General features: G+C 63.8%; 203 protein-coding genes, 1 tRNA gene, 1 other RNA gene, 2 pseudogenes and 1 riboswitch (1 of these 208 cut by a window edge). Of the genes and pseudogenes, 143 read left to right on the top strand and 64 right to left on the bottom strand.

Annotation, left to right across the window (positions count from 1 at the left end):
* From F1609_RS13425 to F1609_RS13405, 5 genes are all read left to right on the top strand, one after another.
* Positions 1 to 73, top strand: the 3' end of a protein-coding gene (locus F1609_RS13425; protein ID WP_167076921.1) for a hypothetical protein. The gene continues 473 nt to the left of window position 1, outside the view; the window shows 73 of its 546 coding nt (coding positions 474-546); the start codon falls outside the window, past its left edge; the stop codon is at positions 71 to 73.
* Between the two features lie 594 nt (positions 74 to 667).
* Positions 668 to 1,372 carry a hypothetical protein gene (locus tag F1609_RS13420; RefSeq protein WP_167076920.1) on the top strand — a complete coding sequence of 235 codons (705 nt, stop codon included), beginning with the start codon at positions 668 to 670 and terminating at the stop codon, positions 1,370 to 1,372.
* Complete coding sequence (locus F1609_RS13415; RefSeq protein WP_167076919.1) at positions 1,369 to 2,157, top strand: hypothetical protein; 789 nt, start codon at positions 1,369 to 1,371, stop codon at positions 2,155 to 2,157. Before F1609_RS13420 ends, F1609_RS13415 begins: the two co-directional genes overlap by 4 nt.
* Positions 2,158 to 2,174: 17 nt before the next feature.
* Complete coding sequence (locus F1609_RS13410) at positions 2,175 to 2,573, top strand: hypothetical protein (RefSeq protein ID WP_206752955.1); 399 nt, start codon at positions 2,175 to 2,177, stop codon at positions 2,571 to 2,573.
* 456 nt (positions 2,574 to 3,029) lie between these two features.
* Positions 3,030 to 3,596, top strand: a complete 567-nt coding sequence (locus F1609_RS13405; protein ID WP_167076917.1) for a tetratricopeptide repeat protein — start codon at positions 3,030 to 3,032, stop codon at positions 3,594 to 3,596.
* 1,249 nt (positions 3,597 to 4,845) lie between these two features.
* Here F1609_RS13405 and ssrA read toward each other — a convergent pair.
* Positions 4,846 to 5,205: a transfer-messenger RNA gene (gene ssrA / locus F1609_RS13400) on the bottom strand.
* Between the two features lie 222 nt (positions 5,206 to 5,427).
* Between ssrA and F1609_RS13395 the strand changes: the two genes are divergently transcribed.
* Positions 5,428 to 5,772 carry an energy transducer TonB gene (locus F1609_RS13395; protein WP_167077029.1) on the top strand — a complete coding sequence of 115 codons (345 nt, stop codon included), beginning with the start codon at positions 5,428 to 5,430 and terminating at the stop codon, positions 5,770 to 5,772.
* A 153-nt stretch (positions 5,773 to 5,925) separates the two neighbouring features.
* Here the strand turns inward: F1609_RS13395 and F1609_RS13390 are convergent, their stop codons facing one another.
* The 3 genes from F1609_RS13390 to F1609_RS13380 form a co-directional block, all read right to left on the bottom strand.
* A complete protein-coding gene (locus tag F1609_RS13390; protein WP_167076916.1) occupies positions 5,926 to 6,633 on the bottom strand; it encodes an HAD family hydrolase in 708 nt (235 codons plus the stop codon).
* 28 nt (positions 6,634 to 6,661) lie between these two features.
* The gene (ubiG, locus tag F1609_RS13385) at positions 6,662 to 7,357 is read right to left on the bottom strand and encodes a bifunctional 2-polyprenyl-6-hydroxyphenol methylase/3-demethylubiquinol 3-O-methyltransferase UbiG (RefSeq protein ID WP_167076915.1); all 696 of its coding nucleotides are present in this window, start codon (positions 7,355 to 7,357) and stop codon (positions 6,662 to 6,664) included.
* Between the two features lie 68 nt (positions 7,358 to 7,425).
* Complete coding sequence (locus F1609_RS13380) at positions 7,426 to 7,809, bottom strand: winged helix-turn-helix transcriptional regulator (RefSeq protein ID WP_229421870.1); 384 nt, start codon at positions 7,807 to 7,809, stop codon at positions 7,426 to 7,428.
* 160 nt (positions 7,810 to 7,969) lie between these two features.
* On the opposite strand from F1609_RS13380, the gene F1609_RS13375 reads away from it, so the two are divergent.
* Positions 7,970 to 8,587, top strand: coding sequence for a glutathione S-transferase C-terminal domain-containing protein (locus F1609_RS13375; protein ID WP_229421869.1), 618 nt, complete (start codon positions 7,970 to 7,972; stop codon positions 8,585 to 8,587).
* Between the two features lie 147 nt (positions 8,588 to 8,734).
* Here the strand turns inward: F1609_RS13375 and ompA are convergent, their stop codons facing one another.
* Positions 8,735 to 9,439, bottom strand: coding sequence for an outer membrane protein OmpA (gene ompA / locus F1609_RS13370; protein ID WP_167076913.1), 705 nt, complete (start codon positions 9,437 to 9,439; stop codon positions 8,735 to 8,737).
* 522 nt (positions 9,440 to 9,961) lie between these two features.
* Between ompA and gyrA the strand changes: the two genes are divergently transcribed.
* The 15 genes from gyrA (at position 9,962) to F1609_RS13295 (ending at position 26,731) form a co-directional block, all read left to right on the top strand.
* A complete protein-coding gene (gyrA, locus tag F1609_RS13365; protein ID WP_167076912.1) occupies positions 9,962 to 12,580 on the top strand; it encodes a DNA gyrase subunit A in 2,619 nt (872 codons plus the stop codon).
* 109 nt (positions 12,581 to 12,689) lie between these two features.
* A complete protein-coding gene (locus F1609_RS13360) occupies positions 12,690 to 13,241 on the top strand; it encodes a DUF2059 domain-containing protein (RefSeq protein WP_167076911.1) in 552 nt (183 codons plus the stop codon).
* A gap of 27 nt (positions 13,242 to 13,268) precedes the next feature.
* Positions 13,269 to 14,360 carry a 3-phosphoserine/phosphohydroxythreonine transaminase gene (gene serC, locus F1609_RS13355; protein ID WP_167076910.1) on the top strand — a complete coding sequence of 364 codons (1,092 nt, stop codon included), beginning with the start codon at positions 13,269 to 13,271 and terminating at the stop codon, positions 14,358 to 14,360.
* Between the two features lie 56 nt (positions 14,361 to 14,416).
* Entirely contained in the window at positions 14,417 to 15,487 is a 1,071-nt protein-coding gene (pheA, locus tag F1609_RS13350; RefSeq protein ID WP_167076909.1) for a prephenate dehydratase, read from the top strand.
* A 46-nt stretch (positions 15,488 to 15,533) separates the two neighbouring features.
* Positions 15,534 to 16,640 (top strand): histidinol-phosphate transaminase, encoded by a 1,107-nt coding sequence (gene hisC / locus F1609_RS13345; protein WP_167076908.1) that lies wholly within the window; start codon positions 15,534 to 15,536, stop codon positions 16,638 to 16,640.
* Between the two features lies 1 nt (position 16,641).
* Entirely contained in the window at positions 16,642 to 17,547 is a 906-nt protein-coding gene (locus F1609_RS13340) for a prephenate dehydrogenase (RefSeq protein ID WP_167076907.1), read from the top strand.
* Positions 17,548 to 17,572: 25 nt separating this feature from the next.
* Positions 17,573 to 18,907 carry a 3-phosphoshikimate 1-carboxyvinyltransferase gene (gene aroA, locus F1609_RS13335; RefSeq protein ID WP_167076906.1) on the top strand — a complete coding sequence of 445 codons (1,335 nt, stop codon included), beginning with the start codon at positions 17,573 to 17,575 and terminating at the stop codon, positions 18,905 to 18,907.
* Between the two features lie 209 nt (positions 18,908 to 19,116).
* Positions 19,117 to 19,782, top strand: coding sequence for a (d)CMP kinase (cmk, locus tag F1609_RS13330; protein WP_167076905.1), 666 nt, complete (start codon positions 19,117 to 19,119; stop codon positions 19,780 to 19,782).
* A gap of 110 nt (positions 19,783 to 19,892) precedes the next feature.
* Complete coding sequence (gene rpsA / locus F1609_RS13325; protein WP_267876789.1) at positions 19,893 to 21,605, top strand: 30S ribosomal protein S1; 1,713 nt, start codon at positions 19,893 to 19,895, stop codon at positions 21,603 to 21,605.
* Between the two features lie 18 nt (positions 21,606 to 21,623).
* Positions 21,624 to 21,929 (top strand): integration host factor subunit beta, encoded by a 306-nt coding sequence (locus F1609_RS13320; protein ID WP_008446215.1) that lies wholly within the window; start codon positions 21,624 to 21,626, stop codon positions 21,927 to 21,929.
* A gap of 205 nt (positions 21,930 to 22,134) precedes the next feature.
* Entirely contained in the window at positions 22,135 to 22,440 is a 306-nt protein-coding gene (locus tag F1609_RS13315; RefSeq protein ID WP_126075989.1) for a LapA family protein, read from the top strand.
* Between the two features lie 52 nt (positions 22,441 to 22,492).
* Positions 22,493 to 23,668, top strand: coding sequence for a lipopolysaccharide assembly protein LapB (lapB, locus tag F1609_RS13310; RefSeq protein WP_167076903.1), 1,176 nt, complete (start codon positions 22,493 to 22,495; stop codon positions 23,666 to 23,668).
* Positions 23,669 to 23,677: 9 nt separating this feature from the next.
* Positions 23,678 to 24,661: a D-glycero-beta-D-manno-heptose-7-phosphate kinase gene (gene rfaE1 / locus F1609_RS13305; protein WP_167076902.1), complete on the top strand. Its 984-nt coding sequence runs from the start codon at positions 23,678 to 23,680 to the stop codon at positions 24,659 to 24,661.
* Between the two features lie 136 nt (positions 24,662 to 24,797).
* On the top strand, positions 24,798 to 25,172 hold the full coding sequence (locus tag F1609_RS13300; RefSeq protein WP_167076901.1) for a ComEA family DNA-binding protein: 375 nt from the start codon (positions 24,798 to 24,800) through the stop codon (positions 25,170 to 25,172).
* Positions 25,173 to 25,339: 167 nt separating this feature from the next.
* Entirely contained in the window at positions 25,340 to 26,731 is a 1,392-nt protein-coding gene (locus tag F1609_RS13295) for a M20/M25/M40 family metallo-hydrolase (RefSeq protein ID WP_167076900.1), read from the top strand.
* Positions 26,732 to 26,767: 36 nt separating this feature from the next.
* On the opposite strand, the gene F1609_RS13290 is transcribed toward F1609_RS13295, so the two are convergent.
* Complete coding sequence (locus F1609_RS13290) at positions 26,768 to 28,507, bottom strand: FAD-dependent oxidoreductase (RefSeq protein ID WP_167076899.1); 1,740 nt, start codon at positions 28,505 to 28,507, stop codon at positions 26,768 to 26,770.
* 139 nt (positions 28,508 to 28,646) lie between these two features.
* Between F1609_RS13290 and cysM the strand changes: the two genes are divergently transcribed.
* The gene (gene cysM / locus F1609_RS13285) at positions 28,647 to 29,549 is read left to right on the top strand and encodes a cysteine synthase CysM (protein WP_167076898.1); all 903 of its coding nucleotides are present in this window, start codon (positions 28,647 to 28,649) and stop codon (positions 29,547 to 29,549) included.
* A 193-nt stretch (positions 29,550 to 29,742) separates the two neighbouring features.
* On the opposite strand, the gene F1609_RS13280 is transcribed toward cysM, so the two are convergent.
* The 5 genes from F1609_RS13280 to F1609_RS13260 form a co-directional block, all read right to left on the bottom strand.
* Positions 29,743 to 30,069, bottom strand: coding sequence for a hypothetical protein (locus tag F1609_RS13280; RefSeq protein ID WP_054266941.1), 327 nt, complete (start codon positions 30,067 to 30,069; stop codon positions 29,743 to 29,745).
* A 471-nt stretch (positions 30,070 to 30,540) separates the two neighbouring features.
* On the bottom strand, positions 30,541 to 31,710 hold the full coding sequence (mltB, locus tag F1609_RS13275) for a lytic murein transglycosylase B (RefSeq protein WP_167076897.1): 1,170 nt from the start codon (positions 31,708 to 31,710) through the stop codon (positions 30,541 to 30,543).
* On the bottom strand, positions 31,710 to 33,752 hold the full coding sequence (locus F1609_RS13270) for a transglutaminase TgpA family protein (RefSeq protein ID WP_370661625.1): 2,043 nt from the start codon (positions 33,750 to 33,752) through the stop codon (positions 31,710 to 31,712). Before F1609_RS13270 ends, mltB begins: the two co-directional genes overlap by 1 nt.
* Positions 33,749 to 34,762, bottom strand: coding sequence for a DUF58 domain-containing protein (locus tag F1609_RS13265; protein ID WP_167076896.1), 1,014 nt, complete (start codon positions 34,760 to 34,762; stop codon positions 33,749 to 33,751). The genes F1609_RS13270 and F1609_RS13265 overlap by 4 nt, the downstream gene beginning before the upstream one ends.
* Positions 34,763 to 34,768: 6 nt before the next feature.
* Positions 34,769 to 35,689, bottom strand: a complete 921-nt coding sequence (locus tag F1609_RS13260) for an AAA family ATPase (RefSeq protein ID WP_166873963.1) — start codon at positions 35,687 to 35,689, stop codon at positions 34,769 to 34,771.
* 176 nt (positions 35,690 to 35,865) lie between these two features.
* On the opposite strand from F1609_RS13260, the gene F1609_RS13255 reads away from it, so the two are divergent.
* From F1609_RS13255 to F1609_RS13245, 3 genes are all read left to right on the top strand, one after another.
* Positions 35,866 to 36,798 (top strand): histone deacetylase family protein, encoded by a 933-nt coding sequence (locus F1609_RS13255; protein ID WP_167076895.1) that lies wholly within the window; start codon positions 35,866 to 35,868, stop codon positions 36,796 to 36,798.
* Between the two features lie 80 nt (positions 36,799 to 36,878).
* Positions 36,879 to 37,826, top strand: a complete 948-nt coding sequence (ylqF, locus tag F1609_RS13250; protein ID WP_167076894.1) for a ribosome biogenesis GTPase YlqF — start codon at positions 36,879 to 36,881, stop codon at positions 37,824 to 37,826.
* 273 nt (positions 37,827 to 38,099) lie between these two features.
* Positions 38,100 to 38,651 (top strand): hypothetical protein, encoded by a 552-nt coding sequence (locus tag F1609_RS13245; RefSeq protein WP_167076893.1) that lies wholly within the window; start codon positions 38,100 to 38,102, stop codon positions 38,649 to 38,651.
* A 55-nt stretch (positions 38,652 to 38,706) separates the two neighbouring features.
* Here the strand turns inward: F1609_RS13245 and F1609_RS13240 are convergent, their stop codons facing one another.
* Positions 38,707 to 39,525 (bottom strand): DODA-type extradiol aromatic ring-opening family dioxygenase, encoded by an 819-nt coding sequence (locus tag F1609_RS13240; protein WP_167076892.1) that lies wholly within the window; start codon positions 39,523 to 39,525, stop codon positions 38,707 to 38,709.
* Between the two features lie 463 nt (positions 39,526 to 39,988).
* Positions 39,989 to 40,264: a hypothetical protein gene (locus F1609_RS13235; protein ID WP_167076891.1), complete on the bottom strand. Its 276-nt coding sequence runs from the start codon at positions 40,262 to 40,264 to the stop codon at positions 39,989 to 39,991.
* Between the two features lie 63 nt (positions 40,265 to 40,327).
* On the opposite strand from F1609_RS13235, the gene F1609_RS13230 reads away from it, so the two are divergent.
* The 7 genes and pseudogenes from F1609_RS13230 to F1609_RS13205 all read left to right on the top strand — a co-directional run bounded on the left by F1609_RS13230 (position 40,328) and on the right by F1609_RS13205 (position 43,847).
* Positions 40,328 to 40,816, top strand: a complete 489-nt coding sequence (locus tag F1609_RS13230; protein ID WP_167076890.1) for a hypothetical protein — start codon at positions 40,328 to 40,330, stop codon at positions 40,814 to 40,816.
* A gap of 131 nt (positions 40,817 to 40,947) precedes the next feature.
* Entirely contained in the window at positions 40,948 to 41,250 is a 303-nt protein-coding gene (locus tag F1609_RS13225; RefSeq protein WP_167076889.1) for a hypothetical protein, read from the top strand.
* 545 nt (positions 41,251 to 41,795) lie between these two features.
* A complete protein-coding gene (locus tag F1609_RS13220) occupies positions 41,796 to 42,068 on the top strand; it encodes a hypothetical protein (RefSeq protein ID WP_167076888.1) in 273 nt (90 codons plus the stop codon).
* Positions 42,052 to 42,516: a hypothetical protein gene (locus F1609_RS13215; RefSeq protein ID WP_167076887.1), complete on the top strand. Its 465-nt coding sequence runs from the start codon at positions 42,052 to 42,054 to the stop codon at positions 42,514 to 42,516. The genes F1609_RS13220 and F1609_RS13215 overlap by 17 nt, the downstream gene beginning before the upstream one ends.
* A 35-nt stretch (positions 42,517 to 42,551) precedes the next feature.
* Positions 42,552 to 42,827 (top strand): annotated as a pseudogene (locus tag F1609_RS35355) (hypothetical protein); the annotation flags it as partial.
* 331 nt (positions 42,828 to 43,158) lie between these two features.
* Positions 43,159 to 43,503: a hypothetical protein gene (locus F1609_RS34575; protein WP_229421867.1), complete on the top strand. Its 345-nt coding sequence runs from the start codon at positions 43,159 to 43,161 to the stop codon at positions 43,501 to 43,503.
* Between the two features lie 47 nt (positions 43,504 to 43,550).
* On the top strand, positions 43,551 to 43,847 hold the full coding sequence (locus tag F1609_RS13205) for a hypothetical protein (RefSeq protein ID WP_167076885.1): 297 nt from the start codon (positions 43,551 to 43,553) through the stop codon (positions 43,845 to 43,847).
* A 71-nt stretch (positions 43,848 to 43,918) separates the two neighbouring features.
* On the opposite strand, the gene F1609_RS13200 is transcribed toward F1609_RS13205, so the two are convergent.
* Both F1609_RS13200 and F1609_RS13195 read right to left on the bottom strand, forming a co-directional pair.
* A complete protein-coding gene (locus F1609_RS13200) occupies positions 43,919 to 44,797 on the bottom strand; it encodes a hypothetical protein (RefSeq protein WP_167076884.1) in 879 nt (292 codons plus the stop codon).
* On the bottom strand, positions 44,797 to 46,872 hold the full coding sequence (locus F1609_RS13195; RefSeq protein WP_167076883.1) for a M1 family metallopeptidase: 2,076 nt from the start codon (positions 46,870 to 46,872) through the stop codon (positions 44,797 to 44,799). Before F1609_RS13195 ends, F1609_RS13200 begins: the two co-directional genes overlap by 1 nt.
* Before the next feature lie 145 nt (positions 46,873 to 47,017).
* Positions 47,018 to 47,171: riboswitch (cobalamin riboswitch) on the top strand.
* 78 nt (positions 47,172 to 47,249) lie between these two features.
* Here F1609_RS13195 and F1609_RS13190 point away from each other — a divergent pair.
* The 4 genes from F1609_RS13190 to F1609_RS13175 all read left to right on the top strand — a co-directional run bounded on the left by F1609_RS13190 (position 47,250) and on the right by F1609_RS13175 (position 51,297).
* A complete protein-coding gene (locus tag F1609_RS13190; protein ID WP_167076882.1) occupies positions 47,250 to 49,235 on the top strand; it encodes a TonB-dependent receptor in 1,986 nt (661 codons plus the stop codon).
* Positions 49,235 to 50,116 (top strand): cobalamin-binding protein, encoded by an 882-nt coding sequence (locus tag F1609_RS13185; RefSeq protein ID WP_167076881.1) that lies wholly within the window; start codon positions 49,235 to 49,237, stop codon positions 50,114 to 50,116. Before F1609_RS13190 ends, F1609_RS13185 begins: the two co-directional genes overlap by 1 nt.
* Before the next feature lie 153 nt (positions 50,117 to 50,269).
* Positions 50,270 to 50,986, top strand: a complete 717-nt coding sequence (locus F1609_RS13180) for a thiol:disulfide interchange protein DsbA/DsbL (protein WP_167076880.1) — start codon at positions 50,270 to 50,272, stop codon at positions 50,984 to 50,986.
* Positions 50,983 to 51,297: a hypothetical protein gene (locus F1609_RS13175; protein ID WP_167076879.1), complete on the top strand. Its 315-nt coding sequence runs from the start codon at positions 50,983 to 50,985 to the stop codon at positions 51,295 to 51,297. The genes F1609_RS13180 and F1609_RS13175 overlap by 4 nt, the downstream gene beginning before the upstream one ends.
* Before the next feature lie 54 nt (positions 51,298 to 51,351).
* Here the strand turns inward: F1609_RS13175 and F1609_RS13170 are convergent, their stop codons facing one another.
* Positions 51,352 to 52,650, bottom strand: coding sequence for an ATP-binding protein (locus F1609_RS13170; RefSeq protein WP_167076878.1), 1,299 nt, complete (start codon positions 52,648 to 52,650; stop codon positions 51,352 to 51,354).
* Positions 52,651 to 52,963: 313 nt separating this feature from the next.
* Here F1609_RS13170 and F1609_RS34570 point away from each other — a divergent pair, with 313 nt between their 5' ends.
* The 7 genes from F1609_RS34570 (at position 52,964) to F1609_RS34090 (ending at position 61,005) form a co-directional block, all read left to right on the top strand.
* Entirely contained in the window at positions 52,964 to 54,340 is a 1,377-nt protein-coding gene (locus F1609_RS34570; protein ID WP_229421866.1) for a hypothetical protein, read from the top strand.
* A gap of 56 nt (positions 54,341 to 54,396) precedes the next feature.
* Complete coding sequence (locus F1609_RS13160) at positions 54,397 to 55,287, top strand: MipA/OmpV family protein (RefSeq protein ID WP_167076877.1); 891 nt, start codon at positions 54,397 to 54,399, stop codon at positions 55,285 to 55,287.
* A 2-nt stretch (positions 55,288 to 55,289) separates the two neighbouring features.
* The gene (locus F1609_RS13155) at positions 55,290 to 55,988 is read left to right on the top strand and encodes a hypothetical protein (RefSeq protein WP_229421865.1); all 699 of its coding nucleotides are present in this window, start codon (positions 55,290 to 55,292) and stop codon (positions 55,986 to 55,988) included.
* 363 nt (positions 55,989 to 56,351) lie between these two features.
* Positions 56,352 to 57,296, top strand: a complete 945-nt coding sequence (locus tag F1609_RS13150; protein WP_167076876.1) for a MipA/OmpV family protein — start codon at positions 56,352 to 56,354, stop codon at positions 57,294 to 57,296.
* Positions 57,297 to 57,298: 2 nt separating this feature from the next.
* Entirely contained in the window at positions 57,299 to 58,000 is a 702-nt protein-coding gene (locus tag F1609_RS13145; protein WP_167076875.1) for a hypothetical protein, read from the top strand.
* Between the two features lie 155 nt (positions 58,001 to 58,155).
* On the top strand, positions 58,156 to 59,493 hold the full coding sequence (locus tag F1609_RS13140) for a hypothetical protein (protein WP_167076874.1): 1,338 nt from the start codon (positions 58,156 to 58,158) through the stop codon (positions 59,491 to 59,493).
* Between the two features lie 195 nt (positions 59,494 to 59,688).
* Positions 59,689 to 61,005, top strand: a complete 1,317-nt coding sequence (locus tag F1609_RS34090) for a hypothetical protein (protein WP_187363015.1) — start codon at positions 59,689 to 59,691, stop codon at positions 61,003 to 61,005.
* A gap of 45 nt (positions 61,006 to 61,050) precedes the next feature.
* On the opposite strand, the gene F1609_RS13130 is transcribed toward F1609_RS34090, so the two are convergent.
* From F1609_RS13130 to xseA, 5 genes are all read right to left on the bottom strand, one after another.
* Positions 61,051 to 61,740: a response regulator gene (locus F1609_RS13130; protein WP_167076873.1), complete on the bottom strand. Its 690-nt coding sequence runs from the start codon at positions 61,738 to 61,740 to the stop codon at positions 61,051 to 61,053.
* Between the two features lie 101 nt (positions 61,741 to 61,841).
* Positions 61,842 to 62,435: a hypothetical protein gene (locus F1609_RS13125; protein ID WP_167076872.1), complete on the bottom strand. Its 594-nt coding sequence runs from the start codon at positions 62,433 to 62,435 to the stop codon at positions 61,842 to 61,844.
* A 241-nt stretch (positions 62,436 to 62,676) separates the two neighbouring features.
* Positions 62,677 to 63,225 (bottom strand): DUF4303 domain-containing protein, encoded by a 549-nt coding sequence (locus tag F1609_RS13120; protein ID WP_167076871.1) that lies wholly within the window; start codon positions 63,223 to 63,225, stop codon positions 62,677 to 62,679.
* Positions 63,226 to 63,316: 91 nt separating this feature from the next.
* On the bottom strand, positions 63,317 to 63,895 hold the full coding sequence (gene sodB, locus F1609_RS13115) for a superoxide dismutase [Fe] (RefSeq protein ID WP_167076870.1): 579 nt from the start codon (positions 63,893 to 63,895) through the stop codon (positions 63,317 to 63,319).
* A 134-nt stretch (positions 63,896 to 64,029) separates the two neighbouring features.
* Positions 64,030 to 65,400 (bottom strand): exodeoxyribonuclease VII large subunit, encoded by a 1,371-nt coding sequence (gene xseA, locus F1609_RS13110; RefSeq protein WP_229421864.1) that lies wholly within the window; start codon positions 65,398 to 65,400, stop codon positions 64,030 to 64,032.
* A 1,019-nt stretch (positions 65,401 to 66,419) separates the two neighbouring features.
* Between xseA and F1609_RS13105 the strand changes: the two genes are divergently transcribed.
* The 11 genes from F1609_RS13105 (at position 66,420) to F1609_RS13055 (ending at position 78,479) form a co-directional block, all read left to right on the top strand.
* Positions 66,420 to 67,025, top strand: coding sequence for a MotA/TolQ/ExbB proton channel family protein (locus F1609_RS13105; protein WP_167076869.1), 606 nt, complete (start codon positions 66,420 to 66,422; stop codon positions 67,023 to 67,025).
* Positions 67,025 to 67,468: an ExbD/TolR family protein gene (locus tag F1609_RS13100; protein WP_167077024.1), complete on the top strand. Its 444-nt coding sequence runs from the start codon at positions 67,025 to 67,027 to the stop codon at positions 67,466 to 67,468. The genes F1609_RS13105 and F1609_RS13100 overlap by 1 nt, the downstream gene beginning before the upstream one ends.
* Before the next feature lie 39 nt (positions 67,469 to 67,507).
* Entirely contained in the window at positions 67,508 to 68,587 is a 1,080-nt protein-coding gene (gene lpxK, locus F1609_RS13095) for a tetraacyldisaccharide 4'-kinase (protein WP_167076868.1), read from the top strand.
* The gene (locus F1609_RS13090) at positions 68,568 to 68,738 is read left to right on the top strand and encodes a Trm112 family protein (RefSeq protein ID WP_126075954.1); all 171 of its coding nucleotides are present in this window, start codon (positions 68,568 to 68,570) and stop codon (positions 68,736 to 68,738) included. Before lpxK ends, F1609_RS13090 begins: the two co-directional genes overlap by 20 nt.
* A 3-nt stretch (positions 68,739 to 68,741) precedes the next feature.
* Positions 68,742 to 69,494, top strand: a complete 753-nt coding sequence (gene kdsB / locus F1609_RS13085; protein ID WP_167076867.1) for a 3-deoxy-manno-octulosonate cytidylyltransferase — start codon at positions 68,742 to 68,744, stop codon at positions 69,492 to 69,494.
* A 186-nt stretch (positions 69,495 to 69,680) separates the two neighbouring features.
* Entirely contained in the window at positions 69,681 to 70,337 is a 657-nt protein-coding gene (adk, locus tag F1609_RS13080) for an adenylate kinase (RefSeq protein ID WP_167076866.1), read from the top strand.
* Positions 70,338 to 70,578: 241 nt separating this feature from the next.
* Positions 70,579 to 72,723 (top strand): sodium-translocating pyrophosphatase, encoded by a 2,145-nt coding sequence (locus F1609_RS13075; protein WP_229421863.1) that lies wholly within the window; start codon positions 70,579 to 70,581, stop codon positions 72,721 to 72,723.
* 117 nt (positions 72,724 to 72,840) lie between these two features.
* On the top strand, positions 72,841 to 74,199 hold the full coding sequence (locus F1609_RS13070; protein WP_167076865.1) for a hypothetical protein: 1,359 nt from the start codon (positions 72,841 to 72,843) through the stop codon (positions 74,197 to 74,199).
* A 235-nt stretch (positions 74,200 to 74,434) separates the two neighbouring features.
* Positions 74,435 to 75,184 carry a hypothetical protein gene (locus tag F1609_RS13065; protein ID WP_167076864.1) on the top strand — a complete coding sequence of 250 codons (750 nt, stop codon included), beginning with the start codon at positions 74,435 to 74,437 and terminating at the stop codon, positions 75,182 to 75,184.
* Positions 75,185 to 75,216: 32 nt separating this feature from the next.
* Positions 75,217 to 75,945, top strand: a complete 729-nt coding sequence (locus F1609_RS34565; RefSeq protein WP_229421862.1) for a PEP-CTERM sorting domain-containing protein — start codon at positions 75,217 to 75,219, stop codon at positions 75,943 to 75,945.
* 122 nt (positions 75,946 to 76,067) lie between these two features.
* The gene (locus tag F1609_RS13055; RefSeq protein WP_167076863.1) at positions 76,068 to 78,479 is read left to right on the top strand and encodes a hypothetical protein; all 2,412 of its coding nucleotides are present in this window, start codon (positions 76,068 to 76,070) and stop codon (positions 78,477 to 78,479) included.
* Positions 78,480 to 78,516: 37 nt separating this feature from the next.
* Here the strand turns inward: F1609_RS13055 and F1609_RS13050 are convergent, their stop codons facing one another.
* From F1609_RS13050 to F1609_RS13040, 3 genes are all read right to left on the bottom strand, one after another.
* Positions 78,517 to 79,815: an acetyl-CoA hydrolase/transferase family protein gene (locus F1609_RS13050; RefSeq protein WP_167076862.1), complete on the bottom strand. Its 1,299-nt coding sequence runs from the start codon at positions 79,813 to 79,815 to the stop codon at positions 78,517 to 78,519.
* 14 nt (positions 79,816 to 79,829) lie between these two features.
* On the bottom strand, positions 79,830 to 80,381 hold the full coding sequence (locus tag F1609_RS13045; protein WP_167076861.1) for a hypothetical protein: 552 nt from the start codon (positions 80,379 to 80,381) through the stop codon (positions 79,830 to 79,832).
* Between the two features lie 113 nt (positions 80,382 to 80,494).
* Entirely contained in the window at positions 80,495 to 81,484 is a 990-nt protein-coding gene (locus F1609_RS13040) for an SEL1-like repeat protein (protein ID WP_167076860.1), read from the bottom strand.
* A 316-nt stretch (positions 81,485 to 81,800) separates the two neighbouring features.
* Between F1609_RS13040 and F1609_RS13035 the strand changes: the two genes are divergently transcribed.
* The 18 genes from F1609_RS13035 to F1609_RS12955 all read left to right on the top strand — a co-directional run bounded on the left by F1609_RS13035 (position 81,801) and on the right by F1609_RS12955 (position 103,344).
* The gene (locus tag F1609_RS13035) at positions 81,801 to 82,220 is read left to right on the top strand and encodes a hypothetical protein (protein WP_167076859.1); all 420 of its coding nucleotides are present in this window, start codon (positions 81,801 to 81,803) and stop codon (positions 82,218 to 82,220) included.
* Positions 82,221 to 82,318: 98 nt separating this feature from the next.
* Positions 82,319 to 83,077 (top strand): 3-hydroxyacyl-CoA dehydrogenase, encoded by a 759-nt coding sequence (locus F1609_RS13030; RefSeq protein WP_167076858.1) that lies wholly within the window; start codon positions 82,319 to 82,321, stop codon positions 83,075 to 83,077.
* A gap of 75 nt (positions 83,078 to 83,152) precedes the next feature.
* The gene (gene ggt / locus F1609_RS13025; protein ID WP_167076857.1) at positions 83,153 to 84,928 is read left to right on the top strand and encodes a gamma-glutamyltransferase; all 1,776 of its coding nucleotides are present in this window, start codon (positions 83,153 to 83,155) and stop codon (positions 84,926 to 84,928) included.
* 82 nt (positions 84,929 to 85,010) lie between these two features.
* Positions 85,011 to 86,180: a patatin-like phospholipase family protein gene (locus F1609_RS13020; protein WP_166873846.1), complete on the top strand. Its 1,170-nt coding sequence runs from the start codon at positions 85,011 to 85,013 to the stop codon at positions 86,178 to 86,180.
* Between the two features lie 37 nt (positions 86,181 to 86,217).
* The gene (locus tag F1609_RS13015; protein ID WP_167076856.1) at positions 86,218 to 86,940 is read left to right on the top strand and encodes a response regulator; all 723 of its coding nucleotides are present in this window, start codon (positions 86,218 to 86,220) and stop codon (positions 86,938 to 86,940) included.
* A 41-nt stretch (positions 86,941 to 86,981) separates the two neighbouring features.
* Positions 86,982 to 91,865, top strand: a complete 4,884-nt coding sequence (locus F1609_RS13010) for a two-component regulator propeller domain-containing protein (protein ID WP_370661624.1) — start codon at positions 86,982 to 86,984, stop codon at positions 91,863 to 91,865.
* A gap of 109 nt (positions 91,866 to 91,974) precedes the next feature.
* A complete protein-coding gene (locus F1609_RS13005; RefSeq protein ID WP_167076855.1) occupies positions 91,975 to 92,694 on the top strand; it encodes a response regulator in 720 nt (239 codons plus the stop codon).
* Between the two features lie 86 nt (positions 92,695 to 92,780).
* A complete protein-coding gene (locus F1609_RS13000; protein ID WP_187363013.1) occupies positions 92,781 to 94,409 on the top strand; it encodes an AMP-binding protein in 1,629 nt (542 codons plus the stop codon).
* A gap of 17 nt (positions 94,410 to 94,426) precedes the next feature.
* Complete coding sequence (locus F1609_RS12995) at positions 94,427 to 96,799, top strand: bifunctional salicylyl-CoA 5-hydroxylase/oxidoreductase (protein WP_167076854.1); 2,373 nt, start codon at positions 94,427 to 94,429, stop codon at positions 96,797 to 96,799.
* Entirely contained in the window at positions 96,799 to 97,290 is a 492-nt protein-coding gene (locus F1609_RS12990; RefSeq protein ID WP_167076853.1) for a MarR family winged helix-turn-helix transcriptional regulator, read from the top strand. The genes F1609_RS12995 and F1609_RS12990 overlap by 1 nt, the downstream gene beginning before the upstream one ends.
* 8 nt (positions 97,291 to 97,298) lie before the next feature.
* Positions 97,299 to 98,153: an enoyl-CoA hydratase family protein gene (locus F1609_RS12985; RefSeq protein WP_167076852.1), complete on the top strand. Its 855-nt coding sequence runs from the start codon at positions 97,299 to 97,301 to the stop codon at positions 98,151 to 98,153.
* A gap of 1 nt (position 98,154) precedes the next feature.
* On the top strand, positions 98,155 to 99,318 hold the full coding sequence (locus F1609_RS12980) for an acyl-CoA dehydrogenase family protein (RefSeq protein ID WP_167076851.1): 1,164 nt from the start codon (positions 98,155 to 98,157) through the stop codon (positions 99,316 to 99,318).
* 1 nt (position 99,319) lies between these two features.
* On the top strand, positions 99,320 to 99,712 hold the full coding sequence (locus F1609_RS12975) for a RidA family protein (RefSeq protein ID WP_167076850.1): 393 nt from the start codon (positions 99,320 to 99,322) through the stop codon (positions 99,710 to 99,712).
* Between the two features lie 142 nt (positions 99,713 to 99,854).
* Positions 99,855 to 100,436, top strand: coding sequence for a hypothetical protein (locus tag F1609_RS12970; RefSeq protein ID WP_167076849.1), 582 nt, complete (start codon positions 99,855 to 99,857; stop codon positions 100,434 to 100,436).
* Positions 100,437 to 100,576: 140 nt separating this feature from the next.
* Positions 100,577 to 101,071: a CCDC90 family protein gene (locus F1609_RS12965; RefSeq protein WP_167076848.1), complete on the top strand. Its 495-nt coding sequence runs from the start codon at positions 100,577 to 100,579 to the stop codon at positions 101,069 to 101,071.
* A gap of 112 nt (positions 101,072 to 101,183) precedes the next feature.
* The gene (locus F1609_RS34560; protein ID WP_229421861.1) at positions 101,184 to 101,399 is read left to right on the top strand and encodes a hypothetical protein; all 216 of its coding nucleotides are present in this window, start codon (positions 101,184 to 101,186) and stop codon (positions 101,397 to 101,399) included.
* Entirely contained in the window at positions 101,357 to 102,331 is a 975-nt protein-coding gene (locus F1609_RS12960; protein ID WP_229421860.1) for a mechanosensitive ion channel family protein, read from the top strand. Before F1609_RS34560 ends, F1609_RS12960 begins: the two co-directional genes overlap by 43 nt.
* Before the next feature lie 77 nt (positions 102,332 to 102,408).
* A complete protein-coding gene (locus tag F1609_RS12955; protein WP_167076847.1) occupies positions 102,409 to 103,344 on the top strand; it encodes a CHAD domain-containing protein in 936 nt (311 codons plus the stop codon).
* A 281-nt stretch (positions 103,345 to 103,625) separates the two neighbouring features.
* Here F1609_RS12955 and F1609_RS34555 read toward each other — a convergent pair whose 3' ends face one another.
* The 3 genes from F1609_RS34555 to F1609_RS12940 all read right to left on the bottom strand — a co-directional run bounded on the left by F1609_RS34555 (position 103,626) and on the right by F1609_RS12940 (position 105,009).
* Entirely contained in the window at positions 103,626 to 103,982 is a 357-nt protein-coding gene (locus F1609_RS34555) for a tyrosine-type recombinase/integrase (protein ID WP_167076846.1), read from the bottom strand.
* Between the two features lie 274 nt (positions 103,983 to 104,256).
* Positions 104,257 to 104,556 (bottom strand): hypothetical protein, encoded by a 300-nt coding sequence (locus F1609_RS12945; RefSeq protein ID WP_167076845.1) that lies wholly within the window; start codon positions 104,554 to 104,556, stop codon positions 104,257 to 104,259.
* Between the two features lie 378 nt (positions 104,557 to 104,934).
* A tRNA-Arg gene (locus F1609_RS12940) sits at positions 104,935 to 105,009 on the bottom strand.
* A 181-nt stretch (positions 105,010 to 105,190) separates the two neighbouring features.
* On the opposite strand from F1609_RS12940, the gene F1609_RS12935 reads away from it, so the two are divergent.
* The 25 genes from F1609_RS12935 to F1609_RS12815 all read left to right on the top strand — a co-directional run bounded on the left by F1609_RS12935 (position 105,191) and on the right by F1609_RS12815 (position 137,120).
* Positions 105,191 to 107,086 carry an ATP-binding cassette domain-containing protein gene (locus F1609_RS12935; RefSeq protein WP_167076844.1) on the top strand — a complete coding sequence of 632 codons (1,896 nt, stop codon included), beginning with the start codon at positions 105,191 to 105,193 and terminating at the stop codon, positions 107,084 to 107,086.
* A gap of 50 nt (positions 107,087 to 107,136) precedes the next feature.
* Positions 107,137 to 107,856, top strand: a complete 720-nt coding sequence (locus F1609_RS12930; RefSeq protein WP_196785435.1) for a CAAX prenyl protease-related protein — start codon at positions 107,137 to 107,139, stop codon at positions 107,854 to 107,856.
* A 40-nt stretch (positions 107,857 to 107,896) separates the two neighbouring features.
* Entirely contained in the window at positions 107,897 to 109,162 is a 1,266-nt protein-coding gene (gene epsL, locus F1609_RS12925) for an XrtB/PEP-CTERM-associated polysaccharide biosynthesis outer membrane protein EpsL (RefSeq protein WP_229421859.1), read from the top strand.
* A gap of 8 nt (positions 109,163 to 109,170) precedes the next feature.
* Complete coding sequence (locus F1609_RS12920) at positions 109,171 to 110,553, top strand: undecaprenyl-phosphate glucose phosphotransferase (RefSeq protein WP_167076843.1); 1,383 nt, start codon at positions 109,171 to 109,173, stop codon at positions 110,551 to 110,553.
* Positions 110,554 to 110,785: 232 nt separating this feature from the next.
* Positions 110,786 to 111,787, top strand: a complete 1,002-nt coding sequence (locus F1609_RS12915; RefSeq protein ID WP_308609383.1) for an EpsD family peptidyl-prolyl cis-trans isomerase — start codon at positions 110,786 to 110,788, stop codon at positions 111,785 to 111,787.
* A gap of 52 nt (positions 111,788 to 111,839) precedes the next feature.
* Positions 111,840 to 112,628 (top strand): polysaccharide export protein EpsE, encoded by a 789-nt coding sequence (epsE, locus tag F1609_RS12910; protein WP_167076842.1) that lies wholly within the window; start codon positions 111,840 to 111,842, stop codon positions 112,626 to 112,628.
* 68 nt (positions 112,629 to 112,696) lie between these two features.
* Positions 112,697 to 114,103, top strand: coding sequence for a chain length determinant protein EpsF (gene epsF, locus F1609_RS12905; protein WP_167076841.1), 1,407 nt, complete (start codon positions 112,697 to 112,699; stop codon positions 114,101 to 114,103).
* 41 nt (positions 114,104 to 114,144) lie between these two features.
* Positions 114,145 to 115,023 carry a chain length determinant protein tyrosine kinase EpsG gene (gene epsG / locus F1609_RS12900; protein WP_167076840.1) on the top strand — a complete coding sequence of 293 codons (879 nt, stop codon included), beginning with the start codon at positions 114,145 to 114,147 and terminating at the stop codon, positions 115,021 to 115,023.
* A complete protein-coding gene (gene xrtB, locus F1609_RS12895) occupies positions 115,020 to 116,627 on the top strand; it encodes an exosortase B (protein ID WP_167076839.1) in 1,608 nt (535 codons plus the stop codon). Before epsG ends, xrtB begins: the two co-directional genes overlap by 4 nt.
* Positions 116,628 to 116,658: 31 nt before the next feature.
* Entirely contained in the window at positions 116,659 to 118,176 is a 1,518-nt protein-coding gene (locus F1609_RS12890; protein WP_167076838.1) for an O-antigen ligase family protein, read from the top strand.
* A gap of 14 nt (positions 118,177 to 118,190) precedes the next feature.
* Entirely contained in the window at positions 118,191 to 119,369 is a 1,179-nt protein-coding gene (locus F1609_RS12885; RefSeq protein ID WP_167076837.1) for a glycosyltransferase family 4 protein, read from the top strand.
* Positions 119,370 to 119,430: 61 nt separating this feature from the next.
* Positions 119,431 to 120,927: a lipopolysaccharide biosynthesis protein gene (locus tag F1609_RS12880; protein ID WP_167076836.1), complete on the top strand. Its 1,497-nt coding sequence runs from the start codon at positions 119,431 to 119,433 to the stop codon at positions 120,925 to 120,927.
* A gap of 17 nt (positions 120,928 to 120,944) precedes the next feature.
* Complete coding sequence (gene wecB, locus F1609_RS12875; RefSeq protein ID WP_167076835.1) at positions 120,945 to 122,102, top strand: non-hydrolyzing UDP-N-acetylglucosamine 2-epimerase; 1,158 nt, start codon at positions 120,945 to 120,947, stop codon at positions 122,100 to 122,102.
* A complete protein-coding gene (locus tag F1609_RS12870; RefSeq protein ID WP_167076834.1) occupies positions 122,099 to 123,373 on the top strand; it encodes a glycosyltransferase in 1,275 nt (424 codons plus the stop codon). Before wecB (F1609_RS12875) ends, F1609_RS12870 begins: the two co-directional genes overlap by 4 nt.
* Before the next feature lie 72 nt (positions 123,374 to 123,445).
* Positions 123,446 to 124,603, top strand: coding sequence for a glycosyltransferase (locus F1609_RS12865; RefSeq protein ID WP_167076833.1), 1,158 nt, complete (start codon positions 123,446 to 123,448; stop codon positions 124,601 to 124,603).
* Between the two features lie 13 nt (positions 124,604 to 124,616).
* Positions 124,617 to 126,092, top strand: coding sequence for a phenylacetate--CoA ligase family protein (locus F1609_RS12860; RefSeq protein WP_167076832.1), 1,476 nt, complete (start codon positions 124,617 to 124,619; stop codon positions 126,090 to 126,092).
* Positions 126,092 to 127,144 carry a glycosyltransferase family 4 protein gene (locus F1609_RS12855; RefSeq protein WP_167076831.1) on the top strand — a complete coding sequence of 351 codons (1,053 nt, stop codon included), beginning with the start codon at positions 126,092 to 126,094 and terminating at the stop codon, positions 127,142 to 127,144. The genes F1609_RS12860 and F1609_RS12855 overlap by 1 nt, the downstream gene beginning before the upstream one ends.
* Entirely contained in the window at positions 127,141 to 129,135 is a 1,995-nt protein-coding gene (locus F1609_RS12850) for a heparinase II/III domain-containing protein (protein ID WP_167076830.1), read from the top strand. The genes F1609_RS12855 and F1609_RS12850 overlap by 4 nt, the downstream gene beginning before the upstream one ends.
* A gap of 297 nt (positions 129,136 to 129,432) precedes the next feature.
* Complete coding sequence (gene wecB / locus F1609_RS12845; RefSeq protein ID WP_167076829.1) at positions 129,433 to 130,572, top strand: non-hydrolyzing UDP-N-acetylglucosamine 2-epimerase; 1,140 nt, start codon at positions 129,433 to 129,435, stop codon at positions 130,570 to 130,572.
* A complete protein-coding gene (locus tag F1609_RS12840) occupies positions 130,569 to 131,321 on the top strand; it encodes a WecB/TagA/CpsF family glycosyltransferase (RefSeq protein ID WP_370661623.1) in 753 nt (250 codons plus the stop codon). The genes wecB (F1609_RS12845) and F1609_RS12840 overlap by 4 nt, the downstream gene beginning before the upstream one ends.
* A gap of 91 nt (positions 131,322 to 131,412) precedes the next feature.
* Complete coding sequence (locus F1609_RS12835; RefSeq protein ID WP_167076828.1) at positions 131,413 to 132,693, top strand: nucleotide sugar dehydrogenase; 1,281 nt, start codon at positions 131,413 to 131,415, stop codon at positions 132,691 to 132,693.
* 50 nt (positions 132,694 to 132,743) lie between these two features.
* The gene (locus F1609_RS12830; RefSeq protein WP_167076827.1) at positions 132,744 to 133,433 is read left to right on the top strand and encodes a hypothetical protein; all 690 of its coding nucleotides are present in this window, start codon (positions 132,744 to 132,746) and stop codon (positions 133,431 to 133,433) included.
* A gap of 39 nt (positions 133,434 to 133,472) precedes the next feature.
* The gene (gene galE, locus F1609_RS12825; RefSeq protein WP_167076826.1) at positions 133,473 to 134,471 is read left to right on the top strand and encodes a UDP-glucose 4-epimerase GalE; all 999 of its coding nucleotides are present in this window, start codon (positions 133,473 to 133,475) and stop codon (positions 134,469 to 134,471) included.
* Positions 134,472 to 134,492: 21 nt separating this feature from the next.
* Positions 134,493 to 135,638, top strand: a complete 1,146-nt coding sequence (locus F1609_RS12820) for a nucleotidyltransferase family protein (protein ID WP_167076825.1) — start codon at positions 134,493 to 134,495, stop codon at positions 135,636 to 135,638.
* A 54-nt stretch (positions 135,639 to 135,692) separates the two neighbouring features.
* Positions 135,693 to 137,120: a mannose-1-phosphate guanylyltransferase/mannose-6-phosphate isomerase gene (locus F1609_RS12815; RefSeq protein ID WP_167076824.1), complete on the top strand. Its 1,428-nt coding sequence runs from the start codon at positions 135,693 to 135,695 to the stop codon at positions 137,118 to 137,120.
* Between the two features lie 156 nt (positions 137,121 to 137,276).
* Here F1609_RS12815 and F1609_RS12810 read toward each other — a convergent pair whose 3' ends face one another.
* Positions 137,277 to 137,690: a hypothetical protein gene (locus tag F1609_RS12810; protein WP_167076823.1), complete on the bottom strand. Its 414-nt coding sequence runs from the start codon at positions 137,688 to 137,690 to the stop codon at positions 137,277 to 137,279.
* 535 nt (positions 137,691 to 138,225) lie between these two features.
* Here F1609_RS12810 and F1609_RS12805 point away from each other — a divergent pair.
* From F1609_RS12805 to F1609_RS12725, 17 genes are all read left to right on the top strand, one after another.
* The gene (locus F1609_RS12805; RefSeq protein ID WP_167076822.1) at positions 138,226 to 138,660 is read left to right on the top strand and encodes a hypothetical protein; all 435 of its coding nucleotides are present in this window, start codon (positions 138,226 to 138,228) and stop codon (positions 138,658 to 138,660) included.
* Positions 138,661 to 138,709: 49 nt separating this feature from the next.
* Complete coding sequence (locus F1609_RS12800) at positions 138,710 to 139,732, top strand: TIGR03790 family protein (RefSeq protein WP_167076821.1); 1,023 nt, start codon at positions 138,710 to 138,712, stop codon at positions 139,730 to 139,732.
* On the top strand, positions 139,722 to 140,219 hold the full coding sequence (locus tag F1609_RS12795) for a hypothetical protein (protein ID WP_167076820.1): 498 nt from the start codon (positions 139,722 to 139,724) through the stop codon (positions 140,217 to 140,219). Before F1609_RS12800 ends, F1609_RS12795 begins: the two co-directional genes overlap by 11 nt.
* 247 nt (positions 140,220 to 140,466) lie before the next feature.
* Positions 140,467 to 143,514, top strand: coding sequence for an ExeM/NucH family extracellular endonuclease (locus F1609_RS12790; RefSeq protein WP_229421858.1), 3,048 nt, complete (start codon positions 140,467 to 140,469; stop codon positions 143,512 to 143,514).
* Between the two features lie 10 nt (positions 143,515 to 143,524).
* On the top strand, positions 143,525 to 144,163 hold the full coding sequence (locus tag F1609_RS12785) for an NF038129 family PEP-CTERM protein (protein ID WP_187363012.1): 639 nt from the start codon (positions 143,525 to 143,527) through the stop codon (positions 144,161 to 144,163).
* 266 nt (positions 144,164 to 144,429) lie between these two features.
* A complete protein-coding gene (gspG, locus tag F1609_RS12780) occupies positions 144,430 to 144,873 on the top strand; it encodes a type II secretion system major pseudopilin GspG (RefSeq protein ID WP_167076819.1) in 444 nt (147 codons plus the stop codon).
* Positions 144,874 to 144,909: 36 nt separating this feature from the next.
* Positions 144,910 to 146,097 carry a type II secretion system F family protein gene (locus tag F1609_RS12775; protein ID WP_167076818.1) on the top strand — a complete coding sequence of 396 codons (1,188 nt, stop codon included), beginning with the start codon at positions 144,910 to 144,912 and terminating at the stop codon, positions 146,095 to 146,097.
* The gene (locus tag F1609_RS12770; RefSeq protein WP_167076817.1) at positions 146,094 to 147,779 is read left to right on the top strand and encodes a GspE/PulE family protein; all 1,686 of its coding nucleotides are present in this window, start codon (positions 146,094 to 146,096) and stop codon (positions 147,777 to 147,779) included. Before F1609_RS12775 ends, F1609_RS12770 begins: the two co-directional genes overlap by 4 nt.
* Complete coding sequence (locus F1609_RS12765) at positions 147,772 to 148,584, top strand: hypothetical protein (RefSeq protein WP_167076816.1); 813 nt, start codon at positions 147,772 to 147,774, stop codon at positions 148,582 to 148,584. The genes F1609_RS12770 and F1609_RS12765 overlap by 8 nt, the downstream gene beginning before the upstream one ends.
* Before the next feature lie 10 nt (positions 148,585 to 148,594).
* Positions 148,595 to 149,140, top strand: coding sequence for a PilN domain-containing protein (locus F1609_RS12760; RefSeq protein WP_167076815.1), 546 nt, complete (start codon positions 148,595 to 148,597; stop codon positions 149,138 to 149,140).
* Positions 149,125 to 149,703 carry a hypothetical protein gene (locus tag F1609_RS12755; RefSeq protein ID WP_229421857.1) on the top strand — a complete coding sequence of 193 codons (579 nt, stop codon included), beginning with the start codon at positions 149,125 to 149,127 and terminating at the stop codon, positions 149,701 to 149,703. The genes F1609_RS12760 and F1609_RS12755 overlap by 16 nt, the downstream gene beginning before the upstream one ends.
* Positions 149,700 to 150,224: a hypothetical protein gene (locus tag F1609_RS12750; RefSeq protein ID WP_167076813.1), complete on the top strand. Its 525-nt coding sequence runs from the start codon at positions 149,700 to 149,702 to the stop codon at positions 150,222 to 150,224. The genes F1609_RS12755 and F1609_RS12750 overlap by 4 nt, the downstream gene beginning before the upstream one ends.
* On the top strand, positions 150,224 to 152,182 hold the full coding sequence (locus F1609_RS12745; RefSeq protein ID WP_167076812.1) for a secretin GspD/PilQ domain-containing protein: 1,959 nt from the start codon (positions 150,224 to 150,226) through the stop codon (positions 152,180 to 152,182). The genes F1609_RS12750 and F1609_RS12745 overlap by 1 nt, the downstream gene beginning before the upstream one ends.
* Positions 152,179 to 152,661: a type II secretion system protein gene (locus tag F1609_RS12740; RefSeq protein WP_167076811.1), complete on the top strand. Its 483-nt coding sequence runs from the start codon at positions 152,179 to 152,181 to the stop codon at positions 152,659 to 152,661. Before F1609_RS12745 ends, F1609_RS12740 begins: the two co-directional genes overlap by 4 nt.
* 5 nt (positions 152,662 to 152,666) lie before the next feature.
* Complete coding sequence (locus tag F1609_RS12735; protein WP_187363011.1) at positions 152,667 to 153,056, top strand: type II secretion system protein; 390 nt, start codon at positions 152,667 to 152,669, stop codon at positions 153,054 to 153,056.
* On the top strand, positions 153,022 to 153,879 hold the full coding sequence (locus tag F1609_RS12730) for a type II secretion system protein (RefSeq protein ID WP_187363010.1): 858 nt from the start codon (positions 153,022 to 153,024) through the stop codon (positions 153,877 to 153,879). The genes F1609_RS12735 and F1609_RS12730 overlap by 35 nt, the downstream gene beginning before the upstream one ends.
* 53 nt (positions 153,880 to 153,932) lie before the next feature.
* The gene (locus F1609_RS12725; protein ID WP_167076809.1) at positions 153,933 to 154,316 is read left to right on the top strand and encodes a Rap1a/Tai family immunity protein; all 384 of its coding nucleotides are present in this window, start codon (positions 153,933 to 153,935) and stop codon (positions 154,314 to 154,316) included.
* 12 nt (positions 154,317 to 154,328) lie between these two features.
* Here F1609_RS12725 and murJ read toward each other — a convergent pair whose 3' ends face one another.
* Positions 154,329 to 155,879, bottom strand: coding sequence for a murein biosynthesis integral membrane protein MurJ (gene murJ / locus F1609_RS12720; protein ID WP_167076808.1), 1,551 nt, complete (start codon positions 155,877 to 155,879; stop codon positions 154,329 to 154,331).
* 233 nt (positions 155,880 to 156,112) lie between these two features.
* Between murJ and rpsT the strand changes: the two genes are divergently transcribed.
* The gene (rpsT, locus tag F1609_RS12715) at positions 156,113 to 156,376 is read left to right on the top strand and encodes a 30S ribosomal protein S20 (protein WP_054267030.1); all 264 of its coding nucleotides are present in this window, start codon (positions 156,113 to 156,115) and stop codon (positions 156,374 to 156,376) included.
* Between the two features lie 295 nt (positions 156,377 to 156,671).
* Here the strand turns inward: rpsT and F1609_RS12710 are convergent, their stop codons facing one another.
* On the bottom strand, positions 156,672 to 157,235 hold the full coding sequence (locus F1609_RS12710) for a pseudouridine synthase (RefSeq protein ID WP_167076807.1): 564 nt from the start codon (positions 157,233 to 157,235) through the stop codon (positions 156,672 to 156,674).
* Between the two features lie 233 nt (positions 157,236 to 157,468).
* On the opposite strand from F1609_RS12710, the gene icd reads away from it, so the two are divergent.
* Positions 157,469 to 158,722: an NADP-dependent isocitrate dehydrogenase gene (icd, locus tag F1609_RS12705; RefSeq protein ID WP_167076806.1), complete on the top strand. Its 1,254-nt coding sequence runs from the start codon at positions 157,469 to 157,471 to the stop codon at positions 158,720 to 158,722.
* Between the two features lie 239 nt (positions 158,723 to 158,961).
* A complete protein-coding gene (locus F1609_RS12700; RefSeq protein WP_167076805.1) occupies positions 158,962 to 159,207 on the top strand; it encodes a hypothetical protein in 246 nt (81 codons plus the stop codon).
* 35 nt (positions 159,208 to 159,242) lie between these two features.
* Here F1609_RS12700 and F1609_RS12695 read toward each other — a convergent pair whose 3' ends face one another.
* The gene (locus tag F1609_RS12695; protein ID WP_167076804.1) at positions 159,243 to 159,968 is read right to left on the bottom strand and encodes a sterol desaturase family protein; all 726 of its coding nucleotides are present in this window, start codon (positions 159,966 to 159,968) and stop codon (positions 159,243 to 159,245) included.
* A gap of 350 nt (positions 159,969 to 160,318) precedes the next feature.
* Between F1609_RS12695 and F1609_RS12690 the strand changes: the two genes are divergently transcribed.
* Positions 160,319 to 162,370 carry a S8 family serine peptidase gene (locus F1609_RS12690; RefSeq protein ID WP_167076803.1) on the top strand — a complete coding sequence of 684 codons (2,052 nt, stop codon included), beginning with the start codon at positions 160,319 to 160,321 and terminating at the stop codon, positions 162,368 to 162,370.
* Positions 162,371 to 162,468: 98 nt separating this feature from the next.
* Positions 162,469 to 163,107 carry a glutathione S-transferase family protein gene (locus F1609_RS12685; protein WP_167076802.1) on the top strand — a complete coding sequence of 213 codons (639 nt, stop codon included), beginning with the start codon at positions 162,469 to 162,471 and terminating at the stop codon, positions 163,105 to 163,107.
* On the opposite strand, the gene F1609_RS12680 is transcribed toward F1609_RS12685, so the two are convergent.
* On the bottom strand, positions 163,108 to 163,599 hold the full coding sequence (locus F1609_RS12680) for a GNAT family N-acetyltransferase (RefSeq protein ID WP_167076801.1): 492 nt from the start codon (positions 163,597 to 163,599) through the stop codon (positions 163,108 to 163,110). It lies immediately after the preceding gene.
* 63 nt (positions 163,600 to 163,662) lie between these two features.
* A complete protein-coding gene (gene cspE / locus F1609_RS12675) occupies positions 163,663 to 163,866 on the bottom strand; it encodes a transcription antiterminator/RNA stability regulator CspE (RefSeq protein ID WP_010395943.1) in 204 nt (67 codons plus the stop codon).
* A 320-nt stretch (positions 163,867 to 164,186) separates the two neighbouring features.
* Between cspE and clpS the strand changes: the two genes are divergently transcribed.
* From clpS to F1609_RS12660, 3 genes are all read left to right on the top strand, one after another.
* Positions 164,187 to 164,489: an ATP-dependent Clp protease adapter ClpS gene (clpS, locus tag F1609_RS12670; protein WP_099881541.1), complete on the top strand. Its 303-nt coding sequence runs from the start codon at positions 164,187 to 164,189 to the stop codon at positions 164,487 to 164,489.
* A complete protein-coding gene (gene clpA, locus F1609_RS12665) occupies positions 164,486 to 166,786 on the top strand; it encodes an ATP-dependent Clp protease ATP-binding subunit ClpA (protein ID WP_166897061.1) in 2,301 nt (766 codons plus the stop codon). Before clpS ends, clpA begins: the two co-directional genes overlap by 4 nt.
* 228 nt (positions 166,787 to 167,014) lie before the next feature.
* Positions 167,015 to 168,604 carry a phage tail sheath family protein gene (locus tag F1609_RS12660; RefSeq protein WP_167076800.1) on the top strand — a complete coding sequence of 530 codons (1,590 nt, stop codon included), beginning with the start codon at positions 167,015 to 167,017 and terminating at the stop codon, positions 168,602 to 168,604.
* A gap of 24 nt (positions 168,605 to 168,628) precedes the next feature.
* Here the strand turns inward: F1609_RS12660 and F1609_RS12655 are convergent, their stop codons facing one another.
* From F1609_RS12655 to prpR, 3 genes are all read right to left on the bottom strand, one after another.
* Positions 168,629 to 169,807, bottom strand: a complete 1,179-nt coding sequence (locus tag F1609_RS12655) for a trans-sulfuration enzyme family protein (RefSeq protein ID WP_167077015.1) — start codon at positions 169,805 to 169,807, stop codon at positions 168,629 to 168,631.
* Between the two features lie 32 nt (positions 169,808 to 169,839).
* Positions 169,840 to 171,216, bottom strand: coding sequence for a pyridoxal-phosphate dependent enzyme (locus F1609_RS12650; protein ID WP_167076799.1), 1,377 nt, complete (start codon positions 171,214 to 171,216; stop codon positions 169,840 to 169,842).
* 154 nt (positions 171,217 to 171,370) lie between these two features.
* Positions 171,371 to 172,999 (bottom strand): propionate catabolism operon regulatory protein PrpR, encoded by a 1,629-nt coding sequence (gene prpR, locus F1609_RS12645; RefSeq protein WP_167076798.1) that lies wholly within the window; start codon positions 172,997 to 172,999, stop codon positions 171,371 to 171,373.
* A 207-nt stretch (positions 173,000 to 173,206) separates the two neighbouring features.
* On the opposite strand from prpR, the gene prpB reads away from it, so the two are divergent.
* From prpB to F1609_RS12620, 5 genes are all read left to right on the top strand, one after another.
* Positions 173,207 to 174,091 carry a methylisocitrate lyase gene (gene prpB, locus F1609_RS12640; protein WP_167076797.1) on the top strand — a complete coding sequence of 295 codons (885 nt, stop codon included), beginning with the start codon at positions 173,207 to 173,209 and terminating at the stop codon, positions 174,089 to 174,091.
* A gap of 32 nt (positions 174,092 to 174,123) precedes the next feature.
* Positions 174,124 to 175,290 carry a bifunctional 2-methylcitrate synthase/citrate synthase gene (gene prpC / locus F1609_RS12635; RefSeq protein ID WP_167076796.1) on the top strand — a complete coding sequence of 389 codons (1,167 nt, stop codon included), beginning with the start codon at positions 174,124 to 174,126 and terminating at the stop codon, positions 175,288 to 175,290.
* Positions 175,291 to 175,313: 23 nt separating this feature from the next.
* The gene (gene acnD / locus F1609_RS12630; protein WP_167076795.1) at positions 175,314 to 177,911 is read left to right on the top strand and encodes a Fe/S-dependent 2-methylisocitrate dehydratase AcnD; all 2,598 of its coding nucleotides are present in this window, start codon (positions 175,314 to 175,316) and stop codon (positions 177,909 to 177,911) included.
* Complete coding sequence (prpF, locus tag F1609_RS12625; protein ID WP_167076794.1) at positions 177,911 to 179,110, top strand: 2-methylaconitate cis-trans isomerase PrpF; 1,200 nt, start codon at positions 177,911 to 177,913, stop codon at positions 179,108 to 179,110. The genes acnD and prpF overlap by 1 nt, the downstream gene beginning before the upstream one ends.
* 170 nt (positions 179,111 to 179,280) lie before the next feature.
* Positions 179,281 to 182,901, top strand: coding sequence for a bifunctional diguanylate cyclase/phosphodiesterase (locus F1609_RS12620; RefSeq protein ID WP_167076793.1), 3,621 nt, complete (start codon positions 179,281 to 179,283; stop codon positions 182,899 to 182,901).
* A gap of 269 nt (positions 182,902 to 183,170) precedes the next feature.
* Here the strand turns inward: F1609_RS12620 and xth are convergent, their stop codons facing one another.
* A complete protein-coding gene (xth, locus tag F1609_RS12615) occupies positions 183,171 to 183,941 on the bottom strand; it encodes an exodeoxyribonuclease III (protein WP_167076792.1) in 771 nt (256 codons plus the stop codon).
* Positions 183,942 to 184,414: 473 nt separating this feature from the next.
* Here xth and F1609_RS12610 point away from each other — a divergent pair, with 473 nt between their 5' ends.
* From F1609_RS12610 to F1609_RS12595, 4 genes are all read left to right on the top strand, one after another.
* Positions 184,415 to 184,792, top strand: a complete 378-nt coding sequence (locus F1609_RS12610) for a phiTE_015 family protein (protein ID WP_054267055.1) — start codon at positions 184,415 to 184,417, stop codon at positions 184,790 to 184,792.
* Entirely contained in the window at positions 184,792 to 184,980 is a 189-nt protein-coding gene (locus F1609_RS12605; RefSeq protein WP_167076791.1) for a DUF1653 domain-containing protein, read from the top strand. The genes F1609_RS12610 and F1609_RS12605 overlap by 1 nt, the downstream gene beginning before the upstream one ends.
* A 68-nt stretch (positions 184,981 to 185,048) precedes the next feature.
* Positions 185,049 to 185,522, top strand: a complete 474-nt coding sequence (locus F1609_RS12600) for a CreA family protein (RefSeq protein ID WP_167076790.1) — start codon at positions 185,049 to 185,051, stop codon at positions 185,520 to 185,522.
* A gap of 99 nt (positions 185,523 to 185,621) precedes the next feature.
* Positions 185,622 to 186,074, top strand: coding sequence for a hypothetical protein (locus F1609_RS12595; protein ID WP_167076789.1), 453 nt, complete (start codon positions 185,622 to 185,624; stop codon positions 186,072 to 186,074).
* Positions 186,075 to 186,148: 74 nt separating this feature from the next.
* On the opposite strand, the gene F1609_RS12590 is transcribed toward F1609_RS12595, so the two are convergent.
* Positions 186,149 to 187,642 (bottom strand): leucyl aminopeptidase, encoded by a 1,494-nt coding sequence (locus F1609_RS12590; RefSeq protein ID WP_167076788.1) that lies wholly within the window; start codon positions 187,640 to 187,642, stop codon positions 186,149 to 186,151.
* Positions 187,643 to 187,701: 59 nt separating this feature from the next.
* Between F1609_RS12590 and lptF the strand changes: the two genes are divergently transcribed.
* Genes lptF through F1609_RS12575 form a run of 3 tightly spaced genes read left to right on the top strand, consistent with a single transcriptional unit; the run spans position 187,702 to position 190,387 of the window.
* Positions 187,702 to 188,841: an LPS export ABC transporter permease LptF gene (gene lptF, locus F1609_RS12585; RefSeq protein ID WP_167076787.1), complete on the top strand. Its 1,140-nt coding sequence runs from the start codon at positions 187,702 to 187,704 to the stop codon at positions 188,839 to 188,841.
* Positions 188,838 to 190,022, top strand: a complete 1,185-nt coding sequence (gene lptG, locus F1609_RS12580; RefSeq protein WP_167076786.1) for an LPS export ABC transporter permease LptG — start codon at positions 188,838 to 188,840, stop codon at positions 190,020 to 190,022. Before lptF ends, lptG begins: the two co-directional genes overlap by 4 nt.
* A complete protein-coding gene (locus F1609_RS12575; RefSeq protein ID WP_167076785.1) occupies positions 190,022 to 190,387 on the top strand; it encodes a sirohydrochlorin chelatase in 366 nt (121 codons plus the stop codon). The genes lptG and F1609_RS12575 overlap by 1 nt, the downstream gene beginning before the upstream one ends.
* Before the next feature lie 9 nt (positions 190,388 to 190,396).
* On the opposite strand, the gene F1609_RS12570 is transcribed toward F1609_RS12575, so the two are convergent.
* From F1609_RS12570 to F1609_RS12550, 5 genes are all read right to left on the bottom strand, one after another.
* Entirely contained in the window at positions 190,397 to 191,416 is a 1,020-nt protein-coding gene (locus F1609_RS12570) for a LacI family DNA-binding transcriptional regulator (protein WP_187363009.1), read from the bottom strand.
* Between the two features lie 476 nt (positions 191,417 to 191,892).
* On the bottom strand, positions 191,893 to 192,225 hold the full coding sequence (locus tag F1609_RS12565) for a hypothetical protein (RefSeq protein WP_229421856.1): 333 nt from the start codon (positions 192,223 to 192,225) through the stop codon (positions 191,893 to 191,895).
* A 69-nt stretch (positions 192,226 to 192,294) separates the two neighbouring features.
* Complete coding sequence (gene hemP / locus F1609_RS12560) at positions 192,295 to 192,471, bottom strand: hemin uptake protein HemP (protein WP_099881501.1); 177 nt, start codon at positions 192,469 to 192,471, stop codon at positions 192,295 to 192,297.
* Positions 192,472 to 192,504: 33 nt separating this feature from the next.
* Positions 192,505 to 193,563, bottom strand: coding sequence for an AraC family transcriptional regulator (locus tag F1609_RS12555; protein WP_229421855.1), 1,059 nt, complete (start codon positions 193,561 to 193,563; stop codon positions 192,505 to 192,507).
* A gap of 7 nt (positions 193,564 to 193,570) precedes the next feature.
* Positions 193,571 to 194,497, bottom strand: a complete 927-nt coding sequence (locus F1609_RS12550; protein WP_167076783.1) for a diguanylate cyclase domain-containing protein — start codon at positions 194,495 to 194,497, stop codon at positions 193,571 to 193,573.
* A 284-nt stretch (positions 194,498 to 194,781) separates the two neighbouring features.
* Here F1609_RS12550 and F1609_RS12545 point away from each other — a divergent pair, with 284 nt between their 5' ends.
* From F1609_RS12545 to F1609_RS12535, 3 genes are all read left to right on the top strand, one after another.
* On the top strand, positions 194,782 to 197,337 hold the full coding sequence (locus tag F1609_RS12545) for a TonB-dependent receptor (RefSeq protein ID WP_167076782.1): 2,556 nt from the start codon (positions 194,782 to 194,784) through the stop codon (positions 197,335 to 197,337).
* A 7-nt stretch (positions 197,338 to 197,344) separates the two neighbouring features.
* Positions 197,345 to 198,925, top strand: a complete 1,581-nt coding sequence (locus F1609_RS12540) for a phytase (protein WP_229421854.1) — start codon at positions 197,345 to 197,347, stop codon at positions 198,923 to 198,925.
* A 138-nt stretch (positions 198,926 to 199,063) separates the two neighbouring features.
* Positions 199,064 to 199,507, top strand: coding sequence for a hypothetical protein (locus tag F1609_RS12535; protein WP_167076780.1), 444 nt, complete (start codon positions 199,064 to 199,066; stop codon positions 199,505 to 199,507).
* A 21-nt stretch (positions 199,508 to 199,528) separates the two neighbouring features.
* Here F1609_RS12535 and cobA read toward each other — a convergent pair whose 3' ends face one another.
* Genes cobA through F1609_RS12505 form a run of 6 tightly spaced genes read right to left on the bottom strand, consistent with a single transcriptional unit; the run spans position 199,529 to position 205,657 of the window.
* The gene (cobA, locus tag F1609_RS12530) at positions 199,529 to 200,296 is read right to left on the bottom strand and encodes a uroporphyrinogen-III C-methyltransferase (RefSeq protein WP_167076779.1); all 768 of its coding nucleotides are present in this window, start codon (positions 200,294 to 200,296) and stop codon (positions 199,529 to 199,531) included.
* A 53-nt stretch (positions 200,297 to 200,349) separates the two neighbouring features.
* Positions 200,350 to 201,669: a sulfate adenylyltransferase subunit 1 gene (locus F1609_RS12525; protein WP_167076778.1), complete on the bottom strand. Its 1,320-nt coding sequence runs from the start codon at positions 201,667 to 201,669 to the stop codon at positions 200,350 to 200,352.
* Positions 201,669 to 202,607 (bottom strand): sulfate adenylyltransferase subunit CysD, encoded by a 939-nt coding sequence (gene cysD, locus F1609_RS12520; protein WP_167076777.1) that lies wholly within the window; start codon positions 202,605 to 202,607, stop codon positions 201,669 to 201,671. Before cysD ends, F1609_RS12525 begins: the two co-directional genes overlap by 1 nt.
* Before the next feature lie 44 nt (positions 202,608 to 202,651).
* Complete coding sequence (locus tag F1609_RS12515) at positions 202,652 to 203,386, bottom strand: phosphoadenylyl-sulfate reductase (protein ID WP_167076776.1); 735 nt, start codon at positions 203,384 to 203,386, stop codon at positions 202,652 to 202,654.
* An 8-nt stretch (positions 203,387 to 203,394) separates the two neighbouring features.
* The gene (locus tag F1609_RS12510) at positions 203,395 to 203,976 is read right to left on the bottom strand and encodes a DUF934 domain-containing protein (RefSeq protein WP_167076775.1); all 582 of its coding nucleotides are present in this window, start codon (positions 203,974 to 203,976) and stop codon (positions 203,395 to 203,397) included.
* Entirely contained in the window at positions 203,969 to 205,657 is a 1,689-nt protein-coding gene (locus F1609_RS12505; protein WP_167076774.1) for a nitrite/sulfite reductase, read from the bottom strand. Before F1609_RS12505 ends, F1609_RS12510 begins: the two co-directional genes overlap by 8 nt.
* Before the next feature lie 215 nt (positions 205,658 to 205,872).
* Here F1609_RS12505 and F1609_RS12500 point away from each other — a divergent pair, with 215 nt between their 5' ends.
* A complete protein-coding gene (locus F1609_RS12500) occupies positions 205,873 to 206,814 on the top strand; it encodes a CysB family HTH-type transcriptional regulator (protein WP_099881478.1) in 942 nt (313 codons plus the stop codon).
* A gap of 31 nt (positions 206,815 to 206,845) precedes the next feature.
* On the top strand, positions 206,846 to 207,496 hold the full coding sequence (locus tag F1609_RS12495; RefSeq protein ID WP_167076773.1) for a class I SAM-dependent methyltransferase: 651 nt from the start codon (positions 206,846 to 206,848) through the stop codon (positions 207,494 to 207,496).
* A gap of 17 nt (positions 207,497 to 207,513) precedes the next feature.
* On the opposite strand, the gene F1609_RS12490 is transcribed toward F1609_RS12495, so the two are convergent.
* The 6 genes from F1609_RS12490 to F1609_RS12465 form a co-directional block, all read right to left on the bottom strand.
* Positions 207,514 to 208,683: an MFS transporter gene (locus tag F1609_RS12490; RefSeq protein ID WP_167076772.1), complete on the bottom strand. Its 1,170-nt coding sequence runs from the start codon at positions 208,681 to 208,683 to the stop codon at positions 207,514 to 207,516.
* 24 nt (positions 208,684 to 208,707) lie between these two features.
* A complete protein-coding gene (locus tag F1609_RS12485; protein ID WP_167076771.1) occupies positions 208,708 to 209,493 on the bottom strand; it encodes a DeoR/GlpR family DNA-binding transcription regulator in 786 nt (261 codons plus the stop codon).
* Between the two features lie 148 nt (positions 209,494 to 209,641).
* Positions 209,642 to 210,658, bottom strand: a complete 1,017-nt coding sequence (locus F1609_RS12480) for a porin (RefSeq protein WP_167076770.1) — start codon at positions 210,656 to 210,658, stop codon at positions 209,642 to 209,644.
* A 238-nt stretch (positions 210,659 to 210,896) separates the two neighbouring features.
* Entirely contained in the window at positions 210,897 to 212,144 is a 1,248-nt protein-coding gene (locus tag F1609_RS12475) for a PAS domain-containing sensor histidine kinase (protein ID WP_229421853.1), read from the bottom strand.
* 207 nt (positions 212,145 to 212,351) lie between these two features.
* Complete coding sequence (locus F1609_RS12470; RefSeq protein ID WP_167076769.1) at positions 212,352 to 213,113, bottom strand: LytR/AlgR family response regulator transcription factor; 762 nt, start codon at positions 213,111 to 213,113, stop codon at positions 212,352 to 212,354.
* A gap of 103 nt (positions 213,114 to 213,216) precedes the next feature.
* A complete protein-coding gene (locus F1609_RS12465) occupies positions 213,217 to 214,530 on the bottom strand; it encodes a sensor histidine kinase (RefSeq protein WP_167076768.1) in 1,314 nt (437 codons plus the stop codon).
* A gap of 318 nt (positions 214,531 to 214,848) precedes the next feature.
* Here F1609_RS12465 and F1609_RS12460 point away from each other — a divergent pair, with 318 nt between their 5' ends.
* Entirely contained in the window at positions 214,849 to 215,787 is a 939-nt protein-coding gene (locus F1609_RS12460) for an exopolyphosphatase (RefSeq protein ID WP_167076767.1), read from the top strand.
* Positions 215,788 to 215,829: 42 nt separating this feature from the next.
* Here F1609_RS12460 and F1609_RS12455 read toward each other — a convergent pair whose 3' ends face one another.
* The 3 genes from F1609_RS12455 to F1609_RS12445 form a co-directional block, all read right to left on the bottom strand.
* A complete protein-coding gene (locus F1609_RS12455) occupies positions 215,830 to 218,217 on the bottom strand; it encodes a sensor domain-containing protein (RefSeq protein ID WP_167076766.1) in 2,388 nt (795 codons plus the stop codon).
* A gap of 181 nt (positions 218,218 to 218,398) precedes the next feature.
* Positions 218,399 to 219,664 carry a nitronate monooxygenase gene (locus tag F1609_RS12450; RefSeq protein WP_167076765.1) on the bottom strand — a complete coding sequence of 422 codons (1,266 nt, stop codon included), beginning with the start codon at positions 219,662 to 219,664 and terminating at the stop codon, positions 218,399 to 218,401.
* A gap of 238 nt (positions 219,665 to 219,902) precedes the next feature.
* Positions 219,903 to 220,388: a YajQ family cyclic di-GMP-binding protein gene (locus F1609_RS12445; protein ID WP_167076764.1), complete on the bottom strand. Its 486-nt coding sequence runs from the start codon at positions 220,386 to 220,388 to the stop codon at positions 219,903 to 219,905.
* A gap of 116 nt (positions 220,389 to 220,504) precedes the next feature.
* Between F1609_RS12445 and murB the strand changes: the two genes are divergently transcribed.
* Entirely contained in the window at positions 220,505 to 221,545 is a 1,041-nt protein-coding gene (gene murB / locus F1609_RS12440) for a UDP-N-acetylmuramate dehydrogenase (protein ID WP_167076763.1), read from the top strand.
* Between the two features lie 219 nt (positions 221,546 to 221,764).
* Positions 221,765 to 224,890 (top strand): glycoside hydrolase family 3 protein, encoded by a 3,126-nt coding sequence (locus tag F1609_RS12435; protein ID WP_229421852.1) that lies wholly within the window; start codon positions 221,765 to 221,767, stop codon positions 224,888 to 224,890.
* 42 nt (positions 224,891 to 224,932) lie between these two features.
* Here the strand turns inward: F1609_RS12435 and ppnP are convergent, their stop codons facing one another.
* From ppnP to F1609_RS12405, 6 genes and pseudogenes are all read right to left on the bottom strand, one after another.
* Complete coding sequence (gene ppnP / locus F1609_RS12430) at positions 224,933 to 225,244, bottom strand: pyrimidine/purine nucleoside phosphorylase (protein WP_167076762.1); 312 nt, start codon at positions 225,242 to 225,244, stop codon at positions 224,933 to 224,935.
* Between the two features lie 12 nt (positions 225,245 to 225,256).
* Positions 225,257 to 226,279 (bottom strand): diguanylate cyclase, encoded by a 1,023-nt coding sequence (locus tag F1609_RS12425; protein WP_167076761.1) that lies wholly within the window; start codon positions 226,277 to 226,279, stop codon positions 225,257 to 225,259.
* Positions 226,280 to 226,322: 43 nt separating this feature from the next.
* Positions 226,323 to 227,345: a chemotaxis-specific protein-glutamate methyltransferase CheB gene (cheB, locus tag F1609_RS12420; protein WP_167076760.1), complete on the bottom strand. Its 1,023-nt coding sequence runs from the start codon at positions 227,343 to 227,345 to the stop codon at positions 226,323 to 226,325.
* Complete coding sequence (locus tag F1609_RS12415; protein WP_167076759.1) at positions 227,342 to 229,618, bottom strand: hybrid sensor histidine kinase/response regulator; 2,277 nt, start codon at positions 229,616 to 229,618, stop codon at positions 227,342 to 227,344. The genes cheB and F1609_RS12415 overlap by 4 nt, the downstream gene beginning before the upstream one ends.
* Entirely contained in the window at positions 229,615 to 230,301 is a 687-nt protein-coding gene (locus F1609_RS12410; RefSeq protein WP_167076758.1) for a chemotaxis protein CheW, read from the bottom strand. Before F1609_RS12410 ends, F1609_RS12415 begins: the two co-directional genes overlap by 4 nt.
* Positions 230,298 to 230,686 (bottom strand): annotated as a pseudogene (locus F1609_RS12405) (hypothetical protein); the annotation flags it as partial. The pseudogene F1609_RS12405 and the gene F1609_RS12410, both read right to left, overlap by 4 nt.

The raw sequence follows: 230,686 nt of genomic DNA, 5'->3' as shown, positions 1-230,686 counted from the left end.
CTCGCCGTTGAGCAGGCCGCTTGAACAGGCTGGTTATGATCTGAAGATACTTGAGAAGTTGCGCGGCAGGTAATGCTCATGCGTGCGTGCATGGCTTCCGCTGACAAGACCGCAGTAGTTCTCGGTTTGTTTCTGATTGCGCAGTGATTCCACCGGTCATGATTCGCTGAGGAAAAATCGCCCTTCGGGCGATTTTCAGACGGGCAGAGGCGAAAGGCAAGAAATCGCGCAGCGATTTCCCTCTGGTCAGGGAATCGGAGAGCCTTGCGCTTGCAAGCGCAAGTCGCTCCATCGGTGTCGGGCGTGCCCGACGAATTCCCGATTCCGCCCCCGCGGCCCGCGGCTTCGATTCCCACCGCCCGTTAGCGCAAGCGAAAAAAAACCGCCCAAGGGCGGGTTTTTTTGCATACGGTGGTGGAGGCGGCGGGAATCGACCGTTTCTACCATGAATTATGTAAGCCCTTGAATTCTCTAGCTTTTTCTTATGCGATGGTTTCGACGTGAACCACAAAAGTGAACCACCCAAAACAAGAGTTGGTAAGTGTATAGTGTAGCAAAAGAACACGGATAAATCTGACGCATAACTTTAATTTTTCAGGGTATATCGGACTAAAATTAGGAAGTTTGGCAAGAAAAACAGAGAGTAAAATTAATTGGAGAAATAAGAATGACAGGCATCGCAGTTCCTGAATTCCTGAAAAAATTTAAAGACGAAAAAAGAAGAGGAAGAGTTAATCGTTGCTTGCAATCGCTACAGAAGCGAGGAAATTATTCGCTAATTTTGTTTGAAGATTTCCAAGAAAGTACAACCAAGCTATCATTAATAAAAGAAAGATTGGGAAATACTGTTGGCGAAAATTTGACTCCTAGAGATTTGTTCGAAACATACGCATTTTCATTTATTTCGAATGCGCATGCGATGATCGACAGTCTCGGATTCGCAATTTTTCTGATCTTTGAAGACCTAAAGTTCGAAAACGAAGACAAAGAAATCGTTGAGTTAATGGAAGATAGGGTCACATTGAACGGGACGCTTGCAGATGCAATTTCCTTCACTTATCCACAACACCAAGAATTCGCCGACTCGCTTAATTTGTTTCTTCGCGATAAAGGCTACCAATTGCTGAAGAAGCTTTCAAATCTACAGAAACACATCTATCTTCCAATAATTCACAATCACGTCACGCATCTATGTATAGAAATAAGCTCATCGAAGAACAAGCAGATGGATTTGAACGACTTCCTGAAAATGATACATAATGACACCATCTTGAAGTTATTTAATTTATACAGGATGTTGGAGCAGATAAACCTGGCAGACAAAGAAGAAGGCGAGATATCGGGCGAGATCGACCTCGAAAGTTCTAAATGAGCGAACAAGAACAGTTAAATAATAAAAGCTCTTTAGAGAAAAGAATATTAACGTGGCTCGAAAAAACAGGTTTTCCGCTTGAGATGAATGCTGCTGTTCCGTTCCGAAAACACGGATTTGAAGTAAGACAATCAAGCATTGTCTTAGATGCCCAAGAGAACAAACCAAGAGAATTAGATGTAATTGCTATTGATCCCGACAATCTCGGCATTCTAAGTCTAACATGTGTTCTCGAGTGCAAGTCTTCAGAACAGCCATGGATAGTGTTTGTTTCCGAAGATGCACTAGCTAACTACAATAGACAGTTTGCCTTTTCAGTGATGTCCAAAGATGCACGCTCAGCCATAGTAGATTCAGTCAATACCAAGAGTGAGCTATGGTCAAAATATTTCGCCCGCTCCAATCGGTCAGGTTATGCAATGCGCCAAGCCCTAAACGATAAGGATACTGCTTATACGGCTTCCATGGCAGTTCTTAAGGCTTGCGATGTCATCACTAGGAAGAGTTACGAAGGAACTCTGCCGAGCCTAAATTTTGCGTTTCCAATTATTGTCGTTGACACGCCGATTTTCGAATGTTCTAAAGATAGTGACGGAAAGCTAACCGTTAAGCAGGTAAGGCAAAGCGAATTTCTCTTCTCATCGTATATACCCGATTCTGTGGGCTGTTGCATTCGAGTTGTTCACATAGATGAATTGGAAGAGGTAGCCAAATATTTTAGATCGCTTTGCAATGATTTCAGAGAATTCTTTCACGAGTTCGAAAAAAACGCGTTCAAAAAATAGAGGAGTAAATATCAATTATGGCTGATTGGGGCTTTGGAAGTTACTTGTTGACAGCAATTGCTGTTGTTGTTGTTGTCGTAGCTAATCCAATAAAAAACTGGTGGTTTAATAAGCAGATTAGAAAAGCTATAGACTTCCAAAAGTTTTGTGAAATTGCTGAAATCAAGGAAAGCGACCTAAGCTATTGCATATTAAATACTTACAAAGTATGGTCAGATAGAAAACAAGGAAGAGTCTTCATTCTGAATTTTTCCTATTACTACCCCAAAGCATTTGAAGGAACAAGTCAACGGAATCATTCGTTTTCCGTGGGAAGTAATGTCACTATTGACACATTAAGAGCTTCAAATTTTGAAATGCAAAAATTAGCAAAAGCCATAAACGAGATAAAAGAAGGAAATTACGTCCTTAGCTAATTTAGAAAAGCATCGAACAGGATATGCCAAAACTACTTCCCGCACTAGAACGAAACATACTAAAGTATCGTTCATTCCAAATGTTGTTGATTGCGTTTCCATATAGAAACTCTGCGACGCTTTGTAATTTGCTCAATATAAGTTACTGATAAAATCCACAACACAGACAGCCTAGCTACACCTAAAGGGAAAAATATTCTCGAAAAAGCTTGGGAAGTTTTGATTGCCGATGCCATCCTCACTGAACAAGAAGCCGTAGAACTATTACGGATAGTAAAGATGCGCGATACAATGTCGGAATTTGATTTATGAACAGATGCAACAGCGCGCAGAAAGACGTAAAAAACGGAGTGTGACCGGCGTAACCGGCGGTTATGCAGATGTCGAAACCTGCGCAAGTGGATTGGTGAGCGAGGAATGTGGCGGCAATAAAGTTGACTATAGCGTGAGAAAGTGATGGGAAAAATGGAATCTACTAGACCGAAATCTGAGCTTGAACTTGCGTCAATTTTGAAAACTGCATATGACTATGCTTGTAGGAAGAATTATGAAAAGGCAATCGAATTGTGTGATTGGCTTGTGCAGGATTCATCAACCGAAATCGCTGGCCGCCGAGAGCGTGCCGCAGTAAAAACTCTTATGGGGGACGTTGATGGAGCGATTGTTGACTTGCAATATGTTTTAGAAATTGATGGACTAGAGCCGGCTGACTTCCACGCACTTGGAATTTTGCTTTTTCAAAATGGATCCACAATTGAAGCAATCGAGCGGTTCGGTGATGCTGTGAAAATTGGTGAGGCTGCTAAAAATTACTACTACACAAATTCGTCGCTTTTATTTCGCGCCGAGGCAAAATTGAAAACGTGCGATTTCGAGGGGGCACTAAGCGATGTCTCCGGTCTCCCAGACGGATACAAGACGTATTTTTCCGGAACGGGTATGCGAAGTAAGGAAGATATCGCTGATGAAGCAAGCGCCGCTCTTGAGCGCAAGGCACAGTCGAAATTTCAGTTCAAAAAATAACGCGTAGACACGGAGCCCGAATAGTTTTACGAGCTCGTCGGGAGCAGTAGGCGACCAGGTGATTACGTCCACGTCCGTGGACATCGGCGAGTGCTCCGATCCCTGGCAGCGCCGTTTTGATTACGCCAACGACCGCGATGAGCCGCCCTCGCGCGTGAGTGTGGATGTGACCCGCGGGCATGTGGACGGCAGGCTGTCGATGAATGAGAGCGGTAACTATGTGGTGTCATGGAGCGCGCCGACGGCGGATATCGACAAGTACAAGGTGTTCGCCCAGTTGTTCTATCGAAATGGCACGCGTGCCTCTGGGCCTGTCGTCGTCTCCAAGGCGGCGACGTACGGTGCCCAGACTAGTTCGGCCCTGTTTGCCAACAGTAGTTATGCGGTCACCTGGGTGGAAATCATTGGTGCCTGGGTTACATCAAGTCCCGTCAGTTTGATGTGGCCAGCGGGAATCTGCTTGCAGAGTCGGTGGTCTCGCCTGGTTTGCAGAACCCGACCACGAATGCCTTGTGTTCGGATCCAAGCGGCAGTTATCCAGTGCTGTGGGGCGATGTGCATGGCTTTCGCCCGAGGCGACGGGGGACGTAAGGGTGCGTGATCATGCTGCTGATACGATGCCTGTCATTGTTCCGATTGGTAACAACCAGATGGCGACGAATATGTCGGCGCAGACTGGTTACTGGTGATATTTTAAGGTGACGGTGCCGGCGAATGCCAGCAGGCTGCGCGTCGCGCTGAGTTCGCACAGCACGCCGGCCAGCGGTAATGCCGAGGCGTTCCAGTTCGTCGCTGTGCCGCCGGAGGCGTTTTATGTTTGGCGTCTTTGCTCAGGCGGGGTACGCGGCGGGCTAATTTGAGCGTTAGGTATTCTTGATTGATGCATGCCGCGCTGCGGTTATCGCCAGCTTTGTTTTGGTTTCTCTAAGGAATGATGTTAAGTAGAAAAAAACCGCCCTCGGGCGGTTTTTGAATGCAGAGGCGAAAGGCAAGAAATCGCGCAGCGATTTCCCTCTGGTCAGGGAATCGGAGAGCCTTGCGCTTGCAAGCGCAAGTCGCTTCGTGGGCGCCGGGCATGCCCGGCGAATTCCCGATTCATAGCCTCGCGCTTGCAAGCGCGAGTCGCTCCATCGGCGTCGGGCGTGCCCGACGAATTCCCGATTCCGCCCCCGCGACGCGGGTTCGGTTCCCGCCGCCCGTTAGCGCAAACGAAAAAAAACCGCCCAAGGGCGGTTTTTTTTGCATACGGTGGTGGAGGCGGCGGGAATCGAACCCGCGTCCGCAAGCACTCTACAGACAGTTCTACATACTTAGCACTGCCATTTAATTTAACCGGTACAACGCGGACGTGCACGCTGTGTACAAGCGAGTTACCTATTATTTAGTCCGGAACTAAGTAACCCAGTTCAAGACGAGTCCCTGTAAATGACTCTAGAGCTTTTGACGGCCCACCCCAGGGACGAGGTGTTCTAGAGCTAGCAGCAATTAAGCTGCGAGTGCGTACGAGTTATCGTTTGCAGTTAAGTTTTTCAGGTTGTATTTACGAGGTAGCCCGCCCTCGGTATGCCCTGCGCTGCTTTGCAACCCACGTCGAAACCAGGTCGCCCCCACAGAACAGCCATTGTACCTCAAATCCACATCACTGTGCCACTCTCGTGTCAAGCAAAAACTCATGGCCAGGCTGTCAAAAAATGACCACAAAAGAAAATAAAATTTCTTAAACGCATCAAATAAATTGCCACATGGCACTTTTACAGCTATTCTCTTGGCTGTGACGATGACTCCGCAGTCAAGTCAAACCCTCTAACCCCATTCCAGGAGAACAGCAATGATGACCAAGACGACTTTCCGCCTTTGCGCAGCACTGATCGTAGCAGCGACCGCCAACGTGGCATTCGCAGCAGACGTACCAGCGGTGTTCGACGCTAAAAGCTGCAAGGCCGACTATCCTAAAGCATCGTTGATGAACGAAGAGCAGGGCGTGGTCAGCATGGCTTTCCTGGTGTCGGCCGAAGGCAAGGTGCTGGAAGCGAAACTGGACAAGACCAGCGGCTTCAAGAGCTTGGATAAAGCCGCAATGAGCGCCATCAGCGCCTGCAAATTCAAGCCGGGCAGCAAAGACGGCCGTCCTGACAGCACCTGGACCAAAGTCGAATACAACTGGACCCTGAGCTGATCGATCAGCGCCGGACCATGCGCCAGTAAGGACGCATCGTCTATCGTGGAATCAACAACGCCTGGCCGCTGCTTGAAAAAGCGCGGCCAGGCGTTGTGTTTTGGGGGTGGCCGGACCAGGCCCGCCAGGACGAACCCGTCAGCCCGCCGCGCTTTAGGCCACCAGTGCCGCCGGCGCCGTCGCGGCACTAGTTGCGCGCAGCAGTTCGAGCAGATCCTGCGGCGTGTCGAGCAGGTAGTCGGCGCCCCATTGGGTCGGCTCGACCGCGCCGCAGTAGCCCCAGGCGCAGGCCACGGTGATCATGCCGGCCGCGCGCCCGGCTTCGATGTCGCGCAAATCATCTCCCACGTACCAGCACTGTTCCGGTGCAATGCCGAGCCGGCGCGCGCCTTCGAACAGCGGCGCCGGATGCGGCTTGGCGTGCGCGGTGGTGTCGCCGGAAACGATGCAGCCGGCGTGCTCGAGCCCGATCAGGGGAATCAAGGGATCGGTAAAACGCGCCGGTTTGTTGGTGACGATGCCCCACGCTATGCCGGCCGCGCTGATGCCGGCGAGCAGTTCGGGCACGCCGCCGAACAGGGTGCTGTGCGAGGCCATGTCGGCCTGGTAGTAGTCGAACCATGTCATCCGCAAGGCTTCGTAGCCGGCGTCGCCTGGCGCCAGGCCGAAGGCGGCCCCAATCATGCCGCGCGCGCCGGCCGAGGCGGTCGGGCGCAGCAGCGCGTACGGGGTCGGCTCGAGGCCGCGGTCGGCGCGCAGGCGGTTGACCGCCGCCGCCAGGTCGGGCGCGGTGTCGGCCAGGGTGCCGTCGAGGTCGAACAGGACGGCGCGCGGCGCCGCTGGGGAAAGAGGAAAGGTCATGGCGGCGGCTCGGCGGTCGGGAAGGGCTTTACAGGGGACGGCTGCAGGCGACCAGATAGTTGACGCTGGTGTCCTGGTTCAGGGAGTAGATCTTGGTCAGCGGATTGTAGGTCATGCCCTTGAGCCCGTCCACCTGGAGACCGGCGGCACGCACGAATTGCGCCAGTTCGGAGGGGGTGATGAATTTACCGTAGTCATGGGTGCCCTTGGGCAGCATGCGCAGCAGGTATTCGGCGCCGACCACGGCATATAAATAAGCTTTGGGATTGCGGTTGATGGTCGAGAAAAACACCTGCCCGCCTGGCTTGACCAGGGTCGCGGCTGCTTTCACGATGGCACCCGGATCGGGCACGTGTTCGAGCATTTCCATGCAGGTGACCACGTCGTACTGGCCCGCTTCGCGCGCGGCCATGTCTTCGGCGGCGATCAGTTCGTAGCGCACCTGCACGCCGGACTCGAGGCTGTGCAGGTCGGCGACCTTGAGCGCTTTGTCGGACAGGTCGATGCCGGTGGCGTCGGCGCCTTTGCGCGCCATCGATTCGGTCAGGATGCCGCCGCCGCAGCCAATGTCGATCACCTTTTTGCCGGACAGCGCGGCGCGCGCGTTGATCCATTCGAGACGCAGCGGGTTGATCTCGTGCAAGGGCTTGAACTCGGAGGTCGGATCCCACCAGCGGTGGGCAAGTTCGCTAAATTTCTGGATTTCTAGAGGGTCGGCATTCATACGCGGAATAATAGCGGGAAATCAGGGAATGCGACGGACGCATGCATAAAAAAAACCGCCGGCCGCCCTCAGTCCGCACCGCTTTCGGCCGTGCTGGCGTCAATGGTGATCTTGCCGCTTTCCTGCTCCACCTTGAGCCGCTCGCCGATGCGGGCGATTTCGTTGATCGCCGGAAGCAGTTCGCGTCCCAGCACCGACAGGCTGTATTCGGCCGAGGGCGGCGAGGTGGCCATCAGGGTGCGGATGACGACGCCTTTTTCTTCCAGGTCTTTCAGCCGGCCGGACAGGACCTTGGCGGAAATGCCGGGAATGTCGGCGCGCAGCTCGCCGAAACGGCGCGCATCGCCGCTGAGATTCCACAGCAGGGTCGGGGTCCAGGCGCCACCCAGCAGCCACATGCAGGTGCCTACCGCGCAGCGCGGTACCGGCATGCCGACTTTACTCTTGCGCATCTTCAAGGCCATCGCGACGGCTCCCCATCAGTGGCTTACCGTGCGGTGACTTAGTTACCGAACGGAAACCGGATTATTCTTCTTACCCAGGGTTACTTCGTATCCTTTGGTAACCACGGCGGCTATTATACGGGCCTTCTTCCCCACCGAAAGGATCGTCATGATGAAGCTGTACTATTCCCCCGGCACTTGTTCATTGGCACCGCATATCGTGCTGCGCGAGGCGGGTGTGCCGCACCAGTTGATCAGGGTCGACCTGCGCCGCCATCAGCTGGCCGACGGCGCCGATTACTATGCCGTCAACCCCAAGGGGAGCGTGCCGGCCATTGAGATCGGCGAGGGGGTGTTGCTGACCGAGGGCGTGGCGGTGCTGCAGTATCTGGCCGACCAGCATGCGCCGGCGCTGGCGCCGGCCAACGGCACGCTCGGGCGCGCCCGCCTGCACGAGATATTGAATTATGTGTCGTCCGATTATGCCAAGGCGTATACGCCGCTGTTTTACCTGGCCGATGGCGCCAGCCGCGCCGATGCCGAGCGTCCGGTGATCGCCAAGCTGGGCTATCTCGACCGCCTGCTGGCCGATGGCCGCGCTTTTATCCTGGGGCCGCAATTTTCGGTGGCCGATGCGTATCTGTTCGCCGTGACCCGCTGGGCCATCGACTTCGGTATCGGGTTTGAGGCCGTGCCGGCATTGAAGGCCTACATGGCGCGCGTGGCGGCGCGCGCGCCGGTGCAGCAGGCGTTGCTGGCGGAAGGACTCGCCGCGCACGGCGCGTAAGAAGCAAGAGGGACGCTGCCGCAGCGCACAGCGGGCAAAAAAAACACCCCTGCGCGAGGGGTGTTTTTTTGACGCAGCGAATCGTCGTCCCAGCCAGCTTGCCGCCAGGCCGATCGGCCCGGGCGAACAAGCTGTCAGGCGCGCAGCTTACTTGGCGCGGGTGCCGACGACTTCAACTTCAACGCGGCGGTTCTTGGCGCGGCCTTCAGCGGACTTGTTGTCGGCTACTGGCTGCGTTTCGCCCTTGCCTTCGGTGTAGATGCGGTTCGCTTCGATGCCTTTGGCTTGCAGGTAAGCCTTGACAGCTTCAGCGCGGCGGATCGACAGCTTCTGGTTGTACGCATCGGTACCGACCGAGTCGGTGTGGCCGACGGCGATGATGACTTCCAGGTTCACGCCTTGCAGTTTCGAGCTCAGGTCGTCCAGCTTGCTCTTGCCTTCCGCTTTCAGGACCGACTTGTCGAAGTCGAACAGCGCGTCAGCGGAGAAACTCACTTTTTCCGACGTCACGACCGGGCCGACAGGCGTGACTGGCTGGGCTCCCGGGGCGATCGGAGGCTGAACCACGGCTACTGGCGGCGTGACGCATTTGCCGTTTTCCAGTTTCGCTGGCTCAACGCACAGCGGCAGGTCGCAACCTGGAACCGCATCGGCCGGGGTCCAGTAGCCAGTGCGCCAGCACAGGCCGAAAGGATCGCGCGCGATCACGCCACGGGCATCCTGGACATAGGCGCTGTTTGGCTTCGGTGCCATGATGTCGGTGGTTACAGGAGCGAACGGTGGCGACTGTTGTGCCAGTGCGCTGCCTGCAATCGCGGAAGCCGCGAGCATGAGCGAGACGAGTTTTTTCATAGTTTTTCTTCCTTTCGGGGGTGATATCCGCAGCTTTATAGCTGCGCAACTTTTCGTGCGTGGACAAGATAGTAACAGCTTGCCCCAGCCATTACCCGTGACAGTTTCGTGACAGCTTGTGAAACAGGCAATTAACTTCTGGGCCATTTTGCCACAGGCGCTTAATTAGCACGAAGGCTGTTAAAACAATCGTGCTGCAATGTGGTGCATCACGTTGTTTTCGTGCAACATCGTGTCTGGCGTGTCATCATCGGGTTGACAAAATGTGAACGTTTTTATGATTTCGATCACGCTTGTTTCATTGCCCTACATTTAGGATTTGCGCAACTGCCATACCGCGCATGCTAAAATCCCACGCTTGTCTGTAGCTAAGTAGGTGGGCGCACCATCGTTGTGCACCCGTCCCGCTGGCGGCATCGAACATGCAGCAGGGGACGTCGACAACCGCGCCGAAACGCCGGTGGCGCCGTTCCAGCATTTGCGTACAGCTAATATAACCACAGCCTGAGATCAGTCCCGCCAATGGATCAATTCGCAAAAGAAACAATCCCCATTTCCCTCGAAGAAGAGATGCGCAAGAGCTACCTCGATTACGCGATGAGCGTGATCGTGGGCCGTGCCTTGCCGGATGTGCGCGACGGCTTGAAGCCGGTGCACCGCCGCGTCTTGTTCGCCATGCACGAAATGAACAATGTGTACAACCGCCCGTACGTGAAGTGCGCGCGCGTGGTCGGCGAAACCATGGGTAAGTACCACCCGCACGGCGACGCGTCGATCTACGACACGCTGGTGCGCATGGCCCAGGATTTCTCCTTGCGCTACACCTTGATCGATGGCCAGGGCAACTTCGGCTCGGTCGACGGCGACAGCGCCGCGGCGATGCGTTACACCGAGTGCCGCCTCGACAAGATCGCCGGCGAGATCCTGGCCGATATCGACAAGGATACGGTCGACTTCCAGCCCAACTATGATGGCAAGGAAAAAGAACCGACGGTGCTGCCGACCCGGATTCCCAACCTGCTGATCAACGGCTCGTCCGGCATCGCGGTCGGCATGGCCACCAACATCCCGCCGCACAACCTGACCGAGATCGTCAACGGCGCCCTGCACGTGCTGCGCAATCCGGACTGCACCATCGACGAGCTGATCGAGATCATCCCGGCGCCGGACTTCCCGACCGCCGGCATCATCTACGGCGTCTCGGGCGTGCGCGACGGCTACCGCACCGGGCGTGGCCGCGTGGTCATGCGCGCCAAGACCCACTTCGAGGAATACGGCAAGGATGGCGGGCGCATCGCGATCATCGTCGACGAGCTGCCGTACCAGGTCAACAAAAAGTCCCTGCTCGAGCGCATCGCCGAGAACGTGCGCGACAAGAAGCTCGAAGGCATTTCCGACATCCGCGACGAGTCCGACAAATCGGGCATGCGCGTGGTCATCGAACTGAAACGCGGCGAAGTGCCGGAAGTCGTGCTCAACAATCTGTACAAGCAGACCCAGTTGCAGGACACCTTCGGCATGAACATGGTCGCGCTGGTCAACGGCCAGCCGAAACTGCTGAACCTCAAGCAGATGCTGCAATGCTTCCTGTCGCACCGGCGCGAAGTGGTCACGCGCCGCACCGTGTTCGAACTGCGCAAGGCGCGCGAACGCGGCCACATGCTCGAAGGCCTGGCCGTCGCCCTGGCCAATATCGACGACTTCATCGCCATCATCAAGGCCGCGCCGTCGCCACCGATCGCCAAGACCGAACTGATGGCGCGCGCGTGGGACTCGTCGCTGGTGCGCGAAATGCTGCTGCGTACCGCCGAAGGCACCACCGTCGGCGGCGTCGAGGCCTTCCGTCCGGAGCACCTGCCGAAGCACTACGGCATGCAGCCCGATGGCCAGTACAAGCTGTCCGACGAACAGGCGCAAGAGATCTTGCAGATGCGCCTGCAACGCCTGACCGGCCTTGAGCAGGACAAGATCGTCAACGAGTACAAAGACATCATGGCGCACATCGCCGACCTGCTCGACATCCTGGCCAAGCCGGAGCGCGTGACCGTCATCATCACCGACGAAATGACGGTGATCATGAACGAGTACGGCGTCGGCAACAAGGACGTGCGCCGCTCGACCATCGAGCACAATGCCACCGATCTGGAGACCGAAGATTTGATCACGCCGCAGGACATGGTCGTGACGCTGTCGCACACCGGCTACATGAAGTCGCAGCCGATCTCCGAATACCGCGCGCAAAAGCGCGGTGGACGCGGCAAGCAGGCCATGGCGACCAAGGAAGAAGACTGGATCGACCAGCTGTTTATCGCCAACACGCACGATTACATCCTGTGCTTCTCGAACCGCGGCCGCATGTACTGGCTCAAGGTGTGGGAAGTGCCGCAAGGCTCGCGCAACTCGCGCGGCAAACCGATCGTCAACATGTTCCCGCTGCAGGACAACGAGAAGATCACTGTGGTGCTGCCGCTGTCGGGCGTGAACCGCACCTTCCCGGAAGACCACTACGTGTTCATGGCGACCAGCCTCGGTACCGTCAAGAAGACGCCGCTCAAGGACTTCAGCAATCCACGCAAGGCCGGCATCATCGCGGTCGACCTGGACGACGGCGACTTCCTGATCGGCGCCGCGCTGACCGATGGCGAGCACGATGTGATGCTGTTCTCCGACTCCGGCAAGGCGGTGCGCTTCGACGAGAACGATGTGCGTCCGATGGGCCGTACCGCGCGCGGCGTGCGCGGCATGAACCTGGAAGAGGGCCAGAACGTGATCGCCCTGCTGGTGGCCGAGAACGAGCAGCAGTCGGTGCTCACGGCGACCGAAAACGGCTTCGGCAAGCGTACTCCGATCACCGAGTACACCCGCCACGGGCGCGGCACCAAGGGCATGATCGCGATCCAGACCAGCGAGCGTAACGGCCGCGTGGTCGCCGCCACCCTGGTCGAACCGAGCGACGAGATCATGCTGATCACCACCGGCGGCGTCTTGATCCGCACGCGCGTGTCGGAAATCCGCGAAATGGGCCGCGCTACGCAAGGCGTGACCCTGATCGCGGTCGAAGACGGCACCAAGTTGAGCGGCCTGCAGCGCATCGTCGAAACCGACCTCGAAGACGTCGACCTCGAAACGCCGCCGGAGTAAACACGGCGCGGGGCCGGCATCATTTTCGCACTTCGTGCGAGAATGATGCCGGCCCTTTTTCTTTTTTGCGCTTGTCCCGGGCATCCACGTTTCCGTTTGGAGAGTTATCATGAAAAAACTGACCGCCATAATGTGTACCGCGCTGGCCCTGGTGGCCACGCCGGTGTTTGCCCAGAAGGCTGCGATCGACCCGGCCGCGGACAAGGCCACGCGCGCGCTGCTCGCGTCGATGGGCACGCGCAAGATGATCAAGGATAGTTTCGAGCAGATGAAGGCGACCATGCCGCAGATGATTCTCGACACCGCCACTGCCGTCATCAACAACAACCCACGCCTGAGCGCCGCGCAGAAGAAGGCGGCCCTGGCCGAAGCGACCAAGAAAGTGCCGGAGGTCGCCGCGCGCGTCCAGCACGTGTTTGAAGACCCTGCTCTGGTCGAGGAAATGGTCGAAGCAGTCGTGCCGCTCTACGCGAGCCGCTTTACGGTGGCCGAAATCGAGCAGATCGCCGCGTTTTACCGTAGCCCGGTGGGCGCCAAGATGCTGGCCGCCACGCCGCAGATTATGAGCGAGTCCATGCAGATGAGTCAGAAGATAATGATGCCGCGCATGGGTAAGATCATGCAGGAAGCGACTGCCGCCGCCACCGCCACCGCCAAATAGTCGTTCATCCCACTTGCAAGGACCTCCGTGACCCAGATCTACAACTTCTCCGCCGGCCCCGCCGTCCTGCCCAAGGAAGTGCTGCAAGAGGCCGCCGCCGACATGCTCGACTGGCACGGCAGCGGCATGTCGGTGATGGAGATGAGTCACCGCGGCCCCGAGTTCATCTCGATCTACCAAGCGGCCGTGCGCGACCTGCGCCTGCTGCTGAACGTCCCCGCCAACTACAAGATCCTGTTCCTGCAAGGCGGCGGCCTGGGCGAAAACGCCATCGTGCCGATGAACCTGGTGGGCCGCGTATCCGCCCCGGCCACCATCGACTTCGTCCATACCGGTTCCTGGTCCGGCAAATCGGTCAAGGAAGCGGCGCGTTACGCCAACGTCAACGTGGCTGCCAGCGGTGAGGCGGGGCGCTTTACCACGGTGCCGCCGCAAAGCGAGTGGAAGCTCACCCCCGGCGCGGCCTACCTGCACCTGTGCACCAACGAAACCATCGACGGCGTCGAATACAACTTCGTGCCCGACCTGGCCGGCGGGACGCCGATCGTGGCCGACATGTCCTCGCACATTCTGTCGCGCGTGATCGACGTGAGCAAATACGGCGTCATTTTCGCCGGCGCGCAAAAGAACATCGGCCCGGCCGGCCTCACGCTCGTGATCGTGCGCGAGGACCTGCTCGGGCACGCGCTGCCGATCTGCCCGTCCGCCTTCGACTGGAGCATCGTCGCCGCGCACGACTCGATGTACAACACGCCGCCGACCTACGGCATCTACATCGCCGGCCTGGTGTTCGCGCACCTGCTGCGCCAGGGCGGGGTGGCCGCCGCCGAACAACGCAACATCGCCAAGGCCGGCCTGCTGTACGCGGCCCTGGACATCGACGATTTTTACCAGAACCGCGTGGCGAAAGACTGCCGCTCGCGCATGAACGTGCCGTTCTACCTGCGCGACGAAACGCTCAACGACAAATTCCTGGCCGGTGCAAAAGCGCGCGGCCTGCTGCAGCTCAAGGGCCACAAGTCCGTGGGCGGTATGCGCGCATCGCTCTACAACGCGATGCCGATCGAGGGCGTGCAAGCCCTGGTCGATTACCTGAACGAGTTCGCCGGCCGTACGTAACAACAGGGGATCTCCCCTACGCGAACACCCGATTCACCGCAAACCATGCCGCATTCATGACAGACAAACTCACACCATTGCGCGAACAGATCGATGCGATCGACGCGCAGATTCTCAGCCTTCTCAGCGCCCGTGCGCGCCTGGCGCAGGAAGTCGGCCACGTCAAGGCCGAAACCAGCGCCCCCGTATTCCGTCCCGAACGCGAAGCGCAGGTGCTGCGCGGCGTGGCCGACCGCAACCCGGGTCCGTTAAAGGCGGCCGAAGTGCAGACCATCTTCCGCGAGATCATGTCGGCCTGCCGCTCGCTCGAAAAGCGCGTCACCGTGGCCTATCTCGGCCCGTCCGGCACCTTCACCGAGCAGGCCGCGTTCCAGCAGTTCGGCAGCGCCATCGAAGGGCTGCCGTGCATCTCGATCGACGAAGTGTTCCGCGCCACCGAAGCCGGCACCGCCGATTTCGGCGTGGTCCCGGTCGAAAATTCGTCCGAAGGGGCGGTCAACCGCACGCTCGACCTGATGCTCGGCACCACCACCATCATCAGCGGCGAGATTTCGATCCCGGTGCACCACAGCCTGATGACCAAGACCGGCAACATGGACGGCGTGACGGTGGTGTGCGCGCATTCGCAGGCGCTGGCCCAGTGCCAGGTCTGGCTGAACCAGAACTACCCCGGCATCGAACGGCGCGCCGTGGTATCGAACGCCGAAGCGGCCGTCATGGCCAGCAAGGACCAGACGATTGCGGCGATTGCCAGTGAAATGGCGGGCGAACAGTACCGCCTCGGCGTGGTCAAGGGCCACATCCAGGACGACCCGCACAACCGCACGCGTTTTGCCGTCATCGGCCACTTGCAGACCAACCCCTCGGGCAGCGACCAGACCTCGCTGGTGCTGGCGGTGCCGAACAAGGCGGGCGCGGTCTACAACCTGCTGGCGCCGCTGGCCGTGAACGGCGTGTCGATGACGCGCTTTGAATCGCGCCCGGCCCGCATCGGCACCTGGGAATACTATTTTTATGTCGACATCGAAGGCCACGTGCAGGACCCTGCGGTGGCCAAGGCGCTCGACGAACTGCGCGACAACGCCGCCTTCTTCAAGGTGCTCGGCTCGTACCCGCTCAGTCTTTGATTTTCAATGTATCAAACAACCTTAAAACAACTACAGAGATAAAACCATGTCCCAGCAATTCGGTCCAGAATACGTCCGCGCCATCGCCCCTTACCAAGCGGGCAAACCGATCGCCGAAGTCGCGCGCGAGTTCGGCCTCGACGAAGCGAATATCGTCAAACTGGCGTCGAACGAAAATCCGTTCGGCGTGCCCGCATCGAGCCAGCAAGCCATGGCCGCAGCGGTGGCCGACCTGGGACGCTACCCGGACGCCAACGGTTTCGACCTGAAAGCGGCGCTGTCCAAGCGCTACGAGGTGCCGGCCGACTGGATCACTCTGGGTAACGGCAGCAACGACATTTTGGAAATCGCCGCCCACGCCTTTGTGCAAAAAGGCCAGGCCGTGGTGTACTCGCAGTATTCGTTCGCCGTTTATGCGCTGGCGACGCAAGGCGTGGGCGCGCGCGCCATCGTGGTGCCGGCCAGGGACTATGGCCATGACCTCGACGCCATGGCGGCGGCGATTGACGCCGACACGCGCCTGGTCTTCATCGCCAACCCCAACAACCCGACCGGCACCTTTATTGCGGCCGCGCAGATCGAAGCGTTCCTGGACAAAGTGCCGGCCAACGTGGTCGTGGTGCTGGACGAAGCCTACAACGAGTTCCTCGCGCCCGAGCACCAGTTCGAGTCAAGCCAGTGGGCGCGCAAGTACCCGAATTTGCTGGTCTCGCGCACCTTCTCCAAGGCCTACGGCCTGGCCGGCCTGCGCGTCGGTTTTGCGATTGCGCAGCCGGCCCTGACCGACCTGATGAACCGCATCCGCCAGCCGTTCAACGTGAACTCGCTGGCGCAGGCGGCGGCGATTGCCGCCCTCAACGACAAACCGTTCCTGGAGCAGGGCGCCAAAAACAACGCCGCCGGCTACGCCCAGTTTGTCGAAGCCTTTGACGAGCTGGGATTGCAGTACGTGCCCTCGTTCGGTAACTTCGTGCTGGTCAAGGTCGGCGACGACGATGGCGCCGGTGCGCGCGTGAACCTGGCGCTGCTCAAGCAAGGCGTGATCGTGCGCCCGGTCGGCAACTACGGCCTGCCGCAATGGCTGCGCATCTCGATCGGCCTGCCGGCCGAAAACGCGATCTTCATCGCCGCCCTCAAGAAAGCGCTGGCCTGACGTGTTCAATAAAGTCGTCATTGTCGGCGTCGGGCTGATCGGCGGCTCGTTCGCGCGCGCGCTGCGCCATGCCGGCGTGGCCGGCACCCTGGTTGGCGTGGGCCGCTCGCCCGAGGCGATGGCGCGCGCGCTGGAACTTGGCATCGTCGATCAGGTTGCCGCTTCGGTGCAGGAGGCGATGGCGGGCGCCGACCTGGTGCTGATCGCCGCACCGGTGGCGCAGACCGCAGCGATCCTGGCGTCCCTGCTGCCGTACCTGGAAGCGGGCACCATCGTCACCGACGCCGGCAGCACCAAGTCGGACGTGGTGGCGGCGGCGCGCGCCGTGATGAAGGAGCGGGTCGGCCAGTTCGTGCCGGGGCACCCGATCGCCGGGCGCGAAACCAACGGGCCGGATGCCGCCATCGTCGACCTGTACCACGGCAAAAAGACCGTGCTCACGCCGCTGCCCGAAAACACGGCCGGCGATGTTGACAAGGTGGCGGCCGCGTGGCGCGCCTGCGGCGCCATCATCCACACGCTCTCGCCGCAGGAGCACGACACCGTGTTCGCCTCGGTCAGCCACCTGCCGCATCTGCTGGCGTACGCGCTGGTCGACGACATCGCCCGCAAGCCCCACGCGGGGCTGCTGTTCCAGTACGCCGCCAGCGGCTTTCGGGACTTCACACGCATCGCCGGCTCCTCGCCCGAGATGTGGCGCGACATCTCGCTGGCCAACCAGCCGGCCCTGTTGGGCGAGTTGGATGCATATCTGGCACAATTAACGGCGATCCGCGCCATGCTCGCCAATGGCGACGGCGCGGCGCTCGAAGCGGTCTACGCCAACGCCCAGCGTGCGCGCTGCCGCTGGATCGAAGCGATCGAAACGGCCGAAACGCCGCCGGCGCAAGACAAGAGTCCCGAATAAACCCAGCATTTCAAGGAACCCCAGCATGACCCAGCAGAAGCAATATCCGCATCATATCGATCTCAAGCCCGTCATGCACGTCGAGGGCGTGGTGCGGCTGCCGGGGTCCAAGAGCATCTCCAACCGCACCTTGCTGCTGGCCGCGCTGGCCGAAGGCACCACCACCATCATCGGCCTGCTGGCGTCGGACGACACGCTCGTCATGCTCGGCGCACTGCGCTCGCTGGGCCTGGGATGGGACCAGGTCGACGAACACACCCACATCGTGCATGGCGGCGGCGGCGCCTTGCCGGTGCACGAAGCCGATCTGTTCATGGGTAACGCCGGCACCGCGATCCGCCCGCTCACAGCGGCGCTGGCCGTCATTGGCGGCGACTACACGCTGCACGGCGTCACGCGCATGCACGAGCGTCCCATCGGCGACCTGGTCGACGCCCTGAACGCGATCGGTGCCCAGATCGAGTACACCGGGGTGGAAGGATATCCGCCGCTGCGCATCCGGCGCGGGCATATCCATGCGCAGCGCCTGTCGGTGCGCGGGAATGTGTCGAGCCAGTTCCTGACCGCGCTGCTGATGGCCGCGCCGCTGATGGCGCGCGAGCAGCCGGTGACGATTGACGTGGTCGGGGAGCTGATCTCCAAGCCGTACATCGAAATCACCCTGAACCTGATGCGGCGCTTCGGCGTGACGGTCGAGCAGGACGGCTGGCAATCGTTCACCGTGCAGCCGGGGCAGCGTTACACCAGTCCGGGCACGATTCATGTGGAAGGCGACGCCTCGTCGGCCTCGTACTTTTTGGCGGCGGGCGCGATTGGCGGCGGTCCGATCCGGGTTGAAGGAGTAGGGCGCGACAGTATCCAGGGCGACGTGCGCTTTGCCGAAGCGCTCGAGCAGATGGGCGCGACGATCACGCGCGGCGACAACTGGATCGAAGCGCGCTCGAACGGCGTGTTAAAAGCCATCGACGCCGATTTCAACCACATTCCCGATGCGGCGATGACGATTGCGGTGGCCGCGCTGTACGCCGAAGGCACCACCACCCTTCGCAACATTGCCAGCTGGCGCGTAAAAGAAACCGACCGCCTGGCCGCGATGGCGACCGAACTGCGCAAACTCGGCGCGATCGTGGTGGAGGGGCCGGACTTCATCTCGGTCACCCCGCCCGAGGGCGAGCTGAGCGCCGCGACGATCGACACCTACGACGACCACCGGATGGCGATGTGCTTCTCGCTGGCAAGTTTGGATGGCAAAGCGCGGCGCGGCAACACGATGCGCATCAACGACCCGAAATGCGTCGCCAAGACCTTCCCCGACTACTTCGACGCCTTCGCCGGCATCGCCCACGACCAACTGATTTAAAGTTGCAAAACCGGCAGCCGGCGCACCGGGGACAGACCCCGGTTTTGCAACAATATCTCAACTGAATATATTTTTTAACCGGGGTCTGTCCCCGGTTTTGCAACAAAATTCCGACGAGACATATTTTTTAACCGGGGTCTGTCCCCGGTTTTGCAAGTTCCGGCCGCCAGTTTTGCTCGTTTTTACTGATTTCACCAGGACACCGTCCCATGCCACATTCGCATATCCCCGTCATCGCCATCGATGGCCCCACCGCTTCCGGCAAGGGTACCGTCGCCCACCGGGTGGCCGATCGCCTCGGCTTTCATTACCTCGATTCCGGCGCCCTGTACCGCCTGACCGCGCTGATGGCGCTGCGCCGCGCCACGCCGCTGACCGATGAACACGGCCTCGCCAAGCTGGCCGAACACCTCCCGGCCAGCTTCAGCGGCGGTGAAATCCTGCTGGCGAACGAAAATGTCACCCAACTCATCCGCGCGGAAGAAGTTGGCAACATGGCATCGAAGATCGCCGCGCTGCCGGCCGTGCGCCAGGCCCTGTTCGCGTTGCAACTGGGCTTTCGCCGGGCGCCAGGCCTGGTCGCCGATGGGCGCGACATGGGGACGGTCATCTTTCCGCACGCGCAACTGAAGGTGTTTCTCACCGCCAGTACCGAGGCGCGCGCGCAACGCCGATATAAGCAATTGATTGACAAGGGGTTTTCTGCTAATATAGAAGACCTCCTGTCCGATTTGAAGGCGCGCGACGACCGTGATACTTACCGGGCCATCGCGCCATTGATGCCGGCAGAAGGGGCGCACCTGCTCGATACCTCCAATATGACCGCTGACGAAGCGGTCGAGGAAGTGCTGAAATGGTATGCGCACGCTAAGTAGTAGCAATGGGTGCTTGCAATTGCAATAGTGCCATTGCAGGCGTTGAATCAACCTATAACCCAGTTTAAGTCGCATGGTGCGATCTCTGCTGGCTAACTCGTGTACAAACTATGTCAACAGCAACAACTGAAGCAACCGGTATGGAAAGTTTTGCAGCGCTCTTCGAGGAATCGTTGTCGCGCCAAGATATGCGCTCCGGCGAAGTTATTTCCGCTGAAGTCGTGCGTCTCGACCACAATTTCGTGATCGTGAACGCTGGCCTCAAATCCGAAGCTTTCATTCCTATCGAAGAATTCAAGAACGACCAGGGCGAACTGGAAGTTCAAGTCGGCGATTTCGTTTCCGTAGCGATTGAGTCGCTGGAAAACGGCTTCGGCGACACCATCCTGTCGCGCGACAAGGCAAAACGCCTGGCGTCGTGGCTGGCACTGGAAAAAGCCATGGAATCGGGCGAGATCGTCGTCGGTACCGTCAATGGCAAAGTCAAGGGCGGCCTGACCGTTCTGACCAACGGCATCCGCGCGTTCCTGCCGGGTTCGCTGGTCGACACCCGTCCTGTCAAGGACACCACCCCGTTCGAAGGCAAGACCCTGGAATTCAAGGTCATCAAGCTCGACCGTAAGCGTAACAACGTGGTTCTGTCCCGCCGCGCCGTCATCGAAGCATCGATGGGCGAAGAGCGTCAGAAACTGATGGAAACGCTGAAAGAAGGCACCGTGGTTACCGGCGTCGTCAAAAATATCACCGACTACGGCGCGTTCGTGGATCTGGGCGGTATCGATGGCCTGCTGCACATCACCGATCTGGCATGGCGTCGTGTGCGTCACCCGTCGGAAGTGCTGACCGTTGGCCAGGAAATCACCGCCAAAGTCCTGAAGTACGATCAGGAAAAGAACCGTGTTTCGCTGGGCGTGAAGCAACTGGGCGACGATCCTTGGACCGGTCTGTCCCGTCGTTACCCACAAAGCACCCGTCTGTTCGGCAAAGTAACGAACCTCACCGACTACGGCGCGTTCGTGGAAGTCGAGCAGGGTATCGAAGGTCTGGTTCACGTTTCCGAAATGGACTGGACCAACAAGAACGTGGCACCAAACAAAGTTGTCCAGCTGGGCGACGAAGTGGAAGTCATGGTTCTCGAGATCGACGAAGAGCGTCGCCGTATTTCGCTGGGCATGAAGCAGTGCAAAGCAAATCCATGGGATGACTTCGGCGTTACCCATAAAAAGGGCGACAAAGTCCGCGGCGCAATCAAGTCGATCACCGACTTCGGCGTGTTCATCGGCCTGGCCGGCAACATCGACGGCCTGGTGCACCTGTCCGACCTGTCCTGGACCGAAACCGGCGAAGAAGCTGTCCGCCGTTTCAAAAAGGGCGACGAACTGGAAGCCATCGTGCTGGCGATCGACGTCGAGCGCGAGCGCGTTTCCCTGGGTGTCAAGCAACTCGAAGGCGACCCATTCAACAACTTCGCTGCAATGAACGACAAAGGCTCCCTGGTAACGGGTACGGTCAAGTCGGTCGAGCCTAAGGGCGCTGTGATCCAGCTGTCCGAAGAAGTTGAAGGCTACCTGCGTGCTTCCGAAATCTCGCGCGACCGCGTTGAAGATGCCGGTACCCACCTGAAGGTTGGCGATTCGGTTGAAGCTCTGGTGATCAACATTGACCGCAAAGCGCGCAGCATCCAGCTGTCGATCAAAGCGAAAGACAATGTCGAGACCCAGGAAGCGATGCAGAAAATGGCATCGACCTCCGACAACAATGCAGCATCGGGCACCACCAGCCTGGGCGCACTGTTGAAAGCTAAGTTCGACAACAAGAACTAAGACACCCGGAATCGACAGATGACGAAGTCCGAGTTGATTAACCGCCTGGCTGAGCGCTATTCTCAGCTGGTGGCCAAGGATGCGGAGTACGCTGTCAAGACCATTCTCGATGCCATGACCAACGCTTTGGCGACTGGCCAGCGCATCGAGATCCGTGGTTTTGGTAGTTTTGCCCTGAACAGCCGGCCGCCGCGCATCGGACGCAATCCCAAGTCCGGCGACAAGGTGATGGTTCCCGAAAAACGGGTACCGCACTTCAAGCCGGGCAAGCAATTGCGCGAACGGGTAGATGCGATGGTCGGGCAGCCGATTATTGAAGACTGAGTCGTTTGTCGACACAGAAGAACGGCATCCCTGGATGCCGTTTTTTTTCGTCCGCAAAGTTGCAAAACCGGGGACAGACCCCGGTTTTGCAACTTCGGGGTCTGTCCCCGGTTTTACAACTTCCCGGCCTGCCGTCCTGCCCCGGACCCCCTCTGTTTTGGTGTAATATGCGACACTTGCGACCTTTTCAGACTGGACCTGGCTGATGAAATTTGTATCCACCATCGTTGGATTTATTCTGTTTATCCTGTTTTTCGGTTTCGCCCTGAAAAACACGCAGGAAGTCGACCTGCATTTTTTCCTCAATTACGAACTGCGCGGCCCGCTGGTGCTGATGTTGCTGGGCTTTTTTGTGGCCGGCGCCGCCCTCGGCATCCTCGCCGTCACGCCCACCGTGTTCCGCCACCGGCGCGAAACCTCGAAGCACAAGAACACCATTGTCGCCCTGCAAACCGTGGCGCGCACCAATGTCGCCCAGCCGCAGCCGGACAGCGTCAGCACGCAGCAGTAAGCCGGTAGTCACCTCGCACTAACCCATCTGAAAAACCAACAAAAAGAACCGCATGGAATTTGAAATCTGGATGTTGCTTGGCATCCCACTATTTTTCGCCCTGGGATGGATCGCCGCACGCGTCGACATCAAGCAACTGCTCTCCGAATCGCGCACCTTGCCTCGCGGATATTTTCGCGGCCTGAACTTCCTGCTCAACGAGCAGCCCGACAAGGCCATCGACGCCTTCATCGACATCGTCAAGCTCGATCCCGAAACGGTCGAGATGCATTTCGCCCTCGGTAACCTGTTCCGCCGCCGCGGCGAGATCGAACGCGCCATCCGCGTCCACCAGAACCTGCTCTCGCGCCCCGACCTGCCGGCCGATGAAAAGGCCCACGGCCAGTACGAACTGGGCATGGATTACCTCAAGGCCGGCCTGCTCGACCGCGCCGAAGAAACCTTCAACCTGCTGCTCGACACGCCCTACGGCGCCCAGGCGCGCCGCGCCCTGCTCGAAATCTACCAGCGCGAAAAGGAATGGCCGCGCGCCATCGAAGCCGCGCTCGGCCTGCAAGAATCGGGCGCCGGCGCGCGCCAGAAGGAAATCGCCCAGTTCTACTGCGAGCTGGCCCAGGATGCGCTGGTCCACATGCACACCGACGATGCCCTGGCCCTGCTCGACAAAGCCCTGCACGCCGACCGCAAGAACGTGCGCGCCACGCTGTTGACCGGCGACGCCCAGCTGGTCAAGGACGATGTCGAAGGCGCGCTGGTGACCTGGCGCCGCGTCGAGCAGCAAAGCGTGCCGCATGTGGCCCTGGTCGCGCAGCGCTTGATGGACGGCTACCGCAAGGTCGGCCGCCCGCAGGAAGGCGTCAACCTGCTGCGCTCCTACCTGGCCGAAGCGTCCTCGATCGACCTGATCGAAGTGGTGTTCAAGGCCGTCATCGAGCTCGATGGGGTGGATGCGGCCAAGCAGCTGATGATCGATGAACTGCGCCGCAATCCGACCCTGCTCGGCCTCGACAAACTGCTCGAAGCGCGCCTGATGGACGCTCCCGCCGATGTGTGGGAAGAGCTGTCGATGGTGAAGAACCTGGTGCGCGGCTACACCCAGAAGCTGGCGCGCTACCAGTGCAGCCACTGCGGCTTCAAGGCGCGCCAGTTCTACTGGCAGTGCCCGGGATGCAGCCGCTGGGAGACCTACCCGCCGCGCCGCACCGAAGAACTCAATGTCATGAACTAGATCCGAACGATGACCAATCCCACCGCCACACCGGCGCGCCTGCTCAGCGCCGACAGCCATCCCTTCATTACCGCGCCCGACCTGGCCGCGGTGCGCATCCTGGTCGTCGGCGACGTGATGCTGGACCGTTACTGGTTCGGTGACGTCAGCCGCATCTCGCCCGAAGCGCCGGTGCCGATCGTGCGCATCGAAAAGCGCGAAGAACGCCTGGGCGGCGCCGCCAACGTGGCGCGCAATGCGGCCGCCCTCGGCGCGCGCTGCGGCTTGCTGGGCGTGGTCGGCGCCGACGAAGCCGGCGAGCAGGTGGCGCAGCTCCTGGCCGAGTCGCGCATCGAGAGCTTCCTGCAGCGCGACGCCGCTATTTCCACCATCATCAAGCTGCGCGTGATCGGGCGCCAGCAGCAGCTGCTGCGCATCGACTTCGAAGACGCCCCGACCGACACGGTCCTGCGCGACAAGCTCACCCAGTTCAACGCACTGCTGCCCGATTACGACGTGGTGATCCTGTCCGACTACAACAAGGGCAGCCTGGTGAACGTGGCGCACATGATCGAGGCGGGCCGCGCGGCCGGCAAGATCGTCATGGTCGATCCCAAGGGCGACGATTTTTCGCGCTACGCCGGGGCCACCGTGCTCACGCCGAACAAGTCCGAGTTCCGCCGCATCGTCGGCAGCTGGTCGAGCGAAGAACAGCTCACCGCCAAGGCCCAGGCCCTGCGCGCCGAGCTGCGCCTGGACGCGCTGCTGCTCACGCGTTCGGAAGAGGGCATGAGTTTGTATACGGATAGCGACGTACTGCACATGCACGCCGACGCGCGCGAAGTGTTCGACGTCTCCGGCGCCGGCGACACCGTGATTGCGACCATGGCCTCGATGCTCGGCGCCGGCATGCCGATGGCCGACGCCATCATGACCGCCAACCGCGCCGGCGGCATCGTCGTAGGCAAGCTCGGCACGGCGACGGTGACGCGCGAAGAACTGTTCGGCGTGTAGAACAGCAGAGTCTGCCTACACGATTGGCGTTTTGCTGTTCTGATAACGCTCAATCGGAGCGGTCAACATTGTGCCGGGTCATCCGTTGATTTGATGGGGCCGCAATCGCGTCCCCATCATCTCAAGGAGAAACAACATGATCCGACAATTGATGCTGGCAGTTGCCACCCTGGTGGCCACGATGAGCCTGGCGTTTGCCCAGGTCGACGTGAACAAGGCCGACGCAGCCGCACTCGACGGGGTAAAAGGCATCGGCCCCTCCACCTCCAAGCTGATCCTGGAAGAACGCACCAAGGGCGGCGAGTTCAAGGACTGGGCCGACTTTTCCAAGCGCGTCAAGGGCGTGGGCGACAAACGCGCGGTCAAGCTGTCGCAGGCGGGCTTGCAGGTAGCGGGCAAGCCGTTCGATGGCGCCGCTGCGGCACCATCTGCGGCTGGTAAAGCCGCGCCCGCCGCGGCCGCCAAACCGGCCCCGGCCGCCAAGCCGGCGGCGGCCCCCGCCAAAATGTAAACGCCGTGCATCTTGCCCAAAAGCCCGCCGCCAACGCCGCGGGTTTTTTTCATGGGCACGCAGCTTGCGTGAGTAAAGTTTTTTCGCTGTATGGACGCACTGGTGCGCGCCGGGTCGTGAGAAGATAACGGCGCTCATTTAACTGTCGCCGTCGCGAAGGACCCCTCATGGCATCTGTTCCGTTCACCCAATCCCTGCTGGCCGCCCTGATCGCCGCCGCTGCTTCCAGTGCCGGCGCAGCCGCTCCCGCCGCGCCGACCGCTCCCGACCTTGCGCGCCACCAGGCCCAGGTCGACAAGATCGTCGGCGACATTTCGCCGCAGCGCATCGAAGCGCATGTGCGCAAACTGGTCGGCTTCAAGACGCGCCATACGATGTCCGATACGGTGTCGGAGACGGTCGGCATCGGCGCCGCGCGGCGCTGGATCAGGATGGAGCTGGAACGCTGCGGCGCGGCCGCCGGCGGTCGCCTGCAAGTGAGTTTCGACAGCCATGTCACGCCGGTGTCGGCGCGCATTTCGCGCCCGACCGAGATTGTCAACGTGGTGGCGACCCTGCCCGGCACGCAGGCCGCGTCGAAAGACCGCATCTACGTCGTCAGCGGCCATTACGACTCGCGCAATACCGACATCATGGATGCCACGGGCGACGCGCCCGGCGCCAACGACGACGCTTCCGGCACCGCCGCGGTGATGGAAATGGCCTGCGTCATGGCGCGCCACCAGTTCGACGCCACCATCGTCTTCATGGCGGTGGCGGCCGAGGAGCAGGGCTTGCTGGGCGCGGCGCATTGGGCCGAACAGGCCCGGCTCAAGAACCTGAACCTGCAGGGCATGTTCACCAACGATATCATCGGCAGCTCGCGCGCCGAGGACGGCCGCGTCGACGACAGGCAGGTGCGCCTGTTCGCCGAATCGATCCCGGCGACCAGGGAGAACAGCGAAGGCAATCGCGCCCTCTTGGCGACTGGCGGCGAGAACGATTCGACCTCGCGCCAGCTGGCGCGCCATGTGAAGGAAATGGGGGAGCGCTACGTGCCCGGTTTTACGGTCAATGTGATCCAGCGGCGCGACCGTTATCTGCGTGGGGGCGACCATATGCCCTTCCTCGAGCGCGGCTTTGCGGCGCTGCGCTTCACCGAGCCGAACGAAGACTTCGCGCACCAGCACCAGAACGTGCGCAAGGAAGGGGCGATGCAATATGGCGACCTGCCCGAGTTCAACGACTACAATTACATCGCGAAAGTGGCGCGGGTGAACGCGGCGGCGCTGGCCACCTTGTCGCTGGCCCCGGCCGCGCCGCAGAAGGTGCAGATGCGCACCGCCAAGCTGGAAAACGATTCGTCGCTGGTGTGGCAGGCCAATGGCGAGCCTGACCTGGCCGGTTACCGCATTGTCTGGCGCGAGACCACGGCGGCGCAGTGGCAGGGGGCTTTGTTCGTCGGGAATGTGACCGAGGCGACCGTCAAGCTGTCGAAGGATAATTACTTCTTCGGCGTGCAGGCGATGGACAAGGATGGCAATGTGAGCGTGGCGACGTCTCCGACGCCGCTCAGATAATAACCGTCGTTCCCGCCTGCGCGGGAACGATAGCGCTTACTTCACCGCCAGATACGCATGCAGCTGCGCCACCACCGCCGCGCCTTCGCCCACGGCCGCCGCCACCCGCTTGGTCGACCCGGCCCGCACATCCCCGATCGCAAACACCCCCGGCACCGTGGTTTCCAGCTGCCCGTGCAGCGAGCCGTCCGGGTTGAGCATCTGCCCGGTCACCCGGCAGCGCGCCATCATCACATCGGTCCCGGTCATCACGAACCCGCCCTTGTCGACCTGTACGCCGCAGTCGGCCAGCCAGCCCGAATTCGGATCGGCCCCGACGAACAGGAACACACTGCGCACCGCGTGGCTTTGTTCCGCCTCGTCGCCATGCTGCCAGCGCACGCCGCCCAGGCGCTGGCCGTCGCCTTCGAGCCTGGTCAACTTGGTATGCGTGTGCAGCACGATGTTGGGCGTGGCCGCAATCCGCTCGATCAGGTAGCTCGACATGCTCGCCGCCAGCCCGGACCCGCGAATGAGCATGTGCACCGTCTTCGCATGGCTTGACAGGAACACCGCCGCCTGGCCGGCCGAGTTGCCGCCGCCGACCAGCACCACGTCCTCGCCCCGGCACTGGCGTCCTTCCAGCGGCGAGGCCCAGTAATACACGCCGCAGCCTTCGTACGTGGCCAGGTCGGCCAGGTCCGGCTTGCGGTAGCGCGCCCCGCAGGCCAGCACCACCGCGCGCGCCTGCACCTGAGCGCCATCGGCCAGCGACAGGCGCAGCGGATACTGGTCGCACAGCAGCTTGTCGGCGGCCGCCGGAATGGCCACCTGCGCGCCGAATTTTTGCGATTGCACGAAGGCGCGCCCGGCCAGCGCGCGGCCCGAAATCCCGGTCGGGAAACCGAGATAGTTTTCGATGCGCGCACTGGCGCCGGCCTGCCCGCCGAAGGCGCGGTTTTCCACCACCAGCACCGACAAGCCTTCCGAGGCCGCATACACCGCCGTGGCCAGACCCGACGGTCCTGCGCCGACCACCAGCACGTCGTAGACCTTGTCCGGATCGAGGTCGGGCAGCATGCCCAGGCAGTATCCCAGTTCGGCCAGGCTGGGATTCTTCTTGACCACGCCGTCCGGGCACACCACCAGCGGCAGTTCGTGCGGGCCGGGCTGGTACATGCGGACCAGCGCTTCGGCGTTGGCACTGGTGGCCGGGTCGAGCACCATGTGCGGATGGCCGTTACTGGTCAGGAAGGTCTGCAGGCGGAACAGGTCGGCGCTGCCGGGCGGGCCGACCAGCACCGGGGCGCTGGTGCCGGCCTCGATCAGCCCCACCCGCCGCAGTATGAGTGCGCGCATGATGCGCTCGCCCAGCTCGGCCTCGGCCACCACCAGCGCGCGCAGCGCTTCCGGCGTGATGGTCAAGGCTTCGACCGCGCCGGCCGCGTGCGCGCTCACCAGCGCCGGGCTGCCCGACAACTGGCCCACGTCGGCCGTGAAGTGGCCCGGCCCGTGTTCGACAATCGTGTGGCTGTTGCCCATGCCGTCGCACTGGCTGATGCGCACCTGGCCCGACAGCACGATCATCATGCCCGGATTGCCGCCGCCGGCTTCGAAAATGGCTTGCCCGTCGTCCCAGTGCCCTTCCTTGCCGAAGCGGCGCAGGCGCGCGATTTCGGCGTGCGTGAGGACCGGGAACATCTGGTCGCGGCGCGTTTCGTATTTGCTCAGCGAGCTTTGGGCGCGCTCCTGGATGCTGTTGTCGGGAATGAAGTCGGGTGCGGGCAGGGTGCTCATGGGCGATCGGGCTCCGGGAGGATAGTCATCCCTCAGTCTAGCAGCTAGCAGCGCCAAACTACAGCAAGCTGACCCGTCTCATACGGACAAGGGCGCCGTGGATTAGAATGATGTTTTGTCGAACCGCAAAGAGTAACCCATGCCTTACATGACCATCGAAGATACGATCGGCAATACCCCGCTGGTGCGCCTGGTGCGCCTGCCGGGCGCCGACGCGGCCGCGCGCAACAACATCATCCTCGGCAAAATGGAAGGCGACAATCCGGCCGGTTCGGTCAAGGACCGCGCCGCCATGTCGATGCTGCGCCGAGCCGAAGAACGCGGCCAGATCAAGCCGGGCGATACCCTGATCGAGGCGACCAGCGGCAACACCGGCATCGCGCTGGCGATGGCGGCGGCGATCCGCGGCTACAAGATGCTGCTGCTGATGCCCGAGTACCTGTCGATCGAGCGGCGCCAGAGCATGGCCGCGTATGGCGCCCAGATCATCCTCACGCCCAAGACCGGCGGCATGGAATACGCGCGCGACATGGCTGAGCAGTTGCAGCGCGACGGCAAGGGCATCATCCTCGACCAGTTCGGCAATCCCGACAATCCGCGCGCCCACTACGAGTCGACCGGCCCCGAGATCTGGCGCGACACCAATGGCGGCATCACGCACTTCGTCAGCGCCATGGGCACCACCGGCACCATCATGGGCGTGTCGCAGTATCTCAAGGAGCAGAACGAGGCGATCCAGATCATCGGCGCCCAGCCCGAAGACGGCTCGCAGATTCCGGGCATCCGCAAGTGGCCCGAAGCCTATCTGCCCAAAATCTTCGACAAGGCGCGGGTCGACCAGGTCGAGAGCGTGAGCCAGGCCGCCGCCGAGCAGATGGCGCGCCGCATGGCGGCCGAAGAGGGCATCTTCTGCGGCATCTCGGCCGCCGGCGCCTGCGAGATCGCGCTGCGCATCTCGCAGACGGTGGAAAACGCCACCATCGTCTTCATCGTGTGCGACCGCGGCGACCGCTACCTGTCGACTGGCGTGTTCCCGGCATAAGCGGCAAGGGGCCGCAGACGGCTAGCAGCGGCCCCACAAAAACAAACGCCTTCCACCATGAACGAGTCTGACCCGTTCATGGTGGAAGGCGTTTTTTGTGCTTCCCGCGCGCCGCCCCCCACAGGGCAGGGCACGGGCTTGTCCGGCAGCGCCTTGCGGCGCGCAGACCTACGCGGTCCGACCGATCCCGCTATTACGCTGGATCGCCTTCTTTTGGCTTGAACTGCTTGTCGCTGATGCGGAACTTGTTGCGGCGGTCGCCCATCAAGTAGCGCAGGTCGCGGATCGACAGGTCGCTCACTTCGTGCATGCGGATCAGCAGGGAGGCGCCGACCGGCAGGCGGTGATGGCGGATCTTCGAGATCACTGGCGGCGCCACTTCCAGCGCGCGCGACAGGGCTGCATCGTTCTTGAGACGCAGATTTTCAATCAGCGTGTCAAGTAGACGATTTGGGTTGTATTGCAGCAGATCATCGGAGTCCGAATCGCTGTTCATATCAATGCCGACTTGGTTTGTCATGATGTCAATAATTCCTATTGTGAGTGGTGCTGCTAAGTCAAACACGCGGAGCTCTCGCTGCTGGTCTACCACCGTCGAAGTGCGCTTGCGAATTTATCTTGGGTAACACTTTTTAAAAAATATACACAATTGTACAACGTTTTGTAATCTAATACCGATAAGCAATAACAGATTACAAAATGATGTCGGTTGTGTTGTCTGATCGCAACATAGCCGCATTGCAATTCTCTCACAAAATCACCGAAAAACTAATTGTTTTCCCAGAAAACTTAAGTGTAAGACAATTTAGATGCATCCGCCGCACAATTCTAAACAGAACTGGCTTATTAGCAACATGTTTCTGAGTATATTAACGCAATAGGCATTTCTATGAGGCACGACTGGATAGTCGGGGAGACACGCCCGACTCGCCCGGGCGGGGCGTGGCGTCAAAAATCGGGCAACAAAAAATGCTCCAGTCGTTACATTCTTTTACAAAGTTTCCGCTGAAGCAAGAGGCTGACCGCTCCGGTTGAGACGAATGGCGCGCCCCAATTCGATCACCGACATGGCGTAGAAGTAAGAACGGTTGTATTGCGTAATAGCGAAAAAATTATCGGTGGCGATGCGGTACTCGGTCGTATCGGCACCGTTGGGCAGGTCGATCAGGCCGAAACGCTGGTTCGCAGGCAACACCGCGCTGGTGCTGACCCCACTCGCGCGCAATTCCTCGGCGCCGAACTTGGCCGCCAGGCCCTGGTTGAGGAACCTCTCCCAGGTACGGTCGTCGGACACGCCGGCCGGATACACGAGCGGCCCGGCCTGCTTCGCCTGCCAGCCGTGCTGGACCAGGAAGCTGGCCACGCTGCCGATCGCGTCCACCGCCGAGCCGCGCAGGTCGATGCTGCCATTGTTGTCGTAGTCGACCCCGTAGGCCAGCACGCTGCCCGGCATGAACTGCGGCATGCCGATGGCGCCGGCAAAGGACCCAAGCATCGACAGCGGGTCGATATTCGACTTGCGCGCCAGTACCAGCGCGTTTTCCAGTTCGCCCCGGAAGAAGGCCATGCGCGCGGCCCGGTTGGGCGCCTCGGGGTAGGCGAAGGCCAGGGTGGCGAGCACGTCGAGCACGCGGAAGCGCCCGGTCTGGCGTCCGTAGATGGTTTCCACGCCGATGATGCCGACGATGATTTCGGCCGGCACGCCATACTCTGCCTGGGCGCGCGCCAGCACGGCGGCGTGCTGGTTCCAGAACGCCACGCCAGCCCGGATGCGGATTGGCTCGATCGTCACCCGGCTGTAATTCTGCCAGTTCTTGGGCTTGCCCTTGGGCGCCGGCTTGACCAGCTGGACCGCCGTGTCGATGTAGCGGATCTGGGCGATCAGCTTATCGAGCTCGGCGCGCGGAAAGCCGTGCCGCAACGCCACTTCGTCGGCGAAGGCATTGACCGCTTCCGACTCGCTGAACACGACGGCGTCGCCGGCCTGGGCAGCCGTGCCCGCAGCCGCTGCCGCAGCCGCAGGGACGGCCACGGCGGCGGCCTTGCGCGCCGGCTTGGCCTTGGCGTGCGCAGTTTTCTTGCCGGGTTTTTTGGCAGGCGCAGCCTGGCTCAGGGGACTTGCCGACACGGCAAGTGCCAGCAAGATAGATGTCAATTTCATTAAATGTTGTTCAGCAAACTTTTCAAGGTGGAAGCGAGCCCGGGAGCGGGCGGCCGGGCACTGTATTTGTGGGCGCTGTAGAGGGCCAGGAAGCGCCTGGCGGCGGCGATCTTGTCCTGCGCCAGCGTGCCTTGCGCCAGCCTGGCGGCGTAGGCGTTGGGGCCCTCGTCGGCGGTGCGCGCCATGCCAAGCTGGCTCATCCTTCGACACAGGGCCGAGTATAGCGCATCGACCGGGTCCGTCCCGCGCCGCAACCGTACGGCGCGCCACAGCAGCAACAGCGCGCCGATGGCGGCCAGGATGGCCAGGGTGCGCCAGTGCGCCAGGCTCAGCTTGAGGCTGTCGAGCAAACCGCTCTGGCGGTCCGGCGTGTAGTTGAGCACCCACTGGTTCCAGCCATTGTTGATCGCGTCGTAGCGAAAGCGCAACTGTTCGAGCAGCGCGTTGCGCTCGCCGCTCAAGCCGAGCAGCCCGCCCAGGCCGGCAAAGGCGGGCGGATTTTGCGCCAGCGCGCTCGACAGGCCGCGCTGCACCCGTTCCGGCGCCACGGCGGCGGTGGGGTCGACCCGCACCCAGCCGCGCCCGGCGATCCAGACTTCGGCCCAGGCGTGCGCTTCCGACTGGCGCACCGCCAGAAAGCCGTCGATGGGATTGAATTCGCCGCCCTGGTAGCCCATCACCACGCGCGCCGGTACGCCGGCGGCGCGCATCAGCACCACGAAGGCGCTGGCGTAGTGTTCACAAAAGCCGGAACGGGTCTTGAACAAGAAGTCGTCGACCGAGTTACGGCCCAATAGCGGCGGCTGCAGCGTGTACGAAAACGGCTGCTCGGTAAACATCGTCAATACCGAGCGCACGCGCTGCTCCGGATCGCGCATCGTCTGGCCGATGGCCGCGCCGGCCTGCAGCGCCTGCGGATTGAAGCCGTCGGGCAGGTCCAGCCAGCGCCAGCGCTCCGCCAGTTCGGGGGTGGCGCCAAGGCTGTAGTCGATATGCGAACTCATGTCGTAGCGCACGCGCTTGTCGAGCGCGTAACTGGCGGACAGTTCCAGCTCGTCAGAGACGCGCGCCGTATTGTCTTCCAGGTCCGGCAGGCGGTCGGGCAGGTCGAGCGCGAACAGCCAGTTGTTGGATGATGGTTCCAGGGTCAGCTGATAGCGGATCGCCGGCCCGCGCACGTGCATCGAAATCTGTCCGGCCGCGCCGCGCGGCGCACGCCGCACCTTGGTCCAGGTGCGCCCGTCGAACTCGCCCAGCACCACGCCGCGCCAGTACAGCTGCGCCTTCGATGGCGGCGGATCGAGAAAGCGCACCTGGAACACCGGATCGTCCGACTGCGCCAGGTTCGACATATTCCCCGGCGCCATGCTGTTCGACAGGCCCATGCGCCCGCCCTGGGCGTCGCTCGGCATGCCCCACAGCGGTCCCTGGATGCGCGGGAACAGCACGAACAGCACGATCGCCAGCGGCGCGGCCATCAGGAACACGCGCGCGCCCATCCACAGGCGCCGGCCCAGCGGCGGCACCGCGCCGGTGAACTGGAACGACAACTGCGCGGTCAACAGCGCAATGATCGAGGCGATCATCATCAGGGCCGTGAAAATGCTCTGCGAGTAGAAGAAATTGGTGAGCACCAGGAAGAACGACAGGAAGATCACCACGAACAGGTCGCGCCGGGCGTGCATCTCCAGCATTTTAAAGGCCACCAGCAGCACCAGCATGGCCACCCCGGCATCGCGCCCGAACAGGGTCTTGTAGCTCATGAACACGCCCGCCATGGCCGCCATCGACATGGGCAGCAGCAGCAGGGCCGAGGGCATGCGCGTGCCGCGCAAGGTGGCCACGGCGCGCCACAGCAGGGTCAGGCCGCACAGGGCCGACACCCACAGCGGCAGGTGGCCGGCGTGGGGTGCCAGCACCATCAGGGCCGCCGCCAGCAGCAGCAGGGTGTCGGCCTTGTCGCGCGGGAGCTGGGCCAGCAGGCGTGCGAACCCCGGGCCACGGCTGGCGGAGACGGCGCCGCGTTTGGCGGCGGCCTTCACGCGCCTTCTCCCAGTCCGTGCAGGGCCAGCGCGCGCAGGCAGGCCGCCTGGTGCGCCTCGCCGCTGGACGCCTCGAAATCGATGGCGCCGATGCGGAACGCGTAGGGCAGGGTGCGCTGCTCGGCCTCGAGCACCCAGCGCGTCATGCGCGACAGGCGCAGTTCCAGGTTCATGAAGGTGGGCATGGCATTGAAGTCGAGTACCAGCTCGTCGATCGCGCCGCCTTCGAAATGCTTGGTCACCAGCTGGCCGCCGTCGGCCGGGTCGAGCCGCGCGATCTGGCGCCACGCCATGTGGCGCATCGGGTCGCCCGGCTGGTAGCTGCGGATGCCGGCGAAGTCGTCGTGGCCGGCGTGGCCGTGGCCATCGGCGCTCTCGACGCCCGACATCGGCAGCGGCGGCGCGTCTTCTTCGGGGAAGGGATAGACCAGCGCCGACAGGTCCGGCTGCCAGTAGCTCCAGGCGCGCAGCAGCCCGAGCGGAAAACGGGTCGACAGGCGGATGCGCGGCGCCGCCAGCCAGCCGCGTTCGAGGCTCGGCGCCGACAAGGTCACCGCGCTGCTGGCGCCGGCCGCCGCATCAAGCACGTGGCGCGCTTGCCCGGCTTCGATGAAGTCGATCCACAGCGCATACCGGTCCAGCCTGGTGCGGTTGACCACGTGCAGTTCGAACTGCGCTACTTCGCCGGCGAACACCGGCTGCGCGCGGCCCGGACGCAGGTGCAGGTGCGCCAGGTTTTTATAGGTCAGGACGATATCGACGATGGCGCAGGTGCCCATGGTGAAGGTCAGCGCAAAACCGAGCCCGAGCGAGTAGTTGATCGACCCGATCAGCAAGGTCAATATGAGCGCGGCGAAGCCCATGCCGGCCCCGCTGGGCAGGATGAACACGCGGCGCTGGGCCAGGTAGGTTTCGCCGGGATCGACCCCGCGCTTCTGGAACAGCCAGGTGTCGGCCCTGGCGCGCACTGCGGCGGGAATGAATCGGCTCAGGAAGGCGGAGTCGGACATGCCTGCTTACACCGGCACGGATTTCTGCAGTTGCAGGACCAGGTCGCGGCTGGCCAGCGCCACCCCGTGCGCCGACTTCAAGGGACGCAGGCGGTGCGCGCACACCGGCACCAGCACCGCTTGGATATCTTCCGGCACCACGTGGTCGCGCCCTTCCATGGCGGCCCAGGCGCGCGCGGCCTGCAGCAGCGCGATCGAGGCGCGCGGCGACAAACCCTCGGCGAACATGCCATTCTGGCGCGAGGCCTGCGCCAGCGCCTGTACGTAGTCGATCAGCGAGGCCGAGGTGTGGATTTCGCGCAGCGCCTTTTGCGCCACCGTCAGTTCGGCAGGCTGCATGGCCGCCGGCAGCGTCTTGAGCATGCTGCGGCGGTCCTCACCCATCAGCAGCGCGCGTTCGGCGGCGGCGTCGGGGTAGCCGAGCGAGAGGCACATCAGAAAGCGGTCCAGCTGCGATTCGGGCAGGGCAAAGGTGCCCACCTGGTGCAGCGGATTTTGGGTGGCGATGACGAAAAACGGGGCCGGCAGGGCGCGCGTGACGCCGTCGGCAGTCACCTGGCGCTCTTCCATCGCTTCGAGCAGCCCCGATTGGGTTTTCGGCGTGGCGCGGTTGATTTCGTCGGCCAGCAGCACTTGCGTGAAGATCGGCCCCGGATGGAATACGAAGCCGTTCTTTTCGCGTTCGTACACTGAAATGCCGGCCACGTCGGCCGGCAGCAGGTCGCTGGTGAACTGCACGCGGTTGAACTTGAGGCCCAGCGAAATCGCCAGCGCGTGCGCCAGGGTGGTCTTGCCGACGCCCGGCACGTCTTCGATCAGCAGGTGGCCATTGGCCAGCAGGCAGGTGAGCGCCTGGCGCACCTGCAAATCCTTGCCGACGACAATCTGGCTGACCTGGCGGGCGACGGCGTGCATCTTTTTGAACATGGCGTTGATCTTTACAGTGTGCGGTGGGTGGTCGTGCGCACCGGCGTGGGGCACGGCATGGTAGATTAGCGCCTTCGGCACCACTACTGCGTCATCACGACCCGTTTCTCCAAGATTCTATGCGAGAACGGGGTTTCCGGTGCAACATTGATGACGCCGCTAATGAAATCACGCACATGAGCACAGCCATTTACAGCCACCCCGATTGCAGCCGCCACGACATGGGCGAATGGCATCCGGAGTCGCCCGCGCGCCTGCAGGCGATCGAAGACCAATTGATCCTGGCCCGCATCGATGGCCTGGTCGAACGGCGCGAGGCGCCGCTGGCCGAAATTCCCGCCATCGGCCGCAACCACACCTTAGAGGCGATCGCGCTGGTGCGCGACAATACGCCCACCGTGGAAGGCGAGACCTATCCGCTTGATGCCGATACCACGCTCTGTTCGCACAGCTACCAGGCCGCGCTGCGCGCCGCCGGCGCCGCGCTGGCCGCCACCGACGCCGTCATCGCCGGCAGCATCGCCAACGCCTTCTGCGCGACCCGCCCGCCCGGCCACCACGCGCTGCCCGGCGAGCCGATGGGTTTTTGCCTGTTCAACAACGTGGCCATCGCCGCGCGCCACGCGCTCGAGTCGCACGGGCTGGCTCGGGTGGCGATCATCGACTTCGATGTCCATCACGGTAACGGCACCGCCGAATCGTTTCGCGACGATCCGCGCGTGCTGATGGCCAGCTTCTTCCAGCATCCGTTTTATCCGTACACCGAACCGGAGCCGCAAACGGCCACCTGCGTCAACATTCCGGTGCCTGCGCGCAGCGGCGGCGATGTGGTGCGCAAACTGGTCACCGAACACTGGCTGCCGGCGCTGCACGACTTCAAGCCCGAGATGATCTTCATTTCGGCCGGCTTCGACGCCCACCGCGAAGACGATGTGGGCGGCATGGGCCTGGTCGAAGCCGACTATGCCTGGATCACGCGCGAAGTGATGACCGTGGCGCGTCTGTATGCGCGGGGGCGCATCGTCAGCTGCCTGGAAGGCGGCTACAACCTGTCGGCGCTGGGGCGCAGCGTGGCGGCGCACATCAAGGTATTGGCCGAGCTGGAGTAGGCGGCGTTCGTCCGTTTTTTCGGCGCACCGGGCCGGCCCCGGTAAAATAGCGCCTTAAACGAGAATTCCGAAAGCACAGCATGTCGATACAATGGTACCCGGGCCACATGAACGCCGCCCGCAAGAAGGCGGCCGAACAGATGGAGAACACCGATCTGGTGATCGAGGTGCTCGATGCGCGCCTTCCCGAGGCGAGCTGCAACCCCATGGTCGAGGAACTGCGCCTGTTCCGCCAGCGCCCCTGCCTCAAGATCCTCAACAAGGTCGACCTGGCCGATCCGGCCGCCACCGCCGCCTGGAGCGCCTACTACAACGCCCAGGAAGGCGTGACCGCCTACGCCATGACCACCAAGAAGCCGGGCGACGTCGCGAAAATTCCGGACCTGTGCCAGTCGCTGGCGCCGCACCGCGGCGTGCCGACCAAGCCGCTGCGCATCATGATCATGGGGATTCCCAACGTCGGCAAGTCGACGCTCATGAACGCGCTGCTGAAAAAGAAGGTGGCCAAGGTGGGCGACGAGCCGGCCGTGACCAAGATGCAGCAAAAGCTTTACCTCGGCAAGAACATCATCCTGGTCGACACCCCCGGCATGCTGTGGCCGAAGATCGCGCTCGCCAGCGATGGCCTGATGCTCGCCGCCAGCCATGCGATCGGCTCGAACGCCCTGATCGAAGATGAAGTGGCGGTGTTTTTGGCCGACGAACTGCTGGCGCGCTACCCGGCGCTGCTCACGGCGCGCTACGGCTTCAAGACCGAAGGCATGGACGGCATCGCCGTGGTCGAAGGCGTGGCGGCGCGGCGCGGCTACCGGCAGAAGGGCGGCGACCTCGATTTTGAAAAAGCCTCGCACATCTTCCTGCAGGATTACCGCACCGGCGCGCTCGGCCGCATCAGTCTCGAAACGCCGGAAACGCGCGCCCTGCGCATGGCCCAGCACGAGGCCGAAATGGCCGCCAAGGCCGCCAAGGCAGCGGCGATTGCCGCCGAAAAAGCCGCCAATTCGGCGCGCGGCAAGCGCGGGACCTGAGTTCCACGCCGCAGTTCCCAGGCCCGATCTGTGCGCCCGCCTGAAGGTTTTTCAACAGCGCTGGACGGCGTCTCGGGATATTGACGGTATATTATCTTTGTATTTACTTCGTGTTTGAGGAAATAAATAATCCAAGGCTGATGGTGGTTATGTACTTACATCGCCGTTTATATCGCGAATAATATCGCTTTCGCGACGCCGGTGTAATCTGGATGAAATACCAATTGTTGCTCTGAATGCTATACTGCGCTTCATAATTTTATTGGAGCCTGTATGAATCAAGCACGTCCACCGATTGCTTATACCGATACCAAATCATATGGCTACTGGGCCATTGTGATGGGCGTGGCGGTGGCGGTGATCGGCATTTTCTCGCTCGTCAAACAGGTCAGCACGGGCCTGGGCGCCTTCATGGCGTTTTGCGCCGTGTATATGTTTGCGACGGTGTTTTTTCATTTAACGATGAATGGCAAGCGCACCGTGATCACGGTCAGCGACGACGGCGTCGCCTATGAAGGCGGCCTGTTCGTGCCGTTCAGCGATGTCGATAAAATCTCCGCAGGCAATCCATTCCCAACCATTCCCGGCGATATTCTCAATATCGTACTGCATCTGAAACCGGAAGCACCGGTAAAACAGGCTGGGCGCGGATGGAAAGCCGTCTTTTTCCTGACCTATGTCGGCGGGAATATCAGCATGATCGGCAAAAAGAAAATGATCAGCTTCATGACACCGGGACTGCGCCCCGTCAACGGCGAAAAAATGGATCAGGATGACATCCTGGAAGACCTCTACGAACGCTTCGACGACTACCAGAACCGCTGAACCGGCGCCCGTTTTCAACCCGGCCTGACTCGGCCTGGCCGGGCCGGTGGCGCGGTTACGCCGCCACCGGCTCGCCGAAGCGAAAACTCGACACCGCCAGGTGCCCGAAAAATTCGTCTTCGTGATACACGCAGGCCGCATTCTCCCCTTCGGCCGCGCCGAGTGCCACCATCAGCGGCATCAGGTGTTCTTCGCGCGGATGGGCATTGCGCGCATAGGGCGCCTGGCCCCAATGCAGCAGGGCGGTGGTACGTTCCGACGGCGGCAGCTTGAGAACCATCTGCAGCCAGTCGTCGAACTGGTGCGACGCCAGCCTGCCTTCGGGGCCAAACTGGCGCAGGTTATGGTAGCTCAGGCCACTGCCGATAATGAGCACGCCCTCGTCGCGCAGCGGCGCCAGCGCGCGCCCGATCTTCACATGGGTGAGCGGATCGAAGCCGTGTTTGAGCGAGAGCTGCACCACCGGCACGTCCGCCTCCGGATAGACGGGATAGAGCATCGAAAACGTGCCGTGGTCAAAACCGCGCTGTCCATCGAGCGAGACCTCATGTCCGGCGGTGGCCAGCAGATCGGCGGCGCGCTGGGCCAGCTGGGGCGATCCTGGCGCCGGATATTTTACCTGGTAGGTATGCGCCGGAAAACCGCCGTAATCGTAGATCATCGGCGGCTGCGCGCTCGATGAGAGCATCAGCTCCTGTTCTTCCCAGTGACCTGAAATGACCAGCACCGCAGCCGGTTTGACGTTCCCGATCTGGCGCCGGATGTCGACCAGCGACGCTTCCAGCACGGCGTAGGTGTCGCCGTATTGTTCCTTCATGAACGGCCACGGACCGCCGCCGTGCGAGACGAAATAGGTTGGAAGTCGGGTGTTCATATTGGTATCGGAAGTTGGGTTATAGCCGATATATGAGGATGCGACGGTCGTTTTTCAACTTGTTATACCGGACGAGGTTCAGTCCTTTAAAACGCGCAGGCCAGCAGGCCGGAAATCATGCTTGGCAGCGGGGACGCCGCAGAGCCAGTTCTAGCCCCATCCCTGCGAATCGCCAAAAGCGGAGCGATATTCAGACTTTATATCGCAATTTTCATCCCTAAAAAATTAATTTCTGAAAAATAAATTTTTCTTGGGGGAAAGGTGATAAATTATGCAATTGCTTACTGTAAGTAGGCCACCGATAGAAGGGGACATTTCGTGACTGCAGTATCTCCCGCCGCGCTTTCCAGCGCCGAGCCGCCCCCCTTTCCGGCGCTGCCCCGCGCGACCTGTTAGCCCTACTCATCGCGCTTTGCGCGCTGGCGCGTTTCCATCAGATTGCGGCAGACCCGGCCAGTGTCACTCACCAGTTGGGTATCTTCAGCACGGCCGGTCTTCTGCGTGCTGCCAAGCTGATCGGATTAAAAGCGAAGTTGTCGATGACGAGTAGCGACCTCCTTGCGCTGGCGCTGATGCGTTCCGGGCAGGGCGAGCCGCGCGTGATCGTCCTGGCGCAATCTGATGGGAAACGGGTACCTACAAGGAATTCGACGGCAACAATGGCGGCCGCCAGACCAGCGTGCCGGTGGAAACGTTCGCCGCCGAGCGGACTGGTGAACCGGTCTTGATGGCCAGCCATTGGAGGCTGATGTTGGTTTAAAAGTGTGTAACAACTTGCAGGAATTTGAAGGGTGATCTAGTTATGGGATTATTAATTTTGGCATTGCTGCTGATCTGGCTCGGTGTGCTCTGGTGCGTGGTGAAAGGCGTCACTTGGCGGAACGATCATCCCTACAAAGGGTTAATTTCGGCGATTGCCATTGTGGTTGCCTATCCGCTGCCGGTCGCGGATGAAATCGTTGGGGCGATACAGTTCAGAAATTTATGCAAGCAACAGGTGATCTATAAGGATCCGGACATGGAGAAAAAACGAGGCGCGGTTCTAAAATTCGTTGACCATGAAGAAAAGAAAGTTGACGGAAAGGTACTGCCCATTACAAGCGAACTTTGGGAATTTATTAACGAAAGCGATCAATCAGTGATGATCAAGTATGTGGTATTCGACACACCTGGAGGATTTTTGGTCAGAAATTTTTACATACAGGAGGGAAAAGGCCCGTTCCTATTTGCCGGTTCATGCCAGCCGAAAGAATTTCCTATGCTTGTTAGTGACTTCAAAGTTATAGAGTAATTGATGGCACCGGTCCAGTGACCAGGGCAGGAGAGTTTGCGTGAGCGTTAACGGTTCTGAGCAAGGCTAGTCGTCGGATCATCCATGATGAATTCTAAAAATATTATAGATGCAATTTTATCTGATGCTCCATGCTTACAAAGTTCATGGATGGGTTGGAAGGTGCAAACTTGGAGGCAGCGTTGAGCTTTCGAATTACTCCGGTTTTGGCAACGTATATGCCGAGAAAGAATTTAGAGCGGCCAGCCACTTTCAAGCGGGTGATGGAAAGCTTTCGACGCAACGATCTGGAAATCGACCGCGATAAAAAGATTTTTTTTCCGCAAGGAACAAAAGGGCTGGGCGATATCATTGCCGATGCTTCGTTAATGGTTCTGCGTGTGAAAAGTCATCGGATCGATCAGTCTTGGGAGTGCCGGTTTGGAAAGGCGTGATTATTTACCCCAATAAGCGAAGTACTTGGTAATGGGATTTTTCTATTTGGAACTGCTGCTGGGCTGGTTCCTTGTACTTTTTCTCGTGGAAAAATGTATCACGTGGTTAATCGATGTCCAGCATAAAAAATTAGCTATAGCGGTCATAACCAAGTTCGGATTGCCGCTGCCGTTGGCTGATGAAATTATTGGTTCCATGTAATTCAACGAGTTGTGCAAATATCAAGTTATCTATGATGTCGCGACGGGTCCTTGTGGCGACTGCGTTTGAGACGAGTGTTGGCTGAAAATCTGTCGTAATCGCAGGTTATTTGAAGGGATGATGCAGTTATGGGGTTATATATTTTAGCGTTGATGCTGATATGGTTCGGTGTTCTCTGCTGGGCGGCAAAAGGTATCACACGGGGGGCGATACGCGGTACCGGATGATAATTTCGACGACTATTATCGTCCTTGTCTACCCGCTGCCAGTCGCAGATGAAATCATTGGAGCGATACAGTTCAAAATATTGTGCAAGCAACAGGTTATCTATAAGGATCCCGACATGGAGAGCAAAAAAGGGGCGCATCTCAAAGTTGTTATTCATGAGAGAAAGCGAATTAGCGACAAAGCGGTGCCGATGACGAGCACTATTTTTGAATTTATTAACCAAAGAGATAAATCAGTGTTGATCAAGTATGTAGTATTCGACACGGATGGAGGATTTTTGGCTAGGAATTTTTACCTCCAAGAGGGCGGAGGCGCGTTGCTATTTGACAGTACTTGCTACCCGGCTGAATATTCGACGCTTTATAGAAAATTTGAAGTTATTAATTGAAGCAAGGCACCGTCAACCTACATTTAACGAACAGTCGACCAATCCCATCGACAATCACTCCATGTGCAAACTCACCGATACGATGAACTTGGCTGACGTCATGGGGCGGCTTGACGAAACGTTCGATATCGCCGATTTGAATGCGCTGATTTACCATGGCAATCTGGTGCTCTCGAAAGCCGCACTCGGGACGGGTGTTGCTGCCGCGCCGATTGCACAGTTAAGCGGCAAAGTGAGCATCACGGTTTCGACGGGCTCCGTTCCTGCCTGCAGCGATGAGCTCCATTATTTACCCTACCTGATCGCACTGAAGTATCTGTTGCCGATTCAAATTACGCCAGACAATCTGGATATGCTTGCTATTATTGCTGCTAAGCACGTAGAGCTAAAAGAAAAATTGCAAGTGCTCAGTCGGGTTTCGAGCAGAACGAGCGAACAGGCGCATTAAATTTCAGCGACTTGTATCTTTCCAGCAGGTCCTTGATGCTGAAGATGATGATTGAGAGGAATAAGAAAGACGAGACCGGTATTGCGCCCTACCCGAATTTGATGTTCTATGATACGGTCACTGATACGACCTTGCGCTCCGGCAGTTCCGACTCCGGCGATGCGGGACGCCGCCAGATCCTGTTTGGTGGTGAATACGGCAACCTGCTGACAGGCGGCGACAAGTACGACGAGATCTACGGCGACGATACGCTCGACGGCGGCGGCGGCAACGATTACATCGAGGGCGGGGCCGGCGACGACAAGCTCGACGGTGGTACCGGCAGCGACTGGCTGCGTGGCGGCAAGGGTATCGATACCTACAGCTTTGGCGCCGCGTTTGGAAACGACACCATCGTCGACAGTGATGGCCTGGGCAAAATCGAGATCGCCGGGAGCGTGATTACCAATGGAAAAGGCGTCGGCAAACGCAGCCAATGGGTCGCCCAACTGGCTTCTGGCGAGTACGTTGGCCTGGCGGTATACGACGCCTCGTCCAGTGTCACCGGCAAGCGCATGATCATGACCAAAGGACTCGACAGCAATAACGCGATCACGATCGACAATTTCGACCTGGCGAAGGCATTAAGCAGCGAAGGATATCTTGGGATTAAAACTCGAGAGCCAGTCGAAGGTCGCCCTGAAAATCGGTCCGGGGAAAAACGTGTACAACGAACCCGGCTTCGTCGAATCGAGCCTGGAGGCGCAGCTGGCGACCATCAGCGAAGGTGGCGCCGCCACCTTCACCATGTCCTTGAGCGCGCCAGCCGGCGCGGGCGAGACAGTCACGCTGTCGCTCTCCGGCGTGAGCGGGAAACTGATGGTGATGGTCGACGGGGCCCTGGTCGCCGCCGAAGGGGCCGTCATCGCGCTGAGCAAAGGGCAGGCCGAAGTCGTTTTCTCGCTGGTCCAGCGCGGTGACTTTGATGGCGATCTGCCGGAACCCTGAAGGCCAGCCACAACCGTCCGGACGGCATCGCCAGCACCAATACCATTGTGCTCAGTCTGAAAGACACAGGCAACGCTACCTATACGATTATGGGAGATCAACATGCTCCTTTAAGCGCGAATGGCCACTCTTACGACTGGACCAAGGCGCAATACCACGCCGATGGAACCTTGGTTGGCGGTGTCGCCGAGACGAATTTTTCCGATGCGCTTATAGGTGGAAACGTTAAAAACAAGATACTCGGCCTGGGCACCGCCAGCGGCCGGCCAGACGACCTTGCCGGCGAACTATGCCAACAGCCTGAATCCGACGATTGCCGCCAACTGGCGCTAATGTTGTCGTAGCATCATCACAAAGCCCGGCAAGACACGGTGCAACGCCGTGCCTTGCCGGGTTTTTTTTGTCCGTGGCTGTCTCAGACGGCGCGCGTGCGCGCCAGTTCGATCAGCGCAAACAGGCGCGCGCTGCGCATCCAGCCGATGGTGACCACCGCCGCCTGCGTGAGCAGCAGCGCTTCCGCAAATCCGATCGCATCGACGCCCGCCGTGTTGGCGCGCGCCAGCGACAGCAGGGCGGCCAGCACCAGCCCTGCGAGACTGATGACGATGTAGCTGCCCAGGGACGCCAGCGGGTGCCGCGCCAGCAGCGTGCAGCCCGACAGCCAGGCCGATAAGGCCGAGCGCTTGCCCGGGTCGGCCGCCAGAAAGGCGCGGCCGGCGTCGAGCGACGCGGCGACAAGTCCCATCAGCAGCACCGTGAGCACCTGCGCGAGCGTCATGAGCAGCGCCGCATCGCCGGCGCTGGTGACGGTGGTGAGGCGGGTCGATGCCGCTCCGATGGCGGCGTTACCAACCATATAGGCCAGCCCGAGTGGCAGCGCACCGATCGCCAGCATGCGCAGCATGGGCCAGTAGTAGCCGGCGCCGCCGCGCAGCAGCGCCGCGAAGCCCGGCGCCTGCGCGCTGCGGGCCGCGGTCGCCACCATCCCCGAGAGCAGGGGCGAGATGAGCAGCGTGACGGTGGCCGCCAGCGCGCCGACCTGGATGAAGGTTCCCTGCTGGCGCGCCTGGACGTCCAGCAGGTCGCCGATGGCGGTCATGTCGAGCGCGCGCGCCAGCGCTTGCGCGTGTACCGAGTAGTCCAGGTTCGCGGACAGCAGCTGCCAGGCCGGCAGCGCCAGGATCAGGGTCGGCACCAGCATCCACAAGGCCCACAGCAGCAGCAGGCGCCATTGCAGCGCGGCGTGCACCGCGCGCGGCACGCAAGCCATCGACAAGGCGGGCGTCTGTTTCATCACACGGTCGCAATCAGGGAAAAGAGAATGTTGAAAAACGCGGCCAGCTCGCCCGTCCAGCGGCGCGAAGCGCTGCCGTCCGGGTCGAGCGTGCGGCTGTCATCGAGTTTGCTGGCGTCCAGATAATGCTGGCGTTTCGGATCGAGTTCGGCCGATAGCGCGCGCACTGGCTTTACCCAGCTGAAGGTGCGCGTCTTTTTCTGGTCGTCCCACAGTACTGTCTCGCTGCTGCCGTCGGCGAACTTGACGAGCAGGCTTTGCGCGACCGCAGCGCCGCGCCGCTGCAAGATGACGCTGGTGCGCCAGGCCCCGGGCTTGCCCCCGGCCTCCGCTTGGCTCGACAAGCGCGCGATGCGGTCGTCCACGCTGGCCGTGCCGTACACCTGCTGCGCGAACGCGGCATGCACGGCGGCGCGCTGGCCGCTCACTTCGGCCAAGGTGTCGCGCAGGTCGGCGGTGCTCGGATGGCGGAACTTCCAGCGCCTGTAGTATTCCTTGAAGGCGCGCTCGGTCGCCTCCTTGCCGATGCGCTGTTCCAGGTCGCGCAGCATGGTGGCGCCGCGCATGTACACCGGGCCGATGCCCTTCAAACGCATATGGGCGTTCTGCCCCAGCGGATCGGCCGCTTCGCCGGGCGCGGCGTCGTGGCGTTCGACGTCGAAGGGCTCGAACCCGGGCGCAATTCCGAGCGTGGCCAGCAGCGGCGGGCCGCGATAGGTCTTGCGTCCGGTGTCGCGCAGCATGCGCTGGTTCCAGTATTCGTTCAAGCCTTCGTCGAGCAGCGGTTCTTCGACTTCGTTGGAGGCCAGGATGCCGTAGAAGTAGCTGTGTCCCACTTCGTGGATGGCGACCAGATCGAGATCGAAAGCGTCCGCCGTCTTCGGCACCACCTTCTCGTGGCCGGTGACGGTGATAAAGGTCGGGTATTCCATGCCGCCGGCGCTGTCGGCATTGAGCGGCGGGACCACGATGGTGAGCGTCTTGTACGGATAGGCCCCAAGCGTCTTCGAAAAATAGCTCAGCGCATCGGCGGCCGCGGTCAGGGCCGGGGCGGCGGTTGCCGCGCGTTCGGGCGGGAACAGCACTGACAGCTGCACCTGCGCTCCGTCCGGCGCGCTCCAGGTTGAGCGCAGCGGCGGCGCGGTGCGGCGGTCGGCGGTCCAGGCGAAATCGTGGACGTCGCCCTGCACGTAGTGGTGGGTCAGCATGCCGCCGCGTTCGACCGGCGCGCCTTGCAGTTCGCCGGTGGCGCCCACCGTATAGCCCTTGGGCGCGGTCAGCTTGACGTCGAAGCGGCCGAAGTCGGCGTAGAACTCGGTCTCGTGGTGATACTCATGCACGTTCCAGCGCGCCCGCGTGGCCCCGCGTTCGCCCGGCAGCTCCAGCACCCCGATCTTGGGGAACCACTGGCCCACCAGGTGAAAACTGCCGAAGTAGCCGGTGCTGGCGACCACGCGCGGCAACTGGGTCAGGAACGCGATGTCGACGCTGGTCGAGGCGCCCGGCGCAACAGGCGTCGGCAGGTCGAAGCGCACCACTGTCTGGTCGGTGGCGGGGCCACCGTCCGGCTGCACGAAGGACCAGCCGACTTTGTTCCCGCCCTGGGTCACGCTGCGCAGCGCGATATGGCCCCATTCGCCCGCCTTGACAGGAATGCGGTAGCCGGCCGCGCGCTGCTCGGTGAAGTAGGTGCTGCCCGCATCCTTGAAGGCGTTCATGTACAGATGCAGGTAGATGCTGCGCACGGTCTGGGCGCTGCGGTTGCGCCAGGTGAGCGTTTGCCGGCCGTCGACCGTGTGCCTGACCGGGTCGAGCGATGCTTCGATGCGGTAGTCGACTACGCGGTCCGACAGGGTCGCCTCGCTGCCGCTGCGCGGACCGCCCCACGCGTGCGGGGCGCTAGGCACGTTGACCGCGCTGGCCGAGGGCAGGGCGAAGCCGATATCGATCTCGGTCGCCGGTTGCGGGATCGGCGTGATGGTGATGTCGGCCTGCGCCAGCAGTTCGGCGCCGGCCATGGCGGCAGCGGCGAGCAACAGCGCCCTTAAGGCCATGGTTCGGGTTCGCTCTTGCATGCATTCTCCTGCGCCGCCGGGGCGCTGACAGTCGATCGGGGCCGGCAGCCGGCGAGGCGCACAGCATGCCACAACAGCCGCTGGTGCGCTACGCGAGTCGCCACGCAGGCGCTACGTGAGGCTCAGCCCGGATCGCGACTGCGACTATAATGGCGGCAGTTTTGGTGCCCGCCCGCGTGTTCACGCCGGCTGTTAAACGGGAAACACAGGATTCGTTCCAGGTGTGCTGCCCCCGCAACGGTACTGCAAGCGCCTATGGCCTTGCCAGCCCGGATACCGGCCAAAACAGGTGGACACGATGCCGCGCAGCGCGCACCGGTCCGTGCAATCCGGCTTGCGGGGACGCAGGCCAGGACTCATTTTCTGAAGACGACATCATGATTTTTGCAGTACTGCCGCGCCGCGCGCTCTCCGCCACGCCGCTCGCCCTGGTTTCCGCCCTGTCCCTGTGTTTTGCCTCAGGTTTGGCGACAAGCGCCACGCTGGCGGCCCAGGCCCTGCCTGAGGTGACCATCACCGGCGCGCGTTTCGCCAGCGACCCGGCGTTCGCGCCCATCGGCGCCACCGTCATCACCGCCGACGACATCCGCCGCGCCGGCGCGGCCGATGTCAACCAGGCCATCCGCAAGATCGGTGGCGTGTACGGTCGCCAGAGCCTGGACGGCTCGCCCGATTTCAGCCTCGATATGCGCGGTTTCGGCACCAACAGCAGCCAGAACATGGTCATCACGCTCGATGGCGTGCGCATGTCCGAAAGTGAATTGACCAATGCGGCCCTGTCGTCGATTCCGGTCGAGACGGTCGAGCGCATCGAGATTATCCGCGGCGGCGCCAGCGTACTGTATGGCGAGGGCGCCACCGGCGGCGTGATCCACATCGTCACCAAACGTCCGCAAGCGAACGGCCGGCGCGGCATGCTGCGCGCGGAAGCCGGCCAGTTCGGCCTGCGCGACCTGCGCGCCGCGCTGGCGCAGTCGTGGAACGGTTTCGCCCTCGACGCCTCGGTCGGCAGGGCGCGCACCGACAACTACCGCGACCACAACGCGTTCGAACTCGATACCTTCAGCGGCGGCGCCCAGTGGGCTTACCAGAGCGGCCGCATCGGCGTGCGTTACGACCGCGCGCGCCAGGAGTCGGAGCTGCCGGGGCCCCTGAGCGCCGCTCAGTTCCGCGACAATCCGCGCAAGGAAAGCACCCCGTACGATGTCGGCGCGCTCGACTCGGACCGCCTGACCGCGTTCGCCGAGCAGCGCGTCGGTGCGCTCGACCTGGCCGCCGAGCTGTCGCGCCGCGAGCGCACCGCCCGTTCGGCCTATTTCTTCACGCCCGAGGGCTCGAAGGCGACCTACGAGAGCGTGCAGACCCAGTTTTCGCCGCGCTTGCGCTATCTGGCGCCGATGGGCGCCATGCTCAACGAACTGGTGGCTGGCGTCGACCTGGTCAAATGGACGCGCGTGACCGATTCGGATTACTCGAACGCCGACGCGGCGCAAAAGTCCCGGGCGCTGTACCTGCGCGATGAACTCACCTTCGGCGGCGAGCACAAGGCCCGCATGGCGGTCGGTGCGCGCCGCGAGCGCTTCGAGAAAGACGCGACCGATACGCGCGCTTTCGCCACGCCCTACGATAGCAAGCAAACCCTCAACGCATGGGAAGTGCAGGGCAGTGTCGACGTCATGCCGGCCGTGAACCTGTACGCCAAGGCGGGCCGCAGCTACCGCGTGGCCAACGTCGACGAAAACGGCTACCGCTCCTCGCCCGGCCTGCTGGCGCCGCAAACCTCGCGCGACCTGGAACTGGGCCTGGTCTACGGCACCGGCAGCCTGGGCGCGACCGCGCGCCTGTTCCGCCACCAGCTGCGCAACGAGATCTTTTACGATCCGAGCGCAAACGGCGGTTACGGCGCCAACACCAACCTCGATCCGACCCAGCGCAAAGGCGTGGAAGTCGACGCGCACGCCAGCATCGCGCGCGACTGGCGCGTGAACGCCAACTGGCAGTACGTGCGGGCGCGCTTCACCGAAGGGCGCAACGCCGGCAGCGAAATGGTGCTGGTGCCGAAGAACGTGGTCTCGGCGCGCCTGGCCTGGGTGCCGGGCAATGGCCATAGTGCCGATATCGGCGCCCAGTGGGCCGGCAAGCAGCGCTTCGGCGCCGATTTCGCCAACACCTGCGGCGTGCGGATCTCGTCGGCCACGACGTTTGATGCGCGTTATGCGCGCCAGATGGGCGCCTGGGAGTTCGCGGTGGCCGGCCTGAACCTGGCGGACAAGCGCTACACCAGCAACGCCTTCGGCTGCAACAGCGGCATCTATCCGGCCGACGGACGCCAGCTGAAGGTCTCGGCGCGCTACGACTTCTGATGCGCCAGCGCCTCGCCATCGCCGCGCTGGCCGTGTGCTCGGGCCTGGCCGGCGCCGCCCCGGTAACGGTGGTCGATGACGCCGGGCGCCGGGTGGCGCTCGCCGCGCCGGCCAGGCGCATCGTGTCGATGGCGCCGCATGTCACCGAGCTGCTGTTCGCAGCCGGCGGCGGCGCGCGCATCGTCGGGGCGATGAGCTACAGCGATTATCCGCCTGCCGCCAAGACGATTCCCCTGGTGGGCGACAACAGCCAGATCGATATCGAACGGGTGCTGGCGCTCAAACCCGACTTGCTGGTGGTCTGGCAGAGCGGGAACACGGCGCGCCAGCTGGAGCAGTTGCGCCAGCTCGGCATACCGATGTTCTACAGCGAACCGGCGCGCATCGGGCAGGTGGCCGACAGCCTGCTGCGTTTCGGCCAGTTGCTCGGCACCGAGCGAGAAGCGCGGGCGGCGGCGGCCGCGTTCCGGGCCGATATCGCCGCCCTGGGCGCGCGCTACGGCAAGCGTTCCCCGGTCAAGGTGTTCTACCAGGTCTGGGACAAGCCGCTGTACACCCTTAACGGCCAGCAGGTGGCGAGCGACGCGATCGGCCTGTGCGGCGGCGAGAATATTTTCGCCGCGCTGGCGGTCAAGGCGCCCTCGGTCGGCATCGAGGCGGTGTTGCAGGCCAATCCGGAAGCGATCGTCGGCAGCGTGCCGCACGACCCGTCGGAGGCCGGCCTGGCGATGTGGGCGCCGTACAAGACCCTGCTGGCGGTGCGTAATGGCAATTTGTTCACGCTCGACGGCGAATTGCTGACCCGGCCCGGGCCGCGCCTGGCGCAGGGCGCCGCCATTCTTTGCGAAAAACTCGAGCTGGCGCGTCAACGCCGCAGGTAGACGCGCGTTTATAGAGCAAGACGCGCAGCGGCGGCGCGGCTAACCGGCACGGCATTTGCAACGCAATGTAAAATGCGGGACTGTCGCCCCGGACCTGCCGCAAAAAGTGGTAATCTCGCGAACGTCGTCTTAACTTAAACATGAAGGATATTTATGCGTTTCCTGCGTATTGCTCTCGCTGTCGCCAGCCTGGTCGCCACCACGGCGTTCGCGTCGCCCGCCGATCCTAAAGATGGCGCCGAATTTGTCACGCTGGCGAGCCCGCAGCCGACCAAGACGGTCGGTAAAAAAGTGGAAGTCATCGAATTTTTCATGTATCACTGCCCGGCCTGCAACGCGCTCGAGCCGCACCTGGCCGACTGGGTCAAGAAGCAGGGCGACAACATCGTGTTCCGCCGCGTGCACTTCCCGGTCTCCGGTCCGACCGATCCCGAGGCGCACCTGCACCTGACGCTCGAAGCGATGGGCAAGTCCGAAGAAATGAATCCAAAAGTGTTCCGCGCCTTCCACGTCGAGCGCCTGCGCCTGAACAAGGATGACGCGATTCTCGACTGGGTGCCGAAGCAGGGCATCGACAAGGCCAAGTTCATGGAATACTGGAACTCGTTCGGCGTGCTGACCAAACTCAAAGGCGCCGAGCAGGTCATGCGCAACTACAAGATCGATGGCGCGCCGAGCCTGGTCATCGATGGCCGTTTCCTGACCTCGCCAGCGGCTATCGGCGGCGCCAATCCGGGCCTGACCAATGCGACCGTGTACCCGGCGGTCCAGCAAACGCTTGACGCGCTGGTGGCCAGGGCGCAAAAAGAGAAGGCTGGCGCCGCTGCGCCGGCTGCCGCGAAACCTGTTGCCAAACCTGCCGGCAAATGAGCGATCCTGAAGAAAAACTCATCAAAATCTACGACGGCTCGCGCCCCGTAGAGGAAGATTTGTTCGAGCGCAGCTGGATCAACCAGTTGGCGTGGAGCCTGGTCGTGGTGCTGTGCAGCCTGCTCGTGTGGTTTGCGATCGCCATCGTCAATGCCGAAAACCAGCGCCACGCCCTGATGACCAAGCAGTGCGCCGATCCGGTGTTCAAGGGCGAGATCGATATGCGCTGCCTGCAGGTGGTCAGCTCGCGCGAGCACTGGTGGCAGCATCTCTGGCATGGCATCACCCATCTGAGGCCGGAGCAGAAGTAATCCCGCGCCGCCGGGTCCGTGATTGACGGGCCCTGCGGCGTCAACGCTGTGCGCTTACGCCGGCAAAGCGATCACGAACCTCGCGCCACCCATCTCCGACTGCTCGACCGCAATGGTGCCGCCATGCAGCGCCACGGCCTTCTGCGCAATCGACAGTCCCAGTCCGAACCCGCCCGTGCTGCGGTCGCGGCTGCGGTCGATCCGGTAGAACGGCTCGAACACCTTGCCGCGTTCGCCTTCGGGAATGCCCGGCCCGTCGTCTTCCACCACGATTTCCACCCCGTCCGTGCGGCGCGCCGACAGCGCGATGCGGCCGTTGCCGTACTTTTGCGCATTCCTGAGCAGGTTGCCTACCGCCCGCAGCAGCAGGCGCCGGTCGCCGTTCATGCTGCCCAGCGCGCCGTCGAGCCGCACCTGCGGCTGCGCCGCCAGCGGGTCGAGCGCATCGACGCACCCGAGCAGTGCGGGCGCCAGTTCAAAGTCGGCCTGTTGCAGCCCCTGGCGGCTGTCGAGCCGGATCATGCTCAACAGTTCATTGACCAGGCCGTTCAGCTCGGCCACGTCGCCTTCCATCGCCGCGATGCGCGTTTCCAGCGCCGGATCGTCCGCCGCCGAGCGCAGCAGCTCCAAGGCGAATTCGAGGCGCGCAATCGGCGTGCGCAGTTCGTGCGAGACGGAATGGAGCAGGTTTTTCTGGGCGTCGAGCAAGCCTTCGATGCGCCCGGCCATGTGATTGAAACGCTCTGCCAGCGGATAGATGCTGGCGCGCGGCTTGAAGACGGCGCGCGCCGCCAGCTTGCCGGCCCCGACCTCGTCGGCCACGCGCGAGAGCGCCTGCAGCCCCAGCCAGTGCGAGCGCGACCACAGCGCGGCCGGCACCAGCAGGAACAGCGCCACGATCACGTAGCGCACCGCTTCCATTTCCAGCGCCAGGCTGATGTCGATCGGCAGTTCCTGCGCATGAATGACTTCTTCGGCGCTGCCGATATAGCTCTCGCCATGCAGGTCGACCCGGCGGTAGAAGGCTTTGTGGGCGGTGTCGAGCACCAGTTCGCCGCGGTCGAGCGCGCCGTGCTGCTTGGCCGGCAGCGCGGACCGGGCGCTGGCCAGAGGCACCAGGTCGAGCTTGACGTCGGACACTTCGCGCACCTTGTTCAGGCGCACCAGCCACTCGTCGGCCGGGGCTTTGTCGATATATTGTTCCAGCAGGAAAATCTGGGCTGCCGCCTGGCGCCGCGCGATATCGTCCAGCGGGTCGCCGAACAGGCGGCTGATGGCGACATAGATGAAGAACGTCGCGACCGTGATCGACAGCATCACCAGCACGAAGAAGCGGAAGAAGATGCGGTTCACGCGGGTTGCCCGTCAAAAGACAGGCCAATGGTCGCCACCGCGCTCGCCGGCATTGCCGGCACGAAGAAGCAGCGGTTCATGCGCGTTCCCCGCCACAACGTTGTTCAAGAACTGTTGCCATAGCTATCGCCTCTCCTTGCGCAGCATTGTATAAGAGCGGCGCGCATCGCGGTATTACAAAAAAGTGACAAATGGGGGACAGATGTTGGCGGAATTGTTGCGCGCTTGTCGTTATGATGGCGTTACTCGTATTCGGTCTGCCTGCCACTTTGGTGGCGGCGGGTCTCGTTCACAATCGTTGAAAGGATTCGCCATGTCCGTTTTGATTCGTCTTTTATCCTGTCTCCCTCTGGCGGGCGCCGTCGCGCTCGGTGGCTGCGGCGGCGGCGGCGACAGCACGCCGGCCCCATCGCAGACCCAGCCCGATATCGTGGTGACGCCAACGCCAACGCCAACGCCAACGCCAACGCCAACGCCGACCCCGACGCCAACGCCGACGCCGACCCCGACGCCAACGCCGACGCCGACGCCGACGCCGACGCCGACCCCGACGCCGACCCCGACGCCAACCCCAACTCCGACGCCGCTGGTGGAACCGATCGTCGGGATCGAGCCGTTCATCAAGCGCGCCCAGACGGCTACCTGCGCCAATATGACCAACGCGATCTACTTGATCGACAAGAAGGATGTGTTGACGGTCCAGTCGGGTGACTGCCCGGACAATGGCACGCGTATTGAACTGACCAGCCTGGCGTCCGGCACGAAAATCTGCAGCAGTACGTCGACGATCGCCGGCCTCAAAACCGAATGCGCGAACCCGGCCATGGTGGACGACTTCAAGTTCATGGCCAGCAACGCCGGTAGTTGGGACTTTGTCGACAATATCGGCCGTGGTCATGTCGCTCAAGAAGTTAAATTCCTCCCAGCAAATGGACTCAGCGTGGACTTCAAGACCGTCACCAGCGACCGCTTCTCTGGCGTGAGCACGGCGCGCAACGTGGTGGTGCGCGATCAGGCCGCGTTGGCGGCCCTGTGGGCCGAGCACAGCGCGACCCGCAGTCCGGCCCCGGCCGTTCCCAAGGTCGACTTCAGGACCGAGATGGTGATCGCCTTGTTCGGTGGCAATGACTCGGCCTGCGCCAGCTTCGGCGTGCGCCGCGCCGCCGCCGTCGACGATCACCTGGTGATCTATTACGAGCGCAAGGATCCCGATCCGGCCATGGTGTGCATTGCCGTGGTGGCCAACCCGATGCAGATGATCGTGGTGCCGCGCGTCGACGCCGTGGTCGACTTCGTCAAGATCACGACCCAGGAAGTGCCGTTCGCCGAAGTCTACCGGACCGACTATGCGAACACCCAGGGGCAGCAAAACTACGTGATCAAGGATGCCGGCACCATGTCCACCGTCTGGCGCAAAGTCACCTCGAATCAAGCGCCGCCGCTGGTCGATTTCACCAAGGACATGGTCGTCGCCGTCTTTGGCGTGGGCGGTTACAGCGGTTGCTTCACCAGCAAGATCGAGAGCATCTACCGCGAGGGCGGCAAGCTGCACGTGTCCAGCGTGAACTTGTCGCCGGGGCCGACATTCGGCGCTGCGTGCACACCGGCCTTCACCAACCCGGTCCACCTGGTCAAGATGCCGCGCTCGGATGAGCCGGTGGTGTTTTCGAGCCAATCGCGCTACCTCTAGGGCCGTTTCCGCTACCCGACGGCGCGCACCAGCGTGCCGTCGGGCCGGACCCATGTATGAAAATACTCCTGACCTTCCTGCTCGGCGCCGCTTGCGCGCCGGTTCATGCGCGCACCCCGGCGGTCAATCTGATGCCGGACGGCAGCCGCGACATGTACATCGGGATCGGCTTCGTGTCGGCCCCGGCGTACGACGGCGCGCGCCGCCCGCGCCGCATGGCGGTGCCGGTGCTGCAGGGCGAGTGGAGCAATGGTGTCTTTGTTTCTGGCATGAATGCCGGAATCCATCTGTCGGACCAGCCCTCGCTCGAATTCGGGCCGCTGCTGGCGGTCCAGGCGCGCCGCAGCGAATCGGGCAATGGCGCGGCGCTGGGCGGGGCGTCGCTCAATTCCATGATCGTGAACACCTCGTCGCTGACCCCGGAGGACGGCGCGCCTCCCAACCAGCCAGGCGTGAACGCGCGTAGCGCCGGCCCCAACCGCCTGTCCGGCATGGATGTGATCGACACGCGCCTGCAGCTGGGCGGCTTCGTCAATGTCTATCTCAGTCCGGATGTGCGGCTGACCAACAATATACTTGCCGGGGCCGGCAAGGGTTCCGACGGCGTCATCTGGAACCTGGGCATCCAGCGCGTGATGGTGCAATCGTCGCCGCATCACCGGGTGGCGCTGGCGGCCGGCGTGAGCGTGGTCAACCGCAGCTACAACAGCAGCTTTTTCGGCGTCACACAGGGCGAGTCTTTGCGCAGCGGTAACCGCGCGTATGCGCCCGGCGCCGGCCTGAACGGTGCCAGCGCCGGGGTGCGCTGGCACTGGTCCCTGACGCCGTCCTGGCTGCTGATTAATAACGTGCAAGCAACCCGCGTGCTCGGCGACGCGCGCAAGAGCCCGCTGGTGGAGCGTCCCACCGGCTTTCTCGTGTCGAGCGCGCTCGCTTACCGGTTCTGATGATGAACGCGCCACGCCACCTCGCCTTGCTGCTGGCGCTGCTGTCCGCAGCCGGCAGCGCCAGCACGCGTGCCGCCGGTACGGAATGGCTCAGTTACCGCGATGCCTACCGCGCCATGATCGTGTTCGAGAAATATGGCCGCCCGAAAAATTATTTGCAGAACCAGATCCAGTTGGTGCCGGCACGCAAGGGCGTGCTGCCCGACACCATACAGCTGAGCTTGCAGCTCAAGGGCAGCAGCGTGCGCCTGCCACTCGATGCCATCGGGCGCGCGGTGTTTCCGGTGCTAAAGGCCGCGTTCGACGAAAACGCGCCGCTGCTGATCGACGGCGGGGCCGGGCCGGTCAGTTTTCGCGCGCGCATTTCGATTGTTCCGCGCACCGATGGCGTGTACGACAGCGCCGAGCTGCGCGCCGCCTGCGCCCAGGCGCTCGACTACCAGCGCTACACCGGCGCCAGCGCGCGCGGCAGCGCCTGCGTCGGCGTGCGTTTCGTGTATCCGGCCGAGGGCGCGGCGCCGCAGTTGCGGGTGCGCGGCAACGGCCAGCCGGCGCTGTTGCCGGTGGCGCTGGGCGCGGCCTTTCCGGGCGACGAGCATGGCGCTTACCGCGTCGTCAATTATCGCTTCGCCGAGCACGCCGGCGCCGCCCAGTTGCTCGCGGCTGGCGCGCCGCTGGCGATCGCACCGCTCATCGAATAGCGGGCTCGGCAGCGAGGCCATGCGGCGTGGCCGGATGGCGCCGGCGATGTCGAATACACATTTACGACAAATGCCAGACATTTCGAGGCGGAAAGGGGAAGCCTTAGCATCTAAGCTATGCGCATCGGGTTTTCCGTTCGCCCTCGATGCTCCGGTGTCGTGGGCTTTTTTTATTCCAGGGACGCGTGTCCCATTAGCACGATGGCGATGCAGCGGGCCGCGCGACGGCGCCTGCCATCGGCGCATCGTGGCACGCCGCCACGCGTACGCAGGCGCGCGGCGGCGTTGACGAAAACTCAGCAATTTCGGCAATGTTGCCGACAGGCCGTAAAATGGCGGCTGATCCTCTTTTCGGCGACATTCATGAGAACCCTTTTTGCCCTTGCCCTGGCCGGCGCAGTTCCCGCCGCCTGGGCCCAGACTCCCGCCAGCAATCCGATGCCGGATGGCAGCAGCGACATGTATGTCGGGCTCGGCGCCGTCTCGGCCCCGCGCTACCAGGGGTCGGGCGAGCACCGGGTCACCGCCTTGCCGCTTCTGCAAGTGGAGTGGAGCAATGGGGTGTTTATTTCAGGGATGAGCGCGGGACTGCATCTGTCGTCCAATCCCGTGTTCGAATATGGTCCCATGCTGGCCGTACTGGCGCGCCGCAGCGACAAGGGCAGCTACGACGCGATGGGCGTGTCGCTCGGCAGCCTGGACCTGTCGGGTACGCAGAACAAGCCGTCGACCCCGGCCGGCGGCTCGCCAGTGCATCCCGGCGTGGTGGTGCCCCCCGCGAGCGAGGTGCTGCCCATAGGCGGTGAACCTGCGCCACTGCCCATGCAGCGCAGCGGCAACCGCCTGGCCGGCACCGAGGCCATCGGTGCGCGCCTGCAGGGAGGGGTGTTTTTCAACTATTATCTGACGCCGTCGTTGCGCGTCACGAATAACTTGCTGGCAGGCTCGGGGCGCGATCGCCATGGCGCCAGCTGGACCGTTGGTTTGCAGCATGTGGCACGCGCGCTGGCGCCGCACCATAGCGTCTCGCTGGCGGCCGACTTGACCATGGTCAACCGCAGCTACAACCAAAGTTATTTCGGCGTAAGCTTGCGCGACACCATGAACAGCGGCAACATGCCCTACGCCCCCGGCGGCGGGCTGCGCGACGTGGCCGTCAGCGCGCGCTGGAACTGGGCGCTGTCGCCGGGCTGGATGATCAGCAGCGGCGCGCGCGCGGCGCGTCTGCAGGGCGATGCGCGGCGCAGCCCGCTGGTCGAGCGCGCCAACAATATCACTGTGTCCACCGGACTTGCTTACCGATTCTGATCATGCCATTCGTTCGCCACGTTTCCGCCTTGCTAGCCTTGCTGTTGACGGCAGGCGGCGTGACGGCCGATGATGCGGCCGGGGAGTGGCTCAGCTATCGCGATGCCTACCGCGCGATGGTGGTCTTTGAAAAGTACGGCAGGCCCAAGAATTTTTTGCAGAATCATCTACAGGTCATGTTGAAAGAGAAGGGCGTGCTGGGCGCCGGCTTGCAGCTGAGTCTGCTCAGCAAGGCCAGCAACCTGAGCCTGCCGCTGGATGCGACCGGGCGCGCCGTCTTCCCCTTGCTCAAAGCCGCCTACGACGATAACGCCACCCTGGCCCTGACCAGCAACGTGAGCCAGTACGTGTTCCGCGCGCGCGTCTCGATCGTGGTGCGCTCGGACGGCGTGTACGAAACGAGCGACCTGCGCGCCGCCTGCGAGCAGGCGCTGGTGTACCTGCGCCATGTCGATTCCTCGGCCCGCGCCAGGCGCTGCAGCGGCGTGCGCCTGAGCTACCAGCGCAAGGGCGCCGATCCGGTGGTCAAGCTGCGCAACGGCAGCGGCGATGTGGCCCTGCTGGCGGTGACCGACGGCGCCACCTTCGGCGACGACAACAACGAGGGTTTCAGGGTCGTCAACTACCGCTTCGGCGACCATGCCGACAAGGGCCAGCTGGTGACGCAGAGCGCGCCGCTGGCGATCGCGCCGCTGCTCGAGTAAGAGCCGGCGCGTGTCGACAAGTGGAGACAATTTCGACACATAGCGACCACAACCGGACGATGGTGCAAAGGTTACTATTCTTTAGGCAATCTTCTAAATTAGTTAATCTTTCCACCAGAGGGCGTGCGACGCGCCCGATTTTTCGAGACACTCCCATGACCCAAGCAAACTACCTGCGTTTCGCCGTCCCTCTGGCCAGCGCCATGCTGCTCGCCGCCTGCGGCGGCGGCAGCGATCCGGCACCGGCCGCCACGCCGGCGCCGCCGCCAGTCCAGGCCCCACTGCCGCAGCCCGGCAATCCGGCCCCGCTGCCGCCGGTCATGTCGCAGCCGGTCGAGATAATCATTCCGCCGCCGATGCCCGACATCGTGATATCGCTGCCTGGCGAGGCACTCAAGTCCGATCGCGTGGTGGCGGGGATCACCGTGGAGCCTTTCGTGCAGCGCGCCCGCGAAACCACCTGCGGCCAGTATTCGAACCGCCTGTTTGTGGCCAACAAAAAATACGTGTTCTCGGCGGCGGAAGGCACGTGTGCCAGCACGGTCGAGAAATACGTGTTGTACGGCAAGACCGCCGATGAAAAGCTGTGCTCGTTCACCATGGACGACCTCCGGCGCGCCGTCAAGCGCGGCTGCACCGATCCGGCCTTGTACCCGCTGATGGACAACATGGTGTCCATGCAGGTGCGCGGGGAAACGGTACGTGAAGGCGCGCTGCTCGAGGAAATCCGTTTCCTGCCGAAGGAGGGCACCCGCCTGCCGTTCTACTCGCTGGCGCGGAACGCCCACTCGGGAGTCGAGGGCGCGCGCCAGCAAGTGATCCGCGACGCGGCCACCCTGGCCTCGCTCTGGAGCGGACCGGTCAACAAGGACATCAGCCCGGTCAATTTCGACACCGAAATGGTCATCGCCGTGTTCGGCGGCAACACCAGCGCTTGCGGCAAGTTCGCCATCCGTGCCGTGCGCAGCGCCGGCGCCGGGCTGGTGGTCGAGTACGGACAAGACACGGTCCCGGTCGGCACCGTCTGCACCCTCGCCATCAACACCCCGATGGAGCTGGTCGTGGTCGACCGCATCGATACGCCGGTGACGTTCACCCAGGTCGCGCCGCAAGCCGTGGCGTTTCGCGGCCTGGAGGAGAGCAACGCGCAGACCTACGGCGACCCGCAGCGCCTGATCATCAAGGATGCGCAAGCGTGGGCGGCCTTGTGGAAGCAGCACATTCAGCTTACCGCCTTGCCGGAGATCGATTTCAGCAAGCAGATGGTGGTGGCCGCCTTTGCAGGCGGCAAGGCGTACGGCGGTTACGGCATTGGAATCGGCGGCATCGAGCGCCTCGGCGGCAAACTGCGCGTGAGCGTGATCGAATCCGCCCCGGGCCGTTACAACCGCGCCCTCTTTACCACCAGCCTGACCAGCCCGGTGAGCTTCGTCGTGCTTGAGCGCAGCGACGAGGCGGTCGAGTTTGTCGAACAGATGTCGCTGTACCGGTAACACGGCTGTACATCGGAAGGGGAGGAAACGGGCGCCGGCCGGCGCGCCGTTGGCCGCTTCTTCCGATGAGTTCGTTTCGCGCGGGCGTGGACGAGTGCCGGGGAAGCGTTTACTATTCGCGCATGCAATATTTATTTTAAATTAATATTTTCATGTGCGGGCTGCCGCCTCGTGCGTGTTCTTGAAAGATTGTCCATGACCCGCGCCAAACGCTTGCACCTTGTTCTTCCACTGGCTGGTTTGCTGTTGCTGGCCGCCTGCGGTGGCGACGGCGATTCCACGCCGACGCCAGTCCCAGCGCCAGTGCCGACCCCGACGCCTATGCCGACGCCAACGCCGACGCCAACGCCAACGCCAACACCAACACCGACGCCAACCCCGACGCCAACCCCGACGCCAACCCCGCCTGAGGACATTGGCGTTAACATGGCCCCGTTCGTGCAGCGTGCGCAGGAAATGGAATGCGCTCAATCTTTCAACCGCCTGGTCGTGTTCGACCGCAAGTATGTGCTCTCGGCCGTGAAGGGGATCTGCCCCCTGCCCGACAATTCCTTGATGCTCGCCCGATACACGCTATATGGCGCTACGCCGGACGTCATCGTGTGCACGGGTAACGACGGGCGCTTCTCCCACAAATGCACCGATCCTGCGATGCTTCCCTTGTTCCAAAGGATGACCTTTGCGCAAAAATACGTGCCTGAGGTTCTGGATGGCATGAGCGTGCAGGAATTCCTGTTCTTGCCCAGGGAGGCCAGCCTCATGCCCCTCAATCCGCTGGCGAAGGATAGTTTTTCGGGCGTCCAGGCGCCGCGCCAGCTGGTGATCCGCGACGCCGCCACGCTGGCCGCAGTATGGGCCGAACATAACGCCGGCAAGGCCAGTCCGGCGCCGTTGCCAAAAGTCGTTTTCAAGAATGAGATGGTGATTGCCCTGTTCGGTGGCGCCGGTGGTGGCTGCAACAAGATCGGCCTGCGCTCGGTGCGGGTCAGCGGCGACAAACTGGTGGCTGCGTATCAACAAGGCGACGCTGTCACGCCTGGCACCGCTTGCGCCGCCGTGTCGGCGACGCCGATGGAAATGGTGGTGATCGACCGCAGCGATGCCCAGGTCGTGTTTGAATCCGTTCAAGCTGAGGATCTCGCGTTCCGCCAATTCAGACTGTCGGCACAGTTGGTGAGACAACCGCGCCAGGTGGTCGTCAGGGATTCGGTGGCCCTGGCCGCGCTGCTGGAAGGTACCTTCCCAACGTCGGAGTATCCGAGCGTGGACTTCAGCAAACAGATGGTGGTGGCGTCCTTTCTCGGCGAAACCGAGAATGGCGGGTTCGGCATCGATATTGGCAGTATCGAGCGCGTCGGCGGCAGGCTGCGCGTGACCACGGTCGTGAGCGCCCTGGGACGCTACAACCAGGGTTTTCCGGTCATGGAATCGAATTTGCCGGTGGCGATCGCGGTGCTGGACAAGACCGAGGAGCCGGTCGAATTCGTGACGCAGGTATCGTACTCGCGCTGACCGGCACTTTGCGCGTCGCCGCTGGCGGCGCGCAACAGCGACCCGTCAAGCCCAGGCCGACGGCGAAAAAAGGTAGCCTTCGCCCCATACGGTCTTGATTTTTTCGGAATCGACGTCGTCGAACTTGCGGCGCAGCTTGGAGATGCAGTTATCGATGCTGCGGTCGAGCCCGTCGAATTCGATGCCGCGCATTTTCTTGAGCAGGGCGTCGCGCGAGAGCACTCTTCCGGCCGATTCAGCCAGTACCAGCAGCAGCTTGTATTCGGTATTGCTGAGCAGGCAATGCTCGCCGCGCCACGTCACCACGCGGTCGCTGGCGATGATCGACAGGGCGCCGAATTCGAGCGCCGCCGGATCGGCGTTGCCCGACTTGCCTTGGGCGCGCCGCAGCAGGGCGCGCAGGCGCGCCAGCAGCACGCGCGGCTGGACCGGCTTGTTGACGAAATCGTCCGCGCCCTGTTCCAGCACCGACACTTCATCGTAGGAATCTTCGCGCGCGGTGAGGATCAGGATCGGGGTTTCGCTCAGTTCGCGGATCTGGCGGCACACCACCATGCCGTCCAGGCCCGGCAGCATCAGGTCGAGGATGACCACATCCGGGCTCAGTGCCTTGAAACGTTCTAGCGCAGCATCGCCACGCGTAACCAGGTCGATTGTAAATTCGTACCCGGCCAGGTACTCCATGACCAATTGCGCAAGGCGCGCATCGTCCTCCACCAGCATGACTCGAAACATGAATTTTCTCCTAGCCGCCCATTGTATAAGAGCTACTACGAAAAAAGGCAGTTGCAGGCCGCTGCGGACAATTTGCTACACTTTGATGACACTTGCTTGGTTTATTGCTGCGGAACGCAGGTTTCCAGCACCTTTTCGATGCGCTCGTTCAGGATGGTCCTTGCGGCCGGCGCTTCCAGGACTTTATTGGTAACCAGCTTTTCGCCCGCCGAACTGGTGCGGAACTGTTCGTAGTCCACCATTTCGTCTTCGGTAAAGCGCGGCAGCGCTTCCGGCAGCGGCTCGCCGGCGGCGGCGAACACCCCCAGATAACCGTGCTTGGCGAATTTCTTGCCGACCGATTTGGCCATGAAGGACTGGGTGCGCATCAATTCCTTGCTGTCGAGATTCGACGCCAGCAACTGCTTGAATACCTCGTCAAAACTGGCCGGATCGAGGCCCTGCACGCATTTCAATTGTTCCGGCGTGACTTTGCCCTGTTTGGCGCCGGCCTTGATCGACAATTGCAAACCGAGCATGGCCGGTTTCGAGAAGACGGCGGCGGTCGCCGCATTGACCGCCTCGGCCTGCGCCGCGCCGCTCAGCATCAAGGCGGCGGGAAAGGCCAGCAGGGCGATGGAACGTCCGGACAATGCAGGAAAACCCAGGGTTGAACGAAGAGTCTGCAACAGGCAGGCTTTGTGTGGGGTAGTCATGTCACCGTCCATTCTTCTCAAGTCACTTTCCTATCAAAAGCGCGGGTACGCCGTCATCGTCCGGAAGGGCTAACTCAGCCGTGTTGCGAAACATTATGACTGATCTACGGACATTTGTGTGCATGAAAAGCAACACTGATAAACCGCGTACATATTCGTCTTTTTAAGAAAATTGCCTTAGATGATGCGGTGAAATGTGATTATGGATTGACAAAACTATCGTGATATATCGCAAATCCAATCAGTCATTAAATTCCGCTCGGACACTATTTAATCGAAGTGTTGCTTCTTGGAGATCTTCATCGTGGTCCATCACCGATGTGGTGAATCCGGGGTCCATGTTGGTGCGTTCAAAGATGCCGGAACGCTCCAGGCGCACCAAAACGCGGCATGCGCAGCGCATTAACTGTTCGACATAATCGTGTGCTTCCTCGATCTCGGTCTCGTCGGCAAAGTTATAGGCTTCGATGGCGTCGCGATATACGCCCCAGCCCGCTTCCCAATGTGGCTGGTCCTGGTTGAAATCCTGGTATTTCCAGTCGCCGAAATTGGTTTTCAGTGCGGCCAGGTCGGCGGCGCTGTACTGGAAGCGCTCGATATATTCTTTTGCCGTCTCGGCAAAGGCCGCCTCGCTGTTAAAGCACAGCAGGAACATCCCGCTGTCGGCCATGCAGTCGATGCCGAAGCCATAGAAACTCTCGTCAGGATGCTCGTCGCTAAACTGGCGGATCGACGCCATCGACAGGGCGAACAGCTGTTCTTCGATCGGCGTTAAGTCCGGTGCTTTCATGATGGATCCTTGTTCCTTGTAGTGATGCAGGTGGGCGACCCACAAAAAAATACAGCCCGCATCGGCGGGCTGTTATTCATGCGTCGGTCATTCAGGCCGCGTTTTGCGCGACGAAGTCCCAGTTGACCAGGCCCCAGAAGGTTTCGACATACTTGGCGCGGGCGTTGCGGTAGTCGATGTAGTAAGCGTGCTCCCAGACGTCGCAGGTCAGCAGTGGCTTGTCGCCGGTGGTCAGCGGGCAGCCGGCGTTCGAGGTGTTGACGATGTCAACGCCGCCGTCGGCTTTTTGCACCAGCCAGGTCCAGCCGGAACCGAAGTTGCCGACGCACGACTTGGTGAATTCTTCCTTGAATTTGTCGAACGAACCCCACTTGGCGTTGATCGCGTCGGCCACTTTGCCGCTTGGCGCGCCGCCACCGGCCGGCTTCATGCCGTTCCAGTAGAAGGTGTGGTTCCACACCTGGGCTGCGTTGTTGAACACGCCGCCGGAGGATTTCTTGATAATCTCTTCGAGCGACAGGTTCTCGAACTCGGTACCCTTGATCAGGTTGTTCAGGTTGGTCACATAGGTCTGGTGATGCTTGCCGTAGTGGTATTCCAGCGTTTCTTTCGAAATGTGGGGAGCCAGGGCGTCCATTTCATACGGCAGAGGCGGCAGTGTGTGTTCCATGATGTGTCCTTTTTGTTTGGAAAAGCGTCAATGATTCTGAACCGGTGCTTATTGTAATTCGGATGCGCGTTCGTTGCTTATTTGCTTCGCGTCGGCAAGCCAGCTTGCCGTGCGGACCGCCGCGCGCGCCTTGTTCACTCCAGCTGGGGCTGGACGCTGGCCACGCCGACCTCGGCGCTGCCCTCGGCCAGGCGCACCGTGAGCGGCTGACCCGGCTTGATCTGCGCCGGCGAACGCAGCACGGCGCCTTTGGCGTCGCGCACGATGGCGTAGCCGCGCTCCAGGGTGCGCTGCGGGTTCAATAGTTCGAGCTGGGCGGCCAGGGCGCCGAGCGCATCGCGCTTCTGGCCGAGCTGGTTGGCCAGGGCGGTGGCGTAGCGGCGCTGCTGCGAGGAAATTTCGCTGCGCAGGGCGCGCACATCGGGCCGATGGCTGGCCCAGCGCGCGCGCAACTGCGCCAGCAGATAGCCCTGGCGTTGCACCGGCGCGCGCACGGCGTGCGTCAGCGCGGTCGACAGCGCCACCAGTTCGAGGCGCTGGTGGCTGATGCGCGCCGACGGGCTGAGCAAGCGGCGTTGCCAGTTGTCCAGGCCCTGGTGCGCATCGTTCAGGGTGTGGCGCATGGCGCGGCGCAGGTCGCCGGCATCGGCCGCCAGCGAGGCGATCCAGTCCGCGCGCGGGGTGGCCGCCAGTTCGGCGGCGGCGGTGGGGGTGGCCGCGCGCAGGTCGGCGGCGAAGTCGGCAATGGTGAAATCGGTCTCGTGGCCGACCCCGGCAATGACCGGCATGCTGCAATTGGCGATCGCGTGCGCCACCACTTCTTCGTTAAAACTCCACAAGTCTTCAATCGAGCCGCCTCCCCGGCACACCAGCAGCACGTCGACCTCGGCGCGGCGCGAGGCGGCCTGGATCGCGCCGGCAATCCGCTCGGCCGCGCCCTGGCCCTGCACCGGGGCCGGGTAGAGCACGATGCGCACGTGCGGCGCGCGGCGCCTGAGCGCGGACAGGATATCGCGCAGCGCCGCCGCCTGCGGGCTGGTGACGATGCCGACGCTGCGCGTAAACAAGGGCAGGGGACGCTTGCGCTCCTGGTCGAACAGGCCCTGCGCGCCGAGCTTGTCTTTCAGGCGCAGGAAGGCTTCGTACAGCGCCCCCACGCCGGCGCGCCGGATCGCCTCCACATTGATCTGGTAGTCGCCGCGCGCGCCGTACAGGGTCACCAGGGCGCGTACCTCCACCTTGTCGCCTTCGCGCGGGATAAAACCGGCGTACTGGGCGCGGCCGCGGAACATGACGGCGCGCACCTGGGCCGCGTCGTCCTTGAGCGTGAAATACCAGTGGCCGGAACTGGCCTTGGTGAAATTGGACACTTCGCCGCTGATCCAGGTCAGCGGAAAGGAGCGCTCCAGCAGGCGCGCCACCTGGGCATTGAGCGCGGTGACGGTCAGTACCGCCGGCGCCATTGGCGCACTGAAGGGCAAATCTTGGTCGAAATCGTTTTGCATGGGAAGAGTTCCGGAATAGCTGTCCACAGAAGGTCGGGGCGGTCATGCTTATGTCACATTTCGCCAAAAACAACAAGAGTTTTTTCTAAGTCGATGATTTTAAAAGAAAAAGCCGTGCTGCCGGTTTTCAGTGCAATGCCCGAAAAGCCTGTTAAATCAAGCACTTTGACGATCCCGCAGGGAGTTGCTCACAAAGTTATCCACAGAAATTGTGTGGAAGTTTTGCCGTACTGACCGTGGCGGGCCTGCCTCAAACTTGCGCACCGGGTTGTAATCCTTTTGTAATCAATCACTTGCGTGTTCGAGAACGACATTGCACACAATCTTGTCCACAGAAGCTGTGCAGAACTGCCGCGCTGATCCACCGGGACTTGCCAGCGCCGCACCTGCCTGCGATTTAAGCACGACCGTTTTACCGTTTAAAATCAAGGGCTTAACCATGAGTTAAGCGGCTTGCTCACAATGTTGTCCACAAAAGGTGTGCAGAACACTTGGACTTGTCCACCGCAACCCGAAAACCCGAAAACGGGCGCCTGCAAGGCCGTTCCGGGCGCCCGCAACGCACTTTATCCCCGCTTGCATCATTATTGTGCACAGTCATTTTATTCAATGAAAGCAAGGACTTAGGCCATAAGCGGCGGCTTTGCTCACAATCTTATCCACAAAAGATGTGCAGAAGATTGTAGCGCTTGTCTGCCACATTTTTGCGCTTGAAAATTTTTTCCTTTCGAATCAGGCACTTGACTCCCCACCCCCGGTATTGCTAACAATCTTATCCACAGTTTTTGTTCAGAACATCGGTGTAATTTTTAATTTTCCACATGCTTAGTTTTTACGCATGGCAAACTTTACCTTTAATATCAATGACATAAGGCGACTTATGCCTGCTTGCACACAATCTTATCCACAGAAGGTGTGCAGAAGTAGACTTGCCGAGTGACGGGCAAACACGTTACATTGCCGGGGTTCGTTCTTAACAAGAATCAAGTCACGCGTCCCCATCTACTCAGGAGTTTGTTTTGCTGCCCATTATTCAAGCTGCAGGTTGGCCAATCTGGCCGTTGCTGATCGCCTCACTCGTCGCCTTGGCGTTGATCGTCGAGCGCATTATTTATCTGCGCCGCGCCAAGATCCTGCCGCCGCAGTTGCTTGATGAAGTGGTGCGCGTCTATCACAACGGCAAAATCACCAAAGACGTGATCGACTCGCTGGAAAAGAACTCGCCGCTCGGCACCGTGCTCGCCGCCGCCCTGCGCAATGTCGACGCCCCGCGCGACGTCATGAAAGAATCGATCGAAGAAGCCGGCCGCGGCGTGGCCCACGTGCTGGAACGCTTCCTGACCACGATCGGCACCATCGCCTCGCTGGCCCCGCTGATGGGTCTGTTCGGCACGGTGGTCGGCATGATCGAGATTTTCGGCTCGACCAACTCGACCGGCGCCAATCCGGCCCAGCTGGCCCACGGTATTTCGGTCGCGCTGTACAACACCGCCTTCGGTATCGCCATCGCCATGCCGGCCCTGATTGCCTATCGCCACTTCCGCGCCCTGGTCGACAGCTTCATCATCGATATGGAATTGCAAGCAGTGAAGTTCGTCGACATCGTGCACGGTGCCCGCAAATGATGAACTTTCGCCGCGGCCAGAAACGTGAAGATCCAGAGATCAACCTGATCCCCTTCATCGATGTGCTGCTGGTGGTGCTGATTTTCCTGATGGTCACGACCACCTACAGCAAGTTTACCGAGTTGAAGATTACCTTGCCGACCGCCGACGCCGAGAAGGCGCTGGAAAAGCCGTTCGAACTGAACGTCACGGTCGATGCCAAGGGTAACTACACGATCAACAACCAGCCGGTTTCTTTCAGTAATGTCGCCAACCTGGCGGCCGACCTGAAAGCGGCTGCCTCGGCCGGCCAGGCGGCGGCAACGGGCGAGAAGAGCCCGGTTGTGGTCATCAACGCCGACCAGTTCGCGATGCACCAGATGGTCATCAACGTGATGGAAGCGGCGCGCATGGCAGGCTACGACAAGCTGACCTTCGCCGCCCAGACCGGCGAGAAGAAGTAAGCTCACACAGCGCAGGCGAAGCGATTCGCCTGCCGCTGCATGTCTTCCACCTCGTGTCTTCCACCTCGTGCCTTCCACCTCGTGTCTTCCACCTCCTCCTCCCTCGAAACGACCCTCACGCGCGCCTGGCTGCGGCGCGGCCCGCTCGCGTGCGCGCTGTGGCCGCTCTCCCTGCTGTTTCGCGCCCTGAGCGGCTTGCGCAAGCTGCTGTTTCGGGCCGGGGTGCTGAAGTCGACCCGGCTGCCGGTGCCGGTCATCGTGGTCGGCAATATCTTTATCGGCGGCACCGGCAAGACGCCGCTGACGATCTGGCTGGCCGAGGCCTTGCGCGCCGCCGGTCTTAATCCCGGCATCATCTCGCGCGGGCATGGCGGCAGCGACAGCGCCCCGCGCCAGGTCACCCCCGACTCGCACGCACGCGAAGTCGGCGACGAGCCGCTCCTGATCGCACGCCGCACCGGCTGCCCGGTGGTGGTGGGGCGCGACCGTGGCGCCGCCGGACGCGCCTTGCTGGCCGCGCATCCGCACATCGACGTGATCCTGACCGACGACGGCTTGCAGCACTACGCCTTGCAGCGCGATATCGAAATCATGCTGTTCGACGGACGCGGCGCCGGCAACGGCTGGCTGCTGCCGGCCGGCCCCTTGCGCGAAGCGCCATCGCGCCGGCGCGACTTCACCATCGTCAATGCGCCCGACATCACGCCGGCCGTGCGCGCGGCGGTGGGCGGCAAGCCGTTCCGCATGCAGCTGGCCGGCGAGTTCGCCGAACCGTTGTTGCGCCCTGGCGAACGCGTGCCGCTTGCCAGCCTGCGCGGCCGGCGCCTCGTTGCCGCCTGCGGCATCGGCAATCCGCAGCGCTTCTTCACCTTGCTGCGCGGCGCCGGCCTGGAGGTGATCGAGCTGGCGCTGCCGGACCATCACGATTTCCTCGACCAGCCTTTTGCCGCTGTCGATGCGGACATCATCCTGATTACCGAGAAGGATGCAGTAAAATGTGCGCAAATTGAAAATCTCAAAAACGACCCGAGACTGTGGGTCGTACCGGTGACGGCGCAGCTTGACGGCGCGCTGGCCCAACAAATTGTGGAGAAATGTCGTGGATGCTCGACTGCTTGATATCCTGGTCTGCCCTGTATGCAAGGGCCCGCTCGAACTGGACAAAAAGGCCCAGGAACTGATCTGCCGCGGCGACCGCCTGGCGTTTCCGATCCGCGACGGCATTCCGATCATGTGGGCCGACCAGGCGCGCAAGATCGACGCGCTGTAAGCGATGGGCTTTATCGTCATCATTCCGGCGCGCATGGCGTCGACCCGGCTGCCGGACAAACCGCTGGCCGACCTGGGCGGCAAACCGATGGTGGTGCGCGTGGCAGAACGCGCGGCCGCCTCCGGCGCCGAACGGATCATCGTCGCCACCGACCATGAGGCCATCGCTAGCGCCTGCCGCGAGCACGGGGTGGAAGTGTGCATGACGCGCGCCGACCACCCATCCGGCACCGACCGCATCGCCGAAGTGGCGCGCACCTTGGGGCTTGCGCCCGATGCCGTGGTGGTCAACCTGCAGGGCGACGAACCGCTGATCGACCCGGCCCTGCTGGCCGCCAGCGCGGCCCTGGTCGGGCCGGACGTGCCGATGGCCACCTGCGCCCATCCGCTGCACGAGGCCGCCGACGCCTTCAATCCGAACGTGGTCAAGGTGGTGCTCGACAAGCTTGGCCGCGCCATGTATTTTTCGCGCGCCACCATTCCGTGGCACCGCGACCGCTTCGCGCAGTCGAAGGACAGTCTGCCGGCGGACTATGTTGCGCTGCGCCATATTGGCCTGTACGCGTACACGAATGCCTTCCTGCAAACCTATCCAAGCCTGGAGCCTGCGCCGCTCGAAGCGGTCGAAGCACTTGAGCAGTTGCGCGTGCTGTGGCACGGTTTCCCCATTGCCGTGCATGTCACAAGCAGCGCACCGGCGGCCGGCGTCGACACCCCTGAAGATCTTGAACGGGTGCGTCGGCATTACGCAAGTTAGCTTTGCTACGGCGCAGCATGTGTGCCGGTTCTCATCAGGACCGACGCATAGCTTGCGCCAGATCAAGCAAAAAAATGGCGAATACGCCCTCGGATTGGCGTTTTCCGGCACTTTTGTGGTAAGTTTCGTACCAAGGTAGTCAAGTATGCATCGCCACCAATTTTAAAATCTGTTTTAGGAATGTTCATGCGTCTGATTCTGTTAGGAGCTCCTGGAGCCGGCAAAGGCACCCAAGCTAACTTCATCAAGGAAAAATACAATATTCCGCAAATCTCGACCGGCGACATGTTGCGCGCCGCGATCAAGGCCGGAACCGAGCTGGGCATTGCGGCGAAAAAAGTGATGGATGCGGGCGGTTTGGTGTCGGATGACATCATGATCGGCCTGGTCAAGAATCGCCTCAAGGAATCCGACTGCCAGAACGGTTACCTGTTCGACGGTTTCCCGCGCACCATCGCGCAAGCCGACGCCATGAAAGACGCCGGCATCGACGTCGATTACGTACTCGAAATTAACGTGCCCGACGAATTCATCGTCGAGCGCATGAGCGGGCGCCGTTCCCATCCGGGTTCGGGGCGCGTGTACCACATCACGAACAATCCGCCAAAAGTGGACAACGTGGACGATATCACCGGCGAGGCGCTGATCCAGCGCGACGACGACAAGGAAGACATCGTCAAGCAGCGCCTGTCGGTCTACCATAACCAGACCGAAGTACTGCTGGGCTACTACAACCAGTGGGCGCAATCGGGCTTGCCCGGCGCACCGAAGTACCGCCGCATCTCCGGCATCGGCCCGGTCGAGCAAATCCGCGAGGCGGCGTTCGCGGCACTGTCGGAATAACTGTAGCGAGAACACAAGAGCGGACTTCGGTCCGCTTTTTTGATGGCTGCGCCCTGCGGCCGTCGAAAGCATCAAACGTTTGTCCTGCCTTGGCCGCGCTCTGCGGCCGGCGTTCCCGGATTTTTTTAGATTCAAGGTTTTGCAGTACGCAGTGAGGTTGGCCCATCTCTTTCACACATGTGGTTGGAGCGGTCTTTCGAATGTGTTGTTGTGTTACTTGATAAAAAAGCGAGGGGACGATATGGCAGCAAAATTTCTTGTCTTTGCAGTTGTGTGCGGCGTCATTGCCGTGGTTTACGGATTGGTCACGCGCAGCTGGATCCTGCGCCAGGACCCGGGCAATGCCCGCATGCAGGCCATCGCCCTGGCCATCCAGGAAGGCGCCGCCGCCTACCTCGGGCGCCAGTACCGCACCATCGCCATGGTCGGCGTCGTTCTGCTGATCGCCATCGGCGTGCTGCTCGACCTGAACACCGCAATCGGCTTCCTGATCGGCGCCGTGCTCTCCGGCGCCTGCGGCTTCATCGGCATGAACGTCTCGGTGCGCGCCAATGTGCGCACCGCGCAGGCCGCCACAAAAGGCATGAACGAAGCGCTCGACGTCGCCTTCAAGGGCGGGGCGATCACCGGCATGCTGGTGGTCGGCCTGGGCCTGCTCGGCGTGACCCTGTTCTACTGGATGCTCACCGCCCAGGCGGCCGGCGGCAGCGCCACCCAGCATGACGTCATCAAGCCGCTCATCGGGCTGGCCTTCGGCGCCTCGCTCATTTCCATTTTCGCGCGCCTGGGCGGCGGCATCTTCACCAAGGGCGCCGACGTCGGCGCCGACCTGGTCGGCAAGGTCGAAGCCGGGATTCCCGAGGACGATCCGCGCAACCCGGCCGTGATCGCCGATAACGTCGGCGACAACGTCGGCGATTGCGCCGGCATGGCCGCCGACCTGTTCGAAACCTATGTCGTCACCCTGATCGCCACCATGCTGCTGGGCGCGCTGATGATGGCCACCCCGGGCGGCGAAGCGGTGATCTATCCGCTGCTGCTGGGGGCAGTGTCGATCATCGGTTCGATCGTCGGCTGCTCGCTGGTCAAGGCCAGGCCGGGCAAGAAAATCATGTCGGCCCTGTACACCGGCCTGTGGTGGGCCGCCGGCCTGTCGCTGATCGGCTTCGCCGGGGTGACCTGGATGGTCTGGGGCGACGATACCATGCGCATGAAGATGATGGGCTGCGCGCTGGTCGGCATCGTCCTCACCGGGCTGATGGTCTACATCACCGAGTACTACACCGGCACCGACTTCAAGCCGGTCAAGCACATCGCAGAAGCTTCCACCACCGGCCACGGCACCAACATCATCGCCGGCCTCGGCGTGTCCATGAAGTCGACCGCCTACCCGGTGCTGGCCGTGTGCGCCGCCATCCTGGCCTCGTACCAGATGGCGCAGCTGTACGGCATTGCGATCGCCGCCACCTCGATGCTGTCGATGGCCGGCATCATCGTCGCGCTCGACGCCTACGGGCCGATTACCGATAACGCCGGCGGCATTGCCGAAATGTCGGGCATGCCCGAATCGGTGCGCGCCATTACCGACCCGCTGGACGCGGTCGGCAACACCACCAAGGCCGTCACCAAGGGCTACGCCATCGGTTCGGCCGGGCTGGCCGCGCTGGTGCTGTTCGCCGACTACACCCACGCCTTGGAGTCGGTCGGCAAGCAGGTCTCGTTCGACCTGTCGAACCCGATGGTGATCGTCGGCCTGTTCATCGGCGGCCTGATTCCCTACCTGTTCGGGGCCATGGCGATGGAAGCGGTAGGGCGCGCCGCCGGCGCCGTGGTGGTCGAGGTGCGGCGCCAGTTCCGCGACATCAAGGGCATCATGGATGGCACCGGCAAGCCGGAGTACGACAAGGCGGTCGACATGCTGACCGCCTCGGCGATCCGCGAAATGATCCTGCCGTCCTTGCTGCCGGTGGTGGTGCCGGTGGTGGTCGGCATGCTGCTCGGGCCAGCCGCGCTGGGCGGGCTGCTGATGGGCACCATCGTCACCGGCCTGTTTGTGGCCATTTCCATGACCACCGGCGGCGGCGCCTGGGACAACGCCAAGAAATACATCGAAGACGGCCACTTCGGCGGCAAGGGCTCGGAAGCGCACAAGGCGGCCGTGACCGGCGACACCGTGGGCGACCCGTACAAGGACACCGCCGGCCCGGCCGTCAATCCCTTGATCAAGATTATTAACATCGTCGCGCTGCTGCTGGTGCCGCTGCTGCCGGTGACCGGCTGGATCGCGGTGACCGTGCCGCCGGCCCATCCGCCCGTCAATACGGTGGAGCCGGGTCCGGTAGTCCAGGCCACGCCGGCCACGCTGCTGGCGGCGCCCGCGCGCTGAACGTTTGGCATGTGTCCACATGTAATCTTTCTGTGACAATTGATTACTGGTTTCAAATTTGTAAACATCGTAACGTTCATTCTTTACCAATATTTCTAATGTTGAAGGAACGATGCGATGAAGAATCTGACAACCCGTTTCATCCGCGGCGGCGCCCTTGCCAGTGGCTTGCTGTGCCTGGCCGGGCTCACCGCCTGCGGCGGCGACGACGACAGCACGACACCGGTCAAGCAGCCCGATCCGGTGGTGTCGCCACTGCCGGCGACGGCGGCGGCGATCACTGTCCAGCCGAAGACGCAATCGGTGGCGGCCGGCCAGCCTGCCATTTTCTCGGTGGCGGCCAGCGGCTCCGGCACGCTGAAGTACCAATGGTGGCGCAACGGCGTCGAGATTGCGGGCGCCACCGGCGCCACCTACACCACCACGCCAGTCACCCTGGCCGACAGCGGCGACGTGCTCAGCGTTGTCGTGCGTAACGACGCCGCCACCGTCACCAGCGACGCCGTGGCCCTGCAGGTCGACGGCGTCGGCGCGCGCGTGCTGGCCGGCGGCGCCATCGTCCCGGGCCGCGCCCAGCTTGATGGCGTCGGCAAGCAAGCCTACTTCCTCTCCGCCGGCGCGATCGCCAACGACGGCGCCGGCAACCTGTTGCTGGTCGATACACAGAGCAAGTCGGTGCGCAAGATCACCCCTGCGGGCGTGGTCAGCACCCCCATCGCCGGACCGAAGACCACCCCGGCGCTGCAGTTCCCGCGCGATATCGTCGCCGGCCTCAACGGCGTGACCTATGTCACCGACGGCATCAGCGAGTCGCCCTCCATTTACGCCTTCAAGATTGCGGCCGACAATGTGATCAGTGCGATCCCCACCGGCGCCACGCCCGGCGACCCGGCCTTGAGTAGCGGCGTGATCGTGCCGCCGGTCGTTACCGCCATTGCGGCCGATGGCGCCGGTAATGTGTACGTGGCCAGCGAAGTGGCGCGTCCCGGCGAGCCGGAGTGCAGCTCCTGTTTCAAGCGCGCCATCGTGCGCAGGTTCGCCAGGGATGGATCGGTGACCACCATGCTGGAAAGCCTGGGTCCGTCCGTGATGGGCGGCGTGCTCGACATGGCCGTCGACAAGAACGGCAACCTGTTTGTGGTCAACGACAAAGGCATCCAGAAGGTCGATGCGTCCGGCGTCAGGACCACCCTGATGGGCACCGACCAGGCCTTCATCAAGGCCATCACAGTCGATGCCGGCGGTAACCTGTACTTCGCCACCGAGCCGTTCAGCGGCCGCCAGAGCACCTGGCCGATGCACGCCATCGGCAAGATCGCCCCGGACGGCAAGGTGACGGTGGCGGCCGATCCGAACGGCAGCGACGCCCGCTTCAAGAGCGCCGCCTGGATCACCCAGCCGGCCGGCCTGGCGACGGACGCCGGCGCGCTGTACGTGAGCGGCAACGGCCGCGTACTCAAGCTGGTCTTGCCGTAAAGCGGGCAGGGTGGCCGTCCGGTCGCCCGACTGGACGGCCACGCTGTCTTGGCGGTGCAAAGCTGGCGTTTTAGCGCCACGCTTGCAAAAAATCATCGCCGCCATGATGGTTATTTTGCAAGCTCAACGTACTATTTCTGTTCGTCGTCCTTGACGCACACGTACTCCTTTCCGCCGGGACGACGCATCCCGGCCGATGCCTGGCCGCTTTCCACAGTGACCACAAGGATGAACGATGAACTCGACGACACGGCTGCTCCTTATTGCGGCGCTCGCTCTGAGCGCCGCTTCCGCCCCTGCGCAAACGCCTGTGCGCATCGATACCGCTGCCTTTTCGATAGTGAACCAGTGGGGCGATGCGCCCGACACGCTGCTGTCGGACAGCAACGGCGTAACCCGCGTCGGCCTCAATACCGCGAGCGCCAGCCTGAGCGCCGACACCGCGCGCTACCTGGATGGCAATTTCTATGGCGGCCTGTTCGAAGTGACCGTGAACGCCGGCTACCGGGTCACCGGATTTTCGTTCTCCGGCACCTTTGAAGGTGTGCTCTACGTGCCGCCCAACACGGACGGCACACCCGGCGACGGCTTCGCCTACAATTCCGGCTACATCGAATTGAGCGCCGGTTCGCGTCCGTACGGGATCTTTTATGGCGAGCATGCCCAGCGCGTCGACATGCTCGACGGCGCCATCCCGCTCACGATGGCGAGCGGAGAATTATCCCTGACCACCGATTTCAACCTGTCGCTGCAAGGCATGGTCCTGGTGTCGGCCTACCCGACCACCACGCCAGAGCATCCGGCCGGCATCGATTCCTTCGCCAGCCTGCGCGTCGTCAACCCGGTGTTTACCATCTACACCACGGCCGTGCCGGAATCGAAGGCGTGGAGCATGCTGCTGGCCGGGCTCGGTGTGCTGGGATCGGTCGCAATGCGTAAAAAGATAGATAATTTACAAGATTGTCAGTATGATCTATCTTGTTAATACATCAACGCAGCACCCACTGAAAGAAGCTGATGAATTCTTACCTCCCCCATGCGGCATTGTTCGCACTCGCGCTTGCCAGCGCTCCCGTCCACGCCGAAGGGCCGACCACGCTCGACGCGTCCCATTTTTCGATCGACAGCAGATGGGCCTACAATACCGATGTCATCGCGTCGGACGCCAACGGCGTTACCCGGATCAGCATGACCGATGCCGCGGAAATGGCCAAGACCTCCACCACCTTGGGCGAGAACGGCAACGGCTACAACGGCATGTATACCATCACCTTGCGTCCCGGCTACCGGATGACGGGGTTGTCGGTGTCCGGCACCATGTTCGGCGGGCTCGGCGAGATCACCACGCCGGGTGGCCTGCCCGGCGAAGGCACTACCAAGAACGCGATGAAGCTGCAGTTTGAGGCCTACAGGCCGGAAGGCGGCACGGTCAGCGCCATGCACGCCGATTACAGCATGGTTGACGGCAAGCTGCCGTTTGTGCTGGCAAGTGAGCCGCTGTCGGTGACGGGCACGTTCAACTTGTCGACGTGGACGATGGTGACCGTGAATTCCTATCCCTACTATCTGCCCGGCCATCCGGATGGCCCGCCGGGCCGGGAAGTGTACCCCCTGGCGACCATGCAAGTGCTCAACCCGACCCTGACCATTTACACCTCGGCCGTGCCGGAGCCGGAAACCTATGGCATGCTGCTGGCCGGCATGGCGGTCATCGGCCTGGCCCGCCGTCGCCGCCGGTCTGCCTGAGCCGCGCTGACGGGATGCACGCACGTAGCCGCAGCGTGCGCCGTAACAATTTTCAAAGATTGTCCATTTGCAATTGTATAATTGTGGCTCATTAGTTAACTAAGCCAATAATGTTTGCAAATATGAATGTACCGTCCGCACGCCGCCCGGTGGCGCTGGCCGCCCTGATCGCACTGCTGGGCATCAGCGCCTGCGGCGGCGGCGGCGGCACCAACAACGCCACGCCGACCCCGGCGCCGGGCACGACGCCGGCCCCGACCCCGACTCCAACCCCGGCCCCGGCCCCGACCCCGACCCCGACCCCGACGCCGACACCTGAAACATCGCCGGGTCCGCTGATCACGGCGCAGCCGGCCAATGTGGTGGTGCTGCCTGGTCAGTCGGCCACCTTCAGCGGCGCCGCTTCCGGCAGCGGCGCCATCAGCTACCAATGGCTGCGCAATGGCGTGGAAATCGGCGGCGCCACCGACGCCAGCTACACCGTGGCGTCAGCCGGAGTGTCCAACAATGGCAGCGTCTACAGCGTGCGTGCGCGCCATGCCGGCGGCGCGACCGAGAGCGCCGCGGCGATGCTGACGGTGAAGGGCAGCGGCATTCTTCCGTTCGTGGGCGTTACCGGCGAGAAGGACGATTTCGGCGTCGTTGCGTCGATCCAGCAACCGACCGGTGTCGCCGTGGACAGCGCAGGTAACTTGTACGTCGGGCGCCACAGCACGTTGTTCAAGATCGGCAGCGGCGGCCAGCGCAGCGACATCAAGCTCCCATCCTACTGCGACAACCAGGATATGCAGGCCGACCAGGCCGGCAATGTCTACGTACTGTGCCACAACGCCATGGTGCGCTTCAATCCCGCTGGCGTGCCGACCCTGACGGTGGGCGACGAGGGGATCTCGGGCGATGTCGATGGCAGTGCCGCCACGGCGCGCTTCTCCACGCTGTCCGCCCTGGCGCTCGACGACAAGGGGAACGCGTATGTGGCCGATTCGGGTAATGGCAAGGTGCGGCGCATCGACAGCAACGGTACGGTCACTACCCTGGCCGGCTCCGGTCTGTACGCTGTCCCGCGCGACGGCGTCGGCAGCGGCGCCGGCTTTAACAATCTGGGCGCGATCGCCGTCGATGCCCAGGGCAACGTGGTCGTCAGCGACGGCTCGGCGCTGCGTAAAGTGACACAGGCTGGTGTCGTCACCACCCTGGCCGGAGAGGTTCGCACGATCGGCTCGGCCGATGGCGCCGGCGCGAGCGCACGCTTTTCCAAGATCATCAATGCGCTTGCATTCGACCGCAGCGGCAATCTGATCATTGCCGATAGCATGAACCACATCATCCGCAAGATGAGCGCCGATGGCCGGGTAAGCACCATCGCCGGCCTTGCCGGACGCAAGGCCTACGCCGACGGTCCCGCCGGCAGCGCCGCCTTCAACCTGCCGCTCGACGTGAATGTGGATGCGGGCGGGAATATCTACGTGGCCGACCGCGACAACAATGCGATCCGCAAGATCGGTACGGACGGCACGGTGTCCACCGTGTCGGGCACGTCCGCCGTGCTGCGCACCAGCGGTTATACCGACGGTCCAGGCATGAGCGCCCGCTTCCACGGCAATCGCGGGCTGGCCACTGACGCCGCCGGCAATGTCTACGTGGCCGATGCATTCAACCGCGTGATTCGCAAGATCTCGCCATCGGGCGTTGTCGGCACGGCGGCCGGTTCGCCGGCGCTCAGCCGCAGGGATGGCCGCGGCACCGGCGCAGGTTTCATTCGCCCGATCGGCGTGACGGTTGGTCCCGATGGCAGCCTGTATGTGATCGACGCCGCCTCCACCGACAAAGTCGATGAAACCGATGCGCTGCGCAAGGTCGCGCCAGATGGCAGTGTGAGCACCATCGCGGTGCCACTCGACTTCAACGATGGCATGTTAAGCGATGGCAGCCCGCCGCGCCTGTTCTTCCAGGCGCTGGCCGCTGACGGGCTGGGTAATGTGTACCTCACGGCAGTCAGTGACGGGGCAGTGTGCCTGGGCGCGCCGTCGGCGTGTCCCTCCAAGACGCCGCGCACGACCATCCGCAAGATTAGCGGGGCCGGTGCGGTCAGCACGCTGCTGACGTCGGAGACTGTGTACCCGGGCGGCTTGGGCCGTAATCGCCGCCCCCTGAGCGCAACAGCGCTGGCGACCGACCGCGCCGGCAATCTGTTTATCGCCGACGCGGATAATGGCGTCGTGCTGAAGATGACGCCAGGCGGTGGGGTGAGCACCTTCACCGACAGCATTGGTTTCGCCAACGGTACGCTGTTGACCGTCGACCAGGCAGGCAACCTCTATCTTGCAAGCCGGGACACCGGGTATATCAGGCGCATCGCGCCGGATGGCAAGACCTCGGTGTTTACGGGCGATCCAAAGATCGGCTATCGCTGGCCGGCCACCTTCGGCAGTTTCGCCTTGCCCCTGCCGTGGATGTACGGGCTGGCAGTCGATGCGCAGGGCACCGTCTACGTCAGCGTGATTAACGGCGTGGTCAAGGTCGTCACGCCGTAAGCAGCATCGGCGCAGCGGGTGCGCTGCGCCTTCCTTGCTACAGCACGCACATCCGGTTCGCTTCCGCGCGCAGCGACGCGCGGAAGTCCGGATGGGCGATCGCGATCAGCGCCTGCGCGCGCTGCTTGGCCGACTTGCCGCGCAACTGCGCCACGCCGTATTCGGTCACCACGTAATTGATGTCGTTCTTGCTGGTGGTGGCGTGCGTGCCCGGCGTGAGCGTGGACACGATGCGCGAAATCGTGTTGTCCTTGGCCGTCGAAGGCAGCACGATGAACGACTTGCCGCCGCGCGAACGGTTCCCCGCCCGCACAAAGTCGACCTGGCCGCCGGTGCCGGAATAGGGCAGGTGGGCGATGCTCTCCGAGCCGCACTGGCCCAGCAGGTCGATCTGCAAGGTCGCGTTGATCGTCATCAAGCTGTCGTTTTGCGCCGCCAGGTACGGGTCGTTGGTAAAGTTCGACGGATGCATCTCGATCATCGGATTGTGATGCAGGAATTTATACAGCTTGTGCGAGCCCAGCGCGAAGGTCGCCACCATCTTGCCCGGCATGAAGGTCTTCTTGCGGTTGGTGACCGCACCCGATTCGATCAGGGTCAGGATGCCGTCGCCGATCATCTCCGTGTGGATGCCCAGGTCGTGCTTGGAGGTCAGCTGCATCACCACCGCGTCCGGAATGCCGCCGTAGCCGATCTGCAGGGTCGAGCCGTCGTCGATCATGTCGGCCACGTACTTGCCGATCGCTTCCTGCACCGCGCCGATCTTCGGCAAACCCACTTCCAGGATCGGATCACTGCTTTCGACCAGCGCCGTCACCTGCGACACATGCACGTGGCACTGGCCGTGCGCGAACGGCACGTTGGGATTGACTTCGAGGACGATCGCGCGCGCTTTGGCAATCGCCGCCATGGTGTAGTCGACCGCCAGGCTCAGTGAAAAGAAGCCATGTTCGTTCATCGGCGAGGCCATGGCGAAGACCACGTCGGCGGGCGTGAGGCCCTGCTCGAACAGGCCGGGCAGCTCGGAAAAATAGTTCGGGATGAAGTCGCACCAGCCGCCCTGGCCGGAGGCGCGCGAGGCGCCGCCGAAAAACAGCGAGGCGTGGCGCACGTGGTGGGCGGTGTCCTGGTCGAAGTAGCCGAATTTGCGCATGGCCAGGATCTGCGCCACTTTCACGTCCGAAAATTGCTGGCGCTGGTCCGATAAGGCGGTCAGCAGGGCGGGCGGTTCGCCCACGCCGGTCGGCACGACGATCATGTCGCCGTCGCGCACGAGGCGCAGGGCATCAAGGGGCGTGGTGAGCTTTTGCTGGTAAAGCTGGTGCGGGGTTTGCATGCTTGTCTCCTTTTTTATGCGTGAATAGTACCGCAGGAAACTGACCAAGCGCTTACTCCAGGCGCGCGCCAGCGCCCGGCCTCGTCGTCGCGGCCGAGCGCGCGCAGGGCGTCGGCCACGCGCCCGATGCAGCCGGCCGGACCGTGGTCAAGCGAGGGATGGCTGCCCGCAAAGTCCCACAGGCGCTGCGCCGCGTCGACGATGCCGGCGCTGTCGGCGGCGTCGAGATGGTATTGCAGCAGGCCTTCGTGCTGCTCCCCGAACGGGATCGCCGCCAGGCCCTTCTCGTGCAGCACCGCGATGCGCGCATCAAGCGGGTCGAGTGCCAGGTAACGGTTCGCCAGCTTGCAGCACAGGATGGCGTCAAGGCGGACGTGGGCATCGCGCAACATGCCGGCGCCGTTCTCGAAAAAGCGCTCGAACAGCACCAGCGCCTGTTCATCGTAGCGCGTGGCCAGCGCCGCGACGGCATCAAACGGCCAGGGCTCGTGCGCGGGCAGCTGCTTGCGGGTCTCGTCCATCAGCGTCATGGCGATGCCATGGCACCAGCAGCGTTGCGCCGTCATCGAGCATCCGGCGCAGCGCCGCGCTGCCCTCGGCATGCGCCTGTGCGCTATCGAGGAAAGCATCAGGCTCGCTGGCGCTGCCTGGATCGGAATGCATGGTCATGGCGCCTGAATCAGATTGGGTGATAAAACGTGTTGTTCGCCACGGCAAAGTCGTCCTGCGCATAGAAGTCGTCGCGCTCGTACTGGCCGCCCATGGCGCGCGCCTCGCCGAACAGCTGGCGTGCGTGCGCGATGTCCTTGGCGACGCCTGGCGCACCGGTGGCGTACAGTGACGCCAGGTTGTGCGCCGCGCAGGCGTCGCCGAGCGCTTTGGCTTTTTCCAGCAAGGCAGCCGCTTCAAGCCCGCTGTGCGTCACGCCTTCGCCCAGGTAATGCAGCGCGCCCAGCACGCCGAGTGCGGCTGGGCTGTTCGCCGCAACCAGTGGCGCCAGCACGGCCAGGGCTGCGTCGGTGGCCGGCTGGATGATCAGATGGATGGCGCCAGTGAGCGTGGCATGATCGCGATCCTGGCGCGTGGCGTGCAGCACGGCGTTGAGCCGGCCCGTGGAAAGCGCTTGCCTGCACAGTGCTGCCCACGCGACATCACCCTCGGCGTCATGGAACAGACGTGCGTAGGAGCGCGCTCCAATATGCAGTCCACCGCCGCCGATCGAAAAACCGCGAAACTCGATCGGACTGCCCCAGCATGCCTCGTGCACGACGGACGTGTCGCGCCGCCCGAAGTCGATCGGCGTAAAGCGGGTGCTGGCGCACACCACGCACCTGGGCGGTGCCTTGCGACGCGACAGGTGTTCGTACAGCCAGCGAAAATCGGCTTCCTCGATCTCCAGCAGGTCGTCCACGATGCCCTCGCAGGCGATGCGGCCCGGCATGCGCCGCAGGCCGGCGGCCGTATCGAACTCGCGCGCGCCCGGAATGCGCTCGCCCCATGATGCGCCTTCACATGCATGGCACCACACTGGCAGCAGCAGCATCTCGCTGAAATGTGCGCCGCCGCTCCCGCCCGCCTCCGGTAAATCGGTATACGAGCGCGCAATCGTCGGAAACGCAAACTCCTGCGCGCAGCCCGTGCATTTCAGCGGGCTGTAATGGATGGTCATGGCGTGGCCGGCGCCGCGAACAGTACCTGGCCGCGCCACTTCGGGTCACGCCTGGCCGCTACCTGCTGGTCGAGGGAAGCGTCGCGCCGGCTGGCGCTGAGGATGTCTGACATGGTCTGCATGAGTGGCGTTGAACGGTAAATGCGCAAATGGGCTGGGAAGTATCGGTCCTGCCTTTCTTTTGGTCAACAATTAACCTTGTTTGTATGTAAATAAATGATTCTATTTGGTCCAGATCGGCACGTGCCGCTGGCGGCATATTCCTGTTAAAAATGGTAGGCTGGCTGCATCAATCAACCTCATGCGAGGTGACATCATGATCATGCTGAAAATTGCCGTGCTGCTGGCGGCGTCCCTGGCCGCCGGCGAAGCGGTGGCGCAGAAGGATGTTACGCCGGCCGCGCCCGAGGTACGAACCGACAACGGCCAGGCCAGGCCCGCGCCACCCAAGAAACCGCCGCCCAGGCGCCGCGCCGTGCAGCAGATCGTCGATGGCATGCCTGCTTACGGTCCGCGCCTGGCCACGCCGCCAGCGGTGCCGGTGAGCCCGCAGCCGGGGCCGTCCACGGTGGCGCCATCGTCCATTTCACCGCCGCCCGCAGTCATCAGCCGCTGCGACGCCGGCGGCTGCACCGACGTCAACGGCACCCGTTACAACGGCGCGGCCGGCAACAGCGTGATCGGCCCGCAAGGGCGCTCGTGCACCAACAATGGCGGCATCGTTCAGTGTTTTTAATGCGGCGCGACTGGTGTTTTGCGTGGAAAGTTCGCTACAATCCGGTTAATTGACGTTTACGTAAACGTCAAAAGAACCGATAAGAGAAAGAGGACACCATGCAAATTCAGGACAATGTATTCATCATCACGGGCGGCGCATCGGGCCTGGGCGCGGCGACGGCGCGCATGATCACCGAAGCCGGCGGCAAAGTGGTGCTGGCCGATGTGCAGGTCGAGGCGGGCGAAGCGCTGGCCGCTGAACTGAAGGGCAAGTTCGTCAAGTGCGATGTCACGCTTGAGGCCGACGGCCAGGCCGTCGTCGCCGCCGCTGTTGCCATGGGCACCCTGCGCGGCCTGGTCAACTGCGCCGGCGTCGCGCCTGCGGTCAAGACCGTGGGCAAGGACGGCCCGCATCCGCTGGAAGTATTCCAGCGCACCGTCAACATCAACCTGGTCGGCACCTTTAATATGGCGCGCCTGGCGGCTGACGCCATGGGCAAGACCGACGCGCTCGATTCGGGCGAGCGCGGCATCATCATCAATACCGCGTCGGTGGCGGCCTTCGACGGCCAGATCGGCCAGGCGGCCTACGGCTCGTCCAAGGCGGCGGTGGCCGGCATGACCTTGCCGATGGCGCGCGACCTGGCCCGCAGCGGCGTGCGCGTGATGACCATCGCCCCCGGCATTTTCGAAACCCCGATGCTGATGGGGATGCCGGAAGAAGTGCGCGGGGCGCTGGGCAACATGGTTCCGTTCCCGCAGCGTCTCGGCCGCCCCGCCGAATACGCGCACCTGGCAAAGGCGATCATCGAAAACACCATGCTCAATGGCGAAACCATCCGTCTTGACGGCGCGATCCGCATGCAACCGAAGTAATTTAATTACTGTACGATAGCGGGATCGGACGCGCGGCTCCAGTCCAGGAGTCGCGCGTTTCTCATTGGAGAATCCATGCTCAGGTTGAAGTGCCTTCCTTTCGCGCTGCTCGTTTTCAGCGCCCCCGTGTTCGCCCAGGACGCCGCCGTGCGCCCGGCCGACGCCCCCGAAATCCACACCGGCTACGCCGATAAATCCGGCTGGGCCGCGAAAAAATTCATGGTCGCCGCCGCCAATCCGCTGGCCGTGGACGCCGGCTACCAGATTTTGCGCCGTGGCGGCAGCGCCATCGACGCGGCGATTGCCACCCAGCTGATGCTGACCCTGGTCGAGCCGCAATCGTCCGGCATCGGCGGCGGCGCCTTTTTGATGCATTACGACGGCAAGAACGTGCAAGCTTTTGATGGCCGCGAAACCGCGCCGGCCGCCGCCGACGAGCACCTGTTCCAGAACAAGGACGGTACGCCTGTCTCGCGCGCGACCGGCGTGGTGGGCGGGCGCTCGGTGGGCGCGCCGGGCGTGCTGCGCATGCTCGAACTGGCGCACCGCCAGCACGGCAAGCTGCCCTGGAAGGCCCTGTTCGCGCCGGCAATCGCCATGGCCGACAAGGGGTTCCCGGTCAGCGCCCGCCTGAACGGCATGCTGATGTTCGACCAGCACCTGCGCAAGGACCCGGTGGCCGCCGCCTATTTCTATGACAAGGATGGCAAGCCGTGGCCGATCGGCCACCTGCTGCGCAACCCGGCGCTGGCCGCCACCCTGCGCGAAATCGCCGCTGGCGGCGCCGACGCCTTCTACAAGGGCCACATCGCCAGGGACATCGCGGCCAAGGTGGCGGGCCATCCGACCAATCCGGGCCTGTTGACGGCGCAAGATATCGGCGGCTACCAGCCCAAGGTGCGCGTGCCGGTATGCAGCGACTACCGCGCCTACACGGTGTGCGGCATGCCGCCGCCCTCGTCGGGCGGGATTGCCGTGGCGCAGATGCTCGGCATGCTCGAGACGAAGGACATGCGCGCCTATGCGCCGGTGGAGGGCGTCCTTGGCGCCGAGGCGGTGCATTTGTTTACCGAAGCGGGCCGCCTGGCCTACGCCGACCGAAACCGCTACGCGGCCGATACCGACTTCGTGCCGCTGCCGGGACGCGGCATTCCGAGCCTGATCGACAAGACCTACCTGCGCCAGCGCGCCGCCCTGATCGGCGACAAATCGATGGGCACGGCCAAAGCCGGCACGCCGCCCGGCATGGAAGTAGCGTGGGGCATGGACAACGCTATCGAAACGCCATCGACCTCGCACTTCGTGGTGGTTGACGGCAAAGGCGCCGGCTTGTCGATGACGACCACGGTGGAAGACGCGTTCGGCTCGCGCCAGATGGTGGGCGGCTTCATCCTGAACAACCAGCTCACCGATTTTTCCTTCGACTCGGTCGACGCCGCCGGCCCGGTGGCCAACCGCGTACAGGCCGGTAAACGCCCGCGCAGCGCCATGTCGCCGACGGTGGTGTTCGACCGCCAGAGCGGCAAACTGGTGCTGGCCATCGGTTCGCCCGGCGGGCCGGCCATCATCAACTACGTGGCCAAGACCCTGGTCGGCACGCTCGACTGGGGCCTGAACGTGCAGCAGGCCATCAGCCTGCCCAACTTCGGCAGCCGCAACGGCCCGACCGAACTCGAAACCGGGCGTTTTTCCCCGGCGCTGCAGGAGGAACTCAAGGCGCGCGGCCACACCCTGCGCAGCTACGAGATGACGTCCGGCCTGCACGGCGTGCAGCGCATCCTGATCCATGGCGAGCCGTGGTGGTTTGGCGGGGCCGATCCGCGCCGCGAAGGCGTGGCCAAGGGCGACTGAGGCGAAAGTCAAGCTATTGTAAAAAGTGGACAGCTGATTAAGTTTCTCCCGCAAGGCGTTCAGACCCTGATACGCTTGGCGGATGGAAACGGAACCAAAAACGGGCTTGATCCTCACCGGCGGTGGCGCGCGCGCCGCCTATCAGGTGGGGGTGCTGCAGGCGATCTCGCAAATCTTGTGGGAAGCCGGCTGGCGCCCCGCGCGCAATCCCTTCGATATCATCTGCGGCACCTCGGCCGGCGCGATCAACGCCGTGGCGCTGGCCTGCCGCGCCGATAACTTCGGCGAGGGCGTGCAAAAGCTGCTCGACGTGTGGGAGAACTTCCGCGTCGAACAGGTCTACCGCGCCGATTCGCTGGGCGTGCTGCGTTCCGGCGCGCGCTGGCTTTCGCTGCTCTCGTTCGGCTGGCTGCTGCGCAAATGGCGCGCCGCGCCGCCGGCCTCGCTGCTCGACAACACCCCGCTGGTGGGGCTGTTGCACCGCATGCTCGACCTGCCGCGGCTCGACGCGGCCATGTCCGACGGCCTGCTGCACGCGCTGGCGGTGACCGCCTCGTCCTACACCGCCGGCAATCACATCACCTTTTACCAGACCGCCGCCGACATTGCGCCGTGGGTGCGCATGCAGCGCATCGCCCTGCAGGACCAGATCGGGGTCGAGCATTTGCTGGCTTCGTCGGCGATCCCCTTCATTTTCCCGGCGGTGCCGCTGTACCTGGGCAGCCACCGCGAGTTTTGCGGCGACGGCTCGATGCGCCAGCTCGCGCCGATCTCGCCGGCGATTCACCTGGGGGCGTCGAAAGTGCTGGTGGTGGGCGCCGGGCGCCTGACCGAGCCGACCCGCGACACGCCCGGCCAGGCGCGCTATCCGAGCCTGGCGCAGATCGCCGGCCATGCCATGTCCTCGATTTTTCTCGACAGCCTGGCGGTCGACATCGAGCGCCTGAACCGGATCAACCTGACCCTGTCGCTGCTGCCCGAGGAGTACCGCAGCAAGATGCCCTTGAAACCGGTGGAGCTGCTGGTGATCGCGCCGTCCGAACGGCTCGACGTGATCGCCAGCCGCCACACGGCCAGCCTGCCGGCGCCGATCCGCACCATGCTCTCGGGGATCGGCGCGACCGAAGCGCGCGGCTCGGCGCTGGCCTCGTACCTGCTGTTCGAATCGAGCTACACCTGTGAACTGATCCAGCTCGGCCAGCGCGACACGCACGCGCGCCGCGCCGATGTACTGGCCTTTTTTGGCTCCTGAGCCTTGTCTGATGCGGCCCACCGCCATGGAGAACCTGATGAAAGCACTGATTGTCGACGACGACGTCGTCTCGCGCATCGCGCTGATGGACCTGCTGTCGGTGTACGGCATTTTTGACCTGGTCGAAGCCGAAGACGGCGCCGCCGCCTGGGACCTGCTGGCAGCGGGCCTGCATCCGGTGATCGTGTTTTGCGATGTGCGCATGCCGCGCATGTCCGGCATCGCCTTGTTGGAGCGCATGAAGGCCGAGGCGGCGCTGGCCCAGGTGCCGTTCGTGCTGGTGTCGTCGGCGTCGGACCGCGACACCGTGCTGCAGGCGGTGACCCTGGGCGCGGTCGGCTACATCCTCAAACCCCTGCATGCGGCCGAAGCGCGCGCGCATCTCGAAAAGATCTTCCGCATCACGCTCGACAAGCTGGCCGAAGACCCGGCCACCACCATGCGCCGCCTGAACATCGGGCCGGACCGGCTGGCCGCCTACCTGGCCGCGTTTGGCGAGCAGTTGCTGGCCGGACGGCCCGCCATCGTGGCGCTGCTGGAGGCCGGGGAGGGCGCCGACGCCCGACTGCGCATCGACTCGGTGCACACCGGCTGCATGACGCTCGGCCTGTGGCACGTGGCCTCGCAGCTCGATACCGCGCGCCGCGGCCTGCCCGACGTCCGCACCGTGGCCATGGTGCTGGGCGAAGTGAGCGAATCGGTGCGCCGCCAGTTGAGTCGCCTGCGCGCCGGCATGCCCGACGAAGGAGCGCTTGCCTGAACCCGATCCGCCGCCTGCGCGCGCTGTGCGCGCTGCTTCTGGTGCTGTGCTGCCTGCCGTTCGCGGGCAGCCAGGCCGCGCCCGCGCGCACCTTGCGCTTCGAGCACCTGAGCGTGGAGCAGGGCCTGGCCCAGGAATCGGTGCTGGCGGTGGCGCAGGACGCCGACGGCTTCATGTGGTTCGGCAGCCAGGCCGGCCTGTCGCGCTTCGACGGCTACCGCGTCACCACCTGGCGCAATGTGGTCGGCGACCCGCGCAGCCTGGTCAACAACTGGGTGCGCGTGCTGCACGTGGACCAGGACGGGCGCCTGTGGATCGGCACCGACGGCGGGCTTGACCGCTTCGACCCGGTCACCCAGACCTTCATTCATTACGCGCCGGACGAAGCGCTCAAGCGCGGCAACGGCAACCGCCACGTGCGCGCCATCGCCGGCGACGGCCGCCAGGGCCTGTGGGTGGGCACCAGCGACGGCCTGCAGCATCTCGACATGGTCAGCGGCCGCTTCAAGGTGTGGCACCACGTGCCGGGCGACGAGGGCAGCCTGGCCGACGACCAGGTCAACGCGCTGGCGCTCGACAAGGGCGGGCGCGTGTGGGTCGGCACTTCGTCCGGGGTGGACAGCCTGGCGCCCGGCGCACGCGCTTTCGAACATCATCCGGCTCCTGGCCTGGACCACAAGAACAATATGGTGCAGGCCTTGCTGGTCGACGCCGACCAGACCCTGTGGATCGGCAGCCTGGGTGGCCTGGAAAGCTGGAAGATCGGCAGTCCCGCCGCGCAGCGCCGCCGCCTGGGCGCGCCGGACGGCCTGCGTTCGGGCTACATCACCACCCTGTACCAGGACCAGGACCGCAACCTGTGGGTCGGCAGCCATACCGACGGGCTGTATCGCTGGCGCCCGGACACGCGCCGCTTTGCCAACTACCGCCATCTGCCGGGCGACAAGTACAGCGTGGCCGACAACCAGATTTCGGCCATGTATCGCGACCGCGTCGGCACCTTCTGGGTCGGCACCTGGTACGCCGGCGTGAGCCGGGTCGACTTGAACAGCGGCGGCTTCGCGCGCATTGCGCGGCATGCCGAAATTCCCGATACCCTGTCCGACAACAAGGTGCGTGCGATCGCCGCCGCGCCCGGGGGCGACCTGTGGCTGGGCGCGAACAGCGGCTTGAACCGGCTCGACCCCGAGAGCGGCCAGGCGCGCCTGTACCGGCACGATCCGGATAATCCGAACAGCCTGGCCGGCATTCCGGCCAGCGCGCTGGCGCATGACAAGGAGGGCATGCTGTGGATCGGCAGCCATTCGGGGGTGGCGCGGTTCGATCCGGCCAGCGGCGACTTCACGCGCCAGTCGTTCGCCGAGGGCGACCCGGACCGCAACCATATCCGCGGCATGCTGTCCGACCGCGCCGGCATCATGTGGATCGCCTCGCGCGGCGGCCTGCACCGGCTCGACCCGACCACGCGCGCCGTCGTCACCTACCGCCACGACGCGGCCGACAGTTCCAGCCTGGCCGACAACGTGGTGCGCCCGCTGCTGGAAGACCGCCGCGGCCAGCTCTGGATCGGCACCTTCGACGGCCTCGACATGCTCGATCGCGCCACAGGCAAATTCCGCCACTTCCGCCACGACCCGGCCAACCCGGCCAGCCTCAGTCACGACGAAGTGCACTATCTGCACGAAGATAAAAAGGGCGCGCTGTGGGTCGGCACGGCGGCCGGCTTGAACAAGATGAGCATCGGCGCCGGCGGCGCGGTCACCTTCCGCCGCTATACGGTGGCCGACGGCCTGGCCGACGACGCGATTGCCGCCATTCTGGAGGACGAGGAGGGCAAGCTCTGGGTCAGCACCAACACCGGCATCTCGCGCTTCGATCCGGCGACCGGCACCTTCCGCAATTACAGCGCCGGCGACGGCACCATCGAAGGCGCCTATTTCGACGGCTCGGCCCTGCGCGCGCCGGACGGCACCATGTATTTCGGCGGTTTCAATGGCGTCACCGCCTTCAACCCCAGGTCCATCAGCGACAACCTGATCGCCCCGCGCGCGGTCATCACGGGTTTTCAGATCTTCAACAAGCCGGCCGCGCTGGCGCGTCCCGGCCTGTTCAAGGGGCCGATCGAGACGACCCGCGCGGTCACCCTGGGCGCGGCCGATTCGGTGTTTTCGCTCGAATTCTCGGCCCTGCATTACGCCGCGCCGCAGCGCAACCTGTTTTCGTACCGGCTCGAGGGCTTCGACCAGAACTGGGTCAACACCGACGCCACGCGCCGCTTCGCCACCTACACCAACCTCGATCCGGGCACCTACACCTTCCGCGTGCGCGCCGCCAACAAGGATGGCGTGTGGAGCGACGACAGCGCCAGCATGGTCATCACGATCCTGCCGCCGCTGTGGAAGACCTGGTGGTTCCGCACCCTGTCGGCGCTGCTGGTGCTGGGCAGCGCCTACTGGGCCTACCGCGCGCGCCTGTCGGGACTGCAGCGCCAGAAGGATCTGCTGGAAACCCAGGTCGGCGCGCGCACGGTCGAAGTCGAGCAGCAGAACCGCCTGCTGGAACGCCAGAAGCGCGAGCTTGAAGCGCAGCGGCTGGACGCCGACAACCAGCGCGCCGAGGCCGAGCAGCGCCGCTTCGACGCCGAGCGCCAGAAGGAAGAAGTCGAACGCCAGAAAGAGAACGTGGAACTGGCGCACCGCAACATCTCGGTGCTGTCGGAAATCGGGCGCGAGCTGACCGCCACGCTCGACATGGAAACCATCATGGGCACCGTGTACCGCCACGTACACCACCTGATGGATGCGCGCATCTTCGGCATCGGCTTTTATCGCGAGGACGCCGGCGTGATCGAGTTCCCGTTCGCGATGGACCAGGGCGTGCGCAGCCAGTTCTATACGCGCCCGCTGGACGACCCGCACCAGTTCGCGGTGTGGTGCCTGAAGCACCGGCGCGAAGTGTTCATCAACAACCTCGATGTCGAATACGTGCGCTACCTGGACGCCGAGCAGAGCGCGGTGCCGGTCCCGCCGCTGCGGGTCGACGGCAGCCCGCGCTCGCTGCCGGTGGCGATGATGTACGTGCCCCTGATCGTCAAGGAACGCATGATGGGCGTGCTGTGCGTGCAGAGCGTGGAAGTGAACGCGTACCACCGCGTGCACCTGGACATGCTGAAAACACTGGCCGCGCACGCGGCGGTGGCGCTCGATAACGCGCGCGCCTACCGCGAGCTGGAAGAAACCCAGGCGCGCCTGGTCGAGCAGGAGCGCCAGGTGCGCCTGAACACCGTCGAACTGGCGCAGGCCAACGAGGCGCTCAAGGAAAACGACGAGCGCCTGCGCCTGGCCAAGCAGAAGGCCGAAGACGCCACGCGCCAGAAGTCGGAATTTTTGGCCAATATGAGCCACGAGATGCGCACCCCGCTGGCCGGCGTGATCGGCATGCTGGGGTTTGCGCTGCGCGACGGCCAGCTGCAGGAAAACACGCGCGAGCAGATCCTGCGCGGACAGGCCAATGCCCAGTCGCTGCTCACCATCATCAACGACCTGCTCGACTTTTCCAAGATCGAGGCCGGCAAACTGACCATCGAGAACATCGACTTCGCGCTCACCGCCGCCGTCGAAAACGTGGTCAGCCTGTTCGAGGAGCAGGCCGCCGCGCAGAGCGTGGGATTTAACGTGGCGCTGGCCGAGGACCTGCCGCGCTTCGTGGTGGGCGACCCGACCCGCCTGCGCCAGGTGCTGGTCAACCTGGTCGGCAACGCCTTCAAGTTCACCAACAACGGCGCGGTGCGCCTTGCGGTCGAACGGGTGGCCCCGGGCGAGGGCAGCGCGCCCGGCGTGAACGTGATCCGTTTTTCGGTCAGCGATACCGGGATCGGCATCGCCCAAGACGCGCTGGAACGGCTGTTCCAGAAGTTCGAGCAGGCCGACAGCACCACCACGCGCCGCTACGGCGGCACCGGTCTGGGACTGGCGATCTGCCGCCAGCTGGTCGACCTGATGGGCGGCTCGATCAGCGTCGACAGCAAGGAAGGCGTGGGCAGCACCTTCAGCGTCCTGCTGCCGCTGGCCGACGGCGTGGCCCCGCCGATGGTGCCGCACGTGCCGCGCGAGCCGCACAGCCACCGCCTGAAGGTGCTGTGCGCGGAAGACTTCCCGACCAACCAGATTATCATCCGCATGATGCTGGAAGACCTGGGGCACAAGGTCGACATCGCCGACAATGGCCTGCTGGCGGTGGCGGCCTGCGCGCGCACGCGCTACGACCTGATCCTGATGGACGGGCGCATGCCCGAGATGGACGGGGCGTCGGCCACGCGCCTGATCCGCGCCGGCGGCCCGCCCGACGCGCCGGTGCGCGACCAGGAACTGATGATCGTGGCCCTGACCGCCAACGCCAGCGAGGAAGACCGCAGCCGCTACCTCGCTTGCGGCATGGACGATTTCCTGACCAAGCCGATCGACGAAGCGGCCCTGCATCATCACCTGAGCCGCGCCATCGAACGCCAGCTCCAGCGCGGCATCAGCCTGGCGCCGATGCCGCAGCCGCGCGTGGAACGCCCGCCCAGCACCTCGGAACTGGACGCCATGTTCGGCGTCGATACCGGGCCGGCGCCGCTGGCGGGGCCGGCGGCGCACAATGCCGGACGGCGCGCCAGCGACCTGAAGGCGCGCATGCGGGCCGCCTTTGCCAGCGACCTGCCGGGCCGCCGCGCCGAGCTTGAAGAAGCCATCGTCAAGCACGATGCCGAAACGGCGGGGCGCCTGCTGCATGGCTTCAAGGGCAGCTCGTCGTACCTGGAAGCGACCGAACTGCACCAATTGTCGGGCGAGATGGAAGAAGCGGCCGACGCGCGCCGCTGGGACGCCATCGCCGCGGCCATGCCGCGCCTGCGCGAACTGCTGTCGGCGTACGACAATGCGTGAGCTGCCAGGCGATGACCCGCCATGCATATGCTGTAATATTGGCGTATAAGCGATCGGGACAGGCTGGAGAAGGATGTTTTATGGCGTTGCTGCGTACGGAGGTGGCCAAATGAAGGTTCTGGTGGTGGATGACGACATCGTATCGCGCATGGTGCTGATGCACCTGATCGACGCCTGCGGCAAATTCGAAATCCTCGAAGCGGAAGACGGCGCCGACGCCTGGGACCAGCTTGAAAACGGCCTGCGTCCGGCCATCTGCTTCTGCGACCTGCGCATGCCGCGCCTGTCCGGCATGGACCTGCTGCAGCGCGTGCGCGCCGACGGCGCCCTGGGCGCGATGCCGTTCGTGCTGGTCTCGTCGGCCACCGACCGCGATACGGTCGACCAGGCCAGCGGCCTTGGCGTGTCGGGTTACATCGTCAAGCCGTTCCAGGGCGATCAGGTGCGCGAGCACATGGCCGGCCTGACCGGGCGCGACCCGATCGCGGTGGCGCCGCGCGCCGAAAAAGTGCAGGCGACCCTGCTGCGCCTCGGGATCGGGGCCGAACGCCTGATGGTCTACCTGGGCGGGCTGCAATCGCAGGTGGCCGCCGCCGCCACCGACATCGCCGACCTGCTCGAACGCGGCGAGGACGGCGCGGCCCATGTGCGCATCGAACGCCTGCACGCCGGCTGCCTCACCCTGGGCCTGAGCGGAGCGGCCGACACGCTCAAGGCGCTGCCGCCCGGCGCCCTCGATCCTGCCCGGGTCAAGCTGGCGCTGGCCGAGGTGGTGCGCTCGGCGATGCACCAGAGCGAAGCGCTCAAACGCATTGGCGGCGGCGCCTGACGCCGCTGCGCGAAAGCGCTTGATGTTGTGATAGTTTAGGTCTAAAGTATCTCTCGGTGAACGATTGATTTTTTTCCGGGGCGACCATGACACATTCGACGGCATCGGCATTGAGCGCTTCGGCCTACCAGGACGGCTTTGCGCGCGAACACCTGCCGCCGCCAGGCCAGTGGCCCGCCTTCCTGTTCGACCTGCCCGAACTCCAGTACCCGGCGCAGCTGAACTGCGCCGCCGAACTGCTCGACGCTGCCGTCGAAGGCGGGGCGGGGGAGCGCATCGCCATCGTCGGCGAGCACGAAAGCTGGACCTATTCCGAACTCCAGCGCCGGGTCGACCGCATCGCCTACGTCCTGCGCGCCGACCTGGGACTGGTCACCGGCAACCGCGTGCTGCTGCGCGGCGCGAACAACCCGATGATGGCCGCGTGTCTGCTGGCAGTGCTGAAAGCCGGCCTGATTGCGGTGCCCACCATGCCGCTGCTGCGCGCGCGCGAGCTGACCGCCATCGTCGACAAGGCCAATGTGGACGCGGTGCTGTGCGCGGCCAGCCTGCGCGGCGAGATCGACGCCGTCTCGGCGCTGCCGCGCCACGTGGTGATGTTCAACGATCCCGACAACCCGGCCTCGGTCGAAGCCATGATGGCGCGCCACCCGGTGCCGTTCGCCGCGCACGCCAGCGCCGCCGACGACGTGTGCCTGATCAGTTTTACCTCGGGCACGACCGGCATCCCGAAGGGCACCATGCACTTCCACCGCGACGTGCTGGCCATTTGCGACTGCTTCCCGCGCCATACCTTGCAAGCGCGCGCGGACGATATTTTTATCGGCACGCCGCCGCTGGCGTTCACGTTCGGCCTGGGCGGGCTGCTGCTGTTCCCGATGCGCGTGGGCGCCGCCGGCGTGCTGCTCGAAAAACTCACGCCCGACACGCTGCTGGCCGCCATCGACAAATACCGCGCCACGGTGTGCTTTACCGCGCCCACCTTTTACCGCCAGATGGCGCCACTGGCCGCCGGCTACGATGTGTCGAGCCTGACCCGTAGCGTATCCGCCGGCGAGGCGCTGCCGCTGGCCACGCGCGAGGCGTGGCAGGCGGCGACCGGGCTGCGCATGATCGACGGCATCGGCGCGACCGAACTGCTGCACATCTTCATTTCGGCCGCGGGCGATGCGATCCGGCCAGGGGCGACCGGCAAGCCGGTGCCGGGCTACCAGGCCTGCATTCTCGACGCAAACGGCCAGCAGGTGGGGCCGGGCGTGATTGGCCGGCTGGCGGTGAAAGGCCCGACCGGCTGCCGCTACCTGGCCGACGAACGCCAGAAGGACTATGTGTGCGATGGCTGGAACCTCACCGGCGACGCCTACGAAATGGACGCCGACGGCTATTTTTACTACCGCTCGCGCACCGACGACATGATCATCTCGGCCGGCTACAACATCGCCGGCGCCGAAGTCGAAGAGGTGCTGCTACGCCATGAAGCGGTGGCCGAATGCGGCGTGGTCGGACGGCCCTGCGAAGAACGCGGGCAGGTGGTGGAGGCGCATGTGGTGCTGCGCGCCGGCTTCGCGCCGGGCGAGGCGCTGGCCATCCAGCTGCAGGATTTCGTCAAGCTGCAGATCGCGCCATATAAATATCCCCGTTCGCTCAGGTTCACCGACAAACTGCCGCGCACCGAAACCGGCAAATTGCAGCGCTTTAAGCTGCGCTCTGCTTAAATCCAAGAACCAAGCCCATGAATATTGTGTGTATCGGCGGCGGCCCCGCCGGACTGTATTTCAGCCTGCTCATGAAAAAGCAGGACCCGTCCCACCAGATCACCGTGGTCGAGCGCAACCGCCCGTACGACACCTTCGGCTGGGGCGTGGTGTTTTCCGACCAGACCCTGGGCAATCTGTCGAACGCCGACGACTTGAGCGCGCGCGCCATCCTGCAGTCGTTCAATCACTGGGACGATATCGACATCTTCTTCAAGGGCGAAAAAATCACGTCGGGTGGTCACGGCTTCTGCGGCATCGGGCGCAAGCGCTTGCTCAACATCTTGCAGGAGCGCTGCGAGGAGCTGGGCGTGCAGCTGGTGTTCGAGAGCGACGTCGAGGACGACCAGGCGCTGGCCGCCAGCTATGGCGCCGACCTGGTGATTGCGTCGGACGGCTTGAACAGCCGCACCCGCAAGCGCTACGCCGATACCTATCAACCGGATATCGAGGCGCGCCGCTGCCGCTTTGTGTGGCTCGGCACGCGCAAGAAGTTCGACGCGTTCACCTTCGCCTTCAAGGAGACGGAGTACGGCTGGTTCCAGGCGCATATCTATCAGTACGATGGCGACACCTCGACCTTCATCATCGAGACGCCGGAAGAGGTGTGGCGCCGCGCCGGCCTTGACCAGATGACGCAGGAAGAGAGCATTGCGTATTGCGAGCGCCTGTTCGCCGACCAGCTGGACGGGCATGCGCTGATGTCCAACTCGCCGCACCTGCGTGGCTCGGCCATGTGGATCACCTTTCCGCGCGTGGTGTGCGCGCAGTGGGTGCACTGGAATGGGTCTGTGCCTGTTGTGCTGATGGGCGACGCCGCCCACTCGGCGCACTACTCGATCGGTTCCGGCACCAAGCTGGCGCTGGAAGACGCGATCGAACTTGCGCGCTGCTTTGGCGCGCATGCCGATGCGGCGCAGGCGCTGGCGGCCTACCAGGAAGTGCGCGCGGTCGAAGTGCTCAAGCTGCAAAGCGCGGCGCGCAATTCGATGGAATGGTTCGAGAACGTGGAGCGCTACACCGCCATGGAGGCGCCGCAGTTCGCGTACTCGATGCTCACGCGCAGCCAGCGCCTGTCGCACGAAAACCTGCGCCTGCGCGACCCGGCCTACGTCGCCGGTTTCGAAGCCTGGATCGCGCGCCGCGCCTGCGAGCAGGCGGGCATCGAGGCGCCGCCTGGCGCGCGCATGCCGCCGATGCTCACGCCGTTCAAGCTGCGCGGGGTCACGCTGAAGAACCGCATCGTGGTTTCGCCCATGGCGCAGTATTCGGCGGTCGATGGCGTGGCCGGCGACTACCACCTGGTGCACCTGGGCGCGCGCGCCTTGGGTGGCGCGGCGCTGGTGTTTGCCGAGATGACCTGCGTGTCGGCCGATGCGCGCATTACCCCGAACTGTCCCGGCATGTACGCACCGGAGCATACGGCGGCGTGGAAGCGCATCGTCGACTTCGTGCACGCCAGTTCGGACGCGAAGATCGCGCTGCAACTGGGCCACGCTGGCCCCAAAGGATCGACCCGCGCCATGTGGGACGGGATCGACCAGCCGCTGGAGAACGGCAACTGGCCACTGGTGGCAGCCTCCGACGAACAGTACCTGGAGGGCGTGTCGCAGACCGCGCGCGCCGCCACGCTGGCGGACATGGAGCGCATCGAAGCCGATTTTGTGCGCGCCACGCGGGCCGCGCTTGAGGCCGGGTTCGACTGGCTGGAGCTGCACTGCGCGCATGGCTATCTGCTGTCGTCGTTCATTTCGCCGCTGACCAACCGGCGCGGCGACGAGTTTGGCGGCACGCTGGAAAACCGCTGCCGCTATCCGCTGCGTGTGTTCCGCGCCATGCGCGCCGCCTGGCCGGTGGACAAACCGATCAGCGTGCGCATTTCGGCGCACGACTGGGTCGACGGCGGCATCACGCCCATTGACGCGGTGCAGATCGCGCGCCTGTTCAAGGACGCCGGCGCCGACATGATCGATTGTTCCTCCGGCCAGGTCAGCAAGCGCGAAAAGCCGGTGTATGGTCGCATGTTCCAGACCCCGTTCGCCGACCGCGTGCGCAACGAGGCGAAGATTCCGACGATCGCGGTCGGCTCGATTTTCGAGGCCGATCACGCCAACAGCATCATCGCCGCCGGCCGCGCCGATTTGTGCGCGGTGGGGCGGCCGCACCTGGCCAACCCGGCGTGGACGCTGGCCGAGACGGCGAAAATCGGTTTTTCGGCGATCGCCTGGCCCAAGCCGTACCGGCCGGCCAAGCAGCAGCTCGAGCGCAACCTGGAACGCGAACGCCAGCTGGCCGCCCTTGGTGCGGGCCTGACCCCGCAGCAGGTCGCGGCCAAGCTGCTGGAGGGCTGATGGACGAGATCAATCAAGAACATGGCGGCGCGGGGCTGGACCTGGCCAGCCGCCTGACGCAAGACCATCACCAGTCGCTCAAGCTGTGGCTGCGCATGCTTTCGTGCACGGTGCGCATCGAGAACGAAATCCGCAGCCGCCTGCGCACGACCTTCGACATCACCCTGCCGCGCTTCGATCTGATGGCGCAGCTGGAGCGCCATCCGGACGGGCTGCGCATGGGCGAACTGTCCAAACGCATGATGGTCACCGGCGGGAACATCACCGGCATCACCGACCAGCTGGAACAAGAGGCGCTGGTGGTGCGCGTGCCCGACCCGAAAGACCGGCGCGCCTACAGCGTCAAGCTCACGCAAGAGGGCCATACCGCGTTTGCCAGAATGGCGGTAGTGCACGAGGAGTGGATCGCCGACCTGCTTAAGGATATGTCGCCCGACGACAAAGGGCAGCTCATCGCGCTGCTCTCGCAAATGAAACAGCATCTTCAATAAGGAATACCATGCGTTACCTCCCAGGCCAGGCGCAGCAGCTGCCCGGCAACCGCAGCGCGCTGGCGTCGTACCAGGCCACCCATTTCCGTTTCGAGGTCGAGGGCGCAGTGGCAACCCTGACCCTGAACCGCCCCGAGCGCAAAAATCCGCTCACCTTCGATTCCTACGCCGAGCTGCGCGACCTGTTTCGCGCACTGGCGTATGCCGACGATGTGAAGACGGTGGTGATTACCGGCGCGGGCGAGAATTTTTGTTCGGGCGGCGATGTGCACGACATCATCGGGCCCTTGACGCAGCTCGACATGCCGGGCCTGCTGGCATTCACGCGCATGACGGGCGACCTGGTAAAAGCAATGCGGGCCTGCCCGCAGCCGCTGATCAGCGCGGTCGACGGCATCTGCGCCGGCGCCGGCGCGATCCTGGCGCTGTCGTCGGACATGCGGCTTGGCACTGCGCGCAGCAAGACAGCGTTTCTGTTTACGCGGGTCGGTCTGGCCGGCTGCGACATGGGCGCGTGCGCGCTGCTGCCGCGCGTGATCGGGCAGGGACGCGCCGCCGAACTGCTGTACACGGGGCGCTCGATGTCGGGCCTTGAAGCCGAACGCTGGGGCTTCTTCAACAGTATCAGCGAGCCCGATGCGCTGCTGGCCGACGCACAGGCGCTGGCCGCATCGCTCGCATCCGGGCCGACCTTCGCGCATGGCATGACCAAGAAAATGCTGCAGCAGGAGTGGAACATGGGCGTGGACGAAGCCATCGAGGCCGAAGCGCAGGCCCAGGCCATCTGCATGGCCACCAATGACTTTCACCGCGCCTATCACGCCTTCGTGGCCAAGCAGCGCCCGGTGTTCGAGGGGGATTGAAATGGCTGACAAAACCTATCTGGACTGGCCCTTTTTCGACGCCAGGCACGCCGCGCTGGAGCAACAGCTCGACGCCTGGGCCAGCGCCACTCTGGCGCCGGCGCACGGACGCGATGTCGACGACGCCTGCCGCACGCTGGTGCGTCAACTCGGCGCGGGCGGCTGGCTCGATCATGCGGTTGGCAGCATCGACACGCGCGCCATTTGCCTGATCCGCGAAACGCTGGCGCGCCACGATGGGCTGGCCGACTTTGCGTTTGCCATGCAGGGCCTGGGATCGGGCGCGATTTCGCTGTTCGGCAGCGCCGCCAACAAGGAGCGCTACCTGGCGCGCGTGGCGCGCGGCGAGGCGATTGCGGCGTTTGCGCTGTCCGAGCCGCAGGCCGGGTCGGACGTGGCGGCGATGCAGTGCGCTGCGCTACGCGACGGCGACGACTATGTCTTGAATGGCGAGAAGACCTGGATTTCGAATGGCGGCATCGCCGACTTCTACGTGGTGTTTGCGCGCACCGGCGAGGCGCCCGGCGCACGCGGGATCAGCGCGTTCATCGTCGATGCCGCTACGCCGGGCTTGTCGGTGGCAGAACGGATCGAGGTGATCGCGCCGCATCCGCTGGCGCGGCTGCGTTTCGATGGCTGCCGCGTCCCAGGCTCGCAGCGCCTGGGCGAGGCGGGGCAGGGCTTCAAGGTGGCGATGGCCACGCTCGATGTGTTCCGCACCTCGGTGGCGGCGGCGGCGCTGGGTTTTGCGCGGCGCGCGTTTGACGAGGCGATCGCGCATGCCAGCACGCGCAAGATGTTCGGCCAGACCCTGGCCGACTTCCAGCTCACGCAGGCCAGGCTGGCCGAGATGGCGACCGGGATCGACGCGGCCGCGCTGCTGACGTACCGCGCGGCGTGGCAGCGCGACCAGGGCCGCAAGGTCACCAAGGAAGCGGCGATGGCCAAGATGACGGCCACCGAAACGGCGCAGAAGGTCATCGACGCGGCGCTGCAGATGTTCGGCGGGATGGGCGTGGTCAGCGAGCATCCGGTGGAGCGGCTGTACCGCGAAATCCGGGCACTGCGCATTTATGAAGGCGCCACCGAAGTGCAGCAATTGATCATCGCGCGCGAGCTGCTGCGCGAGGTGGTGGCAACGGCGGCGCCGGAAGGGAAGGGATAGCATGGACTTTTTACAACCGGAAGGCTGGGCGCGCGCGCGCGGCTATTCGAACGGGGTGGCGGCCAGCGGACGCACGGTGTGTGTGAGCGGCATGATCGGCTGGGACGGGCAGGGCGTGTTCCACACGGATGACTTCGCCGGACAGGTGCGGCAGGCGCTGCAGAATGTGGTCGACGTGCTGGCCGAGGCCGGCGCGCGGCCGGAGCACATCGTGCGCATGACGTGGTATGTGCTCGACAAGCATGAGTACCTTGGCGCGCACAAGGAGGTCGGGGCTGCGTATCGCGATGTGATCGGCAGGCATTTTCCGGCGATGACGGCGGTGCAGGTGGCCGGCCTGATCGAGGACCGGGCGCGGGTGGAAATCGAGGTGACGGCGATCGTGCCGGCCTGAGCGCTCTACTTTTCTTGATTGGTTCCCCTCATCCGTACCTGGTCTGATTTACGACAAGACGCGGATGGAAAGCGCGACGAGGTCAATCGTACTAGACTATCTTTGATGGCGCGGCGCGTGCCGTGCCAGCAGGGAGATGTCGATGAGTATGAATGCCGTGCCCAACGGGCCACCGGAGCCTGGCAAGCAAGGGGCGCCGCTTGCCGGCGGTGCAGGCCCGCCCCATGATTTCGCGCTAGACCGCCGCCTTACCGTGCTTGAAACGCGTTTCGACACCATCGTGCCTATCTTGGCTACCAAGGCCGACTTGGGTGCCTTGCGACTGGAGGTGGAGAAAATACGATCTGAGTTGCTTGGAAAAATAGACGCAGAGGGTTCCGGATTGCGTGGAAAAATAGATGCGCTGGGTTCCGGATTACGTGGAAAAATAGATGCGCTGGGTTGCGAATTGCGCGGGGAAATGAGTGAATTAGCGTCGGATCTTCGCGAAGAAATGGTGATGTTGCGCAATGAGGTGCATGCTACCTTGATGAAGGCGATGATGTGGTTCGGTGCACTTGCTATCACCGTTATATTCAGCTTTGTCGGTGTCTTTATTCATTTCAGTAATCAGGTCAGTAATCAGATCAGCCATCTCTCTGCCCGTCTGCCTGTCATCACCGCGCCATTGACGCCCACTCCTCATCGCCCGGTACCTGATGGTTCGCCGCCCACACAGCGTTGAGTTTTTCAATGTATTCCCCTCCACTGAACCTTGCTCGACTTACCACAAGATGCGCGTGGAAAGTACAGTGACTGCAAACGTACACGCTTACGATTAATGGTGCGTCGCGCGCCGCGACAAACTGGAGAATGTAGATGAGTATGAACGCCGTGCCCAACGGACCGCCGGAGCCTGGCAAGCAAGGGGCGCCGCTTGCCGGCGGTGGAGGCCCGCCCCATGATTTCGCGCTTGACCGCCGCCTTACCGTGCTTGAAACGCGTTTCGACACCATCTTGCCGACCTTGGCTACCAAGGCCGACCTGGCCGAGTTGCGCCTCGATATGCACGAAAAAGTGGACAAGCTTCGTTCCGAACTGAACGAATTGCGTCTGGCGCTGAACGAAAAAATGGACAGATTACGAGCGGACGTCAATGCCGCGTTGATGAGTAACATGAAGTGGTGCGTCGGGATTGCCACGACTGTGTTTGTTGCCATTGCGGGCCATGGCGTGTATCTGGGAGCCCAGATCAACAGCCTCGCTGCGCGCCTGCCGCCAGCCTCGCCTGTTGCGCCGCTGTCCGAACGGCCGGCGGCAACCCGCGCACCGGCGGCGCCGCTCGCTTCGCCCCAGGCGCCAGCCGGGGAAGGTCGATGACGAGCTGGGGTTTCCTTACTGAAATGTGCGACAGCATTCATGCTGAGCTTGTAGGCTGCGGCTTTCGGGCGGCTTGCCTCAAGCCGGCCACCGCATTCGAAGGAGACCCAATTTGGATATGCGTACCTTTACCTCCCCGCTGGCGGGGATCGATCCTGGCAACTGGCTGCTCGCCGCTGGCGTGGCCGTGGGCAGCTATGTCATCCTGCACGGCGCCGTGGTGCTGTTCCGCCACCACCTGGCCAAGCTGAGCGAGCAGGCAGGGCCGACCGGCCGGCTGCCGAATTGCTCAAGGCCACCCTGGCGCGTACCAGCAAGCTGGCGCTGATGATCACCGCGCTGCTGCTCGGGCTGACCGTGCTCGACCTCGGCGCGCCGTGGTCCGAGCGCGTGCGCCACCTGTGGTTCATTACCCTTGGCGCGCAGCTGGCCTTGTATCTGGACCGCGCGCTCAGCGTCGGTGCGCAGCGCTACTTCCGCAGCCGCGCCAGTGCGCCCGACGCGCCCGCCACCGTGGCCAACACGCTCATGGTCTGGGTGCTCAAAACCGTGCTGTGGGTGGTGTTTTTCCTGGCCGTGCTGTCGAACGTCGGCATCGATGTCTCGACCCTGGTAGCCAGCCTGGGCATCGGCGGCATCGCGGTGGCGCTGGCGGTGCAAAATGTGCTGGGCGACCTGTTCGCTTCGCTGTCGATCGCCGTCGACAAGCCGTTTGAAGTGGGCGACTCGATCAGCGTCGCCGGCTTTTCCGGCAATGTGGAACACGTGGGCCTGAAGACCACCCGCATCCGCTCCGACAGCGGCGAGCAGATTGTGATCGCCAACGCCGAGTTGCTGAAAAACACCTTGCGCAACTTCAAGCGCATGTCGACCCGGCGCGTGCAGTTCTTGTTGCGCGCCAATCCGTCGACCACCAGGGCGCAGGCGGCCCAGGTGCCGGGTGTGCTGCGCGCCATCATCGAGCGCCAGGAAGGCGTGCGCTACGACCGCGTGCACCTGAAAAGCGTGACCCAGGAAGCGCTCGAGTTCGATGTTGTGTTCCATGTGCTCGATCCTTCCTACGGTCGCTACATGGATATCCAGCAGGCCATTTTGCTCGACGCCATGGAGGCCTTCGAGGAACTGGGGGTGTCCACGGTCGGGGCATCGCGCCATATGCTGATCGAGCGGGTGGCGCGTCCCGACAATGCCAGGCCGGCCGCGTCCGCCAAGCCGGCGGCGCTGCACAACGTCGTATTGACGCGCAAGCAGCCGTCCTGAATAGTCTTTTGCTGCGGTAACGAAATGGCATCGCATGACGTTTCCGCGCACAATGTCTTCAAGGAGGAACGTGCCATATGGATACCGCAGTCAGATTTCCCACCACACCCAAGGCAGTCAAGGCGCATGCGCTCAAGCTGTCGCCGCGCATGAACGTCGAGAAAGCCTTCCAGGCGATCATGCGCAATTGCCTCGACCAGATCGAAGCCAACGAAACCGGGGTCATCAAGTACCACGATGTCGAGAGCCTGCATCAGATGCGGGTCGGCCTGCGCCGCCTGCGTGCGGCGCTGGGCATGTTCGACGACGCGCTCAGCCTGCCGGTGGCGTTGCGCGCGGAGCTCGACTGGCTGGTGGCGCAACTCGGACCGGCGCGTGACTGGGATGTCTTGGCCGGCTCGACCTTGCCGGCGATCAGCGGCAGCGTCGAGGCGCTGGCGCCGCTGGTGCCGGTGCAACTGGCCGCCGCCGACAAGGCCAACGCGCTGCATGCCGCAGCCGGCGAGGCGGTCGGGTCCGAGCGCTACCAGGACCTGATCGGCCACCTGGAGCGCTGGCTGGACGAGCGCGGCTGGCGCGCAATGCAGTTGCCGGCCGACCGGGCGCGGCTCAAGATGCGCATCGCCGACTTTGCCAAAGGCATTCTCGAGAAGGACCAGCAGCGCCTGCTCAAGCGCGGGCGCAAACTGAAGCAGGCCGATCCCGAAGCGCGCCACCGGGTCCGCATCGCCGCCAAGAAAACCCGCTACGCCGCCGAGTTTTTCGCCTCGCTGTATCCGCACAAAACCGTGCGTCCGTATGTCAGCGCGCTGGCCAGCTTGCAGGATGAACTCGGCTTGATGAACGATGCCAGCGTGGCCGCCGGCCTGCTGGGGCAGTTAAGCGAGGGCGATGCCGCTCTGGCCGAGGGAGCCGCATTCGTGCGCGGCTACCTGGCCGGACGCGCCGCGCAGGGCGACGGCAAGGTGCGCAAGCTGTGGAAACGGTTCGTGCCGCTGCGCGCGCCGGGCTGACGGCACGGTTTGCGCCCGCCCGGTTTGCATGGATACAGCCGGGTAAGGGTGTCAGCGAACCAGTATGTGGATAGGGCGGCCAGTCCGTCATGCAGCAAGCAAGAGCGGCGCCTGTTGCGCAAGAGATCCAGGCAGAAATAGCTCCCCAGCTGACTGAGCGGACGAAAACCGTTTTCCGGGGGCATCAATTGCGCCAGGCTGAAGGAGACAGGCGGGTGCGGGCAAACTGAAACAATGGTCCCTCCGACAAGAATCGAATTTGTGGAAGGCACATTTAGGCATTATTTGCAGCAACCTCGCCCAGTAGGACAGCGCAGGGGGATCATAACGTTGTTGACAGTGCGTAGGCTGGCGATGTCGGCCGCCGCCATGTGCAACGACAAATCCTCGTACGTGATCGTGGCGATCTGCTTCTCGCCGAACACTGGCAGAAAGTAACGATTGAGCGTGTTGCGGTATTCCTTGACCGACGTCTCGGCCAGCTCCTGTCCGGCTAGGAGCAGCCACGTTGCTGCGATTTCTCTGAAGGTCGACCCAGCCGGCGCCAGCTGCTTCTTCAGCCAGGGCGAGTCGGGAAAATACTTGGCGAAATCGTCGATAGTGAATTTGTCGGGGCCTAGGCTGATCGCGGAGATCACCTCTGCCGGCAGACGCGCTGCAGCCTTTAGGTTGGCCGACCTGGGAGTGAGGACTATGCGCCCACCCAGGCCTCTACTCGAATTGTTCGAGCCGCATATAGTGTGGGCGGCCGACGGTCGGTGCACGTTAACCGGATTCGAGCGCGTGAAGAACGAGGCTGGCCGGCTGGTAGATTACGCCAGTCCTGGGGGTGCGCGCTGATCGCGGCGCCGGCCGACCGCTTGTAGATATGGACTTCGATCTGTTGACGTGTCTCGCCGTTGCGATTGACGATTACGGATACGCCTTCATGCGGAAGGGGTATGCAATCGCCCAGCGCCCATATCGAGTTTTCGCGAACAGAGCAGTATGTTTGACTTTGTTGATCTCGAAGTCGCAAGTGGTTATTTCACCCGCTGAACAGGAAACATCGCTCACGCTCCCGTTTTTGACAAGGCTGATCTGGTCCGGAGTACCGCCAACAAAAGCAATTTTTGACGCAACGGCCTCCACAATCAGGCTATCAGACGGACGGCTCGAGTCACAGGCGCAAAGGATGGCGAGGGGCAAGAGCGCAGAGGCGTATCGTTTCATAAGTTTCTTATAGAAATATTTATTGGCTTACAGTAACATGAGATTCCCAATCGACGTAAAAAAGCCCGAGCAGAGTCGGGCTTTTTTTGCGTGTCACTCGCGTGTGATTTACGTGTGAATGCGACGACAAGTACAGACTATCTAAGACAACAACCGGCAACTTTCGATTTCTAAGAATCCCCAATTAAATCAGGGTCTTACATTGTCTTTCGTGGTCTGCCAACAACTTATCTAGTGGTGAAGGCGGCGGGAATCGAACCCGCCAAAGCACAGCAACCGACGCTGATTCCTCTACAGCTCTAGTGTCTGAGAGTATATAACTCTTTGTCACACTCCTGTCGCGAGAAAATCATAAGCTATTGATTTTCAACGGATTTTTGGTCCCTCCGACAAGAATCGAACTTGTATCCCACGCTTAGGAGGCATGTGCACTATCCATTGTGCTACGGAGAGGACGCTGTGATTCGGCGATCGGCGCCCGCCTTGGCCGGCCCGGTGTCGTGAATCGACCGCAATTATAGCCGAGGTTTGCGCCCTAAATGGCGGCAAATTGGGTGCTAGCTGTCCCGAGTCGGTACAATGCGTGCTTCATTCATTCATCCGGCCGGTTTTCCGGCCTGCGCACTCATCCTCTATGGCTGTCATTTCTCTCTCGTCGGCGCAACTTGCGTTCGGCCACGTCGCGTTGCTCGATCACGCGGAATTTTCCCTTGAAACCACCGAGCGCGTCGGCCTGATCGGGCGTAACGGCACCGGCAAGTCCTCGCTGCTGAAAACCATCTCGGGCAAGTTCAAGCTCGATGACGGCCTGTTGGTCATGCAACAAGGCATCAAAATCGCCTATGTCGAGCAGGAACCGACCTTCGACCCGGCCACCTCGGTGTTCGACGCGGTCGCCGCCGGCATGGGCGGCCAGGCCGCCATGCTGGCCGAATACGAAGAACTGACCGGCAAGTTCGGCCAGGGCGACGATGATGCGCTGATGGAACGCATGCACGATCTGCAAGTGCAGCTCGATGCGACCGATGGCTGGAGCATGCAGAACAAGGTCGACACCACCCTCGACCGCTTGAGCCTGGCGGGCGAGTCGCTCATGGGCACCTTGTCGGGCGGGATGCAAAAGCGCGTGGCCCTGGCCGTGGCGCTGGTCTCCGCACCCGACGTGCTGCTGCTCGACGAGCCGACCAACCACCTCGACTTCCGCTCGATCCTGTGGCTCGAAAGCCTGCTGCGCGATTTTAAAGGTTCGGTGCTGTTCATCACCCACGATCGTAGTTTCCTCGATAACGTGGCCACCCGCATTATCGAACTCGACCGCGGCAAGCTGCTGTCCTATCCGGGCAATTTCACCGCCTACCAGACGCGCAAGGCCGAACAGCTCGAAATCGAAGAGGTGGAAGCGGCCAAGTTCGATAAATTCCTGGCCCAGGAAGAAGTCTGGATCCGCAAGGGCGTCAAGGCGCGCCGCGTGCGCGACGAAGGCCGCGTGCGCCGCCTGGAAGCGCTGCGCCTGCTGCGCGCCGCGCGCCGCGACCAGCAAGGCCAGGTCAAGCTCGAAGTCTCGTCGGGCGAACGCTCGGGCAAGATCGTGGCGGACTTGGAAAACGTCAACAAGTCGTATGGCGATAAAGTCATCGTCAAGGATTTCAGCGGCACCATCCTGCGCGGCGACAAGGTCGGCCTGATCGGCGCCAACGGCGCCGGCAAGACCACCTTGCTGAAAATGATCCTCGGCGAAGAGCAGCCCGACAGCGGCTCGGTCCGCCTCGGCACCAAGCTGCAGGTCGCGTACTTCGACCAGATGCGCGCCCAGCTCAACGAGGAAGCCAATCTGATGGAAACCATCGCCCCCGGCAGCGACTGGGTCGAGATCAACGGCGCGCGCAAGCACGTCATGACCTACCTGAACGATTTCCTGTTCGCGCCGGAACGCGCCCGTTCGCCGGTCAAGTCGCTCTCCGGCGGCGAGCGCAACCGCCTGCTGCTGGCGCGCCTGTTCGCCAAGCCGGCCAACTGCCTGGTGCTCGATGAGCCGACCAACGATCTGGACATCGACACCCTCGAATTGCTCGAAGAGTTGTTGGAAGACTACACCGGCACCGTGTTCCTGGTCAGCCACGACCGCACCTTCCTCGACAACGTGGTCACCCAGGTGATCGTCGCCGAAGGAGAGGGCAACTGGCGCGAATTCGTCGGTGGCTACACCGACTGGGAACGCGTCAAGGCACAAACCCCGGCCGCGACAATCAAGGCGCCTGTTAAAAATCCTACAACAACTCCTAGCCTTCCTGTTGCTAAAAAGGTAAAATTAAGTAACAAGGAACAGCGCGAGCTCGATGAGCTGCCATTATTGATAGCCAGCCTGGAGGACGAGCAATCGGCCATCACGCAGCAACTCAATGCACCGGACTTTTACAGGACCAACCCAGCCGACGCCAAGCGCCTCAATGCGCGCTTCGCCGACATCGATCAGCTTCTGAGCGATGCGCTGGAAAAGTGGGAACTGATCGAAGCCCGTTCAAAGGGATGATCACCAACGAATAAACTGGAGCGGGCGTTATGCCTGGCAGATGAAGCACTATGTCCGAACGCAATGAACAACACGACCTGACGGCGCTTGCCGCTGCCAACGTTCCGATGTTCAGCCGCGCGGCATGGGTCCGCATCCTGCCTTTCCTGGTTTATATCTTCTTCATCATCGCGGTCGATGTCCTGGCCCGCCTGGGCATCGAGCTCCAGGCGCTGCGCTGGATGTACGCGCTCAAGATCGGCGCCGTGCTGGCCACCCTGGCCTGGTTCTGGCGCGATTACACCGAATTGCACAGCTGGGACCTGGGCCTGACGGCCACTGCCGTCGCCCTTGTCACCGGGGTGCTGGTGCTGGTGCTGTGGGTCAGCCTGGACGCCAGCTGGATGGTGATCGGCTCGCCCGACGGCTTCAATCCCACTACCGGCGGGCGCATCGACTGGCTGATGGTGGCCGTGCGCATCGCCGGGGCCGCCCTGGTCGTCCCCGTCATGGAAGAACTGTTCTGGCGCTCCTTCCTGATGCGCTGGATCGATTCGGATTCCTTCCACTTGCTTGATCCAGCGCAAATAAGCCTCAAAAGTGTTGTGATTGGGGTCGTGCTGTTTGGATTTGAGCATAACCTGTGGCTGGCCGGGATGGTCGCCGGCGCCGCTTATTCCCTGTTGTACATGAAACAACGAAGCCTGTGGTCTTCCATCCTCGCGCACGCCGTCACGAATGGCCTTCTCGGGGTGTGGATTGTGCGAACAGGAAATTGGACATACTGGTAATATCTCGCCCATTCGATCCGACTTGAACAAAGACTAACAAATGCCTTCATCCTTGCCATCCTCTCAGCACCGTGCGCAAGCCGCCGCGCGCGTCGCATTGCGCGCTGGAAAGCGTACGTGCGCGCGCGCCGTGGCGCTGGCGCTCGCCCTCGGCGCCGGCGGCGGCCAGGCCTGGGCCGGGCCGTCCGATCCGCTGCATGTTTACGGCGGCCTCGGCTATTTCTACGACGACAACCTGTTCCGCCTGTCCGAGGAGTCGCCCGGTTACGACAACCAGCGCAGCGATTCGGCGCGCCAGAGCGTGGTCGGGGTCTTGTTCGATAAAACCTGGAGCCGCCAGCGCATCCAGGCCCAGGGCAAGCTGTCGAAGGTGGCTTTTTCGCATTTCAAGCAGCTCGATTACGACGGCAAGGATTTCCAGGGCACCTGGAACTGGCAACTGGCCAACCATCTCGAAGGCAGCCTGGGGGCGACCTACGCCCAGACCCTGGCGCCGTACACCGATTTCCAGAGCCGCGAGCGCAATCTGCGCGTGCAGCGGCGCCAGTTTGTCGACGCCGCCTGGCGCATGCATCCGAGCTGGCGCGTGCGCGGGGCCGCCTCGCGCGACAAGTATACGTATGAGCTGAGCGTGCAGCGCTACAACGACCGCACCGAAGACGCCGTCGAAGCCGGCTTCGACTACCTGCCGCGCAGCGGCAGCAGCGCCGGCCTGGTCGTGCGCCGCCTCTCCGGCAAGTACCTCAACGAGCGCATCCTGGCCGGCGTGGTGCGCGACGATGATTACGAGCAGGATGAGCTCAAGGCGCGCATCGTCTGGCGCGCCACCCCGATCACCACGGTGCAGGCGCTGGCCGGCTACGCCAGGCGCAAGAATGCGCAGTCGGGTCCGCGCGACGTCAGCGGTTTTAACGGGCGCGTCACGGCCAGCTTCACTCCGCGCCAGAAACTGCGCCTCAATACCGCCGCCTGGCGCGAGTTTTCCGCCATCGAGAATTACTTCTATACCTTCAGCCTGAACCGCGGCATCAGCGCCGGCGCCAGCTGGGACGCCAGCGCCAAGGTGCGCGTGGACGCCAACGCGAGCGTCGAACAGCGCTCCTACGAAGGCCGGCTGCTGAACAATTCGCCGGACGACCTGAGCGACACCTTGCGCCAGGCAAGCGTGGGCGCGACCTGGTCGCCCCTGCAAACAGTGCAATTTTCAACCTCTTTCATCCACCAGGAGCGCAGCGGCGCGCGCTTCCTCGGCAATGGAAGCTTCAAGGCGAACACGGTTTCGGTGAACGCCAATGCGCAGTTCTAAAGGTGCCCATGACGGTCAATGACATCCCCTTAATTTCGTTTTTCCAGCGCGTGCTCGATCCCCTGATCATCATGGGGAGCCTGTACGTGGCGTCAATGTACTTCCATGAGCCGTTCACGGGGTATTCGCTGGTATTGATGATTCTCGCCTTCTTCGTTTCCTCGGCCGTCTACCAGCACGTCGATCCGTACCGCACCTGGCGCAGCGGGCGCATGGTCGCGTATGTGCGCGACACCGTGTTCGGCTGGGTGCTGACCGTGTGCGTGCTGCTGTTCCTCGGTTCGGCCAGCGGTTTGTCGGGTTATTACGACAATCAGGTGGTGCTGACCTGGTTCGTCGCCACCCCGATCATCATGCTGGTGAGCCACCTGGCGGTGCGGCGCGTCTCCGTCGGTCCCGGCAACAATACCGAGATGCGTTCGGTGGTGGTGATCGGCGCCAACGATGTCGGCCTCAAGTTCGCCGGCATCTGCGAGCGCCACAAGAACCTGTTCATGCAAATGCACGGCTTTTTCGACGACCGCACCGAAGACCGCCATCCGGCCAACCTGCGCCATCCGATGCTGGGCAAGATGGCCGATATCGCCGCCTATGTGCGCGAACACAACATCAAGATGATCTTCATCAGCCAGCCGATTTCGGCCCAGCCGCGCATCCGCAAGCTGCTCGACGAGCTGCAGGACACCACGGCCTCGGTCTATTTCCTGCCCGATATCTATGTGTTCGACCTGATGCAGGCGCGTTTCGACAACGTCGGCGGCATGCCCGTGATCGCCATCTGCGAAACCCCGTTCATGGGCTTGAACAGCATGATCAAGCGCACCAGCGATATCGTGCTCGGCCTGGTCATCCAGCTGATGCTGCTGCCGATCATGCTGGTCATCGCCGCCGCCGTCAAATTCACCTCGCCCGGGCCGGTGATCTTCCGCCAGCGCCGCTACGGCCTGTATGGCGAAGAGATCATCGTCTACAAGTTCCGCTCGATGACCGTGACCGAAAACGGCGACACCGTGGTGCAGGCGCGCAAGGGCGACCAGCGCATCACCCGGGTCGGCGCCTTCTTGCGCAAGAGTTCGCTCGACGAGCTGCCCCAGTTCTTCAATGTGTTGCAGGGGCGCATGAGCATCGTCGGTCCGCGTCCGCACGCGGTGGCCCACAACGAGCAGTACCGCAAGCTGATCAAGGGCTACATGCTGCGTCACAAGGTCAAGCCCGGCATCACCGGCTGGGCCCAGGTCAACGGCATGCGCGGCGAGACCGAAACGCTGGACAAGATGGAAGCGCGCATCCAGTACGACCTCGACTACCTGCGCAGCTGGTCGCTCTGGCTCGACCTGTGGATCATCGTCAAGACCGTGAAAGTGGTGTTCAGCCGCGAGAACGCGCATTGAGACGGATTAAGGGAGACTTAAGCGTCTGCCGCAGTGCAGCAAAGTTGTTTCGCTGTCATCGTTAACGCGCTAAAATGAGGCTCTGCGAGCATGCTCCGGCACAGTGCGCAGAGCATGATGCGGTGCGCAATGGCGGCACCATTTAAACGCATCGATTTGCCGAAATGTGTAATAATCCGGGCAATGTCGTTGTGTATTAATCAAGCTTTATAACAAAAATTCGAGGACTAAATTGAACATCTCCACCCTGGCCATGTCGCCGCCTTCACACAAACGTTTGCTGTGCGCCGCCCTCATGGTGGCGCTGGCCGGACTGGCCGGCTGCGGCAACAAGGACAGCAAGCCCAAAGTGGGGCAGGCGCTGGTCAGCGTCAACGGAGAAGAAATCACCGAATTGCAGCTGAGCGAGGAGCTGATGCTGGCCAACGTGCCGCCGGCCCAGCAGACCGACGCCAGCAAGAAGCTGGTCGAAGCCCTGATCGACCGCCAGCTGCTGCAGAACGAAGCGGCCAAAGACAAGACCGACCGCGATCCCAAAGTGGTGCAGGCGATCGAACGGGCCAAGGCCCTGATCATCGCCCAGGCCTACATGCAGAAAAAAGTCGGCGCCGTGCCGCGTCCGACCCCTGCCGAAGTGAACGACTACTACAGCAAGAACCCGGACTTCTTTGCCAACCGCAAGCAGTTCGACATGAAGCAGCTGGTCATCCAGACCAAGGATCTGAGCGAGGAAGTCAAGACCGTGGCCGAGAACGCCAAGTCGCTGGACGATGTCGCCGTCTGGTTCGACGCCAACAAGGTCAAGTTCATGCGTACCCAGGCGTCGCGCACCACCTCCGACCTGGCGCCGGAGATGTCGGCCAAGCTGAAAAGCATGCCGAAGGGCCAGCTGTTTATTGTCAAGGAAGGCGAGCGCAGCATGCTGGTCTCGATCGTCGACGTGCGCGACAACCCGGCCACGCTGGAAGTGGCGGCGCCGCAGATCGAAAAGTTCCTGTTCAACAAACGCACCAAGGACGCGGCTGATGCCGAGCTCAAGCGCCTGCGCAGCGCCGCCAAGATCGATTACCTGAAGGCGCCGACCCTGGCCGCCACGCCGGCCCCCGCCACCGCGGCCACGCCGGCCCCGGCCGCGCCGGCGCCTGTCGCGGCGACCCCGGCCCCGGCCGAGCCGGCAGCCACCCCGGGCGCCGACGATGCCGCCACCGCGCGCGGCGTGGCCGGCCTGAAATAATCGGCTGCGGCCGCCGTTCCGACAACTGAAACCAATCAATAGGGTGATACATATGAACAAACTGGTACATGGCCTGATGGCTTTGCTGACGACCTTGACAATGAGCGCGGCCAGCGCCGCCGACCTGCCGCTCGGCCCGGGCGACGTGCTCAAGGTGTCGGTCTACGGCAGTCCCGACCTGACCCTGGAAACCCGGGTCAGCGAAGGCGGCAACATCAGCTATCCGCTGATCGGCCAGGTGCCGGTGGCCGGCCTGTCGGCCGCCGCCGCCGAAAAGAAGATCGCCTCCATGCTGGAAGCGGGCAACTTCGTCAAGAAGCCGCAAGTGAACGTCATCGTCACCGCAGTGCAGAGCCAGCAGGTATCGGTGCTGGGCGCGGTTAACCGTCCGGGCCGCTACCCGATCGAAGGCAAGCGCAGCCTGATCGACCTGCTGGCCATGGCCGGCGGCATCAACAGCGAAGGCGGCGACCGCCTCAGCCTGGTCCGCACGCGCGACGGCAAGACCACGCGCGAAGAAATCGACGTCGTCGAGATGGTGCGCAACGGCCAGCTCAACAAGGATTACGTCTTGTCCGGCAACGACGTGCTGTACGTCGAGCGTGCGCCCAAGTTCTATATCTACGGCGAAGTCCAGCGTCCGGGTGCATTCCGCCTCGAGCGCTCGATGACCGTGGTGCAGGCCCTGTCGGCCGGCGGCGGCCTGTCCATGCGCGGCACCGAGCGCGGCCTGGTGATCAAGCGCCGCGACGCCGACGGCAAGATCCGCCTGATCGACGCCAAGCAGGACGACCTGCTGCAAGTGGACGATGTCGTCTTCGTCAAGGAAAGCTGGTTCTGATTTTCCCGGCCCCGGCCAGTGGCCTTCGCTCCCGGCCCCGGCCGCCGCACCACATTGAGAGTTGCTAAATGAATTTATCCCAGTTCCTGCTGATTTTGTATGCGCGCAAGTACATCATCCTGGCGACCTTGATCGTCACCGTCACGCTGACCCTGATGGTCAGCCTGTCGATGCCCAAGACCTACCAGGCCACGGCGTCCGTGCTGCTCAACTACAAGGGCGTCGATCCGCTGACCGGGATTGCCATGCCGAGCCAGCTGTTGCCGGGGTATATGGCGACCCAGATCGACATCATCAGCAGCAAGAATGTGGCCGGGAGGGTGGTCGACCAGCTGAAAATGGCGGAAAACCCGACCGTGGTCGAGCAGTTCCGCAAAGCCACCGGCGGCAAGGGCACCGTGCGCGACTGGCTGGCCAACCTGCTGCTGGTCAAGCTCGACGTGGTCCCGTCGCGCGAAAGCAGCGTGGTCGAAATCAATTTCAAGGGCGCCGATCCGCAATTCGTGGCGGCCGTGGCGAATGCCTTCGCCGAGGAATACCAGAAGCTGGCCATTGAACTGAAGGTCGAGCCGATGAAAAAGGCCGCGGCCTACTTCAACGAACAGACCAAAATGCTGCGCGGTAACGTGGAAGCGGCGCAGAGCCGCCTCTCCAAGTACCAGCAGGACAATGGCATCGTCAGCGTCGACAACCGTCTCGACGTCGAATCGAACCGCCTCAACGACCTCTCGGCCCAATTGGTCGCGGCCCAGGGCCAGGCCATGGAAGCGACTTCGCGCCAGGGCATGGCGCAGGGTTCGCGCGCCGCCGATTCGCCCGACGTGGCCTCCAATCCGCTGGTCCAGAACCTCAAGGTGCAGCTGGCCGGGGCCGAATCGCGCCTGGCCGAAGTCGGCCAGCGCCTGGGCGTGAACCATCCGCAATACCTGAGCATCAAGGCCGAAGTCGACAAGATCAACGCCAACCTGTCGTCGCAGCAGCGCTCGGCGTCCAGCAGCGTCGGCAACAACGCCGCCATCCTGCAGCAGCGCGAAGGCGCGGTGCGCGCGGCGCTGGCGGCCCAGAAGGCCAAGGTACTCGAACTGAACCGCAGCCGCGACGAACTCGGCGTGCTGGCCAAGGATGTCGAGAGCGCCCAGCGCGCGTTCGACGCCACCTCGATGCGCTTTTCGCAAACCCGCATCGAAGGCGCCTCCGAACAGTCCGACATTGCCGTGCTCAATCCGGCCACTGCGCCGCTGAACGCCAGCGGCCCGCGCGTCATGCTCAACACCATGCTGTCGGGTTTCCTGGGCGTGATGCTGGGCCTGGGCTTCGCCCTGCTGACCGAAATGATCGACCGCCGCGTGCGCTCCGAAACCGATATGGCCGAAGTGCTGCAGATGCCGGTGCTCGGCGTGATCGACTGGACCGCTTCCAAGCGCCGCTACAGCGCGATCAATTCGCTGCTGCCGCGCCGCCTGCGCCTGGGCTAACTAGCAGCCTGCCCGCGCCCGAACCAACAATAGGAAACACCATGACGCAGACCGAGCTTTCCCTGGCCGCCTCCGAGAAACTGAAACGCGCCGATTCGAGCATCGGCGGCTTGCTGCTCGAATCGGGCAAGATCACCCCCGAGAACGCCGAGCGCGTGCTGCGCATGCAGAAGGAACTCGGGATCCGCTTCGGCGAGGCGGCCCAGCGCCTGGGCCTGATCAACGAGGCCGACATCCAGCAAGTGCTGGCGCGCCAGTTCGACTACCCGTACCTGCAGCCGGGCGAGGGCAGCTATTCGCCGCACCTGGTGGCCGCCTACGATCCCTTCAGCCCGCAGGTCGAAACCCTGCGCGCCGTGCGCAGCCAGCTGATGCTGCGCTGGTTCGCGCGCGGTCGCAAGTCGCTCACCGTGGTCGGCATCGACCGCGGCGACGGCGCCAGCCTGTTCGCGGCCAACCTGGCGGTGGTGTTTTCGCAATTGGGCGAACACACCCTGCTGGTCGACGCCAACCTGCGTAAACCAGCCCAGCACAGCATTTTTAACATTCCCGGCAAACAGGGCCTGTCCGACGTGCTGGCCGGCCGCGCCGACCTCGACGTCATCTCCCATGTCGGCTCGTTCGTCGACCTGTCGGTGCTGGGCGCCGGCACCTTGCCGCCGAATCCCCAGGAACTGCTCAGCCGCAGCAATTTCGCCGGCCTGAACGCCCAGCTCGAATCGAAATACGATGTCACCCTGTACGACGTGGCCGCCAGCCAGACCGGGCTTGACGCCCTGGTGCTGGCCGCCCGCACCGGCGGTGTGCTGATCGTCGCGCGCAAGAACAAGACCCACATGGGCGACGTCAACGCCCTGGCCGAACAGGTCGCGCAAAACGGCGCCGTGGTGGTCGGTTCTGTCTTGGTGGACTTCAAATGAGCACGCAGGCCAAGTCGTCCGTGCCGGCCGGCCTGTCCGGCAACGGCGCGCTGCCGTCCTGGGCGCCGATCGCGCTCGGCCTGCTGCTCATGTACGTGCCCAGTTTCTACGATATGTTCACCGGCCTGTGGGCCACCGAAGAACAGGCGCACGGCCCGATCATCCTCGGCATCGCGCACTGGCTGCTGTACCGCAACTGGGGCCAGATGCTGGCCGTCAGCGAAGGCCGGCGCGGCAGCCCGCTGGGCTGGCCGCTGCTGGTGCTGTCGGTGTTCGTGTACTTCATCGGCCGTTCGCAGGGCATCGCCATCTTCGAGATCGGCTCCTACCTCGGCACCCTGATGGCGCTCATCCTGCTCATGCGCGGCAGGCAGGCGCTGCGCGCCCAGTGGTTCCCGTTCTTCTTCATGCTGTTCATGCTGCCGCTGCCCGGTTCCCTGGTCGACATGCTGACCATGCCCATGAAAACCGCCGTCTCGTGGGTGGTCGGCAACGTGCTGTACTGGGTCGGCTATCCGATTTCGCGCAGCGGCGTGATTTTGCAGATCGGCCAGTACAAGCTGCTCGTGGCCGACGCCTGCGCCGGCCTGCATACGCTGTTTACGCTGGAGGCGCTGGGACTGCTGTACCTGAACATCGTGCGCCACAATTCGCTGTTCCGCAACATCACCCTGGCCATCCTGATCGTGCCGATCTCGTTCATTTCGAACGTGATCCGGGTCATGGTGCTCACCCTCATTACCTATCACCTCGGCGACGCGGCCGGGCAGGGCTTCCTGCACGGTTTCGCCGGCATGGTGCTGTTCGTCTCGGCCCTGCTGCTGATCATCGCCACCGATTCGCTGCTGCGCTTCGGCGCCGCCGACAAGCAGGCGCTGCCGCTGTTCGCCAGCGAAGCCGGGCCGCCTGCGCTCACCGCCAACTACGGTCCGCTCGGCATGGCGCTCGGCGCCGCCGTGCTGATGGGCGCGGCCCTGCTGGCCACGTTTGCCATCAAGCCGCAAAAAATGCTGGCCGACAGCGAGCCGGCGATCGTGCTCGAAACCAGCGTCCCGGCCGCCTTCGGCGACTGGAAGATCGATCCCGACGCCGTGGCCATGGTGCCCTCCTCGGTGCAGCAGGAAAAAGTGGCGGCGATCTACAGCCAGACCCTCTCGCGCACCTACATCAACAGCCGCGGCCAGCGCGTGATGCTGACCATCGCCTACGGCTCGAACCAGACCCAGTCGATGCGCGCGCACCGCCAGGAGGTGTGCTACGCGGCCCAGGGCTTCCAGATCCGCGACCTGCACAACGAGAATATCGTCATCGACGGCTTGCCGGTCCCGGTCACGCGCATGGTGGCCAGCCATGGCCCGCGCATCGAGCCGGTCACTTACTGGTTCACCATGGGCAGCAGCGTGGTGCGCAGCTATCTCGACCGCCAGGTGGTGCAGCTCAAGTACGCGCTGTCCGATTACATTCCCGACGGTTACCTGGTGCGCGTCTCGGCCATCGAGCCCGACGACAAGACCGCGTTTGCCGCCCAGGATGCGTTTGTCAACGAGCTGATGAAGCACGTTGCGCCACCCGTACGCGCCAAGCTGATCGGCGCTCCTGCGTGATGTGCGGCGTACCGAGCGCACAGGGGCCGGCATGATCGAGCACCCGGTTCCCCAGTCGCGCCGCTACAAGGGCGGCAGCAAGTGGACGGCGCTGGTGGGCATCGTTGCGCTGCTGCTGCTGGCGGCCGTGTTCGGGGCCGCCGTGCCGACCCTGGGCGTGCTGGTGCCGGCGGCCCTGATCATGTGCGGCCTCGGCTTGTGGGTCATGCTCGATTTCCGGGTCGGCGTGGCCGCCGCCATCGTCATCATGCCGCTCTCGGCGCTGGTCTTCTTTCCGCATGAAATGCTGGGCATCCGCGGCCTCAATCCGCTCAACCTGATCCTGTTCCTGACCATCGTTTCCTACGTGGTCCATGCCGGCCTGCGGCGCTGGCGCGATCCGGTCGCGCCGATGCGCCTGCTGGCCTGGTATATTTTGCCGATCGGCATCGCCTGTGCGGTCGGCATGTCGAATGTCCACCTGATCCCGCCGCGCTTCGAGGCCGAACGCCTGATCCAGTACCACGATGGCTTCGGTTACATCCGCGACATGTTCATCAAGCCGCAATTTCTGGTGCTGCTGGCGCTGATGGTGGGGCTGTCGGTGCGCCACAGTAAAAAACCGGAAAAATTCCTGTACCTGATGCTGCTGTCCGGCTGGATCTTTTGCGCCCTGGTGGGCTGGCGGCTGCTCAGCTCGGGCATCTCGCTGCGCCAGCTGGCCTCGCCCCTGGCGCGCGACTTCCTGGGCAGCCTCGGCATGCACGCCAACGAAATGAGCCTGTTGTTGAACATGCTCTACGCGGTCACCCTGTTCTCGCTGCGCGGGGCCGGCGACGCCCAGCGCCGCCTGCTGTTCGTCTCGTCCGTGGTGTTCGCCGTGTGCGTGCTGATGACCTTCTCGCGCGGCGGCTTTATCGGCTTCATCCTGGTCAACCTGATTTACTTCTGGAAGCGCATCAGCGTCAAGACCGTGATCATCGGCGTGATCGTGGCCGGCTGCATCGGCCCGCTGGTGATCGAACCGATCCTCGAACGCGCCCTGACCGGGGTCGGCAACGGCGACCGCGGCGCCGTCACCGCCGGCCGCCTGGACGGCATCTGGCTGCCGCTGCTGCCGTATGTGCTGGAAGAACCGGTGTTGCCGAAAGGCGTGCGCTCGCTCTTGTGGAGCCCGCCCGTGCGCCTGAACAAGATGCTGCCGGTGGCACAGACCCACAGCGCCTGGCTGGGCGGCCTGATGGACCTGGGCCTGGTCGGCTTCGGCTTCGTGCTGGCCTTCCTGCTGTTCGTGCGGCGCGAATTCCTGCGCCTCTCGCGCGAGCATGCCAGCGCCAGCCTGCAAGGCATGTTTGCCGGCGGCGCCGTCATGATTCCCCTGTGGTTCATCCAGGGTTTCACCGACGATATGTTCACGCCCACGTTTTCGCAATCGTATTTCTGGATCATGCTGGGCATCCTGATGGGTTGCGGCGGCGTGTACCGCCTGAAGGACAGGAACCGGCATCGGGAACCGGCGCCCTGGCACGACAAGCCCTTTGACTTACGGAAAGATGAGTTGGCAACGTGACGGATACTGATTCAATGCGCAATTCAATGCAGCCCGACGCTGTAGCTGCTAATGCAGCGCAGCGCGATGCAGGCAAACGCAACTCGGCGCGCATCTGCATGCTGAACTATAACGCCTGGGGCGTGATCGCCGACCTGGATGGAAAAAACGTCCACATCGGCGGCGAAGAAGTGCAGCACGCGCTGATGTCGCGCTACCTGGCGCGCAGCGGCCACCAGGTCACTTCGCTGGTGGGCGACTTCGGCCAGCAGGCGGTCGAGCAGGTCGGCGGCGTCACCGTGCGCAAGACCTTCGCCCTCGATGCCGGCGTGCCCGGCCTGCGCTTTTTCGCGCCGCGCCTGACCGCCACCTGGGCCGGCCTGAAGGCGGCCGCCGCCGACGTGTATTACGTCAGCTGCGCGGGCGCCAGCGTCGGCATCGTTGCCGCCTTTTGCCAGCGCCACGGGCGCCGCCTGGTGTTCCGCATCGCCTCCGACGCCGATTGCGCGCCCGATACATTGATGCTGACCAACGCGCGCGATCGCGCCCTGTATCACTACGGCCTGCGCCGTGCCGACGCGATTCTGGCGCAAACCGATAAGCAAGCGGCGCTGCTGCTGAAAAACTACGGCTTGCATGCTGAAGTGGCCGGTATGTTTTCCGACCTGCCCGAGACCGTCCTCGCGCCCGCCGAGCGCGCCACCGACCTGCTGTGGCTGGCCAATATGCGCTCGATGAAGCGTCCCGAGTGGTTCATCGACATGGTGCGCGCGCTGCCCGAACTGGCCTGCGAGATGGCCGGCGGCGCCAATCCGGCCGAGCTCGATCTATACGCGCGCACCGAAGAGGGCAGCCGCGCCTTGCCCAATCTGCGCTTCCACGGCCAGGTCAAGTTCGGCACCACGCGCAGCCTGTTCGCGCGCGCCCGCATTTTTGTGAACACCTCGTCCTTCGAGGGCTTTCCCAACACCTATCTGCAAGCCTGGGCCAACGGCGTGCCGGTGGTCGCCACCTTCGACCCGGACGGCATCATCGCCCGCCTGGGCCTGGGCGTGGCGGTGAGCGACGTCGCCGGCGCCGTCGCGGCGGCGCGCGCGCTGCTGGCCGATCCGGCCGGGCTGGCCGCCTGCAGCGCGCGCTGCCGCGCCTACGCCATCACGCGTCTCGCGCCCGAGACCGTCTCCGCACCCTACCTGGCGGCGCTGCTCGCATGAGCCTGCAACACGGCCAGCACGCGCGCATTGCGATGAGCGCGCTGCCCAGCGGGCGCGGGCGATGAGCGGCGCCAGCCTGAAACGCGGCGCGATCACCCTGACCGCCGCCAACATGCTCGACTTCGGCCTGCAATTCCTGATGCCGATCGCGCTGGTGCGCCTGTTGCCGACGGCCGCCTTTGCCGATTACCGCCTGGCCTGGCTGGCGATCGGCACGGCCATGGCGATCGCGCCCTTCGCGCTGCCGCGCAGCCTGTTTTACTTCCTGCCGCGCCATGCAGGACCGGCGCGCGCGCCCTATGTGCACCAGACCCTGCTGATGCTGCTGCTGACCGGCGCTGTGGCCGGGCTGGCGCTGGGGCCGTGGAATCGGCTGCTGCCCGACAGCCTGCGCGCCATGCACAGCGCGGCCTGGTTCATGCCGGCCTTCCTGACCCTGTGGGTGGCGGCCAACCTGATCGAATTCCTGCCCAATGCGCGCGGCGACGTGGCCGGGCAGGCCAGGATGATCCTGGTGCTGGCCGTGCTGCGCGTGGTCATGGTGGCCGCCGCCGCCTGCTCCGGCAGGGTCGACGTGGTATTCGGGGCACTGGTCGCCTACGCCGCCATCAAGGTCGTGCTGTTGCTGCTGCACATAGGGCGTCACTACGGCTGGCGTGTGTTTCCGCTACAAATGCCGGTGCTGCGTACCCAGCTGGTCTACGCCTTGCCGTTCGGCCTGGCCTCGGCCCTGTTCCTGCTGCGCGGCCAGGCCGACCAGTGGGTCGCGGCCGCCATGTTCCCGGCCGCCGCCTTTGCCGCCTTTTCGATCGGGGCCGTCATCATGCCGGTGGTGGCCCTGGTGCGCAGCAGCGTCAGCAACGCCATCGCGCCGCGCCTGTCCGCGCTCGAATCGAGCAAGGACCAGGACGGCATGCTGCGCCTGAACCAGCGCGCCAACCTGGCCAGCGCCTTCGTGCTGCTGCCGACCCTGATGCTTACCGCCGTGCTGGCGGTGCACATCGTGACCGTGGTCTACACCGACAAATACCTGCTCGCCGCCGACGTCATGCGCATCAATTGCCTGGCCCTGCTGGGGGTGGCGGTCGAGGTCAGCACGCTCACGGTGGTGCTCAACCAGGGCCGCTTCCTGCTGGCCGCCGACGCCTGCCTGCTGTTCGTCAGCCTGGCCGCCGGCGTGAGCGGCGCGCTGCTGTTCGGCGTGCCGGGCGCCGCGCTCGGCAATGTGCTGACTCTGGCCGCCGGCAACGCCTTCAGCTTCTGGCGCGTCTCGCGCGTGACCGGGGTGCCGCTGCGCCAGCTGCAGCAGTGGGGCGCGCTGCTGCGCATCCTGGCCGCCTGCCTTGGCGCCGGCGCCCTGGCCGCGCTGCTCGATGCCGCCGACCTGGTGCGCGCTCCCTTGCCCGAAGCGCTGCTGATTGGCGCCGCCTTCGCCGTCGCTTATGCCGCCCTGCTCAAGCTGGCCGGCGCGCTGCCCGAGGCGCGCGCCCTGTTCCTGTCCAAGCCGCCCGCCGCAGCGCCCGTCGCAGCTCCAACATCTTCTACCAAACACGATTAACCATCCCAGGATCGACCATGCCCGCACTTCAAAAACTGCTCTTCGTCTTCGGCACCCGCCCCGAGGCCATCAAACTGGCGCCGGTGGTGCTGGCCGCGCGCGCCCACGGCGGCTTTGAGGTCGTGGTCTGCGTCACCGCCCAGCACCGCGAAATGCTCGACAGCGTGCTGGCCTTCTTCGGCATTGTCCCCGAACATGACCTGAACCTGATGAAGCCGGGCCAGACCCTGACCGGTCTGACCACCGGCGTGCTTGGCGGCCTGGCGCCGGTGCTGGAACAGGAGCGCCCGGACTGGGTGCTGGTGCAGGGCGACACCACCACCGCCTTTGCCGGTGCCCTGGCCGCGTTCTACGCCAAGGCCAGGGTGGCCCACGTCGAAGCGGGCCTGCGCACCGGGAATATCTATGAACCGTTCCCGGAAGAGATGAACCGCAAGCTGGTCGGCGCCATCGCCGAAATGCACTTCCCGCCGACTGCGCCGGCCAAGGCCAACCTGCTGCGCGAAGGCATTCTTGAAGAACGCACCCTGATCACCGGCAATACCGGCATCGACGCCCTGTACCTGGTGCGCGCGCGCCTGCAGGAAGACCCGGCCTGCCGCGCGCAAGTGGCCGCCGCACTCGAACCGCAGGGCCTGAACCGCTTCATCGGGCCGCGCCGTCCGTTCGTGCTGGTCACCGCGCACCGGCGCGAAAGCTTCGGCGCCGGCTTCGAGGCGATCTGCACCGCCATCGCCGAGCTGTGCACGCGCTATCCCGACATCGATTTCGTGTTCCCGGTGCATCCGAATCCGGCCGTGCGCGGCGCCGTCGAGCGCTATCTGGTGCCGGCCGGCTTCGCCAACCTGGTGCTGTGCCAGCCGCTCGACTACCTGCCGTTCGTGGCCATGATGATCAACGCGTCCGTGGTGCTGACCGATTCCGGCGGCGTCCAGGAAGAAGCGCCGAGCCTGGGCAAACCGGTGGTGGTCATGCGCGACGTCACCGAGCGCATGGAAGGCGCTTCTTCCGGCATGGTGCACCTGGTCGGCCCGCACCGCGAACGCATCGTCACCGCCGTGGCCAGCCTGCTCGACAACGACGTGCGCGACGGCAGCGGCGGCAATTTCTATGGCGATGGCCATGCCTCGCAGCGCATCCTCGACACCCTGGCCGGCTTCGGAGAGCGCGCTTGAAGATTTTTGCGATCTGCTACTACGCGCCGCCCAAGCTGACGCCGCAGGCGATCCAGATCGGGCGCCAGCTGTACCACCTCGATGCGCGGGTCGAACTGCTGCACGGCAGCGACCCGCAGTTTGCCGACGCCTACGACCAGTATCCGGATTTTTTCGAGCGCATCGGCTCGCTGTGCGTGCCCAGCCCCGGCACCTTTTTCAAGGGTTTCCTGCACAAGGTCGCGCGCCGCCTGCTGCCGCTGTATAACACCATTCCCGATAGCCTCGGTCCATGGCGCCGCCGTGCGCTCGCTCCCGCGCTGGAACGCATCGCCGCCAGCGGCAGCGAGGTGCTGGTCAGCTTCGGCATGCCGATGTCGGACCACCTGCTGGCGCTGGACATCAAGCGCCGCACCGGTTTGCCATGGCTGGCGCATTTCAGCGACCCCTGGTCGGACAATCCCTTCCATCCGAATACCTGGCTTGAACACCGGGTCAACGCCGCGCTCGAGCGGCGCGTGATTGGCGCCGCCGACCGCGTGCTGTTTACCTCGCAGCGCACCCTGGACCTGGTGATGGCCAAGTATCCGCCGGCCTGGCGCGCGCGCGCCGCCGTGCTGCCGCACGCCTGGGACATGGATAATTTCGCCGGCCCGGAGCCAGCCCTGGCGCCGGCCGTGGCGGTGGCGGCGCGTCCCGGCGTCAGGCATGTGGTACGCCACATCGGCGCCTGCTACGGCGCCCGCTCGCCCGAGCCGCTGTTCGCGGCGCTGGCGCGCATGCTCGAACGCCAGCCGAACGCGTTCGATACGCTCGCCTTCGAATTCGTCGGCCACGTCTCGCCCAACCTGCTCGTCTCGGAGGCCTACAAGGCGCTGCCGCCCGGCCTGGTACGCATGCGCGGTCAGGTCGGCTACCGCGCATCGCTGCAACTGGCGCGCGACGCCGACGCGCTGCTGGTGATCGACGCCCCCAGCAAGTTGCCCAGTGTGTTCCTGCCAAGTAAACTGGTGGAGTACATCGGCGCGCGCCGCCCGGTCTGGGGCATCACGCCGCCGGGCACCTCGGCCGACCTGATCGCCGAGTGGGCCGGCAGCGCCGACGCCTGCGCCGCCCCGGACGATATCGAAGCGGTCACCCGCATGCTGCGCGCCGGCCTGGCCGCGCTCGATGGCGCGGCCGGGCAGGGCGGCCCGGCCGGGTTGGACGAGCGGGTGGCCGAACGCTTCGCCGCGCCACGCGTGGCCGCCGCCCTGAAGGACCAGATCGCGCTGGCGATGGGACGCAGCTGAACCAGCTGCCGGCCCCGCCCCGGCGGGAGTCTCTACTTTGACCATGATTGCTTGACAACCCAGATGACGCCAATGACCCTCCTGTTCGTCGCCGACCAGCTCAAGTTCGGCGGCGCCGAACGCCACCTGGTGGCGCTGGCGACCGGCCTGGCCCAGCGCGGCCACAAGGTGGCCGTGGCCTACCTGAAGGATTCCGACGAACTGGCCGCCGAGCTGGAACGGGGCGGGGTCGCGCCCATCGTCTGCTGCCATTCCGGTGGCGGCGTCGACCTGGGCGCCTTGAAGCGCCTGACCGGCCTGATCGACGACCTGGCGCCCGCCCTGGTGATCGCCACCTCCCAGTATTCGCAGATGTGCGCCACCATGGCCGGCTGGCGCGCGCGGCGCCGCCCGCCGCAGGCCTTTATTTGCCACAGCATGGGGGTGGTGCGGCGCGGCGCCAGCGCGCGCCTGCGTTTTATCGTTTACCGTCAATTTTATCGGACGGCCGCCTGCGTCATCTTCATCAGCGAGCTGCAGCGCGGTTTCTTTGCCAAGTTAGGTGTCGGCCTGCGCCGCAGCGAAGTGGTGCACAACGGGGTCGACCTCGGGCACTTTTCGGCCGGCCTGGTGGCGCAGCAGGCCAGCGCCCTGCGCGCGCAGCACGGCGTCAAGCCGCACGAGCTGGTGATCGGCCTGTGCGCCATTTTCCGCGAAGAGAAACGGCACGGCGACCTGCTCGACGCGTTGGCCCGTTTGCGCGCCCAGGGCGTGGCGGCGCGCGCGGTGCTGGTCGGCGACGGCGTGATGCGCCCGCAGATCGAGGAGCGCATCGATGCGCTCGGCCTGCGCGAGGCGGTGCTGCTGGCCGGCTTCCAGCAGGATGTGCGCCCTTTTATCGGCATGTGCGATGTGATGACCCTGACCTCGCACGACGAGAATTTTCCGATCGCCACCCTGGAATACATGGCGCTCGGCAAACCGCTGGTGTCGAGCGACGTCGGCGGCATGCGCGAGCAGGTCGAGGACGGCGTCAACGGCCTGCTGTACCCGGCCGGCGACGTCAACGCACTGACTGCCGCCCTGACCCGTTTGAGCGATCCGGCGCTGTGCGCGCGCCTGGGGCAGGGCGCGCTGGCCTCGGTGCGCGCGCGCTTCGATGTGCAGCACATGATTACGCGATACGAAACTATCTTCCGCGGACTGGCCGGCGCGCGCGCCGCTGCCGCCACCACAACCACCACAGCATAGAAAGCCCATCAACATGCCGATCGAAGACATTGTCCATCCTTTCCTGAAGTTCTATACGGCGGCCCCGCAATGGGTCAAGAGCTCGCTCGGCCATGTGTATTCGATGGCGCCGACGCGCCTGCGCTACGGCGCCAAGTACGACGAGTTCCAGGCCGAAATCAACCGCTGCAACGACGTGGCCTGGACCGCGCGCCGCGCCGACGAAAAACTGCTCGCTACCTTGCGCTGGGCGATCGAAACCGTGCCCGCTTACGCCCACCTGAAAGCGGCCCTGGCCGACGTGCGCGATCCATCCGACGCGACGCGCCTGCTGGCCGCCTTTCCGCTGCTCGAAAAAGAGTCGCTCAAGGCCGACAGCACCCGTTATCTGTCCAACAAGATGGGCCCGGAAACCCACCTGATGGCGTTTACCGGCGGCTCGACTTCGGTGCCGATGAAGCTATACCTGGAAAAATACGTGTCGCGTTCCAAGGACTTTGCCTATAACAGCACGTTCGACACCGTCGCCGGTGTCGGCAGCGGCGACGTCATCCTGGCGCTGCGCGGGCGCAGCGTGCCGGGCGCCGGCAAGCCGGGTGGCTCGCTGTGGATGTACGACCCGATCAAGCGCTACCTGCATCTGTCGTCGGACCACCTGGAAGCGAAGTACATGCCCGGCTACGTGGAAGCGATCGCCAAGTGGAAGCCGACCATCATCCACGCCTTCCCCTCGGCGCTGGTGCCGCTGGCGCACTGGTTCAAGGCCAATCCGGCGCCCGAGCTGGTCGCGCGCATCCGCGCCGTGCAGCTGTTTTCCGAAAATGTCTACGATTATCAGGTCGACCTGATTCGCGAAGTGTTCGGCTGCCCGGTGCTGCTCGACTACGGCCACTCCGAGCGCGCCGTCAAGGCCATCTCGCTGCCCGAAGACAGCCGCTATTTCTTCTGGCCCCTGTACGGCAAGGTGGAGCTGGTCGACAACGACGGACGCGCCATTACCGAGCCGGGCGTGATCGGCGAAATCGTCGCCACCGGCTTCGACAACCGGGTCATGCCGCTGATCCGCTACCGCACCGGCGACCTGGCCATGTGGAGCAAGGCGCCCAACACCATTCGGCCGGGCTTTGCCGTGGTCGAACGGATCGAAGGGCGGCTGCAGGAATTCCTGGTGTGCCGCGATCATCGCCTGGTGTCGATCTGCACTATCGGCGCGGCCCACTTCGAGCAGCTGGCCAGCGCCGATATGATGCAATTCGAGCAAGACACACCCGGCAAGGCCACCCTCAAGGTCATGTCCGACACCGAACTGAGCCCGCGCGCGCGCAGCGCGCTGGCGGCCGGCGTGCTGGCCAAGACCCAGGGCGGGCTGGACATCGAGATCGTGCGGGTCGACGGCATTGCTCGCACCGGCTCGGGCAAGCACAAGCTGCTGGTGCAGCGCCTCGACCTGTCCGGCTACCTGGGCGCGGCCCATATCGAGCGCGAGAGCGACAGCGCCGGGACGCTCTGATGAAGTCGGCGATCATGATCGGCCCGTCGCCAGCAGCGCGCGGCGGCATGGCCAGCGTGATCCAGACCTATCTGGCGCACGGCTACGAGGAGGGCGGGCGCTGCCGCTTCATCGCCACCCACGTCGACGGCGGGCCGCTGCGCAAGGCGCTGCGCGCACTGGCCGCGCTGTTGCAGTTCATCGGGCTGCTGGTGCGCGGGCGCGTCTCGGTGCTGCATGTGCACCTGGCCTCCGGCGTGAGCTTCTGGCGCAAGGCCCCCTTCATGGTGGCGGCGCGCCTGTTCCGCCGCCCCGTGCTGGTGCACCTGCACGGCGGCGAATTCATCGACTTCATCGACGTGCGCCTGTCCGGCTGGCGCCAGCGCGTCGCGCTTGGCCTGCTGCGCGGCGCCGCCGCCGCTTTTGCCCTGACCGAGGTCTCGGCCACCTGGCTGCGCGCGCGCGCCGGGCTCAAGACCGTCGAGGTGTTTCCCAACCCGATCGCCGGCGCTTCTCCGCTGCCGCGCCGGCCGGGCCGCAGCGTGCTGTTCCTGGGGCGGCTGGAAGAGAAAAAGGGTGTGTTCGACCTGATCCGCGCCTTCGCCGTCGTGCAGGCCCAATGCCCGGACGCGCGCCTGGTGCTGGCGGGCGATGGCGACGCCGACGGCGCGCGCGCCCTGGCGGCCGAACTCGGCGTGGCCGGCTGCGTGCGCCTGCCGGGCTGGGTCGACGCCGATGCGCGCGCCGCTTTGCTGGCCGAAGCGGCGGTTTTTGTGCTGCCATCGCACAAGGAACAGATGCCGATGTCAATTTTGGAAGCCATGATGGCAACGGTTCCAGTGGTCGCCACCGATGTTGGCGCAGTGCCACACATGTTGGATCAAGGAAAGTGTGGTTTTATCGTTGAAGTGAGCAATATACCCCAGCTCGCTGCCTGTATTTTGCGCATTTTGGACGATAATGTCTTGGCGGATATGATCTCCGAGCGCGGACTGGCACGTGTCAGGTCCGAGTACATGGTCGGGACAGTCTTGCGGCGTCTTCGACAACGTTATGAGGAGTTGGCAGCATGATAAAATTAGTTAGCGTTATTTCATTGGCGACGGCGGCTCTGTGCCTGCCCGCCGCAGCCCAGAATTTCACCACCGTCGCACCCCGTTTCACCACAGCCGAGCTGACCGCCACCGCCAACGCCCTGGCCCCGACTTCGCTGACCAGCGCCATCGATAAATTCGACGCTGCCGCGCCGATGGGACACCCGCGCCTGTTCAAGGGCCAGCCTGATTTCCTCGGCATCGTGGCCGCCACCAAGGCCGAGCGGACCTCGTCCATCGTGGCCGTGACCGGCTATTTGCAGCGCAATTCGGTGGCCAATGTCACCAGCGCCCTGAAGACGCAGATCAATTCGACCAATGCCACCGTGCGCATGGAATCGTGGTGGCAGCAGGACCGCATCCTGGAAGGCATGGCCGAGGCCGCCGTGGCTTACCATATGACCAAGAATACCTGGTTTATCACCGAAATGCGGGCCCGCATGCAACTGTTTGCGCCCGGCATCCTGGCGCGCAAATGCGTCGGCGACGTTTCGGAAACCCGCGATTACGCCTGGTTCTACGCCCTGGCTTACGATTTTGCCTTTCCCGCCATGACCGCCGCCGACAAGCAGATGGTCAAGGACGTCGTGCTCGCCTGCGGCAACTCGGGCCTGAACAAGGTGGCCGACACGGTCAAGCTGTATCCGGAAAACGGGATCGCCTATAACGCCCTGGGCAAATTCGTCGGCGCGCTGCTGATCGTGCGCGGCGACATGCCCGAGACGCACGCCTGGCTGCGCACCGCGCTGCCGCAGTACGTCAGCGGCACCAGCCCATGGGGCGGCGATGACGGCGGCTTTGCCAACGGCTCGAGCTATGCCGGCTGGGAATCGGGCGAATCGCTGCTGATGTGGGACTTGATCGAGCGCGTGCTCGGGGTGCCGTTCTACCGCAAGCCATGGCTGGCCGAATTTGCCCGCTTCATGGCCTACGCCCTGCCGCCAGGCGTGCCGGTCGGCGTGTTCGGCGACGGCGCCGAAGTAAACCGGATCGAAGAATGGGCCCGCTTCGGCAAGGCCGTCATGAACCGCTCCGACACCACCCTGTCGCGCTGGTACGTCAAGCAGCAGAGCGGTGAAGACTATGCGCGCCTGCACATCCTGCTCAGCCCGCGCGAGTACTCCGGCGCGATCACCTTGCCGGCCAACCAGCCGAACGGCGCCTACTTCCCGGCGATCGGCTGGGCCGCGATGCACAGCTCGCTGACCGACCGCGCCCGCACCTCGGTGTTCTTCAAGAGCAGCCCGTTCGGCTCGGTGAACCACTCGCATGCCGACCAGAACAGCTTTGTCATGTACTCCAAGGGCAAAGTGCTGGCCATGGACAGCGGCCACTACGACTACTACAACTCGCCGCACTGGCGCGACTACTACAAGCAGACCAAGGCGCATAACGCGATCACCTTCGACGGCGGCCAGGGCCAGTTCCTGGGCGCCGGCGGCCTGGGCGACCGCGCCGCGGCCGGCAAGCTGACCAAGTTCCTGCAGACGACCGCCTACGACATCAGCACCGGCGACGCCACTGCCGCCTATGCGGGCAAGTTGAGCCAGGCCAAGCGCACCGTGGTCTTCATCCGTCCATCGACCCTGGTGACGATCGACCAGCTCAACAGCGCCACGCCGCGCAAGTACGAGTACAACCTGCACACCGTATCGCCCGTCAGCGGCACGGCGGCGGCTTTCCGCGCCGACGTGGCGCCGGCCGAGATGTGCGGCACGGTGGCCTCGCCCGATGCGTTCGCGATGAGCGCCGCGGTCGGCTACATGCCGGCGCCGACCGTGCCGGCCGGACCGCATTTCTGGAACAAGTTCAACTATGCGACGGCCAAGAACCGCGGCTTTTTTGTCTCGGTCCTGCGCTCGAACTGCCTGGTCGTGAAGCCGGAAATCGTGTTCAGCGGTACCAATGCCAAGATCACGGTCGGCGGCCGCGTGATTTCGGTGACCGACGCCGATGTAGTCGTCAACTGATGTTCCCCCTGCCTTGCGGCGGCGCCAGCAGGCGCTGCCGCAAGGCGCGGTATTTTCCCTCCGCTGTTTCTCGAACGCATGGCCCCGGCGCTGGCGTTCGACCCCATCCGTTTCGCCCCCAAGCATCCCTTGTTTCCTCCAAGAACGGCACGCGCCGCTTACTGATGCGTCTCGACAACGTCGAACCGTTCTTGGGCCACACACCCGCTTGCCGGGCAGGCGCGCACATTCGATAATGTGCGGACAACGAATTTGCCTTTCCGATTATAATTGCCTTTTTTATAAATCTGGATGACTATGCCCCTGATCTATCTGGTTGCCGGTGCTCGACCCAACTTCATGAAAATCGCGCCGATCGTGCGCGCCTTGCAACAGCAGGATGCGCTCACCTTCAAGATCATCCACACCGGCCAGCACTACGACCGCGAGATGAACGATGTCTTCTTCGAAGAACTGGGCATTCCCCAGCCCGATATCTTCATGGGCGCCGGCGGCGGCAGCCATGCCCAGCAGACCGCCAGGATCATGGTGGCGTTCGAAGAGCTGTGCCAGGCCGAGCGCCCGGCCGCCGTGCTGGTGGTGGGCGACGTCAATTCCACCCTGGCCTGTTCGATCGCCGCCAAGAAGCTCAACATTCCCGTGGCCCACGTCGAAGCCGGCCTGCGCAGCGGCGACATGACCATGCCGGAAGAAATCAACCGCTTGGTCACCGACAGCATCAGCGACTGGTTCTTCGTCACCGAGCCGAGCGCCGTGACCCACCTGCAACGCGAAGGCAAGCCTGAGTCGGCGATCCATTATGTCGGCCACGTCATGGTCGACAATGTACTGTTCCAGGCCGACAAGCTGGGCACCGCCGACACCTCCGCCTACGAAACCAGCGCCATCAAGGCCACGCGCAGCGCCAATGGCGCGCGCTACGGCGTGGTGACCCTGCACCGTCCGAGCAACGTGGACGACGCCGCCATGATGACCACCCTGGCCGGCGCCCTGCGCGAGATCGCGCAAGAGCTGCCGCTGATCTTCCCGGTGCACCCGCGCACCCGCGCCAATCTCGACAGCTTCGGCATCGACCTGGGCCCGAATGTCACCCTGGTCGGCCCGCAAGCCTACATGGCGTTTCTCAACCTGTGGAAGGACGCGGCGGTGGTGCTGACCGACAGCGGCGGCCTGCAGGAAGAAACCACCGCGCTGGGCGTGCCCTGCATCACGATCCGTGAAAACACCGAGCGCCCGGTCACCGTCGACGAAGGCTCGAACGTGCTGGTCGGCACCGATCCGGCGCGCATCGTGGCCGAGGCGCGCAAGGTCTTGCGCGGCGAAGGCAAGCAGGGCCGCCGCCCGCACCTGTGGGATGGCAAGGCGGCCGAGCGCATCGTCGCTGTATTGACGACGGAACTGGCGAAGATTCAACCGACGACCAAGGAAGCGGCGTGAGCGAGCGGATCGAAATGATGGGTTGTCTGATGGATAACCTCACGATGGAAGAAACCTTGCAAAAAGTGGAAGGTTTTATCGCCACCGGCACGCCGCACCAGCACGTGGTGGTCAACGTCGACAAGCTGGTCAAGGCCAACCGCGACCCCGAACTGCGCCGCATCATCAACGAATGCGCGCTGATCAACGTCGACGGCATGCCGGTGGTGTGGGCCGCGCGCCTGCTCGGCAAACCGCTCAAGGAGCGGGTGGCCGGGGTCGACCTGTTCGAGGCGCTCATGAAGCGCGCCGCCGAAAAAGGCTGGCGCGTCTACCTGCTCGGCGCGCGCGAGGAAGTGGTCTCGGATGTGAAGCGCATCTACGAGAAAAAATACGCCGGCATGACCCTGGCCGGCTACCGCAACGGCTACTGGAAACCCGAGGAAGAAGCGGGCGTGGTCGCGCAGATCGCCGCCGCCCAGGCCGACCTGCTGTTCGTGGCGATCAGTTCGCCTAAAAAAGAACATTTCCTGGGCCAGTACCAGGCCCAGATGAAAATTCCCTTCGCCATGGGCGTGGGCGGCACCTTCGACGTCGCCGTCGGCCGGGTCAAGCGCGCCCCGCTGTGGATGCAGAAAAGCGGCCTGGAGTGGTTCTACCGCTTCCTGCAAGAGCCGCGCCGCATGTTCCGCCGTTACTTTATCGACGACATGGGCTTCATCTGGCTGTTCCTCAAGGAAGCGACGCGGCGCCGGCCGGCCGCGCGCTGAACTCGCGTGGCTTCCCTTTCCCGTTGCTGAACCGTGGTTGCTGAACCCTGTTCTTGAACCCCACTTACACTATTCATTCAAAGGCAGTTTTATGAGCACAATTGGCGTCATCGGTCTTGGCTACGTCGGCCTTCCCCTCGTTGTCGAGTTCGCGAAACTGGGCCCGACCATCGGCCTCGACATTTCGGTCTCCAAAGTCGAATCCTGCCGCCGCGGGGTCGACCCGTCGCGTGAACTGTCGGACGAGCAGATGGCCGCGGCCGTGCACGCCGAGTACACCAACGACCCGGCCCGCCTGGGCGACGCCGACCTGATCATCGTGGCCGTGCCGACTCCGGTCGACATCGCCCACAACCCGGATTTCGGCCCGCTGATCGGCGCCAGCCAGGTGGTCGGCAAGCACATGAAAAAGGGCGCCACCGTCATCTACGAGTCCACCGTGTATCCGGGCGCGACCGAAGAAGTGTGCATCCCCGTGCTCGAAAAAGCCTCCGGCCTGAAGTGGAAGGACGACTTTTTTGTCGGCTATTCCCCTGAACGCATCAACCCGGGCGACAAGGAACACACGCTCACCACGATTTTGAAAGTGGTCGCCGGCGACACCCCGGAAACCCTGGAAAAAGTCGCCACGATGTACGAGTCGATCGTCAAGCCGGGCGTGCACCGCTGCTCGAGCATCAAGGCCGCCGAAGCCTGCAAGGTCATCGAAAACACCCAGCGCGACCTGAACATCGCGCTGATGAACGAACTGGCCATCATTTTTGACAAGATCGGCATCGACACCTCGGAAGTGCTGAAAGCGGCCGGCACCAAGTGGAACTTCCTCAAGTTCTCGCCCGGCCTGGTGGGCGGCCACTGCATCGGCGTCGACCCGTACTACCTGACCCACAAGGCCGACATGCTGGGCTACCACCCGCAAGTGATCCTGGCCGGACGGCGCATCAACGACGGCATGGCCAAGTTCATCGCCGAGCAGACCATCAAGAACATGATCGCGGCCGGCAGCTACATCAAGGGCGCCAAGGTCAACGTGCTGGGCCTGACGTTCAAGGAAAACTGCGCCGACCTGCGCAATTCCAAGGTGGCCGACGTGATCACCGAGCTGAAAACCTACGGCGTCGAGGTGTTCGTGCACGACCCGTACGCCGATGCCGGGGAAGCGATGCACGAGTACGGCGTCAAGCTGGTCTCGTGGGATGAACTGCCGCGCGCCGACGCCGTCGTGGCCGCCGTCTCGCACCGCCAGCTGATGGCGACCTCGATCGAAGACTTCCAGAAGAAATTGATCAAGGGCGGCGTGTTCATCGACGTCAAGGCCGCCTTCGACCAGGCTGCACTGGTCGAGGCCGGCATCAAGGTATGGCGCCTGTAAAGGCCGACCCTGCCCCGCGTCGGCCTCGGCCTCGGCAGCAGGGCGCCGCCTTGCTGCTGATGCTGGCCGTGGTCGGCCTGGGCGCGGCATCGCTGCTGATGTCGGGCCTCGGCAAAACCGATAACCGCGCGCGGCCAGAGCGGCGCAGCATGGCCGCGCTGGCCGAGGCGCGCGAAGCGCTGATCGGCTTTGCGCTGGTCCACGGGCGCCTGCCGCGCCCGGCGCTGGAGGATGGCGGCGGACGCGAGTTCGACGGCCGCTGCGACAGCGAAGAGCGCTGCAGCGGGCTGCTGCCCTGGGTGACCCTGGGCATCGCCCCCGGCGACGGCTGGGGTAAGCTGCTGCGCTACAGCGTCACGCCGGCGATGAGCTCGGCGCCAATCCATCCCACGGTGGCGTTCGGCACCAAGTCGATCGTCACCCGCCGCGACGGCCAGCTGGTGCGCCAGCTCGGCGCGCCAGTGTGTTCGATGGAAACCCGGTGCGGTGCCGCGGTGGTGTTTTCGTACGGACGCGAGCATGGCGGCACCAGCGTGCACGGCGTGCGCCAGGGCCAGCCGTCCCCGGCTAATATGGATGAACGTTTCAACGCACTCGCCGTCTCCACCTTCATCGAACGCCCCTTGAGCGGCGATCCGGCCGCGCCTGGCGGCGAGTTCGACGACCAGCTGATGCTGCTGCCGGTCGGCATTCTGTTAAATCGCATGAGCCTTGCGCGCGTCTTGCCGCAGGGCGAGTAGGGCGGCCCGCTGCCTTTACCTCTTTCCGAAAGTGTCACCATGAAAATTCTAGTTACCGGCGGCCTGGGTTACATCGGCTCGCACACCTGTGTCGAACTGATCAAGGCCGGCCATGAGCCGATCGCCTTCGACAACCTGTCCAACAGCCAGCGCAGCGTGCTCGAGCGGGTGCAGCGCATCAGCGGCCAGCCGCTCACCTTCATCGAAGGCGACATCCGCGACGGCGCCGCCCTCGACGCCGTCTTCAGCGCGCACGACATCGGCGCCGTGATCCACTTCGCCGGCCTGAAAGCCGTGGGCGAATCGGTGTCGCAGCCGCTGCGCTACTACGACAACAACGTGACCGGCTCGCTGGTGCTGTTCGACGCCATGACGCGCCACGACGTCAAGTCGCTGGTGTTCAGCTCCTCGGCCACCGTCTACGGCGACCCGGTCTCGGTGCCGATCCGCGAAGATTTTGCGCTCTCGGCCACCAATCCCTACGGCCGCAGCAAGCTGATCATTGAAGACATGCTGCGCGACCTGATCAAGGCCGACCCGGACTGGCGCATCGCGCTGCTGCGCTACTTCAACCCGGTCGGCGCCCACGAGAGCGGCCTGATCGGTGAAGAACCGAACGGCATCCCCAACAACCTGCTGCCCTACATCGCCCAGGTGGCCGAAGGCCGGCGCGACTTCCTGTCGGTGTACGGGGGCGATTATCCGACCCCGGACGGCACCGGCATGCGCGATTACATCCACGTGGTCGACCTGGCCATCGGTCATGTCAAAACCTTAAGCAAGCTGGCGACAGGTTCCGGCGTTGTTACGTACAATCTTGGCACCGGGCGCGGCAATAGCGTGCTGGAAATGGTGCGCGCGTTCGAACAGGCCAGCGGCAAGCAAGTGCCCTACCAGATCGTGGCGCGCCGCCCTGGCGATATCGCCGCATGCTTTGCCGATGCCAGCCTTGCCGAAAGCGAGCTCGGCTGGAAGGCGGAGCGCGATGTGGCCCAGATGTGCGCCGATGCATGGCGCTGGCAATCCCTGCCCAAGTGACAATTTAACGAAAGAACTCCCATGAAAGCGATGATCCTGGCCGCTGGTAAAGGCACCCGTGTGCGTCCCCTGACCTATGATCTGCCCAAGCCGATGATTCCGATCCTGGGCAAGCCGGTGATGGCTTACCTGGTGGAACACCTGGCCAAGTACGGCGTGACCGAGATCATGGTCAATGTCAGCTACCTGCACGAAAAGATCGAAGAATACTTCGGCGAAGGCCACCAGTTCGGGGTCCAGATCGGTTACTCCTTCGAAGGCTATACCAACGATGAAGGCGAAGTCGTGCCGCAGCCGATCGGCTCGGCCGGCGGCATGAAGAAGATCCAGGAATTCGGCGGCTTCTTCGACGACACCACCATCGTGCTGTGCGGCGACGCCCTGATCGACCTCGACCTCAAGTCGGCCCTGTTCGAGCACCGCCGCAAGGGCGCGCTGTGTTCGGTCATCACCAAGGAAGTGCCGTGGGATAAGGTATCGAGCTACGGCGTGGTGGTCACCGACAAGGATGGCCGCATCACCGAGTTCCAGGAAAAGCCGTCCGAGGCCGAAGCCAAGTCGAACTTCATCAGCACCGGTATCTATATTTTCGAGCCGCAGGTGATCGACCTGATTCCGACCGGCGTGCCGTTCGACATCGGCTCCGAACTGTTCCCGCTGCTGGCCAAGGAAGGCATGCCGTTCTATGCGCAGACGCGCGGCTTCAACTGGATCGACATTGGCAGCGTGTCCGACTATTGGCAGACCCTGCAAAACGTGCTGCTGGGCGAAGTCGCCCACATGGACGTGCCCGGCATCCAGGTTGAAGACGGCCTGTGGGTTGGCCTGAACACCCGCATCGAGTGGGAAGGCACGACCATCGAAGGGCCGGTCTACATCGGCTCGGGCGCCTGCGTGGAAGCGGGCGCCACCATCATCGGGCCGAGCTGGATCGGGCACGGCAGCCACATCTGCTCGGGCGCGAAGGTGGTCCGCAGTGTGTTGTTCGAATACACACGGGTCTTGCGCGATGTAACTTTAGATGAAATGATCGTCTTTAAGGATTACAGTGTGGACCGGGCCGGCGAAATGAAGCACGTGTCGGACTATGCGTCCGACGAGTGGGTCAACGCGCGCGACCGCCGCTTTACCCGGCGCGGCGATGCGCCGCTGGAAACGGTGAAGTAAACATAACGGCAGTACATAAAAACAGCGGTATAAAAACGACTTGAAAGAGATGCAATGAAAATCTACCCAGTGATCCTGTCCGGTGGCGCGGGAACGCGCCTGTGGCCCCTGTCGCGCGCGGTGCTGCCCAAGCAGCTGCTGCCGCTGGTAACCGACAAGACCATGTTGCAAGATACTGTCCTGCGCGTGGCCGGCTGGCCCGAGCTGATGGCGCCGCTGGTGGTGTGCGGCAACGAGCACCGCTTCCTGGTGGCCGAGCAGCTGCGCGAAATCGGCGTCACCCCGCTCGGCATCCTGCTCGAACCGGTGGGCCGCAATACCGCGCCGGCGGTGGCCGCCGCCGCCAATTACCTGCGCGCCATCGATCCGGACGCGGTCATGCTGGTGCTGCCGGCCGACCATGTGATCGACAAGAACGTGCCGTTCGCCGCAGCGGTGGCCCAGGCCGCCACCCTGGTGGCCGATGGCGCCCTGGCCACTTTCGGCATCGTGCCGCAGGCGCCCGAAACCGGCTACGGCTACATCCACCGTGGCGCGCTGGCCGCCGGCTCCGCCGATGCCTACCAGGTCGACCGTTTTGTCGAAAAACCCGACCGCGCCACCGCCGAAGAGTTCCTTGCCGACGGCGGCTATTACTGGAACAGCGGCATGTTCCTGTTCCGCGCCGAAGGCTATCTGCGCGAGCTGGGCGAATTCGCCCCGGCGATTGCCGTGGCGGCCGAAGCGGCTGTGCGGCTGGGCTACCGCGATCTCGATTTCTGCCGCCTGGACGAGGCCTCGTTCTCGAGCTGCCCGTCGGACTCGATCGATTACGCCGTGATGGAGCGCACCCGCCACGCGGTGGTGGTGCCGGCCGACATTGGCTGGAGCGATGTCGGTTCCTGGTCGGCGCTGTGGCAAGTCCAGCAGGGCCGTGGCGCGGATGCGCAGGGCAACGTGCAGCGCGGCGATGTGTACCTCGATGGCGTGAGCAATTCGCTGGTGCGCGCCGAGAGCCGCATCGTGGCCGTGGTCGGCGTGAATGACCTGGTGGTGGTGGAAACGCCCGACGCGGTGCTGGTGGCGCACAAGGACCAGGTGCAGCGGGTCAAGCAGATTGTTGACCACCTCAAGTCCAAGGAGCGTACCGAGCACCTGCATCACACCAGGGTGTACCGCCCGTGGGGCTATTACGAGGGCATCGACGCGGGCGAGCGTTTCCAGGTCAAGCGCATCACCGTCAAGCCGGGCGAGAAATTGTCCTTGCAGATGCATCATCACCGGGCCGAGCACTGGGTGGTGGTGAGCGGCACGGCGCGCGTGACCTGCGGCGAGAAGGTGAGCCTGTTGTCGGAAAACGAGTCGACCTACATCCCGATCGGCATGAACCACCGCCTGGAAAACCCGGGTAAGGTGCCGCTGCACATCATCGAGGTGCAGTCGGGCAGTTATCTGGGCGAGGACGATATCGTGCGCTTCGAAGATATTTATCAGCGCGCGTAAGCACGGCGCTGGCGAAGGGAAGGGGGGAGCTGCGGCTCCCTTTTTTTGTGGTCGACAGCGATTGGACGCCGCCCGGATTGGTGTCGGACAAGTTAAATACGGTGTTGCAACAGAGAGGTGTTTTCCGTCATTGTCGGGTTGTTGGGGGGAGGCAGGCTACTTCGTTGGCACGGGCACCGGCGTGGTTGCCGGCGTGGCGGCCTGCGGGATCGTGATGATGAACGGCGCGGCTTGTGCTGCCGCTTGGGCCGGTGGCTTCTCGGTCATTCTTGAGATGGTGAACATTGCGCCGATACTGGCCAGGCCGACCCCAATGACCCACTTGATGATATCGACAGTACCCTTGTGCATCTCGGCACGCAACTCTGTCATCTGCGTCTGAATTTTCCCGTTCTGCGCGGCCATGTCCGTGCGCAGCTCTGCGAAGCTGGTACGCAGCTCAGCGAAGCCAGTTTTCACGCTGGTGTCGAAGTTTGCCAGCCGCGCATCGACCCTGGCTTCGGACGTGGCATTTTTGGCTTCCAAAGCAGCAATCTTTGCATCGACTTCCTGGCGGGTGAGGTCTGTCATAGGGGGATCATTGTTCTGATGCGGAGAAAAGTCAACCCGCACAAGGCCTCGTCTTGATGCTCATCATTGGGAATGACTGGGACCGACTCGGCAAGGTAGAGGGAGTTCGTTTGCTTCGACGATATTTACCAGCGCCTGAGCGCGTTGGTGGCGAGGCGAGGGGGGAGCTGCGACTTCCCTTTTTTATGCTGGAACGCCATTCGTCGCTTCTGGATTGGTTGTCAGACAAGTTCAATGCTGCGTTGCAATAGAGATGATATTTTGATTTCTACGTGGTCTGCCGCGAAAAATGTTGCTAAACACACTTAGTTACAAATTATGGCTTTTTCCGTGTCCTTAAATTGACATTTCCAGAAAATTTTTTATGTTTCCTGAAGGATATATTCGGCATACGTTCCTGCAAATTCGCTCAACGTCGTTTAAAATAGTTAAAAATAATCAATTTGTTAAATTCTGAAATAAATTTCCCCAGCAGAATTGTTTCTCCACGCATAGAATTCGGTCCGTTATCCGAATTTATCCGATGTGAGGAAGTATGTTTTTTAACGTATTCAACCGCGCCATCCTGTGCGCCGGACTCGTTGCACTGACCGCTTGCGGCGGTGGCGAGCCGGCCGGCAACGAAACCATCACCGTGTCAGCGCGTTCAAATTCCGCAGTGCAGCAAACTCCCGCCACGCCTATCATTGACAGCAACCCGGCCCAGGACGCAGCGGTGCGCAGCGCCCCGGTGGTCAGCCCGGCCGAGCGCGAAGCCGAGCAGCTGCGCATGGTGCCCTACGAGCAGGCCTTCTCGATCGAGATGCGGCGCCGCGCGCAAGAACGTCCCGAGCATTTGCGCGAGCAGGGCGCGGCGGGGGCTCTCCCGGCACAGCCGGCCTGCGATGGCGCGCCCGACCCGGCCCGCCCGGCCGAGTGCGGTGCGGCCCAGCCCGGCGCGACCGCAGCGCCGCCCGGCCAGGCGCTATAATCGGCGCTGCGGGGCAAGCGGTCCCGCCTAACCGATTCCTGGCCACTCCATGACCCTGCGCGCAGCACTGTTCCTGACCCTTGCCCTGATGGGCGCCACCGGCCAGGCCGGCGCCCAGGGCGCCGCGGCGCCGCGCCTGCGGCCCAGCCAGCTGGCGCTGGTCGTCAACGACGCTGAACCGAACAGCGTGGCGATTGCCGCGTATTACCGCAAGGCGCGTGGCATTCCGGCCGCCAACGTCATCCACGTACATATTCCCGGCAAGCCGCAGCGGCTCGACGCTGCCGCCTTCAGCGCCTTGAAAGAACGGATCGACAGCCAGCTTCCGCCCGGCATCGAAGCCGTGCTGATGGTCTGGACCGCGCCCTACGCGGTCGAATGCAACGCCATCACGGCCGCCTACAGCATGGGTTTCGATGCCGGCCAGTGCAGCAACACCTGCGCCGCCAGCCGCCCCAGCGCCTACTTCAACGCCACCTCGGTCCAGCCGCTGGCCGACTTCCGCATGCGCCTGTCGATGCTGCTGCCAACCGACTCGGTGGCGCAGGCCAAGGCCCTGATCGACCGCGGCGTGGCGAGCGGCTTCCGGGTCCCGAACGCCACCGCGTATTACCTGGTGACCTCGCAGGCGGCGCGCAATTCGCGGGCCGAGCTGTTTCCGCGCGACGGACAGATTGCCGCCAAAAAGATCCGCACCAAGACCCTGCACAGCGACGCGCTCGACGGCGTGAGCGACATCATGGTGTACCAGACCGGCATGGCCAAGGTCGACAAGCTCGACAGCGTCAAGTTCCTGCCGGGCGCGCTGGCCGACCACCTGACTTCCTTCGGCGGCGACCTGTACGGCACCAGCCAGATGAGCAGCCTGCGCTGGCTTGAAGCGGGCGCCACGGCCAGCTACGGCAGCGTCAGCGAGCCCTGCAACCACTGGCAAAAGTTTCCCCATCCCAGCGTCCTGCTCAAGCATTACCTGAGCGGCAGCACCGCCATCGAGGCCTACTGGCGCAGCGTGGCGTGGCCGACCCAGGGAGTGTTCATCGGCGAACCGCTGGCGGCGCCGTATGGACGCTGAGCGCGTGGGGCGGTGCGTGAGCGGCGGCCGTCTGATCCTGGCATTCCTGTGGGCCATGCTGGCCCTGTGCCTCCCCGCCGTGGCCGAGGAGCGCTCGCCGCCCGATATCGTCCTGTTCAAGGCGCGCCTGGCGTCGTTTCATGAGGGGGAGGAGGGAAGTCCCAAGTGCGCTGCGCGCTTTCCGGCCGCGTCCGGCAGGATCGTTTTTTGCAGTGATACGGTCTCGCCCATGAGCGTGCTCGAGGTCTTGCTTGGCGATCTGCCGGCGCCGCCGCCGACGGTCACGCTGACCATGAGCGCGACCCCGATCAGGGCGATCGATGTGTTTATCGTGGCGAACAAACTGCCGGATGGCCGCCTGGACGTGTTTTCCTGGGATCGCTCGGCCTGCCTTGACCCGGCCTACGCCCGCGAACTCGGGATCGCGGCCGGGCTGGCCGGGATCTACGCCGCGCGCCAGTTGACCTGCCGTGGCTGGAACGATTGATGTCCGGCCACCGCGCACGCTTGCGCTAAACAGTCGCCTTGCCCGCCAGGGCGGGTAAGCTGGTCGCCCGGCATGCCGCCGCTGTCATCGATAGCATCCACACCAGTCGTCCTCGTCATCATGTTGTCATTTATCACAACTATGATGAAATTTACTATGGAAGAATACTTTTTGCTAACATAGAACATGCATGTCCGTAGTCGGCATGATAATGACGACGCCCCCTTATTCCACTCAGGAAGTTTCGATGAAAAAGCTCGTAGCAACCATCCCCGGCCCAGGCCGGCTCACCGTGCTGGCCGCTCTGATGGCAGGTTTTGCCGCTCCCGCCATGGCGGGCTCGCCCGACCTGGTGATCAGCCAGCTGTACGGCGCCGGCGGTAACGCCAACACCACGTTCTTTACGCACGACTACATCGAAATCTTCAACCGTGGCAGCGCCGCAGTCACCGCCGAAGGGTGGAGCCTGCAGTACGGCTCGGCCACCAGCACCGGCGCCTGGAGCGGCAAGTCGGCCTTGCCGACCTTTACCGTCGAACCGGGCCAGTACATCCTGATCCAGCAGCAGAGCGGCGGCACCGGCCAGAGCGCGCTGCCAGGCCCGGTCATCGTGCCGCAAAGCGGCTTTAACATGTCGGGAACCACCGGCAAGGTCGCGCTGGTGCGCGATACCACCACCCTCAGCGGCGCCACCCCGACCGGCGAGAACATCGCCGACCTGGTTGGTTTCGGCACCGCCAATGGCGCCGAAGGCACGCGCGCACCGGCCATGTCGGCCTCGCTGGCCCTGTTCCGCGCCAACGGCGGCTGCGCCGACAGCGACGACAACAGCGTCGACTTCGCCACCGGCGCGCCGGCCCCGCGCACCAGCGCCTCGGCCCGCAATACCTGCGGCGCCACCGTGCCGCAAGCCAAGCCGATCGTGCCGGTCTGCCCGGCCAGCCTGGCCCTGGAACAGGGCAAGCCGGGCGCGGTCTTGCTGCGCGCCTCGGATGAAGACAGCATCGTCAACGGCGCCGTCATCGCCAGCGGCAGCGTGCCCGGCATCAGCCTGGGCAGCCTGGTGGCGGCGAGCGCCAATGGCGGCTCCGCCAGCGTCAACCTGCAGGGGGCAGCAAGCCTGGCCTCGGGCAGCTATCCGCTGGTGATTCGTTTTACCAATAATGCCGGCCAGGAAGCGACCTGCCCGGTCAATGTCAGCGTTTCGGGCGCGGCCACCATTCCGCAGATCCAGGGCGCGGGTGCTGCCAGCCCGTTCGCCAATGTCAGCGTGAGCACCGAAGGCGTGGTCACCCACAAGGTGTCGAACGGCTACTTCATCCAGGATGCCAACGGCGACGGCGATCCGTCCACCTCGGACGGCCTGTTCGTGTTCACCGGCACCGCGCCAACCGTGGCCGTGGGCGACCTGGTGCGCGTGAAAGGCACCATCGTCGAGTACAAGCCGACCGGCGCGCTGCGCACCTACACCGAAATGAAGGATGTCACCGGCACCGATGTACTCGCTAGCGGCAACAGCGTCACGCCGGCCAACATCGCTTTCGTGCCGGGCATGGACCTGGCGCGCTTTGAGGCGATGCTGGTCAATATCAGCAACGCCCTGACCGTCAACCAGACCAATTACCTGGGCGACCGGGGCGAGCTGACCTTGTCGGTGGGCCGCCGCGAAACCGCGACCAACCGTTTCCGTCCGGGTACGCCGGAAGCGCTGGCGCTGGCGGCGTCCAACGCCAGCAACGAACTGGTGCTCGATGACAGCTGGTTCATCGCTCCGCCGGCCGCCACCCCGCCGTGCGCCGACGTGGTGGCCTGCTCGGGCATTCCTTACCTGGGCCAGGATGGCACGGTGCGCGCCGGGGACACGGTCAGCAACCTGGTCGGCGTGGTCGACTTCGGCGCCATCGGCGGCGGGCGCACGGCTTTCAAGATCCAGCCGACCATGGCGCCGTCGTTTACGCGTAGCAATCCGCGCCTGGCGGCACCGGAACTGCCGGTTGGTAACGTCAAGGTGGCCAGCGCCAACGTGCTCAACTTCTTCACCACCTTCCTCGACGGCGCCGATGCCTGGGGCCGCACGGGGCAGGGCTGCAAGGTCGGCTCGACCACGCGTCCATCGAATTGCCGTGGCGCCGACAACATGCCCGAATTTGTGCGCCAGCGCGACAAGATCGTGGGTGAACTGAAAGCCATCGACGCCGATGTGGTCGGTTTGATGGAAATCCAGAACAACGACGACATCGCGGTCGACTATCTGGTCAAGCAGCTCAACGCGGCGACCGGCTTCGAGACCTATGCCTACGTGCCCAAGCCGGCCACCACCGGCACCGATGCGATCCGGGTGGCGATGATCTACAAGCCGGCCAAGGTCGCGCCGGTGGGCGGCGCGCTGTCCGACGGCGACGCCGTCAACAACCGTCCGCCGATGGCGCAGACCTTCAAGGCGGCCAACGGCGCCAAATTTTCGGTGATCGTCAACCACCTCAAGTCGAAGGGCGGCTGCGGTTCCGGCGCCAATGCCGACCTGGGCGATGGCCAGAGCTGCAACAACGCCACCCGCGTGCTGCAGGCGCAGCGCCTGGCCGGCTATTTCATTCCGCAAGTGGTGGCCGCCGCGGGCGACCCGGACGTGCTGGTCATCGGCGACATGAATGCGCACGGCTTCGAAGATCCGATCCACCTGCTCAACCAGGCCGGCCTGGTCAACCAGCTCGAGCGCTTCGTGCGGCCAAGCGGCATTCCTTACTCCTACGTCTTCGATGGCGAAAGCGGCTACCTCGACCATGCGCTGGCCAGCGCCTCGCTCGACGCCCAGGTCGTCGGCGCCACCGAATGGCATACCAATGCGGATGAACCGACCGTGATCGACTACAACACCGACGCCAAGAGCGCCGCCGCCCAGGCCCTGTTCAAGAATGACGCTTTCCGTTCCTCGGATCACGATCCGGTGGTGGTGGCGCTGAACCTGGCGCCGGCCTATGCCGACATCACCTCCAGTGTCGCCGTTACCGGTTCGGGCTTGCGGGTGGATATTTTCAAGAACACCTACAGCGGCACCCTGACCATCACCAACAACAGCAACGCGCCCATCACGGGCCCGGTCCATGTTGTATTTTCGGCACTCACTCCGGGCGTAACTGTTGCTACAAGGACTGGAATGTTGGGAACTGAGCCATATATGACTGTTAGCAATGGTACAATACCAGTTGGCGCCAAAGTCACCCTTTCCGTTGTTTATAGCAGTCCCGCCCGTAAAGGCGTTGGTTTCGTCACGAAAATTTTAAGTGGGTCACTCTAAGGGAAGAAGAATGTTCGATATCAAAAAAATTATCACGAAAGCATTGCTGGCTGTAACGTTCGCGTTGGGCGCCACGGCTGCCTGGGCTGGTCCGACCTATCACGTTGCCATTGATGCCAGCAAATTTGCCGGCGAGGATGGCGCAATGTATTTCAGCTTCAATAGTCTGCAAGCTGCCACCACGGCGTTTGCGCAGGTGAGCAATTTCAGCGCTGGCTTTGAAGAAGAAGTTTTGCGTGGCGGCAGCGTATACGGCAATATTCCGGATACCGTCACCTTCGATAACAGCGGCGTGGATAACTATCTGTCGCAGGCTGTGAAGCTCGGCGGCGTGCTGAGTTTTGACATCGTGTTCGGCGGCGACTTCGAGACCTTCCCGGGCGCCATGGGCGCACTGTTCGGCGTGGCGCTGGTGGACCTTTCCACGAACGAATATTACGGCGGCGGCAATCTGGTCGAGTTTCTTCTCCAGCCGCCAACTACCGGTGGCGATCCGTCCACCACCACCATTGACACGCCGACCCGCATCGTGACGGTGACCACGGTGCCGCCGACCGCAGTTCCGGAACCATCGGACCTGCTTCTGGTCATGACCGGCCTGGGCCTGCTCGGCCTGGTTCGCCGCCGCAGCGGCAAAGCGGCGCACTAAGCACCATCAAGGCGGTCCGCACGGTCCGCCTCTCTCGATCGCACATGCGCCGGCAACGGTCCATGTGCTTTTTTTCGTCCGGATACCTGCTGCGCACGGCTTTTTGGGCGCTGGCGGGCATGCTGCCAACACTCTGCCGGCGCCCCAAAAAACCTTGCTCAAAAGCATGCCAAATATCCCCGCGCCCGCTATGAAAGAATAGTTGTCGCAACCGTCGGCGGCATGGTAGCCTTGCACGCCAAATTGAGCATTGAGGAGTCGAACGGATGTTTGCAGTAACGAAAATCAACCACTCCCGGCGCACGCGCCCTGCGGGCTTCACCCTGCTGGAATTACTCGTCGTTATCGTCATCATTGGCTTGCTCGCCGCTTACGTGGGACCGAAGTATTTCGCCCAGCTCGGCAAGTCCGAAGTCACCGTCGCCAAGGCCCAGATCGAAGCATTCGAAAAGTCGCTCGACACCTACCGCCTCGACGTCGGCCGCTACCCGACCACCGAAGAAGGCATGGCCGCTTTGCTGGTCGCGCCCGCCACCGCCGGGGTCAAGTGGAATGGTCCCTACCTCAAAAAAGCGGTGCCGCAGGACCCGTGGGGCCGCCCATACCAGTACCGCGCGCCAGGCACCAGGGGCGAGTACGAAATTCTGTCGACCGGCAAGGATGGCCAGCCCGGCGGCACCGGCGAAAACGCCGACATCACGTCCCAATAGTTTTCCTGACCCCGCAGTTTTCCCCGCAAAGGCCTCATGCAGTTTGCTGTCCGTACCCTCGCGCCTGACCTGAGCATTCACAGCCAGGTGGTCGACGCCCAGGATGAGGCCGATGCCCGCCGCCAGTGCGAGGCACGCGGACTGTTCGTCAGCGCGGTCGAACCGGTGCGCGCCGCCGGCCTGCGCCGCGGCCGCGGCCCGGGCCTGTCGCTGGTGCTGTTCAGCCAGGAATTGCTGGCCTTGCTGACCGCCGGCCTCGGGATCGTGGAATCGCTCGAAGCTCTGCTCGAAAAAGAAACCAGCGTCGCGACCGGCAGCGTGCTCGAACGCCTGCTCGGCGGCTTGCGCGAAGGCAAACGCTTTTCCAGCGTGCTGGCCGACCAGCCGGACCTGTTTTCACCCCTCTACATCGGCATCGTGCGCGCCGCCGAAGGCACCAGCGACCTGCCGCGCTCGCTCGCGCGCTACATCGATTACCAGCAGCGCATCGACGTGGTGCGCAGCAAGATTGTCAGCGCCGCGATTTATCCGGTGATCCTGCTGGCGGTGGGCGGCGGCGTCAGCATGTTCCTGATTACCTACGTGGTGCCGCGCTTTGCCGAGGTTTACCAGGGCGCCGGACGCAACCTGCCGTGGATGTCGCAGATGCTGCTCGGCTGGGGCCAGTTCGCCAGCAGCCACGGCACCCTGCTGCTGGGCGGCCTGGCTGTGCTGGCGGGCGCGCTGGTGCTGCTGTGGCGGCGCCTGACCCGCAACGGCGGCCTGGCGCGCCTGGTCACGCGCTTGCCGGGCATCGGCGAACGGGTGCGCATTTATGAACTCTCGCGCCTGTACCTCACGCTCGGCATGCTCAGCGAAGGCGGCATCACCATCGTCAACGCCATCGATACCGTGCAGGCGATGGTGTCGACCTCGATGCGCGCTTCATTGAGCGCGGCGCGCACCAGCATCGAGTCGGGCCTGCCGCTGTCGAGTGCGTTCGAGGCCAACAGCCTGACCACCCCGATCTCGCTGCGCATGCTGCGGGTCGGCGAGCGCACCGGCGACATGGGGCCGATGCTGACCCAGTCGGCGGCCTTTTACGACGGCGAAATCAGCCGCTGGATCGACCGCTTCACCCGTACTTTCGAACCCCTGCTGATGGCCGCCATCGGGCTGGTCGTCGGCGCCATTGTGGTGCTGCTGTATATGCCGATTTTCGATCTGGCCGGAGACATGTCGTGAGTTCTCCCTCGCTTGACCCGTCCCTGCTGGCGCGCGCGCGCGCCCAGAGCCTGCACACGCAGCGCCCGCTCGTGGCCGAACTGGAAGCGGCCAGCGGTCTGGACGCGCGCCAGATCGTCCAGGCCCTGGCCGAGCCGTTCGGCCTGGCGGTGATGGAAACGGCCGAAATGCTCGGCTGCGCCACCGCCTTCGACCTGCTGCCGCTGGCGCAGGCGCTGGCGCGCCACTGCGTGCTGCTGCGCGCGCCCGGCGGCCAGTTGATCGGCGTGATCGCCGACCCCTTCGACGTCGACCTGCAAACCTGGCTGGCCACGCGCGCGCGCGCCACGCCGTCCGCGCCGCTCAACCTGCGCCTGGCGCTGCAAGCGGACATCCAGGCTTACCTGTCCAAGCAGGAAGAATCGGCGCGCGCGGTCGACACCCTGGTGGCCAACGTGGGCGACGCCCGGCGCGACGGCAAGACCGCCGCCGTGCTGTCGTTCGCCTCGGTGTCCGAAGCGGCCAGTCCGGCCGTCAAGCTGGTCAACTCGACCCTGTACGACGCGCTCAAGGCCGGCGCCTCCGACATCCACCTGGAAAGCACCGCCGGCGGCCTGGCCGTCAAGTACCGCGTCGACGGCGTGCTCGATCACGCCACCTCGGTAGGCGGCATCGAAGTGGCGGAGCACATCATCTCGCGCCTGAAAGTGCTGGCCGAACTCGATATCGCCGAACGCCGCGTGCCGCAGGACGGCAGCTTCCGGGTCGAGTCGGGCGGACGCGAGATCGACCTGCGCGTCTCGATCATGCCGAGCATTCACGGCGAGGACGCGGTCATCCGGATCCTCGACAAGCGCGCCATGATCGAAGCCTACGGCGCGCTCACCCTCGAAGCCCTGGGCTTCGACGCGGCCTCGCTGGTATCCCTGCGCATGCTGGCGCAGGAAGCCTACGGCATGCTGCTCGTGACCGGGCCCACCGGCTCGGGCAAGACCACCACCCTGTACGCGGCCCTGACCGAGATCCACAACGGGCGCGAAAAAATCATCACCATCGAAGACCCGGTCGAATACCAGCTGCCCGGCATCCTGCAAATTCCGGTCAACGAAAAGAAGGGCCTGACCTTTGCCAAGGGCCTGCGCTCGATCCTGCGCCACGACCCCGACAAGATCATGGTCGGCGAAATCCGCGACCGCGAAACCGCCGAAATCGCGGTGCAGTCGGCCCTGACCGGCCACCTGGTTCTCACCACCGTCCACGCCAACAATGTGTTCGACGTGTTCGGCCGCTTTACCCACATGGGCATCGACCCCTACGCCTTCGTGTCGGCGCTGAACGGCATCTGGGCCCAGCGCCTGGTGCGCATGAACTGCCCGCACTGCGCCGAACAATTCACCCCGAGCGACGCCGAACTCGATGCGGTCAACCTGGAACGGGCCGACGTGCACGACTACCTTTTCATGCAGGGCAAGGGCTGCGGCGACTGCCGCGGCACCGGCTACAAGGGGCGCCGTTCGATCGCCGAAATCCTCACCCTCAACGACGAGATCCGCGAACTGATCGTCGACAAGCGCCCGATCCGCCAGATCAAGGCCGCGGCCCACGCCAACGGCACCCGCAGCCTGCGCCTGGCCGCGCTCGACCTGGTCAAGCGCGGCGCCACCACGCTCACCGAAATCAAGCGGGTGACCCTGCATGCGTAGACGCTTCGGACAATCGCTGCGGGTCGGCATCGCGCCCGGCGCCGTCGCGCTCCTTAAAACCAGCCGCTTCAGCTCCGCTGCGCCGGAACTGGTGGCCGAACTGGCCTTTGACGGCGGCAGCCACCCCGAGTCGGTCGCCGGCGCCCTGCGCCTGCTGCTCGAAGGCGCGGCCAGCCCCAACTGGCCCGTCACCATCGTGCTGGCCGATGAACTGGCGCGCATCTGGCAGGTGGCGCCGCCTGAGGGCAGCGCGCGCCTGGCCGACCTGGAAGCGGCCGCCGCGCTGCGTTTTCAAACCCTGTTCGGCGAGCCGACCGGCGCCTGGCAACTGTCCGCCGGCTGGGATGCAACGCAGCCGTTCCTGGTGGCCGCGCTGCCGCGCCACTTGCTGGCGCTGATCGGGCAGGTGTGCGCCGCCCAGCGCGCGCCGCTGGTGGAACTGGTGCCGCAATTCGTCGCCGGTTTCAACCAGTGGCGCGGCTCGGTCAAGGCCGGCGCCTGGTATGGCCTGGTGCAGCAGCGGGTCCTGAGCCTGGCCGCCATCGAGGACGGGTCGATCCGCGCCGTACGCGCTAGCGCGCTGCCCGAGGGCGCCGGCCTTGACTGGCTGGCCGCGCACGTGGCGCGCGAAGCGCTGCGCCTGAATGTATCGGTGCCGGCGCGCCTGTGCGTATCGGGCCATGCGCCGGCCGCCTGGAGCCTGGGCGCCACCCATCCCGCACTGAGCTGCCACTTGCTGGGACAAGGGCAGGGCGCTGGCTGGTCCGATTGCGCGCGCCTGGCCGCCACCGGGAGCCGCGCATGAGGAATCAACCATGAAGCGCGTGCGCATCGATTTTGCGCCGCCCTCCATGCAGCGCACCCTGCACCGCGCCGGCCCCGGTACGTGGGCCGTGGCCGTGCTCGGGCTGGCCCTGTGCGCCTGCGCCGCCGCCCTCGGCTGGCGCCTGGTGGCGCAGCAGCGCGCCGACACCGGAGAACTGAACGCGGCGCGCCTGCATTCGCGCGCTCCGCTGGTGGTAGCGCCCGTTGCACTGGGCCCGCGCATTTCGGAAGCGCAGGCGGCCGGCGTCAACGCGGCCGTCATGCAACTGAACCTGCCGTGGCGCGCCCTGTACGACGCCATCGCCGCCGCCACCCCGCCCGCCATCGGCATGCTGGCGCTGGAACCGGACGCGCGCAAGCGCAGCCTGAAAATCACCGCCGAAGCGAAAAGCAGCGATGCCATGATCGAATACGTCGAACTGCTCAAACGCGAGGAACTGTTCGCCGGCGTGACCCTGATCCGCCACGAAATCAACGAGCAGGACCCCAACAAGCCAATCCGCTTCCAGCTCGAAGCCGAATGGGTGACGCCATGAGCGCGCCGACCTTGTCCAGGCTGGCGCTGCGCGCGCGCCTGGCCGTGGCCGCCCGGGGCCCGTTTTTCTGCGGCGCCTGCGTGCTGCTGCTGGCTGGCGGCGCGGCCGTCATCTGGCTGCTGCCGCAGCATGCGCTGCAAGCGCAGCGCCACGCCGTCGCGCTAGGCCTGGCGCGCATGCCGCCCCCAGTCGAGAAACCGGCGCCGGTCATCGCCAACGAAAACCTGGCCCTGTTCTACGCCACCCTGGGCGAAAAGCGCTACGCCGAGCAGCAGGTCAAGACCCTGTTCGGGATCGCCGCCAAGAGCGGCCTGTCGCTCTCGCAGGGCGACTACAAGGCCGGCTACGACCGCAACGCGCGCCTGCATACCTACCAGGTCACGTTACCGGTCAAGGGCAGCTACGGCGCCATCTGGAAGTTCACCATCCTGTCGCTGCGCGCGATTCCCTTTGCCTCGCTCGACGAAATCAGCTTCAAGCGCGACAACCTGGGCGAAGCGGCGCTGGAAGCGCGCGTGCGCATGACCTTTTACCTGCAAGACGTGCCGGGAGCGCCGCAATGACCCCGCGCCACCTCGTCATGGGCGCGGCCGTGCTGGCAGCCGCCGGCTTGCTCGTTTTTGGCGACAACAAGCCCGAATCGGACGTGGCCGAAGCGGTCGAACGCAGCGCGCCCAGGGCCGTCGTGGCCCGTACCAGTGCCGTCGCCGCGCCGGCCGAACCGGCGATCCTGCGCCTGGCCGCGCGCGACACCCTGATCGGCGACGACGACGCCTTTGGCCCCGGCGTATTCGGCAGCCAGAACCTGAACCCGCCGCCGGCCGCGCCGCCGGTTGACAACACGCCGCCGCCGCCACCGCCGCCGCCAAGCGCGCCGCCGCTGCCCTTTGTCTTCATCGGCAAGGCGGTCGGCGAGGGCGCGTGGGAAGTGTTCCTCGCGCGCGGCGACAAGACCTATATCGTACGTAACAAGATGGTGATCGACGGCGTGTACCGGGTGGACGCAATCGCGCCGCCCACCTTGACCTTGACCTATCTGCCCTTGAACCAGGTTCAACAGCTCAACATTGGAGTCTTCGACTGATGGCTAGTCACCGGATTGGCACACGTTGCCTGCATTTGCCACCCTGGCGCCGCCTTGCGCGCGCCGCCGCAGTTCCGCTGATGGTGCCGCTGATGCTGCTGGCCCTGTCCGGCTGCGCCGGGCGTGCCGCTTACCTCGAAGGCAATTCGCTGGTCGAGAAGGATGAAGTCGAGGCGGGCCTGATCAAGTACCGCGAGGCGGTCGACGCCCAGCCCGAAAACCCGGTCTTCCGCGCCGCCTACCTGCGCGCGCGCGAGCGCGCCGCCACCCGCCTGCTCGACCAGGCCGACCGCGCCCTCGCCGCCGGCAGGCCGGCCCCGGCGCTGCAGGATTACCAGCGCGTGCTCGGGTTCGACCCGGCCAACGAGCGCGCCCGCGCCGGCCTGCGCCTGATCGAGATGGACCAGCGCCACACAAAAGCGATGGAAGAGGCGGCGGCCGCGTTTGAGCGCAAGGACTACGAGCCGGCCCGCGCGCGCGCCGCCGCCATTCTGGTCGAGCGTCCGCAGTACGAACCGGCGCGCCAGCTGCTGCAAGAGATCGCCGAAAAAACCGCCGCCCCGGTCGCCGAGACCGGCCTGGCCGCCGCCTACAAGACGCCGATCAGCATCGAGTTCCGCGACGCTCCCCTCAAGCAGGTGCTCGACGTGATCGCGCGCCGCTCGAACCTGAACTTCATTTTTGACAAGGACGTCAAGACCGACCAGAAGACCTCGATCTTCCTGAAAAACAGCACGGTCGAATCGGCCATCTACTACCTGATGGTGTCGAACCAGCTCGATTACCAGATCATGGACGGCAATACCCTGCTGGTGTACCAGAACGTCGCCACCAAGCTCAAGGAATACCAGGAGATGACGGTCAAAACCTTCTTCCTGGCGAACGCCGACGCCAAGGTGGTGGCCAACACGCTCAAGACCATCCTCAAGTCGCGCGACGTGGTGATCGACGAAAAGCTCAACCTGGTGATCGTGCGCGACAACCCGGAAGCGATCAAGCTGGCCGCCAAGCTGGTGGCGCTGCAGGACGTGGCCGAGCCGGAAGTCATGCTCGAAGTCGAGATCCTGGAGATCAAGCGCAGCCGCCTGCTGGAACTGGGCGTGGCCTGGCCCACCAGCCTGACCCTGGCGCCCCTGACCGCGGCCGGCGGCGGGCCGCTCACGCTCGACACCGTGCGCGGGCTGGGCAAAGCCGACATCGGCCTGTCGTCGCTGTCGACCACGATCACCGCGCGCAAGACCGACGGCGACTCGAACACCCTGGCCAATCCGCGCATCCGCGTGCGCAACAAGGAAAAGGCCAAGATCGTCATCGGCGACAAGGTCCCGAACATCACCACCACCTTGTCCTCGGGCGGCGTGGCGAACGGCTTTTCGCAGGAGTCGATCACGTATCTGGACGTTGGCCTGACCCTGAACGTGGAGCCGACCATTTATCTGAATAACGAAATCGGCATCCGTGTCGGCCTGACGGTGAGCAGCCTGCTCGACACCATTACCACCGCCTCGGGCACCACCGCCTACCGCATCGGCAACCGCGAAGCGTCGACCATGCTGCAACTGAAGGATGGCGAGAACCAGGTGCTGGCGGGCCTGATCAATAACGAAGACCGCAGCAGCGGCACCAAGATTCCGGGCGTGGGCAACCTGCCGGTGGTGGGGCGCCTGTTCGGGCGCACCGCCGACGGCGCCGACCGCACCGAGATCGTGCTGTCGATTACGCCGCATTTGATCCGCAACATCCAGCGTCCGCCGGCCAGCGCGTCCGAGTTCAGCGCCGGTACCGAAACGAGCTTCCGGCGCCGTCCGGACACCACGCCGCGCGCGCCGGTCCTCATGCCGCCGTCGCCCGGCGTGCGCGCGCCCGTGCCGGCACCGGCTCCGGTGGCGCCCGACACGCCGGCGGCCGCCGTCACCCCGGTGCCGGTCCCGGAAACCACGCCCGCGCCGCAGCAATGATGGCGCAGGGGCGGGGCCGCGGCTTCACGCTGATCGAATTGCTGGTAACCCTGGCGATTCTGGCCCTGCTCGGCACCCTGGTGGTGCCGGTGACCCAAGTGACCATGCAACGCCAGCAGGAGCAGGAGCTGCGCCGGTCGCTGCGCGAGATCCGCCAGGGGATCGACGCCTACAAGCGCGCCTACGACGAAGGGCGCATTGCGCGTGCCTTGAACAGCAACGGCTACCCGAAGTCGCTCGAACAGCTGGTCGACGGCGTGCCCGATGTGCGCAGCCCGACGCGCGCCAGGATCTTTTTTCTGCGCCGCGTGCCGCGCGACCCGTTCAGCGCCAGCGGCGATGTCAATCCCGCCCAGACCTGGGGCAAGCGCAGCTACGCCAGCGAGGCCCTTGACCCCCGCGAAGGCGAGGACGTGTACGATGTGTATTCGACCTCGGACCGGGTCGGTCTGAACGATGTACCGTACCGCAAATGGTAAAGACGATGCAAGCAAGTCAAAACAGCCCCGCGCGCGGCTTCACCCTGATCGAACTGCTGGTGGTGCTGGGCATCGTCGCGCTGCTGCTCACGCTCGCGGTGCCGCGCTTTTTTCCGAGCATCGACAGCGCCAAGGACACCATTTTGGCCGACAACCTGCGCAACACGCGCGCCGTGATCGACCAGTACTACGCCGACACCGGGCGCTATCCCGATTCGCTGGAACAGCTGGTCGAGAAAAAATACCTGCGCAATATCCCGGTGGACCCGGTGGCCGACAGCAGTACCAGCTGGATCCTGGTGGCGCCCGAAGACACCACCAAGGGCAACCTGTACAGCATCAAGAGTGGGGCGCCCGGCAATGACCGCAACGGCAAACCGTATCTGGACTGGTAGGGCCGCGCCGCGCCTGGCGCGCGCGCACGGCTTTACCTATCTGGGCCTGATCATTCTGGTTACCGTGATCGGGCTGGTGGGCGCGGCCAGCCTCAAGGTCGGCGCGCTCATGCAGCGCGCCGCCGCCGAAGAAGAACTGCTGGCCATCGGCGCCGCCTTCAGCGATGCGCTGCGCAGCTACGCCGCCGCCACGCCGCCCGGCCAGCCGCAGCAGCCGCCCACCTTGCAGGAACTGCTCAAGGACCCGCGCTTTCCCGGCACCCGGCGCCACCTGCGCAAGATTTTCGTCGATCCGATCACCGGCAAGGCCGAGTGGGGCGTGATGTACGTGGGCGACAAGCAGGGCGTGCTGGGGGTGTACAGCCTGTCGGATGCGCCGCCGCTCAAGGTTGGCAATTTCGATGCGCGCTTCCTGAACATGGAAAACAAGAGCAAGCTGTCGGAGTGGAAGTTCACCTTGTCGACCCTGACCATGGCGCCGCAGGAGCCGATGGCCGTGCCCGGGCAGAGCCAGCCGGGCCAGCCGGCGCCGCTGTTCCCGCCCGCCGATGGGGCGGCCAAGCCGGCCGACCAGACGGCGCCGGCGCCCGCGCCAGTCCCGGACCCGGCGGCCGACGCCATGACGCCGCCCGAGGAGCCGCAGCCTGAGCCGCAGCCGGAGAAGGTGGAAGCGCCCGCCGACAAACCCGACGAGCCGGTGGAACCGCCCGAAGAAGATCAGTCCGGAAAAAACGGACAGGAGGGCGCCGGCCAGGACGAGCGCAAGCGTGATGAGCGCCAGCGCGACGACGGCCGCCGCAACGAGCCTAAAAGGGAAATGTAGGCCCAATAAAAATGACCGCTAAAGCATGTTTATGCTGGCTTTGGGAGGGGTAAATGGAAATCTTGCAACGCGTCAGCGCAGTTGTCTCAGTGCTGATCATGGTGGCGGCGCACGCGCACGCCGCACCGCCACGGCCCTACGACTCGCACATGACGGGAGACGAGCTGGTCCGCGACATGCTTGCCGATCCTATGCAAGGGCATCTCAATTCGGTCCGGCGCGAGCGTGCCATGGGCTACATCGACGGCGTCATGGGTGCGGCTGCCGGACGGCAGTGGTGTCCCGATAGAAAACCGGTGCCCCATGAAATGAATTATCTGATCGTCGAACACATGTCGCGCCTGGGCAAGGACAAGCTCAAGGAGGACGCCGCGCCAGCCGTGCTGGCCGTCCTGGCGCGCCTGTATCCTTGCAAAGCGGCCGGGGCGCGCCGATGACGCCCGCGCCGCTCAGCGCCCGCTGCGCTTGAAATCGCGGAAGCGGAATCCCAGCCCGAACAGGACCACGAAGTAAGCCAGCCCGCTGCCGGCCACGATGGCGAACAGCGCGCCGGCGCGCAGCCATGGACGCGCTTGCAGCGCGGTCCAGTCGAACTGGATCTTGCAGTAGTAGGCGATCAGGCCCATCACGGCCACGGCGATGACCAGCTTGGCGAAGAACACCATCCAGCCCGGCTGCGGCACATAAATGCCGCGCTTGCGCAGCATGGTGTACAGCACGGCGGCATTGAGGCAGGCGCCCAGGCCGATCGACAGCGCCAGGCCGGCCACGCCGAGCAGCGGCACAAACACCAGGTTCATCAGCTGCACCGCGACCAGCACGCCGATGGCGATGCGCACCGGCGTGCGCACGTCCTGGCGCGCATAAAACGCCGGGGTGAGCGTCTTGACCAGGATAATGCCGACCAGGCCGGCGCTGTAGGCCATCAGCGGCATGGCCGAGGCGTGCACCGCCCTGGCGCTGAACGCGCCGTAGTGGAACAGGGTGGCGATCATCGGTTCGGCCAGCATGGCCAGGCCAACCGAGGCGGGCAGGGCCAGCAGGAAGGTCAGGCGCAGGCCCCAGTTGAGCAGGGCCGAGTATTCGGAGGTATCGCCCTCGGCATTCGCCTTGGCCAGGCTGGGCAGCAAGATGGTGCCCAGCGCCACGCCCAGCATGGCCGTGGGAAACTCCATCAGGCGGTCGGCGTAGGTGAGGGCGGACACGCTGCCGGCGCCAAGGCGCGAGGCGATCCCGGTATTAACCAGCAGGCTGATCTGGGCGGCGGAGACGGCGAACACGGCCGGTCCCATCTTTTTCAGCATGCGGTGCACGCCGGGGTCGCGCAGGGCGGCGATCGGGTTGAGCGAAATGCGCGGCAGCATGCCGATTTTCATCAGGGATGGAATCTGGATGCCGACCTGCAGCAGGCCGCCCACCACCACCGCGAAGGCCATCGCGTAAATCGGTTGTTCGAGGCGCTGGGCCAGGAACAGCGAGGCCAGGATGAAGGAAATATTCAGCAGCACCGGGGTGAAGGCGGGAATCTTGAACTGGCGCCAGGTATTGAGAATGCCGCTGGCCAGCGAGACGAAGGCCATGCAGATAATATAGGGGAACATCATGCGCGTCATGAAGACGGCGGCCTGCTCGGCCTGCGCGGTCTGCCTGGAGGTGTCCATGATCCACTTGATCAGGAACGGCGTGGAAACGATGCCGGCGATGGTGATTAACAGGGTCGACCAGATCAGCACCGTGGCCACGCTGTCGACCAGCGGACGCGTGCCTTCATCGCCGTGCTGGGTCTTGACGTCGGCCAGGATCGGCACGAAGGCCTGGGCGAAGGCGCCCTCGGCGAACATGCGGCGCAGCAGGTTGGGAATGCGGAAGGCGACGTTGAAGGCGTCGGTGAATTCCGAAGCGCCGAAGGCGCGCGCGAAAAGGCTTTCGCGCAGCAGGCCGGTGACGCGGGACAGCATGGTCATGCTGGAGATGGCAGCCAGGGTTTTGAGCAAGTTCATGGGCCGGGATTATAGCCCGGCAAGAGTGGCGCGAACGGAGCCGACTGACAAATGTTGATTTTTGAATTGCCCTTACCGGAACTTTTCGCTATAATCGAAGGCTGTACAGAATTCTGTTACGCAGACACTAATGTTTGGCAGGCACTGGTTTGACACACAAGGTGTAGAAAAAACACTGGTTTGACAGACGCTATTGTTTGCAAACGCAACTTGACCCCGATTTAGGAAATTCCATGGCAAATACCGCACAAGCACGCAAGCGCGCTCGTCAAGCAGTTAAGCAAAACGCTCACAATTCGTCGCAGCGTTCGACCCTGCGTACCGCTATCAAGGCAGTGCGCAAGGCTATCCAGGCTGGCGACAAAGCGGCCGCAGCATCGATCTTCCAGGCATCCGTGTCGACCATCGACAGCATCGCCGACAAGAAAATCATCCACAAGAACAAAGCAGCGCGTCACAAGAGCCGTCTGGCTGCTGCTCTGAAAGCGCTGGCTTAATAGCCATCGCCGCCGCTGGACTTCGGTCCGCCGGTTGAGCTTGTGAGCATGAAAAAAACCCGCCTGGCTTCGGCCCGGCGGGTTTTTGTCGTGGGCGTGTCCTTTGCGGCGTGTTTCCGGGCAGATGTCAGTCCACCGACCGATGACTCGTCGTCCCCGCGCAGGCGGGGATCCATGGCACGGCTGCACATAGGTGTTATGGGCACCCGCCTTCGCGGGGGCGACGGCTATTAAGACGGCTATTAAATCATTTGCCGGATTGTTGGAATCAGGCCTGACCTCGATTTGCAAACGATTAGATCTTTTTCATATCCCCTGCCTGCACTTCCACCCATTCCCCCGGCATCAAGGGATGGGTCGCCAGCGAAAACGGCCCGATGCTGCTGCGTACCAGCCGCAAGGTCGGCAATCCCACCGCCGCCGTCATCCTGCGCACCTGCCGGTTCTTCCCCTCCTGCAAAGTAATCGCGATCCAGCTGGTCGGCTTGTCGGCGCGCACCCGAATCGGCGGCGTGCGCGGCCACAGCCAGAGCGGTTCGGCGATCCGCACCGCCTGGCACGGCTTGGTAATAAAATCGCCCAGGTCGAGCGGCGCCTGCAAGCGCGCCAGCGCGTCCGCATCGAGCTCGCCGTCGACCTGCACCAGGTAGGTCTTGGCTTCCTTATGGTCCGGATGGGCGATGCTGTGTTGCAGGCGGCCGTCGTCGGTGAGCAGCATCAAGCCTTCGCTGTCGGCGTCGAGCCGGCCGGCCGGGTAGATGTCGGGCGTGCGCAGGTAGTCGGCCAAGGTTTCGCGTCCGTCCTGGGCCGAAAACTGGCACAGCACCTGGAACGGCTTGTTAAAGAGAATGAGGGGCATAATTGAGTCGCTGGAAAGATGTTCGGCCCGCCGTTCGGCTGGCGGGCCATTTGTTAGTGTCGCAAAACCGTAGCGCCTAGTAAAATACTGGTGCATAATATGAAACGCGCGTCTTATGTCTTATAGAAGACTACAACTCTCGTCGTATTTATAGTAACCAATTCAGATTGCAGACCATGCCTGACAGACGCAACATTGTTGCCGCCTGCTATGCGTCCACTTCGGAGATCACGATGTATCAACATATCAAAGTACCTGCTGACGGCCAGAAAATCTCGGTCAATGCCGATTTTTCGCTGAATGTACCAGATAATCCAGTCATTCCCTACATCGAAGGCGATGGCACCGGCGTCGATATCAGCCCGGTCATGATCAAGGTCATCGACGCAGCCGTGGCCAAGGCCTACGGCGGCAAGCGCAAGATCAGCTGGATGGAAATCTATGCCGGCGAGAAGTCGACCACCGTGTACGGCCCGGACGTGTGGCTGCCGGAAGAAACCCTGGAAGTGCTGAAGGACTACGTTGTGTCGATCAAGGGTCCGCTGACGACCCCGGTCGGCGGCGGCATCCGTTCGCTCAACGTCGCCCTGCGCCAGCAGCTCGACCTGTACGTCTGCCTGCGTCCGGTGCGTTACTTCACCGGCGTGCCTTCGCCAGTGCGTGAGCCAGAGAAGACCGACATGGTCATCTTCCGCGAAAACTCGGAAGACATCTACGCCGGTATCGAATACCAGCAAGGTTCCGAAGGCGCCAAGAAACTGATGGATTTCCTGATCAAGGAAATGGGCGTCACCAAGATCCGCTTCCCTGAGACCTCGGGCCTGGGCATCAAGCCAGTGTCGATCGAAGGTACCGAGCGCCTGGTGCGCAAGGCGATCCAGTACGCTGTGGACAATGACAAGCCTTCCGTGACCATCGTTCACAAAGGTAACATCATGAAGTACACCGAAGGCGGCTTCCGCGACTGGGCGTACGCACTGGCACAGAAAGAATTCGGCGCCGAGATGATCGATGGCGGCCCATGGTGCAAGTTCAAGAATCCGAAGACCGGCAAGGACATCATCGTCAAGGATTCGATCGCCGATGCGTTCCTGCAGCAGATCCTGTTGCGTCCGGCCGAGTACAGCGTCATCGCGACCCTGAACCTGAACGGCGACTACATCTCCGACGCGCTGGCCGCACAAGTGGGCGGTATCGGTATCGCTCCGGGCGCCAACCTGTCGGACTCGGTTGCCATGTTCGAAGCGACCCACGGCACCGCGCCGAAGTACGCAGGCAAGGACTATGTGAACCCGGGTTCGCTGATCCTGTCGGCTGAAATGATGCTGCGTCACATGGGCTGGCTGGAAGCGGCCGACCTGATCATCTCGTCGATGCAGAAATCGATCGCGTCCAAAAAAGTCACCTACGACTTCGCGCGTTTGATGGAAGGCGCGACCCAAGTGTCGTGCTCCGGTTTCGGCGATGTGATGATCGAGCAGATGTAAATTTGGACCAATGCCGCCGCGCCCGGGCGCGGCGCACACAGCCCCGTACTCGCAGGAGTGCGGGGCTTTTTGTTTTCGGGGCGCTTGCCGGGATTGATTGAAAAAGTGAATGTTGCATGATGCGTTATCTGTTGATGCTGGCCCTGCCTCTCTCTCTGAGCGGGTGTATTGAATTGTTCTCGTGCGGGAACGACGTGCTATGGAACGCCAAGTCCCCGAGCGGAGAGTTGAGCGCCACCATGTTCAAAAGAAATTGCGGCGCCACGACCAGCAATGCGTACGTGATCGCCGTGCGCGGCAGCGCGACCGCTTTCGATGGCGGCGACGACACCAATTGGGTGTTCCTGACCGATGCCGGGCACACCAGGGCGGCATGGGAAGGCAAGGACGTCTTGCGGATTCACCGCGCAGCCGGGAGCGATGTCTTCCTGGAGGTGCGCGTGTTTCGCGGCATGCAAATCCGCTACAACGACGAGCCCTTATAAGAGCGCGCTAAGTAGCGCCGGCCGCTGCGCGCACGCTACGGCGCGTCCCGGTGCACATCGCGATACATCAGCATATCGATCAGCCGCTCCTCCTTGTCCGCATCGAACCCGCAGCTCGCCTCGAAGCGCGCCGGATTTTCGTAGGTCCCGAACAGCATGTCCCACCAGACGATATCGCCGTAGTTATTCTTGTGCCGTCCGTACTGATGATGAATGCGGTGCATTTCCGGACGCTGGAAGACATAGCCGATCCAGCGCGGCGTGCGCACGCTGGTGTGATAAAAGAACTCCCCCAGCGCCGTACACAGCGTGTAATACGCGCCCGCCTCCGGAGATAGCCCCAGCAAGGTGTACACCAGCAGGCTGCCGATGATGGAATTGACCAGCATTTCGCCAGGATGCTTGTAAAACGAGGTAATCACCTCGATCCGGCGCGGACTATGGTGAATCTGGTGGAAGTGCAGCCACAGCCAGTCGACTTCATGACGCCAGCGGTGCCACCAGTAAAACACGAAGGTGGCGATGAAATAGGCCAGCATGCCGCCCGCGACCGGGTTCAGGTAATGCGATAGCCGGAACACGGACACGGCCGACAGCCAGCGCTCCCAGCTGATGCCGGCCAGCACCACGATGCCGAGCTGGGCCGCGTTAATCAGCAGCACCCGCAGCGGCCAGGTGCGGATCTGGGGTAGTTTCCATCCGGGTATGATGCGTTCGAGGACGAAGCACGCCGCGAACACGGCGAAGATGAGGGGTAGCATAAAAAACTCCTGTGCGGGTCGGGAAGGCAGTTTTGCACGCCCGCATGCGATGTAAACAGGGCGTGCCGCAGATACTGCCGCACGGTGCTTCCGGTATCGCGCCACGATGCCGTGCCGCGCCCACCAGACCTTTTTTCCGACCTGCCAACCCATCCCAATGCAGCCTTCATGCGCATCGCCATGCCCTGCGCATGGCATCGCCATCCTTGCTTTCGCAGCGATATTTAATTTCTAAAATGTTAATAATATGTAACTGATATTTACGTTACACTTCTTGCCGCTGTTGGTATTTATACAACGCATTCTGCATATTCACAATCGTGGATGTGCCAACCACTACACGGAAGAAAATGACAAGAGCAATTGGCAAATGTGTGCGGGCGATCGTGGCTGGCGGCGTGTTCGGCGCCGGAGCGTTGGCGGGCATGGCGAGCGCCCAGAACGGCGGCGTCGCGCCGGTTCTGCCGGCTGGCGCGGCGGCGTTGCGGCAAGCCGCGCCGGCGTCGCAGGCGCCGATCCGCAACGAAGCTGGTACCATCCGTTACATCGTCCTGTTCGCCGACACGGCCGCGCAGCGCTATTCGGCCAAGGCGGTCAGCGACCCGCGCTTCGGCGCCGACCACGACGGCAAAGTGATGCGCCTGCTGCACGAGGTCGAAGCGGCGCACCGGGTCGCCGCCACCCATGCCTACAGCCACACCTTGCAGGGTTTTGCCGCCTATCTGACCGAGCAGCAGGTAACGGCGCTCAGGCGCGATGCGCGCATCAAGTCGGTGTCTCCGGACATCGAGGCCGAGGCCAGCGCGAGCGCCGTGTGGACCGACGTGCAGGTCGGCGCCAGCACCTTGCCGTGGGGTGTACAGGCCGTCGGCGGCAGCGCGGCCAGTACCGGCGGCGCCACCGTGTATGTGATCGACAGCGGCATCGCCAACCACGTGGACGTGCCGGTCAGCGCACGCTGGAACGCCCCTGGCGCTTGCGCCATCGGCAAGTATCCGCATGCGACCTTCGTGGCCGGCATCATCGCCGCCAAGAACGACAATGCCGGCGTCACCGGGGTCAACGCCGGCGCCAGATTGGTCTCGCTGGCCTACGGCGACCCCACCTGCGCGGCCGGCAGCAACAGTTTTGCCAACGTGATCGCCGCCCTGGACGAAGCCAAGCGCCGCATCCTGGCCGAGGGACGCATGGGTGTGGTCAATTTGTCGAGCAATTTCCAGATGGTCAATCTGACACCTGACCGCATGCCGCTGGTCGCCGCTTTCCAGAAGAGCGTGCGCGCCCTGATCGCGCCCGACAGCGCCAGCGGCTATCGCGGCGCGGTGTTCGTGCAGTCGGCCGGCAACCGCTACAACGACGCCTGCTTTTACAGCTTCAACGACAAGCTGCCGTCCGACGGCGCGCTGGTGGTCGGCGCGATCGACAGCAATGGCCAGCCGGCCCAGCCCCTCAACGGCAGCGGCGCCTTTGCCCCGCTCGACCCCAAGGGCGTGACCGAGATGGGCTCGAACTTCGGCAGTTGCGTCGATGCCTGGGCGCCTGGCAAGAACGTCAGGTCGACCTGGATGAACAGCTATGGCTCAACCTACGTCGTCAGTTCCGGCACCTCGTGGGCGGCGCCGCACGTGAGCGCGCTGGCGGCGCGCCTGATCGAAACCACGCCCACCCTGCGTACGCCGGGCGAAGTGGAAAACGCGATCCGCGCGCGCCTGGTCAGCGGCGGTGCGCTGACCCAGGGCACGCCGTTGCGGGTGGCCAGCATCGCCGGCGCCGCGCACAAGGCCAGGCCGACTGTCGAATTCAAGATCGGCACCCAGCGCTCGAGCCCCAGCCCGGCCATGCTCGGTGCGGCGCCCAACCCGGCGCTGACCGCCGCCACCCCGTTCGAGCTGCGCTATGAGGCGCTGGGCGCGCAAAGCTGCGATATGCGTGCCTATGTCGATGGCAACCTGGTCGAGCAAAAGCTGGCCGGCCCGACCTCCTTCAACTGGGGCAGCGTGACGCGCGCCCCGGGCCTGCACCGCTGGGATGTCGACTGCCGTTCCGCCAATGGCGAGACCAATAGCGCCAGTGCGTCGGCGCGCGGCCTGGAGCCGGTCATCACGTTCAGCGTCGACGGCGTGCCGACGACCAATGGCGTGCCGCCGGTGTCAACCAGCGTTCCCGTCACCGTGTCCTACCAGGTGACGAACGCGACATCGTGCACGGCGGAGGCTTACCGCCGGCTCCCGGTGGAATTCTTCGAAACGTGGTACGACAACAAAAACGCGCCGACCTCGATGCGCTGGGCGCCGCTGAAGCTGGTGAGCGGCGGCGAGTACTACTGGCGTGTCGTTTGCGTCAATCGCAATGCGCCGGGCGCGCCCGAGTCGCAGGAGAGCGTGGGACTGCAGGCCATCTGACCGGTCGATGAGGCGCGCCGCCGCTGGCGGGCGGCGCGCCCGAGCGCCGCAACGGTTTATGATCCGGAATCAAGATCCACTTTCCGGAGAATCCCGCCATGCCGACGATCAGTGCCTTCCAGTACGTTCCTCCCTTCGCCCAGGGCCTTGTGCGCGATCTGCGCGTGCGCTGGGCGCTCGACGAAGCCGGCCTGCCCTACGAGGTTCGCCTGATCGGGCGGGCCGACCAGAGCGCGCCCGATTACCTCGCCTTGCAACCGTTCGGCCAGGTGCCGATGCTGCAGGAGGGCGACTTTGCGATGTTCGAATCGGGCGCGATCGTGCTGCATATCGCGCAGCGCAGCGGCGCCCTGTTTCCCAAGGATGAAGCGGGCAGGGCGCGCGCCGCCGGCTGGATCTTCGCGGCCCTCAATACGCTCGAGCCGCCGATCCAGCAACTGGCCGCGATCGACCTGTTTTTCGGCGGCGAGGAGTGGGCCAGGCTGCGTCGCCCCGGCGCGCTGGACGACGTGCACGTGCGTTTGAGACAGCTGGCCGCGTGGCTGGGCGAGCGCGACTATCTCGACGGCGCCTTCAGCGCGGGCGACCTGATGATGACCACGGTGCTGCGCCTGCTGCGCCATACCAGCATCATCGACGAGTATCCGACCCTCAGGGCTTACCAGGCACGCTGCGAAGCGCGCCCCGCGTTCCAGAAAGCGCTGCGCGACCAGATGGCCGTGTTCGAGCGGGCCTGATCAGGCCGGTTTGTGCAGGGTCCACTGCACCAGTTCATCGCCTTCGGCGTCGAGCACCGTGGCGCCGGCCTGGAAGCCCAGTTTGCCCACCACCCGCAGCGAAGCGGTATTGCCGGGTGCGATCTGCGCCAGCACGCGCTCGACCGCGCCGCTGGCAAACGCGATGCGCGCCAGTTCGGCCACCGCGTCGGTGGCGATGCCTTGGCCGCGCCAGTCGGGCGAGACGCCGTAGCCGATCTCGACCTGGCCGTCCTGCGGTTCATCCTTGAAACCGCAGGCGCCGACCACCATCTGGTCGCTCAGGCGCAGCATGACGAAGGTGGCGCACCAGGCCGGGCTCTTGCCGGCTTCGATGAGCGCGAGTGCGCGCTGCGCGACAAACGCTGGCGGCAGGGCGCCGGGAGCGGCGCTGGTGGTGAGGTGGCGTGGCACGCGCGCGGCGGCAAGCGTGCGCAGGTCGGCAAGGCTGAGAAGCTGTAAGATGATCGTCATGGAATGTGTAGCGGAGATAAAAAAGCCCCGCTCGAAAGCGGGGCTCTTTACATCGGTGATTGCTTAAGCAGCCTGGATGTTGGAAGCTTGCTTGCCTTTAGGGCCTTGCGTGACTTCGAATTGAACTTTTTGACCTTCTTTGAGGGTCTTGAAACCGTTCATGTTGATTGCGGAGAAGTGCGCGAACAGATCTTCGCCGCCGTCATCTGGAGTGATGAAGCCAAAACCTTTGGAATCATTGAACCACTTAACTGTACCTGTTGCCATAAAAGAACTTTCAAAATTATAACCAATCACACGAGCCATAAAAGCAAGAAGCTTCTGCCCCCTCCTCAGCCTGCTCACTTCTTATCAACAAGTACATAAGTACAAGTCGATAACCGCATTGTTGGTTGAAAAAATATTCAAGTCAAGCGCTTTTGCATTGGAATTGCCAAATTCCTCACACTCTGCGAAAAAGCAACTCTTGATTTACCGAATTAGGGTCCCATCTGCGCATAGATCGGAAAACGCGTAAGATGGAAAACAAATGTACATGCCCTGATATTTACCCATAGCATCATCGTCGAAAGCATTAGAATAAGCGTATGGCCACTAAGCAAGATACCGAACAACTGCTGGAGCGGCAGACGGTCAAGCCGCCGCCGCTGTACCAGGTAGCACTACTGAACGATGACTACACGCCCATGGAGTTCGTGGTCGCCGTCATCCAGGAATACTTCAACAAAGACCGAGAAACGGCTACGCAGATCATGCTGTCCGTCCATCGTCACGGCAAGGGAGTGTGCGGCGTGTTTTCCAAAGATATAGCGTGTACCAAAGTGGAGTTTGTATTAACGCATGCGCGCAAGGCGGGGCATCCCCTGCAGTGCGTGATGGAGGAAGTATGATTGCGCAGGAACTGGAAGTCTCTTTACACATGGCCTTTGTCGAAGCTCGGCAAGCACGGCATGAATTCATCACCGTTGAGCATTTGCTGCTGGCGCTTCTGGACAACCCATCGGCCGCGGAAGTATTGCGCGCCTGTGCCGTCAACATTGAAGACCTGCGCAAGACGCTGACCAATTTCATCGGCGACAACACCCCGACCGTGCCAGGCACGGGCGAGGTCGACACGCAGCCGACGCTTGGTTTCCAGCGCGTGATCCAGCGTGCCATCATGCACGTTCAATCCGCCTCCAATGGCAAGAAGGAAGTCACCGGCGCCAACGTGCTGGTGGCGATCTTCGGCGAAAAAGACTCGCACGCGGTCTACTACCTGCATCAGCAGGGCGTGACCCGCCTCGACGTGGTCAACTTCATTTCGCATGGCGTGCGCAAGGACCAGCAGGTCGACTCGCAAAAAACCTCCGAAGGCGTGGAAGAAGCGCAAGTCGAAGGCCAGGCCAAGGAAAGCCCGCTCGACCAGTTCACGCAGAACCTGAACAAGGCCGCTGCCGAAGGCAAGATCGATCCCCTGATCGGCCGCGAAGACGAAGTCGACCGCGTGATCCAGATCCTGTGCCGCCGCCGCAAGAATAATCCGCTGCTCGTCGGTGAAGCCGGGGTCGGCAAGACCGCGATCGCCGAGGGCCTGGCCTGGCGCATCACGCAGGAAGAAGTGCCCGAAATCCTGCAGAATGCCATCGTGTATTCGCTCGACATGGGGGCCCTGCTGGCCGGCACCAAGTACCGTGGCGACTTCGAACAGCGCCTCAAGGCGGTCCTCAAGCAGCTCAAGGAAACCCCGCACGGCATCCTGTTCATCGACGAGATCCACACGATCATCGGCGCCGGCTCGGCCTCCGGCGGCACGCTCGATGCGTCCAACCTGCTGAAACCTGCGCTCGCCAACGGCCAGCTCAAGTGCATCGGTGCGACCACCTACACCGAGTTCCGCGGCGTGTTCGAAAAAGACCACGCCCTGTCGCGCCGCTTCCAGAAAGTGGATGTCAACGAGCCGACCGTCGAACAGACTATCCAGATCCTGCGCGGCCTCAAGTCGCGCTTCGAAGAGCACCACGGCGTGAAGTATTCGTCGTCGGCGCTGTCCACGGCGGCCGAACTGGCGGCGCGCTTCATCAACGACCGTCATCTGCCCGACAAGGCGATCGACGTCATCGACGAAGCCGGCGCGGCGCAACGGATTTTGCCGAAGTCGAAGCAGAAGAAAACCATCGGCAAGGCCGAGATCGAGGACATCATTGCCAAGATCGCGCGCATCCCGCCGCAAACGGTCAACCAGGACGACCGCAGCAAGCTCCAGACCATCGACCGCGACCTGCGCAACGTCGTGTTCGGCCAGGAGCCTGCGATCGACGCGCTGTCGTCGGCGATCAAGATGGCGCGCGCCGGTTTGGGCAAGACCGACAAGCCGATCGGCTCCTTCCTGTTCTCCGGTCCGACCGGGGTCGGCAAGACCGAGGTGGCCAAGCAGCTGGCCTTCATCCTGGGTATCGAACTGATCCGCTTCGACATGTCGGAGTACATGGAACGCCACGCCGTCAGCCGCCTGATCGGCGCGCCGCCGGGTTACGTCGGATTCGACCAGGGTGGTTTGCTGACCGAAGCCATCACCAAGAAGCCGCACGCGGTGCTGTTGCTCGACGAGATCGAAAAAGCGCATCCGGATATTTTCAATATCCTGCTGCAGGTGATGGACCATGGCACCCTGACCGATAACAACGGGCGCAAGGCGGACTTCCGCAACGTGATCATCATCATGACGACCAATGCCGGCGCCGAGAGCCTGACCAAGCGCTCGATGGGCTTTACCGACTCCAAGGCGGCGGGCGACGAGATGGCCGACATCAAGCGCATGTTCACGCCGGAGTTCCGCAACCGGATCGACGCCACCATCAGCTTCCGCGCGCTGGACGAAGAAATCATCCTGCGCGTGGTCGACAAGTTCCTCATGCAGCTCGAAGAACAGCTGCACGAGAAGAAGGTCGAAGCCATCTTCACCGAGAAACTGCGCAAGTTCCTCGCGAAGAAAGGATTCGATCCGCAGATGGGAGCGCGTCCGATGGCGCGCCTGATCCAGGACATGATCCGCAAGGCGCTGGCCGACGAACTGCTGTTCGGTCGCCTGGTCAGTGGCGGCCGGGTCACGGTCGACATGGACGACAAGGATGCGGTCACGCTCGAATTCCCCGAGTCCGACGCCGCGCCGCCGCCGGCGGCACCGGAAACGGTCGAAATCGAATAAGCACCAGCAGCAATCAAAAAAGCCCGCAGACCATGCGGGCTTTTTTTATGGACACCGGAATGCGACCCGGTTTTCCTCCAGCGATGTCAAGCCCGTTTCTCAAAACTATTGAAGAGTCCGCTTGTACCATTGATCAATGTCAAAGATAACGTTTTCAAAGGGCATCTAATAGCTATATCGCCGCAGTTTAATGCAGCCGTGAATATAGAGAATGAAACAGGAGATCCCATGCATGCCGCAATGAGCTACGCCAGCACCGTCACCGAGCAGCTTCCCACAGCGGTGCACCCGATTGCCGGTGTGGCCACCTCGATCACCGCGTTTGTTGGGCGCGCCCTGCGCGGGCCGGTGGACGAACCGGTCAGCATCGCCAGCTTCGCCCAGTTCGAGCGCCTGTTCGGCGGCTTGTGGGAGGACAGTGCGCTCGGCTTCGCGGTGCGCGATTTCTTCCTGAACGGCGGCGCCAAGGCCGTCATCGTGCGCCTGTACCACGCCCCGGCACCGGTGGACGGCGTGGTGCGCAGCCACGCCATCCTGCGCGCCGGGGCATTGACCCTGCAGGCGCGCGACCCGGGTACGTGGGGCAATGCGCTGCAGGTGCGCGTCGACCACGAGCTGCTCTCGGGTGACCCGGACAGCTTCAACCTGTCGGTGCGCGACAGCGCCACCGGCCAGGTGGAGCTGTTTCGCAATCTCTCGCTCGGCGCGAGCCATCCGCGCCGGGTCGACCTGGTCTTGCGCAGCATCTCGCGCCTGGTGACTATGAGCGGCGCGCTGCCGCTTGAGCGCCCCGCCAGCCATGCGCGCGCGCCGGAGCACGGCGATGCCTGGGAGTGCGGCGCCGCCAGCAACAGCGGCGTGATGGTGCTTGACCACGCCGCCGACGAACTGCCGCTCACGCTGGCGGACTTCATCGGCAGCGGCAAAATGGCGCACAAGGCCGGCCTGTATGCGCTCGACCGCGCCGATTTGTTCAACCTGCTGTGTCTTCCTCCCTACCTCGACAACGGCGGCGACCTGCTCGACGCGGGCGTGCACAGCGCCCTGGTGGCCGAAGCGGGCGCTTACTGCGAACTGCGGCGCGCCATGCTGCTGGTCGACCCGCCGCCGGCCTGGCGCAGCGTCGACAACGCGCTCGAAGGCGTGGCCGCACTCGGCACCAGCAGCAGGAATGCGGCGCTGTTCTTCCCGCGCCTGCTGCAGCCGGTCGACCAGCGCGGCGGCCGGCTCACGCGCCTGGCCCCGTGCGGCGCGGTGGCCGGCATCATCGCCCGCACCGACCAGCAGCGCGGCGTCTGGAAAGCGCCGGTCGGCATGGACGCCACCCTGATCGGCGTGCCGGAACTGAGCGTGCCGGTGTCCGACAGCGACAACGGCATGCTCAACCCCCTCGGCATCAACTGCCTGCGCAGCATGCCGTCGGCCGGACGCATCGTGTGGGGCGCGCGCACCCTGCACAGCGACGACCCCGATGGCGCGCAGGGCAAATGCATTCCGGTGCGGCGCACCGCGCTGTATATCGAAGAGAGCCTGGTGCGCGGCACGCGCTGGGTACTGTGCGAACAGAACGACGACCAGCTATGGGCCCAGGTACGCCTGAGCATCCACGCTTTCATGGTCGGCCTGTTCCGCCAGGGCGCGTTCCAGGGCAAGGCACCGCACGAAGCGTTTTTTGTCAGCTGCGGGCCGGAGACGACCACCCAGGACGATGTGGAGCACGGTGTGCTCAACATCACTGTCGGTTTCGCCCCGCTCAAGGCCGGCCAGTTCGTGCTGGTGCACGTGCAGCAGGCGGCCGGCCAGGTGCGCAGCCACTGATGGCTGCGCCGGCGCCCGCCGGGCTCAGATGGCCGCGAGCGCGGCGCGCAGGTCGTCGCGCAGGTCTTCCACGTGCTCCACGCCGACCGACAGGCGAATCAGCCCGTCGCTGATGCCGAGCAGCGCGCGCTGCGCCGCCGGAATGGTCGCATGCGTCATCAGGGCAGGGTGCTCGATCAGGCTCTCGACGCCGCCCAGGCTCTCGGCCAGGGTGAAGACTTCGCAGCGCTCCAGAAAGCGGCGCGCGCCGGCCAGGTCGGTATCGAGCTGGATCGAGATGATGCCCCCAAAACCGTTCATCTGGCGCTTGGCCAGTTCGTGCTGCGGATGCGAGGCCAGGCCAGGATAGAAAACGCGGCCGACCTTCGGCTCTTTTTCCAGCCACTGCGCCAGATCGAGCGCGCTGGCGCAGTGGCGTTCCAGGCGCAGCGCCAGCGTCTTGATGCCGCGCAGGACCAGGAAGCTGTCGAACGGACCCTGGATCGCGCCCACCGAATTTTGTAAAAAGCCGAGCTGCTCGGCCCATTGTGCCTGGTGCTCGCCCGCGCCGACCACCGCAATGCCGCCGATGACGTCCGAGTGGCCGTTCATGTACTTGGTGGTCGAGTGGACCACGATGTCCATCCCCAGTTCCAGCGGACGCTGGACGATTGGGCTGGCGAAGGTGTTGTCGCACACCGAGATGATGCCGCGCTCGCGGCAGATGTCGCCGATGGCTTTCAGGTCGGCCAGCTTGAGCATCGGGTTGGTCGGCGTTTCCACCCACACCATGCGCGTTTCGGGACGAATCGCCGCCAGCAGCCTGGCCGGATCGGTCAGGTCGACGTAGGTAAAGTCGTGGCCCGCGCTGCGCCGGCGCACGCGCTCGAACAGGCGGTAGGTGCCGCCGTACATATCGTCGCCGGCGATGATGTGCGAACCGGCGTCGGCCAGTTCCAGCACGGTCGAAATGGCGGCAAGACCCGAGGCAAAGGCAAACGCCTGCGCGCCGCCTTCCAGGTCGGCCACGCAGCGCTCCAGCGCCCAGCGGGTCGGATTGTGCGAGCGCCCGTAATCGAGGCCCTTGTGCACGCCCGGGCTCTCCTGCACGTACGTAGAGGTGGCGTAAATCGGGGGCATCACCGCGCCGGTGGACGGATCGGGCGACTGGCCGCCGTGGATCACGCGCGTGGAAAGATGTTTTTTGCCGATCGAGTCGGTCACGGGTTTGTTCACGGGTTTGCTCACGGGTTTGTTCACGATAAGGTCCTGCGCAAGTGGTTAAGAAGGTCGAAGCGGGTAATCAGGCCATAAAAATGGTCGTCTTCGCTGATGACGGCGGTCAGGCCGCGGTCGAGTATATCGCGCAGTTCGCTCATGCCGGCCGACGGACGCAGGGTTTGCAGTTCGGCGGTCATGGTCGTGCCGACCTGGTCGCGAAAGCGCGTGGCGTCGCCCGTCACGTGCAGCAGCAGGTCGGACTCGTCGAGGATGCCGGCCAGGCGGCCGTTGTCGATCACCGGCAGCTGCGCCAGGTCGGCGCTGCGCATGCGGTTAAATGCCGTGAGCAGCGTGTCGGTCGGCGCCACGGTGACCACGTCGCCATCGTCGAAGCGGCGGCCAATCAGGTCGCGCAGGTCGCCGAGCGTCGGGCGCTGGAGCAGGCCCTGGTCGACCATCCAGCCGTCGCTGTAGACCTTGGTCAGGTAGCGCGTGCCGGTATCGCACACGAACGTGACCACCTTCTTCGGCGTGGTCTGCGCGCGGCAGTAGCGCAGCGCGGCGGCCAGCAGGGTGCCGCTCGACGATCCGGCCAATATGCCTTCTTCGCGCAGCAGCATGCGCGCGCTGCCGAAGCTGTCCGCGTCGCTGACGGTGTAGGCGCTTTTTACGCGCGACAGGTCGGCAATGGCGGGAATGAAGTCTTCGCCGATGCCTTCCACCGCCCACGAGCCGGCATCGTCGCGCAGCACGCCGGTGTTGATGTAGTCGGCCAGGATCGAGCCTTCCGGATCGGCCAGCACGAATTCGAGGTCCGGCTGCACCGTTTCAAAGTAACGCGACAGGCCGCTCAGGGTGCCGGACGAACCGACGCCGACCACGATGGCGTCGAGATCGTGGCCGCTCTGTTCCCACAGTTCGGGGCCGGTGGTGCTCTGGTGCGCCAGCGGGTTGGCTGGGTTGTTGAACTGGTCGGCAAACCACGAGCCGGGAATCTCGCGCGCCAGGCGCGCCGCCACATCCTGGTAGTACTCCGGATGGCCTTTGCCGACGTCGGAGCGGGTCAGGTGGATTTCGGCGCCGAGGGCCTTGAGATGCAGGATTTTTTCGATCGCCATTTTGTCGGGCACGACCAGCACCACGCGGTAGCCTTTCAGGCGCGCCACCAGGGCCAGGCCGAGGCCCGTGTTGCCGGCGGTGGCTTCGACCACGACGCCGCCGGGTTTCAGGCTGCCGTCGGCTTCCGCCGCGTCGATCATGGCGCGGCCGATGCGGTCCTTGATGGAGCCGCCGGGGTTTTGCGATTCGAGCTTGAGGAACAGGCGGCACGGGCCGGTGTCGATGCGGGTCACTTCGATCAGCGGGGTATTGCCGATCAGGGAAAACAGGGCAGGCTGCGGTGCGGATGACATAAGAACCTCCGAAAGCCGGGTGCGGCGTCCTTGTGGGCGGCCGCTCCGGCGGAAAAAGGGCGGATCATAGGCGTGCGGTGACGGCGATGGAACGAATAATTCTATGCTTTGATATATGAATTCTGATCCGGTTTGCGCAAATGCGATGCGTTTCCTACAGCTCGTCGTTCCCGCGCAGGCGGGAACCCAATTTCAACCTGCGCCACAAGGTGGTGCGGCTGATCCCCAGATACGCAGCCGCCTCGTCGCGCCGCCCCCCGAAACGCATCAGCACTTGCTCCACCGTTTCGCTCGCCGCTGCCTCCACGGCCAGCGGCGCCTGCACCTCCCTGCCCAGTTCCGGCGCGACCGACAGCACGAACGCCGGCGTCAGCGCCTGCAAGGGTTCGGCCGCCAGGAACAGCGCCACCCGCTCCATCAGGTTGCGCAGTTCGCGCACATTGCCCGGCCAGCCGTAGCGCTCCAGCAGCGGCGCGCAGCCCGCCATCTCCGCATGCAGGTTCGGATGCGGGCGCGCGCCCAGCGCCGCCAGCGCATTCTTGAGCGACCACTCGGCCAGCGCCACCACGTCGCCGCTGCGTTCGCGCAGCGGCGGCAAGGCCAGGCGCAGCACCGCCAGCCGGTAAAACAGATCGGCCCGGAAGCGGCCCTCGCGCACCCGCTGTTCCAGGTCGCAGTGGGTGGCGCAGATGACGCGTACATTGATCGCGATCGGGCGCGTGCCGCCGACCCGCACCACCTCGCGCTCTTCCAGCACGCGCAGCAGGCGCGTTTGCAGCGGCAGCGGCATTTCGCCGATCTCGTCGAGGAACAGGGTGCCGCGGTTGGCCGCTTCGAACAGGCCCGCATGGCCGCCGCGGCGCGCGCCGGTGAACGCGCCTTCCTCGTGCCCGAACAGTTCCGATTCCAGCAGCGACTCGGCCACCGCGCCGCAATTGACGGCCACGAACGGCCGGTTCGCGCCCAGGCTGCGCGGGCTTTCGCGGTGAATCGCCTGCGCCACCAGTTCCTTGCCGGTGCCGGTTTCGCCTTCGATCAGCACCGTGGCGGGCGAGCGCGCATACAGCACCACGGCCTGGCGCAAGGTCTCCATGGCGTGCGACTCGCCGCGCAGATCGTTCAGGCCATGCCGCGTGCGCAGGGTGTCGGCCACGACCGGACGGCGCCCGCTGTTCGATTCGAGCTGGGTGAGGCGCGCCAGTTCCAGCGCATCATCAAAAGCCTGGCGGATCGAGGCCGCCGAATACACGAACACGCCGGTCAGTCCCGCTTCTTCGGCCAGGTCGGTAATCAGGCCGGCGCCGACGATCGCTTCGATGCCGGCCGCTTTCAGGTCGTTGATCTGGGCGCGCGCGTCTTCTTCGGTTACGTAGGTGCGCTGGGCGATGGCAAAGCCGAAGGTGCTGGCAAATTCGGCCAGCTCGGGCAACTGCTGCTGATAGGTGATCACGCCGATGCGCATCGAGACGCGGCGCGCGCGCGCCAGCGCCTGCATCACATCGAAGCCGCTGGCCTTGGCGATCACCACCGGCACCGACACGCGGCCCTTGAGGTAGGCCGCGTTCGACCCGGCCGCGATCACCACGTCGCAGCGTTCGCTGGCCATGCGCTCGCGGATGTGCCGCGCGGCGTCGTCGAAGCCAAGGTTGACCGGTTCGATCGACGCCAGGTGGTCATATTCGAGCGTGATATCGCGGAACAGGTCCGACAGGCGCGAGACGGACACGGTCCAGATGACCGGTTTGTCGCTGGCGTCGGAAGCGGTACGGGAAGAATAGGGCATGTTTCAATTTTACTCCAGTTGCGTTTCACGTGTTTCATATTGAAACGTGGTGAAACGCGGGCTGAATAGCCTAGCGTGTTTCAAACTCGCCCAAGGCATTGAATATAAAGATGTTTTATAAGCCGGGCCAAGGTGGCCGGGAGTGGCACGGCGCTTGCAATGCAAACAGCATTGTCATTCCAACGCAGTACCCGAGGAGAAAACGCAATGAGAGAATCACGAGGCGCGATGTTCCGCCGCGCAGTCCAGGAAGAGTCGCCGTTGCAGGTCGTCGGCACCATCACCGCCTACACCGCGCGCATGGCCGAACAAACCGGTTACAAGGCCGTGTACCTGTCCGGCGGCGGCGTGGCCGCCAACTCGCTCGGCATGCCGGACCTCGGCATCAGCACCATGGACGACGTGATCACCGATGCCCAGCGCATCACCGATACCTGCGGCCTGCCGCTGATGGTCGACATCGACACCGGCTGGGGCGGCGCCTTCAACATCGCGCGCACCATCCGCCACATGATCCGCGCCGATGTGGCAGCGGTGCACATGGAAGACCAGGTCTCGGCCAAGCGCTGCGGCCACCGTCCGGGCAAGGAGATCGTCAGCAAGGAAGAAATGGTCGACCGCATCAAGGCCGCCGTCGACGCCCGTCATGACGAGAGCTTCGTCATCATGGCGCGCACCGATTCGCTGGCCGTCGAAGGCCTGAACGCCGCCATCGACCGCGCCTGCGCCTACGTCGAAGCGGGCGCCGACATGATCTTCCCGGAAGCGATCACCAAACTCGAGATGTACAGCCAGGTGCGCGACGCGGTCAAGGTGCCGATTCTGGCCAACCTGACCGAATTCGGCGCCACGCCACTGTTCACGCTCGATGAACTGCGCGCGCACAAGGTCGATATCGCCCTGTACTGCTGCGGCGCCTACCGCGCCATGAACGCGGCCGCCCTGAATTTCTACAAGACGCTGCGCGCCGAAGGCACCCAGAAAAACGTCGTCGCGACCATGCAAAGCCGCATGGAGCTGTACGACTACCTCGGCTACCACGAGTACGAGCAAAAGCTCGACTCGCTGTTCGCCCAGGGTAAAGAAAAGTAATCACACTCATTCAGAAGAATCGCGGAGCTCACATGACTGACATCACCACCCCGGCCGACGCCGTTCCCTTCAAGCCGAAAAAATCGGTCGCGCTGTCCGGCGTCACCGCCGGTAACACCGCCCTGTGCTCGGTCGGCAAAACCGGCAACGACCTGCATTACCGCGGCTACGACATCCTGGACGTGGCCGACAGCTGCGAGTTCGAAGAAATCGCCTACCTGCTGGTGCACGGAAAACTGCCCAACGACGGCGAACTGCGTGGCTACAAGGCCCATCTGAAATCGATGCGCGGCCTGCCGCAGGCGGTCAAGAACGCGCTCGAAGCGCTGCCGGCGTCGAGCCACCCGATGGACGTGATGCGCACCGGTGTCTCCACCCTCGGCTGCGTGCTGCCGGAAAAGGACGACCACAACGTGCCGGGCGCGCGCTTCATCGCGGACCGCCTGATGGCCTCCTTCGGTTCGATGCTGCTGTACTGGTACCACTTCAGCCACAACGGCCGCCGCATCGAGACCGAAACCGACGACGAATCCATCGGCGGCCACTTCCTGCACCTGCTGCACGGCTTCAAGCCGCCGGAGGCGTGGGTCAAGGCGATGCACACCTCGCTGATCCTGTACGCGGAACACGAGTTCAACGCCTCCACCTTCACCGCGCGCGTGATCGCTGGCACGGGTTCGGACATCCACTCGGCCATCACCGGCGCCATCGGCGCGCTGCGCGGACCGAAACACGGCGGCGCCAACGAAGTCGCGCTCGACATCCAGAAGCGTTATGAAAACCCGGACGAAGCCGAAGCCGACATCCGCAACCGCGTCGCCAACAAGGAAGTCGTGATCGGCTTCGGCCACCCGGTCTACACCGTGTCCGACCCGCGCAATAAAGTGATCAAGGAAGTGGCGCGTTCGCTGTCCGAAGGCGCCGGTTCGACCAAGATGTTCGACATCGCGGAACGCCTGGAAACCGTCATGTGGGAAGTCAAGAAGATGTTCCCGAACCTGGACTGGTTCTCGGCTGTGTCGTATCACATGATGGGCGTGCCGACCGCCATGTTCACGCCGCTGTTCGTGATCTCGCGCACTTCCGGCTGGGCCGCCCACGTGATCGAGCAGCGCATCGACAACAAGATCATTCGCCCGAGCGCCAACTACGTCGGCCCGGACGACCTGACCTTCGTGCCGCTGGCCGACCGCAAGTAAATTAGCAAGCAAGAAGGACTGACATGAACACGAACCACCGCAAGAACCTGCCGGGCACCAAACTCGATTACTTCGACGCGCGCGCCGCGGTCGACGCCATCGCGCCGGGCGCCTACGACAAGCTGCCGTACACCTCGCGCGTGCTGGCCGAGAACCTGGTGCGCCGCTGCGACCCCGCGACCCTGAACGCCTCGCTGAGCCAGCTGATCGAACGCAAACGCGACCTCGATTTTCCATGGTTCCCGGCGCGCGTGGTCTGCCACGACATCCTGGGCCAGACCGCGCTGGTCGACCTGGCCGGCCTGCGCGACGCCATCGCCCTGCAAGGCGGCGACCCGGCGCTGGTCAATCCGGTGGTGCCGACCCAGCTCGTGGTCGACCATTCGCTGGCAGTCGAATGCGGTGGTTTCGATCCGGACGCCTTCGACAAGAACCGCGCCATCGAAGACCGGCGCAACGAAGACCGTTTCGACTTCATCAACTGGACCAAGAAGGCCTTCAAGAACGTCGACGTGATCCCGCCGGGGAACGGCATCCTGCACCAGATCAATCTGGAGCGCATGTCGCCGGTGGTGCAAGTGCAGGGCGGTGTGGCCTTTCCCGACACCCTGGTCGGCACCGACTCGCACACCCCGATGGTCGACGCGCTCGGCGTGATCGCCATCGGCGTCGGCGGCCTGGAAGCTGAAAGCGTGATGCTGGGCCGCGCCTCGTGGATGCGCCTGCCCGACATCATCGGCGTTGAACTGACCGGCAAACCGCAGCCGGGCATCACCGCCACCGACACGGTGCTGGCGCTGACCGAATTCCTGCGCCAGCAAAAGGTGGTCTCGTCGTATCTGGAGTTCTACGGCGAAGGCGCTGCCCACCTGACCCTGGGCGACCGCGCGACGATTTCCAACATGGCGCCGGAATACGGCTCGACCGCCGCGATGTTCTACATCGACGAGCAGACCATCACCTACCTCAAGCTCACCGGCCGCGACGACGAACTGGTGAAACTGGTCGAGCTGTATGCCAAGCACACCGGCTTGTGGGGCGACACGTTAAAGCACGCCGAGTACGAGCGCGTGCTGCAATTCGACCTGTCGACCGTGGTGCGCACCATCGCCGGCCCGTCCAATCCGCACAACCGCGTGCCGACCTCGGAACTGGCCGCGCGCGGCATCAGCGGCGTGGTCGAAAACGAGCCGGGCCTGATGCCCGACGGCGCCGTCATCATCGCCGCCATCACCAGCTGCACCAACACCAACAACCCGCGCAACATGATCGCCGCCGGCCTCCTGGCGCGTAACGCCAACAAGCTCGGACTGACGCGCAAACCGTGGGTGAAAAGCTCGCTGGCGCCCGGCTCGAAGGCCGTCACCCTGTATCTGGAAGACGCCAAGCTGATGCCGGAACTGGAAAAACTCGGCTTTGGCGTGGTCGCCTACGCCTGCACCACCTGCAACGGCATGTCCGGCGCGCTCGATCCGGTGATCCAGCAGGAAGTGGTGGCGCGCGACCTGTACGCCACCGCCGTCCTGTCGGGCAACCGCAATTTCGACGGCCGCATCCACCCGTACGCGAAACAGGCCTTCCTGGCCTCGCCGCCGCTGGTGGTGGCCTATGCGATTGCCGGCACGATCCGCTTCGACATCGAAAAGGATGTGCTGGGCATCGCCGCCGACGGCACACCGGTCACGCTCAAGGACATCTGGCCGACCGATGAGGAGATCGACGCACTGGTGGCGTCGAGCGTCAAGCCGGCGCACTTCCACAAGGTCTACATTCCCATGTTCGCCAAGCAGGAAGACGACGGCGTCAAGGTCAGTCCGCTGTACGACTGGCGCCCGAACACCACCTACATCCGCCGTCCGCCGTACTGGGAAGGCGCGCTGGCTGGTGCGCGCACCCTGGCCGGCATGCGGCCGCTCGCGGTTTTGGGCGACAACATCACCACCGACCACCTGTCGCCGTCGAACGCGATCATGCTCGATTCGGCCGCCGGCGAATACCTGGCCAAAATGGGCCTGCCGGAAGAAGACTTCAACTCCTACGCCACCCACCGGGGCGACCACCTGACCGCGCAGCGCGCCACCTTCGCCAACCCGACCCTGAAAAACGAGATGGTCAAGGTCGACGGCAAGGTCAAGGCAGGCTCGCTGGCGCGCATCGAACCGGATGGCACGGTCACCCGCATGTGGGAAGCGATCCAGACTTACATGGAGCGCAAGCAGCCCTTGATCATTATCGCCGGCGCCGACTACGGCCAGGGCTCGTCGCGCGACTGGGCCGCCAAGGGCGTGCGCCTGGCCGGCGTGGAAGCCATCGTGGCCGAAGGCTTCGAGCGCATCCACCGCACCAACCTGGTGGGCATGGGCGTGCTACCGCTCGAATTCCTGCCTGGCGAGAACCGCATCACCCTGGCCATCGACGGCAGCGAAACCTTCGACGTGCTGGGCGAACGCACCCCGCGCGCCACGCTCACCCTGGTGATCAGGCACGTTTCCGGCGACGTGGTCGAAGTGCCGGTCATCTGCCGCCTGGACACCGCCGAAGAAGTGGCGATCTACGAAGCCGGCGGCGTGCTGCAGCGCTTCGCCCAGGACTTCCTCGAATCGACCGTGAAGGAGGCATGATGGCGCACCTACCTCAAATCCGCATTCCCGCCACGTATATGCGCGGCGGTACCAGCAAGGGCGTGTTCTTTCGCCTGCAAGACCTGCCCGAGGCCGCGCAGGTGCCTGGCGCCGCGCGCGACGCGCTGCTGCTGCGCGTGATCGGCAGCCCCGACCCCTACGGCAAGCAGATCGACGGCATGGGCGGCGCCACCTCGAGCACCAGCAAGACGGTGATCCTGTCCAAAAGCGCGAAGCCGGAGCACGATGTCGACTACCTGTTCGGCCAGGTCGCCATCGACAAGGCTTTTGTCGACTGGAGCGGCAACTGCGGCAACCTGTCGGCCGCCGTTGGCTCGTTCGCCATCGGCGCGGGGCTGGTCGACGCCGCCCGCATTCCGCACGACGGCATGGCGCTGGTGCGCATCTGGCAGGCCAACATCGGCAAGACCATCATCGCGCACGTGCCGGTGACGGGTGGCGCGGTGCAGGAAACGGGCGACTTCGAACTCGATGGCGTGACCTTTCCGGCCGCTGAAGTGCAGCTCGAATTCATGAACCCGGCGGCCGAAGAAGAGGGCGCCGGCGGCGCCATGTTCCCGACCGGGCAGGTGGTCGAGGACCTGGACGTGCCGGGACTGGGCACGCTCAAGGCCACCATGATCAACGCCGGCATCCCGACGATTTTCGTCAATGCCGAGGCGATCGGCTACACCGGCACCGAGCTGCAGGACGCGATCAATGGCGACCCGAAAGCGCTGGCCATGTTCGAGGCGATCCGCGCGCACGGCGCCGTGCGCATGGGATTGATCGGGCATGTCGACGAAGCGGCCACGCGCCAGCACACGCCCAAGGTGGCCTTCGTGGCGCCGCCGGCCGGTTATGTGTCGTCGAGCGGCAAAGCGGTGGCGGCCGGCGACATCGACCTGCTGGTGCGCGCCATGTCGATGGGTAAGCTGCACCACGCGATGATGGGCACCGCTGCGGTGGCCATCGGCACCGCGGCCGCCATTCCCGGCACCCTGGTCAGCCTGGCGGCCGGCGGGGGAGGGCGCAACGCGGTGCGCTTCGGCCATCCGTCCGGCACCCTGCGCGTGGGCGCCGAAGCGACCCAGGTCGGCGGCGACTGGAGCGTCGCCAAGGCCGTCATGAGCCGCAGCGCGCGCGTGCTGATGGAAGGGTGGGTGCGCATACCCAGCGACGCCTTCCAGGGCCCTTAAAAGCCCTCCCTGAGCGTTGTTGCAAAGCGCCCACCCCGCCCCGCGCGTGGTGGGCGTTTCTGTTTTTTGGGTTTTCCCGGCTTTTCCGGTAATTTGCGGCCAATTGTGGTTTATGATCAAGCTCTCCGTTGCCCATCGCAGAGGCGGCGGACTTACGCCGTCGTGGGGACATGGATCGCTTAACAACCAAGCCTGATTTCGTCGCTGAAGCGCTCCAGTTAATCGGATCGCCCGCCTGTGCCTGCGACGCGGACGGCATCGTCCATGCCGCCAACGCGGCCTTGTGCGCGCTGCTCGGCGCCACTCCCGCCGGCCAACCCCTGCTCGACCTGTTCGCGCTTGACGCGCGTCACGACGCCTTTTTGCGCCTCAATGACGGCGACGGCGCCGACCAGCTGTGGGAAAGCGCGCTGCACGCGCACGGCCAGCCGATTGCGGTCCAGGTGCTGGCCAAGCCGCTGCCCGGCGGCGGCGCCACGTTTGTATTTACCGACATCCGCCGCTACGACCGCGACCAGGCCGCGCTGCGCAAGACGGTGATGGAACAGAAGGCCATTCTCGAAAACGCGGCGGTCGGCATCATCCTCAGCAAAAAGCGGGTCGTCCATGAATGTAATATCCGCGCCGCCGAGATCTTTGGCTACAGCGCCGATGAACTGGTGGGCCGGGCCACCGTCACTGTGTTCCCCAGCCAGCGCAGCTACGACCAGATGAGCAGCGAGGCGGGACCGCGGCTGGCCGCCGGCGGCTCGTACGCGGGCGAACTGCGTATGCGCCGCAAGGACGGCGTGCTGCTGTGGTGCCGCCTGTACGGACGCGCGGTCGATACGCGCGATGAGTCGCACGGCACCATCTGGATCATCGAAGACATCGACGACCTGCACCAGAACGAAACGCGCCTGCGCCGCGCCCTGCTCGAAATGCAGGCCATCATGGACAACGCCCCGCTGGGCATCGCCTTCCAGCGCGACAACCGCATCCTGCGCTATAACCAGCAGTTCGGGCGCTGCTTCGGCTTTGGCGGCGAGACGGGGCTGGGCCACGCGGCCGCCGAACTGTTTGTGTCAAGCGCCGCCTACGACGCCTTGCAGCAGGAGGCGCAGCCGCTGTTGCGCGCCGGCAAACCCTACCAGAGCGACATCGAGATGCTGCGCCAGGACGGCAGCGCGTTCTGGGGGCACGTCTACATCTACGCCATCAACGCCGGGCGCGGCAAGCAGGACACGATCTGGATCGTGGACGACCGCAGCGCCCAGAAGGCGGCCGAGGAAGCGACCCGCCAGGTGCTGCTCGAGCAGAAGGCGATCCTGGACAATGCCTCGGTCGGCATCCTGTTCAGCCGCAACGGGATCATGTTGTCCTGTAACCCGCGCATGGCCGAGATGTTCGGCTACACGCGTGAAGAAATGACCGGCAGGCCGGCGGTGGACGTGTTCCCGTCGCCCGAGGCGTACGAAGAATTCGGGCGCGCGGCCGGGCCCCTGCTCGGCAACGGCCTGCCCTTCGAAACCCCCGAGTACCAGTTCCGCCAGCGCGACGGCACCCTGATCTGGTGCCGCGTGCGGGCCCAGACCATCGATGCCGAACGGCGCGAACAAGGCACTATCTGGATCCTGGAAGACGTGACCGAAGCGCGCCAGACCCTGGTCGAGGTGCAGGCCATCATGACCAACGCCTCGGTCAGCATCTTGTTCACCAAGAACCGCATCATCACGCGCTACAACCGCGGCTTTGCCGACATGTTCGGCTACCAGGGCAGCGAGGGGCTGGGCCTGCCCGGCCGCGCCCTGTACCCGAGCGACGAGGCCTACGCCGCCATCGGCGCGGCCGCCGGCCCGCTGCTCTCGGTCGGTAAACCCTTTCACACCGAAGTGGGCATGGCGCGCAAGGACGGCAGCGTGCTGTGGGCGCAGCTGATCGCCTACGTGGTCAATCCGGCCGACCCGGCGCAGGGTACGATCTGGATCATCGAAGACCGCACCGACGCCAAGCGCGCCGAAGAATCGCTGCGCAACGCGCTGCTGGAAAACCAGGCCATCCTCGACAGCGCGGTGCTCGGCATCGCGGTGGTTGAAAACGGCCTGAATTTGCGCTGCAACGCCAAGATGGAAGAACTGTTCGGCTACGGGCCGGGCGAAGTGGCGGGGCTGTCGGTGCGGGCGCTGTATCCGGACCGCGCCAGCTGGGACCTGGCGCGCGCCGAGACCACGCGCGACTTCCACGCGGGGCGCGTGCACATGGCCGAATACCGGCTGGTGCGCAAGGACGGCAGCAGCTTCTGGGCGCGCCTGTCCGGGCGTCCGTTCGACCTGGCGCATGCCACCGGGCGCTCGGTGTGGCTGGTCGACGACGTGACCGCGCGGCGCGAGGCCGGCGAAGCGGTGCTGCGCGCGCGCGACGAACTCGAAGTGCGGGTGCTCGAGCGCACCGCCGAACTGGCCGGCGCCAACGCGCTGCTGCAGGGCGAGATCGTCGAACGGCGCCAGGCCGAAGCGCGCGTGAACCACATGGCCTATCACGACAGCCTGACCGGCCTGCCCAACCGCGCCTTGCTGTCGGACCGGCTGGACCACGCCATGCTCGGCGCCAAGCGCTCCGGCGGCAAGCTGGCCGTGATGTTCATCGACCTTGACCGTTTCAAGACCATCAACGACTCGCTCGGGCACCTGATGGGCGACCGCCTGCTCAAGGAAGTGGCGCAGCGCCTGTGCCACGCGGTGCGCGAGAGCGACACCGTGGCGCGTCTCGGCGGCGACGAATTCGTGGTGCTGGTGCCGGGTATCGACGGGCTTGAGGAAAGCAGCCAGGTGGCGCAGAAGATCATCGACGTGCTGGCGCTGCCGTTCCCGGTGGACGGGCGCCTGCTGCACATCACGCCATCGATTGGCCTGTGTCTGTATCCGGACGACGGCGGCGATGTGGCGACCCTCATGCGGCACGCCGACGCGGCGATGTACCACGCCAAGGCGAACGGCCGCAATAATTACCAGTACTTCACCGAGCGCATGAACCTGGCGGCGGCGCAGCACTTCGAGCTCGAAAGCGCGCTGCGCGGCGCCCTGGCGGACGAGGAATTCGAGCTGTTCTACCAGCCGATCATCGACATCGGCACGCGCCGCGTGCACACCATGGAAGTGCTGCTGCGCTGGCGCCGACCAGGGCGCGGGCTGGTGCTGCCGGATCACTTCATCCCGATCATGGAAGAAAACGGGTTGATCGTGCCGGTTGGTGAATGGGTGATGCGGCGCGCCTGCGAACAAAGCATGGCGTGGCAGCGCGAGGGGAGGGTGGCGGTGCCGCTGGCGGTCAACCTGTCGCCGCGCCAGTTTATGCATCGCGGGCTGATCGAATCGATCCGGCGCGTGCTCGACGAAACCGGGATCGACCCGGCCCTGATCGAATTCGAAATCACCGAAACGGCGCTGATGCAGCATGGCGAACAGACCATGGAGATCCTGGGGCAGATCAACGCGATGGGCATCCGTCTGTCGATCGACGATTTCGGCACCGGCTATTCGAGCCTGGCGTACCTCAAGCGCTTCCCGGTCAAGAAGATCAAGATCGACCGCGCCTTCATCAAGGACCTCGAAAGCAGCGCCGAAGACCGCGCGATCGTGGCGGCCATCATGGCGCTGTCGAACAGCCTGCAGTTATCGGTGGTGGCGGAAGGCGTCGAAACCGAAGCCCAGTACGCGCTGCTGAACGGCCACGGCTGCCAGTACGCACAGGGCTACCTGTTCGCCCAGCCCCGGCCCGCGGACGAAGCCCGCCACCACCTCTCCAACAACTAGTTTCCTAACCGGGGTCAGACCTCCGACTCGAAATGTTTCGATTCGGAGGTCTGACCCTAATGCCGCTAAGTTAGGCGGTTTGACGACCACAAAACTCAAAACCGTCCTTCCCGCGAAGGCGGGAACGCTGTGCGTTCCCGCCATAGCACGTATGCTTAGCAAAGGTGCTATGGATTCCCGCCTTCGCGGGAAGTCATTTCTGCCAATGGCGGGAATGACGGAGCTTTAAGTTAGCGGCATTAAGGTCTGACCCCGGTCAGGAAATGTTGTCAGTCGAGGGTGGCGATGACTGGGGCGTGGTCCGATGGTTGCTCCCACTTGCGCGGAATGCGGTCGATCGCGCATGCGGTGCAGCGCTTTTTCAATGCGTCCGACAGCAATATGTGGTCGATCCGCAGGCCTTTGTTTTTCTGGTAGCCGAGCTGCCGGTAATCCCACCAGCTGAACGATTTGTCAGCCTGCTCGAACAGGCGGAACGCATCGGTCAAACCCAGGTCGGTCAGCGCCGTCAAGGCTGCCCGCTCTTTGTCGGAACAGAGCACCTGGCCGGTCCATGCAAGCGGGTCGTGTACGTCGCGGTCTTCGGGGGCGATGTTGTAATCGCCCAGGATCGCCAGGCCGCCTTCGGCATGCGCGCTGACTTCATCGGCAAGCCACTCCCGCAGCGCTGCCAGCCAGGCGAGTTTATAGGCGTATTTGTCGGTTCCGACCGCCTGCCCATTCGGTACGTAGGCGCAGATAAAACGCGTGCCGCCGATCGTGGCCGCGAGTATCCGTTGCTGCTCGTCCGGAAATAATGGGTTGTTTTTTATAATGTCATTTAGTGGTAATTTAGATAATATTGCGACGCCGTTATAGGTTTTCTGACCGCTGAAGGCGACTTCATACCCGGCAGCTTTAATTTCAGAAATCGGGAACTTATCGTCCGTCAATTTTGTCTCTTGTAAGCAAAGTACATCGACCGGGTTCGCCTCCAGCCATTGCAGAAGGTGAGGAAGTCGTACTTTGAGGGAATTAACATTCCATGTTGCTATTTTCATAGGGGGGTCCAGAGTGCCATTGGTGCTAAAAACGCCTAGTATCGCGTTAAATGGTGCTTTCGTGCAAGAACATGCCGTTAGTTAACAATTTTGGCCGTGTATGCAAGATGCATACGCTTGTGTTATCAACACTTTTATCGAAAAAATACCGTGGAGATGTTAAACTTTGTTGTCCCCGAGATTTAACCACTCGCAAGATGTAATTAGATGTAACAAGAGGCAGACAAAACAACGATTTTGGACTATTGTTACTCATGGGGAATAAAAAATTGCATTCTTATAACGCAACGGGTAATATACTTAAATCCGGTCGGTGGTGGTGAGAACCAACGGTCGGAACCCCTAGCGTGAAGAGTTACACGCCCTTAAAGTTTGTGACGGCTTCATGACACATTCTGCAAGGTGGTACTAGTTAAAACAATAGTGTTTTGATTAGTGTAGAAATGCGAAGACAGCATTTGTAAAGGATTAAAATGCGAAGTGCATTTGAAGCATGGGCGCAGCGCGATGGTCATATCGTTCGACGCCGCGAAGATAAACCCGATGAATATCTCGTGTTTGAAACACAACGTCGCTGGGTAATCTGGCAAGCGGCGCTGGCGCACGGCAAAACAGCCGCGGCGACAGCGAAGTATTCGGCGCAAAAGGCCGCCTCGAAAGAGTCGGCCGAACCGGTACGCGCAAGCGCACCGGCGTCGGATGAAACCGCAGTGCGCAACCGGGTTCTGAATGAGGTTCTTGATGCTTTTAGCGATCTCGACGATACCGCTGGTATCGAAGGTGTCCTGAAGGTCATCCAGGGCTTGAAGAAGAAGCAGAAAGCTCTGGCCGAAGACAAGACCGAGAGTTGATGCAATACCGGCACTACAAGGGTGGCCTGTACGAATTGGTGTGCGTGGCCACTCTTGAATCGGATCTCTCTGAGATGATCGTGTATCGCGCAGCGGACGGTTCAATATGGACGCGGCCGAAAGACGTGTTTTTTCAGCTGGTCGAGGTCGGCGGCATTCTGGTGCCGCGCTTTGCACCGGTGTCCTAGTCCTGCCCGCCTGCTGCGGCGACTACCTCCCGCATCACTCTCCCGTACCACTCTCCAGGAATAACATTATGCGAATCATCCGCCTCGCTGTGAGCCTCGCGCTGTCCGCTGCCGCCGTTGGCGCCGCTGCGGAAACCGTGGGCTCGGTCGATACCGCTTTCAAGCTGATTGGTCCCGACCACAAGGTCGTGGTCGAAGTCTTCGACGATCCCGTCGTCGGTGGCGTGAGCTGCTACCTGTCGCGCGCCAAGACCGGCGGCATCAAGGGCGCCGTGGGCCTGGCCGAAGACAAGGCCGAATCGTCGGTGGCTTGCCGCCAGGTCGGCCCCATTACTTTCAGCGGCAAAGTACCGAAGCAGGAAGAAGTATTCAGCGAACGCGCCTCGATCTTCTTCAAGCACGTGCGCGTGGTGCGCATGGTCGACGTCAAGCGCAATGCGCTCGCTTACCTTGTGTATTCGGACCGCCTGATCGACGGCAGCCCGAAAAACAGCGTGACCGCGGTGCCGGTGCCGGCCAACCAGCCGATTCCGCTGAAGTAGGTTTTTAAGCAGACTGCATCGGGTAGTATTCAGGAATCCCGGGCTTGTGCCGTTAATGGCATGAACCAGCAGGATGAACCACTACCTTGGATGGATGCGATGGCGATTTTTTTACGGACCGGCGCGCTGGCGCTGCTGGCCGCCCTGGGCGGCTGCGCGACGATCAGCGAATCGAACCAGCAGACCCTGATGCTGCACACAATCCTGGATAACCGCGAAGTCGGCGGCGCCGGCTGCGTGCTGACCAACGACAAAGGGCGCTGGTTCGTCACGTCCCCCGGGCACGTGACCGTGCAAAAGAGCGCAGGCAATCTGTTCATCGACTGCCGCAAGGATGGCGTGGCGGCGGGGCAGGACCGGGTTGCATCGAGCGCCAACGCCAGCGCCACCGTGGGCAATGCGGTGCTGACGGCGGGGCTGGGATACCTGCTCGACAAGCGTACCGGGGCCGGCTTCGATTACCCGGAAACCTTGACGGTGCTGATGCGCCGCAATGGCGCGCGCGATTATCAGAACGACCTGCCGGAGACGGCGGGGACGGCGCTCCATTAGCGCGCTGCACTAGCCTCCAGCGCAACGAAAAAAGCGGCCCCGCGAGGCCGCTTTTTGTCGTCCTGCGACGCCGCTTACACGCGGTTGATCAGGAACGTCGACAGCAGCGGCACCGGACGGCCGGTGGCGCCCTTCGCGCCGCCCGACTTCCATGCCGTGCCGGCGATGTCGAGGTGCGCCCAGGTGTACTTGCGCGTAAAGTTCTCGAGGAAGCAGGCGGCCGTCACGCTGGCGCCGCCCGGGGTGCCGATATTGGCCAGGTCGGCGAAGTTGGACTTGAGCTGCTCGTTGTAGACTTCTTCGATCGGCAGGCGCCATGCGGTGTCGCTGGCGGCTTTGCCGGCGGCCAGCAGTTCGCCGGCCAGCTTCTCGTGGGCCTCGTCGCTGCGCGTGAACAGGCCCGTGTTGTGATGGCCCAGGGCCACCACGCAGGCGCCGGTCAGGGTGGCGATGTCGATCACCGCAGCCGGATTGAAACGCTCGCAGTAAGTGAGCGCGTCGCATAGCACCAGGCGGCCTTCGGCGTCGGTGTTGAGCACTTCGATGGTCAAGCCGTTCATTGACGTGACGATGTCGCCCGGCTTGGTGGCGCGGCCCGACGGCATGTTCTCGCACGCCGCGATCACGCCGATCACATTGAGTTTCAGGCCCATTTCGCCAATCGCGCGGAAGGTGCCCAGCACCGAGGCGGCGCCGCACATGTCGTACTTCATTTCATCCATGCCGGGACCGGCCTTGATCGAAATGCCGCCGGTGTCGAAGGTGATGCCCTTGCCGACCAGGACCACCGGCGCATCCTTGGACTTGCCGCCCATATGCTTCAAGACGATGAACTTGGGCGCTTCGTCGCTGCCGTTGGTGACCGACAGGAAGCTGCCCATTTTCAGCGCCTGCAGCTGTTTGCGGTCCAGCACTTCGACGTCGAACTTGTAGTCCCTGGCCAGCTTGCGGGCCGTGTCGGCCAGGTAGGTCGGGGTGCAGACGTTGGCCGACAGGTTGCCCAGTTCCTTGGTCAGGTCCATGCCGTTGGCGATGGCAATCGCTTGCGCCAGCGCGGTCTTGACTTCGCCCGTGGCGTCAAGCGCCAGGGTGATCTTGCGTACGCCGGCAGGGGCAGGGTCCTTCTTGCTTTTCTGGCCGTCGGTGCGGAAAACGCTCTCGTGGGCGGCGCAGACGATGGTGCGCACGGCCCACGAAACGTCACGCTCTTTCACATCCGTCATGGGTAATGCGATAATGGCGTCCGCGGCGCCCAGCGAGGCGAAAGCCTTGAGCGTCGCGTTCACTGCGGAAGTGAAGCTTTTTTCGCTGACCGTCTCGTCGTTGCCCAGTCCTACCAGCAGCACGCGCGCCGCGCCGGTGCCGGACATACCGCGCAACAGCAGGGTCGAACCGGCTTTGCCGGTAATGTCGCCGGACTTGAGCGCAGCCGTGATGTCACCACCCTGGTCGAGGGCTTTTGCAGCCTGCGACAGTTTTTTGTTTTCGAATACCGCAACCGCGATGCAACCGGTTTTGGCCGACGTGATGGTGTTCTTTGTGTCGAATGCTTTTATGCTAAAGTCCATTTGAATCTCCGTTTCGTGTTTGTGACGCGCACTGCCTAACCTGTGATTATAACTTTCGAATGATCTTTCAACGCGCCTTGCAACGTGAATTAGCCAGTTCGGCCGGAACGACTTTCACGGTGCTGTTTTCCATCGTCGCCACCTGGACCCTGATCGCCATCCTCGGCAAAGCCGCGGGTGGAAAGGTGGCCTCGAGCGACGTGCTGGCGTTGATCGCCTTCGCAACGCTGAATTATCTGCCAACTATCCTGACTCTCACCAGCTTTATTTCGGTGCTGGCGGTGGTCACGCGCAGCTACCGCGACTCCGAGATGGTGGTCTGGTTCGCGTCCGGGCTGTCGCTCACGCGCTGGATCCGCCCCATCCTCACCTTCGGCATTCCCATGATGATCCTGACCGGGGCCCTGAGCCTGTTCGTGACGCCGTGGGCCAAGATGAAAAGCACCGAATTCGTCCAGCGCTTCGAAAAACGCGAAGACCTGAAAAAGGTCTCGCCCGGCCAGTTCAAGGAATCGTCGTCGAGCAACCGCGTGTTTTTCGTCGAAGCCGTCACCGGCGAATCGACCGTGGTGCAGAATGTGTTCGTCAACACGATCGAAAAGAACGTCAACTCCGTCATCGTCGCCAAGGAAGGCGTGATCGAGTCGGACGGCAAGGGTGGCCAGTTCCTGGTGCTCAAGAACGGCCGGCGCTACCAGGGTGTGCCGGGCCAGGCCGATTTTCAATCGATGGAGTTCGGCCGCTACAGCATGCGCGTAGCCAGCAAGAACACGGCGATGGATGGCGACATCTCGTCGGACGCCATGTCCACCCAGGAGCTGCTCGCAACGCCGAACCGCTTCACCCAGTCGGAACTCCTGTACCGCATCGCCGCGCCGATTACCTGCCTGCTCCTGATCCTGCTGGCCATTCCGCTCGGTTTCGTCAATCCGCGCGCCGGCAGCGCGGCCAACCTGATCATCGCGCTGCTGATCTTCTTCACCTATATTAATCTGACCAAGCTGGCCGAGGCCAATGTCCGCCAGGGCAAATCGGACTTCTACATGGCCTGGTGGCCGCTGCACCTGTTCGTCGCGGTCCTGATCGTGGTCATGTTCGCATGGCGCCTGAACGTCAACCACCGCTACCATCCGCTGGTGCTGTGGGCCGCCATGAAGCGCGGCCGGCTCGATCACGCCGCACCGGGAGGCGCGACATGAAGGTCCTTCAACGCTATTTCGCGGTCTCGATCGCGCAGGCTGTCGCCTTCGTGCTGGTCGCCTTCCTGGCGCTGAGCGCTTTCATGGACCTGACCGGCGAACTGCCGTCGGTGGGCAAGGAAGGCTACGCGATCCAGCACGCCTTTTTGTATGTGCTGCTGCGCGTGCCGTTCCACGTGTACGAGGTGATGCCGGTGGCGACCCTGATCGGCACCATCTATACGATGGCGCAGTTCGCATCGACCTCTGAGTTCACCATCATGCGGGCGTCGAGCATGTCGACCCAGATGGCGGCGTGGATGCTTTTCAAGATCGGTTTCGTGTTCGTCATCATCACCTTCGTGTTCGGCGAGCTGATTGCGCCGCGCACCGCGCCGCTGGCCGAAAAGCTCAAACTGAGCGCGCGCGGCGCCACCGTGTCGCAGGAGTTCCGCTCCGGGATGTGGACCAAGGATGTCGTGCGCAGCGAAGGCACCAAGGGGCTTGTCACCGGCTCGCGCTTTTTCAATGTGCGCCAGTTCCGCACCGACGGCCAGATGCTCGATGTGCGCCTGTACGAGTTCGATACCAACTTCCGCATGCGTTCCCTGATCACCGCGGCGCGCGCTGTCTTCACCGGCAACAGCACCTGGCGCCTGGAAGACGTGACCGAAACACGCTTTACCAACACGCGCGAACTGCCGCCGCCGGGCGGCAAACCGCAAGCCGGGGCCAGGGCGCTGGGTACCTACGGCCAGGAAACCAGCATGGTCGCCACCCGCAAGCTGCCGAGCATGGACCTGGTGTCCGAGATCACCCCGAAGATCATCTCGGTATCGGCCTCCGATCCGGTGCGCATGTCAGCCACCGAACTGGCGATCTACACGCGCCACCTGGCCGAGAACAAGCAGGAGACCGAGCGCTTCAAGATCGCGTTCTGGAAAAAGCTGTTCGATCCGCTGGCCATTTTCGTGCTGATGGCGCTGGCGCTGCCGTTCGCCTACCTGCACACCCGCAGCGGCGGCGTGAGCCTGAAGATCTTCATCGGCATCATGATCGGTGTCGGCTTCATTTTGATCAATACCCTGTTCGCTTCCGTGGGGCTGCTCAGTAACATTCCGGCCGTGCTGACGGCGATCGCCCCGAGTTTGCTGTTCCTGCTATTGGCGCTTGCGGCGCTATGGTGGGTGGAAAGACACTGATGACCCGCGCCCTGATCCTGTTTGCCCACGGCGCCCGCGCCGCCACCTGGGCCGCGCCGTTCGAGCGCCTGCGCGAGCTGACGCAAGCGCGCGTGCCCGAGGTGCCGGTCTCGCTGGCGTTCCTGGAATTGATGGAGCCGCGCCTGCCCGAGCGCGTGGCCGAACTGGCCGCGCAGGGCGTCACAGCCCTGACGGTGGTGCCGGTGTTCCTGGGGCAGGGCGGGCACTTGCTGCGCGACCTGCCGCTGATTGTCGAGGAACTGCGGCGCGATCATCCGGCCATGCGGATCACCGTGTCCGGCGCGGTCGGCGAAGACGCCAGCGTGCTGGCGGCGATGACCGATTTCTGCGTGGCGCAGCTGTAAAAGACGCCTTTAACGCACCCGGCGCGTGGTTTCGCGCACCACCAGTTCGAGCGGCGGGATCTGCGCCATCACCGGTTCGCCGTTGATCAGTGCCAGCAGCGCGTTGGTGGCGATGCGGCCCATGTCGTACAAGGGCTGGCGAATGGTGGTCAGCGGCGGCGTGGTGTAGGACGACCCCGGCAAGTCATCGAAGCCGACCAGGGAAATATCGTCCGGCACCCGGATGCCCTTGCGGTACAGGCACAGTCGCACCCCATACGCGCTCAGGTCATTGGCCGCGAACACCGCCGTGAACTGCTGGTTGGTCTCGAACAGGTGGTACACCGCCAAGAGGCCGCCGGATTCGTGGAAGTCGCCGCCCACCACCAGCTTCTCGTCATACTCCAGATCGGATTCGGCCAGGGCGCGCTTGTAGCCGACCAGGCGTTCGTCGGCATCGCGGTGGTGCGATGGACCGGTAACGAAAGCGATGCGGCGGTGCCCCAGTTCGACCAGGTGGCGCACCGCCATGAAGGCGCCGTTTTCGTTATCGAGCTTGAAACCGAGCGCGCTTTTGGTGTGCATGTCGCGCCCCGTGGAGACGATCGGACGCTGGCTGGCGAACTGCAAGATGGTGTCGTCCGGCAGGTGGCCGGAGAGCACGATGATGCCGTCAACCTTGCGCGCCAGCAGAAGGCGGATGCGTTCCGTCTCCTCGACCGCGTTCCAGTGGCCGGAGACGATCACCGACGCGTAACCTGTACCCTTCAAGCCATCGTCGACACCGCGCAGGGTTTCGTCGAAAAACGGGCTCGAGATATCCTGCACCACGATCCCGATGGTCATCGAGCGCCCCTTCTTGAGGCCTTGCGCCATCTGGTTCGGCGCGAAGTGCATCTTCTCGATCGCGGCCATGACGGCGGCGCGCTTGTCGTCCGAGACTTTGGCAGTGCCGTTCAGGATGCGCGATACGGTGCTGGGCGAGACGCCGGCGTGACGCGCGACGTCGATCAGGGTGGAGGGCGGGGCAGCGTTGTCGTGGTCGGTCAAGGGATGGGTCCTGGTAGGGTGCGGAACGGCTGTCACCGCGAGATTACCATAACTGGAACAACCCACGACATAAACAGCCGGCCAGAGTGTACACAGGTACAGCCATTTTGAAAACGTTTTCAATGGCGATGCTGTGGGGTCGGTGCTGCCGGACGGCCCGGGCAAATGTCGCGTTCCGCGCCCAAGGCGGCACGCGGGTGGCGCTGGCGCAGTGGCCGGCTGGCTGGAGTAGATCGTCTATGCCGCGCTCACGCCAAGCGGGGCGTGGCTGTTTTCCGGCCTGTTCAGAAGCAGGGCGCAGCGCTGGCCTGCAAACATCCGGATCGGCCTGGTGCGCCCCTTAGCGTGTGTCTGGCTGAATGGTAGCGAGATCCGCACTTGTTTCGTCGTTCCCGGCCTCGGCGGCCCGCTTGGCGGGAGCGACCTATCAACGCTATCAAAATAGAACTGACTCGCGCAACTCAGTCAGACACACTCTAGCGCGTCGGCTGGCGCGTCCCGCCCACGAAGCGCTTGAACAGGGTCGGGCGCGACGGGCGCGGCAGCGCCTGGTCGACCACCGCGGCCCACTGTTCCGACAACTGCTGGCAGGTGGCGCGCAGCACGGGATTGAGGTCGCCGTGGCTGGCCAGCGCTTTCAGGTGGCGCTCGATCACCGACGCCAGCTTCAGGCACGGCCCGGCCTGCGCCGCGTTGGCGCTGTAGTGGGACATCAGGTGCAGCGCGGCTGAGACCAGCAGTTCGGGCTGGGGCGGCGTGCCGGCCGGTGCGGTAACTGCGGGTCCTGCCATATCGATAGCGATAGCCATTGCGTTGCTCCTGTCAAAATGGGGTGGCTGGCTCGCGGGTGCAACGCTGGCTGGCTGGGGGTTGGTGGTTCAGGCGGTCAGGATCAGTTTATTGAGCCGGGTGACCCGCAATTCGTAGATTTTGCCGTCATGTTCGATCTGGATCGATTTGCCCTGGCGCAGCAGTTCCTGGCTGTTGACGCGCAGCGGAAGCGCAGGTGCGACAGGCGCCGGAATCGCGCGCACGGGTTGTTGGGTGGTATTCATCGCTGCCTTTCAGTGAATGAGAACAATTCTCATTTAGATTATGGCCGATGTGTCTCCCGATTGCAAGCGATAAGCTTGAAGGCCTTGTCTTAACAGCATGGGTGTCATGCCGGTCCAACGTTTAAATGATCTTCGGAAATTGTTCGCGTCATGAAATCCGAGATGGCGCGCCACCGCATCGTTGTCGTGGCGTCCGCCATGGAACAGGTGCAGGGCGACGTGCGCGCGCACCTGGTCGAGCTCGGCCTGGAAATGGCTGCCGTGGCGCGCCAGGTGGCGTTTCAGGGTGGCCGGGCTGACGCCGAACTCGATCGCGCACTGTTCCAGGGTGGGGGCGTTGCGGATGTGCTCCAGCAGATAATCGTAGAGGGCGCACAGCAGGCTGCGCTGGCTGCCTGCGGCATGCGCGGCGTCGACAGCGCGCCGCGCCACCGCCGCCGCCATCGCGTTGGCGCGCGGCCAGGGGCGGTCCAGCCAGGCCGCGTCGATCAGCATGGCGTCGAGGTGACAGTGAAAACGCAGCTGCTCGCCCAGGTGCACCTCGTGCTGCTCGGTGTAGCGCGGCGGGGTGCGGTTGAAGCAGTAGCGCCACGGCAGGCGCTCGCCGCCCAGCCAGCGGCACATGGCTGTCATGGCGGTCATGTGCATCTCCACCAGAAAGCCGCGCTGCGCGCCGGCGCCGAAACTGTCGGTCCAGTACAACACGGCCAGAGCGCCTTCTTCGCAAAAGCGCGGCGCCAGCAAAGGGCACAGCTGCATCTGGAAGCGCACCAGCAGCGCGATCGCCTCGCGCAGGCTGTGGGCCTGCATCAGCGCGTGGCTCAGGGCGCCGAAATGCCCGGGCAGCATTTGCTGGCCCAGCATGAAACTGGTTTCCGGGCTTTTCAGGCCGGCCGCCACATTGGCCAGCAGTTGCAGATATTCGGTGGGGGTAATCGCCTGCTGCGCATCGGGCGCCTGCAGGTCGTCCATGCCGGTGCCGGCCAGGATCGCGCGCGCTGCCAGTTCGCGGCTACGCGCGTAGTCGAGCACCAGCGCCGGCTGGTGCTGCGCCACGATGCAGGGGTCGCCCGCTTGCAGAAGGCGGCTCAACAGCGGCTCACGCGGGCGCGGCGAAACTGTTGGCATCCTCCGCGCCAGGGGCGGGTTGCGGCATGCGCCGTTCCAGGGCGCGGTTGATTTCCTTGAGCAGCTGGCGCGGCTCGATATCCACATGGCGCACCGCGTAGCGCACCGTCACCTGCAGCGCCTCGCCGCTGGCGTGGGTGTGATGGCGCAGGGTCGCCACGGCGCGCCGCAACTGCTCGGCCAGCGCGCGCGCGGTATCGCCATCGGTGGCCGGCAGCAGGATCGCGAAGCGGTCGCCCGCATAGCGGCACAACAGGTCGGTGCGGCGCAGGTTGAGCAGCAGGGTATGCGTCACCGCCTGCAGCAGGCGGTCGCCTTCGCGCTGGCCGTGGGCGCGGTTAATCAGGTGGAAGCTGTCGATATCGACCATCAGCAGCGAACAATCCGGGCCGGTGCCGCGTTCGTGCTCGATGCGCAGCTGCGCGCGCAGGTAGTCGGCGTCGCCCACCTGGGTGAGCGCGTCAAAAGAGCGGTGGTCGCGGAACAGGCGCTCGCGCTTGTGCAGGTGCTCGCTCATCATGAATTGTTCGCGCCGCCAGTCGAGCAGGCCGCAGGTGAGGGCGGCCATGCCCGCCAGCGTCACGCCGCTCTCGATCACGTGGTTCCACAGCTGGCCTTTGGGGACGCTGAAGAATTCGTCGAGGCAGTCGGCAGCCGCGCCCAGCATCAGGCCGGCCAGGCCGGCGGCCAGCAGCGCCGTCACGCGCCCCGGCGGGCGCGAGCTCAGTACCAGCACGAACCACACGCCGGCCATGAGGGCCATGCTCGCCTCGCTGGCGATATCGATCCACTTCCAGTCGGCCGCTGGCTTGGGCACGCCGGCGAACGCATACAGGAAAAAGCAGGCGAGAAGGGCCAGCGAGGCCAGGATGAGCGCAGTGCGGTGTGAGTGGAGCATGGGCGAAAGGCCAAAGCCTTGCATGAGGGTGATACGTTCCGATACTAGCCCGCGCGCGTGACAGGACGATGACAGGCGGGGGTGCAAACAGCGCAGCGCCGCCAGTCCGATCGGCTCACCCCATGTCAGACCTGGCACCGGGGTGGGGCGGCACCGGGGGGCATTTCAGCTCACCGGCTGCCGTAAAAGGCCGTAACGCCCTTGCTGGCCCTGTGCCTGTCACGAGATGGACATAATCGGCCTCTAGACTTCGCCCTGTTTTTCACCCATCCAACGGCGAACCCATGAACAGCGTTAAACAACAACAGCGTCTTCCGCGCCTGTCCCTCATTGCCTTCGGCATCCTGCAACTGGGCGCAAGCGCCGCCAGCGCAGCCGACATCGCCGCCGGCTCAAGCGAGGCGACCGCTATTGCATCCGAGACGGTCGTCATCGCCGGCCAGCGTTCGAGCATGAAGCGCGCGCTGGCGGCGCAGCAGAAGGCCGATAACATCGTCAGCATCGTCAGCAGCGACGATATCGGCGGCCTGCCGGACAAGAACGCCGCCGAGGCGCTGGCCCGCCTGCCTGGCGTGGCGGTGCAGCGCGACCAGGGCGAAGGCCGCTACATCGTGGTGCGCGGCATGGGTCCCGACTACAACGCCGTCACCATCAACGGCGCTTCGGTGCCGTCGCCGGAAGCGGGCCGCCGCGCGGTCGCCCTCGACGTGCTGCCGGCCGGCCTGATTCGCTCGCTGGAAGTGTCCAAGACGCTCATGCCCGACCAGGATGCCAATTCGCTCGGCGGCTCGGTCGACGTCAGGTCGCTGTCGGCCTTCGACCTGCCCGGCAGCGCGCTGTCGTTCCACGCAGGCGCGAGCCGCGACCAGAATACCGGCAAGACCAGCCCGAACGCGGGCGCCTTGTGGTCCGACCGCTTTTTGGACGGCAAACTCGGTGTGGCGGCCGGCATCAGCGGCGAGCGCCGCAAGTTCGGTTCCGATAACGTGGAAACCGGCGGCGCCTGGAACGAGGGCAAGCTGTCCGGCATGGAGATGCGCAATTACCTGCCCGAGCGCGAACGGCGCGCGCTGGCGCTGAACCTCGACTACCGCCCGCAGGCCGGCCAGTCGCTGTACCTGCGCACCTTCGTGAGCGAGTTCTCCGACGATGAAGTGCGCGACCGTCTGTCGATCAGCAATATCAAGGGCGACGACGTCGCGCCGGACACGCCCTTTACCGCCCGCGCCGAACGGCGCCTGCGCCAGCGCAAGTACACCCAGCGCATCACGTCGGCGGTCACCGGCGGCGAAGCGCGCTTGGGCGACTGGAAACTGGCCGCATCGGGCGGCGCCAGCCGCGCCACCGAAGACACGCCCGAGAGCATCAACGATGGGCGCTTCCGCGCCTCGTCCAACGTGGCCGGGCTGCGTTTTTCGGGTACCGACGTGCCGCGCCTGACCGGCCCCGCCAGTCTGTCCGACGCGGCCAGCTACAATCTCCAGGGGATCACCCTGCAGGCGCGCGACAGCGCCGACGCCGAGCGTCACGTCAAGGTCGACCTGGGCCGCAGCCTGGCGCTGGGCCAGACCGAGGCGGACATCAAGGGCGGCGTCAAGATCAGCCGCCGCACCAAGGAAAACGACACCGAACAATGGGGCTACACCAGCAGCAAAGCGACCAGCGGCAATTACTGGGGCGCGGGCAGCACGGCGATGGCCGGCTTCACCCAGGGCGCGCTCGACTACCCGTTCGCCAACCTGGGACCGGGCCTGAATGCGAGCGCGATCCGCGCGCGCGTGGCGGGGCTCGGCCGCGCCGGCGCCAGGCTGACCGAGGAATCGAACCTGGACGACTTCAGCATGGACGAGGACATCAACAGCGCCTATCTGCAGGCCGGCGCCGATATCGGGCGCTGGCGCCTGCTGGCCGGCATGCGCCACGAACGCACCAGCTTTGCCGCGCGCGGCCAGCAGGTGTCGGAAGATGGCCTGGCGCCGCTCGCCCGCAGCAAATCGTATTCGAACTGGCTGCCGAACCTGCAGGCACGCTTCGATATCGACAAACAGACCAGCGTGCGCGCCGCCTGGACCAACGCGGTGGTACGGGCCAACTTCAGCCAGCTGGCGCCGGGTGTGAGCCTGGCCAGCAATACCGAAGCGGTGATCGGCAACCCGGACCTGAAGCCGCTGGAAGCGTCGAACCTGGACCTGGGCATCGAGCGCATGCTCGGCGCGGACGGCGCCGTGTCGGCCTACCTGTACTCGAAGGACATCAAGAACTTTACCTACACCACCGATCTGGCGGGCAGCGGGGCGTGGGCCGGCTACACCACCGCCACCAGCTACGCCAATGGCGACAAGGCGCGCGTGCGCGGGCTGGAGCTGTCGTATTCGCAGTCGCTGCGCATGCTGCCGGCGCCGTGGAACGGCTTGATCGTCGGCGCCAACGCCAGCTTCAACGACGCCAGGGCGACCATCGGCCGCTTCGACAAGGCCAGCGGCGGCCAGCTGACGCGCCAGATCCGCCTGCCGGGGCAGTCCAGGCAGATCGTCAACCTGATGCTCGGCTACGAAAGCGGTCCGCTCAGCACCCGCCTGGCGCTCAATCACAAGTCTTCGTACCTGCTCGAAGTGGCCGACGACCTGCTCGACGCCTCGCAAGACCGCTACGTGGACGCCCAGCGCCAGGTCGATTTTTCGCTCGGCTACCAGATCAGCAAGCGTGTGCAGCTCGTTTTCGAGGGCATCAACCTGAATAATGAAACCTATTATGTGTACCAGGGCAGCAAACCGTATAACGTCCAGTACGAGCAGTACGGCCGTACCTTCAAACTGAGCCTGAAAGCGAATTTTTTCTGATATGAGCATGCAAAAACAGATTACCCGCGCAGCCGCTTTGCTGTGCATCCTGGCCGCTACAGCCGGTCATGCCGCGCACGCCTCCGACCGCATCGCCCTCGATGGCGGCGGCGCTCTCTCGCTCGACAAGCACGGCTTGCAGCTGACCGACGCCGCCGGCAAGGAGCTGGCGCGCCTGCCGATGCGCGCCAAGCAGCTCGACGTACGCGCTATCAAGGGCAGCGGCATCGCCGTGGTGCTCGACTCAGACACCCAGCATGCGCTGCCGATCCGGGTCGACCTGCGGCGCGGCGAGCTGGTACGGATGGCGCCTTTGCCGCAGCAGCCGTTCGGCCTGGAAGGCCTGTGCCTGTTCCGCGACCAGCAGGGACTGGACTTCCTGTTCGTCGCCGCCAAGGATGGCCAGGCGGAGCAGTGGTTGATGCACGGCGCCACGCCGCAACTGGTGCGCCGGTTGAGCATGCCGCCGGACGCCGGCCAGTGCAAGGTGGACGACGCGCGCCACACGCTGTATGCGAACGAGGAGGGCGTCGGCACCTGGGCCTATGAGGCCAACAGCGAGGCGGCGCCGGCGCGCCGTCTGCTCAAGGTAGGTAGCCGCCTGCCGGCCGCTCCGGCGGCATCAAGGGCGGTGGTGGTCGAGCCGCGCGCGCAGACCATGCCGGTGGCGCGCCTTGGAGACGTGGCGGACGATCCGGCGATCTGGGTGCATCCGACTGACGCGACCCGCTCGCGGGTGCTGGGCACGAACAAGAAGCAGGGACTGATGGTGTACGACCTGCAGGGCAAGCAGCAGCAGTTCCTGGATGTGGGCCGCCTCAATAACGTGGACCTGCGCCAGGGTGTGAACATGGATGGCAAACCGTTCGATCTGGCCGTGGCCAGCCAGCGCGACGACAACAGCGTGGTGCTGTTCGGCTTCGACGCGGACGGCAAGGTGGCCGAGCTGGCGCGCTTTGCAACCGGTCTTCCGGAGGTGTACGGTATCTGCCTGTTCCAGCCGCGCAGTGGTGCTCTGGAGGTGATCGTCAATGACAAGGGCGGGGCGTTCCGCCAGTTCCGCATCGCCCGCAGCGGCGAGGCGTGGAACAGCACACTGGCGCGCGAGTTCAGGGTCGACAGCCAGCCGGAAGGCTGCGTCGCCGACGACCGCAACGAACGTTTGTTCATCGGCGAGGAAAAGCGCGGCGTGTGGACCCTGGCGGCGCGGGGCGACCAGCCGGCGGTGCGCAAGATGGTGCTTGGCGTGGGCCGCGATCTGCATGCGGATGTGGAGGGGATGGCGATTTACGAAGGCGCGAAGGGCGCCTACCTGATCGTGTCGAGCCAGGGCGACAGCAGTTATGTGGTGCTCGATGCGCTCGCCCCGTACAAGGTGCGCGGGCGTTTCAAGGTGGGCTTCAACCTGGCGGAGGGAATCGATGGCACGTCCGACACCGATGGACTCGATGTGACCTCGAAGAACCTGGGCGGGCCGTATGCGCAAGGCATGCTGGTGATTCAGGATGGATACAAGCGCATGCCGGACGGGCCGCAGAACTTCAAGTATGTGCGTTGGGAGGATGTTGCGAAGGCATTGAAACTCTGAATGCTGGCGGCGGGAACGAGGGAGGCAGGAATTTGCGCTTGGTTTGTTCTGGATCAGTGACAAGCGTGTGCAGGGTTTGACTGGGCTGGCGTTTGCGCTCAAAATTTCTTGACTCTCTTACTCTCTCCGGTACCCATCATGCTCAGCACATTCCTGAAGCTGCTGCTCCGCGAAGTTTCACTGATCGCCCGCAACGGCCGCAATTCGCTCATCGCACTGGGCAACGAACGCCGCGCCGCCATGCGCCTTGACCGCCTGGCCGACCGCCTGGCGGGAATGGGATACAAGATCGACATGCTGCGCAAGCGCATGGAAGCGGGCCTCGACGAACCGCTCGACGCCGACGCCAGCCTGCGCGAAGCGCTCAAGTCATTAAAGGAAGATATCCGCAGCGTGCGCAGCCAGCTGTATTCGCTCGGCGGGCCAGGCAGCTCGCCGCGCTTGCAGCGCGCTTTCAACCGCCTGTCGGCCATCGCCGAAAAAACCTATGCCGCAGCCGACAAGCTGCAATGGGAAATCGACGCCATGGAACCGCAGGCAGGCGCGCAATCGGCGCCTGCCTGCAAGCGCTCAAGCGCTTAGTTGCCTCGGATGTTCAGGTGCTCAGGCGCTTAACTGCGCCCCATCCAGGCGATCGCCGTCTTGCACGGTGTCGATCGGCTGGCTGTCGCGCAGCTTCATGGCGTCGCCCAGCATCACCAGCACCGGGCCGTGCGCGGGCCCGAGGCCGTGCGCCAGCGTCGCCAGGGTCAGGCGCATGATGCGCTGTTCCGGGCGGCTGCAATTTTCAATCACCACCACCGGCGTATCCGGCCTGCGGCCCTGGTCCAGCAGGCGCTGGGCTGTCACGATCGCTTCGCGCCCGCCCATGTACTGCACCAGGGTGTCGGTATCGGGAATGGCGGTCTGGCCTTCCAGTTCTGGCGCGGTGCTGGACGTGAAAAACGCCACGCTGCGCGCCACGCCGCGCTTGGTCAGCGGCTGCCTGGTTGCCGCCGCCGCCGCCACCGCCGTGGTAATGCCCGGCACGACGTCAACCTCGATGCCGGCTTCTTCCAACGCGCGCAATTCTTCGTCGGCGCGCCCGAACAGCATCGGGTCGCCGCCTTTCAGGCGCACCACCAGCGCGTATTTATGCGCGCTGTCGACCAGCTGCTTGTTGATGAAGGCTTGCGCCGTCGACAACTGGCCGCAGCGCTTGCCCACCGCGATCTTGACGGCCTGCGGACACAGTGCCAGCATCTCGTCGGTCACGAGGGCGTCATGCAGCACCACGTCGGCCTGCGCCAGCAGGCGCGCGCCGCGCAGGGTGATGAGGTCCTGGGCGCCGGGGCCGGCGCCGATCAGATAGACTTTTCCGAGTGCTGACATGCTGTGTTCCTTTTGCTGGCGGGCGGCTGACAAGCGCGCTGGCGGTTGATGACTTACGCGTCCAGCCGGATCATACCAGCGGCAACCGTCTGGTGAGTAACTTCATCGATCAGAATGAAGGCGCCCGTTGCGCGGATGTCGGCATAGGCGTCCGCCGCCAGCGGCTGCTGCACGGTCAGGCCGATGCGCGCGATGTCGTTCAGCTTCAACCCGTCAGCCGCGTGGCGCTGTTGCGTATTGATGTCGAGCAGAGTGTCGATGCCGGTGATCTTGGCCGAGGTCTGCTTGGTGCCATGCTTGATCCAGTACTTGCGGCGCATGTCGAGCGGCTCGTCCGACATCCAGCACACGTCCGCCTTGAGCGTCTTGAGCAGGGTCGCGGGCTGGTCGGCGCCGGCCAGCAGGTCGCCGCGCGAGATGTCCAGGTATTCATTGAGCAGCAGGGTGATCGACTGGCCCACCACGGCCGACTGGTGCGAGCCTTCCAGGGTCAGGATGTCCTTGACGGTGGCGCTCTGGCCCGAAGGCTGGACCACCAGCTTGTCGCCCACCTTGACCATGCCCGCTTCGATGCGGCCCATGTAGCCGCGGAAGTCGTTCGCTTCGTGGCCGTTGTGGCGCGCCACCAGTTGCACCGGGAAGCGGAATGGGGCCGCGTGCGATTCGTCGTAGACCGAGAGCGACTCCAGCAGCGAGATCAGGGTCGGACCCTGGTACCAGCCCATTTTTTCGCTCGGCTCGACCACGTTGTCGCCGGTCAGGGCGGATAGCGGAATCGGCGTGATGTCGGTCAGGCCCAGGGTCGCGGCGAACTCCTTGTAGGCCTTGACGATGCGGTCGTACACGGCCTGGTCGTAGTTCACCAGGTCCATCTTGTTGACGGCGACGACCACGTGCTCGATCTGCAGCAGGTGGGCGATGGTCGAGTGGCGCTTGGTCTGGATCAAGAGGTCCACGCCGCCGTCTTCACGCAGCTTGACCTTGGAGACGTCGATCAGGATGATCACGGCGTCGGCGGTCGAGGCGCCGGTCACCATGTTGCGGGTGTACTGCTCGTGGCCCGGGGTGTCGGCGATGATGAACTTGCGCTTGGGCGTGGCGAAGTAGCGGTAGGCCACGTCGATCGTGATGCCCTGTTCGCGTTCGGCTTCCAGGCCGTCGGTCAGCAGCGACAGGTCGACCGCGTCGCCCACGGTGCGCTTGTGCTTCGAGCGCGACATGGCATCTAACTGGTCGGCGAAGATGCCTTTGCTGTCGAACAGCAGGCGCCCGATCAGGGTGCTTTTACCGTCGTCGACGGAACCGGCAGTGATGAAGCGCAGCAGACCGCGTTCGGTCGGGGTGTCGCTATGATTGTCAATTCGGGCGTTCATCAGAAGTATCCTGCTTTCTTGCGTTTTTCCATCGAGGCTTCGGAGGTCTGGTCGTCCATCCGGGTCGCGCCCCGTTCGGTGATCTGGGTAATGGCGGTTTCGGCGATGATCGCTTCGACCGTCGATGCGTCCGACGACACCGGGCAGGTGCACGAAATGTCGCCCACGGTGCGGAAGCGCACCACCTGGGTTTCGACGGTTTCGCCATCGCGCGCCGGGGTCAGGTCGGTCAGCGGCACCAAGAGGCCGTTGCGCGGAATGACCTGGCGCTCGTGCGCGAAGTAGATCGGCGGCAGGGCCAGTTTTTCGCGCTGGATGTAAAGCCATACATCGAGTTCGGTCCAGTTCGAGATCGGGAACACGCGCATGTTTTCGCCCGGGTGTACGCGGGTGTTATACAGGTCCCACAGTTCCGGGCGCTGGCCTTTCGGGTCCCACTGGCCGAATTCGTCGCGGAAGGAGAAGATGCGTTCCTTGGCGCGCGCTTTTTCTTCGTCGCGCCGCGCGCCGCCGATGCAGGCGTCGAATTTGTGTTCGGCGATCGTTTCGAGCAAGGTCACCGCTTGCGCCGCGTTGCGCGAGTCGGTCTGCGGGTTACGCAGGCGCACGGTGCCGCGCTTGATCGAGTCTTCGACGCTGCCGACGATCAGGCGCTCTTTCAACTCGGCCACGCGGGCGTCGCGGAAGGTGATCACTTCGGCGAAATTGTGGCCGGTGTCGATGTGCACCAGCGGGAACGGGAATTTACCCGGACGGAAGGCCTTTTCGGCGAGGCGCAGCAGCACGACCGAGTCCTTCCCGCCCGAGAACAGGAGGGCGGGGTTGGCGCATTCGGCGGCGACTTCGCGCAGGATGTGGATCGCTTCCGATTCGAGCGCATCCAGGTGGCGCGCATTGACGTCGGTCAGTACGCGCGGGGTGTCGGTCAGTGTAGTCATGGTGGCTAGGCCTTTGTTTTTTTGTTGTGGCTAAGGGGTGAGCCTCAAGCAGCCACGGATTTAATGCGAATCAGTTTTCCATCGACCATGTGCAGGCCGCATTCCTTGGAGTCCGGGTTTTCCCACCACCAGCGGCCGGCGCGCACGTCTTCGCCCGGCTGCACCGCGCGCGTGCAGGGCGCGCAGCCGATCGACGGGAAGCCCTGGTCGTGCAGCGCGTTGTACGGCACCTTGTTATCGCGGATGTAGTTCCAGACATCGGTTTCGGACCAGTCGGCCAGCGGATTGAACTTGGCCATGCCGTGCGCGGCGTCGTCTTCCTGGATGTCGAGCTGGGCGCGCGTGCTCGATTGCGAACGGCGCTGGCCGGTCACCCAGGCCTTGTTGCCGGCAAGGGCGCGCCCGAGCGGCTCGACCTTGCGGATGCGGCAGCACTCGCGCCGCATGTCCACGCTCTCGTAAAAGGCGTTCAGGCCGTGCTGCGACACATATGCGTCCACCGCGTCCGGCTGCGGTTTGAACAGCGCGATATCGTAGCCGTAGGTGGCCTTGACCTGGTCCAGCACCGCCAGCGTTTCCGGATGCAGGCGGCCGGTTTCGAGCGAGAAGATCCCGATCGGCAGGTTCGCCTTGAGGATCAAGTCGGTCAGGACCATGTCTTCGGCGGCCAGGCTGGAGGCGAACACCGCCGGCGAGTATTCCGCGGCGATGCGGGCCAATGTGGCGCGGGTGCCGGCGATGAGGGCAACCAGGGAGTTGGGTGCGGCGGTGTCGGTCATGATCGGCCTCAGATGCCGTAGCCGACGTCGCTGCTGTCGATGCGCACGTCGCGTTCGTGACGGCGGAACAGCGGCGCCTTGACGTCGACCGAAGCCTGGTATACCTCGGAGAAGTCGGTCAGGCCCTTGAGCGCGTCGTGGATGTTGCGGTCCGGGCGCGTGGCATAGGCGTCGAAGCCGCAGCGCTGCATCTGGAACAGCTGGTCGCGCAGCACGTCGCCGATGGCGCGCAGTTCGCCCTTGTACTCCATGCGCATGCGCAGGTTGAAGGCGGTCGAGTAGCCGCGGCCATCGGTGAACTTGGGGAAGTCGATGGCGACCACCGCAAATTTGTCCAGATCGCCCTTGAGCGATTCGGCGCGTTCGTCGGGTGCGAGCCAGACGCCGATCTCGGTGCGCGACCCCAAGGAGTCGCGCTGCGCCTGCCATACCGTCAGCGGCACGATGACTTTACCTTGCGGGACCACGACTGCGTCCGGTGCTTCGGCGACGATGCCGGCTTCAAGGTCGGCAACGGCCAGGCGCAGCACGCTCCAGTCGTCGGCGACGACCGCGCGCTGTTTGATGATTTCTTTGTGCGACTCAAGCATAGTGGTCTTCTCCAACCAGTTCGCCCGCCTTGATCGGCGTGGCATACACATGTTCCTTGAACGGGGCGACACCCAGGCGCTGGGCGGTGTCGACGAAGCGTTCATCTTCATGGCGTTCGCGCACGTACACCTGCAGCAGGCGGTCGATCACCTCCGGCATTTGCAGCGCCGAAAACGACGGTCCGATGATCTTGCCGATGGCCGCGTTGTTACCCTGCGCGCCGCCGATCGAGACCTGGTACCACTCGCTGCCATCCTTGTCCACACCCAGCACGCCGATCGAGCCGACGTGGTGGTGGCCGCAGGCGTTGATGCAGCCCGAGATATTGAGTTCGATTTCGCCGATGTCGTGCTGGTAGTCGATGTCATCGAAGCGCTCCGCAATCGCGGCGGCGATCGGGATCGACTTGGCATTCGCCAGCGAGCAGAAGTCGCCGCCTGGGCAGCAGATAATGTCGGTCAACAGGCCGATATTTGGCGTTGCCAGGCCGTGCGCCTTGGCTTCCTGCCACAGTGCGAACAGGGCCGACTGTTTGACGTCGGCCAGCACCAGGTTCTGCTCGTGCGTCACGCGCAGTTCGCCGAAGCTGTAGCGGTCGGCCAGGTCGGCCACGAAGTCGATCTGGGTCGCGGTGGCGTCGCCCGGCGGCACGCCGGTCTTTTTCAGCGACAGCAGCACGATGGCATAGCCGGGCACCTTGTGCGGCTTGACGTTACGGGTCAGCCAGTTGCCGAAGGCCTTGTTGTCGGCGTGTTCCGCACGGGTGTCGATGTTCGGCAGCGTCTCGTAGGCGGCCGGCGTGAAGTAGGCCGCCACGCGCGCCATTTCTTCATCGGTCAGGGTCGATGCGCTGTCTTTCAGGTCGAGCCATTCTTGTTCGACCTGGCGCGTGAATTCTTCGGCGCCCATGGCTTTCAACAGGATCTTGATGCGCGCCTTGTACTTGTTGTCGCGCCGGCCGTAGCTGTTATAGACGCGCATGACCGCTTCGATGTAGGTCAGCATGTGACGCCACGGCAGGAACTCGCGCACCACGCTGCCCAGGATCGGGGTGCGGCCCATGCCGCCGCCGACCATGACCTTGAAGCCGATCTCGCCGTCGTCGCTACGTACGACTGTCAGGCCGATGTCGTGCACCGCGATGGCGGCGCGGTCTTCCACGGCGCCGTTGATGGCGACCTTGAACTTGCGCGGCAGGGCCGCGAATTCGGGGTGGAAGGTGCTCCACTGGCGCAGTACTTCGGCGTACGGGCGCGGGTCGATGATCTCGTCCGCCGCCACGCCGGCGTATTCGTCGGAAGTGATGTTGCGGATGCAGTTGCCCGAGGTCTGGATGGCGTGCATCTCGACCGAGGCCAGGTCCGTCAGGATGTCGGGCGTCTGTTCCAGCTCGATCCAGTTGAACTGGATGTTCTGGCGCGTCGTGAAGTGGCCGTAGCCGCGGTCGTACTTGCGGGCGATGTGGCCGAACATGCGCATCTGGGCTGAGGACAGCAAGCCGTACGGCACGGCGATGCGCAGCATGTAGGCGTGGCGCTGCATGTAAAGGCCATTTTGCAGGCGCAGCGGCACGAATTCGGCTTCGGTCAGCTCATCGCTGAGGCGGCGCTCCACCTGGCTGCGGTATTGCGCGATGCGCTCCCTGACAATGAGGTGGTCGTATTGGTCGTAACGGTACATATGTCATCCTGAATATTTTAGGTGCCGGTCGGGCTTCTTCGGGGGCAAGGGCGTGAGACTGTCCCCAAACTAGCCCTAATAGTAATAAACTCGTCCTTTATTCCAAAGGACTAAGAATTTATTTGCTTATATGCGTATCCGGCATAAGCATTCTTATAAAATGCTGGTAGATATTTATTTTGAGTATCTTTCCGGCCTGCGAGAACAAAAAAGCAATGAACCTCCATCAATTACGCTTCGTACGCGAAGCCGTGCGGCAGAATTACAACCTGACCGACGCGGCCAAGGCCTTGTTTACGTCCCAGCCCGGGGTCTCGAAAGCGATTATCGAGCTTGAAGAAGAGCTCGGTGTTGACATTTTCACCCGTCACGGCAAGCGGATCCGGGGTTTGACCGAACCCGGCCGGCTGGTGCTGGAGTCCGTCGAACTGATCATGCAGGAGATCGACAGCCTGAAACGCATCGGCAAGGAGTACGCGGCCCAGGACAGCGGCAGCTTCACTATTGCCACCACGCACACCCAGGCGCGCTACACCTTGCCGAAAGTGGTGCAGGCCTTCATGCTCAAGTACCCCAAGGTACGCTTGTCCCTGCTGCAAGGCAACCCACGCCAGATTGCCGAGATGGTCCAGCGCGACCAGGCCGACCTGGCCATTGCCACCGAATCGATCGCCGGCATTGACGGATTGATCACCTTGCCATGTTATCAATGGGAGCACATGGTGGTGGTGCCGCCCGACCATCCTTTGCTCAAATCGAAGGCCGTGTCGCTGGAAGAAATCGCCACCTACCCCTTGATCACCTACGATGGCGCCTTCGCCGGACGCAGCAAGATCGACCACGCTTTCGGGCTGCGCGGACTCAAACCCGACGTGCTGCTCGAAGCCATCGACGCCGATGTCATCAAAACCTATGTGGAACTTGGCATGGGTATTGGTATCATAGCGGGCATGGCCTTCGACGCCGAGCGTGACAAGAACCTGCGCGCCATTCCGGTGGGGCACCTGTTCGGGATGAACATCTCGCGCGTGGCCGTCAAGCAGGGCGCCTATCTGCGCAGCTATATTTATACCTTCATCGAATTGCTGGCGCCGACCCTGAACCGCAAGCTGGTCGAGTCGGCCATGAGCGGCACCAAAGAAACTTACGAGCTGTAAAAGCCCAGCAGTCAATTACCTCAAGAAAAACATGATCACCGAACAATCTGCACAGTTTTACGCCAAGAGCGCCTCCAACCACGACCGCATCTACGACCGGCCGGAACGCAAGGACGACCTGGCCGCCATGCGCGGCCACGTGGCCGACACCCTGCGCGGCCACACCGTGCTCGAACTGGCCTGCGGCACCGGCTACTGGACCGCCGTCATCGCCGCCACCGCCGACAAGGTGGTCGCCACCGATATCAATCCCGAAATGATCGCGCTCGGCAAGCTGCGCGCGCTGCCAGCCGACAAGGTTCAATTCAAGGTGGCGGATGCCTGGAACCTGCCCGACGACATCGGCAGCTACACCGCCGTGTTCATCGGCTTCTGGTGGTCGCACGTCAAGCGCGAAGAGCAGGAACGTTTCCTGGCGCAACTGCGCAGCAAGGTCGGCGACGACATGTTCATCGTCCTGCTGGACGACGCCTACGTGGAAGGCAGCAGCGAAACCGTGGCGCGCACCGATATGGAAGGCAACACCTACCAGATCCGTATCGCGCCCGATGGCGAGCGCTACGAGATTCCCAAGACCTACCCGTCCGACAGCGCGCTGCGCAAGAAGCTGGCCTCGTCGGTGCGCGAGATCAAGATCGTGCGCCTGGAATACTTCTGGCTGCTGACCTGCCGCCTCAAGTAAGCTTTACGTAAAAGCAATCACCTGGGCGCGCTCGACGCGCCCAGCCTGGCGCTGGCGGCGATCAGCAGCATTGCGCAGCCGAGCCCGGCAAACGCCATGGGCAGGCTGGTGGCGTGCGCCACGAAGCCGATGGCCGCCGGTCCCGCCAGGATGCCCGCATAGCCGATCGTGGTGATGGCGCCGATCGCCAGGCTGACCGGCATGGCTTTCTGGCTGCCGGCGGCGGTAAACAGGATCGGCACGATGTTCGACGCGCCCAGGCCGATCAGCACGAAGCCGGCCAGCATGCCCGGTACCGACGAGCTCAGTACCGTGCAGAAAAACCCGCCAGCGGCGCACAAGCCGCCCAGCAACAGCACTTTTTGCCCTCCCAGTTTGCCCACCACCTTGTCGCCCGTCAGCCGCCCCAGGGTCATGGCAATCGCAAACGCCGCGTAGCCGAGGCCGCCTTTTCCTGCCCCGGCCTCGGCGCCAGCCCCGGCTGCGACAGCGCGTCCTTCGGTCAGCAGCAGGGCGCTCCAGTCGAGGATGGCGCCTTCGGCCAGGAAGCACAGGAAGCACAGGCCGCCGATCAGGATCACGGCGCCGTGCGGCACCACGAAGATCCGCGCATCGCGCTCGCGCGCCTCGGGTTCGCGCAGCAGGCCGGACGAGGCGCCGGCCAGGACGGCGGCCACCAGCGCGGCCATGACGGCGGTGGAGGCGGTGGCGTTCAAACCGAGCCACAGCAGCAGCGCCATGCTGCCCGCACCCAGGGCGCCGCCCAGGCTGAACAGGCCGTGAAAGCCGGACATCAGCGATCCGCCGCTGTTCTTTTCCACCACGACCGCCTGGATATTCATCGCCACATCGAGCGCGCCGATGGCCGCGCCGAAGGCAAACAGCACGCAGCCGAGCAGCACCGGGGTGGGCGCGAAAGCCAGGCCGGGCAGGACCAGGCAGACAATCAACCCCGAGCACAGCACCACCGGACGCACGCCGAAGCGCGCCGTCATGAAACTGGTCGACGGCATGGCCAGCAGCGAGCCGGCGCCAAGGCACAGCAGCAGGAGGCCGAGCTGGGCTTCGCCCATGCCGAGGCGCAGCTTGGCCAGCGGCACCAATGGCGCCCAGACCGACATGGCCAGGCCGGCGGCCAGAAATGCAAGGCGGGTGGAAAGGCGCTGTTGCGCTCCGGTATCAGGCATGGGTTCTTTCGGAAAAGGGGATGGTCAGGGTCTGGCGGCGCGCAGCACGCGCACGCCGCGCGCGGCGAAGGCATCGAACTGGCGCGCGTCGATATCGTGCTCGGCCACCAGTTCGGTCAGGCTGGCCGCCGCCAGTACGGCATACGGGGCGGCGGTGCCGACCTTGTCGCTGGTGGTGGCCACCAGTACCGCCTTGCTCAGGGCCGCAACGCGGCGCTTGAATTCGGCTTCCTCGAAATGGATGGCGGAGACGCCGGCCTGGGCATCGACGCCGCAGGCGCCCAGGATATACAGGTCGGGGCTGATCAGTTCCAGTTCGCGCAGGGCGGTCGCGCCGATGCTCGCGCCCGTCTCGGCATGGATGCGCCCGCCAATGACGATGAGTTCGATCAGCGGCTTGTCGACCAGCGCGGCGGCAACTGCCGGGGCGTTGGTGATCACGGTCAGGCGCGTCTCGCCGAGCGCCTGCGCGATCGCCAGGTTGGTCGAGCCGGCGTCGATGAAGACCACGCTGCCGGGGGCCAGGCGCGGCGCGGCGGCGGCCGCCAGGCGCGATTTGCGGTCGGGCTGGGCGCTGCGGCGCTCGGCCGGGGTGCCGCCCGGGGCGGCGGGCAGCGCCATGCGCAGGGCGCCGCCGTACACTTTCTGGCACAGGCCGGCGGCGGCCAGGTCGCGCAGATCGCGCCGGATGGTGTCTTCCGACACTTGCAGCCATTGCGCCAGGTCGGGCGCCAGCACCCGTCCATCGGTTTGCAGGCGTTGCAGGATCAGGGCGTGGCGTTCCTGCAAGAGGAGGGGATCAGTCGGCATCTGGGGCAATCAAACAAGCATCAATGCGCATAAATATACATGAATAGGCATAAACGTGCAATCTAGCATAAAAAAACCCCGCAGGCTTGCCAGGGCAAGGTGCGGGGTTGTTTGTTTCAGCTAAACGCGCGTGGGCGCGTCAGTGAATTTAGAACGAGTGACGAACGCCGACCGAGAAAGCGCTAGGATCGGAACCGGATTGGCCTTTGAGCGCATCTGGAGTAACTTGAGCGCCAGCGGAGAAGATGCCGAAAGCTGCTTTGTTGTTGTTACGGATCGACGCGTACGACGTGTACACGTTGGTGCGCTTCGACAGAGCGTACGAGTAAGCCAGCGAGAAGCCGTTGCCCTTGGCGCCGCCTTCGAGTTTGCTTTGCTGCAGGTTACCGTAGATCTTGTTGGCGCCGAAGGTGTACGACACGCCAGCATTGGCCTGCTCATACTTGTTGCCGTTGCCGGTTGGGTTGGCAACCATGTAGTTACCGCGCACTTCGACTGGACCAGCGGTGAAGCCTGCGCCAAAGATCATTTCTTTGTCGTCGCCCGAAGCCAGACGCTCGACCTGGTGGTAACCAGCACCGACGTAGATGTTGTTGGCTTTGTATTCAAGAGCCAGACCCATCAGATCCATCGAAGGACCGACCAGGGTTTCGCCCAGGCCGTAGCCGGCGCTGACGACAACGCCGCCCATCGAGTTCGACTTGTAGTTGACCGAGTTGCTGATGCGACGGGTCAGACGGTTGGTGCCGAACGAATTCAAGTTGGTGCCGTAGAAACCCTGGCCGTTGATATCGCTTGCGTTAGCGACGTCAGCGATTGGGGTGTACTCGCGACCGATCAGGACGGTGCCGAAGCCACCTTTCAGGCCAACCACCGAGCGGCGGCCGAACAGGCTGGTATCGCCCATGCCGGAGTCGAGTGCAACGCCAGCTTCCAGATTGAACACAGCGCTCAGGCCATTGCCCAGATCTTCAACGCCACGGAAACCTACACGGCTGGTCGACTGGTTGCCCGAGTTGACGACCGTACGGCTCCCGCCTGGAGCGCCCGTGTCTTCTTTCGCCAGCGCAGCGTCAGCAACACCGTAGATCGTGACGCTCGATTGAGCGGAAGCGCACAGAGGAATCGCAGCGGCCAGGACAACAGCCATCAGTTTGCATTGCATATAAATCTCCAAAAAGTTGCACAGATAAGGGTCGATTAACCAGGGATGCTCTTAATCGGACGTAATTATAGCTTCCACGTATGTCAAATCCATGACAAAGTGAACTGTGGCGAGAATGAGACAGTCTGGTTTTGCCCTGCAATAGGGCGTCAATCCCCCCTAATTGCACGCTTCAGGTGCGCTAAATTTCAGCTGGAGGGAATGCTGCAACGCCGCATAACGCCCGCCGTTGCGGGCGTTATGGGAAATCCCGGGGGGCGTGAGGGGGCAGCGGACGCGTCCGTTCCGGTGCACCCGCGGCGCGCTCGCCGGGGGCCTCGTCGCGCGTACTGTCGGGTACGGGTAAAACAATATCGATGCGGGTTCCGGGCGGATCGTCGCCGCTGACGGTGATTTCGCCCTTCATTCCCCACACCCGTTCGCGCATGCCGATCAGGCCGAGCGACTGGGCTTTTTCCATGTCGGCCGCCTGGATGCCGCGCCCGTCGTCGCGGATCGAGACCAGCAACTGGCCATCGATGCGGTACACATACATGGTGACATTGCTGGCCCCGGCGTGGCGCGCGATGTTGGTCAGCGCTTCCTGGACGATGCGGAAAATGGCGGTGCTGGCGGCGTCGTCGAGGCGCAGCTCGGCTTCGTCGGCGAACAGCGAGCAGGCGATGCCGTGCCGTTCGACGAATTCGTCGCGCAAGCCCTGCAGCGCAAAATACAGGCCGCCTTCGTCGAGCGCGCGCGGGCGCAGGTTGGTGGCGATGCGGCGCAGCGAGGTGATCGCGGTGAGCAGGTTGTCTTCCATGCCGTTCATCAGGCGCTGGCCGTTGCTGCTGGCGTCGGGCTCCTTTTGCAGCAGGTTCAGGTCCATCCGCAGCGAGGCCAGCAACTGGCCGAGGTCGTCGTGCAGCTCGCGCGCGATGTGGGCGCGTTCTTCCTCGCGCACGGTTTGCAGGGCCGAGGAGAGCTGGCGCAGCTGCGCATGCGAGCGCGACAGCTTTTCCTGCACCTGCTGGCGCTCGGTCACGTCGCGCAGGATGATGGTGTAGATGGTGCGGTCGGCCTCGATCATGCTGGAAATGGAACCTTCGAGCGGGAACGTTTCGCCGCTGGCGCGCACGCCCGTGACGGCGTAGTCGGTGGCACGGCGGCCGGCGCGGCCGGCCACGTCGCCGAAGTAGGCGGGCGCGGCGTCGCCGCTGACCGTTGGCAGCGGCGCGATGAACTGCTGCAGCGGGCTGCCCTGCATGCGCTCGACCGTGGTCGAGAACATCGCCGCGGCCGACGGGTTGGCCAGCACGATGGTCTGCGTGTCATCGGTGGAGATGATCGCTTCGCTCGCGTTCTGGATGATTTCGCGGCTGTGGCTGCGCGCAAAGCGCGGCCAGCGGTTATACGCGAACAAGCGCGCGAGGGAGTGACCGCCCAGCAAACCGAGCACGAACATGATCGCACCCCAGCTCAGGAAGCGGGAAGAACGCTGTTGTGCCATGCGCGCCTGCCGTCAAAGGCCCGCGGGACGCGGACCGTGGGCTGATTATAAAAGCAGGGTGGGTGCGCGTCTTGAGGCGCGACAAACAGGGAGGCGACGGCGCGGCAGTGCGCGGCGCCGGGCGCGGCGGGGTACGGGATGTCATGGCATGTCGCAAGGTGGTGCATGGAACGAAAAAGCATGCGCCGCGAAAGGCGCGGCGCGGGTTTACATTTGCTTGAACAGGTGCAGGAAGCTGCGGCTCACTTCGAGCTTGTCGCTCTTGCCCTTGATAAGCACCAGGTGGCGCCCGCGAATGTCGCGCGTGACCCCTTCGATGGCGTTGACGTTGACCAGGGTGGCGCGGTGGATCTGCCAGAACAGGGCCGGATCGAGTTCTTCGGCCAGGTCGCGCACCGGTTTGCGGATCAGCGCCTCGAAGCGCTCGGTCTGCACGCAGGTGTATTTTTCGTCGGAGCGGAAAAACAGGATGTCCTCGACCGGAATCATGCGCAAGTCCTGGCCGATGCTGGCCTGGATCCATTGCAGGTAGGCCGGCTTGGGCGCCGCCATTTTTTCGGCCAGCTGCGAAAGCATGGCGGTGACGCTCTCGTTGACCGCTTCCTTCGGCTTGGCCAGGCGCGACTTGAGGCGGTCGATGGTCACTTGCAGGCGCTCGGCCTCGGGCGGCTTGAGCACGTAGTCGACCGCGCCGCGCTCGAACGCTTCGACCGCGTACTGGTCGTAGGCGGTGACAAACACGATATTGCTGCCGGCGCCGATCGCGCGCGCCGCTTCCATGCCGGTCTTGCCCGGCATGCGGATGTCGAGGAAAGTCAGGTCCGGCTTGAGCTGGCTGACCAGTTCGATCGCCTCATCGCCGTTCTTGGCCTCGCCGACGATGTCCAGTTCAGGCCATGCCTGGTTCAGGCGCAGGCGCAACTGGTCGCGCATCAGTCTTTCGTCGTCGGCAATAATAGCGGTAGGCATGGTGCGTTTCTGGTGAAGGGCAAGAGTGCCAATTATTCAATGAAACCGGGCTTTAATCAATCAATTCCTTGGCTCGTTTTCAACGGCTGCGCTTGCTTGTGCATTACTTCGATACCTGATAGGGCACTTCGATGGTGGCGATCACGCCGCTCGGCGTGTTGGCGGCGATGTGCAGCTGGCCGGCATCGCCATGCAGGAGCTTGAGGCGTTCGCGGATCGTCATCAGCCCCAGCCCGGTGCCATCGCTGGGAAACACGCCGAAGCCGACCCCGTTGTCGCTGACGATCACGCGCAGCTTGTTGTGCGCCACCTCGGCCAGGATGGACAGCGAGCCGCCTTCCGGCTTGCATTCGAGGCCGTGCTTGATGGCGTTTTCGACCATCGACTGCAGCATCATCGGCGGAAACGCCGCGCTGCGCAGGCCGTCCGGAATGCGCAGGTCGACCTGCAGGCGTTCCTCCATCCGCATCTTCAGCAGGCTCAGGTAGGCCTTGACCATGTCCGCCTCGCGTCCGAGGTTGGTGACCACGGCGTTGTCGCGCATCTGCGGCAGCACCGCGCGCAGGTACTGGATCAGGCTGCGCTGCATGGCCGAGGCGCGCGGCGGGTCGGTTTCGATCAGGTATTCCACCGAGGCCAGGGTATTGAACAGGAAGTGCGGCTCGACCTGGGCCTGCATCATCTGCATGCGCGCTTCCGACAGCTGGCGCTGCATCGATTCGCGCTCGGCGGCGGCATTCGCGGTCTGGGTTTCGGCTTCGGCGCGCTTCTTGCCGCCGACCAGCGCCTTGGTGGCGAACAGGGCCAGTACCAGCAGCGAAACGAAACTCTTGAACCAGGTCGATGCCTGGGTGTGGTACACCTTCACTTTTTCTTCGGCGGCATTTTCGACGGCAGCTTCGATCGCGCTCGACAAACCCTCGACGATCTGTGGCGGCAGCGCGACGCGCACTTCGCCGTCGGCGCCCGGCATGGGCGGCACCGCCGGCACCGGGGGCACAGACGGCACAGAGGGCATCTCCGGCACGCTCGGCAGCGCCGGCGTGCCGCCATGCGCGCCGCTGTCGGACTGCTGCGGCGGCTCGGCTGGCTCGGGCGGTTCGGCTGCCTCGGGCGGTTCGGCCGGCTCGGGCGGCGCCCTGCGCTTGGTCGGCGGGCTGTAGCTGATCCCGCTGTCGTCGAAAATGATATTGCCTTCGCGCTTGTCGCGCTTGCGTTCCGGGCGCACCTCGACCACGTCGCCGCCCGAGAACAATTCGTTCTGCAAGATCGAGGCGGCAATCAGGGCCAGGGCCGCGAACAGGAAAAACTTCCACCACGATAGCTGGGTCACCCAGGTGGCGGTGGCGTCAAAGGCGCGCTGCAGCCAGGCCAGGACGGTCGCGATGGGTTGCTCGGGAGGGCGGCGTGCTTCCATGGTGAATGTGTTCCGTTCGATTGTATAAAAACCGCGTTGTCCAACACTGTGTGACATTGCGTGAGATTGTCTTAGGGCGAGTGTACCTGCTGCGCCCCTCCCATTGCCGTAAAAAACGCTTGCGGCCGCTAATACCGATGAGATGTTGTCACTGTAGGACCCCGGCCGGCGTGCTGCGCGGCCTTTGCGACAGGCTGCATGATTGGGGGAACAGGGCGCGCGGCATCGGAGCACCCGCAGCGGCCGGTTGCGCGGTATGATGAAGGATCGAACCGGTCGCGGCCGGCCCGCTGTTCCACCTGTCCAAGGGGATGCCCTATGTCTGCCGATGTGAAAAAATACCGTTTGATCACGCGTAGCGATTTCGATGGCCTGGTCTGCGCCGTCCTGCTCAAACACCTGGACCTGATCGACGATATCCTGTTTGTCCACCCCAAGGATATGCAGGACGGCAAAATTGTGGTCAGCGACGGCGACATCACCACCAACCTGCCGTACGCGGCCGGGGTGCACCTGGCCTTCGACCACCATTCATCGGAAACGATCCGCAACAGTGGCGAGCGCGCCAACCACATCATCCATCCCGAAGCGCCCTCGGCCGCGCGGGTGGTGTACGACTACTACGGCGGCGCCTCGGCCTTTCCGGCCGCCTGGTACGACATGATGGCCGCCGTCGACAAGGGCGACGCGGCGCGCTTCAACCAGCAGGAAGTGCTCGATCCGCACGGCTGGGACCTGCTCAACTTCCTGATGGATGCGCGGACCGGGCTGGGGCGCTTCCGCGACTTCCGCATCTCGAACTACGCGCTGATGATGGACCTGATCGATTATTGTAAAAACCACACGATCGACGACATCATGGCGCTGCCCGACGTGAAAGAGCGCATGGACCTGTACTTCGAGCACAACGACAAGTGCAAGGAACAGATCCGGCGCTGCGCCAGCGTGCACCGCAACCTGGTCGTGCTCGACCTGCGCCAGGAAGAAACCATTTACGCCGGCAACCGCTTCATCATCTACGCCCTGTTCCCGGAGACAAACATCTCGATCCACGTGCTGTGGGGCCTGAAGAACCAGAACACCGTGTTCGCCACCGGCAAGTCGATCCTGAACCGGACCGCGCGCACCAATATTGGCGCCCTGATGCTCGAATACGGCGGTGGCGGGCACGAAAACGCCGGCACCTGCCAGGTCTCGAACGAACTGGCCGAGGAAGTGCTGGGCGCACTGATCCAGCGCATCACCAGCGAAGGCTGAGCGCAGCCGGTGCCGGACGCGGGTGGCGGCGGGCCGCAGGCCTCAGGCCGCCGGCGCCGCCACCAGCATATCGTGCAGGGCATGCTCGGCCAGCGGGGCGCTGAAATACGTGCCCTGCAGCTCGTCGCACAGGTTGGCCCGTAAAAACTCCATCTGCACCCGTGTTTCCACCCCCTTGGCGATGACACGCGCGCCGAGATCGTGGCCGACGTCGATGAGCGCCTTGGCCACCGCGCCGCTGCGCGCGTCGGCCGTGATCTGGTGCACCGCCACCCTGGCCAGCTTGACGTGCGTGAGCGGCAGCTTTTGCAAAAAATTCAGGTTCGACGAGCTGTCGCCGAAGGCGTCGAGCGAGCGCAGCACGCCCAGGTCGCGCAATTGCGTCACCACGTCCACGCTCAGGTGCGGATTGATGTTCAGGCTTTCCTCGCGCAATTCGAGTTCCAGCTGCGAAGGCGCAATCTTGTGGGTCGCCAAGGTCGCGGCGATGTGTTCCGCATAGTGAGGCTGGGAGAATTCGCGGCCCGAGGCATTGACCGCCACCGGCAGCGGCGCAAACCCGGCGCTGCCCATGCGCTGCATGAAACCGCAGGCTTCTTCGAGCACATAGTCGCCAATGGCGACGATCATGCCGCTTTCTTCGGCTTCGGGCAGGAACGAGGCGGGCGCCAGCACCCCCAGTTCGGGGTGGCGCCAGCGCAACAGCGCTTCCAGGCCAAGGATGTGTCCACGGCACAGGCAGATCCTGGGCTGGTACAGCAGGAACATTTCGTGGCGTTCCAGTGCGTCGCGCATGGCGTCTTCGAGCTTTTGCTTGGCCTGGGTGGTCGACTTCATGTCGATCGAAAAGAAATGCACCTCGCCCGTCCTGGCCGCCTTGGCGTGGTACATCGCCACGTCGGCTGCGCGCACCAGGTCGAGCGCGCCCGTGCCGTCGTGCGGATAGACGCTCACGCCGATGCTGCCGCCGACCGCGATATCGTTCGAGTCGAAGCTGACCGGCTGCGACATGGCCACGCGCAGGCGCTCGATCATGCGCAGGGTGTAGCGCAGCGACGGCTGGTTGACCAGCACCAGCACGAACTCGTCGCCCGACAGGCGCGCCACCGTATCGCTCTCGCGCACCGACGATTGCAGGCGCCGCGCCACCATCTTGAGCACTTGATCGCCCGCCTCGTGGCCATAGCTGTCGTTGATCTGCTTGAAGCCGTTGAGGTCGATCAACACGGTGGCCACCAGCGATTTGTTCCGCTGGGCCATGTGCAGCGCCTGTTCCAGCCGGTCCCACAGCAGGGTACGGTTGGCCAGCCCGGTCAGCGGATCGTGATTCACCTCGTGTTCGAGATGGGCGGTGCGCTGCTTGACGGCCGTGACGTCGTTGATCACGCCGATGAAATGGGTCACCTTGCCGGTGCCGTCGCTGACGGGGGTGATGGTCAGGTCGTTCCAGAACAGTTCGCCGTTGCGGCGCCGGTTGCGGAACACCACGTTCACTTCGCGCCGCTCGCGCACGGCCGCGCGCAGCTGTTCGCGTTCGTCCTCGTCCAGGCCGGGCATGGCCATGAAACGCGCATCGCGCCCGATGACTTCTTCCGCGCTGTAGCCGGTAATGCGCTCGAAGGCCGGGTTGGCGTACTCGATCGGATTATCCGTGCCGGCGCAGCGCGAAATGACCAGCCCGCTGCTGGTGGCGTGCAGGGCGCGCTCGCGCAGGCGCAGGCGGTCTTCCTGGGCGCGCCGTTCGGAAATATCGAGCCCCATGCCGCACAGGTAATGGCGGCCACGGCAGCTGATGCGCGCGCCGCACAGCAGGTAGGGCGTGGCGTGCCCGTGCTTGTCGAGATAATTGGCCTCGACCATGGCCTGGGCGCCGTGATCGAAGACGTTGCGGATGCTGGCGGCGATCACGCGCTTTTCGGCCAGGTGATACATGTCGAGCGCATTGGCGCTGCGCACTTCGTCGGGGCTCATGCCGCTGACGTGTTCCAGCGTTGCATTCCACAGCGCAAAGCTGCCATCCTCGCGCAGCACGTAGAAGGTGCCGGGCAGCACATCGATAATGCTCGAGAGCGGCATGCGCCCGACCGCTTCGGCATCGGACTCGTCGCAGGTGCCGTCGAGCAGGGCGACCAGGTGGGTCAGTGCGCCGTCGTGGCCGTACTGCGGCAGCAGGGTGAGGAAAATGGTGTGGACGCTGCCGTCGGCGCGCAGGAATTCGACCTCGGAAGCATCGCAATCGCTGGGAAACTCGCTCCAGCGCTGCTGCCAGGCCTGGCGGCTGCGCTCGCTGAGCAGCGCCGTCAGGGGCTGGCGCAGCGCATCGGCGGCTGTGATGCCGAGCACTTTTTCGCACGCGCCATTCCACGTGATGATCCGGTCGTCCGCATCGATCAGCAGGGCGGCAAAAGGGGCGTTTTCGTGGGCAGGCATGCGCCTCTCCAATCGACCATGAAGAAGATTGGACAGTCAAACGAGGAAGAGGTTCGACGCGACGGGCGTTTTGGTAAAAAGAACTGGCTGCGGTTGCCGGCGGGCAGCAGCCCGCCGGGAAAAATCAACAGTCGTATCGTGGCCTCGAACAAGCGACGCGCAGCAGCTTGTTCGAGGTCCCCTACGCAGGGGCGATTTCTTGACGGATCGGCAGGGCGATCTGGTTATCGACGCTGAACTGGTAATCCTGGAACACGTGCTCGGCCGACAGCATCTGGTAACTGCCGTCCGCCAGCTTGTGGGTCGTATCCTTGAGGCGGTAGGTGTAATGGCCGCAGGTCCAGCAATTGAAATTGCGCATGTGCGTGCACAGGCAGGTCTTGTCCATCACCACCACGGTCTTGCTGTCCGGATTGGCCAATACTTCGCGGTTGTACGAATTGATGTAAGAACAGTTGCCGGTCGCATCGAGCAGATAGCCGTACGACTCGCAGCCCGGACGGATGCCGGCGCCGATGGCCGGTGTGCTTCTCAGCATGCGCATCGGATAGCCGGTCGGCGAGATGCCGTTGACGATGATGTCGTCTTCGGTGGCGCGCACGTATTCCTGCTTGACCTTGTCCGGCAGGCCGCATTCGTGGGTGATGGTGAAGCGGGTCGCCACCTGCACCCCGGCAGCGCCTTTTTCGAGGAAGCCGGCCGCGTCGGTGCCGGTGAACACGCCGCCGGCCGCGATCAATGGAATCTCCAGCTTTTCCGCGCGCATGTAGGCATGGATTTCATCCATGATGGTGTGCAGGTCGTATTCGGCCCAGTCCATGCCGAAGCCCAGGTGGCCGCCGGCCAGCGGGCCTTCGACGATGATGAAGTCGGGCAGGCGGTCCAGCTTGGCCACTTTGCGCAGGAAAATCTGCAGCGCGCGCACCGACGAGACGATGATGCCCAGCTTGGCGTCGCGGAAACGCGGATGGTCGGCGATCAGCGCGAATGAACCGAGGTGCAGGCCGGCCGACATGGTGATGCCGTCGATGCCGGCGTCGAGCGCGGCCGTCAGGCGCGTGCGCAAGGTTTCGCGCGGCGAATTCATGGTCAGCTTTTCCATGCAGTTCACGAAAATGAGGCCATCGCCGCGTTTCGCTTCCATGGTCGCGCCAACGTGGCGGCGGGTGGCGTCGGCCAGGCGCGCCAGGTCGAACTGCACCACCGCCTTGTCCATATTGTTAATATTGAACTTGTAGGTCTTGGTTTTGTCTTTGACATAGCTGGTGTCGAACTTGCGGTCCGACACATCTTCGACCATGGCGTCGGAAATATGCCCGATCCCGCCCAGGCGCGCCGCTTCGAGTGCCAGTTCCGAGGTCGAAATATCGACGCCCATGCCACCGATCATGATGGGCACATATTCCTTGTTGCCCAGACGCAGGCGGAAATCATCAACACGTTTCATTGCTATCCTTAGACTGCCAAGTTTACTGGTGCGCTGGCGCGGCCACTACGGCCAGCTTGCGCACCTACAATTCTACCCCAAGCGACCCTGGGGTTCTTCGTTCCAGCGAGCAAAACCGGGACAATACCCCGCGGTATGTCCGCGCGTCCAGTGCGGCGCGCGCCGGCGAAGCCGGCGGAAATCCCGCTCAATAGCGCCGGTTGAACGACGAAAGCGCCCGATCGGCGCGCCGTACTGCTTAATCGCGGAAGTTATTGAATTCCAGCGGCATGTCCGGCACATCCTTGCGCAGCATCGCCATGGCGGCCTGCAAGTCGTCGCGCTTGGCGCCGGTGACGCGCACCGATTCGCCCTGGATGCTGGCCTGGACCTTCATCTTGCTATCCTTGATAACCTTGACGATTTTCTTGGCGTCGTCGGTTTCGATCCCGTTTTTCACCTTGATGACCTGTTTTACCTTGTCGCCGCCGATTTTCTCGATTTTGCCCTCATCGAGGAAGCGCACATCGACCTTGCGCTTGGCCAGCTTGTTGGTCAGCACATCGCGCACTTGCGAGAGCTGGAAATCGGAATCGGCGAAAGCCGTCAATTCGCACTCTTTCTGTTCGACCTTGGCCGAGCTGCCTTTGAAATCGAAACGGGTGGTGATTTCCTTGTTCGACTGCTCGACGGCGTTTTTCACTTCAATCATGTCTGCTTCGGAGACGACATCAAACGACGGCATAATGGGATCCTTTTTACTTGCAAAATGTAGAATGCCGATATTTTAACGGACAACGGGGGGCGGCGCCCCTGAACTGAACCGGTTTTTTCCCCTAAATGCCCCTACAACGACCATTCATGCAACCAGACCTCGTCATTTCGCCCGACTTTTCCCTTCGCAGCGTCAATACATTCGGCATCGACGCGCGCGCGCGCGCCTACCTCCGGGTGACGCAGGTCGGGCAACTGGCGCAGGTGCTGGCCGACCCGGCGCTGGCGGCCATGCCGCGCCTGCTGCTCGGCGGCGGCAGCAACATCGTGCTCACCGGCGACTTCAACGGTCTGGTGCTGCACATGGCGATCAAAGGGCGCGAACTGGCGGGAGACGCCGGGGCAGGGGACAGCGGCAGCGTGCTGGTGCGCGCCGGCGCCGGCGAAAACTGGCACGGCTTCGTCCAATGGACGCTCGCGCAAGGCTTGGGCGGGCTGGAAAACATGGCCCTCATTCCCGGCACGGTGGGCGCCTCGCCGATCCAGAATATCGGCGCCTACGGGGCCGAAGTCAAGGACCTGTTCCATTCCTTGAGCGTGTTCGATGTCGCCAGCGGCGCCCTGCGCACGATGGACGCGGCGGCCTGCCGCTTCGGCTACCGCGACAGCGTCTTCAAGCATGCGGACGGGGCCGGGCTGGTGATCGTCGACGTCACCTTCGCGCTGCCGCGCGCGTGGGCGCCGAACCTGAAGTACGCCGAGCTGGCGCAGGAACTGGCGGCGGGCGGACTGGCGGCGCCGACGGCGCAGCAGATCAGCGACGCGGTGGTGGCGATCCGGCGCCGCAAGCTGCCCGATCCGGCGCAGATCGGCAACGCCGGCAGCTTTTTCAAGAATCCGGTGGTCGCTAGCGAACACTGCGCCGCCTTGCTGGCCGCCCACCCGGCGCTGGTGCATCACCAACAGGCCGACGGCAGTGAAAAGCTGGCGGCCGGCTGGCTGATCGACCAGTGCGGATGGAAAGGGCGCAGCCTGGGCGCGGCCGGCGTGTATGAAAAGCAGGCGCTGGTGCTGGTCAATCGTGGCGGCGCCAGCGGCGCCGAGGTGCTGGCGCTGGCGCGCGCCATCCAGGACGACGTGCTGGCACGCTTCGGCGTCGCCCTCGACACCGAGCCTGTATTTATCTAGGCGCCAGGCCCGCGCCTGGCGCTTCCAAAGCGACCGGCCAAGGTCGCAAATGTTCAGAAAACATTATCTTTTTCGTCAATTCTGTTAAATAATGAACCTGCGAGTGAAGCGCTTCCAATTTCGTTTTTTCGCGATTGTTGGCGGGTCCTTGCCAAGGTAGCCCCAAGCGTGCGTGAGCACGGCCGGAGGCGCCAGTCATTCAATCAGGAGACAAACAAGATGCTCAAGTTACGTACCCCGATCCGCACGCTCCTGGCAGCGGCAGTCTGTAGCGCCATGCTGGCCGCCTGCGATAGCGACAGCGACCCGGCCAAGCCGGATACCCCCACGCCGCCGCCGCCGGTCGTCGTCGACGCGGTCAAGCAGTACAGCGACTTCCCCAACGTCGCGAGCGACATCAAGAAAGACCCGGCCATGGAAACGTCCATCGCCGCCATCGTGGCCGGGATGAGCGTGGCCGAAAAAGTCGGCCAGATGACCCAGCCCGAAATCAAGAGCATTACCCCGGACCAGGTACGCCAGTACTACATCGGCTCGGTGCTCAACGGCGGCGGCTCTTTTCCGGGCAATAACAAGCTGGCCGCGCCGGCGGACTGGCTGAAATTGGCCGACGCCTACTGGAAAGCGTCGATGGCCACCGATGCCAAGGTCAGGATCCCGGTGATCTGGGGCACCGACGCGGTGCACGGCCACAATAATGTGTTCGGCGCCACCATGTTCCCGCATAACATTGGCCTGGGCGCCGCCAACGACCCGGCCCTGATGCGCCGCATCGGCGCGGCCGTGGCCGCCCAGGTGTACTCCACCGGGATCGACTGGACCTTCGCCCCGACCCTGGCCGTGGTGCGCGACGACCGCTGGGGCCGCACCTACGAAGGGTATTCCGAAGATCCCCTGATCGTCACCAAATACGCGCGTGAAATGGTCAAGGGCTTGCAGAACGATTTTGCCGGCGGCGGCAACGTGATCTCCACGGCCAAGCACTTCATGGGCGACGGCGGCACCGACCAGGGCCGGGATCAGGGCGTCAACATGGCCAGCCGCAACGACATGATCAACATCCACGGCCAGGGGTATTACCACGCCCTCGGCGCCGGCGCCCAGACCGTGATGGCCTCGTTTAACAGCTGGGACAATGAGAGCCTGAACATCAAGGTTGGCAAGATGCACGGCAGCAAAGAGATGCTGACCGATGTGCTCAAGACCAAGATGGGCTTCGACGGCTTTGTCATCGGCGACTGGAACGGCCACGCCCAGGTGCCGGGTTGCAGCGACGGCAGTTGCGCGCAAGCCATCAACGCCGGGATCGACATGATCATGGTCCCGGACAAGTGGAAAGAGTTTATCGAGAACACCATCGCCTCGGTCAACAAGGGCGACATTCCACTGGCGCGCATTGACGACGCCGTCACCCGTATCCTGCGCGTGAAATTCCGGGCCGGCATCATGACGGCCAAGGCGCCGCTCGAACGCCCTTTCACCGATGCCAGCCGTCTGCAGCATCGGGCCCTGGCGCGCGAAGCGGTGCAAAAGTCGCTGGTGCTGCTCAAAAACGACAACAAGGTGCTGCCGCTCAAGCGCGGCGACAAGATCCTGGTAGTCGGCAAGAGCGCCGACAGCCTGTCGAACCAGACCGGCGGCTGGTCGCTCACCTGGCAGGGCACGGCCAACACCAATGCCGACTTCCCGAACGCCGACAGCATCCTGACGGCGATCAAATCGGTGGCTGGCGAAGCCAATGTGGTGTTCAGCCCGAACGGCGCCGGCGTCAAGCCAGCCGACTTCAAGGCGGTCATTGCCGTCATCGGCGAAACCCCGTACGCCGAAGGGGTGGGCGACATCGGCAGGAGCGGCACGCTGGAGCACGCGCGCCGCTATCCGGAAGACCTGGCCGTGCTCGACGCCGTCAGCGGCAAGGGCGTGCCGGTGGTCACCGTGCTGGTCACCGGCCGTCCGGTCTGGGTCAACAAGGAACTGAACCGCTCGAGCGCGTTCGTGGTGGCCTGGCTGCCCGGCACCGAAGGCAAGGGTGTCACCGATGTGCTGTTCCGCAAGGACAATGGCGACGTCAACCTGGACATGCACGGCAAGCTGTCGTTTTCCTGGCCCAGAACGGCCTGCCAGATGGCCAATAAGGGCGACGCCAACTACGATCCGCTGTTTGCCTATGGCTTCGGAATGCGCTACGCGGACGACAGCACACTGGCCAAACTCGATGAGACGGCGCCGGCCCTCGGTTGCGCCCAGGGCGCCGGCAACGGCAGCCAGGCCAGTAGCGACCTGGAGGTGTTCCGCTCGGCCGACCAGGCGCCCTACACGACCCGCATCGGCGACCCGAGCGCCTGGTCGCTGCCGCTGGGCGCCGACCTGAACGCGGTCACGACTTTGCCCAACGTCAAAGCCGAGACCACCCAGATCAATGTCCAGCAGGACGCCAAGAAAATCAGCTGGAGCGGCGCCGGCCAGTTTTACGCGCAAGCGGCAAGCACGGCCGACCGCGAAAGCTACCTCAACGCCGACGCGGCGCTGGTGTTCGACACCATCGTGCACAAGGCGCCGGCCGGGGCGGTGAAAATGCGGGTCGACTGCAAGCACCCGTGCGCGGGCGAAGTGGACGCCACCAGTGTGTTCAAGGGCTTGCCGCTGGAGACGAAACGCAGCGTGAAAGTGCCGCTGTCCTGCTTTGCCGGCAAGGGCGCCGACTTCACCCTGGTCGATACGCCGTTCCTGGTCTATACCGAGAAGGCGTTCGTGGCCTCGTTCGCCAATATCCGCTGGGTGCCGGGTGCGGCCAAGGATGCCGACGCCGCCACCTGCGCGGCCCTGGTGCCGGAACCGGTGGTGTTCGCGCCGCCCCTGGCGGGACCAGGCTACGGCGTGCTCGACGCGGGCAAGCTGACGGGCGACCTGGCGCTGACCACCTACTCGTCCAACGGCAGCCACGTCAAGGCGGCCATCACGCCCGCCGATGGGCTGGACATGCACTTCGCCGCCGACGGTGGCGATGGCCTGGTGATGATCACCGGCACGCCCGTCAACCTGAGCAACTTCGCCAATGGCACCCTGCAGTTCGAGATCAAGGTCGCCAGCTATGGCGCCAATACAGGCGGGCTGGCGGTCAAGATGGAAAGCCCGGGCACCAATTGCAAGTCGGGCGATTATGTCTTCGGCCGTCCGGCGCCCGGTGGCTGGACGCCGGTCTCGGTCAAGGTCAGCACCCTGATTGCGGCGGCCGATCCGTGCTTTGACCTGCGCAACATCGGTATGCCGTTCGGCACCTTGCCGAAGTGGGGAGACCAGCAGGGCGTGCAGTACAAACTGCGCCAGATCCGCTTCGTGCGGTAATGCTATCGGGGACGCACGCCAAGCGGCGTGCGTTCGCCCGGGTCAGCCGAAGTGGCAGACGTAGTCGAGCGTGTCGGTGGTGTCGATCTCGAACGAGGTGTTGGCGCCGACGCTGAAGCGCTCGCCCGCGGCGTAGTCCTGCCACGCATCACTGCCGGCCAGCTTGACCCGGCATTTGCCGGCGACGATTTCCATCACTTCGGGCGCGGCCGTGTTGAAGGTCAGCTGCGACGGAAAAATCACGCCCACCGTTTTTTTGCTGCCATCGGCCAGCAACAGCGTATGCGAGACGCATTTGCCGTCGAAGTAGATGTTCGATTTTTTGCTGATGGCGACGTTGTGAATCATGCTCATGGATGTCCTTGTTCAGGTGGGAGGAATGTCTGCTTGCGCCACGCACACGCGGTTGCGCCCGGCCGTCTTGGCGGCGTACAGGGCCTTGTCGGCGCGCGCGGTCAGGTTCTCGGCGCTGTCGCCGCGCGACGGCACCACGCTGGCCACGCCGATCGACATGGTGACGATGCCGCCCGCCGCCTGGGGATGCTCCATCGCCAGCTTTTCCAGGTGGCTGCGCACCGCGTCGGCCACCACGTGCGCGCCCGCCAGGCTGGTTTCGGGCAGGATGATGGCGAACTCTTCGCCGCCGTAGCGCGCCGCCAGGTCGGCCGGACGCTTGAGGTTTTCGGTCAGCACGGCCGCCGCTTTTTTCAGGCACAGGTCGCCCGCCAGGTGGCCGAAGCTGTCGTTGTAGGCCTTGAAGCAGTCGATGTCGCACATCAAGAGCGAGAGCGGCTTCTGTTCGCGCTGGCCGCGCTGCCATTCGAGCTTGATGACATCGTCGAAGCGGCGCCGGTTGGCGATCCCGGTCAGGCCGTCGAGGGCGGCGAGCTTTTGCAGTTCGATGTTCGCTTCGGCCAGTTTTTGCTGGCTCTCGCGCAGGAAGCGGAACGCCTCGTCGCGCTGCAAGCGGCTGATGTGCGCCGCCGAGTGGTAGCGCACCCGCGCCAGCAGTTCCAGGCGGTCCGGCAGCTTGACCATGTAGTCGTTGGCGCCCACCGCAAAGCTGTGCGCCTTGAGCTTGGGATCTTCCTTGGCCGAGAGCACGATCACCGGCACGTGGCGCAGGCTCTCGCGCTCGCGGTACTGCGCGATCAGCCCGAAGCCGTCGATGCCGGGCATGACCAGGTCTTGCAGGATCAGGCTCGGCTGCAATTGTTCGGCGGTCTCAAGCGCCAGTGAGGAATCGAGCACGTAGTGGTATTCGATGTCGGTTTGATCGGCCAGCATGCGCCGCACCGCCTCGACAATGATCGCCTGGTCGTCCACCATCAGGACCCGCACCTTGAAAATGGCCGGTTCCGGCATGTAGGTTTTGTAAACTTCAGACATCGGTCATATGCTTTTCGGTAGTATCCGGCACTCAGGTGAAATCTTAGTTCCCGGCCGGTTTCGACCCAATTCTACTGCGCAATGCCCGCCCAATGTTTTCTAAGGATAAAATTTGCTGCGCGGCATCTATTTCAGCGGCGGCGCGCGGCATGCCGTACACGGCGCTGCTGGCCTGGTCCTGGGCGATGGTGCTCTTGCCGGCCTGGCGCATGGCCAGCAGGCCGGCGGCGCCGTCGCGCCCCATGCCGGTCAGCAGCACGCCGGTGGCGTCGCCTTCCCAGTGCCGGGCCACGCAGTGGAAGAACACGTCGACCGACGGCCGGTAAGCGTAGTCGCGCGGCACGTCGTCGTAGTGCAGGCGGTGGCGCGCGCTCATGACCAGGTGGTCGTTGGTGCGGGCGATCTGCACGCAGCCCGCTTCGAGCGGGTCGCCGTCTTCGACCACGCGCACCGGCATCAGGAGCTGCTCGCCAAGCCACTTGGAAAAATGGGCGGCGAAGTTTTCGTCGATGTGCTGGACCACCACGATGGCGGTGCCGGGCGCCGGGTTCCAGCCGGCCAGGATCTTGGCCACCGCGATCGGGCCGCCGGTGGACGATCCGATCGCCAGCAGGTGCTTGATCCTGGCGTCGGGCCGCTCGGGCGCATGCGCCGATGCGCTCTCGGCGCCGCTGACGCGTATCAGTTTGCCGATGGTCTTGATCTTGTGCAGCAGGGCCGCGTCGCCGCCGCCGCCGTCGCGCGCCAGCAGCGGGGTGGCGGTGACATCGAGCGCGCCGGCGCCGAGCGCGCGGAACACCTGGCTCACATTGTCCTGCGGCTGGCCGGTGACCACCAAAATCGCGCAGGGCGTCCTTTCCATGATCTGGCGGGTCGCCTCGACCCCGTCCAGTTCCGGCATGTTCAGGTCCATCAGCACCAGGTCGGGACGGTTGTCGGCGCACATGCGCACCGCTTCCAGGCCGCTGCGCGCGATCCACAGGACCTGGTGCTCGCTGGTGCTGGCCACCACCCGGCGCAGCGCTTCGGCCGCCATGGCGACGTCGTTGGCGATCCCGATCTTCATAGGCCGGCCTCTCCGATCAGGTCAAACACGGCGTCGAGCAGGGTCTCGTCGTGGAAGCTGCCCTTGGTCAGGTAGTAGTCGGCGCCGGCGCCCATGCCGCGCGCGCGGTCTTCGGGTCGGTCCTTGTAGGAGACGATCATGACGGGCAGTTTGTACAAGTGGATATCCTTCTTGACCAGGCCAACGAGTTCGATGCCGTCCATGCGCGGCATGTCGACGTCGGTGATTAACAGGTCGTAGTCGCCGCTGCGCACCACGTTCCAGCCGTCGATGCCATCGATGGCGATGTCGACCTGGTAGCCGCGTCCCTGCAGCAGCTTGCGTTCCATTTCGCGCACGGTGAGCGAGTCGTCCACCACCAGGATGCGCTTGACCTTGCGTTTTTCGGGGCCGCCGCGCGCGCCCAGCTGGTGCAGGCCGCCTTCGTGCAGCAGCTTGTCGATCGACAGCAGCAGGTCGGGCACGTCGAGGATCAGGACCGGGGCGCCGTCGTCGAGCAGGGCGCCGGCGCTGATGTCGCGCATCTTCCCGAAAATCGGGTCGAGCGCCTGCACCGCCAGGCTTTGTTCGCCGCGGATCGCATCGACCACCAGCGCGTAGCGGCGCTGGGCCGCGCCGATCACCACCACCGGCAGCTCGCCAGCGCCGGCGCCGATCTGGCCCAGTTCGAGCACCTGGGCCGCCGACGCCAGGCCGAGGTGCTCGCCGCCGAAGTCGAAGAATTGCTTGTTCTCCAAGGTGTGGATCTCGCTTTGCGGCACCTTGAGCACCCGTTCCACCTTGACGATCGGGATCGCGTAGGCTTCGCCCTGCACGTCGACCACCAGCGCGCGCACGATCGACTGGGTCAGCGGCAGGGTGATGAAGGTGCGAAAACCAGCGCCCGGCACCGACTCGATACGTACCGTGCCATTTTGCTCGCGGATGGTCTGGTGCACGATGTCCAGGCCCACGCCGCGCCCGGAGATGGCGCTGGTGGTTTCCTTCAGGCTGAAGGCGGGCAGGAACAGGAATTCGATCAGTTCCGGCTGCGACATGGCGGCGGCCATGGCGGCGCTGGCCATCTTGCGCTCGACTACCTGGCGGCGGATGCGTTCGATGTCCACCCCGCGCCCGTCGTCGGAAATTTCGATACTGAGCATGCCGGCGCGGTGGCGCGCTTCCAGTACGATGGTCCCGAGCGCTGGTTTACCGGCGGCGATGCGTTCGGACTGGCTTTCCATGCCATGGTCGACGGCGTTGCGCAGCATGTGGTTGAGCGGGCTTTCGATGCGCGCCAGGATGTCGCGGTCGACCAGCGTGTCTTCGCCTTCGATGACCAGCTGCGCTTCCTTGCCCAAGCTGCGCGCCAGGTCGCGCACCATGCGCGGAAAGGCTTGCACGCCGTCGCGGAAAGGGCGCATGCGCAAGGTCAGCACTTCGTCCACCAGGTTTTTCGACACGCCCAGCAGGCGCCGCTCGTAGCTTTCGATGTCGGCCATGTGTTCGAGCATGAACTGCTTGAGCGGATGCGCTTTTTGCCCGGCCAGGGCCGATTGTTCGATCAGGGCCGCATCGCCCCCGCGCACCACCGCGTCGTGCAGTTGTTCGAGTGCCTGGAACAGGGTCGCCTGGTTGCGCTTGAAGCGCTGCAGCGACGCGATGAACGGGTGCATCTGGTGCGCGTTGATGCGCGATTCGCTGGCCAGGGCCAGCAGGCGGTCGAAGTTCTGGACTACCTTGGGCGCGCCCTGGACCCGCTGCGGCGCGGCTTCGTCGGGCAGGGCGGCGCGCGGCGGCGCGCACGCTTCCATCACCGGCATGGCCGGCGGCGGCGGTGCAGCCGGCAGCGGCGGCAGGTCCGGCAGCGGCGCCGACTGGATCTGCGCAATCCCGGCAATGCTGTTCATGGTGGCGCCGATGCGCGCGCCATGCTGGTCCAGCCAGGCCGGCAGGCCGGCTTCGTCCAGGGTCGAGAACTGCAGCATCAGGTCGACCCCGGCCAGCAGCACGTCGATGCGCGCGGGCGTGAGCTGCAACTGGCCGTGCTGGGCGGCGATGAAGGCGTCTTCCATGCCGTGCGCCAGCTGCACCACCACGTCCAGGCCGACAATCGCGGCCGCGCCCTTGATCGAGTGGGCGGCGCGCATCATCGCTTCAAGGGTGGACGCGTCGCCGCCGCCGCGCTCCATGGAGAGCAGGCCGTCGGTGAGAACCTGGGTCTGGCCGTCCGCCTCCATGCGGAACAGGTCCAGCATCGAGAATTGACTGAGGTCGCCGCTGCCGGTGCTCATCGCAGCAGCCTTGCCAGCTGGTGGCCGATCAGCGGCGCGTCGAGCACGCCGATGCGCATGTCGCCGTGGGTCAGCACGCCGGTGATGAAGCGCTGCAAGCCTTTATTGAGGGTGGCCGCCGGCGCGCCCACGCTGGCCGCGCCGTAGCGCAGGATGCCGTGCAGGTCCGCCACCGGCAGGGCGAAGCGCTGTTCTTCCCAATCGATGACGAGCAGGCGCGCGAACACGTGGCGGCCACCCTGTTGCGGGGCGTCGTTTTCGTCGATGCCGAGCAGGGTGGCCAGGGCGATCGAGGGCGCCAGGGTGCCGCCGACGTTGACGATGCCGGTCAGGCCGCCGCCGCTGCGGTGCGGCAGCGAGTGGCTGGCCGCCAGCGGTGCGACCGAGGACACGATGCGGGTCGGCAGCATCAGCCACTCGCGCCCGAGGCGGAACACCAGGCCCGAGCTGTCGTGCTGCGCGCGCGCGGCCTGCGGCTGGCGCAGCAGCGCGGCCCAGTCCTCGCGGTAAGCCGCGTCCACCGGGCGCTGCATGCTGCGCCTGGCCGCGCCGGCGTACACCTCGCAGTTGCGGCAGTGGACATGCTGTTCGAGCTTGGGGCAGCTCATGTCGCCGGCCACGCCGATCCGGTTCCAGCAATCCTGGTCGTCCAGCGCGTGCAGGGTATCCGGGCTGCTGCTCATCGGGCATCCTTGCGCGGTGCGCTATCGCGATCGCTGCCCTTGCTGCGCTGGTACACGCGCGCGGCGCGCTGCTTGAAGGCGGCCGCCTGCGTCCGGTCGCCGCTTTGCTCGGCCAGCAGGGCCAGGTGGCAGAGCGCATCGTAGTGGTCGGGTTTGAGGTAGACGCAGCGGCGCCAGTAGTCGCCGGCGGCGTCCATCTTTTGTTCGCATTCGCTGACCATGCCGAGGATGAAATAGGCGTCGGCCGAATCGGGGTCGGCCGCCAGCAGCTCGCGGCAGGCCGCGGCGGCGCCCTGCATGTCGCCCAGGTCGGACTGGCGGCGCGCGCGCGCCAGCAGGTCGGCCGGCGCGGTCGTCGCTGCCACCGGTGCGCTCACGCGCAGCG

Source organism: Massilia aquatica (assembly GCF_011682045.1).
GTDB classification, from domain to species: domain Bacteria; phylum Pseudomonadota; class Gammaproteobacteria; order Burkholderiales; family Burkholderiaceae_D; genus Telluria_A; species Telluria_A aquatica.
This window is presented reverse-complemented; position numbering and strand designations above follow the sequence as displayed.

Coding starts and splice junctions, on each gene's coding strand:
- F1609_RS13420 (WP_167076920.1), top strand. CDS start 668: ATGACAGGCATCGCAGTTCCTGAATTCCTGAAAAAATTTAAAGACGAA.
- F1609_RS13415 (WP_167076919.1), top strand. CDS start 1,369: ATGAGCGAACAAGAACAGTTAAATAATAAAAGCTCTTTAGAGAAAAGA.
- F1609_RS13410 (WP_206752955.1), top strand. CDS start 2,175: ATGGCTGATTGGGGCTTTGGAAGTTACTTGTTGACAGCAATTGCTGTT.
- F1609_RS13405 (WP_167076917.1), top strand. CDS start 3,030: ATGGGAAAAATGGAATCTACTAGACCGAAATCTGAGCTTGAACTTGCG.
- F1609_RS13395 (WP_167077029.1), top strand. CDS start 5,428: ATGACCAAGACGACTTTCCGCCTTTGCGCAGCACTGATCGTAGCAGCG.
- F1609_RS13390 (WP_167076916.1), bottom strand. CDS start 6,633: ATGACCTTTCCTCTTTCCCCAGCGGCGCCGCGCGCCGTCCTGTTCGAC.
- ubiG (WP_167076915.1), bottom strand. CDS start 7,357: ATGAATGCCGACCCTCTAGAAATCCAGAAATTTAGCGAACTTGCCCAC.
- F1609_RS13380 (WP_229421870.1), bottom strand. CDS start 7,809: ATGCGCAAGAGTAAAGTCGGCATGCCGGTACCGCGCTGCGCGGTAGGC.
- F1609_RS13375 (WP_229421869.1), top strand. CDS start 7,970: ATGATGAAGCTGTACTATTCCCCCGGCACTTGTTCATTGGCACCGCAT.
- ompA (WP_167076913.1), bottom strand. CDS start 9,439: ATGAAAAAACTCGTCTCGCTCATGCTCGCGGCTTCCGCGATTGCAGGC.
- gyrA (WP_167076912.1), top strand. CDS start 9,962: ATGGATCAATTCGCAAAAGAAACAATCCCCATTTCCCTCGAAGAAGAG.
- F1609_RS13360 (WP_167076911.1), top strand. CDS start 12,690: ATGAAAAAACTGACCGCCATAATGTGTACCGCGCTGGCCCTGGTGGCC.
- pheA (WP_167076909.1), top strand. CDS start 14,417: ATGACAGACAAACTCACACCATTGCGCGAACAGATCGATGCGATCGAC.
- hisC (WP_167076908.1), top strand. CDS start 15,534: ATGTCCCAGCAATTCGGTCCAGAATACGTCCGCGCCATCGCCCCTTAC.
- aroA (WP_167076906.1), top strand. CDS start 17,573: ATGACCCAGCAGAAGCAATATCCGCATCATATCGATCTCAAGCCCGTC.
- cmk (WP_167076905.1), top strand. CDS start 19,117: ATGCCACATTCGCATATCCCCGTCATCGCCATCGATGGCCCCACCGCT.
- rpsA (WP_267876789.1), top strand. CDS start 19,893: ATGTCAACAGCAACAACTGAAGCAACCGGTATGGAAAGTTTTGCAGCG.
- F1609_RS13320 (WP_008446215.1), top strand. CDS start 21,624: ATGACGAAGTCCGAGTTGATTAACCGCCTGGCTGAGCGCTATTCTCAG.
- F1609_RS13315 (WP_126075989.1), top strand. CDS start 22,135: ATGAAATTTGTATCCACCATCGTTGGATTTATTCTGTTTATCCTGTTT.
- lapB (WP_167076903.1), top strand. CDS start 22,493: ATGGAATTTGAAATCTGGATGTTGCTTGGCATCCCACTATTTTTCGCC.
- rfaE1 (WP_167076902.1), top strand. CDS start 23,678: ATGACCAATCCCACCGCCACACCGGCGCGCCTGCTCAGCGCCGACAGC.
- F1609_RS13300 (WP_167076901.1), top strand. CDS start 24,798: ATGATCCGACAATTGATGCTGGCAGTTGCCACCCTGGTGGCCACGATG.
- F1609_RS13295 (WP_167076900.1), top strand. CDS start 25,340: ATGGCATCTGTTCCGTTCACCCAATCCCTGCTGGCCGCCCTGATCGCC.
- F1609_RS13290 (WP_167076899.1), bottom strand. CDS start 28,507: ATGAGCACCCTGCCCGCACCCGACTTCATTCCCGACAACAGCATCCAG.
- cysM (WP_167076898.1), top strand. CDS start 28,647: ATGCCTTACATGACCATCGAAGATACGATCGGCAATACCCCGCTGGTG.
- F1609_RS13280 (WP_054266941.1), bottom strand. CDS start 30,069: ATGACAAACCAAGTCGGCATTGATATGAACAGCGATTCGGACTCCGAT.
- mltB (WP_167076897.1), bottom strand. CDS start 31,710: ATGAAATTGACATCTATCTTGCTGGCACTTGCCGTGTCGGCAAGTCCC.
- F1609_RS13265 (WP_167076896.1), bottom strand. CDS start 34,762: ATGTCCGACTCCGCCTTCCTGAGCCGATTCATTCCCGCCGCAGTGCGC.
- F1609_RS13260 (WP_166873963.1), bottom strand. CDS start 35,689: ATGTTCAAAAAGATGCACGCCGTCGCCCGCCAGGTCAGCCAGATTGTC.
- F1609_RS13255 (WP_167076895.1), top strand. CDS start 35,866: ATGAGCACAGCCATTTACAGCCACCCCGATTGCAGCCGCCACGACATG.
- ylqF (WP_167076894.1), top strand. CDS start 36,879: ATGTCGATACAATGGTACCCGGGCCACATGAACGCCGCCCGCAAGAAG.
- F1609_RS13245 (WP_167076893.1), top strand. CDS start 38,100: ATGAATCAAGCACGTCCACCGATTGCTTATACCGATACCAAATCATAT.
- F1609_RS13240 (WP_167076892.1), bottom strand. CDS start 39,525: ATGAACACCCGACTTCCAACCTATTTCGTCTCGCACGGCGGCGGTCCG.
- F1609_RS13235 (WP_167076891.1), bottom strand. CDS start 40,264: ATGGCTGGCCATCAAGACCGGTTCACCAGTCCGCTCGGCGGCGAACGT.
- F1609_RS13230 (WP_167076890.1), top strand. CDS start 40,328: ATGGGATTATTAATTTTGGCATTGCTGCTGATCTGGCTCGGTGTGCTC.
- F1609_RS13225 (WP_167076889.1), top strand. CDS start 40,948: ATGCTTACAAAGTTCATGGATGGGTTGGAAGGTGCAAACTTGGAGGCA.
- F1609_RS13220 (WP_167076888.1), top strand. CDS start 41,796: ATGGAGAGCAAAAAAGGGGCGCATCTCAAAGTTGTTATTCATGAGAGA.
- F1609_RS13200 (WP_167076884.1), bottom strand. CDS start 44,797: ATGAAACAGACGCCCGCCTTGTCGATGGCTTGCGTGCCGCGCGCGGTG.
- F1609_RS13195 (WP_167076883.1), bottom strand. CDS start 46,872: ATGCAAGAGCGAACCCGAACCATGGCCTTAAGGGCGCTGTTGCTCGCC.
- F1609_RS13190 (WP_167076882.1), top strand. CDS start 47,250: ATGATTTTTGCAGTACTGCCGCGCCGCGCGCTCTCCGCCACGCCGCTC.
- F1609_RS13185 (WP_167076881.1), top strand. CDS start 49,235: ATGCGCCAGCGCCTCGCCATCGCCGCGCTGGCCGTGTGCTCGGGCCTG.
- F1609_RS13180 (WP_167076880.1), top strand. CDS start 50,270: ATGCGTTTCCTGCGTATTGCTCTCGCTGTCGCCAGCCTGGTCGCCACC.
- F1609_RS13175 (WP_167076879.1), top strand. CDS start 50,983: ATGAGCGATCCTGAAGAAAAACTCATCAAAATCTACGACGGCTCGCGC.
- F1609_RS34570 (WP_229421866.1), top strand. CDS start 52,964: ATGTCCGTTTTGATTCGTCTTTTATCCTGTCTCCCTCTGGCGGGCGCC.
- F1609_RS13160 (WP_167076877.1), top strand. CDS start 54,397: ATGAAAATACTCCTGACCTTCCTGCTCGGCGCCGCTTGCGCGCCGGTT.
- F1609_RS13155 (WP_229421865.1), top strand. CDS start 55,290: ATGAACGCGCCACGCCACCTCGCCTTGCTGCTGGCGCTGCTGTCCGCA.
- F1609_RS13150 (WP_167076876.1), top strand. CDS start 56,352: ATGAGAACCCTTTTTGCCCTTGCCCTGGCCGGCGCAGTTCCCGCCGCC.
- F1609_RS13145 (WP_167076875.1), top strand. CDS start 57,299: ATGCCATTCGTTCGCCACGTTTCCGCCTTGCTAGCCTTGCTGTTGACG.
- F1609_RS13140 (WP_167076874.1), top strand. CDS start 58,156: ATGACCCAAGCAAACTACCTGCGTTTCGCCGTCCCTCTGGCCAGCGCC.
- F1609_RS34090 (WP_187363015.1), top strand. CDS start 59,689: ATGACCCGCGCCAAACGCTTGCACCTTGTTCTTCCACTGGCTGGTTTG.
- F1609_RS13130 (WP_167076873.1), bottom strand. CDS start 61,740: ATGTTTCGAGTCATGCTGGTGGAGGACGATGCGCGCCTTGCGCAATTG.
- F1609_RS13125 (WP_167076872.1), bottom strand. CDS start 62,435: ATGACTACCCCACACAAAGCCTGCCTGTTGCAGACTCTTCGTTCAACC.
- F1609_RS13120 (WP_167076871.1), bottom strand. CDS start 63,225: ATGAAAGCACCGGACTTAACGCCGATCGAAGAACAGCTGTTCGCCCTG.
- sodB (WP_167076870.1), bottom strand. CDS start 63,895: ATGGAACACACACTGCCGCCTCTGCCGTATGAAATGGACGCCCTGGCT.
- xseA (WP_229421864.1), bottom strand. CDS start 65,400: ATGCAAAACGATTTCGACCAAGATTTGCCCTTCAGTGCGCCAATGGCG.
- F1609_RS13100 (WP_167077024.1), top strand. CDS start 67,025: ATGAACTTTCGCCGCGGCCAGAAACGTGAAGATCCAGAGATCAACCTG.
- lpxK (WP_167076868.1), top strand. CDS start 67,508: ATGTCTTCCACCTCGTGTCTTCCACCTCGTGCCTTCCACCTCGTGTCT.
- kdsB (WP_167076867.1), top strand. CDS start 68,742: ATGGGCTTTATCGTCATCATTCCGGCGCGCATGGCGTCGACCCGGCTG.
- adk (WP_167076866.1), top strand. CDS start 69,681: ATGCGTCTGATTCTGTTAGGAGCTCCTGGAGCCGGCAAAGGCACCCAA.
- F1609_RS13075 (WP_229421863.1), top strand. CDS start 70,579: ATGGCAGCAAAATTTCTTGTCTTTGCAGTTGTGTGCGGCGTCATTGCC.
- F1609_RS13070 (WP_167076865.1), top strand. CDS start 72,841: ATGAAGAATCTGACAACCCGTTTCATCCGCGGCGGCGCCCTTGCCAGT.
- F1609_RS13065 (WP_167076864.1), top strand. CDS start 74,435: ATGAACTCGACGACACGGCTGCTCCTTATTGCGGCGCTCGCTCTGAGC.
- F1609_RS34565 (WP_229421862.1), top strand. CDS start 75,217: ATGAATTCTTACCTCCCCCATGCGGCATTGTTCGCACTCGCGCTTGCC.
- F1609_RS13055 (WP_167076863.1), top strand. CDS start 76,068: ATGAATGTACCGTCCGCACGCCGCCCGGTGGCGCTGGCCGCCCTGATC.
- F1609_RS13050 (WP_167076862.1), bottom strand. CDS start 79,815: ATGCAAACCCCGCACCAGCTTTACCAGCAAAAGCTCACCACGCCCCTT.
- F1609_RS13045 (WP_167076861.1), bottom strand. CDS start 80,381: ATGACGGCGCAACGCTGCTGGTGCCATGGCATCGCCATGACGCTGATG.
- F1609_RS13040 (WP_167076860.1), bottom strand. CDS start 81,484: ATGACCATCCATTACAGCCCGCTGAAATGCACGGGCTGCGCGCAGGAG.
- F1609_RS13035 (WP_167076859.1), top strand. CDS start 81,801: ATGATCATGCTGAAAATTGCCGTGCTGCTGGCGGCGTCCCTGGCCGCC.
- F1609_RS13030 (WP_167076858.1), top strand. CDS start 82,319: ATGCAAATTCAGGACAATGTATTCATCATCACGGGCGGCGCATCGGGC.
- ggt (WP_167076857.1), top strand. CDS start 83,153: ATGCTCAGGTTGAAGTGCCTTCCTTTCGCGCTGCTCGTTTTCAGCGCC.
- F1609_RS13020 (WP_166873846.1), top strand. CDS start 85,011: ATGGAAACGGAACCAAAAACGGGCTTGATCCTCACCGGCGGTGGCGCG.
- F1609_RS13015 (WP_167076856.1), top strand. CDS start 86,218: ATGAAAGCACTGATTGTCGACGACGACGTCGTCTCGCGCATCGCGCTG.
- F1609_RS13005 (WP_167076855.1), top strand. CDS start 91,975: ATGAAGGTTCTGGTGGTGGATGACGACATCGTATCGCGCATGGTGCTG.
- F1609_RS13000 (WP_187363013.1), top strand. CDS start 92,781: ATGACACATTCGACGGCATCGGCATTGAGCGCTTCGGCCTACCAGGAC.
- F1609_RS12995 (WP_167076854.1), top strand. CDS start 94,427: ATGAATATTGTGTGTATCGGCGGCGGCCCCGCCGGACTGTATTTCAGC.
- F1609_RS12990 (WP_167076853.1), top strand. CDS start 96,799: ATGGACGAGATCAATCAAGAACATGGCGGCGCGGGGCTGGACCTGGCC.
- F1609_RS12985 (WP_167076852.1), top strand. CDS start 97,299: ATGCGTTACCTCCCAGGCCAGGCGCAGCAGCTGCCCGGCAACCGCAGC.
- F1609_RS12980 (WP_167076851.1), top strand. CDS start 98,155: ATGGCTGACAAAACCTATCTGGACTGGCCCTTTTTCGACGCCAGGCAC.
- F1609_RS12975 (WP_167076850.1), top strand. CDS start 99,320: ATGGACTTTTTACAACCGGAAGGCTGGGCGCGCGCGCGCGGCTATTCG.
- F1609_RS12970 (WP_167076849.1), top strand. CDS start 99,855: ATGAGTATGAATGCCGTGCCCAACGGGCCACCGGAGCCTGGCAAGCAA.
- F1609_RS12965 (WP_167076848.1), top strand. CDS start 100,577: ATGAACGCCGTGCCCAACGGACCGCCGGAGCCTGGCAAGCAAGGGGCG.
- F1609_RS12955 (WP_167076847.1), top strand. CDS start 102,409: ATGGATACCGCAGTCAGATTTCCCACCACACCCAAGGCAGTCAAGGCG.
- F1609_RS12945 (WP_167076845.1), bottom strand. CDS start 104,556: ATGAAACGATACGCCTCTGCGCTCTTGCCCCTCGCCATCCTTTGCGCC.
- F1609_RS12935 (WP_167076844.1), top strand. CDS start 105,191: ATGGCTGTCATTTCTCTCTCGTCGGCGCAACTTGCGTTCGGCCACGTC.
- F1609_RS12930 (WP_196785435.1), top strand. CDS start 107,137: ATGTCCGAACGCAATGAACAACACGACCTGACGGCGCTTGCCGCTGCC.
- epsL (WP_229421859.1), top strand. CDS start 107,897: ATGCCTTCATCCTTGCCATCCTCTCAGCACCGTGCGCAAGCCGCCGCG.
- F1609_RS12920 (WP_167076843.1), top strand. CDS start 109,171: ATGACGGTCAATGACATCCCCTTAATTTCGTTTTTCCAGCGCGTGCTC.
- epsE (WP_167076842.1), top strand. CDS start 111,840: ATGAACAAACTGGTACATGGCCTGATGGCTTTGCTGACGACCTTGACA.
- epsF (WP_167076841.1), top strand. CDS start 112,697: ATGAATTTATCCCAGTTCCTGCTGATTTTGTATGCGCGCAAGTACATC.
- epsG (WP_167076840.1), top strand. CDS start 114,145: ATGACGCAGACCGAGCTTTCCCTGGCCGCCTCCGAGAAACTGAAACGC.
- xrtB (WP_167076839.1), top strand. CDS start 115,020: ATGAGCACGCAGGCCAAGTCGTCCGTGCCGGCCGGCCTGTCCGGCAAC.
- F1609_RS12890 (WP_167076838.1), top strand. CDS start 116,659: ATGATCGAGCACCCGGTTCCCCAGTCGCGCCGCTACAAGGGCGGCAGC.
- F1609_RS12885 (WP_167076837.1), top strand. CDS start 118,191: ATGCGCAATTCAATGCAGCCCGACGCTGTAGCTGCTAATGCAGCGCAG.
- F1609_RS12880 (WP_167076836.1), top strand. CDS start 119,431: ATGAGCGGCGCCAGCCTGAAACGCGGCGCGATCACCCTGACCGCCGCC.
- wecB (WP_167076835.1), top strand. CDS start 120,945: ATGCCCGCACTTCAAAAACTGCTCTTCGTCTTCGGCACCCGCCCCGAG.
- F1609_RS12865 (WP_167076833.1), top strand. CDS start 123,446: ATGACCCTCCTGTTCGTCGCCGACCAGCTCAAGTTCGGCGGCGCCGAA.
- F1609_RS12860 (WP_167076832.1), top strand. CDS start 124,617: ATGCCGATCGAAGACATTGTCCATCCTTTCCTGAAGTTCTATACGGCG.
- F1609_RS12855 (WP_167076831.1), top strand. CDS start 126,092: ATGAAGTCGGCGATCATGATCGGCCCGTCGCCAGCAGCGCGCGGCGGC.
- F1609_RS12850 (WP_167076830.1), top strand. CDS start 127,141: ATGATAAAATTAGTTAGCGTTATTTCATTGGCGACGGCGGCTCTGTGC.
- wecB (WP_167076829.1), top strand. CDS start 129,433: ATGCCCCTGATCTATCTGGTTGCCGGTGCTCGACCCAACTTCATGAAA.
- F1609_RS12835 (WP_167076828.1), top strand. CDS start 131,413: ATGAGCACAATTGGCGTCATCGGTCTTGGCTACGTCGGCCTTCCCCTC.
- galE (WP_167076826.1), top strand. CDS start 133,473: ATGAAAATTCTAGTTACCGGCGGCCTGGGTTACATCGGCTCGCACACC.
- F1609_RS12820 (WP_167076825.1), top strand. CDS start 134,493: ATGAAAGCGATGATCCTGGCCGCTGGTAAAGGCACCCGTGTGCGTCCC.
- F1609_RS12815 (WP_167076824.1), top strand. CDS start 135,693: ATGAAAATCTACCCAGTGATCCTGTCCGGTGGCGCGGGAACGCGCCTG.
- F1609_RS12810 (WP_167076823.1), bottom strand. CDS start 137,690: ATGACAGACCTCACCCGCCAGGAAGTCGATGCAAAGATTGCTGCTTTG.
- F1609_RS12805 (WP_167076822.1), top strand. CDS start 138,226: ATGTTTTTTAACGTATTCAACCGCGCCATCCTGTGCGCCGGACTCGTT.
- F1609_RS12800 (WP_167076821.1), top strand. CDS start 138,710: ATGACCCTGCGCGCAGCACTGTTCCTGACCCTTGCCCTGATGGGCGCC.
- F1609_RS12795 (WP_167076820.1), top strand. CDS start 139,722: ATGGACGCTGAGCGCGTGGGGCGGTGCGTGAGCGGCGGCCGTCTGATC.
- F1609_RS12790 (WP_229421858.1), top strand. CDS start 140,467: ATGAAAAAGCTCGTAGCAACCATCCCCGGCCCAGGCCGGCTCACCGTG.
- F1609_RS12785 (WP_187363012.1), top strand. CDS start 143,525: ATGTTCGATATCAAAAAAATTATCACGAAAGCATTGCTGGCTGTAACG.
- gspG (WP_167076819.1), top strand. CDS start 144,430: ATGTTTGCAGTAACGAAAATCAACCACTCCCGGCGCACGCGCCCTGCG.
- F1609_RS12775 (WP_167076818.1), top strand. CDS start 144,910: ATGCAGTTTGCTGTCCGTACCCTCGCGCCTGACCTGAGCATTCACAGC.
- F1609_RS12765 (WP_167076816.1), top strand. CDS start 147,772: ATGCGTAGACGCTTCGGACAATCGCTGCGGGTCGGCATCGCGCCCGGC.
- F1609_RS12760 (WP_167076815.1), top strand. CDS start 148,595: ATGAAGCGCGTGCGCATCGATTTTGCGCCGCCCTCCATGCAGCGCACC.
- F1609_RS12755 (WP_229421857.1), top strand. CDS start 149,125: ATGGGTGACGCCATGAGCGCGCCGACCTTGTCCAGGCTGGCGCTGCGC.
- F1609_RS12750 (WP_167076813.1), top strand. CDS start 149,700: ATGACCCCGCGCCACCTCGTCATGGGCGCGGCCGTGCTGGCAGCCGCC.
- F1609_RS12745 (WP_167076812.1), top strand. CDS start 150,224: ATGGCTAGTCACCGGATTGGCACACGTTGCCTGCATTTGCCACCCTGG.
- F1609_RS12740 (WP_167076811.1), top strand. CDS start 152,179: ATGATGGCGCAGGGGCGGGGCCGCGGCTTCACGCTGATCGAATTGCTG.
- F1609_RS12735 (WP_187363011.1), top strand. CDS start 152,667: ATGCAAGCAAGTCAAAACAGCCCCGCGCGCGGCTTCACCCTGATCGAA.
- F1609_RS12730 (WP_187363010.1), top strand. CDS start 153,022: ATGACCGCAACGGCAAACCGTATCTGGACTGGTAGGGCCGCGCCGCGC.
- F1609_RS12725 (WP_167076809.1), top strand. CDS start 153,933: ATGGAAATCTTGCAACGCGTCAGCGCAGTTGTCTCAGTGCTGATCATG.
- murJ (WP_167076808.1), bottom strand. CDS start 155,879: ATGAACTTGCTCAAAACCCTGGCTGCCATCTCCAGCATGACCATGCTG.
- rpsT (WP_054267030.1), top strand. CDS start 156,113: ATGGCAAATACCGCACAAGCACGCAAGCGCGCTCGTCAAGCAGTTAAG.
- F1609_RS12710 (WP_167076807.1), bottom strand. CDS start 157,235: ATGCCCCTCATTCTCTTTAACAAGCCGTTCCAGGTGCTGTGCCAGTTT.
- icd (WP_167076806.1), top strand. CDS start 157,469: ATGTATCAACATATCAAAGTACCTGCTGACGGCCAGAAAATCTCGGTC.
- F1609_RS12700 (WP_167076805.1), top strand. CDS start 158,962: ATGTTCAAAAGAAATTGCGGCGCCACGACCAGCAATGCGTACGTGATC.
- F1609_RS12695 (WP_167076804.1), bottom strand. CDS start 159,968: ATGCTACCCCTCATCTTCGCCGTGTTCGCGGCGTGCTTCGTCCTCGAA.
- F1609_RS12690 (WP_167076803.1), top strand. CDS start 160,319: ATGACAAGAGCAATTGGCAAATGTGTGCGGGCGATCGTGGCTGGCGGC.
- F1609_RS12685 (WP_167076802.1), top strand. CDS start 162,469: ATGCCGACGATCAGTGCCTTCCAGTACGTTCCTCCCTTCGCCCAGGGC.
- F1609_RS12680 (WP_167076801.1), bottom strand. CDS start 163,599: ATGACGATCATCTTACAGCTTCTCAGCCTTGCCGACCTGCGCACGCTT.
- cspE (WP_010395943.1), bottom strand. CDS start 163,866: ATGGCAACAGGTACAGTTAAGTGGTTCAATGATTCCAAAGGTTTTGGC.
- clpS (WP_099881541.1), top strand. CDS start 164,187: ATGGCCACTAAGCAAGATACCGAACAACTGCTGGAGCGGCAGACGGTC.
- clpA (WP_166897061.1), top strand. CDS start 164,486: ATGATTGCGCAGGAACTGGAAGTCTCTTTACACATGGCCTTTGTCGAA.
- F1609_RS12660 (WP_167076800.1), top strand. CDS start 167,015: ATGCATGCCGCAATGAGCTACGCCAGCACCGTCACCGAGCAGCTTCCC.
- F1609_RS12650 (WP_167076799.1), bottom strand. CDS start 171,216: ATGTCATCCGCACCGCAGCCTGCCCTGTTTTCCCTGATCGGCAATACC.
- prpR (WP_167076798.1), bottom strand. CDS start 172,999: ATGCCCTATTCTTCCCGTACCGCTTCCGACGCCAGCGACAAACCGGTC.
- prpB (WP_167076797.1), top strand. CDS start 173,207: ATGAGAGAATCACGAGGCGCGATGTTCCGCCGCGCAGTCCAGGAAGAG.
- prpC (WP_167076796.1), top strand. CDS start 174,124: ATGACTGACATCACCACCCCGGCCGACGCCGTTCCCTTCAAGCCGAAA.
- acnD (WP_167076795.1), top strand. CDS start 175,314: ATGAACACGAACCACCGCAAGAACCTGCCGGGCACCAAACTCGATTAC.
- prpF (WP_167076794.1), top strand. CDS start 177,911: ATGGCGCACCTACCTCAAATCCGCATTCCCGCCACGTATATGCGCGGC.
- F1609_RS12620 (WP_167076793.1), top strand. CDS start 179,281: ATGGATCGCTTAACAACCAAGCCTGATTTCGTCGCTGAAGCGCTCCAG.
- xth (WP_167076792.1), bottom strand. CDS start 183,941: ATGAAAATAGCAACATGGAATGTTAATTCCCTCAAAGTACGACTTCCT.
- F1609_RS12610 (WP_054267055.1), top strand. CDS start 184,415: ATGCGAAGTGCATTTGAAGCATGGGCGCAGCGCGATGGTCATATCGTT.
- F1609_RS12605 (WP_167076791.1), top strand. CDS start 184,792: ATGCAATACCGGCACTACAAGGGTGGCCTGTACGAATTGGTGTGCGTG.
- F1609_RS12600 (WP_167076790.1), top strand. CDS start 185,049: ATGCGAATCATCCGCCTCGCTGTGAGCCTCGCGCTGTCCGCTGCCGCC.
- F1609_RS12595 (WP_167076789.1), top strand. CDS start 185,622: ATGGCGATTTTTTTACGGACCGGCGCGCTGGCGCTGCTGGCCGCCCTG.
- F1609_RS12590 (WP_167076788.1), bottom strand. CDS start 187,642: ATGGACTTTAGCATAAAAGCATTCGACACAAAGAACACCATCACGTCG.
- lptF (WP_167076787.1), top strand. CDS start 187,702: ATGATCTTTCAACGCGCCTTGCAACGTGAATTAGCCAGTTCGGCCGGA.
- lptG (WP_167076786.1), top strand. CDS start 188,838: ATGAAGGTCCTTCAACGCTATTTCGCGGTCTCGATCGCGCAGGCTGTC.
- F1609_RS12575 (WP_167076785.1), top strand. CDS start 190,022: ATGACCCGCGCCCTGATCCTGTTTGCCCACGGCGCCCGCGCCGCCACC.
- F1609_RS12565 (WP_229421856.1), bottom strand. CDS start 192,225: ATGGCTATCGCTATCGATATGGCAGGACCCGCAGTTACCGCACCGGCC.
- hemP (WP_099881501.1), bottom strand. CDS start 192,471: ATGAATACCACCCAACAACCCGTGCGCGCGATTCCGGCGCCTGTCGCA.
- F1609_RS12550 (WP_167076783.1), bottom strand. CDS start 194,497: ATGCTCCACTCACACCGCACTGCGCTCATCCTGGCCTCGCTGGCCCTT.
- F1609_RS12545 (WP_167076782.1), top strand. CDS start 194,782: ATGAACAGCGTTAAACAACAACAGCGTCTTCCGCGCCTGTCCCTCATT.
- F1609_RS12540 (WP_229421854.1), top strand. CDS start 197,345: ATGCAAAAACAGATTACCCGCGCAGCCGCTTTGCTGTGCATCCTGGCC.
- F1609_RS12535 (WP_167076780.1), top strand. CDS start 199,064: ATGCTCAGCACATTCCTGAAGCTGCTGCTCCGCGAAGTTTCACTGATC.
- cobA (WP_167076779.1), bottom strand. CDS start 200,296: ATGTCAGCACTCGGAAAAGTCTATCTGATCGGCGCCGGCCCCGGCGCC.
- F1609_RS12525 (WP_167076778.1), bottom strand. CDS start 201,669: ATGAACGCCCGAATTGACAATCATAGCGACACCCCGACCGAACGCGGT.
- cysD (WP_167076777.1), bottom strand. CDS start 202,607: ATGACTACACTGACCGACACCCCGCGCGTACTGACCGACGTCAATGCG.
- F1609_RS12515 (WP_167076776.1), bottom strand. CDS start 203,386: ATGACCGACACCGCCGCACCCAACTCCCTGGTTGCCCTCATCGCCGGC.
- F1609_RS12510 (WP_167076775.1), bottom strand. CDS start 203,976: ATGCTTGAGTCGCACAAAGAAATCATCAAACAGCGCGCGGTCGTCGCC.
- F1609_RS12505 (WP_167076774.1), bottom strand. CDS start 205,657: ATGTACCGTTACGACCAATACGACCACCTCATTGTCAGGGAGCGCATC.
- F1609_RS12500 (WP_099881478.1), top strand. CDS start 205,873: ATGAACCTCCATCAATTACGCTTCGTACGCGAAGCCGTGCGGCAGAAT.
- F1609_RS12495 (WP_167076773.1), top strand. CDS start 206,846: ATGATCACCGAACAATCTGCACAGTTTTACGCCAAGAGCGCCTCCAAC.
- F1609_RS12490 (WP_167076772.1), bottom strand. CDS start 208,683: ATGCCTGATACCGGAGCGCAACAGCGCCTTTCCACCCGCCTTGCATTT.
- F1609_RS12485 (WP_167076771.1), bottom strand. CDS start 209,493: ATGCCGACTGATCCCCTCCTCTTGCAGGAACGCCACGCCCTGATCCTG.
- F1609_RS12480 (WP_167076770.1), bottom strand. CDS start 210,658: ATGCAATGCAAACTGATGGCTGTTGTCCTGGCCGCTGCGATTCCTCTG.
- F1609_RS12475 (WP_229421853.1), bottom strand. CDS start 212,144: ATGGCACAACAGCGTTCTTCCCGCTTCCTGAGCTGGGGTGCGATCATG.
- F1609_RS12470 (WP_167076769.1), bottom strand. CDS start 213,113: ATGCCTACCGCTATTATTGCCGACGACGAAAGACTGATGCGCGACCAG.
- F1609_RS12465 (WP_167076768.1), bottom strand. CDS start 214,530: ATGGAAGCACGCCGCCCTCCCGAGCAACCCATCGCGACCGTCCTGGCC.
- F1609_RS12460 (WP_167076767.1), top strand. CDS start 214,849: ATGTCTGCCGATGTGAAAAAATACCGTTTGATCACGCGTAGCGATTTC.
- F1609_RS12455 (WP_167076766.1), bottom strand. CDS start 218,217: ATGCCTGCCCACGAAAACGCCCCTTTTGCCGCCCTGCTGATCGATGCG.
- F1609_RS12450 (WP_167076765.1), bottom strand. CDS start 219,664: ATGAAACGTGTTGATGATTTCCGCCTGCGTCTGGGCAACAAGGAATAT.
- F1609_RS12445 (WP_167076764.1), bottom strand. CDS start 220,388: ATGCCGTCGTTTGATGTCGTCTCCGAAGCAGACATGATTGAAGTGAAA.
- murB (WP_167076763.1), top strand. CDS start 220,505: ATGCAACCAGACCTCGTCATTTCGCCCGACTTTTCCCTTCGCAGCGTC.
- F1609_RS12435 (WP_229421852.1), top strand. CDS start 221,765: ATGCTCAAGTTACGTACCCCGATCCGCACGCTCCTGGCAGCGGCAGTC.
- ppnP (WP_167076762.1), bottom strand. CDS start 225,244: ATGAGCATGATTCACAACGTCGCCATCAGCAAAAAATCGAACATCTAC.
- F1609_RS12425 (WP_167076761.1), bottom strand. CDS start 226,279: ATGTCTGAAGTTTACAAAACCTACATGCCGGAACCGGCCATTTTCAAG.
- cheB (WP_167076760.1), bottom strand. CDS start 227,345: ATGAAGATCGGGATCGCCAACGACGTCGCCATGGCGGCCGAAGCGCTG.
- F1609_RS12415 (WP_167076759.1), bottom strand. CDS start 229,618: ATGAGCACCGGCAGCGGCGACCTCAGTCAATTCTCGATGCTGGACCTG.
- F1609_RS12410 (WP_167076758.1), bottom strand. CDS start 230,301: ATGAGCAGCAGCCCGGATACCCTGCACGCGCTGGACGACCAGGATTGC.